General features: G+C 51.5%; 203 protein-coding genes, 7 tRNA genes and 4 pseudogenes (2 of these 214 only partly in view). 130 read left to right on the top strand and 84 right to left on the bottom strand.

Translation table 11 applies throughout. The annotated features are described in order from the left end of the window. The 5 genes from purL to glnB all read left to right on the top strand — a co-directional run. Window positions 1-2,361, top strand: the 3' portion of a protein-coding gene (purL, locus tag HUZ68_RS16750; RefSeq protein ID WP_239593934.1) for a phosphoribosylformylglycinamidine synthase. 1,527 nt of this gene lie to the left of the window's left edge; the window shows 2,361 of its 3,888 coding nt (coding positions 1,528-3,888); its start codon lies beyond the left edge, outside the window; the stop codon is at window positions 2,359-2,361. Between the two features lie 576 nt (window positions 2,362-2,937). After that, entirely contained in the window at window positions 2,938-4,365 is a 1,428-nt protein-coding gene (gene qseE / locus HUZ68_RS16745) for a two component system sensor histidine kinase QseE/GlrK (protein ID WP_001297612.1), read from the top strand. A 164-nt stretch (window positions 4,366-4,529) separates the two neighbouring features. Next, window positions 4,530-5,243 (top strand): two-component system QseEF-associated lipoprotein QseG, encoded by a 714-nt coding sequence (gene qseG, locus HUZ68_RS16740; protein WP_239593933.1) that lies wholly within the window; start codon window positions 4,530-4,532, stop codon window positions 5,241-5,243. Further along, a complete protein-coding gene (gene glrR, locus HUZ68_RS16735) occupies window positions 5,233-6,567 on the top strand; it encodes a two-component system response regulator GlrR (protein ID WP_001295369.1) in 1,335 nt (444 codons plus the stop codon). The genes qseG and glrR overlap by 11 nt, the downstream gene beginning before the upstream one ends. Window positions 6,568-6,627: 60 nt before the next feature. Beyond that, entirely contained in the window at window positions 6,628-6,966 is a 339-nt protein-coding gene (glnB, locus tag HUZ68_RS16730) for a nitrogen regulatory protein P-II (RefSeq protein WP_000717694.1), read from the top strand. 44 nt (window positions 6,967-7,010) lie between these two features. Here glnB and hmpA read toward each other — a convergent pair whose 3' ends face one another. Further along, a complete protein-coding gene (gene hmpA / locus HUZ68_RS16725) occupies window positions 7,011-8,201 on the bottom strand; it encodes an NO-inducible flavohemoprotein (RefSeq protein ID WP_000883120.1) in 1,191 nt (396 codons plus the stop codon). 327 nt (window positions 8,202-8,528) lie between these two features. Here hmpA and glyA point away from each other — a divergent pair, with 327 nt between their 5' ends. Further along, entirely contained in the window at window positions 8,529-9,782 is a 1,254-nt protein-coding gene (gene glyA, locus HUZ68_RS16720) for a serine hydroxymethyltransferase (protein ID WP_000919159.1), read from the top strand. 197 nt (window positions 9,783-9,979) lie between these two features. On the opposite strand, the gene HUZ68_RS16715 is transcribed toward glyA, so the two are convergent. After that, a complete protein-coding gene (locus HUZ68_RS16715) occupies window positions 9,980-11,173 on the bottom strand; it encodes an ROK family protein (RefSeq protein ID WP_097470056.1) in 1,194 nt (397 codons plus the stop codon). Between the two features lie 117 nt (window positions 11,174-11,290). Between HUZ68_RS16715 and HUZ68_RS16710 the strand changes: the two genes are divergently transcribed. The 6 genes from HUZ68_RS16710 to HUZ68_RS16685 all read left to right on the top strand — a co-directional run bounded on the left by HUZ68_RS16710 (window position 11,291) and on the right by HUZ68_RS16685 (window position 20,220). Then, window positions 11,291-14,572, top strand: a complete 3,282-nt coding sequence (locus HUZ68_RS16710; RefSeq protein ID WP_097470057.1) for a DUF5107 domain-containing protein — start codon at window positions 11,291-11,293, stop codon at window positions 14,570-14,572. A 108-nt stretch (window positions 14,573-14,680) separates the two neighbouring features. Beyond that, the gene (locus HUZ68_RS16705; RefSeq protein WP_074152928.1) at window positions 14,681-15,652 is read left to right on the top strand and encodes a substrate-binding domain-containing protein; all 972 of its coding nucleotides are present in this window, start codon (window positions 14,681-14,683) and stop codon (window positions 15,650-15,652) included. A 22-nt stretch (window positions 15,653-15,674) separates the two neighbouring features. Further along, on the top strand, window positions 15,675-17,186 hold the full coding sequence (locus HUZ68_RS16700) for a sugar ABC transporter ATP-binding protein (RefSeq protein WP_033815561.1): 1,512 nt from the start codon (window positions 15,675-15,677) through the stop codon (window positions 17,184-17,186). 24 nt (window positions 17,187-17,210) lie between these two features. Continuing rightward, the gene (locus tag HUZ68_RS16695; RefSeq protein ID WP_001276664.1) at window positions 17,211-18,209 is read left to right on the top strand and encodes an ABC transporter permease; all 999 of its coding nucleotides are present in this window, start codon (window positions 17,211-17,213) and stop codon (window positions 18,207-18,209) included. 32 nt (window positions 18,210-18,241) lie between these two features. Further along, window positions 18,242-19,336 (top strand): zinc-dependent alcohol dehydrogenase family protein, encoded by a 1,095-nt coding sequence (locus HUZ68_RS16690; RefSeq protein WP_162722147.1) that lies wholly within the window; start codon window positions 18,242-18,244, stop codon window positions 19,334-19,336. Between the two features lie 11 nt (window positions 19,337-19,347). After that, entirely contained in the window at window positions 19,348-20,220 is an 873-nt protein-coding gene (locus HUZ68_RS16685) for an aldose 1-epimerase (protein ID WP_033815560.1), read from the top strand. Window positions 20,221-20,267: 47 nt separating this feature from the next. On the opposite strand, the gene HUZ68_RS16680 is transcribed toward HUZ68_RS16685, so the two are convergent. From HUZ68_RS16680 to hcaE, 6 genes are all read right to left on the bottom strand, one after another. Beyond that, window positions 20,268-20,690, bottom strand: a complete 423-nt coding sequence (locus HUZ68_RS16680) for a DoxX family protein (RefSeq protein WP_001087250.1) — start codon at window positions 20,688-20,690, stop codon at window positions 20,268-20,270. Window positions 20,691-20,786: 96 nt separating this feature from the next. Further along, window positions 20,787-21,989 carry a phenylpropionate dioxygenase ferredoxin reductase subunit gene (gene hcaD / locus HUZ68_RS16675; protein ID WP_021577809.1) on the bottom strand — a complete coding sequence of 401 codons (1,203 nt, stop codon included), beginning with the start codon at window positions 21,987-21,989 and terminating at the stop codon, window positions 20,787-20,789. A 9-nt stretch (window positions 21,990-21,998) separates the two neighbouring features. Next, complete coding sequence (hcaB, locus tag HUZ68_RS16670; RefSeq protein WP_001281372.1) at window positions 21,999-22,811, bottom strand: 3-phenylpropionate-dihydrodiol/cinnamic acid-dihydrodiol dehydrogenase; 813 nt, start codon at window positions 22,809-22,811, stop codon at window positions 21,999-22,001. Next, complete coding sequence (locus HUZ68_RS16665; RefSeq protein ID WP_033815559.1) at window positions 22,808-23,128, bottom strand: bifunctional 3-phenylpropionate/cinnamic acid dioxygenase ferredoxin subunit; 321 nt, start codon at window positions 23,126-23,128, stop codon at window positions 22,808-22,810. Before HUZ68_RS16665 ends, hcaB begins: the two co-directional genes overlap by 4 nt. Next, complete coding sequence (gene hcaF / locus HUZ68_RS16660; protein WP_001276072.1) at window positions 23,128-23,646, bottom strand: 3-phenylpropionate/cinnamic acid dioxygenase subunit beta; 519 nt, start codon at window positions 23,644-23,646, stop codon at window positions 23,128-23,130. The genes HUZ68_RS16665 and hcaF overlap by 1 nt, the downstream gene beginning before the upstream one ends. Beyond that, window positions 23,643-25,004 (bottom strand): 3-phenylpropionate/cinnamic acid dioxygenase subunit alpha, encoded by a 1,362-nt coding sequence (gene hcaE, locus HUZ68_RS16655; RefSeq protein WP_033815558.1) that lies wholly within the window; start codon window positions 25,002-25,004, stop codon window positions 23,643-23,645. The genes hcaF and hcaE overlap by 4 nt, the downstream gene beginning before the upstream one ends. A 135-nt stretch (window positions 25,005-25,139) precedes the next feature. Here hcaE and hcaR point away from each other — a divergent pair, with 135 nt between their 5' ends. Both hcaR and HUZ68_RS16645 read left to right on the top strand, forming a co-directional pair. Continuing rightward, window positions 25,140-26,030 (top strand): DNA-binding transcriptional regulator HcaR, encoded by an 891-nt coding sequence (hcaR, locus tag HUZ68_RS16650; protein WP_000423257.1) that lies wholly within the window; start codon window positions 25,140-25,142, stop codon window positions 26,028-26,030. A gap of 159 nt (window positions 26,031-26,189) precedes the next feature. Continuing rightward, window positions 26,190-27,329 carry a 3-phenylpropionate MFS transporter gene (locus HUZ68_RS16645; protein WP_000244203.1) on the top strand — a complete coding sequence of 380 codons (1,140 nt, stop codon included), beginning with the start codon at window positions 26,190-26,192 and terminating at the stop codon, window positions 27,327-27,329. On the opposite strand, the gene csiE is transcribed toward HUZ68_RS16645, so the two are convergent. The 3 genes from csiE to suhB form a co-directional block, all read right to left on the bottom strand. Beyond that, window positions 27,321-28,601, bottom strand: a complete 1,281-nt coding sequence (gene csiE, locus HUZ68_RS16640) for a stationary phase inducible protein CsiE (protein WP_000982987.1) — start codon at window positions 28,599-28,601, stop codon at window positions 27,321-27,323. The two genes, HUZ68_RS16645 and csiE, sit on opposite strands and share 9 nt — an antisense overlap. Window positions 28,602-28,791: 190 nt before the next feature. Then, window positions 28,792-29,646 (bottom strand): alpha/beta hydrolase, encoded by an 855-nt coding sequence (locus HUZ68_RS16635; RefSeq protein WP_001383415.1) that lies wholly within the window; start codon window positions 29,644-29,646, stop codon window positions 28,792-28,794. A 144-nt stretch (window positions 29,647-29,790) separates the two neighbouring features. Further along, entirely contained in the window at window positions 29,791-30,594 is an 804-nt protein-coding gene (suhB, locus tag HUZ68_RS16630) for an inositol-1-monophosphatase (protein ID WP_000553451.1), read from the bottom strand. 118 nt (window positions 30,595-30,712) lie between these two features. Here suhB and trmJ point away from each other — a divergent pair, with 118 nt between their 5' ends. The 11 genes from trmJ (at window position 30,713) to sseB (ending at window position 39,579) form a co-directional block, all read left to right on the top strand. Beyond that, window positions 30,713-31,453 (top strand): tRNA (cytosine(32)/uridine(32)-2'-O)-methyltransferase TrmJ, encoded by a 741-nt coding sequence (trmJ, locus tag HUZ68_RS16625; RefSeq protein ID WP_000940019.1) that lies wholly within the window; start codon window positions 30,713-30,715, stop codon window positions 31,451-31,453. Window positions 31,454-31,722: 269 nt separating this feature from the next. After that, on the top strand, window positions 31,723-32,211 hold the full coding sequence (gene iscR, locus HUZ68_RS16620) for a Fe-S cluster assembly transcriptional regulator IscR (protein WP_001241357.1): 489 nt from the start codon (window positions 31,723-31,725) through the stop codon (window positions 32,209-32,211). A 111-nt stretch (window positions 32,212-32,322) separates the two neighbouring features. Further along, the gene (gene iscS / locus HUZ68_RS16615; RefSeq protein ID WP_001295373.1) at window positions 32,323-33,537 is read left to right on the top strand and encodes a cysteine desulfurase; all 1,215 of its coding nucleotides are present in this window, start codon (window positions 32,323-32,325) and stop codon (window positions 33,535-33,537) included. A 27-nt stretch (window positions 33,538-33,564) separates the two neighbouring features. Then, window positions 33,565-33,951: a Fe-S cluster assembly scaffold IscU gene (gene iscU, locus HUZ68_RS16610; protein WP_000331707.1), complete on the top strand. Its 387-nt coding sequence runs from the start codon at window positions 33,565-33,567 to the stop codon at window positions 33,949-33,951. Window positions 33,952-33,967: 16 nt separating this feature from the next. Continuing rightward, a complete protein-coding gene (iscA, locus tag HUZ68_RS16605; RefSeq protein ID WP_000028953.1) occupies window positions 33,968-34,291 on the top strand; it encodes an iron-sulfur cluster assembly protein IscA in 324 nt (107 codons plus the stop codon). Between the two features lie 95 nt (window positions 34,292-34,386). Continuing rightward, entirely contained in the window at window positions 34,387-34,902 is a 516-nt protein-coding gene (gene hscB / locus HUZ68_RS16600) for a co-chaperone HscB (protein ID WP_000384413.1), read from the top strand. Window positions 34,903-34,918: 16 nt separating this feature from the next. Next, window positions 34,919-36,769: a Fe-S protein assembly chaperone HscA gene (gene hscA, locus HUZ68_RS16595; RefSeq protein ID WP_001196618.1), complete on the top strand. Its 1,851-nt coding sequence runs from the start codon at window positions 34,919-34,921 to the stop codon at window positions 36,767-36,769. A 1-nt stretch (window position 36,770) separates the two neighbouring features. After that, on the top strand, window positions 36,771-37,106 hold the full coding sequence (gene fdx / locus HUZ68_RS16590; protein WP_001124474.1) for an ISC system 2Fe-2S type ferredoxin: 336 nt from the start codon (window positions 36,771-36,773) through the stop codon (window positions 37,104-37,106). Window positions 37,107-37,117: 11 nt separating this feature from the next. After that, on the top strand, window positions 37,118-37,318 hold the full coding sequence (gene iscX / locus HUZ68_RS16585; protein ID WP_000523616.1) for a Fe-S cluster assembly protein IscX: 201 nt from the start codon (window positions 37,118-37,120) through the stop codon (window positions 37,316-37,318). Window positions 37,319-37,376: 58 nt separating this feature from the next. Beyond that, window positions 37,377-38,660, top strand: coding sequence for an aminopeptidase PepB (gene pepB / locus HUZ68_RS16580; protein ID WP_000133582.1), 1,284 nt, complete (start codon window positions 37,377-37,379; stop codon window positions 38,658-38,660). Between the two features lie 142 nt (window positions 38,661-38,802). Further along, window positions 38,803-39,579, top strand: a complete 777-nt coding sequence (gene sseB, locus HUZ68_RS16575) for an enhanced serine sensitivity protein SseB (protein ID WP_001400503.1) — start codon at window positions 38,803-38,805, stop codon at window positions 39,577-39,579. Between the two features lie 31 nt (window positions 39,580-39,610). Here the strand turns inward: sseB and timP (HUZ68_RS24965) are convergent, their stop codons facing one another. Further along, window positions 39,611-39,736 (bottom strand): small toxic inner membrane protein TimP, encoded by a 126-nt coding sequence (gene timP / locus HUZ68_RS24965; protein WP_001491247.1) that lies wholly within the window; start codon window positions 39,734-39,736, stop codon window positions 39,611-39,613. Between the two features lie 438 nt (window positions 39,737-40,174). Between timP (HUZ68_RS24965) and HUZ68_RS16570 the strand changes: the two are divergent. Next, window positions 40,175-40,261, top strand: a pseudogene (locus tag HUZ68_RS16570) (enhanced serine sensitivity protein SseB); the annotation flags it as partial. Window positions 40,262-40,291: 30 nt separating this feature from the next. On the opposite strand, the gene timP (HUZ68_RS24960) reads toward HUZ68_RS16570, so the two are convergent. Further along, window positions 40,292-40,417, bottom strand: coding sequence for a small toxic inner membrane protein TimP (gene timP, locus HUZ68_RS24960; protein WP_001491247.1), 126 nt, complete (start codon window positions 40,415-40,417; stop codon window positions 40,292-40,294). Window positions 40,418-40,776: 359 nt separating this feature from the next. Then, the gene (sseA, locus tag HUZ68_RS16565) at window positions 40,777-41,622 is read right to left on the bottom strand and encodes a 3-mercaptopyruvate sulfurtransferase (protein ID WP_033815557.1); all 846 of its coding nucleotides are present in this window, start codon (window positions 41,620-41,622) and stop codon (window positions 40,777-40,779) included. A 206-nt stretch (window positions 41,623-41,828) separates the two neighbouring features. Here sseA and yfhM point away from each other — a divergent pair, with 206 nt between their 5' ends. The 15 genes from yfhM (at window position 41,829) to HUZ68_RS16490 (ending at window position 63,347) form a co-directional block, all read left to right on the top strand. Next, window positions 41,829-46,790 (top strand): alpha2-macroglobulin, encoded by a 4,962-nt coding sequence (yfhM, locus tag HUZ68_RS16560; RefSeq protein ID WP_239593932.1) that lies wholly within the window; start codon window positions 41,829-41,831, stop codon window positions 46,788-46,790. Further along, entirely contained in the window at window positions 46,791-49,103 is a 2,313-nt protein-coding gene (pbpC, locus tag HUZ68_RS16555; protein WP_033815555.1) for a peptidoglycan glycosyltransferase PbpC, read from the top strand. It abuts the gene before it with no gap. A 163-nt stretch (window positions 49,104-49,266) separates the two neighbouring features. Next, a complete protein-coding gene (locus HUZ68_RS16550) occupies window positions 49,267-51,648 on the top strand; it encodes a DMSO/selenate family reductase complex A subunit (RefSeq protein ID WP_000380688.1) in 2,382 nt (793 codons plus the stop codon). Then, window positions 51,645-52,274, top strand: coding sequence for a DMSO/selenate family reductase complex B subunit (locus HUZ68_RS16545; RefSeq protein ID WP_000077290.1), 630 nt, complete (start codon window positions 51,645-51,647; stop codon window positions 52,272-52,274). Before HUZ68_RS16550 ends, HUZ68_RS16545 begins: the two co-directional genes overlap by 4 nt. Beyond that, window positions 52,267-53,088: a dimethyl sulfoxide reductase anchor subunit family protein gene (locus tag HUZ68_RS16540; protein WP_033815554.1), complete on the top strand. Its 822-nt coding sequence runs from the start codon at window positions 52,267-52,269 to the stop codon at window positions 53,086-53,088. The genes HUZ68_RS16545 and HUZ68_RS16540 overlap by 8 nt, the downstream gene beginning before the upstream one ends. Further along, window positions 53,088-53,942 carry a 4Fe-4S dicluster domain-containing protein gene (locus tag HUZ68_RS16535; RefSeq protein ID WP_000948590.1) on the top strand — a complete coding sequence of 285 codons (855 nt, stop codon included), beginning with the start codon at window positions 53,088-53,090 and terminating at the stop codon, window positions 53,940-53,942. The genes HUZ68_RS16540 and HUZ68_RS16535 overlap by 1 nt, the downstream gene beginning before the upstream one ends. 140 nt (window positions 53,943-54,082) lie before the next feature. After that, a complete protein-coding gene (ndk, locus tag HUZ68_RS16530) occupies window positions 54,083-54,514 on the top strand; it encodes a nucleoside-diphosphate kinase (protein WP_000963837.1) in 432 nt (143 codons plus the stop codon). Window positions 54,515-54,663: 149 nt separating this feature from the next. Then, the gene (locus tag HUZ68_RS16525; protein ID WP_000003317.1) at window positions 54,664-55,818 is read left to right on the top strand and encodes a bifunctional tRNA (adenosine(37)-C2)-methyltransferase TrmG/ribosomal RNA large subunit methyltransferase RlmN; all 1,155 of its coding nucleotides are present in this window, start codon (window positions 54,664-54,666) and stop codon (window positions 55,816-55,818) included. A gap of 284 nt (window positions 55,819-56,102) precedes the next feature. Beyond that, a complete protein-coding gene (gene rodZ, locus HUZ68_RS16520; protein WP_001090844.1) occupies window positions 56,103-57,116 on the top strand; it encodes a cytoskeleton protein RodZ in 1,014 nt (337 codons plus the stop codon). A 26-nt stretch (window positions 57,117-57,142) separates the two neighbouring features. Then, window positions 57,143-58,261, top strand: coding sequence for a flavodoxin-dependent (E)-4-hydroxy-3-methylbut-2-enyl-diphosphate synthase (ispG, locus tag HUZ68_RS16515; protein ID WP_000551807.1), 1,119 nt, complete (start codon window positions 57,143-57,145; stop codon window positions 58,259-58,261). 110 nt (window positions 58,262-58,371) lie between these two features. Further along, a complete protein-coding gene (gene hisS, locus HUZ68_RS16510; RefSeq protein WP_001107167.1) occupies window positions 58,372-59,646 on the top strand; it encodes a histidine--tRNA ligase in 1,275 nt (424 codons plus the stop codon). Between the two features lie 17 nt (window positions 59,647-59,663). After that, complete coding sequence (gene yfgM / locus HUZ68_RS16505; RefSeq protein ID WP_000409205.1) at window positions 59,664-60,284, top strand: ancillary SecYEG translocon subunit YfgM; 621 nt, start codon at window positions 59,664-59,666, stop codon at window positions 60,282-60,284. Window positions 60,285-60,294: 10 nt separating this feature from the next. Beyond that, complete coding sequence (gene bamB, locus HUZ68_RS16500; protein WP_001177048.1) at window positions 60,295-61,473, top strand: outer membrane protein assembly factor BamB; 1,179 nt, start codon at window positions 60,295-60,297, stop codon at window positions 61,471-61,473. Between the two features lie 117 nt (window positions 61,474-61,590). Continuing rightward, window positions 61,591-63,063, top strand: coding sequence for a ribosome biogenesis GTPase Der (gene der / locus HUZ68_RS16495; protein WP_033815567.1), 1,473 nt, complete (start codon window positions 61,591-61,593; stop codon window positions 63,061-63,063). 68 nt (window positions 63,064-63,131) lie between these two features. Then, a complete protein-coding gene (locus HUZ68_RS16490; protein WP_001301444.1) occupies window positions 63,132-63,347 on the top strand; it encodes a zinc ribbon domain-containing protein in 216 nt (71 codons plus the stop codon). Here the strand turns inward: HUZ68_RS16490 and xseA are convergent. Then, on the bottom strand, window positions 63,344-64,714 hold the full coding sequence (gene xseA / locus HUZ68_RS16485) for an exodeoxyribonuclease VII large subunit (RefSeq protein WP_000937891.1): 1,371 nt from the start codon (window positions 64,712-64,714) through the stop codon (window positions 63,344-63,346). The two genes, HUZ68_RS16490 and xseA, sit on opposite strands and share 4 nt — an antisense overlap. 161 nt (window positions 64,715-64,875) lie before the next feature. On the opposite strand from xseA, the gene guaB reads away from it, so the two are divergent. Both guaB and guaA read left to right on the top strand, forming a co-directional pair. Then, the gene (gene guaB / locus HUZ68_RS16480) at window positions 64,876-66,342 is read left to right on the top strand and encodes an IMP dehydrogenase (protein WP_001299507.1); all 1,467 of its coding nucleotides are present in this window, start codon (window positions 64,876-64,878) and stop codon (window positions 66,340-66,342) included. A 68-nt stretch (window positions 66,343-66,410) separates the two neighbouring features. After that, window positions 66,411-67,988, top strand: coding sequence for a glutamine-hydrolyzing GMP synthase (gene guaA, locus HUZ68_RS16475; RefSeq protein WP_000138282.1), 1,578 nt, complete (start codon window positions 66,411-66,413; stop codon window positions 67,986-67,988). A 92-nt stretch (window positions 67,989-68,080) separates the two neighbouring features. Here the strand turns inward: guaA and HUZ68_RS16470 are convergent, their stop codons facing one another. The 3 genes from HUZ68_RS16470 to HUZ68_RS16460 all read right to left on the bottom strand — a co-directional run bounded on the left by HUZ68_RS16470 (window position 68,081) and on the right by HUZ68_RS16460 (window position 69,656). After that, window positions 68,081-68,620: a DUF5384 family protein gene (locus HUZ68_RS16470; protein WP_000755178.1), complete on the bottom strand. Its 540-nt coding sequence runs from the start codon at window positions 68,618-68,620 to the stop codon at window positions 68,081-68,083. A 15-nt stretch (window positions 68,621-68,635) separates the two neighbouring features. Continuing rightward, the gene (locus HUZ68_RS16465) at window positions 68,636-69,154 is read right to left on the bottom strand and encodes an outer membrane lipoprotein (RefSeq protein WP_001295476.1); all 519 of its coding nucleotides are present in this window, start codon (window positions 69,152-69,154) and stop codon (window positions 68,636-68,638) included. 310 nt (window positions 69,155-69,464) lie between these two features. After that, complete coding sequence (locus HUZ68_RS16460) at window positions 69,465-69,656, bottom strand: YfgG family protein (protein ID WP_000076001.1); 192 nt, start codon at window positions 69,654-69,656, stop codon at window positions 69,465-69,467. 17 nt (window positions 69,657-69,673) lie between these two features. On the opposite strand from HUZ68_RS16460, the gene HUZ68_RS16455 reads away from it, so the two are divergent. Continuing rightward, window positions 69,674-69,826, top strand: coding sequence for a hypothetical protein (locus HUZ68_RS16455; protein ID WP_000017552.1), 153 nt, complete (start codon window positions 69,674-69,676; stop codon window positions 69,824-69,826). 181 nt (window positions 69,827-70,007) lie between these two features. After that, complete coding sequence (pdeF, locus tag HUZ68_RS16450) at window positions 70,008-72,251, top strand: cyclic-guanylate-specific phosphodiesterase PdeF (RefSeq protein ID WP_072686104.1); 2,244 nt, start codon at window positions 70,008-70,010, stop codon at window positions 72,249-72,251. 38 nt (window positions 72,252-72,289) lie between these two features. Here the strand turns inward: pdeF and ppx are convergent, their stop codons facing one another. The 4 genes from ppx to purM form a co-directional block, all read right to left on the bottom strand. Beyond that, a complete protein-coding gene (gene ppx, locus HUZ68_RS16445) occupies window positions 72,290-73,831 on the bottom strand; it encodes an exopolyphosphatase (RefSeq protein WP_001121351.1) in 1,542 nt (513 codons plus the stop codon). A gap of 4 nt (window positions 73,832-73,835) precedes the next feature. After that, a complete protein-coding gene (ppk1, locus tag HUZ68_RS16440; RefSeq protein ID WP_000529576.1) occupies window positions 73,836-75,902 on the bottom strand; it encodes a polyphosphate kinase 1 in 2,067 nt (688 codons plus the stop codon). 171 nt (window positions 75,903-76,073) lie between these two features. Continuing rightward, window positions 76,074-76,712, bottom strand: coding sequence for a phosphoribosylglycinamide formyltransferase (gene purN / locus HUZ68_RS16435; protein ID WP_001028626.1), 639 nt, complete (start codon window positions 76,710-76,712; stop codon window positions 76,074-76,076). Continuing rightward, complete coding sequence (purM, locus tag HUZ68_RS16430) at window positions 76,712-77,749, bottom strand: phosphoribosylformylglycinamidine cyclo-ligase (protein WP_001295474.1); 1,038 nt, start codon at window positions 77,747-77,749, stop codon at window positions 76,712-76,714. The genes purN and purM overlap by 1 nt, the downstream gene beginning before the upstream one ends. 324 nt (window positions 77,750-78,073) lie before the next feature. On the opposite strand from purM, the gene upp reads away from it, so the two are divergent. From upp to HUZ68_RS16415, 3 genes are all read left to right on the top strand, one after another. After that, window positions 78,074-78,700 carry a uracil phosphoribosyltransferase gene (upp, locus tag HUZ68_RS16425; protein ID WP_001295473.1) on the top strand — a complete coding sequence of 209 codons (627 nt, stop codon included), beginning with the start codon at window positions 78,074-78,076 and terminating at the stop codon, window positions 78,698-78,700. Window positions 78,701-78,785: 85 nt separating this feature from the next. Continuing rightward, the gene (gene uraA / locus HUZ68_RS16420; protein ID WP_000198328.1) at window positions 78,786-80,075 is read left to right on the top strand and encodes a uracil permease; all 1,290 of its coding nucleotides are present in this window, start codon (window positions 78,786-78,788) and stop codon (window positions 80,073-80,075) included. A 94-nt stretch (window positions 80,076-80,169) separates the two neighbouring features. Continuing rightward, the gene (locus tag HUZ68_RS16415; RefSeq protein WP_001307333.1) at window positions 80,170-80,871 is read left to right on the top strand and encodes a DnaA inactivator Hda; all 702 of its coding nucleotides are present in this window, start codon (window positions 80,170-80,172) and stop codon (window positions 80,869-80,871) included. 137 nt (window positions 80,872-81,008) lie between these two features. Here HUZ68_RS16415 and arsC read toward each other — a convergent pair whose 3' ends face one another. Both arsC and bepA read right to left on the bottom strand, forming a co-directional pair. Next, complete coding sequence (gene arsC / locus HUZ68_RS16410) at window positions 81,009-81,368, bottom strand: arsenate reductase (glutaredoxin) (RefSeq protein WP_000166460.1); 360 nt, start codon at window positions 81,366-81,368, stop codon at window positions 81,009-81,011. Window positions 81,369-81,388: 20 nt separating this feature from the next. Beyond that, the gene (bepA, locus tag HUZ68_RS16405) at window positions 81,389-82,852 is read right to left on the bottom strand and encodes a beta-barrel assembly-enhancing protease (RefSeq protein ID WP_097470065.1); all 1,464 of its coding nucleotides are present in this window, start codon (window positions 82,850-82,852) and stop codon (window positions 81,389-81,391) included. A gap of 212 nt (window positions 82,853-83,064) precedes the next feature. Between bepA and HUZ68_RS16400 the strand changes: the two genes are divergently transcribed. Then, the gene (locus tag HUZ68_RS16400; RefSeq protein WP_000892044.1) at window positions 83,065-84,126 is read left to right on the top strand and encodes an AI-2E family transporter; all 1,062 of its coding nucleotides are present in this window, start codon (window positions 83,065-83,067) and stop codon (window positions 84,124-84,126) included. 37 nt (window positions 84,127-84,163) lie between these two features. Here HUZ68_RS16400 and focB read toward each other — a convergent pair whose 3' ends face one another. The 14 genes and pseudogenes from focB to HUZ68_RS16330 all read right to left on the bottom strand — a co-directional run bounded on the left by focB (window position 84,164) and on the right by HUZ68_RS16330 (window position 99,091). Continuing rightward, a complete protein-coding gene (gene focB, locus HUZ68_RS16395; RefSeq protein ID WP_069912887.1) occupies window positions 84,164-85,012 on the bottom strand; it encodes a formate transporter FocB in 849 nt (282 codons plus the stop codon). A 21-nt stretch (window positions 85,013-85,033) separates the two neighbouring features. Beyond that, a complete protein-coding gene (gene hyfR / locus HUZ68_RS16390; RefSeq protein WP_097470066.1) occupies window positions 85,034-87,046 on the bottom strand; it encodes a DNA-binding transcriptional regulator HyfR in 2,013 nt (670 codons plus the stop codon). Between the two features lie 29 nt (window positions 87,047-87,075). Continuing rightward, window positions 87,076-87,489: a hydrogenase 4 assembly chaperone HyfJ gene (hyfJ, locus tag HUZ68_RS16385; protein ID WP_097470067.1), complete on the bottom strand. Its 414-nt coding sequence runs from the start codon at window positions 87,487-87,489 to the stop codon at window positions 87,076-87,078. Then, window positions 87,482-88,240 (bottom strand): annotated as a pseudogene (gene hyfI / locus HUZ68_RS16380) (hydrogenase 4 catalytic subunit HyfI). The gene hyfJ and the pseudogene hyfI overlap by 8 nt, the downstream one beginning before the upstream one ends. Continuing rightward, window positions 88,237-88,782 (bottom strand): hydrogenase 4 subunit H, encoded by a 546-nt coding sequence (gene hyfH, locus HUZ68_RS16375; RefSeq protein ID WP_239593931.1) that lies wholly within the window; start codon window positions 88,780-88,782, stop codon window positions 88,237-88,239. The pseudogene hyfI and the gene hyfH overlap by 4 nt, the downstream one beginning before the upstream one ends. Window positions 88,783-88,791: 9 nt before the next feature. Beyond that, window positions 88,792-90,507, bottom strand: a complete 1,716-nt coding sequence (hyfG, locus tag HUZ68_RS16370; protein WP_097470069.1) for a hydrogenase 4 catalytic subunit HyfG — start codon at window positions 90,505-90,507, stop codon at window positions 88,792-88,794. Then, the gene (gene hyfF / locus HUZ68_RS16365; protein WP_001613589.1) at window positions 90,497-92,077 is read right to left on the bottom strand and encodes a hydrogenase 4 subunit F; all 1,581 of its coding nucleotides are present in this window, start codon (window positions 92,075-92,077) and stop codon (window positions 90,497-90,499) included. Before hyfF ends, hyfG begins: the two co-directional genes overlap by 11 nt. 4 nt (window positions 92,078-92,081) lie before the next feature. Next, window positions 92,082-92,732, bottom strand: a complete 651-nt coding sequence (gene hyfE / locus HUZ68_RS16360) for a hydrogenase 4 membrane subunit (protein ID WP_000147987.1) — start codon at window positions 92,730-92,732, stop codon at window positions 92,082-92,084. Window positions 92,733-92,743: 11 nt separating this feature from the next. Next, on the bottom strand, window positions 92,744-94,183 hold the full coding sequence (gene hyfD / locus HUZ68_RS16355) for a hydrogenase 4 subunit HyfD (RefSeq protein ID WP_239593930.1): 1,440 nt from the start codon (window positions 94,181-94,183) through the stop codon (window positions 92,744-92,746). A 16-nt stretch (window positions 94,184-94,199) separates the two neighbouring features. Further along, entirely contained in the window at window positions 94,200-95,147 is a 948-nt protein-coding gene (gene hyfC, locus HUZ68_RS16350; protein WP_001307940.1) for a hydrogenase 4 subunit HyfC, read from the bottom strand. A gap of 10 nt (window positions 95,148-95,157) precedes the next feature. Continuing rightward, entirely contained in the window at window positions 95,158-97,176 is a 2,019-nt protein-coding gene (gene hyfB / locus HUZ68_RS16345) for a hydrogenase 4 subunit B (protein WP_000339467.1), read from the bottom strand. Beyond that, entirely contained in the window at window positions 97,176-97,796 is a 621-nt protein-coding gene (gene hyfA, locus HUZ68_RS16340; protein WP_239593929.1) for a hydrogenase 4 subunit HyfA, read from the bottom strand. Before hyfA ends, hyfB begins: the two co-directional genes overlap by 1 nt. Before the next feature lie 252 nt (window positions 97,797-98,048). Continuing rightward, entirely contained in the window at window positions 98,049-98,519 is a 471-nt protein-coding gene (gene bcp, locus HUZ68_RS16335) for a thioredoxin-dependent thiol peroxidase (protein ID WP_033815548.1), read from the bottom strand. Continuing rightward, entirely contained in the window at window positions 98,519-99,091 is a 573-nt protein-coding gene (locus HUZ68_RS16330) for a glycine cleavage system transcriptional repressor (protein WP_000176187.1), read from the bottom strand. Before HUZ68_RS16330 ends, bcp begins: the two co-directional genes overlap by 1 nt. 145 nt (window positions 99,092-99,236) lie before the next feature. Here HUZ68_RS16330 and dapA point away from each other — a divergent pair, with 145 nt between their 5' ends. The 6 genes from dapA to ypfH all read left to right on the top strand — a co-directional run bounded on the left by dapA (window position 99,237) and on the right by ypfH (window position 105,925). Next, a complete protein-coding gene (dapA, locus tag HUZ68_RS16325) occupies window positions 99,237-100,115 on the top strand; it encodes a 4-hydroxy-tetrahydrodipicolinate synthase (RefSeq protein ID WP_001295469.1) in 879 nt (292 codons plus the stop codon). Window positions 100,116-100,131: 16 nt separating this feature from the next. Then, a complete protein-coding gene (gene bamC, locus HUZ68_RS16320; protein ID WP_001297320.1) occupies window positions 100,132-101,166 on the top strand; it encodes an outer membrane protein assembly factor BamC in 1,035 nt (344 codons plus the stop codon). Between the two features lie 212 nt (window positions 101,167-101,378). Further along, window positions 101,379-102,092, top strand: a complete 714-nt coding sequence (gene purC, locus HUZ68_RS16315) for a phosphoribosylaminoimidazolesuccinocarboxamide synthase (protein ID WP_001295467.1) — start codon at window positions 101,379-101,381, stop codon at window positions 102,090-102,092. A gap of 167 nt (window positions 102,093-102,259) precedes the next feature. Beyond that, window positions 102,260-103,123: a KPN_02809 family neutral zinc metallopeptidase gene (ypfJ, locus tag HUZ68_RS16310; RefSeq protein ID WP_001267498.1), complete on the top strand. Its 864-nt coding sequence runs from the start codon at window positions 102,260-102,262 to the stop codon at window positions 103,121-103,123. A gap of 14 nt (window positions 103,124-103,137) precedes the next feature. Further along, window positions 103,138-105,153 carry a tRNA cytosine(34) acetyltransferase TmcA gene (gene tmcA / locus HUZ68_RS16305; RefSeq protein ID WP_033815547.1) on the top strand — a complete coding sequence of 672 codons (2,016 nt, stop codon included), beginning with the start codon at window positions 103,138-103,140 and terminating at the stop codon, window positions 105,151-105,153. Window positions 105,154-105,226: 73 nt separating this feature from the next. Further along, window positions 105,227-105,925: an esterase gene (ypfH, locus tag HUZ68_RS16300; protein WP_000679812.1), complete on the top strand. Its 699-nt coding sequence runs from the start codon at window positions 105,227-105,229 to the stop codon at window positions 105,923-105,925. A gap of 80 nt (window positions 105,926-106,005) precedes the next feature. Here the strand turns inward: ypfH and HUZ68_RS16295 are convergent, their stop codons facing one another. Genes HUZ68_RS16295 through HUZ68_RS16285 form a run of 3 tightly spaced genes read right to left on the bottom strand, consistent with a single transcriptional unit; the run spans window position 106,006 to window position 107,721 of the window. Further along, window positions 106,006-106,206, bottom strand: coding sequence for a YpfN family protein (locus HUZ68_RS16295; RefSeq protein ID WP_000383836.1), 201 nt, complete (start codon window positions 106,204-106,206; stop codon window positions 106,006-106,008). A 27-nt stretch (window positions 106,207-106,233) separates the two neighbouring features. Then, window positions 106,234-107,361 carry a succinyl-diaminopimelate desuccinylase gene (gene dapE, locus HUZ68_RS16290; RefSeq protein ID WP_033815546.1) on the bottom strand — a complete coding sequence of 376 codons (1,128 nt, stop codon included), beginning with the start codon at window positions 107,359-107,361 and terminating at the stop codon, window positions 106,234-106,236. Window positions 107,362-107,364: 3 nt separating this feature from the next. Next, window positions 107,365-107,721 carry an ArsC family reductase gene (locus tag HUZ68_RS16285; protein WP_239593928.1) on the bottom strand — a complete coding sequence of 119 codons (357 nt, stop codon included), beginning with the start codon at window positions 107,719-107,721 and terminating at the stop codon, window positions 107,365-107,367. A 380-nt stretch (window positions 107,722-108,101) separates the two neighbouring features. Here HUZ68_RS16285 and ypfM point away from each other — a divergent pair, with 380 nt between their 5' ends. Then, window positions 108,102-108,161 carry a protein YpfM gene (ypfM, locus tag HUZ68_RS16280; protein WP_001386977.1) on the top strand — a complete coding sequence of 20 codons (60 nt, stop codon included), beginning with the start codon at window positions 108,102-108,104 and terminating at the stop codon, window positions 108,159-108,161. A gap of 98 nt (window positions 108,162-108,259) precedes the next feature. On the opposite strand, the gene acrD is transcribed toward ypfM, so the two are convergent. Next, window positions 108,260-111,373, bottom strand: a complete 3,114-nt coding sequence (gene acrD, locus HUZ68_RS16275; protein ID WP_001273143.1) for a multidrug efflux RND transporter permease AcrD — start codon at window positions 111,371-111,373, stop codon at window positions 108,260-108,262. A 163-nt stretch (window positions 111,374-111,536) separates the two neighbouring features. Then, window positions 111,537-113,237, bottom strand: coding sequence for a nitrate/nitrite two-component system sensor histidine kinase NarQ (gene narQ, locus HUZ68_RS16270; RefSeq protein ID WP_001307936.1), 1,701 nt, complete (start codon window positions 113,235-113,237; stop codon window positions 111,537-111,539). A 205-nt stretch (window positions 113,238-113,442) separates the two neighbouring features. Here narQ and aegA point away from each other — a divergent pair, with 205 nt between their 5' ends. The 3 genes from aegA (at window position 113,443) to HUZ68_RS16255 (ending at window position 117,234) form a co-directional block, all read left to right on the top strand. Further along, window positions 113,443-115,422, top strand: a complete 1,980-nt coding sequence (aegA, locus tag HUZ68_RS16265; RefSeq protein WP_033815544.1) for a formate-dependent uric acid utilization protein AegA — start codon at window positions 113,443-113,445, stop codon at window positions 115,420-115,422. 67 nt (window positions 115,423-115,489) lie between these two features. Beyond that, the gene (gene nudK / locus HUZ68_RS16260; RefSeq protein ID WP_003805305.1) at window positions 115,490-116,065 is read left to right on the top strand and encodes a GDP-mannose pyrophosphatase NudK; all 576 of its coding nucleotides are present in this window, start codon (window positions 115,490-115,492) and stop codon (window positions 116,063-116,065) included. Window positions 116,066-116,190: 125 nt separating this feature from the next. Further along, window positions 116,191-117,234: a DUF1176 domain-containing protein gene (locus HUZ68_RS16255; RefSeq protein WP_059321204.1), complete on the top strand. Its 1,044-nt coding sequence runs from the start codon at window positions 116,191-116,193 to the stop codon at window positions 117,232-117,234. Between the two features lie 95 nt (window positions 117,235-117,329). Here the strand turns inward: HUZ68_RS16255 and tkt are convergent, their stop codons facing one another. Continuing rightward, a complete protein-coding gene (gene tkt, locus HUZ68_RS16250) occupies window positions 117,330-119,333 on the bottom strand; it encodes a transketolase (protein WP_089622712.1) in 2,004 nt (667 codons plus the stop codon). 19 nt (window positions 119,334-119,352) lie between these two features. Beyond that, window positions 119,353-120,303 (bottom strand): transaldolase, encoded by a 951-nt coding sequence (tal, locus tag HUZ68_RS16245; protein ID WP_001502659.1) that lies wholly within the window; start codon window positions 120,301-120,303, stop codon window positions 119,353-119,355. A gap of 288 nt (window positions 120,304-120,591) precedes the next feature. Here tal and maeB point away from each other — a divergent pair, with 288 nt between their 5' ends. The 18 genes from maeB (at window position 120,592) to eutR (ending at window position 138,049) form a co-directional block, all read left to right on the top strand. Continuing rightward, window positions 120,592-122,871 carry an NADP-dependent malic enzyme gene (gene maeB, locus HUZ68_RS16240; RefSeq protein WP_203037245.1) on the top strand — a complete coding sequence of 760 codons (2,280 nt, stop codon included), beginning with the start codon at window positions 120,592-120,594 and terminating at the stop codon, window positions 122,869-122,871. Between the two features lie 292 nt (window positions 122,872-123,163). After that, entirely contained in the window at window positions 123,164-123,499 is a 336-nt protein-coding gene (gene eutS, locus HUZ68_RS16235) for an ethanolamine utilization microcompartment protein EutS (protein ID WP_000356956.1), read from the top strand. A 12-nt stretch (window positions 123,500-123,511) separates the two neighbouring features. Then, window positions 123,512-123,991 (top strand): ethanolamine utilization acetate kinase EutP, encoded by a 480-nt coding sequence (gene eutP / locus HUZ68_RS16230; RefSeq protein ID WP_000820782.1) that lies wholly within the window; start codon window positions 123,512-123,514, stop codon window positions 123,989-123,991. Then, the gene (gene eutQ, locus HUZ68_RS16225; protein ID WP_000733916.1) at window positions 123,966-124,667 is read left to right on the top strand and encodes an ethanolamine utilization acetate kinase EutQ; all 702 of its coding nucleotides are present in this window, start codon (window positions 123,966-123,968) and stop codon (window positions 124,665-124,667) included. Before eutP ends, eutQ begins: the two co-directional genes overlap by 26 nt. Beyond that, window positions 124,664-125,467 carry an ethanolamine utilization cob(I)yrinic acid a,c-diamide adenosyltransferase EutT gene (gene eutT / locus HUZ68_RS16220; RefSeq protein ID WP_021552032.1) on the top strand — a complete coding sequence of 268 codons (804 nt, stop codon included), beginning with the start codon at window positions 124,664-124,666 and terminating at the stop codon, window positions 125,465-125,467. The genes eutQ and eutT overlap by 4 nt, the downstream gene beginning before the upstream one ends. Next, window positions 125,464-126,480, top strand: coding sequence for a phosphate acetyltransferase (gene pta, locus HUZ68_RS16215; protein ID WP_000582977.1), 1,017 nt, complete (start codon window positions 125,464-125,466; stop codon window positions 126,478-126,480). The genes eutT and pta overlap by 4 nt, the downstream gene beginning before the upstream one ends. 38 nt (window positions 126,481-126,518) lie before the next feature. Then, complete coding sequence (gene eutM / locus HUZ68_RS16210) at window positions 126,519-126,812, top strand: ethanolamine utilization microcompartment protein EutM (RefSeq protein WP_000387713.1); 294 nt, start codon at window positions 126,519-126,521, stop codon at window positions 126,810-126,812. A gap of 106 nt (window positions 126,813-126,918) precedes the next feature. Further along, complete coding sequence (eutN, locus tag HUZ68_RS16205; protein WP_000762193.1) at window positions 126,919-127,206, top strand: ethanolamine utilization microcompartment protein EutN; 288 nt, start codon at window positions 126,919-126,921, stop codon at window positions 127,204-127,206. An 11-nt stretch (window positions 127,207-127,217) separates the two neighbouring features. Next, complete coding sequence (locus HUZ68_RS16200; protein WP_001075665.1) at window positions 127,218-128,621, top strand: aldehyde dehydrogenase family protein; 1,404 nt, start codon at window positions 127,218-127,220, stop codon at window positions 128,619-128,621. 10 nt (window positions 128,622-128,631) lie between these two features. Then, on the top strand, window positions 128,632-129,468 hold the full coding sequence (eutJ, locus tag HUZ68_RS16195) for an ethanolamine utilization protein EutJ (protein WP_069912897.1): 837 nt from the start codon (window positions 128,632-128,634) through the stop codon (window positions 129,466-129,468). After that, window positions 129,458-130,645, top strand: coding sequence for an ethanolamine utilization ethanol dehydrogenase EutG (eutG, locus tag HUZ68_RS16190; protein WP_001330930.1), 1,188 nt, complete (start codon window positions 129,458-129,460; stop codon window positions 130,643-130,645). Before eutJ ends, eutG begins: the two co-directional genes overlap by 11 nt. 216 nt (window positions 130,646-130,861) lie before the next feature. Further along, window positions 130,862-132,088: an ethanolamine utilization protein EutH gene (gene eutH, locus HUZ68_RS16185; protein ID WP_000512370.1), complete on the top strand. Its 1,227-nt coding sequence runs from the start codon at window positions 130,862-130,864 to the stop codon at window positions 132,086-132,088. After that, the gene (eutA, locus tag HUZ68_RS16180) at window positions 132,085-133,488 is read left to right on the top strand and encodes an ethanolamine ammonia-lyase reactivating factor EutA (RefSeq protein WP_215261794.1); all 1,404 of its coding nucleotides are present in this window, start codon (window positions 132,085-132,087) and stop codon (window positions 133,486-133,488) included. The genes eutH and eutA overlap by 4 nt, the downstream gene beginning before the upstream one ends. 11 nt (window positions 133,489-133,499) lie before the next feature. Then, window positions 133,500-134,861, top strand: coding sequence for an ethanolamine ammonia-lyase subunit alpha (gene eutB, locus HUZ68_RS16175; protein ID WP_000769961.1), 1,362 nt, complete (start codon window positions 133,500-133,502; stop codon window positions 134,859-134,861). Between the two features lie 20 nt (window positions 134,862-134,881). Next, window positions 134,882-135,769 (top strand): ethanolamine ammonia-lyase subunit beta, encoded by an 888-nt coding sequence (gene eutC / locus HUZ68_RS16170; RefSeq protein WP_077039423.1) that lies wholly within the window; start codon window positions 134,882-134,884, stop codon window positions 135,767-135,769. A 9-nt stretch (window positions 135,770-135,778) separates the two neighbouring features. Then, the gene (eutL, locus tag HUZ68_RS16165; protein WP_001111027.1) at window positions 135,779-136,438 is read left to right on the top strand and encodes an ethanolamine utilization microcompartment protein EutL; all 660 of its coding nucleotides are present in this window, start codon (window positions 135,779-135,781) and stop codon (window positions 136,436-136,438) included. A 12-nt stretch (window positions 136,439-136,450) separates the two neighbouring features. Continuing rightward, a complete protein-coding gene (gene eutK, locus HUZ68_RS16160; RefSeq protein WP_001295463.1) occupies window positions 136,451-136,951 on the top strand; it encodes an ethanolamine utilization microcompartment protein EutK in 501 nt (166 codons plus the stop codon). Window positions 136,952-136,996: 45 nt separating this feature from the next. Continuing rightward, the gene (gene eutR / locus HUZ68_RS16155) at window positions 136,997-138,049 is read left to right on the top strand and encodes an HTH-type transcriptional regulator EutR (RefSeq protein ID WP_000753709.1); all 1,053 of its coding nucleotides are present in this window, start codon (window positions 136,997-136,999) and stop codon (window positions 138,047-138,049) included. Between the two features lie 5 nt (window positions 138,050-138,054). Here the strand turns inward: eutR and hemF are convergent, their stop codons facing one another. Together hemF and amiA are read right to left on the bottom strand one after the other, a co-directional pair. Then, window positions 138,055-138,954: an oxygen-dependent coproporphyrinogen oxidase gene (gene hemF, locus HUZ68_RS16150; protein ID WP_000801388.1), complete on the bottom strand. Its 900-nt coding sequence runs from the start codon at window positions 138,952-138,954 to the stop codon at window positions 138,055-138,057. A gap of 3 nt (window positions 138,955-138,957) precedes the next feature. Then, window positions 138,958-139,827, bottom strand: coding sequence for an N-acetylmuramoyl-L-alanine amidase AmiA (amiA, locus tag HUZ68_RS16145; RefSeq protein WP_000102891.1), 870 nt, complete (start codon window positions 139,825-139,827; stop codon window positions 138,958-138,960). A 213-nt stretch (window positions 139,828-140,040) separates the two neighbouring features. Between amiA and HUZ68_RS16140 the strand changes: the two genes are divergently transcribed. The 4 genes from HUZ68_RS16140 (at window position 140,041) to yfeX (ending at window position 142,533) form a co-directional block, all read left to right on the top strand. Then, window positions 140,041-140,466, top strand: coding sequence for a GNAT family acetyltransferase (locus HUZ68_RS16140; protein ID WP_000406000.1), 426 nt, complete (start codon window positions 140,041-140,043; stop codon window positions 140,464-140,466). Then, window positions 140,453-140,902, top strand: coding sequence for a DUF2919 domain-containing protein (locus tag HUZ68_RS16135; RefSeq protein ID WP_000842944.1), 450 nt, complete (start codon window positions 140,453-140,455; stop codon window positions 140,900-140,902). Before HUZ68_RS16140 ends, HUZ68_RS16135 begins: the two co-directional genes overlap by 14 nt. A gap of 60 nt (window positions 140,903-140,962) precedes the next feature. Beyond that, on the top strand, window positions 140,963-141,538 hold the full coding sequence (locus tag HUZ68_RS16130) for an RpoE-regulated lipoprotein (protein ID WP_000838945.1): 576 nt from the start codon (window positions 140,963-140,965) through the stop codon (window positions 141,536-141,538). Between the two features lie 95 nt (window positions 141,539-141,633). Further along, window positions 141,634-142,533, top strand: coding sequence for a porphyrinogen peroxidase (gene yfeX / locus HUZ68_RS16125; protein WP_000084590.1), 900 nt, complete (start codon window positions 141,634-141,636; stop codon window positions 142,531-142,533). Window positions 142,534-142,590: 57 nt separating this feature from the next. Here the strand turns inward: yfeX and pbp4b are convergent, their stop codons facing one another. The 3 genes from pbp4b to murQ are packed head-to-tail and all read right to left on the bottom strand — an operon-like array spanning window position 142,591 to window position 146,221. Further along, a complete protein-coding gene (pbp4b, locus tag HUZ68_RS16120) occupies window positions 142,591-143,892 on the bottom strand; it encodes a penicillin binding protein PBP4B (RefSeq protein ID WP_239593927.1) in 1,302 nt (433 codons plus the stop codon). Between the two features lie 4 nt (window positions 143,893-143,896). Beyond that, entirely contained in the window at window positions 143,897-145,321 is a 1,425-nt protein-coding gene (gene murP / locus HUZ68_RS16115) for a PTS N-acetylmuramic acid transporter subunit IIBC (protein ID WP_001040450.1), read from the bottom strand. A gap of 3 nt (window positions 145,322-145,324) precedes the next feature. Next, entirely contained in the window at window positions 145,325-146,221 is an 897-nt protein-coding gene (murQ, locus tag HUZ68_RS16110; RefSeq protein WP_021557059.1) for an N-acetylmuramic acid 6-phosphate etherase, read from the bottom strand. A gap of 163 nt (window positions 146,222-146,384) precedes the next feature. Here murQ and murR point away from each other — a divergent pair, with 163 nt between their 5' ends. From murR to cysM, 7 genes are all read left to right on the top strand, one after another. After that, window positions 146,385-147,242, top strand: coding sequence for an HTH-type transcriptional regulator MurR (gene murR / locus HUZ68_RS16105; RefSeq protein WP_021557058.1), 858 nt, complete (start codon window positions 146,385-146,387; stop codon window positions 147,240-147,242). 128 nt (window positions 147,243-147,370) lie between these two features. Next, window positions 147,371-148,162, top strand: a complete 792-nt coding sequence (ucpA, locus tag HUZ68_RS16100; protein ID WP_000517428.1) for an SDR family oxidoreductase UcpA — start codon at window positions 147,371-147,373, stop codon at window positions 148,160-148,162. Window positions 148,163-148,319: 157 nt separating this feature from the next. Beyond that, window positions 148,320-149,336: a thiosulfate/sulfate ABC transporter substrate-binding protein CysP gene (gene cysP, locus HUZ68_RS16095; RefSeq protein WP_000290223.1), complete on the top strand. Its 1,017-nt coding sequence runs from the start codon at window positions 148,320-148,322 to the stop codon at window positions 149,334-149,336. Continuing rightward, on the top strand, window positions 149,336-150,169 hold the full coding sequence (gene cysT, locus HUZ68_RS16090) for a sulfate/thiosulfate ABC transporter permease CysT (protein ID WP_000458405.1): 834 nt from the start codon (window positions 149,336-149,338) through the stop codon (window positions 150,167-150,169). Before cysP ends, cysT begins: the two co-directional genes overlap by 1 nt. Next, entirely contained in the window at window positions 150,169-151,044 is an 876-nt protein-coding gene (gene cysW, locus HUZ68_RS16085; protein WP_000852686.1) for a sulfate/thiosulfate ABC transporter permease CysW, read from the top strand. Before cysT ends, cysW begins: the two co-directional genes overlap by 1 nt. Further along, the gene (gene cysA, locus HUZ68_RS16080) at window positions 151,034-152,131 is read left to right on the top strand and encodes a sulfate/thiosulfate ABC transporter ATP-binding protein CysA (protein ID WP_000021036.1); all 1,098 of its coding nucleotides are present in this window, start codon (window positions 151,034-151,036) and stop codon (window positions 152,129-152,131) included. Before cysW ends, cysA begins: the two co-directional genes overlap by 11 nt. Before the next feature lie 134 nt (window positions 152,132-152,265). After that, a complete protein-coding gene (gene cysM / locus HUZ68_RS16075; protein WP_021557057.1) occupies window positions 152,266-153,177 on the top strand; it encodes a cysteine synthase B in 912 nt (303 codons plus the stop codon). 2 nt (window positions 153,178-153,179) lie between these two features. On the opposite strand, the gene HUZ68_RS16070 is transcribed toward cysM, so the two are convergent. Further along, window positions 153,180-153,548 carry a YfeK family protein gene (locus HUZ68_RS16070; protein ID WP_021557056.1) on the bottom strand — a complete coding sequence of 123 codons (369 nt, stop codon included), beginning with the start codon at window positions 153,546-153,548 and terminating at the stop codon, window positions 153,180-153,182. A 104-nt stretch (window positions 153,549-153,652) separates the two neighbouring features. On the opposite strand from HUZ68_RS16070, the gene pdxK reads away from it, so the two are divergent. After that, window positions 153,653-154,504 carry a pyridoxine/pyridoxal/pyridoxamine kinase gene (gene pdxK / locus HUZ68_RS16065; RefSeq protein ID WP_069912906.1) on the top strand — a complete coding sequence of 284 codons (852 nt, stop codon included), beginning with the start codon at window positions 153,653-153,655 and terminating at the stop codon, window positions 154,502-154,504. 42 nt (window positions 154,505-154,546) lie between these two features. Here the strand turns inward: pdxK and crr are convergent, their stop codons facing one another. The 5 genes from crr to cysZ all read right to left on the bottom strand — a co-directional run bounded on the left by crr (window position 154,547) and on the right by cysZ (window position 159,427). Continuing rightward, entirely contained in the window at window positions 154,547-155,056 is a 510-nt protein-coding gene (crr, locus tag HUZ68_RS16060) for a PTS glucose transporter subunit IIA (RefSeq protein WP_000522247.1), read from the bottom strand. A 40-nt stretch (window positions 155,057-155,096) separates the two neighbouring features. Then, on the bottom strand, window positions 155,097-156,824 hold the full coding sequence (ptsI, locus tag HUZ68_RS16055; RefSeq protein ID WP_000623136.1) for a phosphoenolpyruvate-protein phosphotransferase PtsI: 1,728 nt from the start codon (window positions 156,822-156,824) through the stop codon (window positions 155,097-155,099). 44 nt (window positions 156,825-156,868) lie between these two features. Continuing rightward, window positions 156,869-157,126: a phosphocarrier protein Hpr gene (ptsH, locus tag HUZ68_RS16050; RefSeq protein ID WP_000487600.1), complete on the bottom strand. Its 258-nt coding sequence runs from the start codon at window positions 157,124-157,126 to the stop codon at window positions 156,869-156,871. Window positions 157,127-157,509: 383 nt separating this feature from the next. Beyond that, complete coding sequence (gene cysK, locus HUZ68_RS16045; protein ID WP_000034402.1) at window positions 157,510-158,481, bottom strand: cysteine synthase A; 972 nt, start codon at window positions 158,479-158,481, stop codon at window positions 157,510-157,512. A gap of 184 nt (window positions 158,482-158,665) precedes the next feature. Next, window positions 158,666-159,427 (bottom strand): sulfate transporter CysZ, encoded by a 762-nt coding sequence (gene cysZ / locus HUZ68_RS16040; protein ID WP_000254839.1) that lies wholly within the window; start codon window positions 159,425-159,427, stop codon window positions 158,666-158,668. Between the two features lie 229 nt (window positions 159,428-159,656). Between cysZ and zipA the strand changes: the two genes are divergently transcribed. From zipA to HUZ68_RS16025, 3 genes are all read left to right on the top strand, one after another. Further along, complete coding sequence (gene zipA, locus HUZ68_RS16035) at window positions 159,657-160,655, top strand: cell division protein ZipA (protein ID WP_069912907.1); 999 nt, start codon at window positions 159,657-159,659, stop codon at window positions 160,653-160,655. Window positions 160,656-160,725: 70 nt separating this feature from the next. Next, window positions 160,726-162,741, top strand: coding sequence for an NAD-dependent DNA ligase LigA (ligA, locus tag HUZ68_RS16030; protein ID WP_069912908.1), 2,016 nt, complete (start codon window positions 160,726-160,728; stop codon window positions 162,739-162,741). Between the two features lies 1 nt (window position 162,742). Further along, window positions 162,743-162,961 (top strand): DUF3820 family protein, encoded by a 219-nt coding sequence (locus tag HUZ68_RS16025; RefSeq protein WP_000410201.1) that lies wholly within the window; start codon window positions 162,743-162,745, stop codon window positions 162,959-162,961. Here HUZ68_RS16025 and HUZ68_RS16020 read toward each other — a convergent pair. After that, the gene (locus tag HUZ68_RS16020; protein WP_069912909.1) at window positions 162,958-163,956 is read right to left on the bottom strand and encodes a bile acid:sodium symporter family protein; all 999 of its coding nucleotides are present in this window, start codon (window positions 163,954-163,956) and stop codon (window positions 162,958-162,960) included. The two genes, HUZ68_RS16025 and HUZ68_RS16020, sit on opposite strands and share 4 nt — an antisense overlap. An 89-nt stretch (window positions 163,957-164,045) precedes the next feature. On the opposite strand from HUZ68_RS16020, the gene HUZ68_RS16015 reads away from it, so the two are divergent. Next, window positions 164,046-164,972 carry a LysR family transcriptional regulator gene (locus tag HUZ68_RS16015; RefSeq protein WP_001109794.1) on the top strand — a complete coding sequence of 309 codons (927 nt, stop codon included), beginning with the start codon at window positions 164,046-164,048 and terminating at the stop codon, window positions 164,970-164,972. Here the strand turns inward: HUZ68_RS16015 and HUZ68_RS16010 are convergent. The 5 genes from HUZ68_RS16010 to HUZ68_RS15990 form a co-directional block, all read right to left on the bottom strand. Beyond that, entirely contained in the window at window positions 164,963-165,304 is a 342-nt protein-coding gene (locus HUZ68_RS16010; RefSeq protein ID WP_000201414.1) for a FlxA-like family protein, read from the bottom strand. The two genes, HUZ68_RS16015 and HUZ68_RS16010, sit on opposite strands and share 10 nt — an antisense overlap. A gap of 119 nt (window positions 165,305-165,423) precedes the next feature. Next, window positions 165,424-165,499, bottom strand: a tRNA-Lys gene (locus tag HUZ68_RS16005). Window positions 165,500-165,503: 4 nt separating this feature from the next. Then, window positions 165,504-165,579, bottom strand: a tRNA-Val gene (locus tag HUZ68_RS16000). Between the two features lie 46 nt (window positions 165,580-165,625). Further along, window positions 165,626-165,701: transfer RNA gene (locus tag HUZ68_RS15995), tRNA-Val, on the bottom strand. 44 nt (window positions 165,702-165,745) lie between these two features. Continuing rightward, a tRNA-Val gene (locus tag HUZ68_RS15990) sits at window positions 165,746-165,821 on the bottom strand. Window positions 165,822-166,079: 258 nt separating this feature from the next. Here HUZ68_RS15990 and gltX point away from each other — a divergent pair. After that, window positions 166,080-167,495, top strand: coding sequence for a glutamate--tRNA ligase (gene gltX / locus HUZ68_RS15985; protein ID WP_000695640.1), 1,416 nt, complete (start codon window positions 166,080-166,082; stop codon window positions 167,493-167,495). Window positions 167,496-167,546: 51 nt separating this feature from the next. Here the strand turns inward: gltX and HUZ68_RS15980 are convergent, their stop codons facing one another. Then, window positions 167,547-167,939, bottom strand: coding sequence for a MerR family transcriptional regulator (locus HUZ68_RS15980; protein WP_000826503.1), 393 nt, complete (start codon window positions 167,937-167,939; stop codon window positions 167,547-167,549). A 1-nt stretch (window position 167,940) separates the two neighbouring features. After that, window positions 167,941-168,300 carry a YfeC-like transcriptional regulator gene (locus HUZ68_RS15975; protein WP_000472021.1) on the bottom strand — a complete coding sequence of 120 codons (360 nt, stop codon included), beginning with the start codon at window positions 168,298-168,300 and terminating at the stop codon, window positions 167,941-167,943. A 220-nt stretch (window positions 168,301-168,520) separates the two neighbouring features. Between HUZ68_RS15975 and HUZ68_RS15970 the strand changes: the two genes are divergently transcribed. The 3 genes from HUZ68_RS15970 to HUZ68_RS15960 all read left to right on the top strand — a co-directional run bounded on the left by HUZ68_RS15970 (window position 168,521) and on the right by HUZ68_RS15960 (window position 171,108). Further along, window positions 168,521-168,596: transfer RNA gene (locus HUZ68_RS15970), tRNA-Ala, on the top strand. Between the two features lie 39 nt (window positions 168,597-168,635). Beyond that, window positions 168,636-168,711 (top strand) — tRNA-Ala (locus HUZ68_RS15965). A gap of 207 nt (window positions 168,712-168,918) precedes the next feature. Continuing rightward, the gene (locus HUZ68_RS15960) at window positions 168,919-171,108 is read left to right on the top strand and encodes a bifunctional diguanylate cyclase/phosphodiesterase (RefSeq protein ID WP_069912910.1); all 2,190 of its coding nucleotides are present in this window, start codon (window positions 168,919-168,921) and stop codon (window positions 171,106-171,108) included. 49 nt (window positions 171,109-171,157) lie between these two features. Here HUZ68_RS15960 and nupC read toward each other — a convergent pair whose 3' ends face one another. Continuing rightward, the gene (gene nupC / locus HUZ68_RS15955) at window positions 171,158-172,360 is read right to left on the bottom strand and encodes a nucleoside permease NupC (RefSeq protein ID WP_000376337.1); all 1,203 of its coding nucleotides are present in this window, start codon (window positions 172,358-172,360) and stop codon (window positions 171,158-171,160) included. 265 nt (window positions 172,361-172,625) lie between these two features. On the opposite strand from nupC, the gene HUZ68_RS25150 reads away from it, so the two are divergent. Beyond that, window positions 172,626-172,715, top strand: a complete 90-nt coding sequence (locus HUZ68_RS25150) for a protein YpeD (protein WP_240811045.1) — start codon at window positions 172,626-172,628, stop codon at window positions 172,713-172,715. Further along, on the top strand, window positions 172,696-173,934 hold the full coding sequence (locus tag HUZ68_RS15950; protein WP_000186369.1) for an Nramp family divalent metal transporter: 1,239 nt from the start codon (window positions 172,696-172,698) through the stop codon (window positions 173,932-173,934). Before HUZ68_RS25150 ends, HUZ68_RS15950 begins: the two co-directional genes overlap by 20 nt. Window positions 173,935-174,074: 140 nt before the next feature. On the opposite strand, the gene ypeC is transcribed toward HUZ68_RS15950, so the two are convergent. Continuing rightward, entirely contained in the window at window positions 174,075-174,401 is a 327-nt protein-coding gene (gene ypeC / locus HUZ68_RS15945; protein WP_000490072.1) for a DUF2502 domain-containing protein YpeC, read from the bottom strand. Between the two features lie 114 nt (window positions 174,402-174,515). After that, a complete protein-coding gene (locus HUZ68_RS15940) occupies window positions 174,516-175,772 on the bottom strand; it encodes an ion channel protein (protein WP_239593926.1) in 1,257 nt (418 codons plus the stop codon). A gap of 203 nt (window positions 175,773-175,975) precedes the next feature. On the opposite strand from HUZ68_RS15940, the gene glk reads away from it, so the two are divergent. The 6 genes from glk (at window position 175,976) to ptsP (ending at window position 183,412) form a co-directional block, all read left to right on the top strand. Beyond that, complete coding sequence (glk, locus tag HUZ68_RS15935) at window positions 175,976-176,941, top strand: glucokinase (RefSeq protein ID WP_000170346.1); 966 nt, start codon at window positions 175,976-175,978, stop codon at window positions 176,939-176,941. Window positions 176,942-177,159: 218 nt separating this feature from the next. Then, window positions 177,160-177,486 (top strand): PTS fructose transporter subunit IIB, encoded by a 327-nt coding sequence (locus tag HUZ68_RS15930; protein WP_000038456.1) that lies wholly within the window; start codon window positions 177,160-177,162, stop codon window positions 177,484-177,486. Between the two features lie 21 nt (window positions 177,487-177,507). Next, window positions 177,508-178,755: a PTS fructose transporter subunit IIC gene (locus tag HUZ68_RS15925; protein WP_000985321.1), complete on the top strand. Its 1,248-nt coding sequence runs from the start codon at window positions 177,508-177,510 to the stop codon at window positions 178,753-178,755. Window positions 178,756-178,769: 14 nt separating this feature from the next. Further along, complete coding sequence (gene ypdF / locus HUZ68_RS15920) at window positions 178,770-179,855, top strand: aminopeptidase (RefSeq protein WP_001613555.1); 1,086 nt, start codon at window positions 178,770-178,772, stop codon at window positions 179,853-179,855. After that, window positions 179,855-180,892 (top strand): aminopeptidase, encoded by a 1,038-nt coding sequence (ypdE, locus tag HUZ68_RS15915; protein ID WP_001613554.1) that lies wholly within the window; start codon window positions 179,855-179,857, stop codon window positions 180,890-180,892. The genes ypdF and ypdE overlap by 1 nt, the downstream gene beginning before the upstream one ends. Window positions 180,893-180,916: 24 nt before the next feature. Further along, window positions 180,917-183,412, top strand: a complete 2,496-nt coding sequence (ptsP, locus tag HUZ68_RS15910) for a phosphoenolpyruvate--protein phosphotransferase (RefSeq protein WP_000955910.1) — start codon at window positions 180,917-180,919, stop codon at window positions 183,410-183,412. 2 nt (window positions 183,413-183,414) lie between these two features. Here the strand turns inward: ptsP and HUZ68_RS15905 are convergent, their stop codons facing one another. Genes HUZ68_RS15905 through ypdA form a run of 3 tightly spaced genes read right to left on the bottom strand, consistent with a single transcriptional unit; the run spans window position 183,415 to window position 186,731 of the window. Continuing rightward, window positions 183,415-184,272: an AraC family transcriptional regulator gene (locus tag HUZ68_RS15905; RefSeq protein WP_001613553.1), complete on the bottom strand. Its 858-nt coding sequence runs from the start codon at window positions 184,270-184,272 to the stop codon at window positions 183,415-183,417. A 12-nt stretch (window positions 184,273-184,284) separates the two neighbouring features. Continuing rightward, the gene (gene ypdB / locus HUZ68_RS15900; protein ID WP_001295458.1) at window positions 184,285-185,019 is read right to left on the bottom strand and encodes a two-component system response regulator YpdB; all 735 of its coding nucleotides are present in this window, start codon (window positions 185,017-185,019) and stop codon (window positions 184,285-184,287) included. Between the two features lie 14 nt (window positions 185,020-185,033). Further along, entirely contained in the window at window positions 185,034-186,731 is a 1,698-nt protein-coding gene (gene ypdA, locus HUZ68_RS15895; protein WP_000544359.1) for a two-component system sensor histidine kinase YpdA, read from the bottom strand. 376 nt (window positions 186,732-187,107) lie between these two features. On the opposite strand from ypdA, the gene alaC reads away from it, so the two are divergent. Continuing rightward, a complete protein-coding gene (gene alaC / locus HUZ68_RS15890) occupies window positions 187,108-188,346 on the top strand; it encodes an alanine transaminase (protein ID WP_000785931.1) in 1,239 nt (412 codons plus the stop codon). Between the two features lie 64 nt (window positions 188,347-188,410). Here alaC and ypdK read toward each other — a convergent pair whose 3' ends face one another. Next, window positions 188,411-188,482 carry a membrane protein YpdK gene (ypdK, locus tag HUZ68_RS15885; RefSeq protein ID WP_010723117.1) on the bottom strand — a complete coding sequence of 24 codons (72 nt, stop codon included), beginning with the start codon at window positions 188,480-188,482 and terminating at the stop codon, window positions 188,411-188,413. Window positions 188,483-188,837: 355 nt separating this feature from the next. Continuing rightward, complete coding sequence (gene lpxP, locus HUZ68_RS15880) at window positions 188,838-189,758, bottom strand: kdo(2)-lipid IV(A) palmitoleoyltransferase (RefSeq protein ID WP_089628295.1); 921 nt, start codon at window positions 189,756-189,758, stop codon at window positions 188,838-188,840. 352 nt (window positions 189,759-190,110) lie between these two features. Here lpxP and HUZ68_RS15875 point away from each other — a divergent pair, with 352 nt between their 5' ends. Then, window positions 190,111-190,353 (top strand): YfdY family protein, encoded by a 243-nt coding sequence (locus HUZ68_RS15875; protein WP_089628294.1) that lies wholly within the window; start codon window positions 190,111-190,113, stop codon window positions 190,351-190,353. Window positions 190,354-190,429: 76 nt separating this feature from the next. On the opposite strand, the gene ypdI is transcribed toward HUZ68_RS15875, so the two are convergent. Continuing rightward, window positions 190,430-190,705, bottom strand: coding sequence for a colanic acid biosynthesis lipoprotein YpdI (gene ypdI, locus HUZ68_RS15870; RefSeq protein ID WP_000867637.1), 276 nt, complete (start codon window positions 190,703-190,705; stop codon window positions 190,430-190,432). A gap of 295 nt (window positions 190,706-191,000) precedes the next feature. Here ypdI and HUZ68_RS15865 point away from each other — a divergent pair, with 295 nt between their 5' ends. The 5 genes from HUZ68_RS15865 (at window position 191,001) to yfdE (ending at window position 197,380) form a co-directional block, all read left to right on the top strand. Beyond that, entirely contained in the window at window positions 191,001-191,636 is a 636-nt protein-coding gene (locus HUZ68_RS15865) for a YfdX family protein (protein WP_239593925.1), read from the top strand. A 512-nt stretch (window positions 191,637-192,148) separates the two neighbouring features. Next, window positions 192,149-193,399 (top strand): formyl-CoA transferase, encoded by a 1,251-nt coding sequence (gene frc, locus HUZ68_RS15860; RefSeq protein WP_000106759.1) that lies wholly within the window; start codon window positions 192,149-192,151, stop codon window positions 193,397-193,399. Window positions 193,400-193,452: 53 nt separating this feature from the next. After that, window positions 193,453-195,147: an oxalyl-CoA decarboxylase gene (gene oxc / locus HUZ68_RS15855; protein WP_001283499.1), complete on the top strand. Its 1,695-nt coding sequence runs from the start codon at window positions 193,453-193,455 to the stop codon at window positions 195,145-195,147. Window positions 195,148-195,216: 69 nt separating this feature from the next. Beyond that, complete coding sequence (yfdV, locus tag HUZ68_RS15850; protein WP_000955028.1) at window positions 195,217-196,161, top strand: transporter YfdV; 945 nt, start codon at window positions 195,217-195,219, stop codon at window positions 196,159-196,161. 73 nt (window positions 196,162-196,234) lie between these two features. Continuing rightward, a complete protein-coding gene (yfdE, locus tag HUZ68_RS15845; protein ID WP_001433504.1) occupies window positions 196,235-197,380 on the top strand; it encodes a CoA:oxalate CoA-transferase in 1,146 nt (381 codons plus the stop codon). Window positions 197,381-197,435: 55 nt separating this feature from the next. On the opposite strand, the gene evgS is transcribed toward yfdE, so the two are convergent. Continuing rightward, window positions 197,436-201,029: an acid-sensing system histidine kinase EvgS gene (gene evgS / locus HUZ68_RS15840; RefSeq protein ID WP_089628293.1), complete on the bottom strand. Its 3,594-nt coding sequence runs from the start codon at window positions 201,027-201,029 to the stop codon at window positions 197,436-197,438. A 4-nt stretch (window positions 201,030-201,033) separates the two neighbouring features. Continuing rightward, window positions 201,034-201,648: an acid-sensing system DNA-binding response regulator EvgA gene (evgA, locus tag HUZ68_RS15835; protein WP_000991370.1), complete on the bottom strand. Its 615-nt coding sequence runs from the start codon at window positions 201,646-201,648 to the stop codon at window positions 201,034-201,036. 415 nt (window positions 201,649-202,063) lie between these two features. Here evgA and emrK point away from each other — a divergent pair, with 415 nt between their 5' ends. Together emrK and emrY are read left to right on the top strand one after the other, a co-directional pair. After that, the gene (gene emrK, locus HUZ68_RS15830) at window positions 202,064-203,227 is read left to right on the top strand and encodes a multidrug efflux MFS transporter periplasmic adaptor subunit EmrK (protein WP_001301602.1); all 1,164 of its coding nucleotides are present in this window, start codon (window positions 202,064-202,066) and stop codon (window positions 203,225-203,227) included. Further along, entirely contained in the window at window positions 203,227-204,765 is a 1,539-nt protein-coding gene (gene emrY, locus HUZ68_RS15825; RefSeq protein ID WP_001018714.1) for a multidrug efflux MFS transporter permease subunit EmrY, read from the top strand. The genes emrK and emrY overlap by 1 nt, the downstream gene beginning before the upstream one ends. 107 nt (window positions 204,766-204,872) lie before the next feature. Here the strand turns inward: emrY and dsdA are convergent, their stop codons facing one another. Both dsdA and HUZ68_RS15815 read right to left on the bottom strand, forming a co-directional pair. Next, window positions 204,873-206,201, bottom strand: a complete 1,329-nt coding sequence (gene dsdA, locus HUZ68_RS15820; RefSeq protein ID WP_161402479.1) for a D-serine ammonia-lyase — start codon at window positions 206,199-206,201, stop codon at window positions 204,873-204,875. Window positions 206,202-206,218: 17 nt separating this feature from the next. Beyond that, window positions 206,219-206,437, bottom strand: a pseudogene (locus HUZ68_RS15815) (GntT/GntP/DsdX family permease); the annotation flags it as partial. A 242-nt stretch (window positions 206,438-206,679) separates the two neighbouring features. Here HUZ68_RS15815 and HUZ68_RS15810 point away from each other — a divergent pair. Beyond that, a complete protein-coding gene (locus tag HUZ68_RS15810) occupies window positions 206,680-207,675 on the top strand; it encodes a LacI family DNA-binding transcriptional regulator (RefSeq protein ID WP_024192326.1) in 996 nt (331 codons plus the stop codon). 7 nt (window positions 207,676-207,682) lie between these two features. Here HUZ68_RS15810 and cscA read toward each other — a convergent pair whose 3' ends face one another. Then, complete coding sequence (gene cscA, locus HUZ68_RS15805; RefSeq protein ID WP_239593924.1) at window positions 207,683-209,116, bottom strand: sucrose-6-phosphate hydrolase; 1,434 nt, start codon at window positions 209,114-209,116, stop codon at window positions 207,683-207,685. 215 nt (window positions 209,117-209,331) lie between these two features. Between cscA and HUZ68_RS15800 the strand changes: the two genes are divergently transcribed. Both HUZ68_RS15800 and HUZ68_RS15795 read left to right on the top strand, forming a co-directional pair. Continuing rightward, window positions 209,332-210,246, top strand: a complete 915-nt coding sequence (locus HUZ68_RS15800; RefSeq protein ID WP_001274878.1) for an aminoimidazole riboside kinase — start codon at window positions 209,332-209,334, stop codon at window positions 210,244-210,246. 71 nt (window positions 210,247-210,317) lie between these two features. Continuing rightward, window positions 210,318-211,565, top strand: a complete 1,248-nt coding sequence (locus tag HUZ68_RS15795; RefSeq protein WP_001613546.1) for an MFS transporter — start codon at window positions 210,318-210,320, stop codon at window positions 211,563-211,565. Window positions 211,566-211,684: 119 nt separating this feature from the next. Here HUZ68_RS15795 and HUZ68_RS15790 read toward each other — a convergent pair whose 3' ends face one another. Then, a complete protein-coding gene (locus HUZ68_RS15790; protein WP_001613545.1) occupies window positions 211,685-212,854 on the bottom strand; it encodes an RNA-guided endonuclease InsQ/TnpB family protein in 1,170 nt (389 codons plus the stop codon). A gap of 55 nt (window positions 212,855-212,909) precedes the next feature. On the opposite strand from HUZ68_RS15790, the gene tnpA reads away from it, so the two are divergent. Then, on the top strand, window positions 212,910-213,335 hold the full coding sequence (gene tnpA / locus HUZ68_RS15785; protein ID WP_000064874.1) for an IS200/IS605-like element ISEc46 family transposase: 426 nt from the start codon (window positions 212,910-212,912) through the stop codon (window positions 213,333-213,335). A 70-nt stretch (window positions 213,336-213,405) separates the two neighbouring features. Here the strand turns inward: tnpA and HUZ68_RS15780 are convergent. The 3 genes and pseudogenes from HUZ68_RS15780 to HUZ68_RS15770 all read right to left on the bottom strand — a co-directional run. Further along, window positions 213,406-213,687, bottom strand: a pseudogene (locus tag HUZ68_RS15780) (Arm DNA-binding domain-containing protein); the annotation flags it as partial. 161 nt (window positions 213,688-213,848) lie between these two features. Beyond that, window positions 213,849-213,923: transfer RNA gene (locus HUZ68_RS15775), tRNA-Arg, on the bottom strand. A gap of 75 nt (window positions 213,924-213,998) precedes the next feature. Beyond that, entirely contained in the window at window positions 213,999-214,931 is a 933-nt protein-coding gene (locus HUZ68_RS15770) for a formate/nitrite transporter family protein (RefSeq protein WP_000368131.1), read from the bottom strand. A gap of 293 nt (window positions 214,932-215,224) precedes the next feature. On the opposite strand from HUZ68_RS15770, the gene mlaA reads away from it, so the two are divergent. After that, complete coding sequence (gene mlaA / locus HUZ68_RS15765) at window positions 215,225-215,980, top strand: phospholipid-binding lipoprotein MlaA (RefSeq protein ID WP_000776768.1); 756 nt, start codon at window positions 215,225-215,227, stop codon at window positions 215,978-215,980. Between the two features lie 392 nt (window positions 215,981-216,372). Here mlaA and HUZ68_RS15760 read toward each other — a convergent pair whose 3' ends face one another. Next, entirely contained in the window at window positions 216,373-217,404 is a 1,032-nt protein-coding gene (locus tag HUZ68_RS15760) for a hypothetical protein (RefSeq protein WP_239593923.1), read from the bottom strand. A gap of 364 nt (window positions 217,405-217,768) precedes the next feature. Further along, window positions 217,769-219,109 carry a long-chain fatty acid transporter FadL gene (gene fadL, locus HUZ68_RS15755; RefSeq protein ID WP_060616243.1) on the bottom strand — a complete coding sequence of 447 codons (1,341 nt, stop codon included), beginning with the start codon at window positions 219,107-219,109 and terminating at the stop codon, window positions 217,769-217,771. Between the two features lie 371 nt (window positions 219,110-219,480). On the opposite strand from fadL, the gene HUZ68_RS15750 reads away from it, so the two are divergent. The 11 genes from HUZ68_RS15750 to HUZ68_RS15700 form a co-directional block, all read left to right on the top strand. Continuing rightward, the gene (locus HUZ68_RS15750) at window positions 219,481-219,765 is read left to right on the top strand and encodes a YfcZ/YiiS family protein (protein ID WP_000030901.1); all 285 of its coding nucleotides are present in this window, start codon (window positions 219,481-219,483) and stop codon (window positions 219,763-219,765) included. Between the two features lie 179 nt (window positions 219,766-219,944). Further along, window positions 219,945-221,255, top strand: a complete 1,311-nt coding sequence (gene fadI, locus HUZ68_RS15745; RefSeq protein ID WP_239593922.1) for an acetyl-CoA C-acyltransferase FadI — start codon at window positions 219,945-219,947, stop codon at window positions 221,253-221,255. After that, window positions 221,255-223,399 carry a fatty acid oxidation complex subunit alpha FadJ gene (gene fadJ / locus HUZ68_RS15740; RefSeq protein ID WP_000425013.1) on the top strand — a complete coding sequence of 715 codons (2,145 nt, stop codon included), beginning with the start codon at window positions 221,255-221,257 and terminating at the stop codon, window positions 223,397-223,399. Before fadI ends, fadJ begins: the two co-directional genes overlap by 1 nt. A 202-nt stretch (window positions 223,400-223,601) precedes the next feature. Next, the gene (gene sixA, locus HUZ68_RS15735; protein ID WP_001195817.1) at window positions 223,602-224,087 is read left to right on the top strand and encodes a phosphohistidine phosphatase SixA; all 486 of its coding nucleotides are present in this window, start codon (window positions 223,602-223,604) and stop codon (window positions 224,085-224,087) included. A gap of 643 nt (window positions 224,088-224,730) precedes the next feature. Beyond that, complete coding sequence (locus HUZ68_RS15730; RefSeq protein ID WP_000033336.1) at window positions 224,731-225,294, top strand: fimbrial protein; 564 nt, start codon at window positions 224,731-224,733, stop codon at window positions 225,292-225,294. 82 nt (window positions 225,295-225,376) lie between these two features. After that, the gene (locus HUZ68_RS15725) at window positions 225,377-228,016 is read left to right on the top strand and encodes a fimbrial biogenesis outer membrane usher protein (protein WP_033815389.1); all 2,640 of its coding nucleotides are present in this window, start codon (window positions 225,377-225,379) and stop codon (window positions 228,014-228,016) included. 22 nt (window positions 228,017-228,038) lie between these two features. Then, a complete protein-coding gene (locus HUZ68_RS15720) occupies window positions 228,039-228,788 on the top strand; it encodes a fimbria/pilus periplasmic chaperone (protein ID WP_033815390.1) in 750 nt (249 codons plus the stop codon). Between the two features lie 15 nt (window positions 228,789-228,803). Continuing rightward, entirely contained in the window at window positions 228,804-229,307 is a 504-nt protein-coding gene (locus HUZ68_RS15715; RefSeq protein WP_033815391.1) for a fimbrial protein, read from the top strand. Next, window positions 229,304-229,789 carry a fimbrial protein gene (locus tag HUZ68_RS15710; protein WP_033815392.1) on the top strand — a complete coding sequence of 162 codons (486 nt, stop codon included), beginning with the start codon at window positions 229,304-229,306 and terminating at the stop codon, window positions 229,787-229,789. The genes HUZ68_RS15715 and HUZ68_RS15710 overlap by 4 nt, the downstream gene beginning before the upstream one ends. Next, window positions 229,786-230,310, top strand: a complete 525-nt coding sequence (locus HUZ68_RS15705) for a fimbrial protein (protein ID WP_033815393.1) — start codon at window positions 229,786-229,788, stop codon at window positions 230,308-230,310. Before HUZ68_RS15710 ends, HUZ68_RS15705 begins: the two co-directional genes overlap by 4 nt. A 1-nt stretch (window position 230,311) precedes the next feature. After that, on the top strand, window positions 230,312-230,686 hold the beginning of the coding sequence (locus HUZ68_RS15700; RefSeq protein WP_001362315.1) for a StfH/YfcO family fimbrial adhesin. Its footprint extends 468 nt past the window's final position; the window shows 375 of its 843 coding nt (coding positions 1-375); its start codon is at window positions 230,312-230,314; its stop codon lies beyond the right edge, outside the window.

Here is a 230,686-nt window from a genome sequence, read left to right as displayed (position 1 = left end):
AACGCGATGCCGGAACTGGTGAGCGACGGCGGGCGCGGCGGTAAATTTGAACTGCGCGATATTCTAAGCGACGAACCGGGCATGAGCCCGCTGGAAATCTGGTGTAACGAATCCCAGGAACGCTACGTGCTGGCGGTTGCTGCCGATCAATTACCGCTGTTTGACGAACTGTGTAAGCGTGAGCGCGCACCCTACGCGGTGATTGGTGAAGCGACCGAAGAACTGCATCTTTCTCTGCACGATCGTCATTTTGATAATCAGCCGATCGATCTGCCGCTGGACGTCCTGCTTGGTAAAACGCCGAAGATGACCCGCGATGTACAAACGCTGAAAGCGAAGGGCGATGCGCTGGTCCGTGAAGGGATCACCATTGCAGACGCGGTGAAACGCGTACTGCATCTGCCGACCGTGGCGGAGAAAACTTTCCTGGTGACCATCGGTGACCGCAGCGTAACCGGCATGGTGGCGCGCGATCAGATGGTGGGGCCGTGGCAGGTGCCGGTCGCTAACTGCGCGGTCACTACCGCCAGCCTCGACAGCTACTACGGTGAAGCGATGGCGATTGGCGAGCGTGCGCCGGTTGCGCTGCTGGATTTCGCCGCCTCTGCCCGTCTGGCGGTCGGTGAAGCGTTAACCAATATTGCCGCAACACAGATTGGCGATATCAAACGCATTAAACTTTCCGCCAACTGGATGGCGGCGGCAGGCCACCCTGGTGAAGATGCGGGCCTGTATGAAGCCGTTAAAGCCGTGGGCGAAGAGCTTTGTCCGGCGCTGGGCCTGACGATCCCGGTGGGTAAAGACTCTATGTCGATGAAAACCCGCTGGCAGGAAGGTAACGAAGAGCGCGAAATGACGTCGCCGCTGTCGCTGGTGATTTCTGCATTTGCCCGCGTGGAAGATGTACGTCACACCATCACGCCGCAGCTTTCTACCGAAGATAACGCACTGCTGCTGATTGATTTGGGCAAAGGCAATAACGCGCTGGGCGCAACGGCGCTGGCGCAGGTTTATCGTCAGCTTGGCGACAAACCGGCAGATGTACGCGATGTCGCGCAACTGAAAGGCTTCTATGACGCGATTCAGGCGCTGGTTGCACAGCGTAAGCTGCTGGCGTATCACGACCGCTCTGATGGCGGCCTGCTGGTAACGCTGGCGGAAATGGCCTTTGCTGGTCATTGCGGCATTGACGCGGATATCGCCACTCTGGGTGACGATCGCCTGGCGGCGTTGTTTAACGAAGAACTGGGTGCGGTCATTCAGGTTCGTGCCGCTGACCGTGAAGCGGTCGAGTCCGTACTGGCACAGCATGGGCTTGCTGATTGCGTCCATTATGTTGGGCAGGCGGTTTCCGGTGACCGTTTTGTGATTACCGCCAACGGGCAGACTGTATTCAGCGAAAGCCGCACTACGTTGCGTGTCTGGTGGGCAGAAACTACCTGGCAGATGCAGCGCCTGCGTGACAACCCGGAGTGTGCCGATCAGGAGCATCAGGCGAAATCAAACGACGCCGATCCGGGCCTGAATGTAAAACTGTCGTTCGATATCAACGAAGATGTGGCAGCACCGTATATTGCCACTGGCGCACGTCCGAAAGTTGCCGTACTGCGTGAGCAGGGCGTGAACTCGCATGTTGAAATGGCGGCAGCTTTCCACCGTGCGGGCTTTGATGCTATCGACGTGCATATGAGCGACCTGCTGACTGGACGCACGGGACTGGAGGATTTCCACGCCCTGGTCGCGTGCGGTGGTTTCTCCTACGGTGATGTGCTGGGTGCCGGTGAAGGTTGGGCGAAGTCTATCCTGTTCAATGACCGTGTACGCGATGAGTTTGCAACCTTCTTCCACCGTCCGCAAACGCTGGCGCTGGGGGTATGTAACGGTTGCCAGATGATGTCTAATCTGCGTGAACTGATCCCAGGTAGTGAGTTGTGGCCACGTTTTGTGCGCAATACCTCCGATCGCTTTGAAGCGCGTTTCAGCCAGGTTGAAGTGACCCAAAGCCCGTCGCTGCTGTTGCAGGGGATGGTGGGCTCGCAAATGCCGATTGCTGTCTCTCATGGTGAAGGGCGCGTGGAAGTGCGTGATGCGGCGCATCTGGCGGCACTGGAAAGCAAAGGCCTGGTGGCACTGCGCTATGTCGATAACTTCGGCAAAGTCACTGAAACCTACCCGGCTAACCCGAACGGTTCTCCGAACGGTATTACGGCGGTCACGACTGAAAGCGGTCGAGTCACCATTATGATGCCGCACCCGGAACGTGTTTTCCGTACTGTCAGCAACTCCTGGCATCCGGAAAACTGGGGCGAGGATGGCCCATGGATGCGCATTTTCCGCAATGCACGTAAGCAGTTGGGGTAAGCCGTCAAACTCATTGGTTTTGCAGCCCGGATGAGGCATTCACACCGCATCCGGCATTAAGCACCAACCACTATCATAAGCTCCCAACTCCGGGAGCTTTTTTGTGTCTGTAAATCACGACAATGGGTGGTTTGCTGTGTCGCTTTTTGGTGACATTTAACTCATTGATTTTAATGTCATCTAATAAGTTTTTCTTAAGTTGTCTCTTTTTAGCGACACAGTGGCTGATTTACATTCAAATAGCGGGGAAGCCATAAACCCCTCAAAGCAACGTATAATCAGTACGTTACCAAACTATTTTCTTTATTGGCACAGTTACTGCATAATAGTAACCAGTGGCTCATTCACCGACTTATGTCAGCCCCTTCGGGACGTGCTACATAAAATTCGAATGACGCACAACAAGGTGCCTGCCGTCCAACTTCTGATATCAGCGTAGCTATATCAACCATCGGGCGAAACGTCGAGTTAGGCACCGCCTTATTCCATAACAAAGCCGGGTAATTCCCGGCTTTGTTGTATCTGAACTTCCCCTCGGTTAGCATCAGGCTATTCGCGTCTGACGAGAGTAACACCTTGAAACGCTGGCCCGTTTTTCCCCGCTCATTACGACAACTGGTAATGCTGGCATTTTTGCTGATTCTGCTGCCCCTGTTGGTGCTGGCATGGCAAGCCTGGCAAAGCCTGAATGCGCTTAGCGACCAGGCGGCGCTGGTCAACCGCACCACGCTTATCGATGCCCGGCGCAGCGAAGCAATGACCAACGCGGCGCTGGAGATGGAGCGTAGCTACCGTCAGTATTGCGTGCTGGATGACCCTACGCTTGCGAAGGTTTATCAAAGCCAGCGCAAGCGTTACAGCGAAATGCTCGATGCCCACGCAGGCGTACTGCCAGACGATAAACTTTACCAGGCATTGCGTCAGGATTTGAACAATCTGGCCCAACTTCAGTGTAACAACAGTGGTCCCGATGCTGCCGCCGCCGCGCGTCTTGAAGCCTTTGCCAGTGCCAATACCGAAATGGTGCAGGCCACGCGCACAGTGGTGTTCTCTCGTGGGCAGCAACTTCAGCGTGAAATCGCCGAACGTGGGCAATATTTTGGTTGGCAATCGCTGGTGCTATTTCTGGTGAGTCTGGTAATGGTACTGCTTTTCACGCGTATGATTATTGGTCCGGTGAAAAATATCGAGAGGATGATCAACCGGTTGGGGGAAGGGCGTTCTCTGGGCAATAGCGTTTCGTTCAGTGGACCGAGCGAGTTACGCTCGGTTGGGCAACGTATTCTTTGGTTAAGTGAGCGCCTGTCATGGCTGGAATCCCAACGCCATCAATTTTTAAGACATTTATCTCATGAATTAAAAACGCCACTGGCGAGTATGCGCGAGGGCACTGAATTACTGGCTGATCAGGTTGTCGGGCCGCTTACGCCAGAGCAAAAAGAGGTGGTGAGCATTCTTGATAGCAGCAGCCGCAATTTGCAAAAACTGATCGAACAACTGCTTGATTACAACCGTAAACAGGCGGACAGTGCGGTGGAACTGGAGAATGTTGAATTAGCACCGCTGGTGGAGACAGTGGTTTCTGCTCATAGCCTGCCCGCACGGGCTAAAATGATGCATACCGACGTCGATCTCAAAGCAACAGCTTGCCTGGCGGAGCCAATGCTGCTGATGAGCGTACTGGATAATCTTTACTCCAATGCGGTGCACTACGGGGCTGAATCCGGTAACATTTGCCTTCGCAGCAGTTTACATGGTGCGCGGGTTTATATTGATGTCATCAATACAGGCACGCCCATTCCGCAAGAGGAACGCGCCATGATCTTCGAACCCTTTTTTCAGGGAAGCCACCAGCGAAAAGGGGCGGTGAAGGGCAGCGGTCTGGGATTAAGCATTGCCAGGGATTGTATTCGCCGTATGCAAGGGGAACTGTATCTGGTCGACGAGAGCGGGCAAGACGTTTGTTTCCGCATTGAATTACCGTCGTCGAAAAACACGAAATAATGCAAACAGCCTATCCCATCAGGCTATTTTATTTGTCAGTTCGGCCCCGGGCAGTGCTCGAAATCCTCACGTACGACATGTACGCTCCGGTTTCTCCGCGCTGTCCATGTCCAAACTGTCTGCAACAATTACGCCCACTGGGATAGGCTTTAAGTCTGGTGAATATGCGACACATTTTTCAACGATTATTGCCCCGACGGCTGTGGCTGGCAGGGCTGCCATGTCTGGCATTGCTGGGTTGCGTGCAGAATCACAATAAGCCAGCCATTGATACGCCAGCAGAAGAAAAAATTCCGGTTTATCAACTGGCTGACTATCTTTCTACTGAATGTAGCGACATCTGGGCGCTGCAAGGTAAATCAACCGAAACCAATCCGCTTTACTGGCTGCGGGCGATGGATTGTGCTGATCGTTTAATGCCTGCGCAGTCGCGTCAGCAAGCCCGCCAATATGACGACGGCAGCTGGCAAAATACCTTTAAACAAGGGATTTTGCTCGCCGACGCCAAAATTACGCCGTATGAGCGCCGCCAGCTGGTCGCGCGCATTGATGCGTTAAGTACCGAGATCCCGGCACAGGTTCGCCCACTGTATCAACTCTGGCGCGACGGTCAGGCGCTGCAACTGCAACTGGCGGAAGAGCGCCAACGCTACAGCAAACTCCAGCAGTCCAGTGACAGCGAGCTGGATACTTTGCGCCAGCAACATCACGTTCTACAACAGCAGCTGGAACTCACCACCCGCAAGCTGGAAAACCTGACCGATATTGAACGCCAGCTCTCGACCCGCAAACCGGCTGGAAATTTCTCGCCGGATACGCCGCACGAGGGTGAAAAGCCCGCGCCATCCATCCATGAGGTCACTCCTGATGAGCCATAAACCTGCGCATTTATTATTGGTCGATGACGATCCGGGATTGCTGAAACTGCTTGGCCTGCGCCTGACCAGCGAAGGCTACAGTGTGGTCACGGCGGAAAGTGGCGCTGAAGGATTACGGGTACTGAATCGCGAAAAAGTAGATTTAGTTATCAGCGACCTGCGGATGGATGAAATGGACGGTATGCAGCTGTTTGCTGAAATCCAGAAAGTGCAGCCGGGAATGCCGGTAATTATTCTTACCGCGCATGGTTCTATTCCTGATGCCGTTGCTGCAACACAGCAGGGCGTTTTTAGTTTCCTCACCAAGCCTGTCGATAAAGACGCGCTATATCAGGCAATTGATGATGCGCTGGAACAATCCGCGCCAGCCACCGACGAACGCTGGCGCGAGGCGATTGTTACCCGCAGCCCGCTGATGCTGCGTTTGCTGGAACAGGCGCGGCTGGTGGCGCAATCAGACGTCAGCGTTTTGATTAATGGCCAGAGCGGCACCGGGAAAGAGATTTTCGCCCAGGCTATCCACAACGCCAGCCCGCGCAATAGCAAACCATTTATTGCTATTAACTGTGGTGCATTGCCTGAGCAATTGCTGGAGTCGGAGCTGTTTGGTCATGCGCGTGGCGCGTTTACTGGCGCTGTCAGCAATCGCGAAGGTTTATTCCAGGCGGCGGAAGGCGGAACGCTATTTCTCGATGAGATTGGCGATATGCCTGCGCCGTTGCAGGTCAAACTGTTGCGCGTGTTGCAGGAGCGTAAAGTGCGCCCGCTGGGCAGTAACCGCGATATTGATATCAATGTACGGATTATTTCTGCCACTCACCGTGATCTGCCAAAAGCGATGGCGCGCGGGGAATTCCGCGAAGACCTCTATTACCGCCTCAACGTTGTCAGCCTGAAAATTCCGGCACTGGCGGAGCGCACAGAAGACATTCCGCTACTGGCAAATCACCTGTTGCGCCAGGCGGCAGAGCGACATAAACCGTTTGTCCGCGCGTTCTCTACCGATGCGATGAAACGCCTGATGACCGCGAGCTGGCCGGGTAATGTGCGCCAGTTGGTCAACGTGATTGAACAGTGCGTGGCGCTGACCTCATCTCCGGTGATTAGTGATGCATTAGTAGAGCAGGCGCTGGAGGGCGAAAACACGGCGCTGCCAACCTTTGTTGAGGCGCGTAATCAGTTTGAACTCAACTATTTGCGTAAGCTGCTGCAAATTACCAAAGGCAACGTCACCCACGCGGCGAGAATGGCGGGGCGCAACCGGACAGAATTTTATAAACTGCTTTCCCGACACGAGCTGGATGCAAACGATTTCAAGGAATGAATTGGCGTTATGTGTTACGTTTAGCAGATCAAAAGACAGGCGACCTTTTCAAGGAATAGCATGAAAAAGATTGATGCGATTATTAAACCCTTCAAGCTGGACGATGTCCGCGAAGCACTGGCTGAAGTCGGCATTACCGGCATGACGGTCACTGAGGTGAAAGGTTTTGGCCGTCAGAAAGGCCATACCGAGCTGTACCGCGGCGCGGAGTATATGGTGGATTTTCTGCCGAAAGTGAAAATTGAGATTGTCGTACCGGACGACATTGTCGATACCTGTGTCGATACCATTATTCGCACGGCGCAAACCGGCAAAATCGGTGACGGTAAAATCTTCGTCTTTGACGTGGCACGGGTCATTCGCATCCGTACCGGTGAAGAGGACGACGCGGCAATTTAAACCGCGTCAAGGGTTGCCGGATGTTTCCATCCGGCAACATCAAATCACAGCACCTTATGCGGGCCAAAGCATTCGTAATGAATGTTTTCCTGCTTCACGCCCAGATCCACTAACTGTTTCGCGGCAAACTGCATGAAGCCAACCGGGCCGCAGAGATAGAACTGCATTGTCGGATCGCTGAACGCACCTTCCAGTTTGCTCAAATCCATCAGACCTTCGCTATCAAACTGACCTTTAGCGCGATCGGCTTCGCTCGGCTGACGATACCAGGTGTGCGCGGTAAAGCGCGGCAGTGACTGCCCCAGTTCCTTAACTTCATCGGCAAAGGCGTGAACATCGCCATTTTCTGCCGCATGGAACCAGTTCACTTGTGCTGTGTGGCCTGCTTTTGCCAGCGTGTCGAGCATTGCCAGCATTGGCGTTTGACCAACACCGGCAGAGATTAACGTCACTGGTGTGTCATCTGCGACAGCCATAAAGAAATCACCTGCCGGAGCGACCAGTTTCACGACATCGCCAACATTGGCGTGATTGTGCAACCAGTTGGATACCTGCCCACCCTCTTCGCGTTTCACCGCAATACGATAGCCTTTGCCATCCGGTTTGCGAGTCAAAGAGTACTGACGAATTTCCTGATGCGGGAAACCTTCCGGCTTCAGCCAGACGCCGAGATATTGCCCCGGACGGTATTCTGCCACTGCGCCACCGTCGACCGGCTCCAGTTCGAAGCTGGTGATAAGCGCGCTGCGAGGTGTTTTAGCCACAATGCGGAAATCGCGAGTACCTTCCCAGCCACCGGCTTTGCTGGCGTTTTCGTTATAGATTTCCGCCTCGCGATTGATAAATACATTAGCCAGTACACCATAGGCTTTACCCCACGCGTCCAGTACTTCCTGCCCCGGGCTGAACATTTCGTCCAGCGTTGCCAACAGGTGTTCACCGACGATGTTGTACTGTTCCGGTTTGATCTGGAAACTGGTGTGCTTCTGCGCGATTTTTTCTACCGCTGGCAGCAGCGCAGGCAGGTTTTCAATATTACTGGCGTAGGCGGCAATAGCGTTAAACAGGGCTTCACGTTGATCGCCATTACGCTGGTTACTCATGTTAAAAATTTCTTTGAGTTCTGGGTTATGAGTAAACATACGGTCGTAGAAATGGGCGGTTAACTTTGGCCCCGTTTCCACCAGTAAAGGGATGGTGGCTTTTACTGTAGCGATGGTTTGAGCGTCAAGCATATGGTCTTCCTTTTTTTGCATCTTAATTGATGTATCTCAAATGCATCTTATAAAAAATAGCCCTGCAATGTAAATGGTTCTTTGGTGTTTTTCAGAAAGAATGTGATGAAGTGAAAAATTTGCATCACAAACCTGAAAAGAAATCCGTTTCCGGTTGCAAGCTCTTTATTCTCCAAAGCCTTGCGTAGCCTGAAGGTAATCGTTTGCGTAAATTCCTTTGTCAAGACCTGTTATCGCACAATGATTCGGTTATACTGTTCGCCGTTGTCCAACAGGACCGCCTATAAAGGCCAAAAATTTTATTGTTAGCTGAGTCAGGAGATGCGGATGTTAAAGCGTGAAATGAACATTGCCGATTATGATGCCGAACTGTGGCAGGCTATGGAGCAGGAAAAAGTACGTCAGGAAGAGCACATCGAACTGATCGCCTCCGAAAACTACACCAGCCCGCGCGTAATGCAGGCGCAGGGTTCTCAGCTGACCAACAAATATGCTGAAGGTTATCCGGGCAAACGCTACTACGGCGGTTGCGAGTATGTTGATATCGTTGAACAACTGGCGATCGATCGTGCGAAAGAACTGTTCGGCGCTGACTACGCTAACGTCCAGCCGCACTCCGGCTCCCAGGCTAACTTTGCGGTCTACACCGCGCTGCTGGAACCAGGTGATACCGTTCTGGGTATGAACCTGGCGCATGGCGGTCACCTGACTCACGGTTCTCCGGTTAACTTCTCCGGTAAACTGTACAACATCGTTCCTTACGGTATCGATGCTACCGGTCATATCGACTACGCCGATCTGGAAAAACAAGCCAAAGAACACAAGCCGAAAATGATTATCGGTGGTTTCTCTGCATATTCCGGCGTGGTTGACTGGGCGAAAATGCGTGAAATCGCTGACAGCATCGGTGCTTACCTGTTTGTTGATATGGCGCACGTTGCGGGCCTGGTTGCTGCTGGCGTCTACCCGAACCCGGTTCCTCATGCTCACGTTGTTACTACCACCACTCACAAAACCCTGGCGGGTCCGCGCGGCGGCCTGATCCTGGCGAAAGGTGGTAGCGAAGAGCTGTACAAAAAACTGAACTCTGCCGTTTTCCCTGGTGGTCAGGGCGGTCCGTTGATGCACGTAATCGCCGGTAAAGCGGTTGCTCTGAAAGAAGCGATGGAGCCTGAGTTCAAAACTTACCAGCAGCAGGTCGCTAAAAACGCTAAAGCGATGGTAGAAGTGTTCCTGGAACGCGGCTACAAAGTGGTTTCCGGCGGTACTGATAACCATCTGTTCCTGGTTGATCTGGTCGATAAAAACCTGACCGGTAAAGAAGCAGACGCCGCTCTGGGCCGTGCTAACATCACCGTCAACAAAAACAGCGTACCGAACGATCCGAAGAGCCCGTTTGTGACCTCCGGTATTCGCGTGGGTACTCCGGCAATTACGCGTCGCGGCTTCAAAGAAGCAGAAGCGAAAGAACTGGCTGGCTGGATGTGTGACGTGCTGGACAGCATCAATGATGAAGCCGTTATCGAGCGCATCAAAGGTAAAGTTCTCGACATCTGCGCACGTTACCCGGTTTACGCATAAGCGAAACGGTGATTTGCTGACAATGTGCTCGTTGTTCATGTTGGATGCGGCATGAACACCTTCTTAGGCCTACAAAATCTTGCAAATTCAATATATTGCAATCTCCGTGTAGGCCTGATAAGCGTAGCGCATCAGGCAATTTTTCGTTTATGATCATCAAGGCTTCCTTCGGGAAGCCTTTCTACGTTATCGCGCCATCAAATCTGTCGTAACTGCGTCTCAACATACAAATAGCCAATCCCCAGCACCTGTTGTGCGCGGCTTAATTGCCCGAAGCCAATTTGCGTCGCTTTCACGCTCGGTCCTTCGTCGCGGTCGAACGGGTTAAATCCTGTCTGGCGAATAATGGTATTAAGCCAGTGCTCACCAAAGGCACAACTGCGACCGTACAACCAAATCTGATTAATATTGAGGATGTTGAGGAAGTTATACAGACTCAAACCAATGGCATTGGCACTGCGGTCAACCCAGCTGGTGATCCACGGTTCTCCACTCTGCCAGGCAGCGATTAACTGCGCGGTTGTCAGTTTTTCAGGATCAAGTTGAGTATTAACCGGTTGTGATTTTAGCCATACCCGCGCCTGTTTTTTTAATGCACTTAACGAGGCGACGGTTTCCAGGCAGCCGTAACGTCCACAGTCGCAGACGACGCCATCCGTATTAACGATGGTGTGACCAATCTGTCCGCTACCATACAAACTGCCGCGATAAATTTGCTCGTTAATCACGAACGACGAGCCAATGCCGTAATCAACGTTGATCACGCAGAAATCCCGTTCCTGCGAATTATTTTGCCATTTTTCCGCCAGCGCCAGCATCACGCAGTCATTATCGACCATCACCCGAATGCCGAGCTTCTCTTCCAGCAGATACTTCACCTCAACCGGCGTTGTCCACGGCGCTTGCGGCATGGTTTGCGACACTCCTGTCACTGGATCAACCTGACCGTGGATTGCCAGCGCCAGATTGATGGTGCGGTCCGGCCACAATTTACGGTGGCGATGCCAGCATTTTTCGATTTCGGACAGCAGCGCCTGCGGCGTCGGTGCATCAATCTGTAAATACTCAAATTCACCTTTCGGACTTAAACAAGCATTAGCAACCTGACACTCAATACTGGTGGGCGTCACGTTCAGGCACAGCGTCCAGTCACCTTCCGGCGCAATCAGCCATGTACCGCTACTATGCCCGCGCGTCTGGCTTTCATCGTCGATATTCACCACCCGTTTTTCGCTTTCCAGTTCCTGCAAAATATTACTGACTGCCGGAATCGAAATTTGCGCCAGCCGGGCCAGCGTTGATTTATTGGCGCGCTTTTGCCGGTACAGCAGTTCCAGAATCACGCATTTGTTATGGTGGCGAATCTGTTGATTATTAATGCAGGCTCTCATCTTCACTAAACCTTGTTTAGTTAATTGCGTGATTATTCCGCGAAAACATTGCCAGATTGTTCAATACACTGCCACAAATCTTTTAATTCAGTATGTCTTGTTAATATTGAGGGCACCATGACTCCAGTAAAAGTGTGGCAAGAGCGCGTTGAGATCCCGACCTATGAAACCGGGCCGCAGGATATACATCCCATGTTCCTCGAAAATCGCGTTTATCAGGGATCGTCCGGCGCGGTTTATCCCTACGGCGTGACCGATACGCTGAGCGAGCAGAAAACCCTGAAATCCTGGCAGGCGGTGTGGCTGGAAAACGACTACATCAAAGTGATGATCCTGCCGGAATTGGGCGGTCGGGTGCATCGCGCATGGGATAAAGTGAAACAGCGCGATTTTGTCTATCACAATGAAGTCATTAAACCTGCGCTGGTGGGGCTGCTGGGACCGTGGATCTCCGGCGGGATTGAGTTTAACTGGCCGCAACACCATCGCCCGACCACCTTTATGCCCGTTGATTTCACCCTCGAAGCCCATGAAGACGGCGCACAGACGGTGTGGGTAGGCGAAACGGAGCCGATGCATGGTTTACAGGTGATGACAGGTTTCACCCTGCGCCCTGACCGGGCGGCGCTGGAAATCGCCAGCCGCGTCTATAACGGCAACGCCACGCCGCGTCATTTCTTGTGGTGGGCCAACCCGGCAGTGAAAGGGGGGGAAGGGCATCAGAGCGTCTTCCCGCCGGATGTAACGGCGGTGTTTGATCACGGCAAACGGGCCGTCTCCGCTTTCCCTATCGCCACCGGCACTTACTACAAAGTGGACTACTCCGCTGGAGTGGACATTTCTCGCTATAAAAATGTGCCTGTTCCAACCTCATATATGGCCGAAAAATCGCAGTACGATTTTGTCGGCGCGTGGTGTCACGATGAAGATGGCGGTTTGCTGCACGTTGCCAACCACCATATTGCGCCAGGTAAAAAACAGTGGAGTTGGGGACACAGTGAATTTGGCCAGGCGTGGGATAAGAGTCTGACCGACAATAACGGCCCGTATATCGAACTGATGACCGGTATTTTTGCCGATAACCAGCCTGATTTTACCTGGCTTGATGCTTACGAAGAGAAGCGTTTTGAGCAGTATTTCCTGCCTTACCATTCTCTGGGCATGGTGCAAAACGCCTCCCGCGATGCGGTAATCAAACTCCAGCGTAGTGAGCGGGGGATTGAGTGGGGGCTGTATGCCATCTCTCCGTTGAACGGATACCGCCTGGCGATCCGCGAAATCGGCAAATGCGACGCGTTGCTCGATGATGCCGTGGCCCTGACACCAGCGACCGCCATCCAGGGCGTGTTGCACGGTATCAATCCTGAAAGGCTGACCATTGAGCTCTCCGATGCCGACGGCAATATTGTACTGAGTTATCAGGAACATCAGCCGCAAGAGTTGCCGTTGCCGGACGTCGCCAAAGCGCCACTGGCAGCACAAGACATTACCAGTACAGATGAAGCCTGGTTTATCGGTCAGCATCTGGAGCAATATCATCACGCCAGCCGTTCACCGTTCGATTACTACCTGCGCGGCGTGGCGCTGGATCCGCTGGATTACCGCTGTAATCTGGCGCTGGCGATGCTGGAGTATAACCGCGCAGATTTCCCGCAAGCGGTGGCGTATGCCACTCAGGCTCTGAAACGCGCACATGCGCTGAACAAAAATCCGCAGTGCGGACAGGCGAGTTTGATTCGCGCCAGTGCTTACGAACGTCAGGGACAATATCAACAAGCCGAAGAGGATTTCTGGCGTGCGGTCTGGAGCGGCAACAGTAAAGCCGGAGGCTATTATGGTCTGGCACGACTGGCGGCGCGTAATGGTAACTTCGACGCGGGTCTGGATTTTTGCCAACAAAGTCTTCGCGCCTGCCCAACCAATCAGGAAGTGCTTTGCCTGCATAATCTGCTGCTGGTGTTAAGTGGTCGTCAGGACAACGCGCGTTTGCAGCGCGAGAAACTGCTGCGCGATTATCCGCTGAACGCCACTCTGTGGTGGCTGAACTGGTTCGATGGTCGTAGCGAATCAGCTCTCGCGCAGTGGCGCGGTCTGTGTCAGGGACGCGACGTTAACGCCCTGATGACCGCCGGGCAACTGATTAACTGGGGAATGCCCACCCTGGCGGCAGAGATGCTGAACGCACTGGACTGCCAGCGCACGCTGCCGCTTTACCTGCAAGCCAGCTTGCTGCCGAAAGCCGAACGTGGCGAACTGGTCGCAAAAGCCATTGATGTCTTCCCGCAGTTTGTCCGTTTCCCGAATACGCTGGAAGAAGTGGCGGCGCTGGAGAGTATTGAAGAGTGCTGGTTTGCTCGCCATTTACTGGCCTGCTTCTACTACAACAAACGTAGCTACAACAAAGCCATTGCCTTATGGCAACGTTGCGAAGAGATGTCGCCGGAGTTTGCCGACGGCTGGCGCGGGTTAGCGATCCATGCGTGGAATAAGCAACACGATTATGAGCTGGCCGCGCGTTATCTTGATAATGCTTATCAGCTTGCGCCGCAGGATGCACGTCTGCTTTTCGAACGGGATTTGCTTGATAAGTTAAGTGGAGCCACACCGGAGAAACGACTGGCGCGTCTGGAAAATAATCTGGAAATTGCGCTGAAACGCGACGACATGACCGCAGAACTGCTCAATTTGTGGCATCTCACGGGGCAGGCAGACAAAGCGGCGGACATTCTCGCCACGCGCAAATTCCACCCGTGGGAAGGCGGGGAAGGGAAGGTCACCAGTCAGTTTATCCTCAACCAGTTATTACGCGCCTGGCAGCATCTTGATGCCAGACAGCCGCAGCAGGCCAGCGAACTGCTTCATGCCGCGCTGCATTATCCGGAGAATTTAAGCGAAGGCCGTTTACCGGGGCAAACTGATAACGACATCTGGTTCTGGCAGGCGATATGCGCCAACGCGCAGGGCGATGAAACTGAAGCGACGCGTTGTTTACGTCTGGCGGCGACTGGCGATCGCACCATTAACATTCACAGTTATTACAACGATCAGCCGGTTGATTATCTCTTCTGGCAAGGAATGGCGCTGCGACTGCTGGGCGAACAACAAATCGCACAGCAACTGTTTAGTGAAATGAAACAGTGGGCGCAAGAGATGGCGAAAACCAGTATCGAAGCGGATTTCTTTGCCGTCTCGCAACCTGACTTGTTGTCGCTGTATGGCGATTTACAACAGCAGCATAAAGAAAAATGCCTGATGGTGGCGATGCTGGCGTCCGCGGGACTCGGGGAGGTTGCGCAATATGAGTCTGCTCGCGCTGAATTGACGGCGATTAATCCGGCCTGGCCGAAAGCGGCATTATTCACCACTGTGATGCCTTTTATTTTTAACTACGTTCACTAAACCCTATTAACTGTAATATTTGAGCGGCACGCGCTGCCGCTCATCACAAAATAATTAGAATAAGCCGTTGTTAATAAAAACCCTACAGGAGGCTCTACGCCTAAAAAAATGAGAACAACCCGTAATCTATTATTAATGGCTACGCTATTAGGTAGCGCTTTATTTGCCAGGGCTGCGGATAAAGAAATGACCATTGGCGCAATATACCTTGATACTCAGGGATATTACGCTGGAGTGCGTCAGGGCGTTCAGGATGCGGCAAAAGATTCTTCAGTACAGGTACAGTTAATTGAAACTAACGCCCAGGGTGATATTTCGAAAGAAAGTACCTTTGTTGATACCCTCGTGGCGCGTAATGTCGATGCTATTATTTTATCGGCAGTGTCTGAAAATGGCAGTAGCCGTACCGTTCGTCGCGCCAGTGAAGCGGGTATTCCGGTGATTTGCTACAACACCTGTATTAATCAAAAGGGTGTCGATAAATATGTCTCGGCATATCTGGTGGGTGACCCGCTGGAATTTGGTAAAAAACTGGGTAACGCTGCCGCCGATTATTTTATTGCCAACAAAATTGACCAGCCGAAAATTGCCGTCATCAATTGCGAAGCCTTTGAAGTTTGTGTGCAACGACGTAAAGGGTTTGAAGAAGTATTAAAAGCCCGCGTTCCCGGCGCGCAAATTGTCGCTAATCAGGAAGGGACTGTTTTAGATAAAGCGATTTCCGTTGGTGAAAAACTAATTATCTCCACGCCGGATCTCAACGCCATTATGGGAGAATCGGGCGGTGCGACACTCGGCGCGGTAAAAGCGGTACGTAATCAAAATCAGGCAGGAAAAATTGCCGTTTTCGGTTCGGATATGACCACTGAAATTGCTCAGGAGCTGGAAAACAACCAGGTGCTGAAAGCGGTAGTGGATATTTCCGGTAAGAAAATGGGCAATGCTGTTTTCGCGCAAACATTGAAGGTTATCAATAAACAAGCCGACGGTGAAAAAGTGATTCAGGTGCCTATCGATCTCTATACCAAAACGGAAGACGGTAAACAGTGGCTGGCAACGCACGTTGATGGTCTGCCCTAATCGCTGATTCGCAGAGGTCCCTATGTTCACGGCAACAGAGGCAGTCCCGGTAGCAAAAGTGGTGGCAGGAAATAAGCGTTATCCCGGCGTCGTTGCGTTGGATAACGTTAACTTCACGCTCAATAAAGGCGAAGTTCGTGCACTGCTAGGTAAAAACGGCGCGGGCAAATCGACCCTCATTCGAATGCTTACCGGCAGTGAACGTCCGGATAGCGGTGAAATCTGGATTGGCGAGACGCGACTGGAAGGTGACGAAGCTACGCTGACTCGCCGTGCCGCTGAACTGGGGGTACGCGCGGTTTATCAGGAGTTAAGTCTGGTGGAAGGGCTGACGGTGGCGGAAAACCTCTGCCTCGGTCAGTGGCCCCGCCGCAACGGCATGATTGATTACCTGCAAATGGCGCAGGATGCCCAACGTTGCTTACAGGCGCTGGGCGTTGACGTTAGTCCTGAACAACTTGTTTCAACACTAAGCCCGGCGCATAAGCAGCTGGTGGAAATTGCGCGGGTGATGAAGGGCGAGCCGCGCGTGGTCATTCTTGATGAACCTACCAGTTCGCTTGCGAGTGCGGAAGTTGAACTGGTGATCAGCGCGGTGAAAAAGATGTCGGCACTGGGCGTGGCGGTGATTTATGTCAGCCACCGGATGGAAGAAATTCGCCGCATTGCTTCCTGTGCCACCGTTATGCGCGACGGGCAGGTGGCTGGCGATGTGATGCTCGAAAACACTTCCACGCATCATATTGTGTCGCTAATGCTAGGGCGCGATCACGTTGATATTGCGCCGGTTGCACCTCAGGAAATTGTGGATCAGGCCGTGCTGGAAGTCCGTGCGTTACGCCATAAGCCCAAGCTGGAGGATATCAGTTTTACGCTACGTCGTGGCGAAGTGCTCGGCATTGCTGGTCTGCTGGGGGCAGGGCGCAGTGAATTGCTGAAGGCGATTGTTGGGCTGGAGACGTATGAACAGGGCGAAATTGTTATCAACGGCGAGAAAATCACGCGCCCCGATTACGGCGACATGCTGAAACGCGGCATTGGCTATACGCCAGAAAACCGCAAAGAAGCGGGGATCATTCCCTGGTTGGGCGTTGACGAAAATACAGTGCTGACCAATCGGCAAAAAATCAGCGCCAACGGTGTGCTGCAATGGTCCACCATCCGCCGCCTGACCGAAGAGGTGATGCAGCGGATGACGGTCAAGGCCGCCAGTAGTGAAACGCCCATCGGTACGCTTTCTGGCGGCAATCAGCAAAAAGTGGTGATCGGTCGTTGGGTCTATGCCGCCAGCCAGATTTTGTTGCTCGACGAGCCAACGCGCGGCGTCGATATCGAAGCCAAACAGCAGATTTACCGTATTGTCCGTGAGCTGGCTGCCGAAGGAAAAAGCGTGGTGTTTATCTCCAGTGAAGTGGAGGAGTTGCCGCTGGTGTGTGACCGCATCCTGTTATTACAGCACGGCACGTTCTCGCAGGAGTTTCACGCTCCGGTCAATGTGGATGAGCTGATGTCCGCCATTCTGTCTGTGCACTGATGAATTTTACCGAGGAACCTGAAGATGTCTGCTTCGTCATTACCATTGCCGCAGGGCAAGAGCGTCTCGCTCAAACAATTTGTCAGTCGCCATATTAATGAGATCGGTTTGCTGGTGGTGATTGCCATTCTTTATCTGGTCTTCTCCCTGAACGCGCCTGGCTTTATCTCATTGAATAACCAGATGAATGTGCTGCGCGATGCCGCCACCATTGGGATCGCTGCCTGGGCGATGACGCTGATTATTATCTCCGGTGAAATTGATGTCAGCGTTGGGCCGATGGTGGCTTTTGTCTCGGTGTGCCTGGCATTTTTGCTGCAATTTGAAGTTCCGTTGGCGATTGCTTGTCTGCTGGTGTTGCTGTTAGGCGCGCTGATGGGAACGCTCGCCGGGGTGCTGCGTGGCGTGTTTAACGTGCCAAGTTTCGTGGCCACTCTGGGGCTGTGGAGCGCCCTGCGCGGAATGGGGCTGTTTATGACCAACGCACTGCCAGTGCCGATTGACGAAAACGAGGTGCTGGACTGGCTGGGCGGACAATTTCTCGGTGTGCCGGTATCCGCGCTGATCATGATGGTGCTGTTTGCGCTGTTTGTGTTCATTAGCCGAAAAACCGCCTTCGGGCGCTCGGTTTTTGCCGTTGGCGGTAATGCCACGGCGGCGCAGTTGTGCGGTATTAACGTTCGTCGGGTACGCATTCTTATCTTTACCCTTTCGGGATTATTAGCGGCGGTGACCGGCATTTTGTTGGCGGCGCGCCTCGGTTCCGGTAACGCAGGTGCGGCAAACGGTCTGGAGTTTGACGTCATCGCCGCGGTCGTGGTCGGCGGTACGGCACTTTCCGGCGGACGCGGTTCTCTGTTCGGTACGTTGCTTGGTGTGCTGGTGATTACGTTAATCGGTAACGGTCTGGTATTGCTTGGGATTAACTCCTTTTTCCAGCAGGTGGTACGCGGCGTCATCATCGTGGTGGCAGTCCTGGCGAATATCTTGCTGACCCAGCGAAGCAGTAAAGCGAAACGCTAAACCTTAACGCCCCTGGCGCGGGTGCGGCAGGGATGAAAATTAATCGTATTGTTAATGAGGGATTTATGAAAACGATGCTGGCAGCTTATTTACCAGGAAATTCGACCGTCGATCTGCGGGAAGTTGCGGTGCCGACGCCGGGGATTAACCAGGTACTGATCAAAATGAAATCCTCCGGGATTTGCGGAAGCGATGTCCACTATATCTACCATCAACACCGCGCCACGGCGGCGGCGCCCGATAAACCGTTATACCAGGGCTTTATCAACGGTCATGAGCCGTGCGGGCAAATTGTGGCGATGGGGCAAGGCTGTCGCCATTTTAAAGAGGGTGATCGCGTGCTGGTGTATCACATTTCTGGCTGTGGTTTTTGCCCGAACTGCCGCCGCGGCTTTCCTATCTCTTGTACTGGCAAAGGAAAAGCGGCTTACGGCTGGCAGCGTGACGGCGGTCATGCCGAATATCTGCTGGCGGAAGAAAAAGATCTGATCCTCCTGCCGGATGCGCTGAGCTACGAAGATGGTGCGTTTATCAGTTGCGGCGTTGGCACGGCCTATGAAGGGATTTTGCGCGGCGAAGTTTCCGGCAGCGATAACGTGCTGGTGGTCGGTCTGGGGCCGGTCGGCATGATGGCGATGATGCTGGCGAAAGGTCGCGGTGCAAAACGGATCATCGGCGTTGATATGCTGCCGGAACGTCTGGCGATGGCAATACAGTTAGGGGTGATGGATCACGGCTATTTAGCGACCACCGAAGGTCTGCCGCAGATAATTGCTGAACTTACCCACGGTGGCGCGGATGTTGCGCTCGATTGTTCCGGTAATGCCGCAGGTCGCTTGCTGGCACTGCAATCCACTGCTGACTGGGGGCGGGTGGTTTACATTGGTGAAACCGGAAAAGTGGAATTCGAGGTCAGCGCCGATCTGATGCACCATCAACGGCGGATTATTGGCTCCTGGGTGACCAGTCTGTTCCATATGGAAAAATGCGCCCACGATTTGACTGACTGGAAGCTGTGGCCGCGTAACGCCATTACCCATCGCTTCTCGCTGGAACAGGCAGGTGATGCCTATGCGCTGATGGCGAGCGGCAAATGCGGGAAAGTTGTGATTAACTTCCCGGATTAAGAAGTTAGCGGATGACCATCTATACCTTATCCCACGGGGCGCTAAAGCTGGGCGTTTCTGACCAGGGCGGCGTAATCGAAGGCTTCTGGCGCGATACGACGCCGCTCTTACGTCCTGGTAAAAAAAGCGGTGTGGCAACCGATGCCTCTTGTTTTCCGCTGGTGCCATTTGCAAACCGGGTGAGCGGCAACCGTTTTGTCTGGCAGGGGCGTGAGTATCAACTGCAACCGAATGTTGAGTGGGATGCGCACTATCTACACGGCGATGGCTGGCTGGGCGAGTGGCAATGTGTCTCGCACAGCGATGATAGTTTGTGTCTGGTGTATGAACATCGCAGCGGTGTCTATCACTATCGGGTAAGTCAGGCGTTTCATTTAACGGCGGATACGCTGACGGTGACGCTCTCTGTCACCAATCAAGGGGCAGAGACGCTGCCATTTGGTACCGGCTGGCATCCTTATTTTCCGTTGTCGCCGCAAACGCGGATTCAGGCACAGGCGAGCGGTTACTGGCTGGAGCGGGAGCAGTGGCTGGCGGGTGAGTTTTGCGAGCAGCTACCGCAAGAACTGGATTTTAACCAGCTAGCGCCGTTGCCGCGCCAGTGGGTGAACAATGGTTTTGCCGGATGGAATGGTCAGGCCCGCATCGAGCAGCCGCAGGAGGGTTATGCCATCATCATAGAAACGACGCCACCTGCACCGTGTTATTTCATCTTTGTTTCCGACCCGGCGTTTGATAAAGGATATGCGTTTGATTTCTTCTGTCTGGAGCCGATGAGCCATGCACCGGATGACCATCATCGCCCGGAAGGGGGTGACCTCATTGCGCTTGCGCCGGGGGAATCAACAACCTCAGAGATGTCGTTGCGGGTAGAGTGGCTGTAATTTATAAAATGCCGGATAAGGCGTTCACGCCGCATCCGGCATCTTTCCTAACGGCGATCGAGAGAAATTGCCCCCGGCCCGGTAATTGCCAATAGCAAGAACGCGCCAGCGATACTGACATTCTTCCAGAAATTAATCATATTTGGCCCGACGGCATCGCCGGTCATATCCCAGTAATGGTGACCAATCACCGCCGTACCCAGCGTGTAGAAAATAAACAGTACCGCCAGCGGACGGGTGAAAAAGCCAAGCACGATTAATATCGCGGCGGGCACTTCCATAACTACCGCAATAATCGCTGCCAGCATCGGCATCGGTGCGCCCAGCGAGGCCATATATTGGACCGTACCGTCAAAGCCCATCATTTTGGGAAAACCAAAAATAATGAAAATTAGGACCACGGCGATACGGGCAATTAATAACAAAACGGGGCGGGCAGCACCAAAATCAAAATAACGTAGTGAGTTCATAACCAATCCCTTTGCAAGATAATGTGATTTAAACGTAATACACACTCTGGTACCTCGCCACGCCCCAGGCGTTGAGATATTCGCTAATTATCCTGGTTACAGTGATTTAAGCGCGATGTTCTCATCTGTCAGCTGTTTCGCATCAAACGTTTTGCCGCTCTGGATCCATTTGCGGATTGAGCGAATCTCACGTCCCTGATTCAGCGTTACCGCACCGATAAGCACGCCGTTTTGCAGATTAAACCAAATCGCTTTCTGGGTTTCCGGGTTGCCACGACAAAGCCAGTCATCGCCACGCATATCGCCAATAAACTGTAAGTTATCACTGTACTGATCACTCCAGAACCACGGCGGCGGCAGTAGCGGAAGCGGTAGCCCTAACATTGCGGCAGCGGCAATTTGCGCATGGTTATTGGCGTTTTCCCAGCTTTCGCAGCGGTGTAGTGCACCATTATCAAGACGAGTGATTGCCACATCGCCACCGGCAAAGATCGCGGGATCGCAGGTGCGGCAAGCCTCATCAATGACAATGCCATTGGTAGTATCAAGGTTGGCCTCGCGAGCCAGTTGGTCGTTGGCGCTGATACCAATACCGTAAATCACCACATCGGCCTGAAGCGTCTCGCCACTTTGCAGCGTCAGTTCTACTTTTTCACCATCGACCACATGTTCAATGGCATTATTGAGCAGAATGCGCACACCAGCCTGCTGATGGCGCTGTAAAAGATAGCGTTGCACGGGCGGTGGTGCATTACGGCCCATGACGGTTGCCGCCAGTTCAATCACTGTCACCTTACATCTGCGCTGCGTGGCGCTGGCAGCCAGTTCCAGACCAATAGTTCCGGCACCGACAATCACGACTGACCGTTCGGGCTGCAGAACTTCTCGCAGTCTGGCGGCATCACCGGCATGGCGCAGGGTAAAGCAGCGTTCTCCCAGTGCATCAAGCAACGGCAGCGGTCGAGCTGCCGCGCCGGTTGCTATAAAAAGCTGATCCCAGTGCCAGCTTTCGCCGTTGGCTAACACTAACTCTCGTGTGTCGCGGCCCAATGTTTTGATGGTTACACCGGAATGCAGATGAACCTTGTTTTCCTGCCACCAGTGAGCGGGTAACACAGACTGCAACTGTGGGGAATCTTCCAGCAACATGGATTTCGAGAGCGGGGGGCGTTCATAAGGAAGATGTTGCTCATCGGAAAACAGATGCAGCTCACCGGTGAACCCTTGCTGGCGTAGCGAGGCCGCAGCCATTGCCGCCGCTTGCCCGCCACCGACAATAATGATCGTTTTTTCTTTCATCGTACTTCCTTAAAGATCCAACCCAGCCGCTACGTGGCGAATGCCGCGAATTGCTAAACCCGCATCAGCGTTGATCATCACACCGCTTAATGCGCGATTATTGCGCCGCGATGCCAACATCACATACGGACCCGTAAAATCAGCCGGTTGCGGGAAAAATTGCAGCGGTAAAATGGCGGCAATTTTCTCCGGCGTCAGAGACTGCATTATTGAGGTTTCACTTTGCCCGAGCGCCTGTGGGCCGCGCAGGTCGCTGGCCATACCACAAGGGCCGACGCCATTCACCCGTACTTTCGGAGCCAGTTCATAAGCCAGTTGGCGAATAAGCCCGGTTGCGGCATGTTTACTGGCGGTGTACAGCGGGCCACCGCCGCCGGGATACCAGGCGGCATTTGATAGTGTGAAAATCATGCTGCCTTCACCGGCGATTAACGCCGGAGCGCAGGCTTTTGCACCCAGCAGGTAACCGAGTACGTTGACGTTAAACAGCTCGTGGAAGCCGGTTTCGAGCGTCTCTGCGGGAGTATTAACCAGTGAGGCATTGTGATCCCAGATGCCCGCATTGCCGATAAAACAATCCAGCTTGCCGGAACGAGTCAGGATCTGATCGACCGCGCGTTGATAATCGGCATAACAGGTCACGTTGCCTTCCACCGCCAGAATATGTTCACCAAATCGCTGACGCAGACTGGCGACTTTCGCCGCCGACAGTTCCAGCGTGGCAACCTGCGCGCCTTCTTCGATAAATCGCTCGACCAGCGCCAGCCCTAATCCCGATCCGCCGCCGGTAATAAAGATGGACTCGTTATGTAGATCGCTCATGGCTGCGCCTCCGGTAAGTCGATGAAAATGTCACCACCTTCAACGTGTACTGGATAAGTGGTGAGCGGATCGGTAGCGGGCAGGCATAACGCTTTCCCCGTTTTCAGGCAAAAACTGGCGGCGTGTAGCGGGCACTGCACCGTGGCGTCATCTTCCAGATACCCTTCTGACATCGACGCATTACCATGGCTGCAACGATCGTTAATGGCATAAAACTCGCCGCCAACGTTGAACAAGGCGATGACGGGCGAGGTATCGATCCGGAGAGCCTCACCCTCCGGCACATCCGCAACGGGACACGCATAAATTCGATTCATCAGAACAGTACACTCAGGTTATGGGAAGTGATTACCGCTTGATCCAGGACGATATCCCGTTCCAGCAAGCGCCAGTTGTCATCTTCCAGACGGCGAACTTTGTCAAAACGAGTCCCGACATAGAACGTTTCATCGCGCTCTTTTTGTGCCCGATAAAGCAGATAATTCACCCGAACAGCAAATACGTTTGGGATGTCGGTTTCGCTTATCTGGCAGTTGCTGATTAAGTGGCGGGTGCGTGACGGCGGCTCTTCTGCCCATGCCATGCCCGTTTCCAGACGGGCGATTCGCCGCTCCAGCTGGTCTTTGGTGTCATTAAAAATCCAGGTTGTCGGTGGCTGGACGCCTTTGCGGCGGTCGCGTGTTTGCGCGTTAACTGTGGTGCGCATGGTGTAACGAATCTCTTCGTCGAGCTGCGCCAGCCAGTCACGAAATTTCCAGTCGTCCAGTAAGCTGGCTTCGTGAAAGAGAAACTGGCTAATGCGGTGATGTAACTCCAGTGAAACTTGCGCACTCATTTCATCACCTCCTGCTGGTAAGCGGCGGTTTTATCGAGCACTTCCTGCCAGCTTTCGCTACTCAGAAGATCGGCCCAGCGTTGGTACATTCCACGAGCGGCAGTTTCTGAAAAGATATAGTTAGTAATGCCAGGAATGCCGTCGTCGCGGCGCTTTTCCTGACCAAGCCCCATTTCCAGACACAGTTTGCTGTTGCGGGCGCGGTGGCCTTTAAGCAATTTCTGGATTTCACACCAGTTCTCCGAGTCATCCTGCTCGAGAAAACCAGCAGGACCAAAAGCACGAGTGGCGCTGTTTTCAAAAGCGGCTTTAACTTCATCGGAGGCGGCTTTGTCAGTAATACAGAACGCCCACACTTCAACTTGATCAGGGCCGCGCGGATGCCAGACGCGGAGTGTGGCAGTGCCGTTTAGCCATGAAAGCGTGGGGAATATATTGTTATGACCCGCCAGGCGCAGGGCGCGAACTTCACCTAAACGTTGTTCTGCTTCGGTATAGGTTTCGCGGTAATAGCTTGAAACTGCGCCATCGACCCAGACATTAGCATCCGGTTTTTCAGTAAAGAAGAAACCGCTACCGTGACCGTCCTGACCAAATTGCAGCGCATCTTTGGCGGTTTCCCACACCGGGCGGGCGGTTTGTCCATCACCGAGGCGCTTATCGCTGCCATCATCTTTCGCCCCTAATACCTGAACGGCAGAAGCATGGCTGAACAGAGCATGATACTGGTCACTGGCGAACTGCTCTGCCGGGAATTTCCAGTTGCAGTTGATCACCCACTTTTGTACGCCGCCGACAATTTCGGTGCCGCCTTCGCGACGATCCAGCATGCCATCCAGATACCAGGCAATGTCACCCAGGTAATCACGCAGGCCCGGTGCGCTGGTATCCCAGTTGCCAAAAATCAGCCCTTTATAACTCTCCACACAAGGAACTTCGTTTAGCCCCCAGTGGGATTTACACAACCCTTGTGGGTAGGCGCGAGGTTCCAGCGGTACATCGATCAACTCGCCGTTAATGCCATAAGACCAGCCGTGATACGGGCAGGTAAAGGCGCGAGTGTTGCCGCAATCTGCATAACTCACACGCATGGCCCGGTGGCGGCATTGGTTGAGAAACGCCTTGATGCTGCCGTCTTTCTGGCGCACCACGACAACTGCATCTTCTCCCATGTAGGTGTTAAAGAAATCACCGGGTTTTGGGATCTGGCTTTCGTGGGCGAGAAATAACCAGCAACGACCGAAAATACGCTCAAGCTCCAGTTGGTAAATGTCCGGGTCGGTATAAATACGCGGAGTGACGCGACCGTTTTGGGTGTCAATCAGTTGGTAAATGTTCAAATCTGAGGGTGTGGTCATATTTTTTAATCCTGAAAGATAAGATGTATTGACCTTCTATTTTTGTGCCATAAGGATGTTGCTGGTTGGTTGCTAATATGTGAAATAGTTAATTTCTACCAGCTGAGACGTTTTTTCGATAACAAGGGGAAGGTGATGGAACTACGGCATTTACGCTATTTCGTCGCAGTGGCGCAGGCACTGAACTTTACCCGTGCGGCGGAAAAACTGCATACCTCACAGCCTTCGTTAAGCAGCCAGATCCGCGATCTTGAAAACTGTGTCGGTGTTCCGTTACTGGTGAGGGATAAGCGCAAAGTCGCGTTGACGGCGGCGGGAGAATGTTTTCTCCAGGACGCGCTGGCAATCCTCGAACAAGCGGAAAATGCCAAATTACGGGCGCGGAAAATTGTTCAGGAAGACAGACAATTAACCATTGGCTTTGTGCCATCGGCGGAAGTGAATTTACTGCCAAAAGTATTACCGATGTTTCGTCTCAGACAGCCAGACACCTTGATTGAGCTGGTGAGTTTAATCACCACGCAACAGGAGGAAAAAATTCGCCGTGGTGAACTCGACGTCGGCTTAATGCGCCATCCTGTTTATAGCCCGGAGATTGATTATCTGGAGCTTTTTGACGAACCATTAGTGGTGGTGTTACCGGTTGATCACCCTTTAGCACATGAAAAAGAGATCACCGCCGCGCAACTGGATGGCGTGAATTTCGTCAGTACCGATCCGGCGTATTCCGGTTCGCTTGCGCCGATCGTTAAAGCGTGGTTTGCACAAGAAAACAGCCAGCCAAATATCGTCCAGGTGGCAACGAATATTCTGGTGACCATGAATCTGGTGGGCATGGGGCTGGGCGTCACTTTGATACCCGGTTATATGAATAATTTTAATACCGGGCAGGTTGTTTTTCGTCCCATTGCCGGAAATGTGCCTTCCATTGCTTTACTGATGGCGTGGAAGAAAGGGGAGATGAAGCCGGCATTACGCGATTTCATCGCCATTGTGCAGGAACGTTTGGCAAGCGTAACGGCATAATTACGCATTATCTTTGCAACATGCGTCACGGATCGCAGTTTTTGAGTGCTTGTGAACTGGCGTTACGGACATCGGGAAGCAGGCTCGAATATTCTTATTTTTCAACTTGCACCAACATTCGATTAACTCCAGACTAACGCCTCCTGACGGGAGGGACTCATGGTTTTGCAATCCACGCGCTGGTTGGCGCTCGGCTATTTCACATACTTTTTTAGTTACGGCATTTTTCTACCTTTCTGGAGCGTCTGGCTTAAAGGGATTGGTTTAACGCCAGAAACCATCGGCCTGTTATTGGGGGCAGGTCTGGTTGCCCGTTTTCTCGGGAGTTTGCTCATCGCGCCCCGCGTCAGCGATCCTTCTCGCCTGATTTCCGCCTTGCGCGTGCTGGCACTGCTGACACTTCTCTTTGCTGTCGCCTTCTGGGCGGGGGCGCACGTAGCGTGGCTGATGCTGGTGATGATTGGCTTTAACCTCTTTTTCTCACCGCTGGTACCGTTGACCGATGCACTGGCGAATACGTGGCAAAAGCAGTTCCCGCTTGATTACGGCAAAGTGCGACTGTGGGGCTCGGTGGCGTTTGTCATTGGCTCGGCGCTGACGGGCAAACTGGTCACTATGTTTGATTATCGGGTGATCCTCGTGCTGTTGACGTTGGGCGTGGCATCCATGCTGCTCGGCTTTCTCATCCGTCCGACGATTCAGCCACAAGGGGCAAGCCGCCAACAGGAGAGCACCGGTTGGTCAGCGTGGTTGGCGCTGGTTCGCCAGAACTGGCGCTTTCTGGCCTGCGTTTGTTTATTGCAGGGGGCGCATGCGGCCTATTACGGTTTTAGCGCCATTTACTGGCAGGCAGCTGGCTACTCGGCCTCGGCGGTGGGGTATTTGTGGTCGCTGGGCGTGGTGGCGGAAGTCATTATCTTTGCACTGAGTAATAAACTTTTCCGCCGTTGTAGTGCACGCGATATGCTGTTGATCTCGGCGATTTGCGGCGTAGTGCGCTGGGGCATTATGGGAGCAACTACGGCGTTGCCGTGGTTGATAGTGGTGCAAATTCTGCATTGCGGCACCTTCACGGTCTGCCACCTGGCCGCCATGCGCTATATTGCCGCTCGCCAGGGTAGCGAAGTCATCCGTTTACAGGCGGTTTACTCTGCCGTCGCGATGGGCGGCAGTATCGCTATCATGACCGTTTTCGCCGGTTTCCTGTATCAATATCTGGGCCACGGCGTGTTCTGGGTGATGGCGCTGGTGGCGCTTCCGGCAATGTTTTTGCGCCCGAAAGTTGTTCCCTCATGCTGATTCGAGCATTTTGCGGATCTGCTCCTGTTGATGTGTTGTCAGTGTCAGGTCCGTATAGATCAGCGGTGGTGAAAAGAGCGGTAACGGCATGGTATAAGGAGCAATAATCAGTGCCGCGCCACGCGGAGCGCCTGTCTGCAAAAATGCCTTTACCGACATATGTTTAATGTTGAGCGGCAGTAACGTTAGTTCGCGTAACTGCTGCTCAATCTGCGCTTCTCGCTCGCTATCATTCCCGGTCAGTAGAATAATCTGTTTTTCATGCAGATCGTTTTCCTGCATTAGCCAGGCACCGAAAATCACCGCGACCAGACCACTTTCCTCATCAGAAAGATGGACGCCGTATTCACTTTCAAATCCGGCCAGCGCCGCGCGGGTGGTGCGTACCAGGCGTGGATACAGTCTGGCGAACTCTTCCGGCAGGGTATTATCAATACCGATGGCAAACAAACTGCGATTTAACGCCTGGGCGAGGTGGGTATAAAGCTGATCACATAACCCCTGTTCATCATAAAAACAAACATTTCCCAGCTCACGAAAATGGTTTACCAGACGTTTGATAGACTGACGCAATTGTCTGTCCCGCTGATGCGCATCCCGCAATGGATCGGGAACCCGCAACATGGAAAAAAGTAGTGCCATAAACAGTGGCTCATCAGGTGGTACAGGCTGGAGCGCCCGACGCTGCCAGTGGCGTCCAATTTCCTGCGCTACCTGAAATTCAAGGCAGGATTCCGCCCAGCGACGTTGGAGCGGATTAAACTGAGGCGTAATTCCAGCGTGGTGCTGCAGCAAACAATATTGCAGATACAGACACAGGAAATGAATATCGCGCGATTCAAAGCGTTTTTGCAGCCGTCGGGAGCAGAGATTCACTAACGCTTGTAGATTGGTATCGTCGTAAAAGTTACGCGCAATTCCGCGCCGCTTCAGTTCACTCTTCAGGGCGGGGGTGAATTGGCTGGTAATAAATGACGGACACAGACGGAAACCACGTCGTAGCCAGTGAAATAAACACAAACGTTGGTTAAGCACTGTACCTTCAACCCGGTAGCTACCGTCATAACCAGTCGTCAGTGTGAGTTGATGATAGCGCAGGATCTCCCGTCCTGTTTCGCTGATATCAAGACTGGCAATATCATCATCCACACCATTAAGCTCGCTGAAGGTTGCCATGGTGGCGGTCAACCCCGGCTGAAAGAGCGTCAGCAAGATCTGGCAGCGGCGCTGGGGAGCCGAAAGGACAGATGGTGGAGCAAGCGTAGGCATCATCTGTAGATCTCCCATAAGCATAATTGATAAGAATAGCTAAAGTTTGCTCAGGGAAATGGCGAAGGGAATGCTAATCATCAGAAATGTTGGCAAGCGTCACAGAATTTTTCTCATCTTAAACTGTTCTGACCAGTGGATTAGCATGTCTTAAGGTGGTTTTGTGAATGATTATCGTGCTAGCGATCATGGGTTAGTTCTGCGGATTCAACGCGCTAAGGATAAAGTCCACCATCTGTTCGCGATAAACATCGCCGTGACGATCGGAAAAAGCATCAATGTGTTCGCCATCCGGGATTAGGATCAACCGTTTTGGCTCTTTTGCCAGGCTATACAACTTTTCGCTGTGCTGCCATGGGATAACGTGATCAGCTTTACCGTGAATGAGTAAAAGCGGGATCGGGCTGACGCTGGCGATGTAATTTTCGCCGCTGTAACTCTCATCAAGTAAGTAGCCACTGCCGGGGATCATCTGGTTGGCGATAGTTGCATAAGAGGCAAATGTGGAGTCGAGGATCACCGCACGTATGCCTTCACGATCACCCTCACCAATAACAGCAAGAATATTCGCCCCGCCAATACTCTGCCCGAACAGCACCAGCCGTTGTGGGTTTACATCACTGCGATGGCGCACCACATTGATGGCGCTTTGCGTATCGTCCAGCAATCCGGCCTGGGACGGCGTGCCTTTTGATTTACCAAACCCGCGATAATCAAACATAAAAACGTTGAAATTACGCCCGGGTAACCAACTGACCAGCGGCCAGTGGGCGGACATATTTCCGGCATTGCCGTGAGCATGAATGATGGTTGCGATGGCGTTGTCAGCAGGGCCCGTCGAAGAAGGGATAAACCAGCCTTGCAGACGAGTACCGTCCTTAGCCGTAAATTCGACGGATTCCGCCGACCAGGGGTCGGGACCGTAAATTTTATCGTCAGGATAATAGAAGAAGTTGATGGCAACGCGCGGCACTAAATAAACGCAGAAGGCAACAACAAAGAGAATAAACAGAATTTTGAGAACGCGTTTGTTCACTGGCAGCGCCATAACCTTTCCTTGCGACTTCTTTATCATCCATTAATCGGGGAAAGATGGTGGGAGAGTGACGAAAGAAAGTAAAGCGGTGAGGAAGTATTTCGGAATAGCGCCTGAAAGGCGAGGGCGGGTGAGTGATATCACCCGCCTGAGTCATTAACGCTTCAGAGCGTCGCTTAACTCGTCACGCATGTTCGCCAGCATGGCTTTAACAACACGCGGGTTACCAGCAACGATGTTACCGGTCAGCATATAGTTATGACCACCGGTGAAGTCGCTGACGATGCCGCCCGCTTCACGAACCAGCAGCTCGCCTGCAGCGAAGTCCCACGGGCGCAGACCGATTTCAAAGAAACCGTCAACACGACCCGCAGCGACGTAAGCCAGATCCAGCGCCGCAGAACCGGTACGACGGAAGTCTGCACATTCGTTGAACAGTTTGCCGACGATGTTGATGTAGGTAGTGGCGTACTGTTTTGCTTTGAACGGGAAGCCGGTCGCCAGAATAGTACCGTCGAGATCGCGAGCGGTGCTGCCGCGCAGACGGTAGCCGTTCAGCTGTGCGCCCTGACCGCGAGTGGCGGTGAACAGTTCGTTACGCATAGGATCGTATACCACAGCAACTTCGGTGCGGCCTTTGATACGAACGGCGATAGATACCGCGAAGTGCGGCAGACGTTTGATAAAGTTGGTAGTGCCATCCAGTGGATCGATAACCCATTGAACATCCTGATCAGTACCTTCAAGTTCACCGCTTTCTTCGGTGATGATGGTGTGCTGTGGGTAAGATTTACGAATCGTGTCGATAATCACCGCTTCGGCAGCTTTATCTACGTTGGTCACGAAATCGTTACTGCCTTTCTGGCTCGCTTCTACAGCGTCCGGGGTTTCATAGTTTTTGGCAATTAAATTACCCGCCTTGCGCGCTGCGCGCACGGCGATGTTCAGCATCGGATGCATCGGTCTCTCTCACTGGATGTTAAAGAACGGGAAAACGGCGCAGAGTATAGCAGCGAGATCGGCATCTGTCTTCGTTTTATGATAAGATGCGCGAATAATCTTTAGACGAAGAAAGACAATGCTGCAAAATATTCGAATTGTGCTGGTGGAGACGTCACACACCGGCAATATGGGTTCTGTTGCCCGTGCCATGAAAACAATGGGATTAACCAATCTGTGGCTGGTTAATCCACTGGTGAAACCTGACTCCCAGGCTATTGCCCTGGCGGCGGGGGCCAGCGATGTGATTGGTAATGCTCACATCGTCGATACGCTCGACGAAGCGTTAGCCGGTTGTAGCCTGGTGGTGGGCACCAGCGCACGTTCCCGCACGCTGCCGTGGCCGATGCTCGACCCGCGCGAATGCGGTCTGAAAAGCGTCGCTGAAGCGGCAAATACCCCGGTGGCGCTGGTGTTTGGTCGCGAGCGCGTCGGCTTGACCAATGAAGAGTTGCAGAAATGCCATTATCATGTCGCGATTGCGGCAAACCCGGAATACAGTTCGCTGAACCTGGCAATGGCGGTTCAGGTTATTGCCTATGAAGTGCGTATGGCCTGGCTGGCAACTCAGGAAAATGGCGAGCAGGTCGAGCATGAAGAGACGCCGTATCCGCTGGTCGATGATCTGGAGCGTTTTTATGGTCATCTGGAACAAACGCTGCTGGCAACCGGTTTTATCCGTGAAAACCATCCGGGGCAGGTGATGAATAAATTGCGCCGTCTGTTTACCCGTGCGCGCCCGGAAAGCCAGGAATTGAATATCCTGCGCGGGATTCTGGCTTCTATAGAGCAGCAGAATAAAGGTAATAAGGCCGAATAACAGTGGTTGCCTGATGCGATGCTTAACGCGTCTTATCAGGCCTACAGTGAACAGAACCGTAGGTCGGATAAGGTGTTCACACCGCATCCGACAACAGGTACAAACGCCACGATAAAAAAATGGCACTGAAGGTTAAATACCCGACTAAATCAGTCAAGTAAATAGTTGACCAATTTACTCGGGAATGTCAGACTTGACCCTGCTATGCAATACCCCCACTTTTACAATAAAAAACCCCGGGCAGGGGCGAGTTTGAGGTGAAGTAAGACATGAGACTGACATCTAAAGGGCGCTATGCCGTGACCGCAATGCTTGACGTTGCGCTCAACTCTGAAGCGGGCCCGGTACCGTTGGCTGATATTTCCGAACGTCAGGGAATTTCCCTTTCTTATCTGGAACAACTGTTTTCCCGTCTGCGTAAAAATGGTCTGGTTTCCAGCGTACGTGGACCAGGCGGTGGTTATCTGTTAGGCAAAGATGCCAGCAGCATCGCCGTTGGCGAAGTGATTAGCGCCGTTGACGAATCTGTAGATGCTACCCGTTGTCAGGGTAAAGGCGGTTGCCAGGGCGGCGATAAATGCCTGACCCACGCGCTGTGGCGTGATTTGAGCGACCGTCTCACCGGTTTTCTCAACAACATTACTTTAGGCGAACTGGTTAATAACCAGGAAGTGCTGGATGTGTCTGGTCGTCAGCATACTCACGACGCGCCACGCACCCGCACACAAGACGCGATCGACGTTAAGTTACGCGCTTAATAAAAAGAATTCAGAATCAGGCCGGAGTGCTAAATACTCCGTAAACACGGTCGTACATCCAGCCGGTAGCCTGATTCCTTGCATTGAGTGATGTACGGAGTTTATAGAGCAATGAAATTACCGATTTATCTCGACTACTCCGCAACCACGCCGGTGGACCCGCGTGTTGCCGAGAAAATGATGCAGTTTATGACGATGGACGGAACCTTTGGTAACCCGGCCTCCCGTTCTCACCGTTTCGGCTGGCAGGCTGAAGAAGCGGTAGATATCGCCCGTAATCAGATTGCCGATCTGGTCGGCGCTGATCCGCGTGAAATCGTCTTTACCTCTGGTGCAACCGAATCTGACAACCTGGCGATCAAAGGTGCAGCCAACTTTTATCAGAAAAAAGGCAAGCACATCATCACCAGCAAAACCGAACACAAAGCGGTACTGGATACCTGCCGTCAGCTGGAGCGCGAAGGTTTCGAAGTCACCTACCTGGCACCGCAGCGTAACGGTATTATCGACCTGAAAGAACTCGAAGCGGCGATGCGTGACGACACCATCCTCGTTTCTATCATGCACGTGAATAACGAAATCGGCGTGGTACAGGATATTGCGGCTATCGGCGAAATGTGCCGTGCTCGTGGCATTATCTATCACGTTGATGCAACCCAGAGCGTGGGCAAACTGCCTATCGACCTGAGCCAGTTGAAAGTTGACCTGATGTCTTTCTCCGGTCACAAAATCTATGGCCCGAAAGGTATCGGTGCGCTGTATGTGCGTCGTAAACCGCGCGTACGCATCGAAGCGCAAATGCACGGCGGCGGTCACGAACGCGGTATGCGTTCCGGCACTCTGCCTGTTCACCAGATCGTCGGAATGGGCGAAGCCTATCGCATCGCAAAAGAAGAGATGGCGACCGAGATGGAACGTCTGCGCGGCCTGCGTAACCGTCTGTGGAACGGCATCAAAGATATCGAAGAAGTTTACCTGAACGGTGACCTGGAACACGGTGCGCCGAACATTCTCAACGTCAGCTTCAACTACGTTGAAGGTGAGTCGCTGATTATGGCGCTGAAAGACCTCGCGGTTTCTTCCGGTTCCGCCTGTACGTCAGCAAGCCTCGAACCGTCCTACGTGCTGCGCGCGCTGGGGCTGAACGACGAGCTGGCACATAGCTCTATCCGTTTCTCTTTAGGTCGTTTTACTACTGAAGAAGAGATCGACTACACCATCGAGTTAGTTCGCAAATCCATCGGTCGTCTGCGTGACCTTTCTCCGCTGTGGGAAATGTACAAGCAGGGCGTGGATCTGAACAGCATCGAATGGGCTCATCATTAATCGGTATCGGAATCAGGAGAATTTATAATGGCTTACAGCGAAAAAGTTATCGACCATTACGAGAATCCGCGTAACGTGGGTTCCTTTGACAACAACGACGAGAACGTCGGCAGCGGCATGGTGGGTGCACCGGCCTGTGGCGACGTGATGAAGTTGCAGATTAAAGTCAACGATGAAGGTATCATTGAAGACGCGCGTTTTAAAACTTACGGCTGCGGTTCCGCTATCGCTTCCAGCTCCCTGGTCACCGAATGGGTGAAAGGGAAGTCTCTCGACGAAGCGCAGGCGATCAAAAACACCGATATTGCTGAAGAACTTGAACTGCCGCCGGTGAAAATTCACTGTTCTATTCTGGCAGAAGACGCGATCAAAGCCGCCATTGCGGACTATAAAAGCAAACGTGAAGCAAAATAAGAGTTGAGGTTTGGTTATGTCGATTACACTGAGCGACAGTGCAGCAGCGCGAGTAAATACCTTTCTGGCTAACCGCGGCAAAGGGTTTGGCCTGCGTCTGGGCGTGAGAACCTCCGGATGTTCAGGTATGGCTTATGTACTGGAATTTGTTGACGAACCGACGCCGGAAGACATCGTGTTTGAAGACAAAGGCGTGAAAGTCGTGGTCGATGGCAAAAGCCTGCAATTTCTGGACGGTACGCAGCTGGACTTCGTAAAAGAAGGCCTGAACGAAGGGTTTAAATTCACCAACCCGAACGTTAAAGATGAGTGTGGTTGCGGCGAAAGCTTCCACGTTTGATGCGCATACCGATAACCCCACCGTGGTCGCCTGCGCGTGGGGTTTGTTTTACCTGATTCGCCGTTATCGCGGCGGATCGCAGCCCTGAGAATGTTATGGATTACTTCACCCTCTTTGGCTTGCCTGCCCGTTATCAACTCGATACCCAGGCGCTGAGCCTGCGTTTTCAGGATCTACAACGTCAGTATCATCCTGATAAATTCGCCAGCGGAAGCCAGGCGGAACAACTCGCCGCCGTACAGCAATCTGCAACCATTAACCAGGCCTGGCAAACGCTGCGTCATCCGTTAATGCGCGCGGAATATTTGCTTTCTTTGCACGGCTTTGATCTCGCCAGCGAGCAGCATACTGTGCGCGACACCGCGTTCCTGATGGAACAGTTGGAGCTGCGCGAAGAGCTGGACGAGATCGAACAGGCGAAAGATGAAGCGCGGCTGGAAAGCTTTATCAAACGTGTGAAAAAGATGTTTGATACCCGCCATCAGTTGATGGTTGAACAGTTAGACAACGAGACCTGGGACGCGGCGGCGGATACCGTGCGTAAGCTGCGTTTTCTCGATAAACTGCGAAGCAGTGCCGAACAACTCGAAGAAAAACTGCTCGATTTTTAATTTCTGGAAGCTAAACATGGCCTTATTACAAATTAGTGAACCTGGTTTGAGTGCTGCGCCGCATCAGCGTCGTCTGGCGGCCGGTATTGACCTGGGCACAACCAACTCGCTGGTGGCGACAGTGCGCAGCGGTCAGGCCGAAACGTTAGCCGACCATGAAGGCCGTCACCTGCTGCCATCTGTTGTTCACTATCAACAGCAAGGGCATTCGGTGGGTTATGACGCGCGTACTAATGCAGCGCTCGATACCGCCAACACAATTAGTTCTGTTAAACGCCTGATGGGACGCTCGCTGGCTGATATCCAGCAACGCTATCCGCATCTGCCTTATCAATTCCAGGCCAGCGAAAACGGCCTGCCGATGATTGAAACGGCGGCGGGGCTGCTGAACCCGGTGCGCGTTTCTGCGGACATCCTCAAAGCACTGGCGGCGCGGGCAACTGAAGCCCTGGCAGGCGAGCTGGATGGTGTAGTTATCACCGTTCCGGCGTACTTTGACGATGCCCAGCGTCAGGGCACCAAAGACGCGGCGCGTCTGGCGGGCCTTCACGTCCTGCGCTTACTTAACGAACCGACCGCTGCGGCTATCGCCTACGGGCTGGATTCCGGTCAGGAAGGCGTGATCGCCGTTTATGACCTCGGTGGCGGGACGTTTGATATTTCCATTCTGCGCTTAAGTCGCGGCGTGTTTGAAGTGCTGGCAACCGGCGGTGATTCCGCGCTCGGCGGCGATGATTTCGACCATCTGCTGGCGGATTACATTCGCGAGCAGGCGGGCATTCCTGATCGTAGCGATAACCGCGTTCAGCGTGAACTGCTGGATGCCGCCATTGCAGCCAAAATCGCGCTGAGCGATGCGGACTCCGTGACCGTTAACGTTGCGGGCTGGCAGGGCGAAATCAGCCGTGAACAATTCAATGAACTGATCGCGCCACTGGTAAAACGAACCTTACTGGCTTGTCGTCGCGCGCTGAAAGACGCGGGTGTAGAAGCTGATGAAGTGCTGGAAGTGGTGATGGTGGGCGGTTCTACTCGCGTGCCGCTGGTGCGTGAACGGGTAGGCGAATTTTTCGGTCGTCCACCGCTGACTTCCATCGACCCGGATAAAGTCGTCGCTATTGGCGCGGCGATTCAGGCGGATATTCTGGTGGGTAACAAGCCAGACAGCGAAATGCTGCTGCTTGATGTGATCCCACTGTCGCTGGGCCTCGAAACGATGGGCGGCCTGGTGGAGAAAGTGATTCCGCGTAATACCACTATTCCGGTGGCCCGCGCTCAGGATTTCACCACCTTTAAAGATGGTCAGACGGCGATGTCTATCCATGTAATGCAGGGTGAGCGCGAACTGGTGCAGGACTGCCGCTCACTGGCGCGTTTTGCGCTGCGTGGTATTCCGGCGCTACCGGCTGGCGGTGCGCATATTCGCGTGACGTTCCAGGTCGATGCCGACGGTCTTTTGAGCGTGACGGCGATGGAGAAATCCACCGGCGTTGAGGCGTCTATTCAGGTCAAACCGTCTTACGGTCTGACCGATAGCGAAATCGCTTCGATGATCAAAGACTCAATGAGCTATGCCGAGCAGGACGTAAAAGCCCGAATGCTGGCAGAACAAAAAGTAGAAGCGGCGCGTGTGCTGGAAAGTCTGCACGGCGCGCTGGTTGCTGATGCCGCGCTGTTAAGCGCCGCAGAACGTCAGGTCATTGACGATGCTGCCGCTCACCTGAGTGAAGTGGCGCAGGGCGATGACGTTGACGCCATCGAACAAGCGATTAAAAACGTAGACAAACAAACCCAGGATTTCGCCGCTCGCCGCATGGACCAGTCGGTTCGTCGTGCGCTGAAAGGCCATTCCGTGGACGAGGTTTAATATGCCAAAGATTGTTATTTTGCCTCATCAGGAGCTCTGCCCTGATGGCGCTGTTCTGGAAGCTAATAGCGGTGAAACCATTCTCGACGCAGCTCTGCGTAACGGTATCGAGATTGAACACGCCTGTGAAAAATCCTGTGCTTGCACCACCTGCCACTGCATCGTTCGTGAAGGTTTTGACTCACTGCCGGAAAGCTCAGAGCAGGAAGACGACATGCTGGACAAAGCCTGGGGACTGGAGCCGGAAAGCCGTTTAAGCTGCCAGGCGCGCGTCACCGACGAAGATTTAGTGGTCGAAATCCCGCGTTACACTATCAACCATGCGCGTGAGCATTAACAGAGGTTAGTATGGGACTTAAGTGGACTGATAGCCGCGAAATTGGCGAAGCACTGTACGATGCGTATCCCGATCTTGATCCGAAAACGGTTCGATTCACCGATATGCATCAGTGGATTTGCGATCTGGAAGATTTCGACGACGACCCGCAGGCATCCAACGAGAAAATCCTCGAAGCGATTTTGTTAGTCTGGCTGGACGAAGCCGAGTAAATGAACGGGCTGCCTGGGGGTAGCCCGTTTTGCTGTTAAACGAATAAGGATAACTAAAATGACAGAAGCGATGAAAATTACCCTTTCTACCCAACCTGCCGACGCGCGCTGGGGAGAAAAAGCAACTTACAGCATTAATAATGATGGCATTACCCTGCATTTGAACGGGGCAGACGATCTGGGGCTGATCCAGCGTGCGGCGCGCAAGATTGACGGTCTGGGCATCAAGCATGTTCAGCTAAGCGGTGAAGGCTGGGATGCGGATCGCTGCTGGGCATTCTGGCAAGGTTACAAAGCCCCGAAAGGCACGCGTAAAGTGGAGTGGCCGGATCTGGACGATGCCCAGCGCCAGGAACTCGATAACCGCCTGATGATCATCGACTGGGTGCGTGACACCATCAACGCACCGGCGGAAGAGCTGGGGCCATCGCAACTGGCACAGCGTGCTGTTGATCTGATCAGCAACGTCGCGGGCGATCGTGTGACTTATCGGATCACCAAAGGCGAAGATCTGCGTGAGCAAGGTTATATGGGGCTGCACACCGTCGGACGCGGTTCAGAACGTTCTCCGGTATTGCTGGCGCTGGATTACAACCCAACTGGCGATAAAGAAGCGCCAGTGTACGCGTGCCTGGTAGGTAAAGGTATCACTTTTGACTCCGGTGGCTACAGCATCAAACAGACTGCGTTTATGGACTCGATGAAGTCGGACATGGGCGGCGCGGCAACGGTTACCGGGGCGCTGGCATTTGCCATTACGCGCGGACTGAACAAGCGCGTGAAGCTGTTCCTCTGCTGTGCGGATAACCTGATTAGCGGCAATGCGTTCAAGCTGGGCGATATCATCACCTATCGCAACGGTAAAAAAGTTGAAGTGATGAACACTGATGCCGAAGGGCGTCTGGTGCTTGCCGATGGTCTGATTGATGCCAGTGCGCAGAAACCGGAAATGATCATTGATGCGGCGACCCTCACCGGGGCGGCGAAAACTGCGCTGGGTAATGATTATCACGCGCTGTTCAGTTTTGACGATGCGCTTGCCGGTCGTTTGCTGGCGAGTGCCTCACAAGAGAACGAACCATTCTGGCGTCTGCCGCTGGCGGAATTCCACCGCAGCCAGCTGCCGTCTAACTTTGCCGAACTGAACAATACCGGAAGCGCGGCGTATCCGGCAGGCGCGAGCACGGCAGCGGGCTTCCTGTCGCACTTTGTTGAGAACTATCAGCAAGGCTGGCTGCATATCGACTGCTCGGCGACTTACCGTAAAGCGCCGGTTGAACAGTGGTCTGCGGGTGCTACGGGACTTGGTGTGCGCACGATTGCTAATCTGTTAACGGCGTAAACTAATATGCCGGATGCGGCGTAAACGCCTTATCCGGCCTACAAAGTATTGCAAATTCAACAAATTGTGAATCCCTTGTAGGCCTGATAAGTATGGCGCATCAGGCACTTGTGCCCCGAACGTTGAATGAATTGTGGTTCTTATGTCCGAAACAAAAAATGAACTTGAAGACCTGCTGGAAAAAGCAGCAACCGAACCGGCGCACCGCCCGGCCTTTTTCCGTACTCTACTGGAATCCACCGTCTGGGTGCCTGGTACGGCGGCGCAGGGCGAGGCTGTGGTTGAAGATAGCGCGCTTGATTTACAGCACTGGGAAAAAGAAGACGGCACCAGCGTCATTCCTTTTTTTACCTCGTTAGAAGCACTTCAACAGGCGGTTGAAGACGAACAGGCATTTGTCGTAATGCCCGTTCGCACATTGTTTGAGATGACCCTTGGCGAAACGCTCTTCCTTAATGCCAAACTGCCGACCGGTAAAGAATTTATGCCGCGTGAAATCAGTTTGTTGATTGGTGAAGAGGGAAATCCGCTGAGCAGCCAGGAAATCCTGGAAGGCGGTGAATCGCTGATATTATCGGAAGTCGCAGAGCCGCCAGCACAAATGATTGATTCACTCACCACCTTATTTAAAACTATTAAGCCGGTGAAGCGTGCTTTTATATGTTCAATTAAAGAGAACGAAGAGGCACAGCCTAATTTACTTATTGGCATTGAAGCCGATGGTGATGTCGAAGAAATTATTCAGGCGGCGGGAAGTGTAGCGACCGATACATTACCTGCCGATGAACCAATCGATATTTGTCAGGTGAAAAAAGGGGAAAAAGGAATTAGCCACTTTATTACCGAACATATTGCGCCATTCTATGAACGTCGTTGGGGTGGTTTTTTGCGTGACTTTAAACAGAACCGGATAATCTAAAATATGCCGCCCCAAAGGGCGGCATTCGGGCTTACCTGCTGTTCTGAAGGTTGTTAACCACCAGTAAATTGTTGCCGGAGAGACTCAGGTTATTATTTACCTCGGTTAACAGCGCACCAGAAACAATAAGTACGATACAAAAGCACCGTATCTTCATTGTGCGGTCCATGCGAAGACCGCATCACGACAGCACCACTGGCGATATTGCCGCGATAGCAAGCGCTGTGAAACACCTGCATTTACGGCCACGGAACATCCTTTCCTAAAGCCAGCGCCCGTTTGCGAGACGGCGGAAAGGGCCAGTGTCGATAATACGCTAAATAAACAATAATTACTCTCTTTTGCTTGACAAAAAGAGAGTTGCTGGCGAATATTGCTCTGCTGTGAAGCACCTGCGTTGCTCATGCAACACAAGTCAATCTGCTGGAGAGGCCGCGAACCAAACCGGCAACAAATAACCGCCTGATTTTGGCGGTTTTTTGTTGCTTAAAGAAAGTGAATTTACATGTTTAAGTAATATCTTTTACCGGTTAGTATTTTTAATATTGAGCGGGATTTGTTTATATTTGTCTGAATTCGGACTAATAAGCCAGGTCATTTTAATATCGAACATATTGCGCCATTCTATGAACGTCGCTGGGGTGGTTTTTTGCGTGACTTTAAACAGAATCGGATAATCTAAATATGCCGCCCCAAAGGGCGGCATTCGGGCTTACCTGCTGTTCTGAAGGTTGTTAACCACCAGTAAATTGTTGCCGGAGAGACTCAGGTTATTATTTACCTCGGTTAACAGCGCACCAGAAACAATAAGTACGATACAGAAGCACCGTATCTTCATTGTGCGGTCCATGCGAAGACCGCATCACGACAGCACCACTGGCGATATTGCCGCGATAGCAAGCACTGTGGGGTGCCTGTATTTACGGTCATGGAACATCCTTTCCTAAAGCCAGCGCCCGTTTGCGAGACGGCGAAAAGGGCCATTAAGAATAATACTCTTATGTTTGAATAATTACTCTGTTTATTATCTTGACACAGCCAGGCATAAAAGAGAGTATTTCAACACTGTGGGGTGCCTGCGTTGCTCCGGCAACACAAGTCAACCTGCTGGAAAGGCCGCGAACCAGACCAGCAATAAAAAACCGCCAAATTCGGCGGTTTTTTATTTTCGGCGGTTTTTTATTGCCTGTAAAAAGCTTATTTCAATGGCTCAACCGGTAAATCTGCCCGCGCGCCCCATTCACTCCATGCGCCGTCGTACAGTTTCACGTTTGGCACATCCAGCGTCGCGAGTGCCAACAAAACCACGGCTGCTGTTACACCAGAGCCGCAGCTGACGATAATCGGTTTGTCATAGCTGACGCCGCGACCAAAAAATATCGCATCCAGTTCATCGGTCGTTTTTAGTTCGCCTTCGCGCACCAGTTCCGTCCACGGAACGTTCAATGCACCGGGAATATGTCCGCGACGTAAACCTGGGCGAGGTTCATCAACTTCTGCGTTAAAACGTGCAGCCGGGCGGGCATCAATAATTTGCGCCGTATTTTCATGGCTTGCCAATAACACATCGGTTACTTTCACCACTGCTTCAGGATTAAACGCGGCGTTAAACTCTCCTTCCGGCAGCTCTACTGCACCTTCTTCTAACAACAGATCATCGCGCTGCCAGCCTGCAAGTCCACCCCCCAGAATCGACACTTTCTCTACACCAAAGGTGCGCAGCATCCACCATGCTCGTGGGGCTGAGAAAAGATTACCTTCGTCATAGACAATCAGGTGCTTATCCTGGTTAACGCCTAATTCACGCATCGCCACGGCGAACGTTTCCGGGCGCGGCAGCATGTGCGGAAGCGGGGAAGTGTGATCAGAAAGCGCTTCGATATCAAAAAACACTGCGCCGGGAATATGTCCATTCAGATACTCCAGAGCAACGTTACGATCCTCCTGTCCAGGCGACGCCATGCGGGCATCGATAATCTGAATTTCCGGGTCATCAATATGTTCGGCGAGCCAGTCGGCTCCTACAAACCATGTCGTGGACATAGGCATCTCCATTTTTGCCGGGGTTAGGCTAAATTGTCGGATGTTTAGTGAAAAGCGACAAGCAAAAGAGGCTGATTTGGCTGTCTGAGCCACAATTCTCACTAAAATTCGGATTGTATGGGCGTGATACTGAATTACATAACGTAAATTCTCACGCATAATAATTATTCGACGTTGCTAACGGGCCATTGTGGCAGGGATGAAAAATGAAAAAGTTACGCGTAGCCGCCTGCATGCTAATGCTGGCGCTGGCAGGGTGCGACAACAACGATAACGCGCCAACAGCGGTGAAAAAAGATGCGCCTTCTGAAGTTACTAAAGCGGCCTCTTCAGAAAACGCGAGTTCAGCAAAACTCTCCGTGCCGGAGCGACAAAAACTGGCCCAACAGAGTGCCGGTAAGGTGCTGACATTGCTGGATCTCTCTGAAGTCCAACTTGATGGTGCAGCCACGCTGGTGCTGACGTTCTCCATCCCTCTCGACCCGGATCAGGATTTCTCACGCGTTATTCATGTCGTCGATAAAAAAAGCGGCAAAGTGGATGGTGCCTGGGAGCTGTCAGATAATCTTAAAGAGCTGCGTTTACGCCACCTCGAACCGAAACGTGATTTGATCGTTACTATTGGCAAGGAGGTCAAAGCACTCAACAACGCAACCTTCAGTAAAGATTACGAAAAAACTATAACTACCCGCGACATCCAACCCAGCGTCGGTTTTGCCAGCCGTGGTTCGCTGCTGCCTGGTAAAGTCGTTGAAGGGCTGCCGGTAATGGCGCTCAACGTTAATAATGTCGATGTTAACTTCTTCCGCGTTAAGCCAGAATCTCTGCCAGCATTCATTAGCCAATGGGAATACCGCAATTCGCTGGCGAACTGGCAGTCAGACAAACTGCTGCAGATGGCGGATCTGGTCTACACCGGACGGTTTGATCTCAATCCTGCGCGTAACACCCGTGAAAAATTATTGCTGCCGCTGGGCGATATCAAACCGCTTCAGCAGGCGGGCGTGTATCTGGCTGTGATGAATCAGGCTGGACGTTACGATTACAGTAATCCCGCGACGCTGTTTACGTTAAGTGATATCGGCGTTTCAGCTCACCGTTATCACAATCGTCTGGATATCTTTACCCAAAGTCTGGAAAACGGCGCGGCCCAGCAAGGAATTGAAGTCTCTTTATTAAATGAGAAAGGGCAGACTCTGACTCAGGCAACCAGTGACGCTCAGGGGCATGTGCAGCTGGAAAATGATAAAAACGCCGCATTATTGCTGGCACGTAAAGACGGTCAGACAACGCTACTCGATTTAAAACTTCCGGCGCTGGACTTAGCAGAATTTAACATTGCTGGCGCGCCAGGCTATAGCAAACAGTTTTTCATGTTTGGCCCGCGCGATCTTTATCGCCCGGGTGAAACGGTAATCCTCAATGGTTTGCTGCGTGATGCAGACGGTAAAGCGTTGCCCAATCAACCCATCAAGTTAGACGTGATTAAACCCGATGGGCAGGTACTCAGGAGCGTCGTTAGTCAGCCGGAAAATGGCCTCTACCACTTTACCGGGCCACTCGATAGCAATGCGGCAACCGGTATGTGGCATATTCGCGCTAACACGGGCGATAACCAGTATCGGATGTGGGATTTCCACGTCGAAGATTTTATGCCAGAGCGTATGGCGCTGAATCTGACCGGTGAGAAAACCCCGCTTACGCCGAATGATGAAGTGAAATTCTCGGTGGTGGGATACTACCTGTACGGTGCGCCTGCTAATGGTAATACTTTGCAAGGGCAACTTTTCCTGCGCCCACTGCGTGAGGCTGTGTCAGCCTTACCTGGTTTTGAATTCGGCGATATAGCTGCCGAAAACCTTTCCCGCACGCTGGATGAAGTTCAGTTGACGCTGGATGATAAAGGGCGCGGCGAAGTTTCTACAGAAAGCCAGTGGAAGGAAACGCATTCCCCATTACAGGTTATTTTCCAGGGTAGTTTGCTGGAATCGGGCGGTCGCCCAGTGACGCGCCGCGCTGAGCAGGCTATCTGGCCTGCCGATGCATTGCCGGGGCTCCGTCCGCAGTTCGCCTCGAAATCGGTTTACGATTATCGCACTGACAGCACGGTGAAACAGCCCATTGTTGATGAAGGCAGTAACGCCGCTTTTGACATCGTTTATAGCGATGCGCAAGGCGTGAAAAAAGCCGTGTCGGGCTTGCAGGTGCGCCTGATTCGCGAACGCCGCGATTACTACTGGAACTGGTCAGAAGATGAAGGCTGGCAATCACAGTTTGATCAAAAAGATCTGATTGAAAATGAACAAACTCTGGATCTGAAAGCGGACGAAACCGGCAAGGTCAGTTTCCCGGTAGAGTGGGGCGCTTATCGTCTGGAAGTCAAAGCGCCGAATGAAGCGGTCAGTAGTGTGCGTTTCTGGGCTGGCTATAGCTGGCAGGACAACAGCGACGGGAGCGGTGCCGTGCGACCCGACCGTGTCACGCTGAAACTAGATAAAGCCAGTTATCGCCCTGGCGATACCATTAAGTTGCATATTGCCGCGCCAACGGCGGGTAAAGGTTATGCGATGGTCGAGTCCAGTGAAGGGCCGCTGTGGTGGCAAGAGATTGATGTTCCGGCTCAAGGGCTGGATCTGACGATTCCGGTCGATAAAACCTGGAATCGTCATGATCTGTATTTAAGTACGCTGGTAGTACGTCCTGGCGATAAATCTCGCTCCGCGACGCCAAAACGCGCGGTTGGTGTGTTGCATCTGCCGCTTGGTGATGAAAACCGTCGCCTCGATCTGGCGCTGGAAACACCAGCAAAAATGCGTCCCAATCAACCATTAACCGTGAAAATTAAAGCCAGCACTAAAAATGGCGAGAAGCCTAAACAGGTGAATGTGCTGGTGTCTGCCGTTGATAGTGGTGTGCTGAATATTACTGACTACGTCACGCCAGATCCGTGGCAGGCGTTCTTTGGTCAGAAACGCTATGGCGCAGACATTTACGATATTTACGGTCAGGTTATTGAAGGTCAGGGGCGTCTGGCAGCTCTGCGTTTCGGTGGCGATGGTGATGAGCTGAAACGTGGTGGTAAACCGCCGGTCAATCACGTCAATATTGTCGCGCAGCAGGCGCTGCCGGTAACGCTCAACGAACAGGGCGAAGGCTCGGTTACACTGCCGATTGGCGATTTTAACGGTGAATTGCGCGTCATGGCGCAAGCCTGGACGGCAGATGACTTCGGTAGCAACGAAAGCAAAGTGATAGTTGCCGCACCGGTGATTGCTGAACTGAACATGCCGCGCTTTATGGCGAGTGGCGATACCTCGCGTCTGACGCTGGATATCACTAATCTTACCGATAAACCGCAAAAACTGAACGTTGCCCTGACCGCCAGTGGTTTGCTTGAACTGGTCAGCGATTTACCCGCAGCCGTTGAATTAGCGCCAGGTGTGCGTACTACGCTGTTTATCCCGGTGCGAGCATTGCCGGGTTATGGCGATGGAGAAATTCAGGCCACCATTAGCGGGTTAGCGTTACCGGGTGAAACCGTTGCCGATCAGCATAAGCAGTGGAAAATCGGCGTCCGTCCGGCGTTCCCGGCACAAACGGTTAATTACGGTACGGCGTTACAGCCTGGTGAGACATGGGCGATTCCGGCGGATGGATTGCAAAACTTCTCGCCTGTTACGCTGGAAGGGCAATTGTTGTTGAGCGGCAAACCACCGCTGAACATCGCACGTTATATCAAAGAGTTAAAAGCGTATCCGTACGGCTGTCTTGAGCAAACCGCCAGCGGCCTGTTCCCGTCACTTTATACCAACGCAGCCCAACTGCAGGCGTTGGGCATCAAAGGCGACAGTGATGAGAAACGCCGTGCATCGGTCGATATCGGCATTTCCCGTTTGCTGCAAATGCAACGTGATAACGGCGGCTTTGCGCTGTGGGATAAAAACGGTGACGAAGAGTACTGGCTGACGGCTTACGTGATGGATTTCCTGGTCCGCGCAGGCGAACAGGGTTACAGCGTGCCGACAGACGCCATTAACCGGGGTAATGAGCGTCTGCTGCGCTATTTACAAGATCCGGGCATGATGTCGATCCCGTACGCGGATAATCTCAAAGCCAGTAAATTCGCCGTACAGTCATACGCTGCGCTGGTGTTGGCCCGTCAGCAAAAGGCTCCGCTGGGTGCGCTGCGTGAAATCTGGGAGCATCGTGCAGATGCCGCTTCTGGTTTACCGCTGCTGCAACTTGGCGTTGCGCTGAAAACCATGGGTGATGCGACGCGTGGTGAAGAAGCGATTGCGCTGGCGCTAAAAACGCCGCGTAATAGTGATGAGCGGATATGGCTGGGTGATTACGGTAGTCCACTGCGCGACAACGCGTTGATGCTCTCCTTGCTGGAAGAGAACAAACTGCTACCCGATGAGCAGTACTCCCTGCTGAACACACTTTCGCAGCAGGCGTTTGGTGAACGCTGGCTATCGACGCAGGAAAGTAACGCGTTGTTCCTGGCTGCCCGTACGATTCAGGATTTACCAGGTAAATGGCAGGCGCAAACCTCTTTCTCAACTGAGCCGCTGACAGGCGAGAAAGCGCAAAACAGCAATCTGAATAGCGATCAACTTGCCACCTTGCAGGTGACCAACAGTGGCGAGCAGCCGTTATGGCTGCGTGTGGATGCCAGCGGTTATCCGCAATCCGCACCTTTACCGGCGAACAATGTGCTGCAAATTGAGCGTCATATTCTTGGTACTGATGGTAAGAGCAAATCGCTGGACTCGTTACGTAGCGGCGATCTGGTGCTGGTCTGGTTGCAGGTAAAAGCCAGTAACAGCGTGCCGGATGCGTTAGTCGTGGATCTGCTGCCTGCGGGTCTGGAACTGGAAAACCAGAATCTGGCGAACGGTAGCGCCAGCCTGGAGCAAAGTGGTGGCGAAGTGCAGAACTTACTGAACCAGATGCAGCAGGCGAGTATTAAGCACATTGAGTTCCGTGACGATCGCTTTGTGGCGGCGGTTGCCGTTGATGAATACCAACCGGTAACGCTGGTGTATCTGGCGCGGGCGGTGACGCCGGGAACGTATCAGGTACCGCAACCGATGGTGGAATCAATGTATGTTCCCCAATGGCGGGCGACCGGCGCGGCTGAAGATTTGCTGATTGTCAGACCGTAAATGCCTCGCTTGTTAACCAAACGCGGCTGCTGGATAACGCTGGCAGCTGCGCCATTTCTCCTTTTTCTTGCAGCGTGGGGAGCAGATAAACTCTGGCCTCTACCGCTGCATGAAGTCAATCCCGCACGAGTGGTCGTGGCGCAGGATGGTACGCCGCTCTGGCGCTTCGCCGATGCTGACGGCATCTGGCGTTATCCGGTAACAATCGAAGATGTTTCTCCACGTTACCTTGAAGCGCTGATCAATTATGAAGATCGCTGGTTCTGGAAGCATCCGGGGGTGAATCCATTCTCGGTGGCGCGCGCAGCATGGCAAGATCTCACTTCGGGACGGGTTATTTCCGGTGGCAGCACGCTCACTATGCAGGTTGCTCGTCTGCTTGATCCTCACCCCAAAACATTTGGCGGCAAAATTCGCCAGCTCTGGCGCGCGTTGCAACTGGAATGGCATCTGTCTAAGCGTGAAATTCTGACCTTGTATCTTAACCGCGCTCCGTTTGGCGGTACGTTGCAGGGGATCGGTGCGGCAAGTTGGGCTTATCTCGGAAAATCGCCTGCGAATTTAAGCTATTCCGAGGCGGCAATGCTGGCGGTGTTACCGCAAGCGCCCAGCCGACTGCGCCCGGATCGTTGGCCGGAGCGTGCCGAAGCCGCGCGTAATAAAGTGCTCGAACGGATGGCCGTGCAAGGTGTGTGGTCCCGTGAGCAGGTAAAAGAGTCAAGGGAAGAACCCATCTGGCTGGCACCCCGACAAATGCCGCAACTTGCACCGCTGTTTTCGCGCATGATGCTCGGTAAAAGCAAAAGCGACAAAATCGTTACTACGCTGGATGCCGGTCTTCAACGACGTCTGGAAGAACTGGCGCAAAACTGGAAAGGACGTTTACCACCGCGCAGCTCACTGGCGATGATCGTGGTTGATCATACCGATATGCGTGTTCGCGGCTGGGTGGGTTCGGTTGATCTCAACGATGATTCACGCTTTGGTCATGTTGATATGGTCAATGCGATCCGATCGCCAGGATCGGTGCTCAAACCGTTTGTTTACGGTCTGGCGCTGGATGAAGGATTGATCCACCCGGCATCACTGCTGCAAGACGTCCCCCGGCGTACCGGTGATTACCGACCTGGCAACTTTGACAGCGGTTTTCATGGCCCGATCAGCATGAGCGAGGCGCTGGTGCGCTCGCTGAATTTACCTGCTGTGCAGGTGCTGGAAGCCTATGGACCGAAACGGTTTGCGGCAAAGTTACGCAATGTTGGATTGCCGTTATATTTGCCCAACGGTGCTGCGCCGAATCTTTCGCTCATTCTCGGCGGCGCTGGTGCGAAACTGGAAGATATGGCGGCAGCGTATACCGCGTTTGCTCGCCACGGCAAGGCAGGCAAATTGCGCTTACAGCCTGACGATCCGCTGCTTGAACGGCCTTTAATGTCGTCGGGGGCGGCGTGGATCATTCGCCGGATTATGGCTGATGAAGCGCAACCCTTGCCGGATGGTACCTTGCCGCGCGTCGCCCCACTGGCATGGAAAACGGGCACCAGCTATGGCTATCGTGACGCCTGGGCGATTGGGGTTAATGCTCGCTATGTCATTGGGATCTGGACTGGCAGACCGGATGGCACGCCGGTTGTTGGTCAGTTTGGCTTTGCCAGTGCTGTACCGCTGTTGAATCAGGTCAATAATATTTTACTGTCGCGCAGTGCGAATCTGCCGGAAGACCCGCGCCCGAACTCAGTCACTCGTGGCGTTATCTGCTGGCCGGGCGGACAGTCTTTGCCGGAAGGTGACGGTAACTGTCGCCGCCGCCTGGCAACCTGGTTGCTGGACGGGAGCCAGCCGCCAACTCTATTACTGCCGGAGCAGGAAGGCATTAATGGCATTCGTTTCCCCATCTGGCTGGATGAAAATGGCAAACGTGTTGCCGCTGATTGCCCGCAAGCGCGACAAGAAATGATAAATGTCTGGCCGCTACCGCTGGAACCCTGGTTGCCCGCATCAGAACGTCGCGCTGTGCGCTTACCACCGGCCTCGACAATTTGCCCGCCATACGGTCACGATGCCCAGCTCCCGCTGCAGCTGACAGGCGTTCGCGATGGCGAGATTATTAAACGTTTACCGGGCGCAGCGGAAGCGACTTTGCCGTTGCAATCAAGTGGAGGGGCAGGTGAACGCTGGTGGTTTCTGAATGGCGAACCGTTAACTGAACGCGGGCGCAACGTGACCCTGCATTTGACGGATAAAGGTGATTATCAATTGCTGGTGATGGATGACGTAGGGCAAATCGCGTCAGTACATTTTTCATTTCAGTGAAATATACAAAATATTTATTAATCTAATTATGGTATTTATATTTGGAATGCATTAATAATTTAATAATCTCACGTTTTTTTAAACGACTAATTATTTGATTGTTATCAGCATTGTTCTCGAATAAATACGTGAATATTTATTTTTTCATTTTCGGGAACGCAAGATGGATACGCCAGACGAAAAGGAACGCATTACATTTCCGCAAGTATCACGACGTAGTTTTTTACAAGCGACTTCCGCGCTTATCACTTTGCCTTTTATTTCTTCTACCGCAAAGGCGCAATCCCCAGATGCGTCGCCAGAAGTTACAGCTCCAGTAGCTGATAAAGTCGTGCCCACCTGTAGCACATTTGACTGCGGTGGTAAGTGCGATATTCGGGCGCATATGCGCGACGGCGTGGTGACGCAAATTACCACGCTTCCCGATAACGAACTGGATCCACAAATGCCGATTATGCGCGCCTGTGTTCGTGGTCGCGGCTATCGTAAATTTGTTTATCATCCAGACCGCCTGAAATATCCGATGAAGCGGGTAGGTAAACGAGGCGAGGGTAAATTTGAGCGTATCTCATGGGATGAGGCGACGACCTTAATTGCCGATAACCTGAAAAGGATCACGCAACAATATGGCCCGGCTTCACGTTATGTCCATGTCGGGACGGCTGTTTCTGGTGGAACATTTTCTGGCGATGCGATGGCGCGTCGGCTGTTAAATTTAACCGGTGGTTATCTTGAATATTATCACTCAGTTAGTCTGGGTAATACTGCGGCGGCAACGCCTTACACGTATGGCGTGGCGGCCAGCGGTAACTCGATGGATACTCTTCTGGATACCAAACTGGTGATCCTCTGGGGGCATAACCCAACGGAAACCATCTTCGGTCACACCAATTACTTTTTTCAAAAAATGAAGCAAAACGGTACACGTTTTATCGTGGTGGATCCGCGCTATTCCGACACCGTATCTTCACTTGCCGATCAGTGGATCCCGCTGTTGCCGACCACGGACAATGCGTTGATGGACGCGATGATGTACGTCATTATCAGCGAGAATCTCCACGATAAGACATTTATCGACACATATACTCTCGGTTTTGATGAAAACTCTATGCCAGAAGGCGTACCAGCCAACGAATCGTTGGTTGCCTACCTTTTTGGCGCAAAAGATGGGATACACAAAACGCCGGAATGGGCAGAAAAAATTACCCACGTTCCAGCACAATCCATTCGTCAACTGGCACGCGATTACGCCACTACAAAACCCGCAGCGTTGATTCAGGGATGGGGGCCACAGCGACATATTTGCGGCGAACGCACCGCCCGAGGTTCAACTTTACTGGCCTCGATTACCGGTAACGTCGGCATCAAAGGTGGCTGGGCGGCAGGTTACGGCGGTAGTTCTAATCGTAAATTCTGCGTTGGACCAGATATGCCAGAAAATCCGGTACAAGCGAAAATCTCGATTATGAACTGGATGCAGGCGGCGGATGATGCTTCTAAAGTTACGCCGCAAGATGGGCTTAAAGGTGTCGATAAACTCGACAGTAATATCCGCCTGCTGTTCTCACTGGCAGGTAATTATCTGGCGAACCAGAACCCGGACGTCCACCAGGCCGCGAAGCTCCTTGAAGACGAATCTAAAATAGAATTCATCGTACTCAGCGATCTGTTCATGACTCCGAGCGCGAAATATGCCGATGTGTTGCTGCCGGAAACCAGCTTTATGGAACGCTGGAATATCGGCGAAACATGGGGAACTGCGAGCTATCTTATTCTGTCAGAAAAACTGATTGAGCCGGATTTTGAACGTCGCACCGATTATGACTGGTTGCGTGACGTGGCGAAAAAACTGGGTGTCGAAGCCGAGTTCAGTCAAGGACGTGATGAGAAGCAATGGATCGAGCATATCTGGGAGCAAACTCGTCTGGCGATGCCGGATGAAAATTTGCCGGACTTCGCGACCCTGCAAAAAACACGTCGACATCTTTTTAAAAGTGCGCCGCACATCGCTTTCGAAGCAAATATTCGCGATCCGCAGAATAATCCTTTCCCGACGCCTTCCGGCAAAATTGAGATCTTCTCTAAGCGTCTTTTTGATATGCAAGATCCAGAAATTCCCGCGCTTTCGCACTATGTCCCTGCCTTTGAAGGGCCAGAAGATAAACTGACGGCGAAATACCCGCTGCAGCTCATCACCTGGAAAGGGAAAAACCGTGCTAATTCCACCCAGTATGCTAACCCGTGGCTGCAAGAAGTTCAGACGCAAAAACTCTGGCTGAATCCGCAAGATGCAAAACAGCGCGGGATTGTCGAAGGAGATAGCGTAAAAATTTATAACGATCGTGGTGTGAGCATTATCCCGGTGGAAATAACCCCCCGTATCATCCCTGGCGTAGTTGCTATGCAGGCGGGGGCATGGTGGCAACCGGATGCACAAGGTATCGATCGCGGAGGCTGTGCCAATGTACTGAGTTCGACCCGCATTACGGCGCTGGCGAAAGGGAATTCGCATCAAACAATGCTGGTGGAGGTTGAGAAAGCATGAGCCAATTTAAAGAATTTGCATCTGTCAGCGACAAACAATTAGGGTTCTTTATTGACTCTTCGCGTTGTTCGGGCTGTAAAGCGTGTCAGGTGGCCTGTAAAGACAAAAACAACCTTGAGGTTGGGCGACGTTTTCGCCGCGTGTATGAAGTGAACGGAGGTGGCTTCATCGCCACTGGAGAGGGCGGTGTGAGTCATAATGTCTTTGCTTATACCCTTTCTGTTTCCTGTAACCATTGCGCGGATCCGATCTGTACCAAAAATTGCCCGACGATGGCGATGCATAAGCGTCCCGGAGACGGTATTGTGCGCGTGAATACTGATAAGTGCGTCGGTTGCGGTTACTGCGCCTGGTCCTGTCCTTACGGCGCACCACAAATGAATGAGCAGACCGGGCAGATGTCGAAATGCGATTTCTGTATTGATCTGCAAGCTAAAGGAGAACAACCCATTTGCGTGGCAACGTGCCCGTTGGGGGCGATTAAGTTCGGCCCTATTGATGAGTTGCGTGAAAAGTATGGCGATGTCAGTGATGTGAAAGGTTTACCTGATTCGTCGATTACGCAGCCAAATCTGGTGATTAAACCGCATCAGGGCGCGGAAAAGGAGGCGTCACATCATGCATGAATTACCGTTAATGGCTTTTACGCTGTTGTTACAGGCATCGGTCGGTATGACGTTGTGGCTGGCGTTTCTTCATCGTCATATTTTAATCACCTCCAGCGCCCGCCCGGTTATGCGGCCGCCATTACTGTTGGCTTTTTTGGCAGGTGCCGTAGGGTTACTGATTTCTACCTTACATCTGGGTTATCCACTTAATGCGAGGCATGCGCTAAGCCACTTTTCCAGTTCATGGCTGAGTCGGGAAATTATCTTTGGTGCGCTGTATCTGGCGCTATTGGGTTTATCCACATTACTGGTCATGTTACGCAAAGGCGGCTGGCAACTCCTGCTTATCCTAGCGGCAGTGGTCGGGATTGTTGATGTTTTCTGCATGGCGCAAGTTTACATCCATACGTCGATTATCACCTGGCAGCATTACAACACGCTGATTATGTTCTTAGGTACAGTGGGAATTCTCGGTTCAGCGCTGGTAGCAGTGTTTCGTATTAGCGGAATTTTGCCGCAGATTGATGCCCTGCGTAATGGATGCGTGTTGGTGATCGCTCTCCTGGTTCTGTTGCGTTTGTTGGTTCAGCCGTTGTGGATAGGGGATTTAACGGCAAATGCGATGCAGATAGCCACATTGCCACATGCGCCATTAGCGATGCTGGGACAGTTAAAACCCATACTGACACTAAGCTGGGGAATTTCCGTCATTGGGATGATGTTCTTTGCTGTCGGTGGTTGTAAAAAGAATATCCCGGCGGCGTTATTCGGTAGCGTAATGCTAGTGGGGAGTGAAGTTATGCTGCGTTTTGTCTTTTTTAGTATCGGCTAATGTTAAGTCATAACATAACGATTGGCGCGGAATGCGCGCGCCAACGCTTTCGTTTTGCAACATGTCATGCCTGTGTCGAGGCTTGCCCGGCACAGGCGCTAACGCTGACAGAAGAGGGCATAGCGGTCGACGCGGAACAATGTATTGAGTGTGCGGTTTGCCAGTTTATTTGTCCGCAAGAGGCTATTCGTGGCGTTAATTCCCCTTTACGTTATTTTCGCAATCACACCCTGGTCGCACCTTTCACCACTATTGCGCCGACGCTGGAAGAACTTTTGCTATGGCATAAAGAGCAGGGGATCACAGCGATCGCGATTGATCTGAGTCAGGCGAAGGCATGGGAGCGCGCATTATTGCTGTTAAACGAACGCTTACGGCAATATGGCGAGGAAGGCTGGTCTGTGGTATCTCCACATACCAGTGAGGTGAATGTTTCCCGGCGTCGTTTGTTCCATGTGCAGCGTGCGGATGTTCAGATGACACAAATACAACCAGGATTACGTCGGTTACATTATTTATGGCCCCAGATTAGTGATGCTCGCCCGATGATGGATCCTCAAAAGTGTCAGCTTTGCGGTGCATGCTGGCGGGCCTGCGAGCAACAGGTCTTTTCGCTTAACGAAGGCCATTTACAAATCAATGATGCCTTGTGTAACGGATGCCAAAATTGTATTGCTGTTTGTTTTCATCAGGCAATGACCGTTGAATTGACGATTCTACCGGCAAAAATTGTGAATCTTCATGCTAATCGCAAAGTCTGTAAAACCTGTCAAAAATCCTTTCTTACTTTTCAGCAAAATGCGCAAAATTGTCTTTATTGCCAACGTCATCGCTATGGGATGAGAGCACCATAAAAGTCGAGTTGTTGCTAAAACTCATTTTATTTTAAAAAAATGTTACCTTCATCAATAGTCAACGGCCCTGTTGCTCATTATAATCCGCGCCATCTCGTACGCTGGTACAGACAACAACAGAACAATTTACAGAGGTAAAAATGGCTATTGAACGTACTTTTTCCATTATCAAACCGAACGCGGTAGCAAAAAACGTCATTGGTAATATCTTTGCGCGCTTTGAAGCTGCAGGGTTCAAAATTGTCGGCACCAAAATGCTGCACCTGACCGTTGAACAGGCACGTGGCTTTTATGCTGAACACGATGGAAAACCGTTCTTTGATGGTCTGGTTGAATTCATGACCTCTGGCCCGATAGTGGTTTCCGTGCTGGAAGGTGAAAACGCCGTTCAGCGTCACCGCGATCTGCTGGGCGCGACCAATCCGGCAAACGCACTGGCCGGTACTCTGCGCGCTGATTACGCTGACAGCCTGACCGAAAACGGTACCCACGGTTCTGATTCCGTCGAATCTGCCGCTCGCGAAATCGCTTATTTCTTCGGCGAAGGCGAAGTGTGCCCGCGCACCCGTTAATAATTTCGTAAATGCCGCGTGCAAACGTGGCATCCGTGCGCCAGAATTTGTACAATGCAGCGCCCCCGGACGAGCAGCCGCTCACCGGGGCGTTTCTTTTTTCAACCCTCCAGGGGCCATAACGTGTAATAACGAGGCCGGAATAGCATATGTCTGAACAATTAGTCACACCTGAAAACGTCACCACCAAAGATGGAAAAATCAACCTGCTGGATCTCAACCGTCAGCAGATGCGGGAGTTTTTTAAAGATTTAGGTGAAAAACCCTTCCGCGCCGATCAGGTGATGAAGTGGATGTATCACTATTGCTGCGACAACTTTGATGAGATGACCGACATCAACAAAGTGTTGCGCGGCAAACTGAAAGAGGTGGCGGAGATCCGCGCACCGGAAGTGGTTGAAGAACAGCGTTCATCTGACGGCACCATTAAATGGGCGATCGCCGTAGGCGATCAGCGCGTCGAAACGGTGTATATCCCGGAAGACGACCGTGCCACGCTCTGCGTCTCTTCGCAGGTGGGGTGTGCGCTGGAGTGTAAATTCTGTTCCACCGCCCAGCAGGGCTTTAACCGCAACCTGCGGGTATCGGAAATTATCGGCCAGGTTTGGCGTGCGGCGAAAATCGTCGGCGCAGCAAAAGTCACCGGTCAGCGCCCAATCACTAACGTAGTGATGATGGGCATGGGCGAGCCGCTGCTCAACCTGAACAACGTCGTTCCGGCGATGGAAATCATGCTTGATGATTTCGGTTTTGGCCTGTCTAAACGTCGCGTGACGCTTTCCACTTCCGGTGTAGTTCCAGCGCTGGATAAACTGGGCGATATGATCGACGTTGCGCTGGCAATTTCCCTGCACGCGCCGAACGACGAAATTCGTGACGAAATTGTGCCGATCAACAAAAAGTACAATATCGAAACGTTCCTTGCTGCGGTGCGCCGTTATCTGGAGAAATCCAACGCCAATCAAGGCCGAGTCACTATTGAATACGTGATGCTTGACCACGTTAACGACGGCACTGAACACGCGCACCAACTGGCGGAACTGCTGAAAGATACGCCGTGTAAGATCAACCTGATCCCGTGGAACCCGTTCCCGGGCGCACCGTATGGACGCAGCTCGAACAGCCGTATCGACCGTTTCTCAAAAGTGCTGATGAGCTACGGTTTCACCACTATTGTGCGTAAAACGCGTGGTGATGATATCGATGCTGCCTGTGGTCAGTTGGCGGGCGATGTTATCGACCGTACGAAACGTACCCTGCGTAAACGGATGCAGGGTGAAGCCATCGACATTAAAGCGGTCTGATAGCCATTACGCCACGGTTACTTTATGTACCGTGGCGTAATGTTTTATGAATGAAGTATTAAGTTGCAATTGTCTGGTCAATATTAACGGTGCGTTTTTGCTGACTTTAAGGCAGTATGTAACGATGCAACAGTAAGTTAGCCTTAGTGAATGTGGACTTTGTCACGAGCACACAGACGGTCTTATACTGTATGATAACGGTTAACTTAACGGATGTTTCGCGGTGTGGGTGAGCATGATGGTTCACCGGCATCTCAATTCTCATTTAAACGTACCTGCAGCGAATGAATACTGAAGCCACGCACGACCAAAATGAAGCACTTACTACCGGCGCTCGCCTGCGTAATGCTCGCGAACAACTAGGACTTAGTCAGCAGGCCGTTGCCGAGCGACTTTGCCTGAAGGTTTCCACGGTACGCGACATTGAAGAAGATAAGGCACCCGCCGATCTTGCTTCAACATTCCTGCGCGGATATATCCGCTCTTATGCGCGTCTGGTACATATTCCAGAAGAAGAACTGCTGCCAGGGCTGGAAAAGCAGGCTCCACTACGGGCTGCAAAAGTTGCGCCGATGCAGAGTTTTTCCCTCGGTAAACGCCGCAAAAAACGCGACGGCTGGCTGATGACCTTCACCTGGCTGGTGTTGTTTGTGGTTATCGGCCTGAGCGGTGCCTGGTGGTGGCAAGACCACAAAGCTCAGCAGGAAGAGATCACCACTATGGCCGATCAATCTTCGGCGGAACTGAGCAGTAATAGCGAGCAGGGGCAGAGTGTTCCGTTAAATACGTCGACAACTACAGACCCGGCTACAACGTCCACGCCGCCAGCGTCTGTGGATACTACCGCAACCAACACGCAAACACCTGCCGTAACTGCGCCAGCACCAGCTGTTGATCCGCAACAGAATGCGGTTGTTTCGCCTTCGCAGGCAAATGTTGATACCGCCGCGACCCCGGCACCAACGGCAGCAACAACGCCAGATGGTGCTGCGCCGTTGCCAACCGATCAGGCTGGCGTGACCACGCCGGTGGCTGATCCGAATGCGCTGGTGATGAACTTTACTGCCGATTGCTGGCTGGAGGTCACTGATGCTACCGGTAAAAAATTGTTTAGCGGTATGCAGCGTAAAGACGGTAATTTGAACTTAACCGGCCAGGCACCATACAAACTGAAAATTGGTGCGCCAGCCGCAGTACAGATCCAGTATCAAGGGAAACCTGTCGATCTGAGTCGTTTTATCAGAACTAACCAGGTTGCGCGTCTGACCCTCAATGCCGAACAATCACCGGCGCAGTAACAGACGGGTAACGCGGGAGATTTTTCATGCATAACCAGGCTCCAATTCAACGTAGAAAATCAACACGTATTTACGTTGGGAATGTGCCGATTGGCGATGGTGCTCCCATCGCCGTACAGTCCATGACCAATACGCGTACGACAGATGTCGAAGCAACGGTCAATCAAATCAAGGCGCTGGAACGCGTTGGCGCTGATATCGTCCGTGTCTCCGTACCGACGATGGACGCGGCAGAAGCGTTCAAACTCATCAAACAGCAGGTTAACGTGCCGCTGGTGGCTGACATCCACTTCGACTATCGCATTGCGCTGAAAGTAGCGGAATACGGCGTCGATTGTCTGCGTATTAACCCTGGCAATATCGGTAATGAAGAGCGTATTCGCATGGTGGTTGACTGTGCGCGCGATAAAAACATTCCGATCCGTATTGGCGTTAACGCCGGATCGCTGGAAAAAGATCTGCAAGAAAAGTATGGCGAACCGACGCCGCAGGCGTTGCTGGAATCCGCCATGCGCCATGTTGATCATCTCGATCGCCTGAACTTCGATCAGTTCAAAGTCAGCGTGAAAGCGTCTGACGTCTTCCTCGCTGTTGAGTCTTATCGTTTGCTGGCAAAACAAATCGATCAGCCGCTGCATCTGGGGATCACCGAAGCGGGTGGCGCGCGCAGCGGGGCAGTAAAATCCGCCATTGGTTTAGGTCTGCTGCTGTCTGAAGGCATCGGCGACACGCTGCGCGTATCACTGGCGGCCGATCCGGTCGAAGAGATCAAAGTCGGTTTCGATATTTTGAAATCGCTTCGTATCCGTTCGCGAGGTATCAACTTCATCGCCTGTCCGACCTGTTCGCGTCAGGAATTTGATGTTATCGGTACAGTTAACGCGCTGGAGCAACGCCTGGAAGATATCATCACTCCGATGGACGTTTCGATTATTGGCTGCGTGGTGAATGGCCCGGGTGAGGCGCTGGTTTCTACACTCGGCGTCACCGGCGGCAACAAGAAAAGCGGTCTCTATGAAGATGGCGTGCGCAAAGACCGTCTGGACAACAACGATATGATCGACCAGCTGGAGGCACGCATTCGTGCGAAAGCCAGTCAGCTGGACGAAGCGCGTCGAATTGACGTTCAGCAGGTTGAAAAATAATAACGTGATGGGAAGCGCCTCGCTTCCCGTGTATGATTGAACCCGCATGGCTCCCGAAACATTGAGGGAAGCGTTGAGGGTTCATTTTTATATTCAGAAAGAGAATAAACGTGGCAAAAAACATTCAAGCCATTCGCGGCATGAACGATTACCTGCCTGGCGAAACGGCCATCTGGCAGCGCATTGAAGGCACACTGAAAAACGTGCTCGGCAGCTACGGTTACAGTGAAATCCGCTTGCCGATTGTAGAGCAGACCCCGCTATTCAAACGTGCGATTGGTGAAGTCACCGACGTGGTTGAAAAAGAGATGTACACCTTTGAGGATCGCAATGGCGACAGCCTGACTCTGCGCCCTGAAGGGACGGCGGGCTGTGTACGCGCCGGCATCGAGCATGGTCTTCTGTACAATCAGGAACAGCGTCTGTGGTATATCGGGCCGATGTTCCGTCACGAGCGTCCGCAGAAAGGGCGTTATCGTCAGTTCCATCAGTTGGGCTGCGAAGTTTTCGGTCTGCAAGGTCCGGATATCGACGCTGAACTGATTATGCTCACCGCCCGCTGGTGGCGCGCGCTGGGTATTTCCGAACACGTAACTCTTGAGCTGAATTCTATCGGTTCGCTGGAAGCACGCGCCAATTACCGCGATGCGCTGGTGGCATTCCTTGAGCAGCATAAAGAAAAGCTGGACGAAGACTGCAAACGCCGCATGTACACTAACCCGCTGCGCGTGCTGGATTCAAAAAATCCGGAAGTGCAGGCGCTTCTCAACGACGCTCCGGCATTAGGTGATTATCTGGACGAGGAATCTCGTGAGCATTTTGCCGGTCTGTGCAAACTGCTTGAGAGCGCGGGGATCGCTTACACCGTAAACCAGCGTCTGGTGCGTGGTCTGGATTACTACAACCGTACCGTTTTCGAGTGGGTGACTAACAGTCTCGGCTCCCAGGGCACCGTGTGTGCAGGCGGTCGTTATGACGGTCTTGTGGAACAACTGGGCGGCCGTGCAACACCGGCTGTCGGTTTTGCGATGGGCCTCGAACGTCTTGTATTGTTAGTACAGGCCGTTAATCCGGAATTTAAAGCCGATCCTGTTGTCGATATATACCTGGTGGCTTCAGGTGCTGATACACAATCTGCGGCTATGGCATTAGCTGAGCGTCTGCGTGATGAATTACCGGGCGTGAAATTGATGACCAACCACGGCGGCGGCAACTTTAAGAAACAGTTTGCCCGTGCTGATAAATGGGGTGCCCGCGTTGCTGTGGTGCTGGGTGAGTCTGAAGTGGCTAACGGCACAGCAGTAGTGAAGGATTTGCGCTCTGGTGAGCAAACGGCAGTTGCGCAGGATAGCGTAGCCGCGCATTTGCGCACGTTACTGGGTTAAGGAAGGAGAAGGACAGCGTGGAAATTTACGAGAACGAAAACGACCAGGTAGAAGCGGTTAAACGCTTTTTTGCTGAAAATGGCAAAGCACTGGCTGTTGGGGTGATTTTGGGCGTTGGCGCACTGATTGGCTGGCGCTACTGGAACAGCCATCAGGTTGATTCTGCACGCTCCGCTTCTCTTGCCTATCAAAATGCGGTTACCGCAGTGAGCGAAGGCAAACCGGATAGCATCCCGGCGGCGGAAAAATTTGCTGCTGAAAATAAAAATACTTATGGTGCGCTGGCTTCTTTGGAACTTGCGCAGCAATTTGTTGACAAAAATGAACTAGAGAAAGCTGCCGCCCAGTTACAACAGGGGCTGGCAGACACGAGCGATGAAAATCTCAAAGCCGTGATAAATCTGCGTCTTGCTCGCGTTCAGGTACAGCTCAAGCAGGCTGATGCCGCGCTGAAAACCCTTGATACCATCAAAGGTGAAGGGTGGGCTGCCATTGTTGCCGACCTGCGTGGTGAAGCATTGCTGAGCAAAGGTGATAAGCAAGGTGCGCGTAGTGCATGGGAAGCAGGCGTGAAAAGCGATGTTACTCCGGCACTGAGCGAAATGATGCAGATGAAAATTAATAATTTGTCCATCTGAGAGGGACCCGATGCAATTGCGTAAATTACTGCTGCCAGGACTGCTTTCCGTTACCCTTTTAAGCGGCTGTTCGCTGTTTAACAGCGAAGAAGATGTGGTAAAGATGTCCCCATTGCCAACCGTTGAAAACCAGTTTACGCCGACCACGGCGTGGAGCACTTCCGTTGGTAGCGGCATTGGCAACTTCTATTCCAATCTTCATCCGGCACTGGCGGACAACGTTGTCTATGCAGCGGACCGCGCTGGTTTAGTAAAAGCGCTGAATGCGGATGATGGCAAAGAAATCTGGTCTGTCAGCCTGGCCGAGAAAGATGGCTGGTTCTCTAAAGAGCCTGCATTACTTTCTGGCGGTGTGACCGTGTCTGGTGGGCATGTCTACATTGGCAGCGAAAAGGCGCAGGTTTACGCGCTGAATACCAGCGATGGTACTGTGGCATGGCAAACTAAAGTCGCGGGTGAAGCACTTTCGCGCCCGGTGGTCAGCGACGGTCTGGTGTTAATCCACACCAGTAACGGTCAGTTACAAGCGCTGAACGAAGCTGACGGCGCTGTCAAATGGACAGTTAACCTCGATATGCCTTCGCTCTCTTTGCGTGGCGAGTCTGCGCCGGCAACGGCTTTTGGTGCGGCCGTCGTGGGGGGCGATAATGGTCGCGTCAGCGCAGTGCTGATGGAACAGGGCCAGATGATTTGGCAGCAGCGTATTTCCCAGGCGACCGGTTCTACCGAAATTGACCGTCTGAGCGATGTTGACACGACTCCCGTCGTTGTTAACGGCGTTGTTTTCGCGCTGGCCTATAATGGTAACCTGACGGCGCTTGATCTGCGCAGTGGTCAGATTATGTGGAAACGCGAACTGGGTTCGGTGAATGATTTCATCGTCGACGGCAATCGCATCTATCTGGTCGATCAAAATGACCGGGTGATGGCGTTGACCATTGATGGCGGCGTTACGCTGTGGACACAAAGCGATCTGCTGCATCGCCTGCTGACTTCTCCGGTGCTGTATAATGGCAACCTAGTGGTCGGTGACAGTGAAGGTTATTTGCACTGGATTAACGTCGAAGATGGTCGTTTCGTTGCCCAGCAAAAAGTTGATAGTTCCGGTTTCCAGACTGAACCGGTTGCCGCTGACGGCAAACTGCTGATCCAGGCAAAAGACGGAACCGTGTACTCTATTACACGTTAATCGTCTCTGTCGTTCACTTTGAAAACGGCTCCTGGACAGGGGCCGTTTTCCTGTTTTTAACAACGACGCGAATATAGCGTGCGTTGTCTGATGATTTATAAAAATGAGGCTTTAAACATGGTACCTGTGGTCGCGCTTGTCGGGCGCCCTAACGTAGGAAAATCCACGTTATTTAACCGTCTAACTCGCACCCGAGATGCGCTGGTTGCGGATTTCCCGGGTCTGACTCGTGACCGTAAGTACGGTCGTGCGGAAATTGAAGGCCGTGAGTTTATCTGTATTGATACCGGCGGGATTGATGGCACAGAAGACGGTGTAGAAACCCGCATGGCGGAACAGTCGCTGCTGGCGATTGAAGAAGCGGACGTCGTACTGTTTATGGTGGATGCGCGCGCGGGCCTGATGCCGGCAGATGAAGCGATTGCCAAACATCTGCGCTCCCGTGAAAAACCGACCTTCCTGGTGGCAAACAAAACTGACGGTCTGGATCCCGATCAGGCAGTGGTTGATTTCTACTCGCTTGGTTTAGGTGAAATCTACCCGATCGCCGCGTCTCACGGTCGTGGCGTATTAAGTCTGCTGGAGCATGTGCTGCTGCCGTGGATGGAAGATCTCGCACCGCAAGAGGAAGTCGACGAAGACGCTGAATACTGGGCGCAATTTGAAGCGGAAGAGAACGGCGAAGAAGAAGAGGAAGACGACTTCGACCCGCAAAGTCTGCCGATCAAACTGGCGATTGTGGGTCGTCCGAACGTAGGTAAGTCTACACTCACTAACCGTATTCTTGGTGAAGAGCGCGTTGTTGTTTATGACATGCCTGGTACGACGCGTGACAGTATCTACATTCCAATGGAACGCGATGGACGTGAGTATGTGCTCATTGACACCGCTGGCGTACGTAAACGCGGCAAAATCACCGATGCTGTAGAGAAATTCTCCGTAATCAAAACGTTGCAGGCCATTGAAGACGCCAACGTGGTGATGTTGGTGATTGATGCGCGCGAAGGTATTTCCGATCAGGATCTCTCGCTGCTGGGCTTTATTCTCAATAGTGGGCGCTCACTTGTCATTGTGGTGAATAAGTGGGATGGCCTGAGCCAGGAAGTGAAAGAGCAGGTGAAAGAAACGCTGGACTTCCGTCTGGGCTTTATCGATTTTGCTCGTGTGCACTTTATCTCTGCCTTGCACGGCAGTGGTGTTGGTAACTTGTTTGAATCAGTACGTGAAGCGTATGACAGCTCCACCCGTCGTGTGGGGACCTCTATGCTGACGCGCATCATGACGATGGCTGTTGAAGATCACCAACCGCCGCTGGTACGCGGTCGTCGTGTGAAGCTGAAATATGCACACGCCGGTGGTTATAATCCGCCGATTGTGGTGATTCACGGTAATCAGGTGAAAGACCTGCCTGATTCCTACAAGCGTTACTTGATGAACTACTTCCGCAAATCGCTGAACGTAATGGGATCGCCGATTCGTATTCAGTTCAAAGAAGGGGAAAACCCGTATGCGAACAAGCGTAACACCCTGACGCCAACCCAGATGCGTAAACGTAAGCGTCTGATGAAGCACATCAAGAAAAATAAATAATTATCCGTAAGTATTTTATCTGCCATTCCCTCTATGAATGTAGAGGGGTGGCTACCGGAGGAATTCATATGGAACTGCATTGTCCACAATGTCAGCATGTGCTTGATCAGGATAACGGCCATGCGTATTGCCCATCCTGCGGGAAAGTTATTGAAATGAAAGCTCTTTGCCCGGACTGCCATCAACCGTTGCAGGTGTTAAAAGCCTGCGGTGCGGTAGATTACTTCTGTCAGCACGGGCATGGCTTGATATCGAAAAAACGCGTTGAATTCGTGCTGGCTTAATGAACCTTTTTACGCGATTTTTTTACCGGCTGGATGTTTTTTACTTCACTTTCTATCCAGCCGTCTTCCAGACGTGTGGTTAGCATTTCACCCGCTTTAACTTGCTTCACTTTTTTCAGTACATTGCCGTCAGTAGCAGTAGTAACGCTGTATCCACGCGCCAGCGTTGACAGTGGGCTTACGGCTTCGAGGTGCGTTACTGCATTACCGAAACGTTCACGCGTGGCGCTAAGCTGTGCGCGCAGGGTTTCTGCTAAACGATATTCCAGTTGCTGAATGCGCGTTTGCGCGCGATGAATCTTCGGCTGTGGATTTTGCTGATTCAGCCGCTGTGTTAATCGCTGCTGCTGTTGCCCGGCACGCTTAAGTTGATTTTCCAGCGCAAAGCTCATCCGTTTTTGCAGGCGTTCAAGCATGGTTTGCTGGCGTGCCAGCCGGAGCTGCGGATGCTGTTGCTGTAATCGGTGATGAATTTGCGTAAAGCGACGTGTGCGGTTGGCGAGATAATAATCCATCGCCATCTCCAGCCGTTGACGGGTCGATTGCACCTGGCGCAGTAACTCTTGCTGATTACGGCTCACCACTTCGGCGGCAGCCGACGGTGTTGGTGCACGCAGATCGGCAACAAAATCGGCAATGGTCACATCCGTCTCATGCCCGACGGCGCTGACGACCGGAATGCGGCTGGCAAAAATCGCCCGCGCTACGCGTTCGTCGTTAAAACTCCATAAATCTTCCAGCGAACCGCCGCCGCGCCCAACGATCAACACGTCGCACTCATTGCGCTGATTCGCCAGTTCAATGGCGCGAACAATTTGCCCCGGCGCGTCATCGCCCTGAACGGCGGTGGGGTAGATGATCACCGGCAGAGAAGGATCGCGACGTTTTAACACATGCAAAATATCATGTAGCGCAGCACCGGTTTTTGAGGTGATCACACCAACGCAATGCGCAGGGGAGGGAAGTGGTTTTTTGTATTGCAGATCGAACAATCCTTCAGCCTGCAACTTCGCTTTGAGCTGTTCGTACTTCTGTTGCAGCAGCCCTTCACCGGCCGGCTGCATACTCTCAACGATTATCTGGTAGTCGCCGCGCGGCTCGTAGAGCGTAATATTGGCGCGAACTAAAACTTGTTGCCCATGCTGTGGGCGGAAGGTCACCCGGCGGTTGCTGTTGCGGAACATCGCGCAGCGTACCTGGGCGGTGTCGTCTTTGAGTGTAAAGTACCAGTGACCGGAAGCCGGTTGTGTGAAATTAGAGATTTCGCCGCTGATCCAAACCTGTCCCATCTCATGCTCAAGCAGCAGACGAACCGTTTGATTCAGGCGACTAACGGTAAAAATTGCAGGGGATTGAGAAGGTAACATGTGAGCGAGATCAAATTCTAAATCAGCAGGTTATTCAGTCGATAGTAACCCGCCCTTCGGGGATAGCAAGCATTTTTTGCAAAAAGGGGTAGATGCAATCGGTTACGCTCTGTATAATGCCGCGGCAATATTTATTAACCACTCTGGTCGAGATATTGCCCATGCTACGTATCGCTAAAGAAGCTCTGACGTTTGACGACGTTCTCCTCGTTCCTGCTCATTCTACCGTTCTGCCGAATACTGCTGACCTCAGCACCCAGCTGACGAAAACTATTCGTCTGAATATCCCTATGCTTTCCGCAGCAATGGATACCGTAACGGAAGCGCGCCTGGCTATTGCTCTGGCTCAGGAAGGCGGTATCGGCTTTATCCACAAAAACATGTCCATTGAACGCCAGGCAGAAGAAGTTCGCCGTGTGAAAAAACACGAATCTGGTGTGGTGACTGATCCGCAGACTGTTCTGCCAACCACGACGCTGCGCGAAGTGAAAGAACTGACCGAGCGTAACGGTTTTGCGGGCTATCCGGTCGTTACCGAAGAAAACGAACTGGTGGGTATTATCACCGGTCGTGACGTGCGTTTTGTTACCGACCTGAACCAGCCGGTTAGCGTTTACATGACGCCGAAAGAGCGTCTGGTCACCGTGCGTGAAGGTGAAGCCCGTGAAGTGGTGCTGGCAAAAATGCACGAAAAACGCGTTGAAAAAGCGCTGGTGGTTGATGACGAATTCCACCTGATCGGCATGATCACCGTGAAAGATTTCCAGAAAGCGGAACGTAAACCGAACGCCTGTAAAGACGAGCAAGGCCGTCTGCGTGTTGGTGCTGCAGTTGGCGCAGGTGCGGGTAACGAAGAGCGTGTTGACGCGCTGGTTGCCGCTGGCGTTGACGTTCTGCTGATCGACTCCTCCCACGGTCACTCAGAAGGCGTTTTGCAGCGTATCCGTGAAACCCGTGCTAAATATCCGGATCTGCAAATCATCGGCGGCAACGTGGCAACAGCTGCAGGTGCACGCGCTCTGGCAGAAGCTGGTTGCAGCGCGGTTAAAGTCGGTATCGGCCCTGGTTCTATCTGTACGACTCGTATCGTTACTGGCGTAGGTGTTCCGCAGATCACTGCCGTTGCTGACGCAGTTGAAGCCCTGGAAGGCACCGGTATTCCGGTTATCGCAGATGGTGGTATTCGCTTCTCCGGCGACATCGCCAAAGCTATCGCCGCTGGCGCAAGCGCGGTGATGGTAGGTTCCATGCTGGCGGGTACTGAAGAATCTCCGGGTGAAATCGAACTCTACCAGGGCCGTTCTTACAAATCTTACCGTGGTATGGGTTCCCTGGGCGCGATGTCCAAAGGTTCCTCTGACCGTTATTTCCAGAGCGATAACGCTGCCGACAAACTGGTGCCGGAAGGTATCGAAGGTCGCGTAGCTTATAAAGGTCGCCTGAAAGAGATCATTCACCAGCAGATGGGCGGCCTGCGCTCCTGTATGGGTCTGACCGGCTGTGGTACTATCGACGAACTGCGTACTAAAGCGGAGTTTGTACGTATCAGCGGTGCGGGCATTCAGGAAAGCCACGTTCACGACGTGACCATTACTAAAGAGTCCCCGAACTACCGTCTGGGCTCCTGATTCTCTTCGCCCGACTTCATGTCGGGCGATTTATATTATCTGTTTCACTTGCCTCGGAATAAGCGTCAATGACGGAAAACATTCATAAGCATCGCATCCTCATTCTGGACTTCGGTTCTCAGTACACTCAACTGGTTGCGCGCCGCGTGCGTGAGCTGGGTGTTTACTGCGAACTGTGGGCGTGGGATGTGACAGAAGCACAAATTCGTGACTTCAATCCAAGCGGCATTATTCTTTCCGGCGGCCCGGAAAGTACTACTGAAGAAAACAGTCCGCGTGCGCCGCAGTATGTCTTTGAAGCAGGCGTACCGGTATTCGGCGTTTGCTATGGCATGCAGACCATGGCAATGCAGTTGGGCGGTCACGTTGAAGCCTCTAACGAACGTGAATTTGGCTACGCGCAGGTTGAAGTCGTAAACGACAGCGCACTGGTTCGCGGTATCGAAGATGCGCTGACCGCAGACGGTAAACCGCTGCTCGATGTCTGGATGAGCCACGGCGATAAAGTTACCGCTATCCCGTCCGACTTCGTCACCGTAGCCAGCACCGAAAGCTGCCCGTTTGCCATTATGGCTAACGAAGAAAAACGCTTCTATGGCGTACAGTTCCACCCGGAAGTGACTCACACCCGCCAGGGTATGCGCATGCTGGAGCGTTTTGTGCGTGATATCTGCCAGTGTGAAGCCCTGTGGACGCCAGCGAAAATTATCGACGATGCTGTAGCTCGCATCCGCGAGCAGGTAGGCGACGATAAAGTCATCCTCGGCCTCTCTGGTGGCGTGGATTCCTCCGTAACCGCAATGCTACTGCACCGCGCTATCGGTAAAAACCTGACTTGCGTATTCGTCGACAACGGCCTGCTGCGTCTCAACGAAGCAGAGCAGGTTCTGGATATGTTTGGCGATCACTTTGGTCTGAACATTGTTCACGTACCGGCAGAAGATCGCTTCCTGTCAGCGCTGGCTGGCGAAAACGATCCGGAAGCAAAACGTAAAATCATCGGGCGCGTTTTCGTTGAAGTATTCGATGAAGAAGCGCTGAAACTGGAAGACGTGAAGTGGCTGGCGCAGGGCACCATCTACCCTGACGTTATCGAATCTGCGGCGTCTGCAACCGGTAAAGCACACGTCATCAAATCTCACCACAACGTGGGCGGCCTGCCGAAAGAGATGAAGATGGGCCTGGTTGAACCGCTGAAAGAGCTGTTCAAAGACGAAGTGCGTAAGATTGGTCTGGAGCTGGGTCTACCGTACGACATGCTGTACCGTCACCCGTTCCCGGGACCAGGCCTTGGCGTTCGTGTTCTGGGTGAAGTGAAGAAAGAGTACTGTGACCTGCTGCGCCGTGCTGACGCCATCTTCATTGAAGAACTGCGTAAAGCGGACCTGTACGACAAAGTCAGCCAGGCGTTCACCGTCTTCCTGCCAGTACGTTCCGTTGGCGTAATGGGCGATGGTCGTAAGTATGACTGGGTTGTTTCTCTGCGTGCGGTCGAAACCATCGACTTTATGACCGCTCACTGGGCGCATCTGCCGTACGATTTCCTCGGTCGCGTTTCCAACCGCATTATCAATGAAGTGAACGGTATTTCCCGCGTGGTGTATGACATCAGCGGCAAGCCGCCAGCTACCATTGAGTGGGAATGATTTGACCCTGCACTATGAATGAACAAAACCCTCTGTTACTACAGAGGGTTTTTTATCTTCAAGAATCATAGGCTTGAAGTTAGTAACATCGATTAATTAAACCAGCTGTCCGATTTGTTCTCTTCTGCTTTGCCCACGCTTTTCATCAGATCGCGACCGCCTTCAGTCATATTTCTGTTGGCGTCAGCTTCAGATTGCACCACATCGGTTTGCGCAGCTTTGTGCTTCAGTTCCTGATCGATAAATTCGTTTTCTCGCTTAACGCGGGCTTCTTCTTTTGCCAGCGCCAGTTTTTGTTTCTGAATCTCTAAGCTGCGTAGCTCATCTTCATAACTTTGATCGCGTTTTTTGTCCGCAGTGGCTTCGGCGTCCAGTTTATCCTGACGAGCTTTCTTATTTGCCGCTGCCGTTGCCGCTCTTTTGTTAGCGGCAGCCTGGGCATTTGCGCGACGTTGCTTCTCTTGCTGGATTTCCCTGTTGCGCTCCGCGACCCATTCGTCATGCTGCCTTTGCTCTTCATTTTTACCTTGCTGTTCCGCTTCTGCGACAGCAGAGAGTTGATCCTGCAATGATGAGGCGATAGCCGGATAGCTTAAGGAGGCCAAGATGGCGCAAAGAAAAACTTTCTTCATGACTCCTCCTGATTACTAGCTCTTTTCAGGACATTTGGTGTTTGGCTGAATACGCGTTTCGTTATACGTTGTGGTAATAACAACGGCTAAACCTGTCGTAAACTGGCACTCTTTACCCACCTGGGTAGAGGTATACACTTTGGTGCCTTCCTTATAGGTTAAAGAAACACCTTCCACTAAGGTTTTATCATTCACCATAGAACCCGCTGCCGCGCCTACAGCTCCGCCGCCAACTGCACCTGCCGTCGTTCCGGAATTGCTGCCAGACCCGACGTTGTGGCCGATAACACCGCCAGCGACTGCGCCAATAAGCGCGCCGAAGGCTTGTGCGTTCCGTTTATTTTGGGAGTTGTCTACGGCAACTTTTGCGGGAAGAATGGAAATAATATTAACGGTTTTAGTTTCTTGTTTGGTATTCAGTTGATCGGTTTGATAAACATCGGCGGCATGATCGTCAGCATTTGACTGGCATCCTGCAAGAGTGAATGACGCTAACATTGCCACAGGCAGAAGACATTTTTTAAATTTCATCACTATTCCTTGTTATACACATTACGAAAAATAAGACATTTAAGATCATCAAAAGAGGAAAGTAAATGTATTGCGTATAAAGGGATAGATTAAATTTATTAAAATTCACGCAGGGAATAATTTATAAAAATATATCATTACAACATATATATTAATTTTATATTTATTTCGCAGCCAAACAGGATAAACATCAGTCAGGACAAAGACGTAAAATTTAAGATGAAAGAATATCTGCCGCTTTGATAATCCCAAAGAGCAAAAGCATCCGACAGCGAAGTGCCGTTATGTTCTGTGAAAGTGGAGAAGGTAACCGCTAACGTTGTACCGGTGATTCGACGGAGAGTGTGGATTGCTGAGCTTCTTTTTTGCTCTGATGGTGCTGCCAGGCACCGACGGACGAGTAGATAAAACGGCCAAAGAAGAAGATAAAGCTGATGAGCAGTACGATACGGGTCATGCGACTGTTAAATCGGTGTCGTTTTCGCATACTGGTTGCCTGACTCACAAAAGGTTCCTTGAAGTATGTCCCACGCTGTGGACGGTACTTACATTAAGGCACAACAGGACAAAATGGTCAATTCTTCGTTATGTAAAAAAGCGTCAGTGGATACATATTTTAATGTTATGGAAGTTAATTTAATTATTTACAATGATGATGTAATAATGATGAATTAACATGATAAACGTAATAATTCATTAATCAGGGTTATTTTGTTTGATATATATCAATTGGAACTTTCATATGACACTTAGAATCAATGCTCTCTATAGTGATGAATAATCATCATTCGAAGTCAGGTGGGATGCCTGTCTGAATACACCTCCTTCAGGATGTGGGGGATTCTGCTGAGCATCTATGAAACTGAATGCAACTTATATAAAAATACGTGATAAATGGTGGGGGCTTCCGCTGTTCCTGCCTTCTTTAATCTTGCCCATTTTCGCCCACATTAATACTTTCGCGCATATTTCTTCCGGTGAGGTTTTTCTCTTTTATCTGCCTTTGGCACTGATGATCAGCATGATGATGTTTTTCAGCTGGGCGGCATTGCCAGGGATCGCCTTAGGGATTTTTGTCCGCAAATATGCAGAGCTGGGTTTTTACGAAACGCTCTCATTAACGGCTAATTTTATTATCATTATCATTCTCTGTTGGGGCGGTTACAGGGTCTTTACTCCCCGGCGTAACAACGTTTCACATGGTGATACCCGTTTAATTTCCCAGCGTATATTCTGGCAGATTGTGTTTCCTGCAACGCTGTTTCTGATACTTTTCCAGTTTGCTGCGTTTGTAGGATTACTGGCGAGCAGAGAAAATCTGGTCGGCGTCATGCCTTTTAACCTCGGGACCTTAATCAATTATCAGGCCTTACTGGTGGGCAATCTGATTGGTGTCCCGCTGTGCTACTTCATCATTCGGGTAGTTCGAAATCCGTTTTATTTACGTAGTTATTATTCGCAATTAAAACAGCAGGTTGATGTCAAAGTCACCAAAAAAGAGTTCGCACTCTGGCTACTGGCATTAGGTGCTTTACTGTTGCTGTTATGCATGCCGTTAAATGAAAAAAGCACAATTTTTAGCACCAATTATACCTTGTCATTATTGCTGCCCCTGATGATGTGGGGAGCGATGCGCTATGGTTATAAGCTGATTTCACTGCTCTGGGCGGTCGTGTTGATGATCAGCATCCACAGCTATCAAAATTACATTCCCATTTATCCTGGCTATACCACGCAGCTGACCATAACCTCCTCAAGTTATCTGGTATTCTCTTTTATTGTCAATTATATGGCTGTACTGGCAACCCGTCAGAGAGCGGTAGTCAGACGCATTCAACGGCTTGCGTATGTGGACCCGGTGGTTCATCTGCCAAATGTTCGCGCCCTGAATCGCGCGTTGCGTGATGCCCCCTGGTCTGCGCTTTGTTATTTACGCATCCCTGGCATGGAAATGCTGGTTAAAAACTATGGCATCATGCTGCGGATTCAATACAAGCAAAAACTTTCTCACTGGCTGTCACCATTGCTGGAACCGGGTGAAGATGTTTATCAGCTTTCGGGTAACGATCTCGCGCTGCGACTGAATACAGAATCGCACCAGGAGCGCATTGCCGCACTGGATAGCCATCTCAAGCAATTTCGTTTCTTTTGGGATGGCATGCCGATGCAACCGCAGATTGGCGTCAGTTACTGCTATGTGCGCTCGCCAGTGAATCATATCTACCTGCTGCTGGGAGAGCTAAATACGGTCGCCGAACTTTCCATCGTGACCAACGCCCCGGAAAATATGCAGCGTCGCGGGGCAATGTATTTGCAACGCGAATTGAAAGATAAAGTCGCGATGATGAATCGACTACAGCAGGCGCTGGAACACAACCATTTTTTCCTGATGGCCCAGCCGATTACCGGTATGCGTGGTGATGTTTACCATGAAATTCTTCTGCGCATGAAAGGTGAGAATGATGAACTGATCGGCCCCGATAGCTTCTTGCCGGTCGCGCACGAATTTGGTTTATCGTCGAGTATCGACATGTGGGTCATTGAGCATACGCTGCAATTTATGGCTGAAAACAGAGCGAAGATGCCCGCTCACCGTTTTGCTATTAATCTGTCTCCAACCTCGGTATGTCAGGCTCGTTTTCCTGTTGAAGTCAGTCAGTTGCTGGATAAATATCAGATTGAAGCGTGGCAACTTATTTTTGAAGTCACCGAAAGTAATGCTCTGACCAATGTTAAGCAGGCGCAAATCACCTTGCAGCATCTTCAGGAATTAGGCTGCCAGATTGCGATTGATGATTTCGGCACCGGCTACGCCAGCTATGCGCGGCTTAAAAATGTGAATGCCGATCTGCTTAAAATTGACGGCAGTTTTATCCGCAATATTGTGTCAAATAGTCTGGATTATCAGATAGTGGCATCGATTTGCCACCTGGCGCGAATGAAGAAAATGCGGGTAGTGGCAGAGTACGTTGAAAACGAAGAGATCCGCGAGGCGGTGCTCTCTTTGGGGATCGATTATATGCAGGGTTATCTTATTGGTAAGCCGCAACCGTTAATTGATACGCTGAATGAAATCGAACCCATTCGCGAAAGTGCCTGAATAATGCGGGCCGACATTTCTCGTCGGCCCGCAAAGCATTAAGCGGCGATTTCAGGTGTACTTTCTTCTTCAATTTTCAACCGCCAGCCAGCCACGCCTTCCCAGTATTCTTGCTCCTTTTCCAGATCAAGCAGTACCAGCGCATTCTGACTAAACCAGTCATGCGGGAAACGCAGTGTCCAGTGACTGTCATCAGTAATCAGTGTCAATGTTGGCGGTGTGGTGGTTGCCTGACGTTGATTGTTGAGTAATACGCCAAGGCGCAATAGCTGAATCAGTGGCAGGAACTGTTTCTTCTTAAACAAGGTAAAGCGCGGCAGATCGTCGAGTTTAATCGCTTTACGGTGATAGCGCACCAGTGTCGCCATCATCAGCTGCTGTTCCTGATTAAAACCCGGCAAGTCACTGTTTTGCAGAATATAAGCGGAGTGGCGATGCAAACCGCTGTGGTTGATATTCAACCCGACCTCATGCAGCATGGCGGCCCATCGCAGTAGCGCCTCCAGTTGCGGATGCGCCAGCTTCGGTTGCTGTTCCCGCCACTGTTCGTACATTTGCATAGTGGTATCCAGCACTCGTCGGGCCTGTTCGCTGTCGATGTGATACTGGTTGGCGAGGCTGCTGGCGGTGCGACTACGCACATCCTGATGACGGAAACGTCCTTCCATTTCATACAGTACGCCTTCGCGTAACGCCCCGTCAGAAAGGCGCAGTTCACGGATGGCTAAAGCATCAAACACACCGCATAAAATCGCCAGTCCCGGAACGAAGACTGTTTTCCGCTCTTCGGAAAGACCTGGTAAACTCAGCGATGCGAAATTACGGTGCCGTAAAACTTCTTTTACCAGTTTTTCCAGACGTTCCGGGGTAATTATCCCGTCTTTCTCACCCAATTCCATTAACACTTCATGGGCGGCTTTTATGGTACCGGAAGCGCCCATTGCCACGTTCCAGCCTTGAATTCGAAATTGCCAGGTTAAAGTTTCCAGTTTTTGTGCTGCCGCCATGCGAGCACGCTGAAAATTCTCTTTATTGATGACTCCGCCAGGGAAATAAAGCTGGGCAAAGCTGACACACCCCATCCGGCGGCTTTCAACGAGAATCGGTTCGAAATTTTCACCAATCACCAGTTCTGTAGAACCGCCGCCAATATCAATAACCAGTTTGCGACCTTTTTCCGGTTGGGTATGTTCCACGCCCATAAAAATCAGACGGGCTTCTTCATTACCGGAAATAATTTCAATCGGGTAGGGAATGACCTTTTCCGCACGTTTCAGAAAGTCAGTGGCGTTCAGCGCCTGACGCAGCGTATGGGTACCAACTATACAGACGCTGGCAGGAGAAAACCCTTGTAGCCGTTCGGCAAACAGCGACAGACAGTTCAAACCGCGCGTCATTGCCTCTTCACTCAACATATTATCTGGCCCCAGGCCGTCCGCCAGATGCACCCGCTGTTTCAGGCGGCCAATAATCTGCATGGCACCATCTACCACACGGGCTATGACCATGTGAAAACTGTTTGAACCAAGATCGACCGCAGCAAACTCCTGCGGACGAGGGGATTTATCGTGTATTGGCATAGGGTTATTCAGGTTGTTCGAGTGATTTGATGTAGTCATAAATCGCCAACTGCGCCCGTACTTTGCGGCGATTGCCGCGGGGAACGTAGCGATTACTGAGTTCTTTATCGATATAACGTGCTTTGACCGTATCGCTGAACAATATGTCGATGATGTCCAGCACCCGCTGCTTCAGGCGCGGATCGAGCAGCGGCGTCGCCACTTCAATACGATAATCAATATTGCGCGTCATCCAGTCGGCAGAAGAAAGGTAGACCTTTTTATCGCCGCCATTTTCAAAAATATAAACCCGGTCATGTTCAAGGTAACGGTCAACAATACTGATGGCACGAATGTTGTCGCTAATGCCTTCCAGATTGGGGATCAGCGAACACATTCCGCGAACCAGCAGATTAACCGGTACGCCGGAGCTGGAGGCCGCATACAGACGATCAACCAGGCCTTTATCGACAAGGTTATTTAGCTTCAGGGTGATACCACTGGGCAACCCTTGCTGCGCGTTGGCGATCTCGCGGTCCACCATTTCATATAACAGACGGCGAGAGTTTTGCGGTGACACCATTAAATAATCAAATGTCACCGGACGGTATGGGTTTTCAATAAAGTTGAACACCCGCCGTACTTCGTTAGTGATGCGCGCATCGGCGGTCAGCAACGAATAGTCAGTATAAAGACGCGCGGTTTTTTCGTTAAAGTTTCCGGTCCCGATGTGTGCGTAACGCACCACTTCACCGTTTTCTTTACGTGAAATCAGGAACAGTTTGGCGTGAATTTTCAGCCCCGGCGCAGAGAAGATAACGTGCACGCCTGCTTCGGTCAGGCGCTTCGCCCAGTGAATGTTTGCTTCTTCGTCGAAACGCGCCTGTAACTCAACCACCACGGTGACTTTCTTACCGTTGTGTGCGGCGTGGATCATCGAGTCGATGATGCGTGAATCTTTCGCCACGCGGTAAATGTTAATTTTAATCGCCAGTACGCTCGGGTCGAACGAAGCCTGACGCAGCAGTTCCAGCACATGCTCAAAGGTGTGATAAGGATAATAGAGCAACACATCGCGTTCGCGAATGGCATCAAAACCATTGCGGAACTGGGCTTTATCAAACCAAATATGGCGTAAACGCGGCAGTGGTTTGTTCACCAGATTGGCTTTGCCGACATTGGGGAAATTAATAAAGTCTTTAAAATTATGATAACGACCGCCGGGGACGATGGAGTCGTAGCGGGAAATAGTTAGTTTTTCGCGTAAAACTTCAACCAGTGCATTGGGCATATCGCGCTGATAAACAAAACGCACCGGCTCAGCAGTTAAACGCTGCTTGAGACTGGAAGACATCAACTCCATCAGGCTGGCTTCCATCTCATGCACTAAATCGTATTCGGCATCGCGGGTCATCTTCATTGAATAGGCATTCAGCGCGTCATAATCAAAGAAGCCTTTGAAAATATCATCGAGGCAGTAACGCAGAATGTTATCCAGAAGAATCATCGGTTTGCGTCGACGCGGCGCTTCTGGCGGTAAATTCACAAAGCGTGGCACTTTATCTGATGGGATCTCCAGCAGCGCGTAACGGATGGTATCGCCACGGATAATTTCCACCGCCAGATAGGTGTAATCATCTTTCAGGAACTGCACTAAGTCAGTGTCAGGATTGATTAAAATCGGCGTAATGTGCTGACGCAGATACTGCTTAAAATAATGACGCAGCCAGTTTTGTTGATTGACGGAGAGCTGGCGTTCATTAATCAGGAAGATCTGGTTGCGCGCCATCTCCAGCAATAGCTCGTTGTAGAGGCCGTCGAATTCCTGATCGGCTTTCAGCACCCGGGACTGAATTTTGCCCAGTAAATGGCGGGAATGAGAGTTGGAGCCTTGTTCTTCGCTAATAATGATGCGTCGCTTCAGTTCAGCGAAGCGGACTTTATAGAACTCATCAAGGTTATTGGAATAGATCCCCAGGAAACGCATCCTTTCAATCAGCGGGTTAGATTTGTCCGCCGCTTCCTGAAGCACGCGTTCATTGAACGATAACCAACTGAGCTCTTTTTCGATGTATAGCTTTTCCTGACCCATTACCACTTTTACTCCGTTTTATTCACGGGACACTGCCTGGATATTATGGCGAGCAATATTGGCAGATGTCCAACTATGCCAGAAAAGGGAGAAAAAAACTGCTGGAGCTTGCGATTTACAGGTGAATTGAAAAACGCCAGCGGCAGAGCTGGCGCTTTAACTACGGGGGCATTACTCGTCGGCAGCGTAGCCCTGCGGCGGCAGACGTTGACCATCCAGCCACGCGGCGTTTTCGTGCATTTTCAGACGACCATCGGCAAACCAGCTAATCACCAGCGGATAAATAGCGTGTTCCTGGGTTTGCACGCGGGCGGTGATATCATCTTCCGTATCACCAGCAAATACCGGGACTTTCGCCTGTAAAATAACCGGGCCACCATCCAGTTCATCGGTGACGAAATGCACCGATGTACCGTGCTCTTCATCGCCATTTTCCAGCGCCTGACGATGGGTGTGTAATCCGGGATATTTCGGCAGCAGAGAAGGGTGAATGTTCAGCAAACGCCCGGCATAGTGGGAGACAAACGCCGGGCTGAGAATGCGCATAAAACCAGCCAGCACGACCACATCGGGTGCGTACATGTCGATTTCATGAATCAACTCCCGGTCATAGGCTTCACGACTGTCAAACGCGCTGGTGATGAGCGTATGCGTTGCAATACCCGCCTGGCGGGCGCGTTCAAGGCCGAACGCGTCGGCCTTATTGCTGAAAACTGCCCGTACGGTGCCTTTAATTTTGTTGGTTTTACAGGCGTCAATAATTGCCTGCAAATTACTTCCGTTGCCGGAAATAAGCACCACAATATTCATTATTCGATAACCACGCGTTGTTCGGAATCAGAGGCTTTGATGATACCGATTTTCCACGCGTTTTCACCGTTGGCATTGAGCAGGGCGAGGGCTTTGTCCACTTCCGGAGCAGGCAGGGCGATAATCATCCCGACGCCGCAGTTGAAGGTGCGATACATTTCATGGCGTTCAACGTTACCTGCCGTTTGCAGCCAGTTGAACACTTCCGGCCACTGCCAGGAAGATTCATCAATCACTGCCTGGGTATTATCTGGCAATACGCGCGGAATGTTTTCCCAGAAGCCGCCGCCGGTCAGGTGCGCAATGGCATGCACATCGACCTTTTCAATCAACTCCAGCACTGACTTCACGTAAATGCGGGTCGGTGCCAGCAGATGATCGGCTAATGGCTTACCATCAAGTTCGGTGGTTTGCGGATCACAACCGCTGACTTCAAGAATTTTGCGCACCAGCGAATAACCGTTCGAGTGCGGACCGCTGGAACCGAGTGCAATCAGCACATCGCCGTCGCTGACTTTAGAGCCGTCGATGATTTCTGATTTTTCTACCACGCCCACGCAGAAACCCGCGACATCGTAATCCTCACCGTGATACATCCCCGGCATTTCTGCCGTTTCGCCACCCACCAGTGAACAGCCCGATTGCAGACAACCTTCCGCAATGCCGCTGATCACCGCTGAAGCGGTATCAACATCCAGTTTTCCGGTTGCGTAATAGTCGAGGAAAAACAGCGGTTCTGCACCTTGCACCACCAGGTCATTAACGCACATGGCGACCAGATCAATACCAATGGTGTCGTGACGTTTTAAGTCCATTGCCAGACGCAGCTTGGTACCTACGCCGTCAGTGCCGGAAACCAGCACGGGTTCACGATATTTTTGCGGCAATGCACACAGCGCACCGAAGCCGCCCAGACCGCCCATCACTTCCGGACGACGCGTTTTCTTCACTACGCCTTTGATTCTTCCAACCAGAGCATTACCCGCGTCAATATCAACACCGGCATCTTTGTAGCTAAGAGAGGTTTTATCGGTCACTGCTTGGGTCCCCACGCGTTACTTGCGGTAGAAAAATAAAATTCGGCGCAATTCTAACAGGGAAAGCAAACGTTTGCGAGACTGCTTTACACAACCTTTTTGCACGTCTTTTCCCCAGGCGCGCGGCGAAAGAAGACTTGTGCCAGGGCAAAGGTTAGTTTTCGGATGGAATAATCTTCTTTCATAACCATTTGAATATAAAATAACTTTATCTCAAACCGTTATCATTTTGACTAAAGTCAACGAAAATAATATTGCCGCCTTGAAGAAAGGAGGTATAATCCGTCGATTTTTTTTGTGGCTGCCCCTCAAAGGAGAAAGAGTATGAAGATCGTGGAAGTCAAACACCCACTCGTCAAACACAAGCTGGGACTGATGCGTGAGCAAGATATCAGCACCAAGCGCTTTCGCGAACTCGCTTCCGAAGTGGGTAGCCTGCTGACTTACGAAGCGACCGCCGACCTCGAAACGGAAAAAGTAACTATCGAAGGCTGGAACGGCCCGGTAGAAATCGACCAGATCAAAGGTAAGAAAATTACCGTTGTGCCAATTCTGCGTGCGGGTCTGGGGATGATGGACGGTGTGCTGGAAAACGTTCCGAGCGCGCGCATCAGCGTTGTCGGTATGTACCGTAATGAAGAAACGCTGGAGCCGGTACCGTACTTCCAGAAACTGGTTTCTAACATCGATGAGCGTATGGCGCTGATCGTTGACCCAATGCTGGCAACCGGTGGTTCCGTTATCGCGACCATCGACCTGCTGAAAAAAGCGGGCTGCAGCAGCATCAAAGTTCTGGTGCTGGTAGCTGCACCAGAAGGTATCGCTGCGCTGGAAAAAGCGCATCCGGACGTCGAACTGTATACTGCATCGATTGACCAGGGACTGAACGAGCACGGATACATTATTCCGGGCCTCGGCGATGCCGGTGACAAAATCTTTGGTACGAAATAAAGAATAAAAATAATTAAAGCCGACTTTAAGAGTCGGCTTTTTTTTGAGTAAAGCGCCTATAACACATAATACAGAGGATAATACTATGACGCGCCGTGCTATCGGGGTGAGTGAAAGACCGCCACTTTTACAGACAATCCCGCTTAGTTTGCAACATTTGTTCGCCATGTTTGGTGCAACCGTCCTGGTGCCCGTCTTATTTCATATTAACCCGGCGACTGTACTGTTATTTAACGGTATTGGAACGCTGCTGTATCTCTTCATCTGTAAAGGGAAAATTCCGGCTTATCTTGGTTCCAGCTTTGCCTTTATTTCACCGGTATTGTTACTGTTGCCGTTAGGGTATGAAGTCGCGCTGGGCGGCTTTATTATGTGCGGCGTGCTGTTCTGCCTGGTTTCTTTTATCGTGAAGAAAGCGGGGACCGGCTGGCTGGACGTGCTGTTTCCACCTGCGGCAATGGGCGCAATCGTTGCCGTCATCGGTCTGGAGCTGGCGGGCGTAGCTGCCGGTATGGCGGGTTTACTCCCGGCTGAAGGGCAAACGCCAGACTCCAAAACCATCATCATCTCTATTACCACCTTGGCGGTCACGGTTTTAGGTTCCGTGCTGTTCCGTGGTTTCCTGGCAATTATCCCGATTTTAATTGGCGTGCTGGTGGGGTACGCGCTCTCTTTCGCAATGGGAATTGTCGATACCACGCCGATTATTAATGCTCACTGGTTTGCGCTGCCAACCCTCTATACGCCGCGCTTCGAGTGGTTTGCCATTCTGACTATTCTGCCAGCGGCGTTAGTGGTTATTGCCGAACACGTAGGGCACCTGGTAGTAACGGCTAATATCGTCAAAAAAGATCTGCTGCGCGATCCAGGTCTGCACCGTTCGATGTTTGCTAACGGCTTGTCGACCGTGATTTCCGGCTTCTTTGGCTCCACGCCAAACACCACCTACGGGGAAAACATTGGCGTGATGGCGATCACCCGTGTTTACAGTACCTGGGTTATCGGCGGGGCGGCGATTTTCGCTATCCTGCTTTCCTGCGTCGGTAAACTGGCTGCTGCTATCCAGATGATCCCATTGCCGGTGATGGGTGGTGTTTCGCTGCTGCTTTACGGTGTCATCGGTGCTTCCGGTATTCGTGTGTTGATCGAATCGAAAGTGGATTACAACAAAGCACAGAACCTGATCCTGACTTCCGTGATTTTGATCATCGGCGTCAGTGGCGCGAAGGTAAACATTGGCGCGGCGGAACTGAAAGGTATGGCGCTGGCGACCATCGTCGGTATCGGCTTAAGTTTGATTTTCAAACTGATTAGTGTGCTGCGCCCTGAAGAAGTGGTGCTGGACGCAGAAGACGCGGATATAACAGACAAATAATGTACCGACCGGGCAGTGTTGCTGCCCGGTTCAAACATCATGGGATTCTGTGGTAAACTTCTCGCGATTTTGTGAAATCCTGGTTGAGGTATCTCTGAACACACCGGCACAGCTCTCTTTGCCACTTTATCTTCCTGACGACGAAACCTTTGCAAGTTTCTGGCCGGGGGATAACTCCTCTTTACTGGCCGCGCTGCAAAACGTGCTGCGTCAGGAACATAGCGGTTACATCTATCTCTGGGCACGCGAAGGCGCGGGGCGCAGCCATCTGCTGCACGCGGCTTGCGCGGAATTGTCGCAGCGTGGCGATGCGGTGGGCTATGTCCCGCTGGATAAACGCACCTGGTTTGTTCCGGAAGTGCTCGACGGTATGGAGCATTTGTCGCTGGTCTGTATCGACAACATTGAGTGTATTGCAGGCGATGAGTTGTGGGAGATGGCGATTTTCGATCTCTACAATCGAATTCTGGAATCGGGCAAAACACGGTTGTTGATCACCGGCGATCGTCCACCGCGGCAGTTGAATCTGGGATTACCGGATCTCGCGTCGCGACTCGACTGGGGGCAGATCTACAAATTGCAGCCACTTTCTGATGAAGATAAGTTGCAGGCGCTACAGTTACGCGCGCGTTTGCGTGGTTTTGAACTGCCGGAAGATGTGGGGCGTTTCTTGCTGAAGCGGCTCGACAGAGAAATGCGCACGCTATTTATGACGTTGGATCAGTTGGATCGTGCGTCGATTACCGCGCAACGTAAGCTGACCATTCCGTTTGTGAAAGAAATTCTGAAGTTGTAGATAAGGTGTTTATTGTCGGATGCGGCGCGAACGCCTTATCCGAACTACGCGAAGTTAATCCATAGTATTCGTAGGCCGGATAAGACGTGGCAAGCGTCGCATCCGGCAATGTGCTTCAACTAGCGATGGAGCACATCTTAACCCACGATTTCCAGTACCTGCTCCGGTGGACGACCAATTCGCGCTTTGCCATTCGCGACCACAATCGGGCGCTCCATCAGCTTCGGATTATCCACCATTGCCTGAATCAGCGCCTCTTCGCTAAGCGAACTGTCAGCCAGGTTCAGTTCTTTATAAAGCTCCTCTTTCTGGCGCATCAATTCACGGGCGCTATTCATCCCCAGCATTTTCAGCAAATCGCGCAGCGTTGCCGCATCGGCGGGTGTCTCAAGGTAGAGCACCACTTCTGGCTCCACGCCGTTTTCTTTCAGCAGGTTCAGCGTTTCCCGGCTCTTTGAACAGCGTGGGTTATGGTAGATTTTTACCTGTTTGGTCATTGTTCTTCCTTTAATGCGAATTACATCTTGGTATAAGGCTTAAAGCGTTCCTGCAGCTGGCGCAACTGGTCGATGCGCGCATCGTAACGCGCTTGTTGCAGGCTGCCTAATTTCACCTGCGAACTGGCGCTACTCAACAGCGAAATGGCCTGATCGAGTCGTCCGGCGAGCGCATAAGCTTCTGCTCGCGCAGCCAGCTCCTGATCGCGGTTATTTAGCGCGGCTTCCGCCTGTGCCAGCAAATCCCAGCCGTTGCTGTCATCTTTATTATTAAAGGTGTAGCGATTCAGAATATTGGCCGCTTCTTGTGGTTGACCGCCTTGCAGATAAGCGTTCGCCAGGTTGAGCTGCAACACAGGATTGGTGCGTAAATCGCGGGCATTTTTCAGACGATTGATCGCCTCATTGGCTTTGTTTTGCCCAAGATCGATATCAGTAGCCAGATCGAGATACCATGCGTTGCCAGGTTCTGCCGCCAGTAACGGTTGCAGCGTTTTACGCGCCTCGTCGTATTTATTGGCTTCCATTGCCTGTAAAGCACGACCATATTGTGCTGCTCGTTGCTGACGAACGTTTCCTTTCGCCCATTCATCCAGCAAATCACTGGTGAGCTGGTTACGTCCGGAATTATACATCCCCAGTGTGCGCGCTTTCGCCAGATAGAAATCTTCCGACGACTGCACCACCATCGGGCGCATCTGATTAGCACGGTTGCGGGCATCTGCCAGACGACTTTCCGGCAACGGGTGAGTCAATAAAATTTCCGGCGGGCGCGAGGAGTAACGCGCCTGATCGAGTAATTTTTCGAGGAAGGTTGGCATCGCCTGCGGATCGAATCCCGAGCGTTGCAGCACCTGAATACCAATGCGGTCCGCTTCCTGTTCATTTTGCTGGGTGAAACTGATCATCCCCTGACGCGTTCCCGCCAGTGTACCGGTCAGCGCCGCCATCCCCGCCTGCGGACTGGCCATCGCCAGTAAAATAGAACCTAACGCGCCGACCCAGGTCAGCGGCGCGCTGCGCTGCTGATCTTCCATCGCTCGCGCCAGGTGACGTTGGGTGACGTGGGAGATTTCGTGCGCCATAACTGAAGCCAGTTGACTTTCGTTATCGGAATAACGGAACAGGGCAGAGTGCAGCACCACGTTGCCGCCAAAGAAAGCAAAGGCGTTAATTTCGTCGTTGTTGATCAGAAAAAAATGAAACGGTGTCTTAACCGAATTGGCATGCGAAACCAGACGCATCCCCAGCGAATTAATATATTGCGTTAACAGCGGGTCATTAATTAACGGCGCGCTGCCGCGTAGCTGGCGGACATAATAGTCGCCCATCTGCATTTCCTGACCAATGGAAAGCGTGCTTCCTGCGGAGGTTCCCATATCCGGCAAGGTGTCTGCGCTGTCGGCAAACGCCGGGGCTACCTGACCAATGGTCATAGCAGCAATGAGGGTTGCAACCAGGTTTTTTTTCAACTGCCTGAACATAACCTCTATCCTGTATTTCTGGAGATAGTCATTTGACCGATACTGTGAAATATCGTTCCCACCGCGCCGCCTTTGAGTGTAACGGCGAAGATTAGCCCACTCAAATGACTTTTCAGTTTCCTGAATCCGTCATAAAAAGCGAAGTCTTTTTTGTGACATTTCGATACAATTGCGGATCGCAATCCCGCTCTTGAGGTTCAGGGAAGGTCTTTATGCTCGAAATGTTGATGCAATGGTATCGCCGCCGTTTTAGCGACCCGGAAGCGATTGCCTTGCTGGTTATTTTAGTTGCCGGATTTGGCATTATCTTTTTCTTTAGTGGCCTGCTTGCTCCGTTGCTGGTGGCTATTGTGCTGGCCTATTTGCTGGAATGGCCAACCGTGCGCCTGCAATCTATTGGCTGCTCCCGCCGCTGGGCGACGTCGATTGTATTGGTGGTTTTTGTCGGTATATTGCTACTGATGGCGTTCGTGGTACTGCCTATCGCCTGGCAACAGGGCATCTACTTAATCCGCGATATGCCGGGGATGCTCAATAAGCTTTCTGACTTTGCCGCCACGTTGCCGCGCCGCTATCCGGCGTTAATGGATGCGGGCATTATTGATGCAATGGCCGAAAATATGCGCAGTCGGATGCTGACCATGGGCGATTCGGTGGTGAAAATTTCCCTCGCCTCGCTGGTCGGTTTGCTGACCATAGCCGTCTATCTGGTGCTGGTGCCATTGATGGTCTTCTTCCTGCTGAAAGACAAAGAGCAGATGCTGAACGCCGTTCGTCGGGTGCTGCCGCGCAACCGTGGACTGGCAGGACAGGTGTGGAAGGAGATGAATCAACAAATCACCAACTATATCCGCGGCAAAGTGCTGGAGATGATCGTGGTGGGGATCGCCACCTGGCTGGGGTTCTTGCTCTTTGGGCTGAACTATTCGCTGCTGCTGGCGGTGCTGGTCGGCTTCTCGGTACTTATTCCGTACATTGGCGCATTTGTGGTGACCATTCCGGTGGTTGGCGTGGCGCTATTCCAGTTTGGTGCAGGCACTGAATTCTGGAGCTGTTTCGCGGTGTATCTGATCATTCAGGCGCTTGACGGCAACCTGTTAGTACCGGTGTTGTTCTCCGAAGCGGTTAACCTGCATCCGCTGGTGATTATTTTATCGGTGGTGATCTTCGGTGGTTTGTGGGGATTCTGGGGCGTATTCTTCGCCATTCCATTGGCGACGCTGATCAAAGCCGTGATCCACGCCTGGCCCGATGGGCAAATAGCGCAAGAATAATCTTCAGCCCGACGAACTGTTTCGCCGGGCTGATTTTTCAGGGTTCCTGACGTAAATAAATAGCCCGATAACACATACTCACCAGCACTGCACCGCCGATAATATTACCCAGCATCACCGGGAGCAGATTGGCGGTAATAAAATGGCTGACCGTCAGTGCCGGAAAATTGTCTGCGCTACTGTGCGCCAGTTGCCAGAAGGGGGTTGGGGCAAAATGGCGAATGGCAATGGCGAACGGAATCACAAACAAATTGGCGATACAGTGCTCAAAGCCACTGGCGACAAACAGGGTGATGGGCAAAATCATGGCGACGATTTTGTCGCATAACGAACGCCCGCAATAACTCATCCACAGCGCCAGGCAAACCATCAGATTGCACATAATGCCGAGGCTGACAGATTCAGTAAATGTATGATGCATTTTGCCCTCGGCGCAGTGTAAAACCGCGACTCCCCACATCGCGTTTTCACTCATCACCAGCCCGGAAAACCAGATTAACAAACTGAAACAGGCAATACCTGCCAGATTACCGCAGGCCACCAGAAGTGCGTTAATCAGCCAAGTTCGCCAACTAATAACGCCCCGACTTTTTGCCATCACCGTCATTACCGACGAGGTGAACAGGCTGGTGCCGCAAACCGCCAGCAAAATAAAGCCGAGTGTAAAGCAAAGGCCGCCCACCAGATGGGTTAATGCCTGTGAAGACGGGGCATCGGCGATAACGGAAAGGTAAAAAGTAAATCCGATCGCCATAAACACGCCAGCGGACATCGCCATTAAAAAGACCGACACTTTACTGCGGGCAATTTTATGGGCGGCAATCCGTTCAGCGATTGCCGCTTTTCTGGCGCTCAACTGCAAGTCGAAAGAGAGCTTGTTTCTCATGCATACTCCTGCAAAAGCAGATTACAACACCTCGCGAACCGAGATCCCCAGACGCTGCATTCGTGACAGCAGCGTGGTGCGCTTCATCCCTAATCGTGTCGCCGCGCCACGGGGCCCGGCAACAATGCCATTGGTTTCTCGCAATACCTGAACAATGCGCTGACGTTCTTCTTCGTCATTCTCTGGCGTCGTCGGGTGCAGCAACTGCGCCATTGAACTGCGAAGCGCTGAATCTTCATTTAGCGTCGGCAGTAAACGGCTTTGTCGGACATTTAGATGTAAATTCAGACTGTTACCACGAGTCAACAGTACCGCCCGCTCAATCACGTTTTCCAGCTCGCGCACGTTGCCCGGCCAATCCCACGACATCAACTGGCGTAGTGCCTCGGTCGGGATGGCGTCAATTGCGCGATTCATATGGCGCGCCATTTTTTGCGTGAAATGTTTTGCTAAAAGAGGGATATCTTCCGGACGATCGCGTAGCGGCGGCAATTCCAGTGGGAAGACATTCAGGCGATAAAAGAGATCGCTGCGAAACTGGCGATCTTCAACCATTTGCCACAAATCACGGTTGGTGGCGGCAATGACTCTGACATTCACCGGGATCGTTCTACTCCCGCCGAGACGCTCAATTTCCCGCTCCTGCAATACGCGCAGCAATTTAGGCTGAAGTTCTAACGGCAGATCGCCAATTTCATCGAGAAACAACGTGCCGCCATCGGCAATTTCAAAACGTCCACGATGGGTATTAATCGCACCAGTAAACGCCCCTTTGTCATGACCGAATAACTCACTTTCCAGAAGACTGGCGGGGATGGCAGCGCAGTTGATTTTGACCAGCGGCTTGTCGCGTCGCGGGCTAAGTTGATGGATCGCTCTGGCGATCACCTCTTTGCCAGTTCCGGTTTCACCGCAAATCAACACCGTACTGTCGCTCTTCGCCACAATATCTACCTGCTGGAGCAGGTCTTCCATTGCCTGGCTTTGATAGATAATGTCACCGACGCCCAGATTCGAAAGGAGCTGCTCGCTAAGCTGGTGGTTTTCTTGCTGCAAACTTTCCTGCAAATCGGTCATGCTACGCCAGGCATCGGCATTGCCAACGGCAATAGCGATGCGATCGGCTATGTGTTGTAGTAGCTGGCCGTTTTCCTCACTAAAGAGAGTGGAAGAGGTATGCGCCAGCAACAATGCACCCGGTGTATGGTTGCCAAAGGTAAGCGGTATCAGGAGCGCAGATTCGCAGCCGTTAGATGCAAGTAAGTGTAATAACGGGTCGCGTTGCCAGAGAAACAGATCGTCTGCACGGTGCGTCAAGGTCGGTTGTCGGGTTTGTAGCGTTTGTGTCAGCAATACACTGTCGCCAGGCATATTGCGTGGCAGACACGCACAATGTGAGGCAGAAAGATCGCTGCACCACAGGCTGAACTTCTCGTTCTTTCGATGATCGCCCAATACCATACTGACTGAAGCCAGACCGAAAAAATGATGGATCTCACGAGCGACGTCAGCGATCAGATCGTCGAGATCAAGATGTGACAGCACTGCATTAGTGATATCCACCAGTACCCGATGATGATCGCGATCTTTCTCCAGCAAACGCAGCGCCACCTGTTGTTCTTCATCATTGAGCCATGATTGCAGAACCGGGGTGATAATGCGTGCCAGCCAGTTAAACAGTGTGCAATCCTGGGGAGTAAAACGGCTGCCGTGGGTACGAATAAAGCGTAGCTCCGCCATTCCACTACTGCCGAGAAGGACGGCGTGACGCGAATAATCGACCATCTCGCCCTGATACTCTACTGTTGCCGTCACATCGCTGCCATCATCATGGTAGCGGTAATAGAAGTTGCTTTTGAGAACATGCAGTTCAATAAGTTGTACCGGGCTGAACGGCGGCGGCAGCGGGATGAAGGCGCGTAATAAAGACGCCTTGCCGTGTTTCTGCGCTAACCGCTCCGCGAGCATTCCGTTTACCGCTTCAATTGTTATTCCTTGCGGCGGGGCAAACATCGCCTCGTCTGACATAGCCATCAACAGTCCTTATTAATGAGAAATCCTTCTCACGCAATTTTTCTGGCCATCAGATAGATGGCCGGTTCCTGCACAATTTCATCCAACAGATGAATGAATTGAATGCTACGCGCCTGCCACAAAGACGTCGCGTCATCTGCCAGTGGCGCGAATGCCCGGGTCAACAGGGCGGTGTGGCTGGTGTCAATAACAATCTCACCAAAAGTCATCACCCCCAGCATCTTACGTCGGGCTTGCTCCTCTTCGACCAGTGCAAGCCAATCTTTGTATTCCGTCAGTGGGCAGCGGAAGGCGACATTCAGACAATCAATCACGCCAACGTGATGGCCGATAGCTAGCGAGTAATACATTACCTGAGAGCTGTGTTCCGGCATCTCGTCGCTACTGGCGACAAACTTTTTTCGCAGCGTCCAGAAAACAATTTCCCCGCACTCTTCAGTCATGTAACCCCCGGAGTACGCGAAAGAGTTGCTGAACGATACTATTGAGATGTGGATCGTCGGCATCGCGCAACCAGGTGTTAACCCGATTTCCTGTAGGATCGTCGCTTTAATGGCGCAGGAGCCGATCGCAAATTTCTCGCCCCTGACGATAGCCCGCCAGCCGCCGCGCTTCTCGCTCAATGGCGATACGCTGTGATGGCGGGATCTGCGGCCACAACGGTTGCATAGTCACCCCGGTGGGATCGCGATAATCCACCGCGTGAATCTTCTGTTGCAGCAAACCGAGCGCCACGGCGAAACCGTGAATGGTGGCGGCCGGTGTTGGCGGGCAGCCGGGGATCCAAACATCAATGGGGACAATGGTGTCGCTGCCGCCCCAGACGCTGTAGAGATCGTGGAAAATACCGCCGCCGACGCCGCACGCGCCGTAGGAAACACAGATTTTATGATCGGGGGCAGACTCATACGCCCGAAGTGCAGGCATACGCATCGCCCGGGTGACTGCGCCAGTAAATAACAAAATATCGGCGTGACGCGGTGATGAAACAACCTTAATGCCAAAACGTTCTGCATCGAATACTGGTGTGATGGCGGCAAAAATTTCGATTTCACAGGCGTTGCAGCCACCGCAATCGACGCGATAAACGTAAGCCGAGCGACGGATATCCTGTAGCAAATGCCGCTTCATCTTTTGCGTTTGCTCGTCCAGCGTGATGGGCTGGCTGACATGTTGTGTAAGCACTGGACTCATAGCTGCTCCTTAGCCACCAGCGGTACATCTGTATCGTCGTTGATCAGCGTCGCGCGTTGTTTGCACTCCGGGCAGACGCTCGCTTGCGCCCGCAACATTTCGCGGTTTTGTGGCGCATTTTGTTGCTGTGCCAACAATTCAGCAGCCAGTGCGACGGTTTTTTGCGGGGCAAACGGGCGTTCGCAACGGCTGCAACGTTGTAGATGGAACGTCGCGCGGGTATAGAGATCGGCTTTATTGGTGACGGTCAGTTCAAAGTTATTGGTAAGCTGGATGGCTCTGGTCGGGCACACTTCTTCACAACGTCCGCAGTAAATACAACGCCCCAGACAGAGCTGCCAGGTGCGCGAATTTTGCTGGTCGTCGGTCTGGATAGTCAGCGCATTTGCCGGACAAGCACAGGCGCAGGCACCGCAGGCAATACATTGGCTGGGCATCAGGTCCGGTTTCCCGCGAAAGCCTGGGCTGACCTCCAGTGGCGCGAAGGGATATTTCACCGTCGCGGTTCCGGCGCGCATAATAGTTTTCAGTAACTTCAGCATCTTCTGTCCTTACTTCAGCGGCGAACGGTTACGATCAATGCCGTAGCGTTCGATCTCTTTATACGGCACGGTTTTTGACTGGCGCTTGCGCACATCAACCAGCGTCACACGGTCGGTACAGGAGTAGCAGGGATCAAGGCTACCGATAATCAGCGGTGCGTCAGAAACGGTATTGCCGCGCAGCATGTAACGCAACACCGGCCAGTTGGCGTAGGTGGCGGCACGGCAGCGCCAGCGGAACAATTTTTGGTTATCACCGAGCATGCTCCAGTGCACGTCTTCACCGCGTGGCGCTTCAACAAAGCCCAGCGCGAATGCGTGAGGTTTATAGCTAAAGCCTTCGGTCAGCAGTGGGGTATCCGGCATGTTGTCGAGAGCAAATTCCAGCATTGCCAGCGAATCAAACGTCTCTTTGACACGGACCATCACGCGGGAGAAAACATCGCCGCCGGTGAAGGTAAACAGTGTTTTTGGAATATTGCCGTAGTCGGCATAGGGGTGATCAAAGCGCAAATCACGGGCAAAACCACTGCCGCGGATCAGCGGCCCTACAGGGCTATATTCACGGGCGATTTGTCGGTCGAGAATGCCAATGCCCTGAGTGCGTTGTTCCATATTCGGCGTAGCAAGCAGCATCTCTACCAGCTCCGACACGTCGGCGCGCATCTCGCGCACCAGTTTCAGCGTTTGCAGACGTTGCTCTTTGAGAATATCGCGGCGAACACCACCAATCAGATTCAGACCGTAGGTTTTACGCGACCCGGTCAGCAATTCCGCCATTGTCATCGACTTTTCCCGCACGCGGAAAAATTGCATAAAGCCGGTATCAAAACCAACAAAATGGCAGGAGAGGCCAAGGTTGAGCAAATGACTGTGTAGCCGTTCGACTTCCAGCAGAATCGAGCGAATGGTATGCGCTCGTTGCGGCACCTCAATCCCCAGTGCATTTTCAACCGAGTTGGTATAGGCCACACTGTGGGCAAAACCGCAAATCCCACACACGCGGTCCGATAAGAAGGTCACTTCGTTGTAGCCCATCCGCGTTTCTGCCAGTTTCTCCATGCCGCGATGGACATAAAACAGACGGTAATCAGCATCGACAATTTGCTCGCCATCCACAAACAAGCGGAAGTGACCCGGTTCATCGGAGGTGATATGCAGCGGGCCGACAGGGATCACCCGCGCATCGCTGTTGCCCTCATTGATAAACGGATACGTTTCGGAATCAGTCGTCGGTTCAGGGCGCAGTCGATAATCCATCGCATCTTTGCGCAGCGGATGCATATCTTCCGGCCAGTCATCGGGCAACACCAGGCGACGCTGATCCGGCAGGCCAACCGGAATCAGCCCGTACATATCGCGAATTTCTCGCTCGCCCCAGACCGCGGCAGGGACGCGCGGTGTGACTGACGGAAACTCCCGACTGTCGGCATCGACCAGCGCCTTCACCACAATCCAGCATTTTTCGGCCCCTTCCATTGAAAGGGCATAATAAACCGCGTAATGACCGTTAAGTGTCCGCTCGTCGTTGCCAAACAGGACCGGAAGCCAGCCATCATGTTGATAATAAAGATACTGTACAACGTCAGGCAGCAGATTGATTTTCACCGTAATGGTGACCTGTTCAGGCGTTTGTCGCTCTTCATCCAGCACCGCGCCGGGGAACTGCGTTTTCAGGGCGGCGAGAATCGCTTCGCCACGATTTGACGATGAATTAACGTTCACTGTGTTTCTCCGAAACAGATGCGGTGCCTGAAGGCAAAAAATCATGCCAGGTGCTACGTTGTGCAGGCAGATCGTGCGTCCCTGAGAGGACTATAGTGGAAGCGCCCGCCAGGATCCTGATGACAGGTTGTGGAATATGCGTTCCCATCGCCAGCATCATGACCAGCAGAATCACCATTGGCGAGGTGGTCAACCAGCCGAGATCACCCCGGTTAACGGCCTGCGGCGGTTTCGCCATTAACACCCGCGCAGCCATCCGTACCAGGCCCGCCAGCACCAGCGTTAACAGCAATAACAGCAGGACGATAATCAGCAGGTGATTACGTGCCAGTCCGGCGGTAACGGTCATAAATTCGCTAAGAAAAATGTTGAAGGGCGGCATCCCTGCCAGCGCCAGCGCACCGCCGCCAAACAGCACGGCGGTAAATGGCATGATTTTGAGCATCCCACAGACGACGTTGAGATCGCGCGTGCCGTACTTGAGCAGTACATTGCCGGAACCGCAGAACAGCAGCGTTTTTGCCAGACTGTGGTTTAAGGTGTGCAGCAGCGCGGCAAAAATTCCCAGCGGCCCGCCAATGCCTAGCGCCACCGCGACCAGTCCCATGTTCTCCACGCTGGAGTACGCCAGCAGACGCTTAATGTCCCGCTGTACCAGAATGAAAAATGCCGCCACGGCAACCGACAACATGCCGAAGATGAGCAACAACCGGTTGGGGAAATCGCTGCCGATGGCCTGGCAAATAATGATGTAATAGCGAATCAGCACCAACAGCGCACAGTTCAGCAATACGGCGGAGAGTAGGGCGCTGACCGGACTCGGCGCTTCACTGTGAGCATCCGGCAGCCAGGCGTGCATGGGAAATAGCCCGGTTTTGGTACCAAAGCCAATTAGCACAAACACAAAGGCCAACAGCATTAATGTTGGGTCAAGCAAGGACGATTGCTTAAGAACCTCGCTCCAGAATATCGCCATTTCTGCCTGCGGCATAACGCTGGCGGCGTTGGCGTATACCAGCACGGTACCGAACAGACCAAAAGCGACACCAACAGTACAAATAATGATGTACTTCCATGCTGCTTCCAGCGATGAACGCTGACCGTAAATGCCTACCAGAAACGCCGAGCTTAAGGTGGTGGCTTCGATCGCCGCCCACATCACAATCAGGTTATTGCTGGTAACAACCAGCAGCATGGTGAACAAAAACAGATGGAAGAAACCGTAGTAATCGCACAGCGTAACGGGTGAAAGCTCGCCGTGCTCCACTTCATGACGCATGTAGCCAATCGAGTAAACACCGGTAAGAAAGCCAATCACACCAAGAATGGCGAGGAACAAACCGCCCAGACCATCAATATGAAGCCACAGTCCCGCAGCGAATATTTCTCCCGCATCAGCGGCGGTTTGGACCACCCAGAGTGCCAGAATCAGCAGTAGTGTGATCCCTAAGCTATGTAATACTGTCACCGCGCGAGTCGCAGAGTGCCCCCGTTTCCGGCAGGCAAAACAGAGCAGCGAAAAAAGCAGCGGCGTGAGCAGGAGTAAAGCGAACATCACAGAATAACTCATCTCATTATCCCTTCAGCGCGGTCAAGTTGTTCACGTCCAGCGTGCCGTGGGTACGCCATATTTTTCTTGCCAGTAACACCATCACAATGACGGCGAAGATGGCGTCGGTAGCGATACCTATTTCCACCAGTTCCGGTGCTCGCCAGGCAAGAAGCGCCAGCACCAGATGGGAGCCGTTTTCCATCAGGCAGTAACCAAAAATTTGCCGCAGGATATTGCGCTGGCTAACAATGCACAGCAGGCCAAGCAGAAAATGACCTAACGCCACCGCCAGCGCTGGTTTCAGCCCGGTAGCCATCGGTAGCTTCACGGGCTGAACGACAAATGCGCAAAGCAGGACAATTAACGCCGCGAGCAGTGCCATCATTGCCGGACCGAATAACGCTTTTTCCGGGATGTTCTGGGGAATATTTCGTGCAGCGTAAGTCATGATTAACGGTACCAGCAGCACTTTGGTGATAAAGGCGCTGGCGGACCAGATCAGCAGTTGCTCTGCGGCGAACAGGCACGAGAGGGTGGCGAAAATAGACACCAGCACCAGTGACTGGCAGGCGTAAAATCCGCATGACAGGCGATAGCTTTTGACGCTAATCACAAACAGCGATGTCAGCATCATCAGTCCCGCCAGATTATTTACGATCATAGAACCGGTCATTCATCATCTCCTTACTGCAACCAGGTCGCGGCGATTACGCTGGAAATCAGCGACATCACAATCAGTACAATCAACACCAGGCGCATTGATCCTGGCAGCGGTGCGGCATCGGCGATGGCCTCGCTCGGTTTGCCCGGCACGACGCGACCAAACCAGCGAATAAACCAGGCGAAACTGGCGACCGATTCAATCATCAGTAGAATCATGGCGGGCAGCAGGATCCAGTACTCCACTGACAACGCAAAACCGGCGGCAAACAGCGGGAATTTACTGAAGAAGCCGTTGAACGGCGGCACGCCGGTAATCGCCAGCGCTGCCACGCAGAAACCCACGCCTGGCAACGGCAGGGTGTGCAATACGCCACGCAGACGCGGCAACAAGCGCGTGCCGCAGCTGTAACTCAGCGCACCTGCTACAAGGAAAAACAGGCTTTTAGCGAACGCGTGGTTGACGATGTAGGCGATGCTGCCCTCCAGCGCTAGCCGCGAGCCGAAGATGGAGAGCGACAAACCGAAGAACATCCAGCCAAGTTGAGTGATGGTCGACCAGGCCAGCAACCGCTTCATATCCTGCTGTGGCAAATACATCAGAAATCCATAAAGAATGGTGACCAGGGCCATGACCATGCCAACGCCGCCAATCACATGCGGGATATTGCCACCGTCGATAATGGCGCGGGCAAAAATGTAAACGCCCACTTTCACCATCGATGCGGCGTGGAGATAGGCGCTGATCGGTGTTGGCGCTTCCATTGCATCCGGTAGCCACGCTTGCATCGGTAGCTGGGCCGATTTCCCCCACGCGGCAAACAGGATGCCGCCATAAACCAGATAACGTGCGTCGCTGTGTAACTCGCTCATCGCGCTAAGCGCAAACGTTCCGGTCTGCAAAAACAGCGTGGCGGCGGCAAGATACAACCCAAACGAGCCGATATGAGTGATAAGTAACGCTTTTAGTGCTGAACGCTGCGCTTTATCGCTCTGGTAATAACTGATCAACGCCCAGGAGCAGCCGCCCGTAATTTCAAAAAACAACAACTGACCGAGCAGCGTCGAGGAGAGTACCAGTCCCGCCATCGCGCCGATAAACACCAGCAAAAATGCGTAATAACGATTCGTGCCGTTATGCGGGTGTTCGCGATTTTTATCCGTCAGATAACCCGTGGAGTAGATCGTGACCAGCAAACCGAGAAACACCACCACAAACAGAATCAGCGTACTCACGCGATCAATGACCAGGCCAAACAATGCCACATCCCCCACGTTGACCAACGTCAACGTGACGGCAACTTTATCGGCCTGATAAAACGCGGAGATCAGCGACAACATGCACAGCGTGGTCAGCGCGGCGAACAAAACCCCCCATTCGGCGGCCCGACGTTGTGGCGAAAACGAAACGACCAGTGCGCCGATAAAAGGCAGCATTAACGTCGTCAGAGCAAGATTTTCCATATTCCGTCAGTGCTCCTTACAGACCGGTTAACCAGAAGACCCATGCAAGCGCAGCAAGGCTGAAGCCAAGCCAGGTCACATGGTGAATGAGTAAAAAACGCCCGCGTGCCAGCGTGTTTTCTGCGATTGAGGCCAGTACAAAAATCAGCAAAACCTTGAGCAGCGTAACGACAAGTGAAGTCAGCAGACAGGCGAGAGAAAGCTCTTGCGCGCGCCCAAAGGGCAGAAACAGGGCCACAAACAGTGCTGCCATCACGACCTGTTTCAGCCCCAGCCCCCATTTCGCTAGCGCCAGCCCGGCACCGGAATATTCGGTCAGCGGGCCTTCCTGTAATTCCTGTTCTGCTTCAGCAACATCAAAGGGAATTTTTCCCATCTCAATGAAGCAGGCAAAACCACAGGCCAGTAACGCCAGTACGGTGGTTAGCGGCGAGTTCCAGCCCGTTGCCAGCGTATTGCTGATCATCTCGATATGCGTGGAACCTGCTATCAGCGCCAATACCAGCAGTGAGAGAATGAGCATGGGTTCGACCAGAATGCCGAGCGTCAACTCGCGACTGGCACCGACTCCCGCAAACGGGCTTCCGGTATCCAGCCCTGAAAGAGCAAAGAAAAAACGAAACAGGGCAAGAAGATAGATAAGGGTGATCAGATCGCCGCCGCCCGCAAAAGGGGAAACGGCAATAAATAGTGGTAGGGCCATCGACAGCACCAGCATGCTGCTGATTAATACCCACGGCATCAGGCGGAACATCAGACCTGAAGATGTCGGCGCAACTTCCTGCCGTTTAAACAGTTTGTGGATATCGCGATAATCCTGCCAGATCCCCGGTCCGCGGCGGGAGTGCATTCGCGCGCGTATCTGCCGGGAAATACCCGTAAAAAGTGGGGTTAGCATCAGCAGAATCACGGCCTGTGCTAACGCAAAAATGACCAGATATCCGTCGCAAAGAGTTTGTCTCATGGTGATTTCCTTAGACGGCAATAGCGATTAGCAGCACAACCAGTGCGGCGACCACATACAGGCAATAGAGACGAAAGTCGCCGCTTTGCAGATGCTGTATTTCTTTGGCCAGCCGTTGGGTGGCGCTCACGATGGGGCGGATCACCCGCTCATCCCAGAAGGGTTCTGTGCTCTGAGCCCTGGCGGTGACGTGCGCAAGACCTTTATTTAGCCTCAGCGTAGGGTCGAGCTGTTGTCGTAGACGAAATAACGCAGAGAAGACCACACGCAGCGGCTGCATCACGCCATTGCCTGACGGAGCCATCGCGTTTTCCCAGCTGTAGCCGCATGCCCAGGCATCTCCTGTGCGACGAAACGCTGCGCGGCGCGAACGACACCACAGCCAGTAAAGGCCAGGCAGCAAAGGCATCGCCAGTAGTAACAGCAACAGTAATGAGGGGGTGACCTGTGTATGAAACGTGCCGGGTACAAGTGCTATTCCGCTGGCGACAGTGACGGGAGGGGTATTGGTAAACGCATGGGCAATATGCATTATCTTCGGTGCCAGCCAACTGGCACTAAGCGCAATTAATACGCAGAGTGCCGCGAGCAGTAGCATGGCGACGATCATCGTATTTGGCACTTCCTGTGCCTCTTCAGCGTGTGTACTGCGCGGCGCACCACAGAAAGTAATACCGTACATTTTTACGAAGCACATTACTGCCAGCCCACCAGTGACTGCCAGCATTACCATAGCAATAGGACCCGCAAGTTGTAGCGCTACGGCTTCCACACGACTTAGTGAGAACAGCGACTGCCAGGTGTACCATTCGCTGATAAAACCATTCAGCGGAGGAAGGGCTGATATCGCGAGGCAACCAATCAGGCATGCTGCGGCTGTCCACGGCATCCGTTTCGCCAGTGCCCCCATTTTTTCCATGTCGTGGGTATGCAAACGCGAAATAATCGCGCCCGCGCCGAGAAATAGCAGCCCTTTGAACAGCGCATGGTTGAGCAGATGAAACAGTGCGCCGAGCAGTCCAACCACGGTGAGCAGCGGGTCGTGCAGTGACAGACCGACCATCGCCACACCGACCGCCAGCAAAATAATGCCGACGTTTTCGACGGTACTCCAGGCCAGCAGCCGTTTGATATCCTGTTCCGCCAGCGCATACAGCACGCCCAGGAGCGCGGAGATTGCGCCGATCGCCATCACCAGAATGCCCCACCACAGCGGCAAACCCGTTTGCGCCAGCAGATCCATCGCTACTTTCAGGATGCCGAAAATACCGATTTTGACCATTACGCCAGACATCAACGCCGAAGCGTGCGATGGTGCGGCAGGGTGAGCGCGCGGCAACCAGCTGTGCAACGGCATCATCCCGGCTTTCGCGCCAAAACCGAAAAAGGCCAGCAGGAATACCGCCGACGCCAGCCCCGGAGAAAGTGAAAGCGTGCGGAAACTGGCAAAATCTAGGCTGCCGCTTTCGCGCCCCATCAGCAAGAAGGCGATCATAATCAGCACCGATCCGGCGTGGGCGATAAAAAAGTAGAGCATGCCAGCGTTGATCGACGTTTTATCCTGCCTGGCAATGACCAGAAACCAGGAAGACAGCGACATCATTTCAAACAGCACGATGAACCAAAAAGCGTTGTCCATCACCAGCAGGGCAACCATCGATGCGATGAAAATATTCATAAAGAAGCCCATCGCCGCCGCGCCTTTGCCCTCGTATTCGCGCATATAAGTCAATGAATAGAGCGAACAAACCACCACCAGCAAGGAGATAACCAGCACCATAAATGCCGAGAGGCTATCCATTCGCAGGGTTAAATCGGCAAAGTCAAAAGGGGTGGCAAAACGGGCGACTAAAGTTACGCCTGCATGTAATTGCGTAATTCCGCTGATGATGCCAATCACGCCGCCCACCAGCGATGTGATGCCGGAAAGCTTAATAGCCAGTCTGTCCAGACCGAGTAAAAACAGCGAAGCCAGACTGGCAAACAGATAGAGGATCAGCGACCAGGTTAATAATTGCAGGGCATCCATTAGCGTTGCTCCTGAGTGAGGGAAAGGGGATCCTCCCCGCCATTGGCAAACCAGCTTGCGGCAAGGCGCTGTTTTTCTTTCATCTGACGTTGCAGGCTATCGCCGGTGATCAGCCGTAACGCCTGATTCGGGCAAGCGCGAACGCAGGCCGGACCTTCTGGCAAGAAATCACACAGGTCGCATTTCACCGCGACGGTCTGGACACCCGGTTCCCAGCGCAGCAAAGCATGTTGTTGTGTTGGCGCGTTTTTTTCGCCGTCTTTGAGTGAGCCCTCAGCTTGAAAAACATATTGCGCAGGGGCATTCACCGGACGGCTTCCTGAAGCGCTGATTGCGCCAAATGGGCAGACCACGGCGCAAAGCTTGCAGCCAATACAGAGGCTTTCGTTGAGTTGGATCGCATCACCCCTCTGGGAGATGGCATTGACCGGGCAGACCTGCAGGCAAGGGGCTTCCTCACAGTGATGACACACGACAGGGGCAGTGAGTGTTGACGTCTTCGCCAGGGCCAGGCGCGGGTGTTGCTGTAAACCTTGCGTTTTATGCACGTCCGAACAGGCAGCGAGACAGGTATTACATCCTGTACACCACAGTGGTTCGGCCACCACAAAGCGGTTCATGTCGGCTCCTTGAAAATGATATGAAACATTGCATTTCATAATGCATAAAGGATGCCAGTATGATTAATTTAATATATTCAATAAGTTATGAATTAACTGAATTCTGAACGGTACAAAAATGATGGTCATTAACGTTCAGCAAAAAATGGATTCGACACCCGTGTCGCAGGGGAAAGTGAGAATGTGATCTTGATCACGATAAGTGAGGTGTGCTGACCGCAAGCGCAGCCAGCACGGAATGGAGCAAAGTAATCAGGCGTGTTCTTTCAGCCAGTTCAGCACAACGTCGTGGTGATTGCTGGTTTTGAAATCGTCAAAGACATGTTCGATTTTGCCATCAGCGTCAATCAGGAAGCTGATGCGATGAATACCATCGTAGGTTTTGCCCATGAAGGACTTTTCCCCCCAGACGCCGAATTGCTCGCACACATGGTGGTCCTCATCAGACAGGAGCGTAAAGTTAAGCAGCTCTTTTTCCGCAAAACGGGAGAGTTTTTCGGGTTTATCGGTGCTGATACCCAGCACATCAACGCCCGCTTTTTTCAACTCATCCATGTTATCGCGTAAGCCGCAGGCCTGTACGGTACAGCCGGGGGTCATGGCTTTCGGGTAGAAATAAACCAGAACACGCTGTCCCTGGAAGTCGGTCAAATTAACTTGTTCTCCGTCTTGATCCGGCAAGCTAAATTTCGGTGCGATATCACCGGCTTTCAGTGGATTCATTACTTAACTCCATCCTGTTCATCATGTTGGGAATAATTGACGACGTTAATACTGCCTTGTGCATTGAGTTCTGTACATAGGGCTTTGAACGCTTGCTCAATATTTGCTGCGTCCGCAGATGCGGGGCTGTGGGCAGTAATCTGAATATGCAACTGCGCAGCCCGTTCATTTTCAGCAGGTTGTGTGCGCGACACCAGCTCCGCAATGTTCATATGATGCGCGTCGAAAAGTGCTGTGAAGCGTTCAATTAAATGCGGGGAGTCTGCCACATCGACCTGAACCCAGACAGATGCTGGCATTGGCGGACGCGGACGCGCCGTCGTGCGCTTCATCACGATTAAAAGATCCAGTTCGGCACCTTTCAACGGTAACGTTGATTCAATCAGAGTAATGGCATTCCATGAACCGGAAAGCAGCATGATAAACGTGAACTCTTCTCCCAGCATCGCCAGGCGACTGTCTTCAATATTACAGCCGCAACTACTGACATGACGGGTGATGGTGTTCACAATTCCAGGGCGATCGGCACCCAACGCAGTGATCACCAGATAATGTTGCGATGACAGTGTCAAACTGGTTATTCCTTTAAGGGGTGAGTTGTTCTTAAGGAAAGCATAAAAAAAACATGCATACAACAATCAGAACGGTTCTGTCTGCTTGCTTTTAATGCCATACCAAACGTACCATTGAGACACTTGTTTGCACAGAGGATGGCCCATGTTCACGGGAAGTATTGTCGCGATTGTTACTCCGATGGATGAAAAAGGTAATGTCTGTCGGGCTAGCTTGAAAAAACTGATTGATTATCATGTCGCCAGCGGTACTTCGGCGATCGTTTCTGTTGGCACCACTGGCGAGTCCGCTACCTTAAATCATGACGAACATGCTGATGTGGTGATGATGACGCTGGAGCTGGCTGACGGGCGCATTCCGGTGATTGCCGGGACCGGTGCTAACGCTACTGCGGAAGCCATTAGCCTGACGCAGCGCTTCAATGACAGTGGTATCGTCGGCTGCCTGACGGTAACCCCTTACTACAATCGTCCGTCGCAAGAAGGTTTGTATCAGCATTTCAAAGCCATCGCTGAGCATACTGACCTGCCGCAAATTCTGTATAATGTGCCGTCCCGTACTGGCTGCGATCTGCTCCCGGAAACGGTGGGCCGTCTGGCGAAAGTAAAAAATATTATCGGAATCAAAGAGGCAACAGGGAACTTAACGCGTGTAAACCAGATCAAAGAGCTGGTTTCAGATGATTTTGTTCTGCTGAGCGGCGATGATGCGAGCGCGCTGGACTTCATGCAATTAGGCGGTCATGGGGTTATTTCCGTTACGGCTAACGTCGCAGCGCGTGATATGGCCCAGATGTGCAAACTGGCAGCAGAAGGGCATTTTGCCGAGGCACGCGTTATTAATCAGCGTCTGATGCCATTACACAACAAACTATTTGTCGAACCCAATCCAATCCCGGTGAAATGGGCATGTAAGGAACTGGGTCTTGTGGCGACCGATACGCTGCGCCTGCCAATGACACCAATCACCGACAGTGGTCGTGAGACGGTCAGAGCGGCGCTTAAGCATGCCGGTTTGCTGTAAAGTTTAGGGAGATTTGATGGCTTACTCTGTTCAAAAGTCGCGCCTGGCAAAGGTTGCGGGTGTTTCGCTTGTTTTATTACTCGCTGCCTGTAGTTCTGACTCACGCTATAAGCGTCAGGTCAGTGGTGATGAAGCCTACCTGGAAGCGGCACCGCTTGCGGAGCTTCATGCCCCGGCTGGAATGATTTTGCCGGTGACCTCCGGTGATTATGCAATCCCGGTGACCAACGGTAGTGGTGCTGTCGGTAAGGCGCTGGACATTCGTCCACCAGCCCAGCCGCTGGCACTAGTTTCTGGCGCGCGTACCCAGTTCACGGGCGATACCGCTTCATTGCTGGTGGAAAATGGTCGTGGCAATACTCTGTGGCCGCAGGTGGTTAGCGTGCTGCAGGCGAAAAACTACACCATCACCCAACGTGATGATGCTGGTCAGACACTGACCACCGATTGGGTACAATGGAACCGTCTGGACGAAGACGAGCAGTATCGTGGTCGTTATCAAATCTCTGTTAAGCCGCAGGGTTATCAGCAGGCGGTTACGGTTAAACTGCTGAACCTGGAACAGGCGGGCAAACCGGTTGCAGACGCGGCTTCCATGCAGCGTTACAGCACGGAGATGATGAACGTTATTTCCGCCGGTCTGGATAAATCTGCCACTGACGCCGCGAACGCTGCGCAAAATCGTGCCTCCACCACTATGGACGTACAAAGTGCAGCTGATGACACCGGTTTACCAATGCTGGTCGTACGCGGGCCGTTCAATGTGGTTTGGCAACGTCTGCCAGCGGCGCTGGAAAAAGTGGGCATGAAAGTGACCGACAGCACCCGTTCGCAGGGCAACATGGCCGTAACTTATAAGCCGCTGTCTGACAGCGACTGGCAGGAACTGGGCGCGAGCGATCCAGGCCTGGCATCCGGTGACTATAAACTGCAGGTTGGCGATTTAGATAACCGCAGCAGCCTACAGTTCATCGATCCGAAAGGTCATACTCTGACTCAGAGTCAGAACGACGCGCTGGTAGCTGTCTTCCAGGCTGCGTTTAGCAAGTAAAAATACAGGGCTGGAATCATCCGGCCCTTTTTTCTGATATGATACGCAAACGTGTGCGTCGGCAGGAAAACGCGATTTTAGCGGTAATTCGCACGAAATTTGTTTGTCGGACGTAGTTCGGATAAGGCGTTCACGCCGCATCCGACAAAACATCCGGCACACCAGACAGCAAAAGATTTTAAAACGTTAATTCACACCCAGGAGTGATAAAGATGCAAAAGCAAGCTGAGTTGTATCGTGGTAAAGCGAAAACCGTATACAGCACGGAAAACCCGGACCTGTTGGTGCTCGAATTCCGCAATGATACGTCAGCAGGGGATGGCGCGCGCATTGAGCAGTTTGATCGCAAAGGTATGGTGAACAACAAGTTCAACTACTTCATTATGAGCAAACTGGCTGAAGCGGGTATCCCGACTCAAATGGAGCGTCTGCTCTCTGATACCGAATGTCTGGTGAAAAAGCTGGATATGGTACCGGTTGAGTGTGTCGTGCGTAACCGTGCTGCGGGCTCTCTGGTGAAACGTCTTGGAATCGAAGAAGGTATTGAGCTGAACCCGCCGCTGTTCGATCTGTTCCTGAAAAACGACGCCATGCACGATCCGATGGTCAACGAATCTTACTGCGAAACCTTTGGCTGGGTGAGCAAAGAGAACCTGGCGCGTATGAAAGAGCTGACCTACAAAGCGAACGACGTGCTGAAAAAACTGTTCGATGATGCTGGTCTGATTCTGGTCGACTTCAAGCTGGAATTTGGTCTGTACAAAGGCGAAGTGGTACTGGGTGATGAGTTCTCCCCGGACGGTAGCCGCCTGTGGGACAAAGAAACGCTGGAGAAAATGGACAAAGACCGTTTCCGCCAGAGCCTCGGTGGCCTGATCGAGGCCTATGAAGCCGTCGCCCGCCGCCTGGGTGTACAGCTGGACTGATTTTTCTGTTCATCATCTTGCCGTGCTGCTGGCACGGCAAGACAACCATTCTCGTAAGATGTGCATTGAACGCTCATTCCGCCGCCATTTCATCCCGCTTTCCTGTGGTAATCTTCCTCTGAACCACCTACGATCATTTCTATAATGAATATATTGTTGAGGTATCTATGCGTTGGCAAGGGCGACGTGAAAGTGACAATGTTGAAGACAGGCGCAATAGCTCCGGCGGTCCGTCAATGGGCGGTCCCGGTTTCCGTCTGCCGAGCGGTAAAGGCGGGCTGATTTTACTGATAGTCGTGCTGGTTGCAGGCTACTATGGCGTTGATTTAACCGGGTTGATGACCGGGCAGCCGGTTTCTCAACAGCAATCAACGCGGTCAATTAGCCCAAATGAAGACGAAGCCGCAAAATTCACCTCGGTGATTCTGGCAACCACGGAAGACACCTGGGGACAACAGTTCGAGAAGATGGGTAAGACCTATCAGCAACCGAAGCTGGTCATGTACCGTGGAATGACGCGTACCGGATGCGGGGCGGGCCAGTCCATAATGGGGCCGTTCTATTGCCCGGCGGATGGCACGGTTTATATCGATCTCTCCTTCTATGATGACATGAAAGACAAACTTGGCGCGGATGGCGATTTTGCCCAGGGGTACGTTATCGCCCATGAAGTCGGTCATCATGTGCAGAAACTGTTAGGCATCGAGCCGAAAGTTCGTCAACTGCAACAAAACGCGACGCAGGCGGAAGTGAACCGCTTATCTGTGCGTATGGAACTCCAGGCCGACTGTTTTGCCGGTGTCTGGGGGCATAGTATGCAGCAGCAAGGCGTTCTGGAAACCGGCGATCTGGAAGAGGCGCTGAACGCGGCGCAGGCCATCGGCGATGACCGTTTACAACAGCAAAGTCAGGGGCGAGTAGTACCAGACAGTTTCACTCATGGCACTTCTCAGCAACGCTACAGCTGGTTTAAACGTGGTTTCGACAGCGGCGATCCGGCACAATGCAATACTTTTGGTAAAAGCATTTAACTTCCGGGGCAGGGATGGCTGAACTGACTGCGCTTCACACATTAACAGCGCAAATGAAACGTGAAGGGATCCGCCGCTTGCTGGTGTTGAGCGGGGAAGAGGGTTGGTGTTTTGATCATGCGCTTAAGTTACGTGATGCCTTACCTGGCGACTGGCTGTGGATTTCGCCGCAGCCAGATGCTGAAAACCACTGTTCTCCCTCGGCACTACAAACTTTACTTGGGCGCGAGTTCCGGCATGCGGTATTCGACGCCCGCCACGGCTTTGATGCCGCTGCCTTTGCCGCACTTAGCGGAACGTTGAAAGCGGGAAGCTGGCTGGTTTTGTTACTCCCTGTATGGGAAGAGTGGGAAAACCAACCTGATGCCGACTCGCTGCGCTGGAGTGATTGCCCTGACCCTATTGCGACGCCGCATTTTGTCCAGCATTTCAAACGCGTACTTACGGCGGATAACGACGCTATCCTCTGGCGGCAAAACCAGCCGTTCTCGTTGGCGCATTTTACTCCCCGTACTGACTGGCACCCCGCGACCGGCGCACCACAACCAGAACAACAGCAAATCTTACAGCAGCTACTGACCATGCCGTCGGGCGTGGCAGCGGTAACTGCTGCGCGTGGGCGCGGTAAATCGGCGCTGGCAGGGCAACTCATTTCCCGTATTGCGGGTAGTGCGATTGTCACTGCGCCCGCAAAAGCGGCAACGGATGTACTGGCACAATTTGCGGGCGAGAAGTTTCGCTTTATTGCGCCGGATGCCTTGTTAGCCAGCGATGAGCAAGCCGACTGGCTGGTGGTCGACGAAGCCGCAGCCATACCTGCGCCGTTGTTGCATCAACTGGTATCGCGTTTTCCTCGAACGTTGTTAACCACTACGGTGCAGGGCTACGAAGGCACCGGACGTGGTTTTTTGCTGAAATTTTGCGCTCGCTTTCCGCATTTACACCGTTTTGAACTGCAACAGCCGATCCGCTGGGCACAGGGATGCCCGCTGGAAAAAATGGTTAGTAATGCACTGGTTTTTGACGATGAAAACTTCACCCATACACCACAAGGCAATATTGTCATTTCCGCATTTGAACAGACGTTATGGCGAATCGAGCCAGAAACGCCGTTAAAGGTTTATCAGTTATTGTCTGGTGCGCACTACCGGACTTCGCCGCTGGATTTACGCCGCATGATGGATGCACCAGGGCAACATTTTTTACAGGCGGCTGGCGAAAACGAGATTGCCGGAGCGCTGTGGCTGGTGGATGAGGGTGGATTATCTCAAGAACTCAGTCAGGCGGTATGGGCAGGTTTTCGTCGCCCGCGGGGTAATCTGGTGGCCCAGTCGCTGGCGGCGCACGGCAGCAATCCACTGGCGGCGACATTGCGTGGACGGCGGGTCAGCCGGATAGCAGTTCATCCGGCTCGTCAGCGGGAAGGCACAGGGCGGCAACTTATTGCTGGTGCTTTGCAATATACGCAAGACCTCGACTATCTTTCGGTAAGTTTTGGTTACACCGGGGAGTTATGGCGTTTCTGGCAACGCTGCGGTTTTGTGCTGGTGCGAATGGGTAATCATCGTGAAGCCAGCAGCGGTTGCTATACGGCGATGGCGCTGTTACCGATGAGTGATGCGGGTAAACAGCTGGCTGAACGTGAGCATTACCGTTTACGTCGCGATGCGCAAGCTCTCGCGCAGTGGAATGGCGAAACACTCCCTGTTGATCCACTAAACAATGCCGTCCTTTCTGACGACGACTGGCTTGAACTGGCCGGTTTTGCTTTCGCTCATCGTCCGCTATTAACGTCGTTAGGTTGCTTATTGCGTCTGCTACAAACCAGTGAACTGGCATTACCGGCGCTGCGTGGGCGTTTACAGAAAAACGTCAGCGACGCGCAGTTATGTACCACACTTAAACTTTCAGGCCGCAAGATGTTACTGGTCCGTCAGCGGGAAGAGGCCGCGCATGCGCTGTTCGCACTTAATGATGTTCGCACTGAGCGTCTGCGCGATCGCATAACGCAATGGCAATTTTTTCACTGACTCCTTCAATTTTCTCCCATGGTCATTGTGAGTCAGCGGCGTAAAATTAATGACATCAGTTAAGGAGTTCGCCATGAAACATGACCATTTTGTTGTTCAAAGCCCGGATAAACCTGCGCAACAGTTGTTACTGCTTTTCCACGGTGTCGGGGATAACCCGGTGGCAATGGGGGAAATAGGCAGCTGGTTTGCACCGCTGTTTCCTGATGCGCTGGTGGTGAGTGTCGGTGGCGCGGAGCCGAGCGGTAATCCGGCGGGGCGTCAGTGGTTTTCAGTGCAGGGTATTACGGAAGATAATCGCCAGGCGCGTGTGGATGCGATCATGCCGACGTTTATTGAAACGGTGCGCTACTGGCAGAAACAGAGCGGAGTAGGGGCTAACGCCACGGCGCTAATCGGTTTCTCTCAAGGCGCGATTATGGCGCTGGAGAGCATTAAAGCCGAACCGGGCCTTGCTTCGCGCGTCATTGCCTTTAACGGACGCTATGCGAGCCTGCCGGAAACCGCGTCTACAGCAACGACAATTCACCTGATTCATGGCGGTGAAGATCCGGTTATCGATCTGGCGCATGCGGTTGCGGCGCAGGAAGCGTTAATTAGTGCCGGTGGTGACGTGACGCTGGATATCGTGGAGGATTTAGGCCATGCGATCGACAATCGCAGTATGCAATTTGCCCTGGATCACTTGCGTTATACCATTCCGAAACATTATTTCGACGAAGCGCTAAGCGGCGGTAAGCCTGGCGATGATGATGTGATTGAAATGATGTAATAATAGCCGGGTAGGCCTGATAAGACCGTATCAGGCATCATGGCCGGATGCGGCGTGAACGCCTTATCCGGCCACTCAGCTTACTTCTTCGGTTGATCCTTTTTCGGCCAGTCGTCGTCATCGTCCCACTTATCGTTGAAATCACGATGCGGGGGAAGCTCCGGCTTGTTGGCGAGAAATTTCTTATGGTCGACGCGCTTGAGATCTTTAATCACGTTCAGCAGGACGCCTACCAAAAAGACAATCACCAGAATCCACCAATATTTAGCCAGCCAGTCCATGCTTATTTCCTCTTGCAGAACCACTCATCACGCGACGAGCTGTTCCATGATACGTTGATACATACGGGCAAGTAGCTGCAGGTCGGCAGCGTTCACACATTCATTAATTTTATGAATAGTGGCATTGACCGGCCCGAGTTCCACCACCTGCGCCCCCATGCGAGCAATAAAGCGCCCGTCGGACGTTCCGCCTGTGGTCAGTAGCTGCGGTTTAATTTCATTATAGTGCTCAACCGCGTTAACGACCGCATCCACCAGTTTACCGCGCGCGGTCAAAAATGGCTGCCCGGAAAGCCACCAATCCACCGTATAGCGCAGTTGATGTTTTTCAAGCAGGGCAAGCACCTGCGCTTTGATCATCTCATCAGTCAGTTCGGTGCTGAAGCGGAAGTTAAACTGCACAAACAGTTCACCCGGAATAACGTTGTTACTGCCCGTTCCCGCCTGAATATTGGCAATCTGCATACTGGTCGCCGGGAAGAATTCATTGCCTTGATCCCACTCAATATCCACTAATTCATTAAGGAAAGGTGCTGCGCGATGTACCGGATTGTCAGCCAGATGTGGGTAGGCAACATGCCCCTGAACGCCATGAATGGTTAGGTTGCAGGTTAACGATCCACGACGACCATTTTTCACCACATCACCTACCACTTCGATACTCGACGGTTCGCCGACCAGGCAGTAATCGAGACGCTCATTACGTGCCATTAACGCTTCGACGACTTTTACCGTACCATTGTGTGCACTGGCTTCTTCATCAGAGGTGATCAGAAATGCCAGTCGCCCCGTATGGTTGGGATGTTGTGCGACAAAACGTTCTGCTGCTACCACCATTGCCGCCAGTGAGCCTTTCATATCTGCCGCACCGCGCCCGAATAACATGCCGTCACGAATGGTCGGTTCAAACGGCGGATTGATCCAACGGTCGGCGTCGCCAGGCGGCACCACGTCGGTATGCCCGGCAAAGGCCAACGTTTCACCTTGCCCACGCCATGCCCAAAAATTCTGCGTATCGGCAAAATCCATGCGTTCAACGGTAAAACCGATCGCCTGCAAACGTTCAATCAACAAAGCCTGGCATCCTGCGTCATCAGGACTCAGGGAAGGGCGGCGAATAAGCTGTTGTGTCAGCTCAATAACCGGGCACGACATAGACTACACCTCATGGAAAAATTGCTGATAACTGGAATCACTGAAACCCAGCAGCATAGGCTTACCGGGCGCGCAGAGCAATGGACGTTTGATAATTGCAGGCATTTCAGTCATTAATGCCGCCACAGAGGCCGCATCGGTGATTTTATTGCGGGTGGTTTCGTCCAGTTTACGCCAGGTTGTACCACGGGTGTTGAGTAACGCTTCCCAGCCTAATTCGTTGATAAAACCGTTCAATAATTCGCTGTCCAGCCCATCGACGCGGTAATCATGAAAACGATAGTCGATGTTATTGGTTTCCAGCCAACGGCGAGCCTTTTTAATGGTGTCACAATTTTTGATGCCGTAAAGTGTAACCATAATGAATCCTTTTTCGATTTATGAGAATAAATACTCATTTAAGAGTGAAAACATTTTGCCTGCAAATGATTATCAGGAAATATAACATTATCGAAGTATTCAAATTAACAACTATTAAATAATATTAAACATTTTTAACGTAAACATTAAGAATATTCATCTTGTTATCTGTCTGTATTTTAACCAGAATTAAATCAGTATTAGATGCCGTATGAATATCTCGAAATGTTGCTGTGTATCACATACAAATCATCACCGCAGGACCATAGTATTTACATAAGGTTTGTCCCCCGGAGGTAGTCATCGCAGCAATCGAGTAAATTAGCTTCACCACGGTATATTGTTTCCGTAGAATACCCATAATTATAAGAGAGGTTGTTATGATTGAACGTGAACTGGGGAACTGGAAAGACTTTATCGAAGTTATGCTTCGTAAGTAATTCCTGAGACAAAGTACAAACAGCAAGAACCCGCTGAGCAGGTTCTTAATCGGAAAGTTGAAAAAGGCGACGCATTAGCATGTCGCCTTTTTTATTGCTTATTCCGGGCGCGGCTTCAGCGGGAAGCGGCGGCGCACCAGCACAAAGAACAGCGGCACGAAGTAAATAGCCAGAATAGTAGCTGAAATCATCCCGCCCATTACGCCAGTACCCACCGCATGCTGACCACCGGAACCGGCACCCGTGCTGGTTGCCATTGGCAATACGCCGAAGATAAATGCCAGCGAGGTCATCAGAATCGGGCGTAAACGCTGACGGCAGGCGTGGAGCGTTGCTTCAAACAGGTCGTGGCCTTTTTGGTTCATCTCGTTAGCAAACTCGACGATCAGGATGGCGTTTTTCGCCGATAAACCAATGACCGTTAACAGGCCCACCTGGAAGTAAACGTCGTTTTCCAGCCCGCGCATCCAGGTTGCCAGCAGCGCGCCGATTACCCCCAGCGGCACGACCAGCATTACCGAGAACGGTACCGACCAGCTTTCATACAATGCAGCCAGACACAGGAATACCACCAGCAAGGAAATGGCGTACAGCGCCGGAGCCTGCGCGCCGGAAAGCCGCTCCTGATACGACATCGCCGTCCACTCCAGACCAAAGCCGTTTGGCAGCTGCTTCACTAACGATTCCATAATATCCATCGCCGTACCGGTACTGACCCCCGGTGCGGCTTCCCCAACAATTTCAACCGCAGAATAACCGTTATAGCGTTCCAGACGCGGCGAGCCTGTCTCCCAGCGTGAGGTCGCGAAAGCAGAGAAGGGCACCATGCCGCCATCTTTATTTCGGACATACCAGAGATTGATGTCATCTGGCAGCATGCGATACGGCGCAGCTGCCTGCACATAGACTTTCTTCACGCGACCGCGATCCATAAAGTCATTCACATAGCTCGAACCCCAGGCGGTTTGCAGTGTGTCGTTAATATCGTCGATAGCAACGCCCAGCGCCTGAGCTTTACGCTGGTCGATATCAATCTGCAACTGCGGACTGTCGTCGAGGCCGTTATGGCGCACACGGGTTAGCTTCGGGTTTTCCGCCGCCAGCGCCAGCAACTGGTTACGTGCTGCCATCAGCGCATCGTGACCTGCTCCAGCGTGGTCCTGCAACTCCATATCAAAACCCGCAGAACTGCCAAGACCGCTAATTGCTGGCGGGCTGCTGGCGATAACGCGAGCTTCTTTAATCTTGTTAAACGCCTTCGTTGCACGCTCGATAATGGCAAACGAGGTGCCGGTCTTACTGTCGCGTTCGCTCCAGTCTTTCAGACGGATAAACATTCGCGCCACGTTTTGCCCGTTGCCCCCAGGACCAGAGCCAACGGTGGCAAACACCGACATGATGTTGTCTTTTTCATGGGTGAAGTAATATTTCTCGATTTGCTCAACGACTTTCAGGGTCTGTTGTTGGGTTGAACCGCTGGGCAATTGTACCGAGGTAGTAAACATGCCACGGTCTTCCAGCGGTAAGAACGACGTCGGCAAACGCAGGAACAGGAACACCATGCCGCCAAGCAGCAGGACATAAATCACAATCCAGCGCAGGCTACGGTGGAGAATTTTCGCCACCCCTTTTTCGTAGCGTTCGGCGTTGCGGTTAAACATCTGGTTAAACCAGGCAAAAAAGCCTTTTTGCCCGTGATGCTCACCTTTTTTCAGTGGCTTAAGTAGTGTGGCACACAGAGCCGGAGTGAGGATCATCGCTACCAGTACTGACAGCACCATCGCCGCAACAATGGTAATAGAGAACTGGCGATAGATGGCACCGGTGGTGCCGCCGAAGAAGGCCATTGGTACAAATACCGCCGAAAGCACCATCGCAATCCCGACCAGTGCCCCCTGGATCTGCCCCATCGATTTACGTGTGGCTTCGCGAGGAGTGAGTCCTTCCTCACTCATAATACGTTCGACGTTTTCCACCACCACGATGGCGTCATCCACCAGCAGACCGATAGCCAGTACCATCGCAAACATGGTTAAGGTGTTGACGCTGTAACCGAAGGCGTAAAGTACGGAGAAGGTTCCCATCAACACCACCGGCACGGCGATAGTGGGTATCAGCGTGGCGCGGAAGTTTTGCAGGAACAGATACATAACGAGGAAAACCAGGGCGATAGCTTCCAGCAGCGTTTTCACCACGTCTTCAATGGAGGCTTTAACAAACGAGGTGGTTTCATACGCCACCTTGTATTCCAGTCCGTGCGGGAAGTACTGCGCCAGCTCGTCGAGACGATTGAGCACCAGCTCCGCTGTCGCCATTTCGTTTGCGCCGGAGGCCAGTTTTACCCCCAACCCGGAGGCTGGCTTACCATTGAAGCGGCTAAGATAATCGTATTTCTCCGCCCCCATTTCGACGGTGGCGACATCGCCCAGCCTTACCTCTGAGCCATCCTGATTCACCCGCAAGGTGATATCGCGGAACTGTTCTGGTGTTTGCAGCAGTGACTGGGCGTTAATGGTGGCGTTGAGCGCCTGCTTATCGACGGAAGGTGTACCCCCAAGTTGCCCAACCGCAATCTGCGCGTTCTGTGACTCAATGGCATCAGTGACATCTTTAGCCGTCATCTGGAAACTGTTGAGTTTCGCCGGGTCCAGCCAGATACGCATGGAATATTGCGAACCATAGGCATCGATATCCCCGACGCCATTCACGCGGCTTAACGGGTCCTGAATATTACTGGCAACATAATCGGCAATATCCTGTTTATCCATCGAACCATCGGTAGAGACGAAAGCAATGGTCAGAATATTGGTATCGCCGGTTTTACGCACCGTCACGCCCTGATTTTGCACCGCCTGCGGTAACTTTCGCATGGCTGATTGCAGCTGGTTTTGTACTTGCTGAACGGCTTCGTCCGGATCGGTGCCTGCTTTAAAACTTAAAGTGACAGATGCCTGACCGGTGCCACTGCTCTGAGATGACATATACATGAGATTATCGAGGCCGGTCATATTTTGCTCGATAACCTGGGTCACGGTGTTTTCCAGCGTCTGGGCCGATGCGCCGGGATAGTTAGCGGTCACTCGCACATTCGGTGGCGCGAGATCGGGGTATTGTTCAACGGGCAATGAAAAAATCGCCAGGGTACCTGTCAGACACAACAGGATTGCCAGCACCCAGGCAAAAATGGGGCGATCAATAAAGAAATTCGCCATTAAAAGAGGACCTCGTGTTTCTGCGTATCGTTGTAGGCTTGACTTGCTTCACTGTAGCGGCAAGGTACGAGCCAATCGTGGAGAAAAAAAGGAGTTAATGTAAATTATCATGCCCTTTTATACTGAACCTTAAGTGCAAGTATTCTTTGGTCAGTAGGAGGCATTACATCAACTGACTTTCCTCACCCTCCGCAGAGCGAAAGCTAATACTCACTAACGTGCCGCCGCCGGAAGGTTGTGAAAAAGTCAGCGTCCCACCCAGCCGTTCCGCGCGTTCGCGCATGATATTCAGACCATAATGACCTTCGGGTTCTTTCGGTTCACCGATACCAATCCCGTTATCACGGATATAAACCGTGTGATTGCCGTCCGGCGCGGTGACGCAACTGACGGCGATTTCGCTGGCGTTGGCGTGCTTCATCGCATTCAGCACCGCTTCGCGAATAATTTGCAACAAATGCACCTGCATTTGCGCATCCAGCGCCAGGGTTGGCAGACGGCAGTCGAGGGTCAGTTTGGCGCTGGTTTGATTTTGTAACGTATCCAGCATTTCCCTCAACGCGGAGGGGAGATCCGCCTGCTGCAGCGTCAGGCGGAAAGTAGTCAACAGCTCGCGTAACTGCCGATAAGCATCATTCAACGCCTGGGAAAAATCGGCCATGATACTTTGTGCGGTGGCGTTATCTTCCGGTATCGAACGCTTAAGTAACGTCAACTGGATACGTAAGTAAGAAAGTACCTGAGCCAGCGAGTCGTGCAATTCGCGGGCGATGGTTGCACGTTCTTCCATCAACAATAACTGCTGAAAATGCTTCTGCGCCTGATTAAAGTACAAACCGCGTCCCAGCATCGACGAAACGCTGTTAAGCAGCGGTTCTGATGATGAAACGTGACTATTTTGCCAGTGCAGTTCGCCGTAAACCGTCTCTTGCATTGTCACCGGTAAAATCTGCATCGGCAATTCCGGGTTTGGTTGCCCTTCGCTAATCCGCCAGTTTTCACCGACATTTAACTCCAGATATTCAGCCGCTTCATTGTCGCGAACAATCTGCAAAATATGGCGGAAACAATGCACATCAATCTGGCTGGTGTTCAGCGCCTGCGAACATTGATACAACACCTCCAGACGACGCTTGGCCTCGTGGAGATCGCGGGTCTTTTCTTCTACTGACGCTTCCAGCGAACGGTACAATTTATGCAGCTCGCTCGACATCTGGTTAAAGGTTTTTGCAAGTAGACCAAGCTCATTCGGCAGACTGGTATCCAGCGGCGGCGAGTCGAACTGCCCGTGTTCAATACGCTGACTGGCGGTAACCAGCTGATTCAGCGGGGCAACCACCTGATGGCGTATGCGGCGCAAAGTAAAAAAGACCAGCGTGAAAATACCGATGCCGCCAGCCAGGGAAATCGCCACCACCAGCAGCATTTTGCGTTCAGCGTAGTGCTGTAAAGCCAGCACGAACAGGTCTATCTGATTAACATAATTATTAATATTGGCCTGATACCACGGCAAATCGCCCTTGCTGAGCCGATTATTCATCTCCAGCCAGTTGGCATTCAGATGCGCATAGCGAGTTTTTACTGCTTCTGGCACATACCAGACGTTGAGGTTGGTTAATACCGGTGAATGCAGTGCCTGCTGAAATAACTGGCGATGTGCATTGAGTTGTGGACTGCCACTTTGCAAGTCGTAGCCCAGGCGGTAACTCTGCATACGCAGCGATCCGGCAATATTGATAGCCTCAGCGTCGCGCAAACTGCTCGCCAGAGTTAGCAGAGCGATACCCGTGGAAAGAATCGACAGCAGCACAATGTAAAAAAAGGCCCGGGCCAGACTGGCCGAGACGGGTCGTTTAACAATCACACGCGTCTTCTCCACAAAAAATCATTAATGTTCCAGTTCGCTGAAACGCAATTTAGTCAGTGATGGGATTATTTGATCTGCCACAGTTTATAGCGAAATAGTTACTTATTCTGGGCACATGAACATTGCCGATTCCCCTGTAAGTCGGGTAATAACAACACTCATATAAAGAATAAGGTTTTTACAACCAAAAAAGAAGGTCGTTATGAATCGTTTTATTATGGCCAACAGTCAGCAATGTCTGGGTTGTCATGCTTGTGAAATCGCCTGTGTCATGGCTCACAATGATGAGCAACATGTCCTGAGCCAACACCATTTTCATCCCCGAATTACGGTTATCAAACATCAGCAGCAACGTGGTGCAGTGACCTGTCACCATTGTGAAGATGCGCCCTGCGCCCGTAGCTGCCCTAATGGCGCAATCAGCCACGTTGATGACAGCATTCAGGTCAATCAGCAAAAGTGTATTGGCTGTAAATCCTGCGTGGTGGCCTGTCCGTTTGGTACGATGCAAATCGTCCTGACACCCGTCGCAGCGGGCAAAGTTAAAGCCACGGCGCATAAATGCGACCTTTGTGCAGGGCGCGAAAACGGTCCTGCCTGTGTCGAGAATTGCCCGGCGGACGCGCTGCAACTGGTCACTGACGCCGCACTCTCCGGCATGGCGAAATCCCGCCGCTTGCGCACCGCGCGTCAGGAACATCAACCGTGGCATGCCAGTACCGCTGCACAAGAAATGCCGGTAATGAGTAAAGTCGAACAAATGCAGGCAACGCCCGCGCGTGGCGAGCCGGATAAACTGGCGATTGAAGCGCGCAAAACCGGTTTTGATGAAATTTATCTGCCATTCCGTGCCGATCAGGCACAACGGGAAGCCTCGCGCTGCCTTAAATGCGGCGAGCACAGCGTTTGTGAATGGACCTGCCCGCTGCATAACCATATACCGCAGTGGATTGAACTGGTGAAAGCCGGAAACATCGACGCCGCCGTCGAGCTTTCTCACCTGACCAACACCCTGCCGGAAATTACCGGACGCGTTTGTCCGCAAGACCGTTTGTGTGAAGGTGCCTGTACTATTCGCGATGAGCACGGCGCGGTAACTATCGGCAACATTGAACGCTACATTTCAGATCAGGCGTTGGCGAAAGGTTGGCGTCCTGACTTAAGCCATGTCACCAAAGTGGACAAGCGGGTGGCGATTATCGGTGCAGGTCCGGCAGGGCTGGCCTGTGCGGATGTTCTGACCCGCAATGGCGTGGCGGTGACGGTGTACGATCGCCATCCAGAAATTGGTGGCTTGCTCACTTTCGGCATTCCTTCTTTCAAACTGGATAAATCCCTGCTGGCACGCCGTCGGGAAATCTTCAGCGCGATGGGGATTCACTTCGAACTCAATTGTGAAGTGGGTAAAGATGTCTCTTTGGATTCGCTTTTGGAACAATATGACGCGGTCTTCGTTGGCGTAGGCACTTACCGTTCCATGAAAGCGGGTTTACCCAATGAAGATGCGCCAGGCGTTTATGACGCGCTGCCGTTCCTCATCGCCAACACTAAACAGGTGATGGGGCTCGAAGAGCTACCGGAAGAGCCGTTTATCAATACCGCCGGACTTAACGTCGTGGTACTGGGCGGCGGCGACACCGCGATGGACTGTGTGCGTACTGCGCTGCGCCACGGCGCGAGTAACGTCACCTGCGCTTATCGTCGTGATGAAGCTAACATGCCAGGCTCGAAGAAAGAGGTGAAGAACGCCCGCGAAGAGGGGGCCAACTTCGAATTTAACGTCCAGCCGGTGGCGCTTGAGCTGAATGAACAAGGTCACGTCTGCGGGATTCGTTTCCTGCGCACGCGTCTTGGCGAGCCGGATGCCCAGGGGCGTCGGCGTCCAGTACCGGTGGAAGGCAGTGAATTTGTCATGCCAGCCGACGCGGTGATTATGGCGTTTGGCTTCAATCCGCACGGGATGCCGTGGCTGGAGTCGCACGGTGTAACGGTAGACAAATGGGGCCGCATCATCGCGGATGTGGAAAGCCAGTACCGTTACCAGACCACCAATCCGAAAATCTTCGCCGGTGGCGACGCCGTGCGTGGTGCGGATCTGGTGGTTACCGCAATGGCAGAAGGACGTCATGCGGCACAGGGGATTATTGACTGGCTGGGGGTAAAATCAGTCAAATCTCACTGATAGCCTGCGCAGACAAACCCGACTTCACAGCGTAATATAATTGTTCATTTCGCGCTGTGGAGTCGGTATGACGCAACAAATCACCCTCATTAAAGACAAAATTCTCTCCGATAACTATTTCACCCTGCACAACATTACTTACGATCTCACGCGCAAAGATGGCGAAGTTATCCGCCATAAACGTGAAGTTTACGATCGCGGTAATGGTGCGACGATCCTCCTGTACAACGCGAAGAAAAAGACCGTGGTTCTGATTCGTCAGTTCCGTGTCGCTACCTGGGTTAATGGCAATGAAAGCGGGAAGCTGATTGAAACCTGCGCCGGGCTGCTGGATAACGACGAACCGGAAGTGTGCATTCGTAAAGAAGCGATTGAAGAGACGGGCTATGAAGTGGGCGAAGTGCGCAAATTATTTGAACTGTATATGTCGCCAGGCGGTGTGACTGAGCTAATCCACTTTTTTATCGCCGAATACAGTGACAATCAGCGCGCTAACGCCGGTGGCGGTGTCGAAGATGAAGATATTGAAGTGCTCGAGCTGCCGTTCAGCCAGGCGCTGGAGATGATCAAAACCGGCGAGATACGTGACGGTAAGACGGTGTTATTGCTTAACTATTTGCAAACGTCACATTTAATGGACTGAAAAATAACAATAATATTTCGTTGTTTATTGTTGGCTCAATCCGACAAATCCGATTGAGCCGCGCTACCTGCGCAACGAAGATACGACTTGTGCTGTTTGTTTGAACTTCTGGGGTCGTACCGTCCATGCGCTATCGCATTTTCCTTCTCTTTTTTTTCGCTTTGTTGCCGACGTCTTTGGTGTGGGCGGCACCAGCGCAACGGGCGTTTTCCGACTGGCAGGTCACCTGTAATAACCAAAACTTCTGCGTGGCGCGTAATACGGGCGATCATAATGGACTGGTGATGACCCTGAGCCGCAGCGCCGGGGCGCATACCGATGCCGTTTTACGTATTGAGCGCGGCGGGTTGAAGTCGCCGGATGCGTCTGAAGGGGAGATAGCGCCACGGCTGCTGTTAGATGGTGAGCCGTTGGCGTTAAGTGGTGACAAGTGGCGGATTTCACCATGGTTATTAGTAACCGATGATACGGCAACCATCACCGAGTTTTTGCAGATGATTCAGGAAGGGAAGGCGATCACCTTACGCGACGGCAATCAGACCATTTCTCTGAGTGGCTTAAAAGCGGCGTTGTTGTTTATTGATGCTCAGCAAAAGCGCGTTGGCAGTGAAACCGCCTGGATAAAGAAAGGGGACGAACCGCCGCTCAGCGTACCGCCAGCGCCTGCGTTGAAAGAGGTCGCGGTGGTTAACCCAACGCCGACGCCACTCTCACTCGAAGAACGTAACGATTTGCTGGATTATGGAAACTGGCGGATGAATGGTCTGCGCTGCTCGCTTGATCCGTTACGTCGTGAGGTGAATGTCACTGCGCTGACTGATGATAAAGCGCTGATGATGATTAGCTGTGAGGCAGGGGCCTATAACACCATTGATTTGGCATGGATTGTGTCGCGTAAAAAGCCGCTGGCCTCGCGTCCGGTTCGGTTGCGTTTGCCGTTCAACAACGGGCAGGAGACAAATGAACTGGAACTGATGAACGCAACATTTGATGAGAAATCGCGTGAACTGGTGACCTTAGCGAAAGGGCGCGGATTAAGCGATTGCGGCATTCAGGCGCGCTGGCGCTTTGACGGCCAGCGTTTTCGCCTGGTGCGTTACGCCGCAGAACCGACCTGCGATAACTGGCATGGGCCAGATGCCTGGCCCACGTTGTGGATCACCCGTTAAACAAAATAGCGGGGACATGTAGACCGGATAAGACGCTGTAGGCCGGATAAGACGCGTCAGCGTCGCATCCGGCAATCAGCATCTGCCGGTCAGTATCAGGCACCTTTCACTCCCAGCACCTTATGCGCTTTTGCCACAATATTCTCGGCGGTAAAGCCAAAGAACGGGAACAGCTTATCCGCCGGAGCAGATTCCCCGTAACCCGTCATCCCGACAATTGCCCCTTTCAGACCAACATACTTGTACCAGTAATCGGCAATACCTGCTTCCACCGCCACGCGAGCCGCAACGTTAGAAGGCAACACCGACTCCCGATATTCCTCATCCTGGGCGTCGAAAATATCGGTCGAGGGCAGGGAAACTACGCGAACATTGCGACCTTCTCCCGCTAATTTCTCCGCCGCTTGCAGGGTGATTTCCATCTCTGAACCGGTGGCAATCAAAATAATATCTGGCTTACCGCCGCTGTCTTTCAGCACATAACCGCCACGAGCAATCTCTTTAACCTGATCCGGCGTACGTTCCACCTGGGCCAGATTCTGCCTGGAGAGAATCAGTGCCGTCGGTCCGTTGTGGCGCTCAACCGCCAGCTTCCAGCCCACCGCCGCTTCCACCTGATCGCACGGTCGCCAGGTGCTGAAATTTGGCGTTAAGCGCAGACTGGCCAGTTGCTCAACAGCCTGGTGCGTCGGACCATCTTCGCCCAGGCCAATTGAGTCGTGGGTATAAACCATAATCTGCCGCGCTTTCATCAGTGCCGCCATCCGCGCGGCGTTACGGGCGTATTCAACAAACATCAGGAACGTCGCGGTATACGGCACAAAGCCACCGTGGTGCGCAATGCCATTGGCGATAGCGGTCATGCCAAATTCACGCACCCCGTAGTGAATGTAGTTGCCCGCCGGATCTTCCTTCAGCGAAACAGAACCTTTCCAGATGGTCAGGTTGCTGGGAGCCAGATCCGCCGAACCGCCGAGCAGCTCCGGTAGTATCGGCCCGTAAGCGTTAAGCGTATTTTGCGAAGCCTTACGGGTAGCGATTTTCGCCGGATTCGCCTGCAACTCATTGATATATTTCTGAGTCGTTTTCTCCCAGTCCTTCGGTAAACCACCGCTCATCCGACGGGTAAACTCTTCTGCCAGTTGCGGATGAGCCTTTTTATAGGCGGCAAACTTCTCATTCCAGCTCTGCTGCGCTTTTTCGCCTTTTTCGCGGGCATCCCAGGCGTGATAAATCTCTTTAGGGATCTCAAATGGCGGATGGTGCCAGCCCAGTTTTTGCCGTGCCAGCGCCACTTCTTCTTCCCCCAGCGGTGCGCCGTGCGCCTCTTCCTTACCTGCTTTATTCGGCGAACCAAAACCAATCACCGTACGGCAGATAATCAGCGACGGCTTATCTTTCACGCTTTGCGCTTCAAGGATCGCTTCCTTCACCGCCTGCGGATCGTGACCGTCGATTTCATGGATCACATGCCAGTGATAGGCTTCAAAACGTTTTGCCGTATCGTCGGTAAACCAGCCTTCGGTTTCTCCATCAATCGAAATACCGTTGTGATCGTAAAAACCAATCAGCTTGCCCAGTCCCAGCGTGCCCGCCAGCGAACAGACTTCGTGGGAAATACCTTCCATCAGGCAGCCGTCGCCCATAAACACATAGGTGAAGTGATCGACGATCTCATGGTCTGGCTGGTTAAACTGTGCAGCCAGCGTACGTTCCGCTATCGCCAGCCCGACGGCGTTCGCCAAACCTTGTCCAAGAGGACCGGTGGTGGTTTCAACTCCGGGCGTATAGCCGATTTCCGGGTGGCCAGGGGTTTTCGAATGCAGTTGACGAAAGTTCTTCAGCTCTTCCAGCGGCAGGTCGTAACCGGTCAGATGCAGCAAACTGTAGAGCAGCATCGATGCGTGACCGTTGGAAAGAATAAAGCGGTCGCGATCATACCAGGTTGGGTCGGTAGGGTTATGTTTAAGAAAATCGTTCCACAGCACTTCAGCAATATCAGCCATGCCCATCGGCGCGCCGGGATGACCAGAATTGGCTTTTTGTACCGCATCCATACTGAGTGCGCGAATCGCATTGGCAAGGTCTTTTCGGGACATATAACACTCCGTGGCTGGTTTATAGTTTGGCGGCAAGAAGATCTTCCAGTTTGCGTTGATCAACGGCGAACAGACGAATGCCTTCAGACAGTTTTTCTACCGCCATCGCATCCTGATTGTGCTCCCAACGGAACTCCGCTTCGCTCATGGGAGCTGGGCGTGGGAACGTCTGAGAAGGTGGGATTAATTTACGTACCACTGGCGAAACTTTTTCCTGCAGCTCCTTCAGCAAATTCGGTGCGATAGTCAGTCGATCGCAGCCGGTTAAGGCGAGGATTTGTTCGGTGCGACGGAAGCTCGCGCCCATCACAATGGTTTCATAGTGGTGTTGCTTATAGTAGTCGTAGATATTGCGCACCGATTTAACGCCCGGATCTTCTTCCACCACATATGGGTCCATCGGCTTGCGTGCCTGATACCAGTCATAAATACGCCCGACAAACGGCGAAATCAGAAAAACGCCCGCTTCTGCACAGGCCCGCGTCTGTGCAAAAGAAAACAGCAGCGTCAGGTTGCAGTTAATACCTTCTTTTTCCAGCTCTTCTGCCGCGCGAATTCCTTCCCAGGTCGAAGCCAGTTTGATCAGAATGCGTGATTTCTCAACGCCTTGTTGCTGATACAAGTCCACCAGATGGCGCGCCTTCTCAATACTCTTTTCTTTATCAAAAGAGAGGCGTGCATCAACTTCTGTTGACACGCGACCGGGTACGATTTTGAGAATTTCAGCACCGAAATTGACCGCCAGTTTGTCACACGCTGCGACCACCTGTTGTTCCTGGGTCTTGCCATTTTTTTTACCCCAGGCGATAGCATCGTCTATTAAATGCTCATATTGTGATAATCCGGCAGCCTTGAGCAACAGCGAAGGATTGGTGGTGGCATCCTGGGGATGATAATGGCGAATGGACTCAATATCGCCGCTGTCTGCCACGACAGTGGTGAACTGTTTGATGCCGTCTAACTCGTTCATAGGAAATACTCCTTGAAAAGTAAAGTGTTAGATGAGTGCGTTAATTCACACTTCTGAGAAATTTCGCTAAACGCATCAAAAAAGCATAGCAGACAGGCATGGTATTGCTGGATTAAGCAGGTAACATCAGTGTTATAGGATTATTACCAAAACATTATATTAATGGTGAGAGTTTGGACTTGCTCAAAGTCTGTAGACTCCGGCAAGGTAATAATGTGCGCCACGTTGTGGGCAGGGGCTGTTGCCCACACACTTTATTTGTGAACGTTACGTGAAAGGAACAACCAAATGGATGACCAGTTAAAACAAAGTGCACTTGATTTCCATGAATTTCCAGTTCCAGGGAAAATCCAGGTTTCTCCAACCAAGCCTCTGGCAACGCAGCGCGATCTGGCGCTGGCCTACTCACCAGGCGTTGCCGCACCTTGTCTTGAAATCGAAAAAGACCCGTTAAAAGCCTACAAATATACCGCGCGCGGTAACCTGGTGGCGGTGATCTCTAACGGTACGGCGGTGCTGGGGTTAGGCAACATTGGCGCGCTGGCAGGCAAACCGGTGATGGAAGGCAAGGGCGTTCTGTTTAAGAAATTCGCCGGGATTGATGTATTTGACATTGAAGTTGATGAACTCGACCCGGACAAATTTATTGAAGTCGTCGCTGCGCTCGAACCGACCTTCGGCGGAATCAACCTCGAAGACATTAAAGCGCCAGAATGTTTCTATATTGAACAGAAACTGCGCGAGCGGATGAATATTCCGGTATTCCACGACGATCAGCACGGCACGGCAATTATCAGCACTGCCGCCATCCTCAACGGCTTGCGCGTGGTGGAGAAAAACATCTCTGACGTGCGGATGGTGGTTTCCGGCGCGGGCGCCGCAGCAATCGCCTGTATGAACCTGCTGGTAGCGCTGGGTCTGCAAAAACATAACATCGTGGTTTGCGATTCAAAAGGCGTTATCTATCAGGGCCGTGAGCCAAACATGGCGGAAACCAAAGCCGCATATGCGGTGGTGGATGACGGCAAACGTACCCTCGATGATGTAATTGAAGGCGCGGATATTTTCCTCGGCTGTTCCGGCCCGAAAGTGCTGACCCAGGAAATGGTGAAGAAAATGGCTCGAGCGCCAATGATCCTGGCGCTGGCGAACCCGGAACCGGAAATTCTGCCGCCGCTGGCGAAAGAAGTGCGTCCGGATGCCATCATCTGCACCGGTCGTTCTGACTATCCAAACCAGGTCAACAACGTCCTTTGCTTCCCGTTCATCTTCCGTGGCGCGCTGGACGTTGGCGCAACCGCCATCAACGAAGAGATGAAACTGGCGGCGGTACGCGCGATTGCGGAACTGGCCCACGCCGAACAGAGCGAAGTGGTGGCTTCTGCGTATGGCGATCAGGATCTTAGCTTTGGCCCTGAATACATCATTCCAAAACCGTTTGATCCGCGCTTGATCGTTAAGATCGCTCCTGCGGTCGCGAAAGCGGCGATGGAGTCGGGCGTGGCGACGCGTCCGATTGCTGATTTCGACGTCTACATCGACAAGCTGACTGAGTTCGTTTACAAAACCAACCTGTTTATGAAGCCGATTTTCTCCCAGGCTCGCAAAGCGCCGAAGCGCGTAGTTCTGCCGGAAGGGGAAGAGGCGCGCGTTCTGCATGCCACTCAGGAACTGGTAACGCTGGGACTGGCGAAACCGATCCTTATCGGTCGTCCGAACGTGATCGAAATGCGCATTCAGAAACTGGGCTTGCAGATCAAAGCGGGCGTTGATTTTGAGATCGTCAATAACGAATCCGATCCGCGCTTTAAAGAGTACTGGAGCGAATACTTCCAGATCATGAAGCGTCGCGGCGTCACTCAGGAACAGGCGCAGCGGGCGTTGATCAGTAACCCGACAGTGATCGGCGCGATCATGGTTCAGCGTGGCGAAGCCGATGCAATGATTTGCGGTACGGTGGGTGATTATCATGAACATTTTAGCGTGGTGAAAAATGTCTTTGGTTATCGCGATGGCGTTCACACCGCAGGTGCCATGAACGCGCTGCTGCTGCCGAGTGGTAACACCTTTATTGCCGATACATATGTTAATGATGAACCGGATGCAGAAGAGCTGGCGGAGATCACCTTGATGGCGGCAGAAACTGTCCGTCGTTTTGGTATTGAGCCGCGCGTTGCTTTGTTGTCGCACTCCAACTTTGGTTCTTCTGACTGCCCGTCGTCGAGCAAAATGCGTCAGGCGCTGGAACTGGTCAGGGAACGTGCACCAGAACTGATGATTGATGGTGAAATGCACGGCGATGCAGCGCTGGTGGAAGCGATTCGCAACGACCGTATGCCGGACAGCTCTTTGAAAGGTTCCGCCAATATTCTGGTGATGCCGAACATGGAAGCTGCCCGCATTAGTTACAACTTACTGCGTGTTTCCAGCTCGGAAGGTGTGACTGTCGGCCCGGTGCTGATGGGTGTGGCGAAACCGGTTCACGTGTTAACGCCGATCGCATCGGTGCGTCGTATCGTCAACATGGTGGCGCTGGCCGTGGTAGAAGCGCAAACCCAACCGCTGTAATTTTTTTTAACTCTCACGCTTACCCTGAATATTCAGGGTAAGCAGTTTAGCTGCAATATATTAGTAAAGCTTATTACTGAGTTTGCGAATAATAAAAAAAAGCAGTCTATATAATATCTCGATATTATTTTATTTATATTCATGCGTTGCATATGAAAGTTTATGCACCACAGCGAATATCTCTCCATTCTTAGTGATCTACCTCACCTTTTAAACGCGCTTGCCGAATTTTGTTATTTACTCTGACGAAAAATTGTCACGATACACGAAAGTTTTTCACAGGCGGCGACTCATGGATAAAGAACGCATCATTCAGGAATTTGTGCCCGGCAAACAGGTCACGCTGGCGCATCTCATCGCGCATCCCGGCGAGGAACTGGCGAAGAAAATCGGCGTTCCGGATGCGGGCGCAATTGGCATTATGACGCTAACTCCTGGCGAAACGGCGATGATCGCCGGTGATTTAGCATTGAAAGCCGCTGATGTGCATATCGGTTTTCTCGACCGCTTCAGTGGTGCATTGGTGATTTATGGCTCGGTGGGCGCAGTAGAAGAAGCGTTATCACAAACCGTCAGTGGCTTAGGTCGCTTATTAAATTATACGCTTTGTGAAATGACCAAAAGTTAATACGAGGCATTCATGAAACGAATTGCGTTTGTGGGTACCGTCGGGGCAGGGAAAACAACGTTATTTAATGCGTTGCAGGGGAATTATACCCTCGCCAGAAAAACACAGGCCGTGGAATTTAATGATAAGGGCGATATTGATACGCCGGGTGAATATTTTAGCCATCCCCGCTGGTATCACGCCTTAATTACCACGCTACAGGATGTGGACATGCTGATCTATGTCCACGGCGCGAATGACCCGGAAAGTCGGTTGCCTGCCGGGTTGCTGGATATTGGCGTCAGCAAACGGCAAATCGCCGTCATCAGTAAAACGGACATGCCGGATGCTGACGTCGCCGCAACGCGAAAGTTATTGCTTGAGACGGGCTTCGAGGAGCCGATTTTCGAGCTAAACAGCCACGACCCGCAAAGCGTGCAGCAACTGGTGGATTATCTGGCATCTCTCACCAAACAGGAGGAAGCAGGTGAAAAAACTCATCACAGCGAATGATATTCGTGAAGCACACGCGCGCGGCGAACAGGCAATGTCCGTGGTTCTGCGCGCCAGCATTATTACCCCGGAAGCCCGTGAAGTGGCGGATCTACTGGGTTTTACCATCACCGAATGTGATGAATCGTCCCCGGTAACGGCGTCCGTTCCCGCCAGCGTGCCAGCCGATAAAACCGAAAGTCAGCGCATCCGCGAAACCATCATTGCCCAGCTGCCGGAAGGCCAGTTTACCGAAAGCCTGGTCGCGCAGTTGATGGAAAAAGTGATGAAGGAAAAACAGTCGCTGGAGCAGGGTGCAATGCAGCCGAGCTTCAAATCGGTGACCGGCAAAGGCGGCATCAAAGTGATTGATGGTAGCAGCGTCAAGTTTGGTCGTTTCGACGGCGCAGAGCCGCATTGCGTGGGCTTAACTGACCTTGTGACCGGAGACGACGGCAGCAGCATGGCCGCCGGTTTTATGCAGTGGGACAACGCATTCTTCCCGTGGACCCTGAACTACGACGAAATCGATATGGTGCTGGAAGGGGAGCTGCATGTTCGCCACGCAGGAGAAACCATGATCGCCAAAGCGGGCGATGTGATGTTTATCCCGAAAGGCTCCAGCATCGAATTTGGTACGACATCCAGCGTGAAATTCCTGTATGTCGCCTGGCCGGCTAACTGGCAATCCCTATGAAAGATTTCATCACCGAAGCATGGCTAAGAGCGAACCATACGCTCAGCGAAGGCGCAGAGATCCATCTCCCTGCGGACAGTCGCCTGACGCCCTCTGCCCGGGAGTTACTGGAAAGCCGCCATCTGCGCATCAAGTTTATTGACGAGCAGGGCCGCCTGTTTGTTGACGATGAGCAGCAGCAGCCACAGCCCGTTCACGGGCTGACCAGTAGCGATGAACATCCGCAGGCGTGCTGCGAACTGTGCCGCCAGCCGGTGGCAAAAAAGCCGGATACGCTGACTCATCTGTCGGCGGAAAAAATGGTTGCCAAAAGCGATCCGCGTCTGGGTTTTCGCGCGGTTCTCGACAGCACCATTGCGCTGGCTGTGTGGCTGCAAATTGAACTGGCGGAACCGTGGCAGCCGTGGCTGGCGGATATCCGTTCGCGTCTTGGCAACATTATGCGTGCCGATGCGCTGGGGGAACCGCTGGGCGATCAAGCGATTGTCGGGCTTTCTGACGAAGATCTGCATCGGCTTTCTCACCAGCCGCTGCGCTATCTCGACCACGATCATCTGGTGCCGGAAGCCAGCCACGGGCGCGATGCTGCGTTGCTCAATCTGCTACGCACCAAAGTGCGGGAAACCGAAACCGTAGCGGCGCAGGTGTTTATCACCCGCAGCTTTGAAGTATTACGCCCGGACATCTTGCAGGCGCTGAACCGCCTTTCGAGCACGGTCTACGTGATGATGATCCTGAGCGTAACGAAGCAGCCGCTAACGGTGAAGCAGATCCAACAACGACTGGGGGAAACGCAATGATTATTGAACGTTGTCGTGAACTGGCGTTGCGAGCGCCCGCCAGAGTGGTTTTTCCGGATGCGTTAGATCAACGTGTGCTGAAAGCTGCGCAATATTTACATCAACAAGGTCTGGCAACGCCCATTCTGGTCGCCAATCCGTTTGAACTTCGTCAGTTTGCGCTCAGTCATGGCGTAGCGATGGACGGGCTACAGGTTATTGATCCGCATGGCAACCTCGCAATGCGGGAAGAATTTGCTCATCGCTGGCTGGCCCGCGCGGGCGAAAAAACGCCGCCGGATGCGCTGGAAAAACTTACCGATCCGCTGATGTTCGCCGCCGCAATGGTCAGCGCCGGTAAAGCGGATGTCTGTATCGCGGGCAACCTCTCTTCCACGGCGAATGTGCTGCGTGCCGGATTACGCATTATCGGCTTGCAGCCAGGCTGTAAAACGCTCTCATCCATTTTCCTGATGCTGCCACAGTACAGCGGTCCGGCGTTGGGCTTTGCCGATTGCAGCGTGGTACCACAGCCGACGGCGGCGCAGCTGGCGGATATCGCGCTTGCCAGCGCCGAAACCTGGCGCGCCATCACCGGAGAAGAGCCGCGCGTGGCGATGCTGTCGTTTTCCAGTAACGGTAGCGCCCGTCACCCCTGCGTTGCCAATGTCCAGCAGGCGACAGAAATCGTCCGTGAGCGCGCACCAAAGCTGGTAGTCGATGGCGAGTTGCAGTTTGACGCCGCCTTCGTGCCGGAAGTGGCGGCGCAAAAAGCGCCTGCCAGCCCGCTACAGGGCAAGGCCAATGTGATGGTTTTTCCGTCGCTGGAAGCCGGAAATATTGGCTACAAAATCGCACAACGACTCGGCGGATATCGTGCCGTCGGGCCATTGATACAAGGACTTGCCGCGCCGATGCACGATCTCTCTCGTGGTTGTAGTGTGCAGGAAATTATCGAGCTGGCGCTGGTGGCAGCTGTGCCGCGTCAGACAGAAGTGAACCGCGAAAGCAGTTTACAAACACTGGTTGAATGAACGGTCCCGTTCTGGACCCTGATAAAGAGGAAAGCACAATGGAAGCATTAGGAATGATCGAAACCCGGGGCCTGGTTGCACTGATTGAGGCTTCTGACGCGATGGTGAAAGCTGCGCGCGTCAAGCTGGTTGGTGTTAAGCAGATTGGCGGCGGCCTGTGTACTGCCATGGTTCGTGGTGATGTTGCAGCCTGTAAAGCGGCGACCGATGCCGGTGCCGCAGCGGCACAGCGTATCGGCGAGCTGGTATCTGTACACGTTATCCCGCGTCCGCACGGCGACCTGGAAGAAGTGTTCCCGATCGGCCTGAAAGGCGATAGCAGCAACCTGTAATCACCCTGTGTGACGTCGATTCGGGCGTCACGCTCTCTCATTTTTCATTTTACCTTCCGCGGAGGGTAGGGGGAGCTTTTACCTGAAATACGCCACGGAGGCGGGTATGAAACTGGCAGTCGTCACTGGACAAATTGTTTGTACCGTACGCCATCACGGACTGGCGCATGACAAATTGCTGATGGTGGAAATGATTGATCCACATGGTAATCCTGACGGGCAATGTGCCGTCGCCATCGACAATATTGGCGCGGGAACCGGGGAGTGGGTGTTGCTGGTGAGTGGCAGTTCCGCCCGCCAGGCGCATAAAAGCGAAACGTCACCGGTCGATCTGTGCGTGATTGGCATCGTCGATGAGGTGGTGTCTGGCGGTCAGGTAATTTTCCACAAATAAGGCAGAACATCATGAATCAACAGGATATTGAACAGGTGGTGAAAGCGGTACTGCTGAAAATGCAAAGCAGTGACACGCCGCCCGCCGCCGTTCATGAGATGGGCGTTTTCGCGTCCCTGGATGACGCTGTTGCGGCAGCCAAAATTGCCCAGCAAGGGTTAAAGAGCGTGGCAATGCGCCAGTTAGCCATTGCTGCCATTCGTGAAGCAGGCGAAAAACACGCCAGAGATTTAGCGGAACTTGCCGTCAGTGAAACCGGCATGGGTCGCGTTGAAGATAAATTTGCCAAAAACGTCGCTCAGGCACGCGGCACGCCAGGCGTTGAGTGTCTCTCTCCGCAAGTGCTGACGGGCGACAACGGCCTGACTTTAATTGAAAACGCGCCCTGGGGCGTGGTGGCTTCGGTGACGCCGTCCACTAACCCGGCGGCAACCGTAATTAATAACGCCATCAGCCTGATTGCCGCGGGCAACAGCGTCATTTTTGCCCCGCATCCGGCGGCGAAAAAAGTCTCCCAGCGGGCGATCACGCTGCTCAACCAGGCGATTGTTGCCGCAGGCGGGCCGGAAAACTTACTGGTTACTGTGGCAAATCCGGATATCGAAACCGCGCAACGCTTGTTCAAGTTTCCGGGTATCGGCCTGCTGGTGGTGACCGGCGGCGAAGCGGTAGTAGAAGCGGCGCGTAAACACACCAATAAACGTCTGATTGCCGCAGGCGCTGGCAACCCGCCGGTAGTGGTGGATGAAACCGCTGACCTCGCCCGTGCTGCTCAGTCCATCGTCAAAGGCGCGTCTTTCGATAACAACATCATTTGTGCCGACGAAAAGGTACTGATTGTTGTTGATAGCGTAGCCGATGAACTGATGCGTCTGATGGAAGGCCAGCACGCGGTGAAACTGACCGCAGAACAGGCGCAGCAGCTGCAACCGGTGTTGCTGAAAAATATCGACGAGCGCGGAAAAGGCACCGTCAGCCGTGACTGGGTTGGTCGCGACGCAGGCAAAATCGCGGCGGCAATCGGCCTTAAAGTTCCGCAAGAAACGCGCCTGCTGTTTGTGGAAACCACCGCAGAACATCCGTTTGCCGTGACTGAACTGATGATGCCGGTGTTGCCCGTCGTGCGCGTCGCCAACGTGGCGGATGCCATTGCGCTAGCGGTGAAACTGGAGGGCGGTTGCCACCACACGGCGGCAATGCACTCGCGCAACATCGAAAACATGAACCAGATGGCGAATGCTATTGATACCAGCATTTTCGTTAAGAACGGACCGTGCATTGCCGGGCTGGGGCTGGGCGGGGAAGGCTGGACCACCATGACCATCACCACGCCAACCGGTGAAGGGGTAACCAGCGCGCGGACGTTTGTCCGTCTGCGTCGCTGTGTATTAGTCGATGCGTTTCGCATTGTTTAAGGAGTAACCGATGGCGCACGACGAACAATGGCTCACCCCACGTCTGCAAACGGCGGCAACGCTATGTAACCAGACGCCCGCCGCGACGGAATCTCCGCTGTGGCTGGGGGTGGATCTGGGCACCTGCGATGTGGTGTCGATGGTTGTCGACCGCGACGGTCAGCCAGTGGCGGTATGCCTCGACTGGGCCGATGTGGTTCGCGACGGCATCGTCTGGGATTTCTTCGGCGCGGTCACCATTGTTCGTCGCCATCTCGACACGCTCGAGCAGCAATTCGGTCGTCGTTTTAGCCATGCGGCGACTTCATTTCCTCCAGGTACGGACCCGCATATTTCCATCAACGTGCTGGAGTCTGCCGGGCTGGAAGTGAGCCATGTGCTGGATGAGCCAACCGCAGTCGCGGATCTACTGCAACTGGATAACGCAGGCGTAGTGGATATCGGCGGTGGCACTACCGGCATTGCCATCGTGAAAAAGGGCAAAGTGACGTACTCGGCGGATGAAGCCACCGGCGGACATCACATCTCTCTGACTCTCGCCGGAAATCGCCGTATTTCGCTGGAAGAGGCGGAGCAGTACAAGCGCGGTCACGGTGACGAGATTTGGCCTGCGGTGAAACCGGTGTACGAAAAAATGGCGGACATTGTCGCCCGGCATATTGAAGGGCAGGGCATTACTGATTTATGGCTGGCGGGCGGCTCTTGTATGCAACCGGGCGTGGCGGAACTGTTTCGCAAACAATTCCCGGCGTTACAGGTGCATTTACCGCAGCACAGTTTGTTTATGACCCCGCTGGCGATCGCCAGTAGTGGGCGAGAGAAAGCGGAGGGGCTATATGCAAAATGAATTGCAGACCGCGCTCTTTCAGGCGTTCGATACCCTGAATCTGCAACGGGTAAAAACATTTAGCGTTCCACCGGTGACGCTTTGCGGTCCGGGCTCGGTGAGCAGTTGCGGACAGCAAGCGCAAACGCGTGGGCTGAAACATCTGTTCGTGATGGCAGACAGCTTTTTGCATCAGGCAGGGATGACCGCCGGGCTGACGCGTAGCCTGGCCGTTAAAGGTATCGCCATGACGCTCTGGCCATGTCCGGTGGGCGAACCGTGCATTACCGACGTGTGTGCAGCCGTGGCGCAGTTGCGTGAGTCAGGTTGTGACGGGGTGATCGCATTTGGCGGCGGCTCGGTGCTGGATGCGGCGAAAGCCGTGGCGTTGCTGGTGACGAACCCGGATAGCACGCTGGCAGAGATGTCAGAAACCAGCGTTCTGCAACCGCGCTTGCCGCTGATTGCCATTCCAACTACCGCCGGAACCGGCTCTGAAACCACCAATGTAACGGTGATTATCGACGCGGTGAGCGGGCGCAAGCAGGTGTTAGCCCATGCCTCGCTGATGCCGGATGTGGCGATCCTCGACGCCGCATTGACCGAAGGTGTGCCGTCGCATGTCACGGCGATGACCGGCATTGATGCGTTAACCCATGCCATTGAAGCATACAGCGCCCTGAACGCTACACCGTTTACCGACAGTCTGGCGATTGGTGCCATTGCGATGATTGGCAAATCGCTGCCGAAAGCGGTGGGCTACGGTCACGACCTTGCCGCGCGCGAGAGCATGTTGCTGGCTTCATGTATGGCGGGAATGGCGTTTTCCAGTGCGGGTCTTGGGTTGTGCCACGCGATGGCGCATCAGCCGGGCGCGGCGCTGCATATTCCGCACGGTCTCGCGAACGCTATGTTGCTGCCAACGGTGATGGAGTTTAACCGGATGGTTTGTCGTGAACGCTTTAGTCAGATTGGTCGGGCACTGCGAACTAAAAAATCCGACGATCGTGACGCTATTAACGCGGTAAGTGAGCTGATTGCGGAAGTTGGGATTGGTAAACGACTGGGCGATGTTGGCGCGACATCTGCGCATTACGGTGCATGGGCGCAGGCCGCGCAGGAAGATATTTGTCTGCGCAGCAACCCGCGTACCGCCAGCCTGGAGCAGATTGTCGGCCTGTACGCAGCGGCGCAATAAATGCCGGATGCGACGCATGTCGCGTCTTATCCGGCCTACGGGATTGCACATGTAGGGCGGATAAGGCGTTCACGCCGCATCCGCCAGTGGCGCGGTGCAATTGCCGGATGCGACGCTTGCCGCGTCTTATCCGGCCTACGGGATTGCACATGTAGGGCGGATAAGGTTTTCACGCCGCATCCGCTAATAAATAACAACTAACAGGGAGTAAAGGCGATGGGAATTAACGAAATCATCATGTACATCATGATGTTCTTTATGCTGATAGCTGCCGTAGACAGGATCCTGTCGCAGTTCGGCGGTTCTGCTCGTTTCCTCGGTAAGTTCGGTAAAAGTATCGAAGGATCAGGCGGTCAGTTCGAAGAAGGCTTTATGGCAATGGGCGCACTGGGCCTGGCGATGGTCGGTATGACCGCGCTGGCACCGGTACTGGCTCACGTACTCGGGCCGGTAATTATCCCGGTTTACGAAATGCTCGGCGCAAACCCGTCAATGTTCGCCGGAACGCTGCTGGCGTGCGATATGGGCGGCTTCTTCCTCGCCAAAGAGCTGGCGGGCGGCGACGTAGCAGCGTGGCTATACTCTGGGTTAATTCTCGGGTCGATGATGGGGCCAACGATTGTGTTTTCCATTCCGGTGGCGCTCGGCATTATCGAACCTTCTGACCGTCGTTATCTGGCGCTCGGCGTGCTGGCGGGCATTGTGACCATTCCGATTGGTTGTATCGCTGGTGGTCTGGTAGCTATGTACTCCGGTGTGCAGATCAACGGCCAGCCGGTGGAATTCACTTTCGCCCTGATCCTGATGAACATGATCCCGGTGATCATTGTTGCGATTCTGGTGGCGCTGGGGCTGAAATTCATCCCGGAAAAAATGATCAACGGCTTCCAGATCTTCGCCAAATTCCTCGTTGCATTGATCACCCTCGGTCTTGCCGCTGCGGTAGTGAAATTCCTGCTTGGCTGGGAACTGATCCCCGGTCTGGATCCTATCTTTATGGCCCCTGGCGATAAACCCGGTGAGGTGATGCGCGCCATTGAAGTTATCGGTTCTATCTCCTGCGTTCTGTTAGGGGCGTATCCGATGGTGCTGCTGCTGACCCGCTGGTTTGAAAAACCGCTGATGAGCGTCGGTAAAGTGCTGAATATGAACAACATCGCGGCAGCCGGCATGGTGGCAACGCTTGCCAACAACATCCCGATGTTCGGCATGATGAAGCAGATGGATACCCGCGGCAAAGTCATCAACTGCGCCTTCGCCGTTTCTGCTGCTTTCGCCCTGGGCGACCACTTAGGGTTCGCCGCTGCCAACATGAATGCCATGATCTTCCCGATGATTGTCGGCAAGTTGATCGGCGGCGTAACGGCGATTGGCGTGGCGATGATGCTGGTGCCAAAAGACGACGCGACCGCAGCTAAAACCGAAGCGGAGGCACAATCGTGAACACTCGCCAGCTACTGAGCGTCGGTATCGATATCGGCACTACCACCACCCAGGTGATTTTCTCCCACCTGGAACTGGTTAACCGTGCGGCGGTGTCGCAGGTGCCGCGCTACGAATTCATCAAACGCGAAATTAGCTGGCAAAGCCCGGTGTTCTTTACCCCTGTCGATAAACAGGGTGATTTAAAAGAAGCGGAACTGAAATCGCTGATTTTAGAGCAATATCAGGCTGCGGGCATTGCACCGGAAAGCGTTGATTCTGGTGCCATCATCATCACCGGTGAAAGCGCGAAAACCCGCAATGCTCGCCCGGCGGTGATGGCGCTCTCTCAGTCGCTGGGCGATTTTGTCGTTGCCAGCGCCGGGCCGCACCTCGAATCCGTGATCGCCGGTCACGGAGCCGGGGCACAAACCCTTTCTGAACAACGGCTGTGTCGGGTACTGAATATCGACATCGGCGGTGGCACCGCGAACTACGCCCTGTTCGATGCCGGAAAAATCAGCGGCACTGCCTGCCTCAACGTCGGTGGTCGCCTGCTGGAAACCGACAGCCAGGGGCGCGTGGTTTACGCTCATAAACCGGGGCAGATGATTGTGGATGAGTGCTTCGGCGCAGGCACCGACGCCCGTTCGCTGACCGGCGCGCAGCTGGTGCAGGTTACCCGGCGGATGGCAGAGCTGATTGTCGAAGTGATTGACGGAACGCTCTCGCCGCTCGCGCAGGCATTGATGCAAACCGGTTTGCTGCCCGCAGGTGTTACGCCCGAAATCATTACGCTTTCTGGCGGCGTGGGCGAATGTTATCGCCACCAGCTCGCCGACCCGTTCTGTTTTGCCGATATTGGCCCGCTTCTGGCAACGGCGCTGCATGACCATCCGCGCCTGCGTGAGATGAACGTGCAGTTTCCGGCGCAAACCGTGCGTGCCACGGTGATTGGCGCGGGGGCACATACCCTTTCGCTCTCTGGCAGCACAATCTGGCTTGAGGGCGTACAACTGCCGCTGCGCAATTTGCCGGTGGCGATCCCGATTGATGAAACGGATCTGGTGAGTGCCTGGCAACAGGCGCTGATTCAACTGGATCTTGATCCCAAAACTGACGCGTACGTGCTGGCGCTTCCCGCCTCGCTGCCTGTGCGTTACGCCGCGGTACTGACGGTCATCAACGCGTTGGTCGATTTCGTCGCGCGTTTTCCGAATCCGCATCCCCTGCTGGTGGTGGCCGGGCAGGACTTTGGTAAAGCTCTGGGCATGTTGTTGCGCCCACAGCTACAACAACTCCCGTTGGCAGTCATTGACGAAGTGATTGTCCGCGCGGGGGACTATATCGACATTGGTACGCCTCTTTTTGGCGGATCGGTTGTGCCGGTGACGGTGAAATCACTCGCATTTCCTTCCTGAGGGAACGACTTATGAAACTAAAGACCACATTGTTCGGCAATGTATATCAGTTTAAGGATGTAAAAGAGGTGCTGGCTAAAGCCAACGAACTGCGTTCGGGGGATGTGCTGGCGGGCGTCGCAGCGGCAAGCTCACAGGAGCGCGTGGCGGCAAAGCAGGTGTTGTCGGAAATGACCGTAGCGGACATCCGCAATAATCCGGTGATTGCCTATGAAGATGACTGCGTGACGCGGCTGATTCAGGACGATGTTAACGAAACGGCCTACAACCAGATTAAAAACTGGAGCATCAGCGAACTGCGTGAGTATGTGCTGAGCGATGAAACCAGCGTGGACGACATTGCCTTTACCCGCAAAGGGCTGACCTCGGAAGTGGTCGCGGCGGTAGCGAAGATTTGCTCCAACGCGGACCTGATCTACGGCGCGAAGAAAATGCCGGTAATCAAAAAGGCCAATACCACCATCGGTATTCCGGGCACCTTCAGCGCCCGTTTGCAGCCAAATGACACTCGTGACGACGTGCAAAGTATCGCCGCGCAAATCTACGAAGGGCTTTCCTTCGGGGTGGGCGATGCGGTGATCGGCGTTAACCCGGTGACTGACGACGTGGAAAACTTAAGCCGCGTGCTGGATACCATTTATGGCGTGATCGACAAATTCAACATCCCAACTCAGGGCTGCGTACTGGCGCACGTCACCACTCAGATCGAAGCGATTCGTCGTGGCGCACCAGGCGGGCTGATTTTCCAGAGTATCTGTGGCAGTGAAAAAGGGCTGAAAGAGTTTGGCGTGGAACTGGCGATGCTCGACGAAGCGCGCGCAGTGGGTGCAGAGTTCAACCGTATCGCCGGGGAAAACTGCCTCTACTTCGAAACCGGACAAGGTTCAGCGCTATCCGCTGGCGCTAACTTCGGCGCAGACCAGGTGACGATGGAAGCACGTAACTATGGGCTGGCGCGTCATTACGATCCGTTTATCGTCAACACCGTGGTCGGCTTTATTGGGCCGGAGTATCTCTACAACGACCGCCAGATTATCCGTGCGGGCTTAGAAGATCACTTTATGGGCAAGCTGAGCGGCATCTCTATGGGCTGTGACTGCTGTTACACCAACCACGCTGACGCTGACCAGAACCTCAACGAAAACCTGATGATCCTGCTCGCCACCGCAGGCTGCAACTACATCATGGGGATGCCGTTGGGCGATGACATCATGCTCAACTACCAGACCACGGCCTTCCACGACACTGCCACTGTGCGTCAGTTACTCAACCTGCGCCCGTCACCGGAGTTTGAACGCTGGCTGGAAAGCATGGGCATTATGGCAAACGGTCGCTTGACCAAACGGGCGGGCGATCCGTCACTGTTCTTCTGATGACGCGGAGATAACACATCATGGATCAAAAACAGATTGAAGAAATTGTACGCAGCGTGATGGCGTCAATGGGACAAACGGCCACCGCGCCGTCAGAAGCAAAGTGCACCACCACCACCTGTGCGGCACCGGTGACCTCGGAAAGCTGCGCGCTGGATTTAGGTTCTGCGGAAGCAAAAGCGTGGATTGGTGTTGAAAACCCACATCGTGCGGATGTGTTAACAGAACTGCGTCGCAGCACCGTGGCCCGCGTTTGTACCGGTCGTGCCGGTCCGCGTCCGCGTACCCAGGCGTTGCTGCGTTTCCTGGCCGATCACTCTCGTTCGAAAGATACCGTACTTAAAGAAGTGCCGGAAGAGTGGGTGAAAGCGCAGGGCTTGCTGGAAGTACGCTCTGAAATTAGCGACAAAAATCTCTACCTGACTCGCCCGGATATGGGCCGCCGCCTGTGTGCAGAAGCTGTTGAAGCGCTGAAAGCACAGTGTGTTGCTAATCCGGACGTACAGGTCGTTATTTCTGATGGCCTGTCAACTGATGCCATCACTGTGAACTACGAAGAGATCCTGCCGCCGCTGATGGCGGGCCTGAAACAGGCCGGGCTGAAAGTCGGCACGCCATTCTTTGTTCGTTATGGTCGCGTGAAGATTGAAGATCAGATCGGTGAGATCCTCGGCGCGAAAGTGGTGATCCTGCTGGTGGGGGAACGTCCGGGGTTAGGGCAGTCAGAAAGCCTCTCCTGCTACGCCGTTTACTCGCCGCGTATGGCGACCACCGTTGAGGCCGATCGCACCTGTATCTCTAACATTCACCAGGGCGGCACGCCGCCGGTTGAAGCCGCAGCCGTCATTGTGGATTTGGCGAAACGTATGCTGGAGCAGAAAGCATCCGGCATCAACATGACCCGATAAGGAGGCATCATGCCAGCTTTAGATTTGATTCGACCGTCTGTCACCGCTATGCGGGTGATTGCCTCCGTTAACGCCGATTTTGCGCGTGAACTGAAATTGCCGCCGCATATTCGTAGCCTCGGTCTGATTTCTGCCGACTCCGATGACGTCACCTACATTGCCGCTGATGAAGCGACCAAGCAGGCGATGGTGGAAGTGGTGTATGGCCGCTCGCTGTATGCGGGCGCTGCACACGGCCCGTCACCGACTGCCGGTGAAGTGCTGATTATGCTTGGTGGACCAAACCCGGCGGAAGTGCGTGCAGGTCTGGATGCGATGGTTGCGCATATTGAAAATGGCGCAGCTTTCCAGTGGGCTAATGACGCGCAAGATACGGCATTCCTGGCACATGTAGTTTCGCGTACCGGTTCTTATCTCTCATCAACCGCCGGGATCACGCTTGGCGATCCGATGGCGTATCTGGTGGCACCGCCGCTGGAAGCGACCTATGGCATTGATGCAGCCCTGAAGTCTGCCGACGTACAGCTGGTGACCTATGTCCCGCCACCGTCTGAAACCAACTACTCGGCAGCATTTTTAACTGGTAGCCAGGCAGCGTGTAAAGCAGCCTGTAACGCCTTTACCGATGCAGTGCTGGAAATCGCGCGTAATCCAATCCAGCGTGCGTAACGGAGGTTGCCGATGATCAATGCACTGGGATTGCTGGAAGTGGACGGCATGGTCGCCGCGATAGATGCAGCGGATGCCATGCTCAAAGCAGCTAACGTTCGTCTGCTCAGTCACGAAGTGCTTGACCCTGGTCGCTTAACGCTGGTGGTGGAAGGCGATCTGGCGGCGTGTCGTGCTGCGCTGGACGCAGGTTGTGCTGCCGCGATGCGTACCGGGCGTGTCATCAGCCGTAAGGAGATCGGTCGGCCAGACGATGACACCCAGTGGCTGGTTACTGGCTTTAACCGCCAGCCGAAGCAACCCGTAAAGGAACCCGACGCGCCAGTTATCGTTGCGGAATCTGCTGACGAGTTGTTGGCGCTGTTAACATCAGTACGTCAGGGAATGACGGCAGGAGAAGTGGCTGCCCACTTTGGCTGGCCGCTGGAAAAAGCCAGAAATGCGCTCGAACAGCTCTTTTCTGCCGGGACGTTACGTAAACGCAGTAGTCGTTATCGTCTCAAGCCCCATTAACCTGTCGGAGGTGCCGGGTGTCCTACAACACCCGGCATTAACATCATGAAAAAGACCCGTACAGCCAATTTGCACCATCTTTATCATGAACCCTTACCCGAAAACCTGAAGCTCACGCCGAAGGTCGAAGTGGATAATGTTCATCAACGACAGACAACGGATGTCTATGAACATGCTTTAACGATTACCGCCTGGCAGCAGATTTACGATCAGCTGCATCCGGGCAAGTTTCATGGTGAATTTACGGAAATTCTACTCGATGATATTCAGGTTTTTCGTGAATACACCGGTCTGGCGCTGCGTCAGTCGTGTCTGGTCTGGCCGAACTCGTTCTGGTTTGGCATTCCGGCGACGCGCGGTGAGCAGGGATTTATCGGTTCGCAATGTCTGGGAAGCGCAGAAATAGCGACGCGCCCTGGTGGAACCGAGTTTGAATTAAGTACGCCGGACGATTACACGATCCTGGGCGTAGTGCTTTCTGAAGATGTCATCACCCGTCAGGCTAACTTTTTGCATAATCCGGATCGGGTATTACATATGTTGCGTAGCCAGTCGGCGCTGGAAGTGAAAGAGCAGCATAAAGCCGCGCTGTGGGGCTTTGTCCAACAGGCGCTGGCGACGTTTTGCGAGAACCCGGAAAATCTTCATCAGCCTGCAGTGCGAAAAGTGCTGGGGGATAATTTGCTAATGGCGATGGGGGCGATGCTGGAAGAAGCGCAACCAATGGTGACGGCGGAAAGCATCAGTCATCAGAGTTACCGTAGATTACTTTCCCGCGCCCGTGAATATGTGCTGGAAAACATGTCCGAACCGGTGACGGTGCTGGATTTGTGTAATCAACTGCATGTCAGCCGCCGCACGCTACAAAACGCGTTTCACGCTATTTTAGGCATTGGCCCAAACGCGTGGCTGAAACGCATTCGCCTGAACGCCGTACGCCGCGAACTGATAAGCCCGTGGTCGCAAAGCACAACGGTAAAAGACGCCGCCATGCAGTGGGGATTCTGGCATCTGGGGCAATTTGCCACGGATTACCAGCAGCTGTTTGCCGAGAAGCCGTCGTTGACGTTGCATCAGCGGATGCGGGAATGGGGGTGAGGGAGTTACACCCAATCCCTGACCTTAATAAACTCACTTAACGCCGCTTCTGGGCTGCCATCTTTTGGCTGATAATCATACTCCCAGCGTACCAGTGGCGGCATTGACATCAGTATCGACTCGGTGCGCCCGCCAGTTTGCAGGCCAAACAGAGTGCCGCGATCCCAGACCAGATTGAACTCGACATAACGACCGCGACGGTAGAGCTGAAAATTGCGCTCGCGCTCGCCGTAGGCCATCGCTTTCCGTCGCTCTACAATTGGTAAATAAGCGTCGGTGTAGCCTTTGCCTACCGCCTGCATAAAGGCAAAACAGTGGTCGAAATCTGGCGTGTTCAGATCATCAAAGAACAGCCCGCCAATACCGCGCTGTTCGTTGCGATGTTTGAGGTAGAAGTAATCGTCGCACCACTTTTTGTAACGGGGATAAACGTCTTCACCAAATGGCAGGCACAGGTCACGGGCGGTGCGGTGCCAGTGAATGGCGTCTTCTTCAAAACCATAGAAAGGGGTTAAGTCGAAGCCGCCGCCAAACCACCAGACGGGCTCTGCACCCGGTTTTTCGGCAATAAAAAAACGCACATTCGCGTGGCTGGTGGGAACATACGGATTATGCGGATGCACTACCAGTGAAACGCCCATCGCCTCGAAACTGCGCCCGGCAAGTTCCGGGCGATGAGCGGTGGCGGAAGCAGGCATCGCCTCACCATGGACATGTGAAAAGTTGACGCCCGCCTGTTCGAAAACACCACCATTACGCAACACCCGGCTACGTCCGCCGCCGCCAGCTTCGCGCTGCCAGCTATCTTCGACAAATTCTGTGCCATCGACGGCGGTCAACTGCTGACAAATCGTATCCTGAAGGTTGAGCAGAAACTGTTTAACCTGGTGTGCGTCGGGTTTCATAACTTATCGCTTTTTCGAATGTGCTTTCTGGTTGTCGAACCAGTGGAAATAACTGATCACGCCTTCAGCAATCGCTGTGGCGATTTTCTGACGAAACGCCGCCGTGCCTAACAGTCGCTCTTCTTCCGGGTTGGTGATAAACGAGGTTTCCACCAGCACCGAAGGAACCGACGGCGATTTCAACACCACAAACGCGGCTTGTTCGGTGTTGCGGCTGTGCAGTTTATGCACCGGCTTAATCTTTTTCAGAATATGCGAGCCGAGCGTCAGGCTGTTTTTAATAGTATCGGTTTGCACCAGATCAAACAGCACTTGCTGCAATAGATGATCCTTGTCAGTCGCCTTTTTACCGGCAACTTCATCGGCGCGGTTTTCGCGTTCAGACAGGTATTTCGCCATTGCGCTACTTGCCCCACGGTTAGAGAGGGCAAATACCGAAGCACCGGCAGCTTTCGGGTTGGTAAAGCCATCGGCATGAATTGACATAAACAGATCTGCGCCATGTTTATGGGCGATTTCAACGCGATCGTAAAGTGGGATAAACGTATCGCCAGAACGCGTTAAACGCGCATCAATCCCATGATTACGCAAAATGGAACGGACGTTTTTAGCAATCGCCAGCACCACATGTTTTTCTTTCGAACCGTTGCGTCCGATCGCTCCGGTATCAATCCCGCCGTGGCCTGGATCGAGAACAACGACACGTTTGCCGCCAGATTTTTTAGCTTTCGGCTTGCTGTGTCCGTTGCTGGTTTTTAAAGGTTCGTCTTTGGCGATGGCTTGCGACATTCCTGACAACGTCAGGGCAGCCAAACCGGCTTTCAGCACCTGGCGGCGCGAAGTGAGTGTTTTTAGTGGTTTAAAAGTGCTCATACGGCCTGAGTTGTAATAATAAAGTTCCAGATGTTATATCGTATCGCGTAATCCGTTACGACCGTTTGCTGTTGAGAATTGTTTTACTTTTCATTTCAATAGTTGACAACTCCCCATTATGCCACTTTTTCAACCGATTTTCGTCAGATATTGGCTAATTCGACCGTTCACGCCATAATCAGCCTTTTAACCCGCAAAAAGGTAACGAATACCATGGAGATACGCGTATTTCGCCAGGAAGATTTCGAAGAGGTCATCACCCTTTGGGAGCGTTGCGACTTGCTGCGTCCGTGGAACGATCCGGAAATGGACATCGAGCGTAAGATGAACCATGACGTCAGTTTGTTTCTGGTCGCTGAGGTAAACGGTGAAGTGGTCGGAACGGTGATGGGCGGTTATGACGGGCATCGCGGGTCTGCTTATTATCTTGGCGTGCATCCAGAGTTTCGTGGGCGTGGGATTGCCAATGCGTTGCTTAATCGGCTGGAGAAAAAGCTGATTGCTCGTGGCTGCCCGAAAATTCAGATCAATGTGCCGGAAGATAACGACATGGTGCTCGGAATGTATGAACGCCTGGGATATGAACACGCCGACGTGCTGAGTCTGGGTAAGCGTTTGATTGAAGATGAAGAGTACTGAGTTCCATCCTGTCCATTATGATGCGCACGGACGCCTGCGTTTACCCTTGCTCTTCTGGCTTGTGCTATTGCTTCAGGCGCGAACCTGGGTGCTGTTTGTCATTGCCGGTGCGTCGCGTGAGCAGGGTACTGCGCTGCTAAATCTGTTTTATCCCGATCACGATAATTTCTGGCTGGGGCTGATTCCTGGCATTCCGGCGGTGCTGGCGTTTTTGTTGAGCGGTCGGCGGGCTACGTTTCCTCGCACCTGGCGTGTACTCTATTTTCTGTTGCTGTTGGCGCAGGTGGTTTTACTTTGCTGGCAACCGTGGCTGTGGCTGAACGGTGAATCCGTTAGCGGTATCGGTCTGGCGCTGGTAGTGGCGGATATTGTGGCGTTAATCTGGCTGCTGACCAATCGACGTTTACGCGCTTGTTTTAATGAAGTAAAAGAATAACGGCACTTTTTGGTGAATTTGCACTCCAAGCAACGTTATTGAATAACCAAAGGAAGTGACATGAAATCGCTGCGTTTAATGTTATGCGCTATGCCATTGATGCTGACCGGCTGTTCCACGATGTCGTCAGTTAACTGGTCTGCCGCTAACCCGTGGAACTGGTTTGGGTCGTCCACCAAAGTGAGCGAGCAGGGCGTTGGTGAATTAACGGCGTCCACACCACTGCAAGAACAAGCCATTGCCGATGCGCTTGATGGCGATTATCGCCTGCGCAGCGGAATGAAAACCGCGAACGGCAACGTGGTGCGCTTTTTTGAAGTGATGAAGGGCGACAACGTGGCGATGGTGATTAACGGCGATCAAGGCACGATCAGTCGCATTGACGTGCTGGATAGCGATATTCCTGCTGACACCGGTGTTAAAATCGGTACACCGTTTAGCGACCTTTACAGCAAAGCATTTGGCAATTGCCAAAAAGCTGATGGTGATGATAATCGTGCCGTCGAATGTAAAGCCGAAGGCAGTCAACATATTAGCTACCAGTTCAGCGGGGAATGGAGTGGTCCTGAAGGGTTAATGCCTTCGGACGATACCCTGAAAAACTGGAAAGTCAGTAAAATTATCTGGCGGCGTTAATTTGCGTCTGAACAAACCGCCGCCGCGAAAAAACACGTAAAATAGCGCCCAACAATGCCACGGATTGCGTGGCATTCTTATTTTCAGGAGGAACAATGTCTCAGGTTCAGAGTGGCATTTTGCCAGAACATTGCCGCGCGGCGATTTGGATCGAAGCCAACGTAAAAGGGGAAGTTGATGCCCTGCGTGCGGCCAGTAAAACATTTGCCGACAAACTGGCGACTTTTGAAGCGAAGTTCCCGGACGCGCATCTTGGCGCGGTGGTTGCCTTTGGTAACAACACCTGGCGCGCTCTGAGCGGCGGCGTTGGGGCTGAAGAGCTGAAAGATTTTCCGGGCTACGGTAAAGGCCTTGCGCCAACCACCCAGTTCGATGTGTTGATCCACATTCTTTCTCTGCGTCACGATGTAAACTTCTCTGTCGCCCAGGCGGCGATGGAAGCTTTCGGCGACTGCATTGAAGTGAAAGAAGAGATCCACGGCTTCCGTTGGGTTGAAGAGCGTGACCTGAGCGGCTTTGTTGACGGTACGGAAAACCCGGCGGGTGAAGAGACGCGTCGCGAAGTGGCGGTTATCAAAGACGGCGTGGATGCGGGCGGCAGCTATGTGTTTGTCCAGCGTTGGGAACACAACCTGAAGCAGCTCAACCGGATGAGCGTTCACGATCAGGAGATGATGATCGGGCGCACCAAAGAGGCCAACGAAGAGATCGACGGCGACGAACGCCCGGAAACTTCTCACCTGACCCGCGTTGATCTGAAAGAAGATGGCAAAGGGCTGAAAATTGTTCGTCAGAGCCTGCCGTACGGCACCGCCAGTGGTACGCACGGTCTGTACTTCTGTGCCTACTGCGCGCGTCTGCATAACATTGAGCAGCAACTGCTGAGTATGTTTGGCGATACCGATGGTAAGCGAGACGCGATGTTGCGTTTCACCAAACCGGTCACTGGCGGCTATTACTTCGCCCCGTCGCTGGACAAGCTGATGGCGCTGTAAGCGTTTCTGATTCGATGATTAAAGGCCAGCCAGTAACACAACTGACTGGCCTTTTTATTACTGCTTTAACGCCGCATACACCTGATCAACTACCCAACCATAAGTTGCAATCGGTAACTGACCGCTTACGAACATATTGGGATTCTTTTGTGGATCGGCAACTGGCGAATGTGGCTTGTTGCTTAACATCACAATCGCCATATGATTCACCGGATCGATAACGGTCACCGTCCCGGTCCAGCCTGTGTGACCGTAGGTTTGCGGGCTTGCCAGCGTGCCAAACGTCGGCGTCATGGTGGCATTACCATTCACGCGCCAGCCGAGGCCAAAAGTGGCATCTTCCTTAGAGCTGGTGGTGAACATCTTCACCGTTTCCGCACTGAACAGCTGCACATCGCCATAGCCCCCGCCGTTCAGCATCGTTTGCATTAACACCGCAATATCGCCGGTATTGGAAAACAAACCTGCGTGCCCGGAAACGCCGCCCATCGAATAAAAGGCTTTTTCATCGTGCACCTGACCCCAGAGAGTGGAGGTGCGGATATTCGGGAAGTGGATCACTCCATCGCGGGTATTGCCGTTCAATTCCGTGGCGGCAATTTGCTGCGGTTTAAAGCCTTTCAGCAGCGGGTTAAATACCGTATGTGTCAGGCCGAGCGGGCGATAAATCGACTCTTCAACATAGCGGTCAAGCGGCTGACCGGTGACCGACTCGACGATAAATCCAAGCAGCATATAATCGACATCACTGTAAATATGCTTGCTGCCGGGCTGATACTCTAGCGGCGTGCGCTTGATCATCTCCAGCGTCTGGCCTTTATCCTGGGAATATAACGCGCCCGCGACCGCTTTATTCGGATATTGTGGGTCCGCCGGGAAACCGCCGCTGTGATGCAGCAGGTCAGAAATCCGCAGCGTGTTTTTGCCTTTAATCGTATCGCTCGGGCTATCGGCAAACCCTGGAATATATTTCGCAATCCGATCGTCAGGATGCAGCTTGCCTTCGCTCATTAGCTTTTGCAGAGCAAAGTTAGTGGCGTACATTTTGGTGTTTGAGGCCAGGTCATACAGCGTCCCGGTGGTAGCTTTTATAGGCTGCGCCATTAACACGCTGCCATCGTACTTTTTCGCCGCTCCCCAGGCTTTGCGATACACAATCTGATTATCTTTAATAATCAGCAGGTTTACGCTGGGATAACCGGCGTCCACTTGCTGGCTAATCCAGCGATCCATCTGGTTAAGCCGTTCGACGTTGAACCCTGCTTTCTCTGGCGAACTTTCTGTCAGAACAGGGTATTTTGCGGCGCTGACGCTATAGCTGACAGCCAGCAGAGAAAGATAGAGCATTGTCCGTTTCATAATATCAGTCCAGATTGACGTTACGGCAGCCAAAGAGCGTGGTGAAAATAAATCCGCAAACCCATGCCACCAGAATCCCACCGGCATAAACCGCCATTGCCGGAAGAATGCCTTGCGCGGAAGTCATCAGCGGCAGCGCCACCAGGCCGGATGGCCCGAAAGCACTGTTTAAGCCCATCGGCAGACCCCACCAGGCTATCAGCCCGATAAACAAACCGCCCGCTGCGCCGCCTAAACAGGCGGTAATAAACGGTTTCATGCGGGGCAGGGTGACGCCGTAAATCAACGGTTCACCAACGCCAAGCAGACCGGGAATAATCGCCCCGCGTACCTGACTGCGTAATGCACTGTGCGGTTGCGCCCGCCAGTAGAGTGCCAGCGCCGCGCCCACCTGGCCCGCGCCTGCCATTGAAAGGATGGGAAATAAGCTGTTGAATCCCTGGCTGTCCATTAACGCGAGGTAAACAGGAATAAAGCCCTGATGCACGCCAAATACCACGGCGATCAGGAACAGCCCGGCTAAAACCGCACAACCGAGCGGATTACTGTTCAGGTGCATAAACAGCCACGACATACCTTCGAATAACCAGCCGCCCAGCGGCATAATGATCAGGTAGGCCAGCGTAGCGGTGATCAGTAGGGTGATTAACGAGGTCAGCAGCATGTCGAGATCGTCCGGCATAAAGCGGCGCACCATGCCTTCAATGCGAGCGCAGGCCCATGCGGCAATCAACACGCCGATAATATTGCCGCGCGGATCGATGGGCAGACCAAAGAAATCGTGAAAACCCGCGTAGTAACCGGTGGTTGCAGCGGGGTTATAACCGAGCAAAAAGAGTGCGGCAATAATTGCGCCATTGACGCCCGTGCCGCCAAATGCCTGGGCGGCGTTATAGCCCACCAGAATCACCAGGAAGGTGAACAAACCTTTGCTGAACACCTTCATAAAATTCAGCGCGTCGGGTAGCGTGCCCTGAGCATCTGCCGGAACGTGCATCACCGTGGCAATTAACGTCGCTATCCCCAGCAGCAGACCGGCGGCAATAAAACCGGGGATAAGCGGCGTGAAGATGGTGGCGAATTTGGCGAGAAATTGTTGCACGCCGGAGGTTTGTTTGGCTTTTAACTGACGTTTGTTCTGGGCGGCGATTTCTGCGGCATCCTGTACCGGTGCTTCTCCCAGCAGCTCGCTCATCGCTTTTGCGGCACGATGCGCTTTACCAGGCCCAAAAACGACCTGCACCTGGTCGCTGGTCAAAATGACGCCCTTCACGCCTTCCAGCGTTTTGATATCGGGATCAACCAGTGAACTGTCATGTACACCCAGACGCAGGCGCGTCATACAGTTACCACAACTGGCGATATTTCCCGGTCCGCCGACACGGGTAAGAATGGTGTTCAGAAGTTCACTGCTGATCTCTTTGGCCATGGGTTATTCCTTGTCTAAAACCTGACGAATAAAGCCGCCGTGTTGATCCAGGCGTTTTTTAGCTTCTGCGGCATCGAGATTTTTCAGCACCATCACAATGGCCGTTTTACAGTTGCGCTCGCAGGCAATTAACGCTGCTTCCGCTTGTTCGGCATTACATCCGGTGGCGTTTTTAACGATATTGACCTGGCGTACATGCAGTTTTTCGTTGGTGGCGACCACATCGACCATCAGGTTGCCGAACACTTTGCCGGATTTAATCATCAGCCCGGTGGAGAGCATATTGAGCACCAGTTTCTGCGCTGTACCTGCTTTCATTCGCGAAGAACCAGTGACCACTTCGGCACCTACAATCGGTGTAATGGCAAACTCGGCGGTGGTTGAAACGGCACTCCCCGGATTACAGGAAATTCCCACTGTGCGGCAGCCGAGCTGGCGTGCGTATTCCAGTCCGGCAATTACATACGGCGTGCGACCACTGGCCGCAATACCAACCACCACATCCTGCACGGTTAAGCCGATGTTTTTCAAATCATTAACACCGCCTTCCCGGCTATCTTCCGCGCCTTCCACCGCGTGCTGAATGGCATATTCGCCGCCAGCAATCAAACCAACCACCAAACCCGGTTTCACGCCGTAGGTGGGCGGACATTCGCTGGCATCCAGAATCCCCAGACGACCGGATGTTCCCGCACCGAGATAAATCAGACGACCGCCGCCGCTTACCTGGGCGTGAATAACATCGATCGCCGCGGCGATATCCGGCAGTACGCGCTCAACGGCGAGTGGTACGGTTTTATCTTCATCGTTGATAATCCGGCACATTTCCAGCGTCGATACGCGGTCAATTTCAGCCGAAGCGGCGTTCGAGCCTTCGGTAATCATCTTTTCAAGTTGCATCGGTGGTGACCTTACTATTTACGATCAAATAATTGCAGATGTATGGAATCATATATCCCGAATTGACAGACTTAAAGGAATCATTGAGTCTACACTCGCAGAGTGTGAAGAGCGTCATAAGAACTTAAGCGGAATTTATGCTGCCATCCCAGGAGAGTGGAAGATGTTGTATCTGACGAAAATACGCAATGCGGAAAGTGAATTTACCGGGAACGAGCAAAAAATTGCTGACTTTCTGCGGGCCAACGTGAGTGAGCTGAAATCCGTCTCTTCGCGCAAGATGGCGAAACAGCTTGGCATTAGCCAGTCGAGTATTGTGAAGTTTGCCCAGAAGCTCGGCGCACAAGGGTTTACTGAATTGCGTATGGCGTTAATTGGCGAATACAGTGCCAGCCGGGAGAAAACGAATGCCACGGCGCTGCACCTGCACAGTTCGATTACCAGTGATGATTCGCTGGAAGTGATTGCCCGCAAACTGAATCGCGAAAAGCAGCTGGCACTGGAGCAAACCTGCGCGTTGTTTGACTTCGCGCGGCTGCAAAAAATCATTGAGGTCATCAGTAAAGCACCGTTTATCCAGATAACGGGCCTGGGCGGATCGGCGCTGGTGGGGCGCGATCTGTCGTTCAAACTGATGAAAATTGGCTATCGCGTGGCCTGCGAAGCCGACACACATGTACAAGCCACCGTTTCCCAGGCGCTGAAAAAAGGCGATGTACAAATCGCTATCTCTTACAGCGGCAGTAAAAAAGAGATTGTGTTGTGCGCCGAGGCAGCGCGAAAGCAGGGGGCAACGGTGATTGCCATTACTTCACTGACTGACTCTCCGCTGCGGCGGCTGGCGCATTTCACCCTCGATACCGTTTCCGGAGAAACCGAGTGGCGTAGCTCGTCGATGTCCACCCGCACGGCGCAAAATTCTGTTACCGATTTACTGTTTGTTGGCCTTGTGCAACTCAATGATGTGGAGTCATTGAAAATGATTGAGCGCAGCAGTGAGCTAACACAACGCCTGAAATGATGCATAAAGCAGCGACTGGATTGAGATTTTCCTGAATTAGTGAGCTGATCCGCAGCAATATTTTGTTTATCCTGTATTTTCAGAGGGAATGGAGTGTAACGCTCTGTATTAACAAGGAGAGCATTAAAATGGGTAAACTCACGGGCAAGACAGCACTGATTACGGGCGCATTGCAGGGAATTGGCGAAGGCATTGCCAGAACTTTTGCACGTCATGGCGCAAACCTAATCTTGCTGGATATCTCCCCTGAGATCGAAAAGCTGGCGGACGAACTGTGTGGTCGTGGTCATCGCTGTACGGCGGTTGTCGCCGATGTGCGTGACCCGGCGTCGGTAGCCGCAGCTATCAAGCGCGCGAAGGAAAAAGAAGGGCGCATTGATATCCTGGTGAATAACGCAGGCGTTTGTCGTCTGGGCAGTTTCCTCGATATGAGCGATGACGATCGCGATTTCCATATTGACATCAATATTAAAGGCGTATGGAACGTCACGAAGGCGGTGCTGCCGGAGATGATTGCCCGCAAAGATGGTCGCATTGTGATGATGTCTTCGGTCACTGGCGATATGGTGGCCGATCCGGGTGAAACGGCGTACGCCTTAACGAAAGCGGCGATTGTTGGCCTGACTAAATCGCTGGCGGTGGAGTACGCGCAGTCTGGTATTCGCGTTAACGCCATCTGCCCGGGATACGTCCGCACGCCAATGGCGGAAAGCATTGCCCGCCAGTCGAACCCGGAAGATCCAGAGTCGGTGCTGACTGATATGGCAAAAGCAATCCCGCTGCGTCGCCTCGCCGATCCGCTGGAAGTCGGCGAACTGGCGGCCTTCCTCGCATCGGATGAATCCAGCTATTTAACCGGTACACAGAATGTGATTGATGGCGGCAGCACACTGCCGGAGACGGTCAGCGTCGGTATCTGATTCACTTCTGTTTCCTCCCTGCATGTGTGGGGAGGATTTCGTCTTATTCCCTTTTCAACTTCCAAATCACCAAACGGTATATAAAACCGTTACTCCTTTCACGTCCGTTATAAATATGATGGCTATTAGAAAGTCATTAAATTTATAAGGGTGCGCAATGGCCGTTAACTTACTGAAAAAGAACTCACTCGCGCTGGTCGCTTCTCTGCTGCTGGCGGGCCATGTACAGGCAACGGAACTGCTGAACAGTTCTTATGACGTCTCCCGCGAGCTGTTTGCCGCCCTGAACCCGCCGTTTGAGCAACAATGGGCCAAAGATAACGGCGGTGACAAACTGACGATAAAACAATCTCATGCCGGGTCATCAAAACAGGCGCTGGCAATTTTGCAGGGCTTAAAAGCCGACGTTGTCACTTATAACCAGGTGACCGACGTACAAATTCTGCACGATAAAGGCAAGCTGATCCCGGCCGACTGGCAGTCGCGCCTGCCGAATAACAGCTCGCCGTTCTACTCAACCATGGGCTTCCTGGTGCGTAAGGGCAACCCGAAAAATATCCACGACTGGAACGACCTGGTGCGCTCCGACGTGAAACTGATTTTCCCGAACCCGAAAACGTCTGGTAACGCGCGTTATACCTACCTGGCAGCATGGGGTGCAGCGGATAAAGCTGACGGTGGCGACAAAGCCAAAACCGAACAGTTTATGACTCAGTTCCTGAAAAACGTTGAAGTGTTCGATACCGGCGGTCGTGGCGCGACCACCACCTTTGCCGAGCGCGGCCTGGGCGATGTGCTGATCAGCTTCGAGTCGGAAGTGAACAACATCCGCAAACAGTATGAAGCGCAGGGCTTTGAAGTGGTGATTCCGAAAACCAACATTCTGGCGGAATTCCCGGTGGCGTGGGTTGATAAAAACGTGCAGGCCAACGGTACCGAAAAAGCCGCCAAAGCCTACCTGAACTGGCTCTACAGCCCGCAGGCGCAAACCATCATCACCGACTATTACTACCGCGTGAATAACCCGGAAGTCATGGACAAACTGAAAGATAAATTCCCTCAGACCGAGCTGTTCCGCGTGGAAGACAAATTTGGCTCCTGGCCGGAAGTGATGAAAACCCACTTCACCAGCGGCGGCGAGTTAGACAAGCTGTTAGCGGCGGGGCGTAATTAATGTTTGCAGTTTCTTCAAGACGCGTGCTGCCGGGCTTTACCTTAAGCCTCGGCACCAGTCTGCTGTTTGTTTGCCTGATTTTGCTCCTGCCACTCTCCGCGCTGGTGATGCAGCTGGCCCAGATGAGCTGGGCGCAGTACTGGGAGGTGATCACCAACCCGCAGGTGGTCGCAGCCTATAAAGTGACGCTGCTGTCGGCGTTTGTGGCGTCGATTTTTAACGGCGTTTTCGGCCTGCTGATGGCGTGGATCTTAACTCGTTATCGCTTCCCTGGCCGCACGCTGCTTGATGCGCTGATGGATTTACCCTTTGCGCTGCCAACGGCAGTCGCCGGTTTAACGCTGGCCTCGCTCTTTTCCGTGAACGGTTTTTACGGTGAATGGCTGGCGAAGTTTGATATCAAAGTCACCTACACCTGGCTTGGGATTGCGGTGGCGATGGCCTTTACCAGCATTCCGTTTGTGGTGCGTACCGTGCAGCCGGTGCTGGAAGAGTTAGGCCCGGAATATGAAGAAGCGGCGGAAACGCTTGGTGCAACGCGCTGGCAGAGTTTCTGCAAAGTGGTGCTGCCGGAGCTTTCTCCGGCGCTGGTGGCGGGCGTGGCGCTGTCGTTTACCCGTAGTCTTGGTGAATTTGGCGCGGTGATATTTATCGCCGGGAACATCGCGTGGAAGACGGAAGTGACGTCGCTGATGATTTTTGTGCGCTTGCAGGAGTTTGATTACCCGGCGGCGAGCGCGATTGCTTCGGTGATCCTCGCGGCATCCCTGATACTGCTGTTCTCAATTAACACTCTGCAAAGTCGCTTTGGTCGGCGTGTGGTAGGTCATTAATGGCGGAAGTGACACAATTGAAGCGTTATGACGCGCGCCCGATTAACTGGGGCAAATGGTTTCTAATTGGCATCGGGATGCTGGTTTCGGCGTTCATCCTGCTGGTGCCGATGATTTACATCTTCGTGCAGGCATTCAGCAAAGGGCTGATGCCGGTTTTACAAAATCTGGCCGATCCGGACATGCTGCACGCTATCTGGCTGACGGTGATGATTGCGCTGATTGCCGTACCGGTGAACCTGGTGTTCGGCATTCTGCTGGCCTGGCTGGTGACGCGCTTTAACTTCCCCGGACGCCAGTTACTGCTGACGCTACTGGACATTCCTTTTGCCGTGTCACCGGTGGTTGCCGGTCTGGTGTATCTGCTGTTCTACGGCTCCAACGGCCCGCTCGGCGGCTGGCTGGATGAACATAATCTGCAAATTATGTTCTCCTGGCCCGGAATGGTGCTGGTCACGATCTTCGTGACGTGTCCGTTTGTGGTGCGCGAACTGGTGCCGGTGATGTTAAGCCAGGGCAGTCAGGAAGACGAAGCGGCGATTTTGCTTGGCGCATCCGGCTGGCAGATGTTCCGCCGTGTCACATTGCCGAACATCCGCTGGGCGCTGCTTTATGGCGTGGTGCTGACCAACGCCCGCGCGATTGGCGAGTTTGGCGCGGTGTCGGTGGTTTCCGGCTCGATTCGCGGCGAAACCCTGTCGCTGCCGTTACAGATTGAATTGCTGGAGCAGGACTACAACACCGTCGGCTCCTTTACCGCTGCGGCGCTGTTAACGCTGATGGCGATTATCACCCTGTTTTTAAAAAGTATGTTGCAGTGGCGCCTGGAGAATCAGGAAAAACGCGCACAGCAGGAGGAACATCATGAGCATTGAGATTGCCAATATTAAGAAGTCGTTTGGTCGCACCCAGGTGCTGAACGATATCTCACTGGATATTCCTTCTGGTCAGATGGTCGCGTTGCTGGGGCCGTCCGGTTCCGGGAAAACCACGCTGCTGCGCATTATCGCCGGGTTGGAGCATCAAACCAGCGGGCATATTCGCTTCCACGGCACCGACGTGAGCCGCCTGCACGCGCGCGATCGCAAGGTCGGTTTCGTGTTCCAGCATTACGCGCTGTTCCGCCATATGACGGTATTCGACAATATCGCTTTTGGCCTGACGGTGCTGCCGCGTCGCGAGCGCCCGAATGCCGCGGCGATCAAAGCGAAAGTGACAAAATTGCTGGAGATGGTGCAGCTTGCTCATCTGGCGGATCGTTATCCGGCGCAGCTATCCGGCGGCCAGAAACAGCGTGTGGCGCTGGCGCGTGCGCTGGCTGTGGAACCGCAAATTCTGCTGCTTGATGAACCGTTTGGCGCGCTGGATGCGCAGGTGCGTAAAGAGCTGCGTCGCTGGCTGCGTCAACTCCATGAAGAACTAAAATTCACCAGCGTTTTTGTGACCCACGATCAGGAAGAAGCGACCGAAGTAGCTGATCGTGTAGTGGTGATGAGCCAGGGCAATATCGAGCAGGCTGATGCGCCGGACCAGGTATGGCGCGAACCAGCGACCCGTTTTGTGCTCGAATTTATGGGCGAAGTGAACCGCCTGCAGGGAACCATTCGCGGCGGGCAGTTCCATGTTGGCGCACATCGCTGGCCGCTGGGCTACACACCTGCGTATCAGGGGCCGGTGGATCTCTTCCTGCGCCCGTGGGAAGTGGATATCAGCCGCCGTACCAGTCTCGATTCGCCGCTGCCGGTACAGGTACTGGAAGCCAGCCCGAAAGGTCACTACACCCAATTAGTGGTGCAGCCGCTGGGGTGGTACAACGAACCGCTGACGGTCGTGATGCATGGCGACGATGCCCCGCAGCGTGGCGAGCGTTTATTCGTTGGTCTGCAACATGCGCGGCTGTATAACGGCGACGAGCGTATCGAAACCCGAGATGAGGAACTTGCTCTCGCACAAAGCGCCTGATAGGTTGAGTGAATGTTAAACGCCCGGAGGCGCTTCCCGCGATCCGGGCTTTTTAATGGCAAGGTTTGTAACCTGTAGGCCTGATAAAACGCGGCAAGCGTCGCATCAGGCAACACCACGTATGGACAGAGATCGTGAGTACATTAGAACAAACAATAGGCAATACGCCTCTGGTGAAGTTGCAGCGAATGGGGCCGAATAACGGCAGTGAAGTGTGGTTAAAACTGGAAGGCAATAACCCGGCAGGTTCGGTGAAAGATCGTGCGGCGCTTTCCATGATCGTCGAGGCGGAAAAGCGCGGCGAGATTAAACCGGGCGATGTGTTGATCGAAGCCACCAGTGGTAACACCGGCATTGCGCTGGCAATGATTGCCGCGCTTAAAGGCTATCGCATGAAATTGCTGATGCCCGACAACATGAGCCAGGAACGCCGTGCGGCGATGCGTGCTTATGGTGCGGAACTGATTCTTGTCACCAAAGAGCAGGGCATGGAAGGTGCGCGCGATCTGGCGCTGGAGATGGCGAATCGTGGTGAAGGAAAGCTGCTCGATCAGTTCAATAATCCCGATAACCCTTATGCGCATTACACCACCACCGGGCCGGAAATCTGGCAGCAGACTGGCGGGCGCATTACCCATTTTGTCTCCAGCATGGGAACAACCGGCACTATCACCGGCGTTTCACGCTTTATGCGCGAACAATCCAAACCGGTGACCATTGTTGGCCTGCAGCCGGAAGAAGGCAGTAGCATTCCCGGCATTCGCCGCTGGCCTGCGGAATATCTGCCGGGGGTTTTCAACGCTTCGCTGGTGGATGAGGTGCTGGATATTCATCAGAGCGATGCGGAAAACACCATGCGCGAACTGGCTGTGCGGGAAGGAATATTCTGTGGCGTCAGCTCCGGCGGCGCGGTTGCCGGAGCACTGCGGGTGGCAAAAGCTAACCCTGGCGCGGTGGTGGTAGCGATCATCTGCGATCGCGGCGATCGCTACCTTTCGACCGGGGTGTTTGGGGAAGAGCATTTTAGCCAGGGGGCGGGGATTTAAGATTATTGCGCAGGCACCCTTTTATCCGTCTGCGCAATTAACGCATGTAAAAAAGGCTGTGCATTCTCATCGCTCTTACCGGGCATCTTCACAATATACGGTTTCCCGGTAATCGATGATGACGAAGCAACCTTATCAATAAACTGCTCGGCAGTGTCAATGCGGTTACGGGTATTGCCGAGCTTCAGACGCAGGTGGGAAACCGCTTCATCGCAGGTATGTTCATCGCCGTTGCGCACAAATATCAAATCCTTTTTCTGTGCTAATCCCTCCAGCATGGCGTTGATGCGGGCTTCTTCATGAGCCGTTAACGTCGCGTAAGCGGGGAGTGTCATTAGTAGTGTAATGACCAGACAAATGATTTTCTTCATTGAATTACCTTATCCTTGTTTTGTGATAGCCGATTTGACTGCCAGAATCAGGTAAAGTTTCGGTTGGAATACGATGAGGATCATCGGCAAGGAGAAAAAATTAAATGAGTAGTTTGTTGTTGTTTAACGATAAGAGCAGGGCGCTGCAGGCGGATATCGTCGCCGTGCAGTCGCAGGTAGTGTACGGCAGCGTAGGCAACAGCATTGCGGTGCCTGCTATCAAACAGAACGGCCTGAATGTCTTTGCCGTGCCGACGGTATTGCTGAGCAATACGCCGCATTATGACACTTTTTACGGTGGTGCGATTCCGGACGAATGGTTTAGCGGTTATTTGCGTGCGCTTCAGGAGCGTGATGCGCTGCGCCAACTTCGTGCTGTAACCACGGGCTATATGGGAACGGCATCGCAAATCCAAATCCTTGCCGAGTGGCTGGCTGCGCTACGCAAAGACCATCCTGACCTATTGATCATGGTCGATCCGGTGATTGGCGATATTGATAGCGGAATTTATGTCAAACCTGACCTTCCCGAAGCGTATCGACAATATTTACTGCCGCTGGCGCAGGGAATTACCCCCAATATCTTTGAGCTGGAAATCCTGACCGGTAAAAATTGCCGCGATCTCGACAGTGCCATTGCTGCCGCAAAAAGTCTGCTTTCAGACACATTAAAATGGGTGGTGATTACCAGCGCCTCCGGTAATGAAGAAAATCAGGAGATGCAGGTGGTGGTGGTCACTGCCGACAGCGTGAATGTCATTTCCCATTCACGGGTAAAAACCGACCTGAAAGGGACTGGCGACCTGTTTTGTGCTCAGCTTATCAGTGGTTTGCTGAAAGGGAAGGCATTAAACGATGCGGTGCACCGCGCGGGGTTGCGCGTACTGGAAGTGATGCGCTACACCCAGCAGCATGAGAGCGATGAATTGATTTTGCCGCCGCTGGCGGAAGCATAAAAAAATGGCGCCGATGGGCGCCATTTTTCACTGCGGCAAGAATTACTTCTTGATGCGGATAACCGGGGTTTCACCCACAGTCACGCTACCGGACAGTTTGATCAGTTCTTTGATTTCGTCCATGTTGGAGATAACAACCGGAGTCAGGGTAGACTTGGCTTTCTCTTCCAGCAGCGGCAGATCAAATTCAATGACAGTATCGCCAACTTTCACGCGCTGACCTTCTTCAGCAATACGCTTGAAGCCTTCGCCTTTCAGTTCAACGGTGTCGATACCGAAGTGGACGAACAGTTCAACGCCGCTATCAGATTCGATAGAGAATGCGTGGTTGGTTTCAAAGATTTTACCAATGGTGCCGTCTACAGGCGCGACCATTTTGTTACCCGTTGGTTTGATAGCAATACCATCACCAACGATTTTTTCCGCAAAAACGACATCCGGCACGTCTTCGATATTGACGATCTCGCCAGAGAGCGGAGCAATGATCTCAATAGTTCCGGTATCCTTCTTGTCGTCGGAAACCAGAGATTTCAGTTTATCGAACAAACCCATGATCTTCTCCTAAGCAGTAAATTGGGCCGCATCTCGTGGATTAGCAGATTGTTTTTTCTTCAATGAACTTGTTAACCAGCGTCATTAACTCGTCCGTTGTCGGTTGAGCAAGAGCCTGCTCTGCTAACACCTTCGCATCTTCGAAGTTCGTGTTACGGATAATCTTCTTAATGCGCGGGATAGAAATGGCACTCATAGAGAATTCGTCCAGACCCATCCCCAGCAACAGAAGTGTAGCACGTTCATCGCCAGCAAGCTCACCACACATGCCAGTCCATTTGCCTTCAGCATGAGAAGCATCAATAACTTGCTTGATCAAGTTCAGCACGGACGGTGACATTGGCTGGTAAAGGTGTGAAATCATATCATTACCACGGTCAACTGCCAGAGTGTACTGCGTTAAATCATTGGTGCCGATACTAAAGAAATCAACTTCTTTGGCTAAATGACGTGCAATTGTTGCGGCAGCCGGTGTTTCCACCATTACGCCGATTTCAATTGACTCGTCAAACGCTTTACCTTCGTCGCGCAGTTCCTGTTTGTAGATTTCGATCTCTTTGCGCAGTGCACGCACTTCTTCAACAGAGATGATCATCGGGAACATAATGCGCAATTTACCGAAAGCCGAGGCACGCAGGATAGCGCGGAGCTGATCGCGCAGGATCTCTTTACGATCCATCGCGATACGGATAGCGCGCCAGCCGAGGAACGGGTTCTCTTCTTTCGGGAAGTTCATGTATGGCAGCTCTTTGTCGCCGCCGATGTCCATGGTACGAACGATAACCGCTTGCGAGCCACACGCTTCAGCCACTGCTTTGTAAGCAGCAAACTGTTCTTCTTCAGTGGGCAGCGCGTCGCGGTCCATGAACAGGAACTCAGTACGATACAGACCAACGCCTTCAGCGCCGTTACGCTCTGCACCTTCAACGTCACGAACCGTACCAATGTTAGCGCATACTTCTACCTGGTGACCGTCCAGCGTAATAGCTGGCAGATCTTTCAGTTTAGCAAGCTCTGCTTTTTCAGAAGCCACTTGCTCCTGAACAGCGCGCATTTTATCAATAACTTCGTTGGTTGGATTGACGTAAACCTGATTATTTACGGCATCCAGAATCAGATAGTCGTCATTTTTCACCTGAGAGGTGACGCTACCGGTACCCACGATAGCAGGCAGTTCCAGAGAACGCGCCATGATAGAGGTGTGGGAAGTACGGCCACCCGCGTCGGTGATGAAACCCAGCACCTTCTTCAGGTTCAGCTGTGCGGTTTCGGACGGCGTCAGGTCAGCGGCAACCAGAATGACTTCATCCTGAATGGCGCTCAGGTCGATAATCTTCAGGCCCAGGATGTTGCGCAGCAGGCGCTTACCGATATCACGTACGTCAGCCGCACGTTCTTTCAGGTATTCATCATCCAGCTCTTCCAGGGCAGAAGCCTGACCTTCGATAACTTCATGAGCAGCTGCGTCAGCTGTCATGTGCTTATCTTTAATCAGGGCTATGATTTCCTGCTCCAGCTCCTCATCTTCGAGCAGCATAATATGCCCTTCAAAGATGGCTTCTTTTTCTTCACCGAACGTTTCACCAGCTTTCGTTTTGATCGTTTCCAGCTGGGCTGATGCCTTGGCACGACCGCTCAGAAAACGTTCAACTTCCTGATCAACCTGGTCGGCAGAAATTTTTTTCCGGTCAATGACAATTTCGTCTTCTTTCAGAAGCAGAGCTTTACCGAAAGCGATACCCGGGGATGCTAAAATGCCTGAAATCATAACCCTACCTTACTTGTGACTGATTTTTAAAAGAACCCGGGAAATTACTCGAGTTCCGCCATCAGTTTAACCAGATGTTCAACCGCTTTCTGCTCGTCTTCGCCTTCTGCGGAGATAGTCACAACGGTACCTTGAGTCAGGCCCAGAGTCTGCAGTTTAAACAGGCTTTTCGCGCTGGCGCTTTTGCCGTTGGAAGTCACAGTAATTTCAGAAGTGAAGCCCTTAGCTTCTTTTACAAACTGGGCAGCAGGGCGGGTGTGCAGACCGTTCGGAGCGGTAATGGTAACTTCTTGCTGGAACATTGTATTTCCCCAACTTATAGGTTTAGTGTTGTGGAACTAAAGTCTAGCCTGGCGGTTCGACTTTAGCCTGTATTGTTAGCGCCAGTTTTTAACAGACGCGACGCACGAAGAGCGCAATACAGTCCATTGCTGGCGGGTGTTGACCGCTGACGTTTCGTACGTCATTAAACATTATGCCGCTAAAGGAAGAATTGAACCAAATCATAAAATCGATTCAGCTTTGGCTTTTCCTGTAACGATTAATTTCGCGCATCAAAATAATTAGTCTGGTTAAATACCAGTTCCGACAGGCTGAATCAATGCCAGGAGGGGCGAAAGTTTGAAGCAGGCCACAAAAAAGCACCTAAAAAGGTGCTTTTTTACGCATTTTTAACAAGCTGGCATTACTGTTGCAATTCTTTCTCAGTGAAGAGATCGGCAAACAATGCGGTGCTTAAATAACGCTCACCCGATGATGGTAGAATAACCACAATATTCTTGTTGGTAAAGCTTTCATCTTCTTGTAGTTTCAACGCCGCGGCAACAGCTGCTCCAGAAGAGATACCTGCAAGAATACCTTCTTCTTCCATTAGACGACGGGCGGTAGAAATGGCTTCTTCATTGGTGATGCCAATGACTTTATCGACCAGCTTGAGATCGAGGTTAGCCGGGATAAAACCAGCGCCAATACCCTGAATTTTATGCGGGCCAGGTTTAATCTCTTCACCTGCCAGCGCCTGGGCGATAACTGGAGAATCGGTTGGCTCAACGGCGACAGAGATAAGATCGGTCTTTCCTTTGGTGCCTTTAATGTAGCGGCTGACGCCAGTCAGCGTACCGCCAGTCCCAACGCCAGCAATAAATACATCAACCTGACCGTCGGTATCTTCCCAGATCTCCGGACCGGTGGTCTTTTCGTGAATTTCAGGGTTTGCCGGATTGCTGAATTGTTGCAGCAGCAGGTATTTCTCTGGATTGCTGGCGACAATTTCTTCTGCTTTTTGGATTGCGCCTTTCATGCCTTTAGCACCTTCGGTCAGCACCAGGTTTGCACCTAACGCTTTCAGCAGCTTGCGGCGTTCAATACTCATGGTTTCTGGCATGGTCAGGGTGAGTTTGTAACCGCGAGCGGCAGCTACATAGGCCAGTGCAATCCCGGTATTACCGCTGGTCGGTTCAACCAGTTCAACGCCTGGTTTCAGCACGCCGCGCTTTTCGGCATCCCAAATCATGTTGGCACCGATACGGCACTTAACGCTGAAGCTGGGGTTACGAGATTCCACCTTCGCCAGAATGCGTCCGTTACCGATGCGATTCAGGCGAACCAGCGGCGTGTGACCGATAGTCAGCGAGTTATCTTCAAAAATCTTACTCATGGCCTGTCCTTAACTGTATGAAATTGGGATACAACAGGTAGCATACCCGCTCAGAGAATATGCGGAAGTAAGGATTTAGCATATCTATATACAGAAGGGAAATAATGACATGCAAGATGGAATAAGGGGCGGCATAAGCCACCCCTGTTCCACACAAACGGTTTACAAAATAACCGGTAGATTGTTACCGCCACATCGCGTGTTTATCGCGATAGCAATCGACCCACATCGCCGTCGCGCCACAAACGGCAACGGGCATGATGAACAGATTAAGCAGCGGGATCATCGTAAACAGGCTGGTTAAAGCACCAAACTGCATATTGGTGATTTTGCGTGTGCGCAGGGCGGTGCGCATCTCTTTAAACGGTACTTTGTGGTTATCGAAGGGGTAATCGCAATACTGGATGGCTAACATCCAGGCGCTAAACAGGAACCACAGTACCGGCGCGACGGTTTGCCCAATACCAGGGATGAAGTAAAGAATTAGCAATACAATTGCGCGTGGCAGATACCAGGCAAATTTTTGCCATTCGCGTTTCATGATTCGCGGCACATCTTTCATGATACCGAAAATCCCGGTATCTGGCGGTGTAGCGCCAGTCAATCGTGCTTCCAGTTGTTCAGCCAATAAACCGTTAAACGGAGCGGCAATCCAGTTAGCAATCGTGGAGAAGAAATAGCCAAACACTAACAGCACAGAGATGACAGCCAGAGGCCACAACAGATAGCTCAGCCATTGTAACCAGTCCGGAACATAACTCATGAGAGTCGGGATCCAGACATCGAGTTGCGTAAAGAGCCACCAGAATGCGCCCCCCATCAACAAAATATTGACCAGCAGCGGTAAAATAACGAAACGCCGAATCCCAGGTTGCGAGACGAGCTTCCAGCCTTGCGCAAAATAGTAAAAACCGCTGCGTGGGGCAGATGTGAATGATGAAACCATAATCAGGATGAGCTCCTTTTGACCAATCCCAGGAAAATTGTGCGTATTTTACCGGGTAATTGCGCAATGGGCAGTTAGGATATGTTCGAAAAAACAGCAAAAAGCACGATTTCATCTATCTTTGTGCTGTGAAAGTTAATAGTGCACTTGCACTTGAGGTAATCGGCAAATACTCTTAGTGAGTAAATGTTTGCCGTGGTGGCAAGGTGTTAGAACAACAGAGAATATAATGATGCAGGATTTGCGTCTGATATTAATCATTGTTGGCGCGATCGCCATAATCGCTTTACTGGTACATGGTTTCTGGACCAGCCGTAAAGAACGATCTTCTATGTTCCGCGATCGGCCATTAAAACGAATGAAGTCAAAACGTGACGACGATTCTTATGACGAGGATGTCGAAGATGATGAGGGCGTTGGTGAGGTTCGTGTTCACCGCGTGAATCATGCCCCGGCTAACGCCCAGGAGCATGAGGCTGCTCGTCCGTCGCCGCAACACCAGTACCAACCGCCTTATGCGTCTGCGCAGCCGCGTCAACCGGTCCAGCAGCCGCCTGAAGCGCAGGTACCGCCGCAACATGTTCCGCGTCCAGCGCAGCCGGTGCAGCAACCCGTGCAGCAGCCTGCCTATCAGCCGCAGCCTGAACAGCCGTTGCAGCAGCCAGTTTCGCCACAGGTCGCGCCAGCGCCGCAGCCAGTGCATTCAGCACCGCAACCGGCACAACAGGCTTTCCAGCCTGCAGAACCCGTAGCGGCACCACAGCCTGAGCCTGTAGCGGAACCGGCTCCAGTTATGGATAAACCGAAGCGCAAAGAAGCGGTGATTATCATGAACGTCGCGGCGCATCACGGTAGCGAGCTAAACGGTGAACTGCTTCTTAACAGCATTCAACAAGCGGGCTTCATTTTTGGCGATATGAATATTTACCATCGTCATCTTAGCCCGGATGGCAGCGGCCCGGCGTTATTCAGCCTGGCGAATATGGTGAAACCGGGAACCTTTGATCCTGAAATGAAGGATTTCACTACTCCGGGTGTCACTATCTTTATGCAGGTACCGTCTTACGGTGACGAGCTGCAGAACTTCAAGCTGATGCTGCAATCTGCGCAGCATATTGCCGATGAAGTGGGCGGTGTCGTGCTTGACGATCAGCGCCGTATGATGACTCCGCAGAAATTGCGCGAGTATCAGGACATCATCCGCGAAGTTAAAGACGCCAACGCCTGATACACTTAAGGCAAATTAACTCCTCTTCGAACCCCCGCTTGTCGGGGGTTTTTAGCATTGATGGTGCGATATGGAATCAATCGAACAACAACTGACAGAACTGCGAACGACGCTTCGCCATCATGAATATCTTTATCATGTGATGGATGCGCCGGAAATTCCCGACGCTGAATACGACAGGCTGATGCGCGAATTGCGCGAGCTGGAAACCAAACATCCAGAACTGATTACGCCTGATTCGCCTACCCAACGTGTAGGTGCTGCGCCGCTGGCGGCTTTCAGCCAGATCCGCCATGAAGTGCCAATGCTGTCGCTGGATAACGTTTTTGATGAAGAAAGCTTTCTTGCTTTCAACAAACGTGTGCAGGACCGTCTGAAAAGCAACGAGAAAGTCACCTGGTGCTGTGAGCTGAAGCTGGATGGCCTTGCTGTCAGTATTCTGTATGAAAATGGCGTTTTAGTCAGTGCCGCGACCCGTGGCGATGGCACCACCGGGGAAGATATCACGTCTAATGTGCGTACTATTCGCGCCATTCCGCTGAAGCTGCACGGAGAGAATATCCCGGCGCGTCTGGAAGTGCGTGGTGAAGTGTTCCTGCCGCAGGCGGGGTTCGAAAAGATTAACGAAGATGCGCGACGCACGGGCGGGAAAGTGTTTGCTAACCCACGTAATGCGGCAGCTGGTTCACTGCGTCAGCTTGATCCGCGTATTACAGCGAAGCGACCGCTCACTTTTTTCTGCTATGGCGTTGGTGTTCTGGAAGGTGGCGAGCTGCCGGATACTCATCTTGGCCGTTTACTGCAATTTAAAAAGTGGGGGTTGCCGGTCAGCGATCGGGTAACGCTTTGTGAATCGGCGGAAGAAGTGCTGGCGTTCTATCACAAAGTGGAAGAAGACCGCCCGATGCTGGGCTTTGATATCGACGGCGTGGTGATTAAGGTCAACTCACTGGCACAGCAGGAGCAGCTTGGCTTTGTCGCGCGAGCCCCGCGCTGGGCGGTAGCGTTTAAATTCCCGGCGCAGGAACAGATGACCTTTGTGCGTGACGTCGAGTTTCAGGTTGGGCGTACTGGCGCGATTACGCCTGTTGCGCGTCTGGAACCTGTCCATGTTGCTGGCGTGCTGGTGAGTAACGCAACCTTACACAATGCGGATGAAATCGAACGTCTTGGTTTACGCATTGGCGATAAAGTGGTGATTCGCCGCGCTGGCGACGTGATCCCGCAGGTGGTTAACGTCGTGCTTTCTGAACGCCCGGAAGATACCCGTGAGGTTGTATTCCCGACGCATTGTCCGGTATGTGGTTCTGACGTTGAGCGTGTGGAAGGTGAAGCGGTTGCCCGCTGTACCGGTGGCCTGATTTGCGGTGCGCAGCGTAAAGAGTCGCTGAAACACTTTGTTTCCCGCCGTGCGATGGATGTTGACGGAATGGGCGACAAAATCATCGATCAGCTGGTTGAAAAAGAATATGTCCACACTCCGGCGGATCTGTTCAAACTCACCGCAGGCAAACTGACCGGACTGGAGCGTATGGGGCCAAAATCGGCACAAAACGTGGTTAACGCGCTGGAAAAAGCGAAAGAAACCACCTTTGCTCGCTTCCTCTATGCACTTGGCATCCGTGAAGTCGGCGAGGCCACCGCAGCAGGTCTGGCGGCATATTTCGGCACGCTGGAAGCGCTGGAAGCCGCTTCGATTGAAGAACTGCAAAAGGTGCCTGATGTTGGCATTGTCGTTGCATCCCACGTTCACAACTTCTTTGCCGAAGAAAGCAACCGCAATGTCATCAGCGAGCTGTTGGCGGAAGGTGTTCACTGGCCTGCGCCGATCGTTATCAACGCGGAAGAGATTGACAGCCCGTTTGCTGGTAAAACCGTGGTGCTTACGGGCAGCTTAAGCCAGATGTCGCGTGATGACGCTAAAGCTCGACTGGTCGAACTGGGCGCGAAAGTCGCGGGCAGCGTGTCGAAGAAAACCGATCTGGTGATAGCGGGTGAAGCTGCAGGATCTAAACTGGCGAAGGCGCAGGAACTGGGCATTGAAGTCATCGACGAAGCGGAAATGCTGCGTTTGCTGGGTAGCTGAGATGGAAAAAGAGCAGCTGATTGAAATAGCCAATACGATAATGCCGTTTGGCAAATACAAAGGGCGTCGCTTAATCGACCTGCCGGAGGAGTATCTGCTGTGGTTTGCCCGCAAAGATGAGTTCCCGGCAGGGAAGCTCGGTGAGCTAATGCAAATCACGCTGCTGATTAAAACCGAGGGGCTGACGCAACTGGTCCAGCCCCTGAAGCGTCCGCTTTAAGCTTTATCGGTGCTGCTTTCCTGCTGCGCCTGTAACTGTTCGGTCTGGCGTTTGTATCGACGCGCCAGCACCGCACAGACCATCAATTGGATCTGATGGAAAATCATCAGGGGCAGCACCATCATACCGATCACCGATGTGGGGAACAGAATGTTTGCCATCGGGATGCCATTTGCCAGACTCTTTTTCGAACCACAAAAGACGATAGTAATTTCATCTGCCTTATTGAAGCCCAGTCGGCGTGCCATAAAGACGTTAACTACAATCACGATAGCCAGAAGAACGCAGCTGACCACCACGATAAACAGCAATGATCCCCAGCCAACTTTACGCCAGATACCATTAACGACGGCTTCGCTGAACGCTGTATAAACCACCAACAGAATGGACGTCTGGTCAGTTTTCGCAATCCATTTTTTATTGCGCGACACCCAGTCACCAATCCACGGCCGGGAAAGATGCCCCAACACAAACGGCAGCAGCAGTTGCAGCATAATTTTACCGACCTGCTCAAGGCTGCCCCCTGCACCGTGAACATTCATCACCAGACCAACCAGCAATGGTGAAAGGAAAATCCCCAGCAGGCTGGATGCTGACGCAGAACAAACCGCCGCCGCGACGTTACCGCCCGCCATTGACGTGAAGGCGATTGCAGACTGCACAGTAGCCGGGAGAATGCACAAGTAGAGAAAACCGGAGTAGAGCATCGGGTCGACATTTACCGGTTTCCACCAGGCAAACAGTACACCCAGAATCGGAAACAGCACGAAGGTGCTGCACATTACCCACAAATGCAGTCGCCAGTGACCACCGCCAGCAATAATCGCCTCACGCGACAACTTCGCGCCGTGCATAAAGAACAGCAGGGCAATAGCTGCGGTGGTCAGATTTTCAAAGAAGGGGACGAAATCGCCTCTGGCCGGAAAGAAAGAGGCCAGCAACACCACCGTGATCAGGGTTAAGGTGAAAGGATCGAGGATACGAAAAAGTTTCATAAAGACTCCAGATGATCGATGGTTCTATTGTGCTTCTTCCAGTTTGAGAAATAAAATTGATTTATTGCATCCATTCATGAAGAAAACAGATGAATTATTCTTTAAAACAATTAAAGGTTTTCGTCACAGTAGCGCAGGAGAAAAGTTTTAGTCGTGCAGGAGAGCGTATCGGCCTGAGCCAGTCGGCAGTAAGTCACAGTGTGAAGGAGCTGGAAAATCATACTGGTGTTCGCCTGCTGGACAGAACCACGCGTGAAGTGGTGCTTACAGATGCAGGGCAGCAGTTGGCTTTGCGTCTTGAGCGACTGCTGGATGAACTTAACAGCACGTTGCGCGATACCGGGCGTATGGGGCAACAACTGAGCGGAAAAGTTCGGGTCGCTGCCAGCCAGACCATTTCCGCGCATCTTATTCCGCAATGCATTGCTGAAAGCCATCGCCGCTATCCAGATATTCAGTTTGTCCTGCACGATCGTCCGCAGCAGTGGGTGATGGAAAGTATTCGCCAGGGAGATGTCGACTTTGGCATCGTCATCGATCCAGGCCCAGTGGGCGATCTGCAATGTGAAGCGATTCTTTCCGAGCCTTTCTTTCTGCTTTGCCATCGCGATAGCGCTTTGGCCGTGGAAGATTATGTACCCTGGCAGGCATTACAGGGAGCGAAATTGGTGTTGCAGGATTACGCGTCAGGCAGCCGACCGCTGATTGACGCAGCGCTGGCGCGCAATGGTATTCAGGCGAATATTGTGCAGGAGATTGGACATCCGGCGACGCTGTTCCCGATGGTAGCCGCAGGCATCGGCATCAGTATTCTTCCCGCACTGGCGCTACCATTGCCTGAAGGTAGCCCGCTGGTGGTAAAGCGCATTACGCCGGTTGTTGAACGCCAGTTGATGCTGGTGCGCAGGAAGAACCGTTCACTTTCCACCGCCGCTGAAGCGTTATGGGACGTGGTACGAGACCAGGGCAATGCGCTAATGGCTGGTCGGGAAGGGGATCCGTTGTATCAGATATAGATATCGATATGAGTCGTATTTTCAACAGGATTTAGAAGGGATACATTCAGAGACAAACGCTGCTCTTTCTCCTGCGCCTTTTCTGCCTGCTGTCTCTGCAACTGCGCCAGTTGTGTTTCCAGTAGGGTGATTTGCTGTTGAATCAATTCGGCCTGTTTTTGCTTGTCTTCAGCACTGCCGCTAGTGTCTACAATCTCTTTAATTTGTTGAGTGAGTTTGATGATTTGCTGACTTATCCGCGCGATTTGTGAAGCAACATCGCTACCTTGTGATGCCCTGTTACTACTCTGTGTTTGTATGGAAGGAATTGAAGTTGAAGAGATAGTGGCCATTGTTCAGTCCTCGTCACTTTACGAGGTAATATCGGTAGAAGAACAAGGAACTTGAGAAGAAAAATCAATCTTACAAATCGCAGATAGCAAAAAAGCGCCTTTAGGGCGCTTTTTTACATTGGTGGGTCGTGCAGGATTCGAACCTGCGACCAATTGATTAAAAGTCAACTGCTCTACCAACTGAGCTAACGACCCGAAGTGGTGGGTGATGACGGGATCGAACCGCCGACCCCCTCCTTGTAAGGGAGGTGCTCTCCCAGCTGAGCTAATCACCCACTTCGGTACTTCACATTTTTACAAGAAATTTAGCTGGTGAGAAATTGGTGGGTGATGACGGGATCGAACCGCCGACCCCCTCCTTGTAAGGGAGGTGCTCTCCCAGCTGAGCTAATCACCCACTTCTCAATTTCTTGCTACACGGCGGAGACTACATAAAGTAGTTGGTGGGTGATGACGGGATCGAACCGCCGACCCCCTCCTTGTAAGGGAGGTGCTCTCCCAGCTGAGCTAATCACCCCCGCTGTGTGGAGTCGCATTATAGGGAGAGTTCAAAATGAGTCAACGCATTTTCTAAAGAAATTGTTCGTTCGTCGTAAATTTAAGCAAGATGATCGCAAAACAGACCGTGTTGCGCAATTTGTCAACGAAAACAATAATGCGTAAGGTTGCAACCCGAACTACATTGAGGAATCAGGCGGGAGTGATAGAATATCGCCCACTCAATTTTTCCAGGATTTGCCGGTTGTCGGCATCTTTCTAAACGTAAGGCCATTTCATGAAAATCAAAACTCGCTTCGCGCCAAGCCCAACAGGCTATCTGCACGTTGGCGGCGCGCGTACTGCTCTTTACTCCTGGCTTTTTGCACGTAACCACGGCGGTGAGTTCGTGCTGCGTATTGAAGACACCGATCTTGAGCGTTCCACGCCGGAAGCTATCGAAGCCATTATGGATGGCATGAACTGGCTGAGCCTGGAGTGGGATGAAGGTCCGTACTTCCAGACTAAACGTTTTGATCGCTACAACGCGGTGATCGATCAGATGCTGGAAGAGGGCACAGCTTATAAATGCTATTGCTCTAAAGAGCGCCTGGAAGCGCTGCGCGAAGAGCAAATGGCGAAAGGTGAGAAGCCGCGTTATGACGGTCGCTGCCGCCACAGTCATGAGCATCACGCTGATGATGAGCCGTGTGTCGTACGTTTTGCTAACCCGCAGGAAGGTTCTGTTGTTTTTGACGATCAGATCCGTGGTCCGATCGAGTTCAGCAACCAGGAACTGGACGATCTTATTATCCGCCGTACCGATGGTTCCCCAACCTATAACTTCTGTGTGGTTGTCGATGACTGGGATATGGAAATCACCCACGTTATCCGTGGCGAAGACCATATCAACAACACGCCACGCCAGATCAACATTCTTAAAGCCCTGAAAGCTCCGGTACCGGTTTACGCGCACGTTTCTATGATCAACGGCGATGACGGCAAAAAACTGTCCAAACGTCACGGGGCAGTCAGCGTAATGCAGTATCGTGATGACGGTTATTTGCCAGAAGCACTGCTGAACTATCTGGTGCGTCTGGGCTGGTCCCACGGCGATCAGGAAATCTTCACTCGTGAAGAAATGATCAAATACTTCACTTTGAATGCCGTAAGCAAATCTGCCAGTGCGTTCAACACCGACAAGCTGCTGTGGCTGAACCATCACTACATTAACGCGCTGCCGCCGGAGTATGTTGCTACTCACTTACAGTGGCACATTGAGCAGGAAAATATCGATACCCGTAACGGCCCGCAGCTGGCTGATCTGGTGAAACTGCTGGGCGAACGCTGCAAGACGCTGAAAGAGATGGCACAGAGCTGCCGTTATTTCTACGAAGATTTTGCTGAGTTCGATGCCGACGCCGCGAAAAAACATCTGCGTCCGGTAGCGCGTCAGCCGCTGGAAGTAGTTCGTGACAAACTGGCCGCGATTACTGACTGGACAGCTGAAAACGTTCATCACGCTATTCAGGCGACGGCGGATGAGCTGGAAGTGGGTATGGGTAAAGTTGGTATGCCGCTGCGTGTCGCCGTAACCGGTGCGGGGCAGTCTCCGGCACTGGATGTTACCGTTCACGCAATCGGTAAGACACGTAGCATTGAGCGTATCAACAAAGCGCTGGCCTTTATTGCTGAACGCGAAAACCAGCAGTAATTAGCGTGTAAAAAGATAAACGGCAGGAGATAATATCCTGCCGTTTTTTATTTATGCTGATTCGTCAATATCGAGACGGGCGAGGAAATTGCGAATTCCTTCACGTGACAAAAATTGCGCGACTTTTTCCTGCTCAATGTCTGTCATATTATCTATCGCGTTGATGATTTGTCGATACGCCGGGGCGCGTGCTCCAGGAGCGTATTCAGCAATTCTCTCTTCAGCTTCCATCAACATTGGTGTGTTATGGAACGCAGGCGTGTTCTGAATAAACTCGCAAACTTGCGTATCGACCAGAATAAGTCTGGCACGACCGCCTTTCACGCCGGGAAATTTTTCCGTTTTCCAGCCTTTTTCTCTGATCCAACGGTTAACAGTTTGTTTAGCCACACCGAGGCATTCAGCCAGTTCTTCGGTGGTCATTTTATTGCGTAATCTTTTCATATTATTTGCTATCGCGAATCCCTAAGCGTTGTAACAATCCGATAATCCCTTCCCGCAGAAGCAAGGATGTAAACTGTTTTTGTTCAACTGGCGTCATCTCTTTCGCCAGTGTCACCAGCAATACTTCAAGCGGCGCATCACCAGAAAGGGCAGGCGCTTCTCCCTGACCTTCTGGACGTTCAGCATTACGAATATATTCACGAACCTGTTCATTGACGTGAACCAGTCGGGCTTTGCCACCCTGGACGCCTGGTTTTGGTGACGTCGTCCAGCCTTCCTTGCGTACCCATTTATTAATGGTCTGGCGGCTATAGCCGGTCAGTCTGGCAAGTTCATCTGGCGTCATCCTCTCCTTGAACATAACAATTCCCTGAATGTATGTGGGTCTATTAGTAGTTCATTTTATAGCACCACTTTACAGGAAACCGTGACATGAATAACTACTGAATGCGAGCGGTTTTCCAAAATTGTTCATTTGCCTGATTTTTCAGCGATTGAAACTACACGCTGCAATTTGCCGTTGACACATTCGGGCGGAATTCATATGATGCCGCCCGTCAACTCGACAAGCTTTACGTGACGGGGCTATAGCTCAGCTGGGAGAGCGCTTGCATGGCATGCAAGAGGTCAGCGGTTCGATCCCGCTTAGCTCCACCAAATTTTGCACCCAGCAAATTTGGTACGTAAACGCATCGTGGGGCTATAGCTCAGCTGGGAGAGCGCTTGCATGGCATGCAAGAGGTCAGCGGTTCGATCCCGCTTAGCTCCACCAAATTTCCAACCCTCGCTGCAAAGCGGGGGTTTTTTGTCTCTGCTTTTTGCCGCTTTTGTAATACAGTCTACGTCCGGGTTAGTGCCGCCTGGTGAAAGCATCATTGGATGAAAAATCGGCAACAGGATGGCCCCTGTTTGCTTCGCAATGCGAATAAACTTATTATTTGTGTGCCTGAAAACCCCGATCAGTGAGAGTAGTGTACTCATGTTTGTGGAGCATAACCTGATAAAAAATATCAAGATATTCACACTAGCGTTTACGCTCACCGTGGTACTTATTCAGCTATCCCGTTTTATTTCGCCACTTGCCATTATCCATTCCAGTTATATCTTTCTGGCGTGGATGCCACTGTGCGTAATGCTGTCAATCTTGTTTATCTTTGGCTGGCGCGGTGTCGTTCCCGTTTTATGCGGGATGTTTTGCACCAATCTGTGGAACTTTCATCTCTCTTTTTTACAGACTGCGGTCATGCTCAGCAGCCAGACGTTTGTCGTGTTATGTGCCTGCGCAATATTACGCTGGCAGCTGGGGACGCGTTGGCGTTATGGATTGACCAGCCGATATGTCTGGCAACGTCTGTTCTGGCTTGGTTTGGTGACGCCGATCGGCATCAAATGCAGCATGTATCTTGTGGGGAGCTTCTTTGATTTCCCGCTAAAGATATCCACCTTTTTCGGCGATGCGGATGCCATTTTCACGGTCGTGGATTTACTAAGCCTTTTCACCGCGGTGCTGATTTACAACATGCTTTTCTACTATCTCACTCGCATGATTGTAAGTCCCCACTTTGCGCAGATATTGTGGCGCAGGGATATCGCTCCGTCGTTGGGCAAAGAGAAACGCGCATTTACCTTAAGCTGGCTGGCAGCGTTAAGCGTGCTGCTACTTCTGTTGTGCACACCTTATGAAAACGACTTTATTGCCGGTTACCTGGTACCCGTTTTCTTCATCATCTTTACCCTCGGGGTCGGTAAGCTTCGCTATCCGTTTTTAAATCTCACTTGGGCTGTTTCAACGCTTTGCCTGCTGAATTACAACCAGAACTTTTTGCAAGGGGTGGAAACGGAATATTCGCTGGCATTTATTCTCGCGGTGCTGATTTCCTTTAGCGTTTGCCTGCTCTATATGGTGCGCATTTATCATCGCAGTGAATGGCTTAATCGCCGCTGGCATTTGCAGGCGCTGACCGATCCGTTAACGCTCCTACCCAACTTTCGTGCGTTGGAACAAGCACCGGAGCAAGAGGTGGGCAAGAGTTTTTGCTGCCTGCGCATTGATAATCTTGAGTTTATGAGTCGTCATTACGGCTTAATGATGCGCGTTCACTGTATCCGCTCAATTTACCGTACGCTGCTGCCGTTGATGCAGGAAAACGAAAAGTTGTATCAATTGCCGGGTAGTGAACTGCTGTTAGTGCTGAGCGGGCCGGAAACGGAAGGGCGACTCCAGCATATGGTTAACATCCTGAATAGTCGGCAAATTCACTGGAACAATACCGGGCTGGATATGGGCTATGGTGCTGCCTGGGGGCGTTTTGATGGAAATCAGGAAACCCTGCAACCCTTGTTGGGGCAGTTAAGCTGGCTGGCGGAGCAATCCTGCGCACATCATCATGTGCTGGCGCTGGATAGCAGAGAGGAGATGGTTTCCGGGCAGACCACTAAACAGGTGCTATTGCTGAATACCATTCGCACGGCGTTAGATCAGGGTGATTTGCTGCTCTACGCCCAGCCAATTCGCAACAAAGAGGGTGAAGGTTATGATGAGATCCTCGCGCGACTGAAATATGACGGCGGCATTATGACCCCGGATAAGTTTCTGCCCCTTATTGCTCAGTTTAATCTTAGCGCGCGTTTTGATTTGCAAGTGCTGGAATCCTTGTTGAAGTGGCTGGCAACACACCCTTGCGACAAAAAAGGCCCGCGCTTTTCAGTTAATTTAATGCCGCTCACGCTGCTGCAAAAGAATATTGCCGGGCGGATTATTCGTCTATTTAAGCGTTATCACATCTCCCCGCAGGCGGTCATTCTTGAGATCACCGAGGAGCAGGCGTTTTCTAACGCAGAAAGCAGCATGTACAACATCGAGCAGCTGCATAAGTTTGGTTTCCGGATTGCGATTGATGACTTTGGCACCGGCTATGCCAACTACGAACGGTTAAAGCGTTTGCAGGCTGATATCATCAAAATTGATGGCGTCTTTGTGAAAGATATTGTCACGAACACGCTGGATGCGATGATTGTGAGATCAATTACCGATCTGGCGAAAGCGAAGTCATTGAGTGTGGTCGCGGAGTTTGTCGAGACGCAACAGCAACAGGCGCTATTGCATAAGCTCGGGGTGCAATATCTGCAAGGGTATTTGATTGGTCGCCCGCAGCCATTAGCTGATTAACAGGCGTAAAAAAGCCGGGGAATTATCCCCGGCTTTTTTATGTATGGTCTTACAGCACCAGTGCTGCGATTGACGCAGACAGCACACTCACCAGGGTAGAGCCGTAAACCAGTTTCAGACCGAAGCGAGAAACCACATTACCTTGCTCTTCATTGAGGCCTTTAACTGCACCTGCAATAATTCCGATTGAAGAGAAGTTAGCGAAGGAAACCAGGAACACAGAGATGATGCCTTCAGCACGCGGAGAGAGCGTGGAAGCAATTTTCTGCAGATCCATCATCGCAACGAACTCGTTAGAAACCAGTTTGGTCGCCATGATACTGCCTACTTGCAGTGCTTCGCTGGACGGAACACCCATCACCCATGCAATCGGATAGAAGATGTAGCCCAGGATGCCCTGGAAGGAGATGCTGTAGCCAAACCAGCCAGTCACGGTGGCAAACAGTGCGTTCAGCGCGGCGATCAGGGCGATAAAGCCGATCAGCATCGCGGCAACGATAATGGCAACTTTGAAACCTGCCAGAATGTATTCACCCAGCATTTCGAAGAAGCTCTGACCTTCGTGCAGGTTGGACATCTGAATGTTTTCTTCACTGGCATCAACACGGTAAGGGTTGATCAGCGACAGCACGATAAAGGTGCTGAACATGTTCAGTACCAGCGCTGCAACGACGTATTTTGGTTCCAGCATGGTCATGTATGCACCAACGATGGACATAGAAACGGTGGACATCGCCGTTGCTGCCATGGTGTACATACGGTTACGGGAGATTTTGCCAAGGATATCTTTATAGGCAATAAAGTTTTCAGACTGACCCAGAATCAGGGAGCTGACGGCGTTAAAGGATTCCAGTTTGCCCATGCCGTTGACTTTGGAGAGCAGGAAACCAATTGCGCGGATAATTACCGGCAACACGCGAATGTGCTGGAGAATACCGATCAGTGCAGAGATAAAGACGATTGGGCACAGCACTTTCAGGAAGAAGAATGCCAGGCCTTGATCATTCATGCTACCAAAGACGAAGTTAGTCCCTTCGTTGGCAAATCCGAGCAGTTTTTCGAACATTTCGGAGAAGCCTTTCACGAAGCCTAAACCAACGTCGGAGTTCAGGAAGAACCACGCCAGTAACACTTCGATAACAAGCAGTTGAATAACATAACGGATACGAATTTTTTTGCGGTCGCTGCTTACCAGCAGTGCGAGAATCGCAACAACGGCAAGTGCCAGTACAAAATGAAGGACGCGGTCCATATTTGCTCCAAATATGAGGCAGGTTAAATTTCCGTGCACATTCTATGTAACATGGTTAAGGAAAACGAGATCTGACACACACTATAATGACGTCCTGTGACAAGCTTCAAAAATAGTGAGCTGTCATACATTTCTGCTATGTTGTGTATGGAAGCTGAAAGTTATGTAAATGTGCTAACATTAAACATAACCATAACATTCAAGTCATCAATCTTTTCGTAGTCATAATCCTGGTCTATCAGAGAAATCACCACAACCCATTTAAATGAATTTGATAATCATTCTCGTTTGGCATAGCATGAAACATAGCAAAGGCTATGTTTTAGAGGCACAAGATGACGAACTATCGCGTTGAGAGTAGCAGCGGACGGGCGGCGCGCAAGATGAGGCTCGCATTAATGGGACCTGCGTTCATTGCGGCGATTGGTTATATCGATCCCGGTAACTTTGCGACCAATATTCAGGCGGGTGCCAGCTTCGGCTATCAGCTACTGTGGGTTGTCGTTTGGGCCAACCTGATGGCGATGCTGATTCAGATCCTCTCTGCCAAACTAGGGATTGCCACCGGTAAAAATCTGGCGGAGCAGATTCGCGATCACTATCCGCGTCCCGTAGTGTGGTTCTATTGGGTTCAGGCAGAAATTATTGCGATGGCAACCGACCTGGCGGAATTTATTGGTGCGGCGATCGGTTTTAAACTCATTCTTGGTGTTTCGTTGTTGCAGGGCGCGGTGCTGACGGGGATCGCGACTTTCCTGATTTTAATGCTGCAACGTCGCGGGCAAAAACCGCTGGAGAAAGTGATTGGCGGGTTACTGTTGTTTGTTGCCGCGGCTTACATTGTCGAGTTGATTTTCTCCCAGCCTAACCTGGCGCAGCTGGGTAAAGGAATGGTGATCCCGAGTTTACCTACTTCGGAGGCGGTCTTCCTGGCAGCAGGCGTGTTAGGGGCGACGATTATGCCGCATGTGATTTATTTGCACTCTTCGCTCACTCAGCATTTACATGGCGGTTCGCGTCAACAACGTTATTCCGCCACCAAATGGGATGTGGCTATCGCCATGACGATTGCCGGTTTTGTCAATCTGGCGATGATGGCTACAGCTGCGGCGGCGTTCCACTTTTCTGGTCATACTGGTGTTGCCGATCTTGATGAGGCTTATCTGACGCTGCAACCGCTGTTAAGCCATGCTGCGGCAACGGTCTTTGGGTTAAGTCTGGTTGCTGCCGGACTGTCCTCAACGGTGGTGGGGACACTGGCGGGGCAGGTGGTGATGCAGGGATTCATTCGCTTCCATATCCCGCTGTGGGTGCGTCGTACAGTCACCATGTTGCCGTCATTTATTGTCATTCTGATGGGATTAGATCCGACACGGATTCTGGTTATGAGTCAGGTGCTGTTAAGTTTTGGTATCGCCCTGGCGCTGGTTCCACTGCTGATTTTCACCAGTGACAGCAAGTTGATGGGCGATCTGGTGAACAGCAAACGCGTAAAACAGACAGGCTGGGTGATTGTAGTGCTGGTCGTGGCGCTGAATATCTGGTTGTTGGTGGGGACGGCGCTGGGATTGTAGTTGAATGAGCGTCGCATCTGGCACTATTGGCGGATGCGGCGTAAACGCCTTATCCGCCCTACGCGTTAAAGAGCCGGTTTGTAGGCCTGATAAGACGCGCTAGCGTCGCATCAGGCCTTGTGCTCCATTGGCAAATGTGTTTAATGGCGGTGCCCATGTCCGCGGCCTTTTCCGCGATGATCGTCACGATCGCGCCAGCCTTCACGATAGCCACGCTCATACGCTTTACGCTTATCCCAGCCACGGTGGTAGCCATTATCATGACGCCACCAGCGGTTTTTACGCCATTCATAATTGCGATGCCAGTAATCACGATCTCGCCAGTGACCACCGTCCCAGTAATTACCGTAATGATCGCGATCGCCAATTTGTAATTTGATTGATGGCAGTAGGGTGATTTCACCTGCGTTTGCTGCAAGCGGGGTAAATGCCATCAGGGCGGCCGCCAGAAACAGTGACCTGAACATTGTTATTCTCCTTCACGATCGAAGCCGTCAGCGGCCTGTTAACGCAATATTACGGGGAGGTAAAGCCCCGTATCATCGCCATAACTCTTAAATCATAAAGGAGAGCATTTTTTGCTAAACGTTATCGTGGGGTGGCTGTTGCTTCGGACGATTGACCATCATCATCGGCTTACCTGCTAATAACAGCCATGCCGGAAGCATGACGATACAGAGCAGCGGTAGCAATGTGGTATTGGGTACAACGACTGCCGCCATAAAAAGGCTTAACCAGCCATCGCGTGTTACCACCAGCACGATGCCGAGAATAGCGCAGGAAACGGTTATTGCCGCTGGAACGGCGGGGACGTGCTCATGCAGCATCAACCCTAATGCCACGCCGACGAACACTGCCGGGAAAATTCGTCCACCGCGAAAGCCACTGGCGGCAGCAACGACCAGGGCGGTAAGTTTAATCACCGCCAGCAAAAAGTAATCGCTGGTGCTGAAAGCCTGATTTGCCACCATCTGCTGCATCTCATCCAGTCCTTTAAACAGCGAAACCGGCCCACCAATAACCCCCAGAATACCGAGAATAAATCCGCCAATACCCAGCACGAGCACCGGATTTTTCATTTGATGCATCATCGCGTGCAACCGTGGTAAGCACCATACGGCGACCATCCCTGCTGCGATGGCAATCGCCGCGACAATTGCACCGCTGAGAATATCGGTCATTTCCATCTGTCCGTAATGCGCAATGGGCAGTGAAAAATGGGGATGGAAAAATAATCCGGTAGTAAGTGCACCAGCTGCTGCCGCCATTAACGGCGCAAAAAGACGATCCCATAGCGGAACTTCACTACTGCCATTTAAGGTTTGCGAAAATATCAACGCCGCCGCAACAGGTGTACCAAACAGCGCGCCGATGGTTCCGGCAGAGGCTAAAATAGTCCACTCCATTCGGTTGACGCACGGTAACAGACGAGCGCCAATGGCAACCGCAAGGGCGATATTGACGGTCATGATCGGATGTTCCGGCCCCAGGCTGACGCCGCCAGCAAGACCGAGAATTAATGCTACGATAAGTCCTGGTAGCGCAGAGGGCGGAACCGGTGCGCCGATCAGCGGTTCACAGGCGGGGTCTGGTCCGGCATGACCCTGGCTGAAACGGATAACCAACCCCACCGCAATACCCGTTAGCGTTAATACACCGATGATCCAGAAAGGTGAATCCTGGGCTATCCCCAGAGTTCCCGGCAGTCGTTGCCAGAGCAAATTCTGTAATACCGAGGCGATTTTCATCACCACAATCAGAATAAGACTGGACGCAATCCCAATTGCCACGGCGGGGAGCGATAATAACAACATGGTTCTGGCTCGCGGATGGAGCATGTTCTATTCCTTATGCGGGGTCAGATACTTAGTTTGCCCAGCTTGCAAAAAGGCATCGCTGCAATTGGTGCTGAAACGATAAAGTAATTGTGTGACCCAGATCGATATTTACAGGGAGCCTGCCTTTCCGGCGTTGTTGTTATGCCCCCAGGTATTTACAGTGTGAGAAAGAATTATTTTGACTTTAGCGGAGCAGTTGAAGAATGACAAAGTATGCATTAGTCGGTGATGTGGGCGGCACCAACGCACGTCTTGCTCTGTGTGATATTGCCAGTGGTGAAATCTCGCAGGCTAAGACCTATTCAGGGCTTGATTACCCAAGCCTCGAAGCGGTCATTCGCGTTTATCTTGAAGAACATAAGGTCGAGGTGAAAGACGGCTGTATTGCCATCGCTTGCCCAATTACCGGTGACTGGGTGGCAATGACCAACCATACCTGGGCGTTCTCAATTGCCGAAATGAAAAAGAATCTCGGTTTTAGCCATCTGGAAATTATTAACGATTTTACCGCTGTATCGATGGCGATCCCGATGCTGAAAAAAGAGCATCTGATTCAGTTTGGTGGCGCAGAACCGGTAGAAGGTAAGCCTATTGCGGTTTACGGTGCCGGAACGGGGCTTGGGGTTGCGCATCTGGTCCATGTCGATAAGCGTTGGGTAAGCTTGCCGGGCGAAGGCGGTCACGTTGATTTTGCGCCGAATAGTGAAGAAGAGGCCATTATCCTCGAAATATTGCGTGCGGAAATTGGCCATGTTTCGGCGGAACGCGTGCTTTCTGGCCCTGGGCTGGTGAATTTGTATCGCGCAATTGTGAAAGCTGACAACCGCCTGCCAGAAAATCTCAAGCCAAAAGATATTACCGAACGCGCGCTGGCTGACAGCTGCACCGATTGCCGCCGTGCGTTGTCGCTGTTTTGCGTCATTATGGGCCGTTTTGGCGGCAATCTGGCGCTCAATCTCGGGACATTTGGCGGCGTGTTTATTGCGGGCGGTATCGTGCCGCGCTTCCTTGAGTTCTTCAAAGCCTCTGGTTTCCGTGCCGCATTTGAAGATAAAGGGCGCTTTAAAGAATATGTCCATGATATTCCGGTGTATCTCATCGTCCATGACAATCCGGGTCTTCTCGGTTCCGGTGCACATTTACGCCAGACCTTAGGTCACATTCTGTAAATCCTTCCTGTTATATCGGGAGGTAACTCTCCCGATAATCTTTTAAATCATACAGTTAATTCAATTTTTCTTTGTGTCCCCTCACAAGGCCGACCTGCGTCACACTTCCGTACAGCGGGATTAATTCTCCAGTAAATGCATTATTTGTCTGGTAACGGCGATTTGTTTTGCACGTTCATAATTTCACTCGTCAACTATCACTGAATGAGGAATTAACGATGAGTAAGAAACTGATTGCCTTATGTGCCTGCCCGATGGGCCTGGCTCACACCTTTATGGCCGCTCAGGCGCTGGAAGAAGCAGCGGTAGAAGCCGGTTATGAAGTGAAAATTGAAACCCAGGGCGCGGACGGTATCCAGAATCGCCTGACGGCGCAGGATATCGCCGAAGCGACCATCATCATCCACTCCGTGGCAGTAACCCCGGAAGATAACGAACGTTTCGAATCACGCGATGTTTATGAAATCACTTTGCAGGACGCAATTAAAAACGCTGCGGGCATCATCAAAGAAATCGAAGAGATGATTGCCTCTGAACAACAGTAATATTCGACAGGGATAATTGTTATGGCCATTAAAAAACGCAGTGCAACCGTTGTGCCTGGCGCATCCGGTGCGGCAGCGGCAGTTAAGAATCCGCAGGCCTCTAAAAGCAGCTTCTGGGGTGAACTCCCGCAGCATGTGATGTCAGGGATTTCACGCATGGTGCCGACCTTAATTATGGGCGGTGTGATCCTCGCTTTCAGCCAGTTGATTGCTTATAGCTGGCTTAAAATTCCTGCTGATATCGGCATCATGGATGCTCTTAATAGCGGGAAATTCTCCGGTTTCGACCTCTCCTTACTGAAATTTGCCTGGTTGTCGCAGTCCTTCGGCGGCGTGTTGTTTGGTTTTGCCATTCCGATGTTTGCTGCTTTTGTGGCGAACTCTATCGGTGGCAAACTGGCGTTTCCGGCTGGTTTTATCGGCGGCTTGATGTCTACCCAGCCGACGCAACTGCTGAACTTCGATCCCAGCACTATGCAATGGGCGACCTCTTCGCCGGTGCCGTCCACCTTCATTGGTGCGCTGATTATTTCTATCGTCGCGGGTTACCTTGTGAAGTGGATGAACCAGAAAATCCAGTTACCGGATTTCCTGTTAGCGTTCAAAACCACATTTTTGCTCCCGATTCTTTCCGCCATTTTTGTCATGCTGGCGATGTACTACGTCATCACCCCCTTTGGTGGCTGGATCAACGGCGGTATCCGTACTGTGCTGACTGCCGCAGGTGAGAAGGGCGCGCTGATGTACGCAATGGGGATCGCCGCGGCGACAGCAATCGACCTTGGTGGCCCGATCAACAAAGCCGCAGGTTTTGTTGCCTTCAGCTTTACCACTGACCACGTATTACCGGTCACCGCTCGTTCTATCGCTATCGTTATTCCGCCGATTGGTCTGGGGCTGGCGACCATTATCGACCGTCGTTTAACCGGCAAACGCCTGTTCAACGCTCAACTTTATCCGCAGGGTAAGACCGCCATGTTCCTGGCGTTTATGGGGATCAGTGAGGGTGCGATTCCGTTTGCACTGGAAAGCCCCATCACCGCCATTCCGTCGTATATGGTCGGCGCGATTGTCGGCTCAACCGCCGCTGTCTGGCTGGGCGCAGTGCAATGGTTCCCGGAATCCGCTATCTGGGCATGGCCGCTGGTCACTAACCTCGGCGTCTACATGGCGGGGATCGCGCTGGGGGCAGTCATAACTGCGCTGATGGTGGTGTTCCTGCGTCTGATGATGTTCCGTAAAGGCAAATTGTTAATCGATAGCCTGTAAGAAGGAAAATCCAGATGACATTACTCGCTTCGCTGCGCGACTGGCTTAAGGCGCAACAACTGGATGCGGTGCTTCTCTCCTCACGGCAGAACAAACAGCCGCATCTGGGGATCTCCACCGGATCAGGCTATGTGCTGATTAGCCGTGAAAGTGCGCACATTCTGGTGGACTCGCGCTATTACGCGGATGTAGAAGCCCGCACTCAGGGCTACCAGTTACATTTGCTTGATGCGACGCACACGCTTGCAACCATCGTCAATAAAATCATTGCCGATGAGCATCTGCAAACGCTCGGTTTTGAAGGCCAGCAGGTGAGTTGGGAAACCGCGCACCGCTGGCAGTCTGAACTCAATGCGAAACTGGTTAGCGCCACGCCGGATGTGCTGCGGCAAATCAAAACGCCAGAGGAGGTGGAGAAAATCCGCCTTGCCTGTGGGATTGCCGATCGCGGTGCAGAGCATATTCGCCGCTTTATTCAGGCGGGGATGAGCGAGCGCGAGATAGCCGCTGAACTGGAGTGGTTTATGCGCCAGCAGGGCGCAGAAAAAGCCTCTTTTGACACCATTGTTGCCAGTGGCTGGCGTGGGGCGCTGCCGCACGGCAAAGCCAGCGACAAGATTGTTGCAGCGGGCGAGTTTGTCACTCTCGATTTCGGTGCGCTCTATCAGGGCTACTGCTCTGATATGACGCGCACCTTGCTGGTGAATGGCGAAGGGGTGAGCGCCGAATCTCATCCGCTGTTTAACGTCTATCAGATTGTTTTGCAGGCACAGCTCGCAGCAATCTCTGCAATTCGCCCCGGCGTGCGCTGCCAGCAGGTTGACGACGCCGCGCGTCGGGTGATTACCGAGGCAGGATTTGGCGACTATTTTGGTCACAACACCGGTCATGCTATTGGCATTGAAGTACACGAAGATCCGCGCTTTTCACCGCGGGATACCACGACGCTACAGCCAGGCATGTTACTGACCGTGGAGCCGGGGATTTATTTGCCAGGGCAAGGGGGCGTGCGCATCGAGGATGTTGTGCTGGTTACCCCGCAAGGCGCAGAAGTGCTCTACGCCATGCCGAAAACAGTGTTGCTCACGGGAGAGGCATAATGGATTTATCGCTATTGAAAGCGTTGAGCGAGGCAGATGCGATCGCCTCCTCGGAACAGGAAGTGCGGCAGATCCTGCTGGAAGAAGCGGATCGCCTGCAAAAAGAAGTGCGATTTGATGGGCTGGGATCGGTGCTGATCCGCCTCAATGAATCGACAGGTCCGAAAGTGATGATCTGTGCGCATATGGACGAAGTTGGATTTATGGTGCGCAGTATCTCCCGCGAAGGCGCAATTGATGTGCTGCCGGTTGGCAACGTGCGCATGGCTGCCCGCCAGCTGCAGCCGGTGCGCATCACCACCCGTGAAGAGTGCAAAATTCCAGGCCTGCTTGACGGCGACCGGCAGGGGAATGACGTCAGCGCCATGCGCGTGGATATTGGCGCGCGCTCGTATGACGAAGTGATGCAGGCGGGAATTCGTCCAGGCGATCGCGTCACGTTCGATACCACTTTTCAGGTTCTCCCCCACCAGCGAGTGATGGGGAAAGCCTTTGATGACCGCCTCGGTTGCTACCTGCTGGTGACGTTACTGCGCGAACTACACAGCGCTGAACTGCCTGCGGAAGTGTGGCTGGTGGCCAGTTCCAGCGAAGAGGTGGGGTTACGCGGCGGGCAAACTGCCACCCGCGCGGTGTCGCCGGACGTCGCCATTGTCCTTGATACCGCCTGCTGGGCGAAAAACTTTGATTATGGCGCGGCTAACCATCGCCAGATTGGTAACGGCCCGATGCTGGTGTTAAGCGACAAGTCACTGATTGCGCCGCCAAAACTCACCGCCTGGATCGAAACCGTGGCGGCAGAAATTGGCGTGCCGTTACAGGCGGATATGTTCAGTAACGGCGGCACGGACGGTGGAGCGGTGCACTTAACCGGTACTGGCGTACCCACAGTGGTGATGGGGCCTGCCACCCGCCACGGACATTGCGCCGCGTCGATTGCCGATTGCCGCGATATTTTGCAGATGGAGCAACTTTTATCTGCCCTTATTCAACGTCTTACGCGTGAGACGGTTGTTCAACTGACGGATTTCAGATGATCTCCTGATTAACCCGGAGCGGTTATGTTAACGATTCAATTTCTCTGTCCTTTGCCTAACGGTCTACATGCTCGTCCGGCGTGGGAACTTAAAGAACAGTGCAGCCAGTGGCAAAGCGAAATCACTTTTATTAACCATCGCCAGAACGCAAAGGCCGATGCCAAAAGCTCGCTGGCGCTGATTGGCACCGGCACCCTATTTAATGACAGTTGCAGCCTGAATATTAGCGGCAGCGATGAAGAGCAGGCGCGGCGCGTGCTGGAAGAGTACATCCAGGTGCGCTTTATCGACAGCGACAGCGTTCAGCCTACGCAGGCAGAACTGACGGCGCATCCGCTGCCGCGTTCATTAAGCCGCCTTAACCCGGATTTACTGTACGGCAATGTGCTGGCAAGCGGCGTCGGCGTGGGTACGCTGACCCTGTTACAAAGCGACAGCCTCGACAGTTATCGGGCAATCCCCGCCAGTGCGCAAGATTCCACCCGGCTGGAGCACAGCCTGGCAACGCTTGCCGAGCAACTGAACCAGCAATTGCGTGAGCGTGACGGCGAAAGCAAAACTATCCTCAGCGCCCATTTGTCGCTGATTCAGGATGATGAATTTGCAGGCAATATCCGTCGCCTGATGACAGAACAGCATCAGGGGCTGGGGGCGGCGATCATCAGCAATATGGAGCAGGTTTGCGCCAAACTTTCTGCTTCTGCCAGCGATTATCTGCGCGAACGTGTTAGCGATATTCGCGATATTAGCGAACAGTTGCTGCATATTACCTGGCCGGAACTGAAGCCGCGCAACAATCTGGTGCTGGAAAAACCGACTATTCTGGTGGCCGAGGATTTAACCCCAAGCCAGTTTTTAAGCCTGGATTTAAAAAATCTTGCGGGCATGATTCTGGAGAAAACCGGGCGCACCTCGCATACCCTGATTCTGGCCCGCGCCTCGGCGATCCCGGTACTGAGCGGCCTGCCGCTGGATGCGATTGCCCGTTATGCCGGGCAACCTGCAGTGCTTGACGCCCAGTGCGGCGTGCTGGCGATTAACCCGAATGACGCGGTGAGCGGTTATTATCAGGTCGCGCAGACGCTGGCGGATAAACGCCAAAAACAACAGGCGCAGGCTGCCGCGCAGCTGGCTTATTCCCGTGATAACAAGCGTATTGATATCGCGGCGAATATTGGCACCGCTCTGGAAGCGCCTGGCGCGTTTGCCAACGGCGCGGAAGGCGTCGGGCTGTTCCGTACCGAAATGCTGTATATGGATCGCGACAGCGCGCCGGACGAGCAGGAGCAATTTGAAGCCTACCAGCAAGTGCTACTGGCAGCGGGCGACAAGCCGATTATCTTCCGCACAATGGACATCGGAGGCGATAAAAGCATTCCTTATCTGAATATTCCCCAGGAAGAGAACCCGTTCCTCGGCTATCGCGCGGTACGTATTTACCCGGAATTTGCTGGCCTGTTCCGCACTCAACTGCGGGCCATTTTGCGCGCCGCCAGTTTCGGCAACGCCCAGTTGATGATCCCGATGGTCCACAGCCTCGATCAGATCTTATGGGTGAAGGGCGAGATCCAAAAAGCGATCGTTGAGCTTAAGCGCGATGGCCTGCGTCATGCAGAGACGATTACGCTGGGTATCATGGTGGAAGTGCCGTCGGTGTGCTACATCATCGATCACTTCTGCGATGAGGTCGATTTCTTCAGTATCGGCTCCAACGATATGACCCAGTATCTGTATGCGGTCGATCGTAATAACCCGCGCGTATCGCCGCTATATAACCCGATTACGCCATCGTTCCTGCGCATGTTGCAGCAAATAGTTACCACTGCGCATCAGCGGGGCAAATGGGTAGGCATTTGCGGTGAACTGGGCGGTGAAAGCCGTTATCTGCCGCTACTGCTTGGGCTGGGCCTGGATGAGCTGAGTATGAGTAGCCCGCGCATTCCGGCGGTGAAAAGCCAGCTTCGTCAACTGGATAGCGAGGCGTGTCGGGAACTGGCACGTCAGGCGTGTGAATGTCGCAGCGCGCAGGAAATTGAAGCGTTACTCACCGCCTTTACGCCGGAAGAAGACGTTCGCCCGCTGCTGGCGCTGGAGAATATCTTCGTTGATCAGGCCTTTAGCAATAAAGAGCAGGCGATCCAGTTCCTGTGCGGTAACCTCGGCGTTAACGGGCGCACTGAACATCCGTTCGAGCTGGAAGAGGATGTCTGGCAGCGGGAAGAGATTGTCACCACTGGCGTTGGTTTTGGCGTGGCGATCCCGCACACCAAATCTCAGTGGATCCGTCATTCCAGTATCAGCATTGCCCGGCTGGCGAAACCGGTTGACTGGCAGTCAGAAATGGGCGAAGTCGAACTGGTGATCATGCTGACGCTGGGTGCTAACGAAGGGATGAATCATGTGAAAGTCTTCTCGCAGCTGGCGCGTAAACTGGTGAATAAAAACTTCCGCCAGTCGTTGTTTGCCGCGCAAGATGCACAAAGTATCCTGACGCTGCTGGAAACAGAATTAACCTTCTGACGTTAGCCCTGAAAACGGGCGCTGTACTCTCCCGGCGTCAGACCAAACTGACGCCGGAAAACGCGACAAAAATAGTCGCTATCCGGAAAACCGCAACGCTGTGCCACTTCATGAATTGACAGATGATATTTCTGCAAAATCATCCTCGCCTTCGCCATTCGCACCCAACGCACATACTCGATAAAACGCATCGTTCCATGCTGAGCAAACAGTTTTGACAGATGATTGGGCGTGATATTAAAAAACTGCGCCACGCTCTCGCGGGTGAGCGGCTGGGCATAATTATCCTGAACCCAGTTACAAATGCTGTGATAGAGAAAATCGCCGCGCGGCTGCGAATTGCCCGGCGGCATATTCACCACGTTACGGCAAAGATGCAGCAAACTTAACACCAGCGGCTGAATGATATTTTGCTCCAGCGGCGAACGGCTAAGATGGGTGAGGGCGGTAAGCATCGCTTCACCTTCACCGCGTTGCAGGCTGGGAAGCTGGATCTGGCGAGCAGGATGCAACAACGACGTGGTGCGGCTATCGTAAAACGATAACCCAAGCCAGGTCGGAGCGAACACCAGGCTTAACAGCATCACCGGTTTGTTGTTGATCGGTAAATTAGCCGCGCGCGCCGGAATAAACAGCATTTCTCCTTCCACCAAACGTTGCTGCTTTGCTTCCAGCAGATTGCCGTATTCGCCGCGCAGCACGATATCCAGACGGGGAAAATCAATACATAAACTGCCCACCGGCAACGAGGCAGGCTGGCTGGCAAACCAGACGCGCCCCAGTAGTTGCGGGTTAAGCACCAGGCCGCTGAACAGATCGGCGAAAAATTGTTGATCGGCGGGCAAGCCTGGTGCTTTCATGAAAGTTCCCGATTAAAGATGCATTAACTGGCGAAATTCTTTTACTTTGCTGCGGCTGACTGGCACTTCAAAATCCAGATCTTTCAGCCGCAGAATATAGGTGTTATTAAACCACGGTTCGATTTCGCGGATTTTGTTCAGATTGACACAAAATGAGCGATGGCAGCGGAAAAAATGCGACGGCGGCAGTTTGCTGCAAAATTCGGTAATGTTCATCGGCATTACGTAGGATTCACGCCGCGTATAGACAAAGGTCATTTTCTCGTGCGCTTCGGCGTAATAGATATCGTTAATTGGCGTGACGATTATTCGCTCATCTTTCACCAGATTAATGGTGTCATTCTCACGCGTTACCGTCGCGGCAGGCGTGCTGCTGGTCTGCTGTTGTTGCCAGGCCGCTTCCAGTTTTTGCAGCATCCCGGTAATGCGTGACTCCTGATACGGTTTTAGAATGTAGTCAAACGCCTCCAGTTCAAACGCTTCTACCGCATGTTCTTTCCACGCGGTGATGAACACAATAAACGGTTTATGGGCGAACTGGCTGATGTTTTGCGCCAGCAACACACCATCCAGCGACGGAATATTGATATCCAGAAAAATGGCGTCGACGCGGTTATGCTGCAAAAACTTCAACACGTCCAGACCGTCGTCAAAGGTGCCGACAATCTCCATCTGGCTGTGCTCTTTAATTAGCCAGCTCAGTTCCTGTTGTGCCAGGAATTCGTCTTCAACAATGATGACTTTCACAATATCACTCCGGCTCAAAGCAATAACGTAGCCTGTGAGGCGACTGGGGTGCGTTGGTTAGGAATGTAAAACGCAATTTCCGTTCCTGGTTCCAGGCGGCGGATATGCAGCCCCTCGCCATACAATAACTTCACGCGATGATGAACATTCAGCAGGCCAATTTTATTGCCCGGCATTTCATTCGCTTCGACCCGCTCAATCACCTTTGGATCGATGCCGTGCCCGGTATCCCGCACCGCAATGCGTACCCGATTGCCGCACTCTGCAACGCTGATGGTGACAACGCCTTTACCTTTGCAAGGCTGGATACCGTGGACAATGGCATTCTCCACCAACGGCTGGATCAGCAGGCTGGGAATGCAGCAATTCACCTCTTCATCAATATCATAGATAACCGTGAGCTTGTCGCCAAAGCGGGCCTGCTCAATGGCAATATAGTCTTTAATTTGATACAGCTCTTTTTTGATATCGATTTGCTCATCGTCTTTTAATTCAATGTTATAGCGCAGATAACGCGACAGATTAAAGATCAGCTGGCGAGCAGTATCCGGATTCAGACGGATTGACGATGAAATAGCGTTCAAAGCGTTAAACAGGAAATGGGGATTAATTTTGCTTTGCAGGGCGCGAAGCTCTGCCTTATTTGCCATTTCACGTAGCTGCTCGGCGCGTGAAACCTCCAGTTGCGTGGAGATGATTTGCGACAGACCAACCGCCATTTCCTGTAATGACGAGGTTATCTGATGTGCGTGGCAGTAGTAAATTTTCAGCGTTCCGGTCACAACGCCTTTCTCCCAAAGCGGGATCACCAGCATCGAGTGGATTTCCGGCGTACGGTGGGCTTCATCATTGTTTTTAATGATGATTTTTCCGTAATTCATCGCCTGACGGGTCGTCGGGCTAATGAAGTCATCGCCATTCTGATAGTTATGCTCACCCACGCCAACATAGGCCAGCACATGATCGGTATTGGTAATCGCCACCGCATCGGCGTGAATGTCATCGCGGATAATTTCGCAGACCTTGCGTAATGACTCGCTATTGACATGGCGAAACAGCGGTAGCGTTTTGTTGGCGATATCCAGCGCCAGCTTGGCCTGCCGCGCGGCGCTGGCCTCTTTTTCGCCCTCAACGCTTTGCACCAGAAGCACAATAAAGCCGATACAGACGCTACCGAGGATCATTGGAATGCCGATTTTAGAGACGATATCGATCCCCAACGCGGTAGTTGGTGCCCAGACAATTACCAGAATCATGGTCAACGTCTCACACAACATGCCGCCGAGAATACCGACGCGCCAGCGCTGTGCTTTGGGGATTTTCAGGTTGATCCAGCCCGATATACAACCCGCCAGAATGCTGGTGATAAAGCAGGGGATCGCCGTCACGCCGCCGATATCAATTAAATACCGGTGAATACCCGCAATCACGCCGGTAATGATGCCTACCCACGGGCCAAACAGAATCCCGCCGGACATCACCGCGATAATACGTACGTTCACCAGCGAGCCTTCTACGGGAACGCCGGACCAGGTGCTGAACAGGGCGAACAGCGAGAAAATGGCGGTAACGGCGAGCAATTCTTTTGGGGAGTGCGCCGACTTGTGCAACAGTTCGCGAAACAGGCGGATACGGATAAGAAAGAACAGGCAGATAAGCATTAACGCTGCCCGATCGAAGACCGCCAGCAGCATGTTGAATATTTCGTGCACGGGTGACTCTGAATAAGGATTAAACCTCTATGATAGGTAACCTGAAGGCTGATGACCAGCAGGCCGTTTTTGAGGAAAAACCATAAATTTAAAAGGGGATTGAAAGATAAATGGTGTATTAGCAATGTATCTCTTGATAATGCGCTTCTGGATGGTAAATTTATTGAAATTATAATGTTAATAAAATTGGTGGTAATTTTCTTGTTAGCGTAGAAAAATTTCCTGTTTTTGAAGTTGAGTTCCTCATTTAAAGCCATTGATAAAAATGTTCTAAAACGCTGGACAGACAGAAATTAATCAGGCTATTTTCAAAACAGCCACCATTGTGGCAGCGTCGCTCGGACGGTCCGGGCGCTAACGTTAATCTGAGGAAATTATGGCTGACACTCGCCCTGAACGTCGCTTTACGCGCATTGATCGTCTCCCGCCCTATGTTTTTAACATTACCGCTGAACTGAAAATGGCTGCGCGTCGGCGCGGCGAAGATATTATCGATTTCAGTATGGGTAACCCGGACGGTGCGACTCCGCCGCATATCGTCGAAAAATTATGTACTGTGGCCCAGCGCCCGGACACGCATGGTTACTCCACTTCACGCGGTATTCCGCGGCTACGTCGCGCCATTTCCCGCTGGTATCAGGATCGCTACGACGTTGAAATCGACCCGGAATCAGAAGCCATCGTCACTATTGGTTCGAAAGAGGGCCTGGCGCATCTGATGCTGGCGACACTGGATCACGGTGACACAGTGCTGGTGCCGAATCCAAGTTACCCCATTCATATTTACGGCGCGGTGATTGCCGGGGCTCAGGTACGCTCAGTGCCGCTGGTGGAAGGTGTCGATTTCTTCAACGAACTGGAGCGCGCCATTCGTGAAAGTTATCCGAAACCGAAGATGATGATCCTCGGCTTCCCGTCGAACCCAACCGCGCAATGCGTGGAACTGGAGTTCTTCGAAAAGGTTGTGGCGCTGGCGAAACGCTACGATGTGCTGGTGGTCCACGACCTGGCCTATGCTGACATCGTCTACGATGGCTGGAAAGCGCCGTCAATCATGCAGGTGCCGGGCGCACGTGACGTAGCGGTCGAGTTCTTTACCCTGTCGAAAAGCTACAACATGGCGGGCTGGCGTATCGGCTTTATGGTCGGCAACAAAACACTGGTCAGCGCATTAGCACGCATCAAAAGTTATCACGATTACGGCACCTTTACGCCGTTGCAGGTGGCGGCGATTGCGGCACTCGAGGGCGATCAACAGTGCGTGCGCGACATTGCCGAACAGTACAAACGCCGCCGTGATGTACTGGTTAAAGGGCTGCATGAAGCGGGCTGGATGGTCGAAATGCCGAAGGCTTCGATGTATGTCTGGGCGAAAATCCCTGAACCGTATGCGGCAATGGGGTCGCTGGAATTTGCCAAGAAGCTGCTTAACGAAGCGAAGGTCTGTGTCTCTCCGGGGATTGGCTTTGGCGACTATGGTGATACGCATGTGCGCTTTGCACTGATTGAAAACCGCGACCGTATTCGTCAGGCGATTCGTGGGATTAAAGCGATGTTCCGTGCCGACGGTTTACTACCCGCCAGCAGCAAACATATTCACGAAAACGCGGAATAAACACCGACCTCAGAAATGCAAACAGGAGCCTGATGGCTCCTGTTTTTCATTGCACAGTTTGCTTTTAGATCATCAGGGCAAAAGTACCGGCCCAAACGATGACCATAAAAGAAATGCCCATAAAGAAATATTTCACTTTACATCTCTCCGCGTAATTGCTGTTACGCCTGAATGACTTCATTACACCTGATACAGTGAGTTGACACCGGGCAAAACGACCTTAAAAGTCCTGTATTTTACCGTGGGCATCACCCCAGAATTCTGAGCTAAACTGCTCGAGACGGCGCTAATGTACGCCTAAAACTGAAACGAGACAAGAGGCATTTTCTTATTTACTTTTAGTAACTTACAGGTGTCTCATATCGGCGACAGTTTAATTTCTGGCGGTAATAATTAGATATTCAGCGAAGGAAAAAACCTTAAGAAAAAAGCCATAAAAACCATGAGGTTATTATGGCTTATGTGAGGAGGTAAAGAGTCAGAGCAGTTTGTTAAATGTATAACGACGATTCTCCCACCGGGCGCGTTTTAAAGCGACGGTGGATCCAGAGGTACTGCTCCGGTGCGCGCATGATCTCTTTCTCGATAATCTTGTTCATATAGGCAGCGGCTTGATTTTCATCTGTCGGGTAGCCTTCCATCTCTGAGGTGATGAACAAACGATATCCGCTGTAATCCGCTTTTCTTACCATCGTTACGGTCAACATGGCTGCGCCAGAGAGACGGGAGAGAACATAGGTGCCATTGGTTGTGGCGACATTTTCTACCGCAAAGAACGGCGCGAAGGAGCTGCCTTTACGACCATAATCCTGATCGGGAGCAAACCATACCGCTTCACCTTTCTTCAGTGCACTGACAATGCCGCGCAGATTATTTCTGCCGATCATCGCTTTGTTAGAGCGCATGCGACCACGGGTCTGCACCCATTCCATCAGCTGATTATTATGTGGACGATAGGTAGCCATCATTGGCTGACAAAGTCCCATCACGCGGCCGCCCAGTTCCAGCGACATAAAATGGACGCCGACAACCATTACGCCGCGATTTTGCATTTGTGCGCGTTTAAGGTTATCCAGCCCTTCAACATCAAACCATTTACGTACGCGACTGTCGGGCCAGAACCACGCCATGCCGGTTTCTACCAGCGCCATGCCGAGTGAACGAAAGTTTTCGGCAATCATCTTCTCGCGTTCTTCCGCAGAATGCTGCGGGAAGCAAAGTTCCAGGTTTTTACGGGCGATAGATTCACGCCGTTTCAGGAATGGTCGCGCCATTGCGCCAATACGCGTGCCGAGAAAGCAGAGAACAGGATAAGGAAGCTGTACCCAAAGCCAGAGTACACCAAGCCCAAACCATGTGAGCCAGTAGCGAGGATGTAGAAACTCGCGGGAAAATTTGCATTGTGGAAACATAGTTACCTTCTGTAGATACGAATTGTTGTATCGCAGAAGATTCCATGTCGACAGCGGTACACTCAATTGGTTGGGCCATCATGTACGACAATGGTTCCTGTAAAGAGTGTAAAGACTAGTCAGGACATAACCACGAGGAGCATGAATGCGGTGGCTCTACTTTATCACTGGCTGACTGCTTTCAGCTACTGATTATTAATCGTGCAAAGTAAAAAATTTTCCGCATGCAATAGTGTTGCATTTAACATGCTGTTTTCATTGATGCTTAGCAAAAATTGCCAGAGGTTAAGGATTGTCTTACTATTAAAGTGACTGAAGTTACAGGTTTTTTAGCGCGGCAGGAGGTTGAGCTATGATTTATTTATGGATGTTTCTCGCCCTGTGTATTGTCTCCGTAAGCGGCTACATCGGTCAGGTACTGAACGTGGTATCGGCGGTCTCTTCTTTCTTCGGCATGGTGATCCTCGCTGCACTCATTTATTACTTCACCATGTGGTTAACAGGCGGTAATGAACTGGTGACGGGGATATTTATGTTTCTTGCCCCGGCTTGTGGCTTGATGATTCGCTTTATGGTGGGGTATGGCAGGCGATAGTGGGTCAGGATGGCTCATTTGGGCAGGTGTTCACATCAGCATCAGACATGATTGTTCACCTGCCATGTGACAGACGCTATCGCACAGGATGAATAAGATAATTCGCCTTTGTCGGATAAGTAGGCGTGATTTCTTCTGTGAGGTTTAATGGTGGCGCATCTTCTCTCATCTTAAACAAAATCGCCTGTGATGGCTGAAGTTTTGTAGAGTGTGTGGTTGTCATCGCTGATGTTTTTTCAGTCTCTTTATAGCTCCTCTCACTTACACCACCAGAAATGGAAAATGCAAAAACATTGCATGCCATAATAGAGACCAATAAAAATAAGCTGAAAAGTATTAAGTTTACTTTCATAGAAAGTTATCCTGAAAATGGTTCACTGAGAACCTACGATGTTATGGCTGTATTTACATATAATTAATCAATATTTACATCGATATAATAAATGACATCTCTTTGTGGTACATAAGAATAGTTCTCTGTGACAGGAAGCATATTCCTACAATTGTAAGACTAAAATACTTCTTGCGATAATAACTACAACTGTAAGATAACCCTTTCAAAATGACCGTTGCTCTCTGATTTCTCATTTCATGCTCACCCAATATGATGGCGGCGTTTTCTAAAACTGTTAAAGAATGAGGAAAGTATGAAACGTTTAATTATGGCCACGATGGTCACAGCAATTCTGGCATCTTCAACTGTATGGGCTGCTGATAATGCTCCGGTAGAGGCACAACAGCAAACTCAGCAAGTTCAGCAAACCCAGAAAACGGCAGCGGCAGCAGAGCGTATCTCTGAACAAGGTTTATATGCGATGCGTGACGTGCAGGTAGCGCGTCTGGCTCTGTTTCATGGCGATCCGGAAAAGGCAAAAGAACTGACCAATGAAGCTTCAGCTTTGTTGTCAGATGACAGTACCGAATGGGCAAAGTTCGCTAAGCCAGGTAAAAAGACCAATCTCAATGATGACCAATATATTGTCATTAATGCATCTGTCGGAATTTCTGAGAGTTATGTAGCAACTCCCGAAAAAGAAGCCGCGATAAAAATTGCCAATGAAAAAATGGCGAAAGGGGATAAAAAGGGCGCAATGGAAGAACTTCGCCTGGCCGGTGTTGGCGTAATGGAAAACCAATATCTGATGCCGCTTAAACAGACTCGTAATGCACTTGCTGATGCGCAGAAACTGCTTGATAAAAAGCAATACTACGAGGCAAACCTGGCGCTTAAAGGTGCGGAAGATGGAATCATCGTCGACAGCGAAGCACTGTTTGTGAACTAATGCTGACAGGCAGTATATTGAGGTAAAGGATTTAACTCCCTCCAGCCGACAATTTTTTATGACCACAATACGACAGGTTGTGGTCATAAAATTATTTGGCGCTCGCGGTTCTATAAACACGCATTTTATCTTCCTCAAAGTAAATCCCAATAATCCCGTGTCATCACAAATCATTTATTATGTTATGTTTTATGGTACGCTTTAAAAAGCGTAATCATACCCTTACTTGTAAATCACCGGCGCTTCTTACAGTTGTAAGAATAACATCACAAATGTCGCGACTCTCTCTGATTACCACGAATCAATATTTATCATATTCTTCTTTTCGTCCTCACTACTTACCATGCAGAAAGGAATTGGAAGTGGCGATGAAATGATTTTCAGCACTTGATACAGGATTTTAAAAATATCGAGTGCAGCTACGACGATATTTTGCGGGTTATTTATAGAAGATATTACTCCTTAAATAAACGCTAAATTAACACATATTTAATTAACTAATAGGTATTGCTATGTCAACTCCACTTCAAGGAATTAAAGTTCTCGATTTCACCGGTGTGCAATCTGGCCCATCTTGTACTCAAATGCTGGCCTGGTTTGGCGCTGACGTTATTAAAATTGAACGTCCCGGCGTTGGTGACGTAACGCGTCACCAGCTGCGAGATATTCCTGATATCGATGCGCTTTACTTCACCATGCTTAACAGTAACAAACGTTCTATTGAGTTAAATACCAAAACAGCGGAAGGCAAAGAGGTAATGGAAAAGCTGATCCGCGAAGCTGATATCTTAGTCGAGAACTTTCATCCAGGGGCCATTGATCACATGGGCTTCACCTGGGAGCATATTCAAGAAATCAATCCACGTCTGATTTTTGGTTCGATCAAAGGGTTTGATGAGTGTTCGCCTTATGTGAATGTAAAAGCCTATGAAAACGTTGCTCAGGCAGCGGGTGGCGCGGCATCCACTACGGGTTTTTGGGATGGTCCGCCGCTGGTAAGCGCTGCAGCGTTGGGTGACAGCAACACCGGAATGCATTTGCTGATCGGTTTACTTGCTGCTTTGCTGCATCGCGAAAAAACGGGGCGTGGGCAACGAGTCACCATGTCAATGCAGGATGCCGTATTGAACCTTTGCCGCGTGAAATTACGTGACCAGCAGCGTCTCGATAAATTGGGTTATCTGGAAGAATACCCGCAGTATCCGAATGGTACATTTGGTGATGCAGTTCCCCGCGGTGGTAATGCAGGTGGTGGCGGTCAGCCTGGCTGGATCCTGAAATGTAAAGGCTGGGAAACCGATCCTAACGCCTATATTTATTTCACTATTCAGGAGCAAAACTGGGAAAACACCTGTAAAGCCATCGGCAAACCAGAATGGATTACCGATCCGGCATACAGTACAGCCCATGCACGACAGCCACATATTTTCGATATTTTTGCTGAAATCGAAAAATACACTGTCACTATTGATAAACATGAAGCGGTGGCCTATTTGACTCAGTTTGATATTCCTTGTGCACCGGTTTTAAGTATGAAAGAAATTTCACTTGATCCCTCTTTGCGCCAAAGTGGCAGTGTTGTTGAAGTGGAACAACCGTTGCGTGGAAAATATCTGACCGTTGGTTGTCCAATGAAATTCTCTGCCTTTACGCCGGATATTAAAGCTGCGCCGCTATTAGGTGAACATACCGCTGCTGTATTGCAGGAGCTGGGTTATAGCGACGATGAAATTGCTGCAATGAAGCAAAACCACGCCATCTGATATTAACGGGGGCTTCTGGCTCCCAATTTATAAAAATTTCGAGGTTATTAATCATGTCAGATCAACTTCAAATGACAGATGGTATGCATATCATCGTTGAAGCATTAAAACAGAATAATATTGACACTATTTATGGTGTTGTAGGTATTCCTGTGACGGATATGGCACGCCATGCCCAGGCGGAAGGCATTCGTTATATTGGTTTTCGTCATGAGCAGTCGGCAGGCTATGCCGCTGCGGCAAGCGGTTTTCTTACCCAAAAACCGGGGATCTGCCTGACAGTTTCTGCGCCAGGATTCCTCAATGGTTTGACCGCATTGGCCAACGCAACGGTAAATGGTTTTCCGATGATCATGATTAGCGGCTCCAGCGACCGCGCGATCGTCGACCTACAGCAAGGTGATTATGAAGAGCTGGACCAAATGAATGCGGCAAAACCGTATGCCAAAGCAGCATTTCGCGTTAATCAGCCGCAGGATCTTGGCATTGCATTGGCACGCGCTATCCGGGTCTCTGTATCGGGTCGCCCTGGCGGAGTTTATCTTGATTTGCCAGCAAATGTCCTGGCCGCGACGATGGAAAAAGACGAAGCGTTAACCACGATTGTTAAAGTTGAAAATCCGTCGCCAGCATTATTGCCATGCCCGAAGTCAGTCACTAGCGCAATTTCGCTTTTAGCAAAAGCTGAACGGCCATTAATTATCCTTGGCAAAGGCGCGGCGTATTCACAAGCTGATGAACAGCTTCGTGAATTTATTGAAAGTACTCAGATTCCATTCCTGCCAATGTCTATGGCGAAAGGGATCCTTGAAGATACGCATCCACTTTCTGCGGCAGCTGCGCGTTCGTTTGCCCTGGCAAATGCTGACGTTGTCATGCTTGTTGGTGCACGACTGAATTGGTTATTGGCACACGGTAAAAAAGGATGGGCGGCAGATACACAGTTTATTCAACTGGATATTGAACCGCAGGAAATTGACAGCAACCGCCCCATTGCTGTGCCAGTCGTTGGTGATATTGCATCCAGTATGCAAGGTATGCTGGCAGAACTGAAACAAAACACATTTACGACTCCACTGGTATGGCGCGATATTTTAAATATCCACAAGCAGCAAAATGCACAAAAAATGCATGAAAAATTAAGTACAGATACTCAACCATTAAATTACTTTAATGCATTAAGTGCTGTGCGCGACGTATTGCGCGAGAACCAGGATATTTATTTAGTTAATGAAGGTGCAAATACCCTGGATAATGCACGAAATATTATTGATATGTATAAACCACGTCGTCGTCTGGATTGTGGTACCTGGGGTGTCATGGGCATCGGTATGGGCTATGCCATCGGTGCTAGCGTGACTTCTGGTTCTCCGGTTGTCGCCATTGAAGGTGATAGTGCTTTTGGTTTCAGTGGGATGGAAATTGAAACGATTTGTCGATATAACCTGCCGGTGACGATCGTTATTTTTAATAATGGCGGCATCTACAGAGGAGACGGTGTTGATCTCAGTGGCGCTGGTGCACCATCACCAACGGATCTGTTGCACCATGCAAGGTATGACAAATTAATGGATGCGTTTCGTGGCGTTGGCTATAACGTCACCACGACAGATGAACTTCGTCATGCTTTAACCACCGGTATTCAGTCGCGCAAACCGACCATTATTAATGTGGTCATCGACCCTGCAGCAGGAACTGAAAGTGGCCATATTACCAAACTTAACCCAAAACAAGTCGCTGGTAATTAAATACTGACATCGTCTCCTCTTGCCAACTCATTATGCGATGGTGAGGGGACCCTTATCGGAAATACTATTATGCTAACATTTTTTATTGGCGATTTATTGCCTATTATCGTAATCATGCTGTTGGGTTATTTTAGCGGCAGACGAGAAACTTTTTCAGAAGATCAAGCCCGCGCATTTAATAAACTGGTATTAAACTACGCTCTTCCTGCGGCTCTATTTGTTTCTATTACCCGGGCAAACAGGGAAATGATTTTTGCGGACACTCGTCTGACCCTTGTATCACTTGTGGTTATTGTCGGATGTTTCTTTTTCTCCTGGTTTGGTTGCTACAAATTTTTTAAACGTACCCATGCAGAAGCAGCTGTATGTGCATTAATTGCGGGTTCACCTACCATTGGATTCCTGGGGTTTGCAGTTCTCGATCCTATTTATGGTGATTCCGTATCAACAGGTTTAGTGGTAGCAATTATTTCTATTATTGTTAACGCAATTACTATTCCTATTGGTCTGTATTTGCTGAATCCTTCCTCAGGAGCGGATGGTAAGAAGAATAGTAATCTGAGCGCATTAATTTCTGCGGCAAAGGAGCCAGTAGTATGGGCACCTGTTCTGGCAACGATCCTGGTGTTGGTTGGGGTAAAAATTCCGGCAGCATGGGACCCAACCTTTAATCTGATTGCGAAGGCTAACTCAGGGGTAGCGGTATTCGCTGCGGGGTTGACTCTGGCTGCACATAAATTCGAGTTCAGTGCCGAAATTGCTTATAACACCTTCCTGAAGCTGATTCTGATGCCACTGGCACTGCTTCTCGTTGGTATGGCATGTCATTTGAACAGCGAACATCTGCAGATGATGGTACTGGCAGGCGCATTACCGCCGGCATTCTCCGGAATCATTATTGCCAGCCGGTTTAATGTCTACACCCGTACTGGTACAGCGTCATTGGCTGTGAGCGTACTGGGTTTTGTCGTCACGGCTCCCTTGTGGATTTATGTCAGTCGACTGGTTTCATAATTAATCATGTTATTGATTTTACATAAATGCCGAAGTGTCTTTTCACCTTCGGCTTTTTTCAAGGCATAAGCAAATGACAAATAATGAAAGCAAAGGGCCGTTTGAAGGCTTATTAGTTATCGATATGACACATGTCCTTAATGGACCTTTCGGAACTCAACTTCTTTGTAATATGGGCGCACGGGTAATTAAAGTTGAGCCGCCGGGCCATGGTGATGATACCCGCACATTTGGTCCCTATGTGGATGGACAGTCACTCTATTACAGTTTTATTAATCATGGCAAAGAGAGTGTGGTTCTTGATTTAAAGAATGATCACGATAAAAGTATATTTATAAATATGCTTAAACAAGCTGATGTATTAGCTGAGAATTTTCGCCCAGGTACAATGGAAAAACTAGGGTTTTCATGGGAAAGGTTACAAGAAATCAACCCGCGCCTCATATATGCTTCATCGTCAGGTTTCGGACATACCGGTCCGCTAAAAGATGCTCCTGCCTACGATACCATCATTCAGGCAATGAGCGGGATAATGATGGAAACAGGGTACCCTGATGCTCCGCCAGTGCGTGTTGGTACCTCTCTTGCGGATCTATGCGGCGGTGTCTATTTATTCAGCGGAATAGTGAGTGCACTTTATGGCCGCGAAAAGAGCCAGAGAGGGGCGCATGTCGATATAGCGATGTTTGATGCCACGCTGAGTTTTCTGGAGCATGGTCTGATGGCATATATTGCGACAGGGAAGTCACCACAACGCCTGGGAAATCGCCATCCCTACATGGCACCTTTTGATGTTTTCGATACTCAGGATAAGCCGATTACGATTTGTTGTGGTAATGACAAGCTTTTTTCTGCGTTATGCCAGGCACTGGAGCTTACGGAACTGGTTAATGATCCCAGATTTAGCAGCAATATTTTACGTGTACAAAACCAGGCTATTCTTAAACAATATATTGAGCGGACGTTAAAAACGCAGGCAGCTGAAGTTTGGTTAGCCAAAATACATGAAGTTGGTGTGCCCGTCGCGCCGTTATTAAGTGTGGCTGAGGCCATTAATTTGCCACAAACTCAGGCGAGAAATATGTTGATTGAAGCCGGGGGAATAATGATGCCGGGTAATCCGATAAAAATCAGCGGCTGCGCGGACCCGCATGTTATGCCGGGAGCGGCAACGCTCGACCAGCATGGGGAGCAAATTCGCCAGGAGTTCTCATCATAAATGTAAGATGTGCTGGTAAATAGCTCCCACATTTGAACATTGTGGGAGCCGCTATTTAGTCATTTTGCTGACAGAAAACAGCAATCTCCTGGTCCAGCTCTGCAATGTGTTCTTTTACAGAGTTCAGCAGCTGAAGAATTTCAGGCTTACTGTCATCTGAAACAGGTGTTATTTCTAACTGATGGCTAATATTAATCAACTTTTGCAAATTCAGGATGTTAGCCGCACCGTGGATGCGATGAATACACTGATGGAAAGTTCTATTATCGCCAGCTTCTAGTGCATGAAACGCAGCGGGTAAATCTTTATGCGTTTCATGCTGGAAAGTCATGAGAATCTCCTGCATCAGTTGTAGATCGTTCGCCGTATTATTTTTCAGGGCCTCGATATCAAGGTGGCGATACTGAGGTACAATATGCGCAACCTGGTGTAACTGACTTAAATGTGTTTTCAGTACATCCAGGGTCAACGGTTTGAACAAACATAAGTTCATGCCGCAATTTAACCCTTTTTCACGTTCGTTAGCCTGTGCGTTGGCTGTAAGCCCCCAGATGGGTAAGGACGAATTTTGCTCACGGAGTTTGCGAGTCAACTCAAAACCATCCATATTCGGCATATTAACGTCAGTAATAAGCAGATCATAATGTTGCATACTGACTTTGTGTAGCGCTTGCACACCATCAGTGGCTTCGTCAACATCATATCCTAATAGATTTAGCTGGCGTTTGAGTAATAGCCTGTTGGTCGGATGATCATCCGCGATTAATATGCTCAACTTTTCAGGTAGTGTGATAGGTTGTTCTGCTTTTGCCTCGACAGCCGCCACTTGTTGGGTAATTTCTACCGGGATTGTGATCGTAAATGTTGTTCCTATGCCTGGATGACTTTCTAATGACAAATCGCCCTGCATGTTTTTAATTAATTCTTTGCAGATCATTAAGCCTAAGCCAGAACCTGTTTGCTGGCGACCTGCACTTGTTTGGCTATAGCGTTTAAACAGTTGTTGTTGTTCTTCCTGTGATAATCCACTTCCAGAATCCATAATCGTCATTTTGATAACAGCGTGGTTGTCATCAATGTGACCCAGGGAGGTCGTAATTTTTACTGCCCCCTCGGTGGTAAATTTGAGAGCATTACTCAGTAAATTTGATAAGACCTGCTTAAACGCCTGAGGGTCGATCTTAACCAGGTAATGTTCAGGAAACGTACTGCTGCAACTTAATGCGATCGATTTGCTTGCAGCAATCGCACCGAAAGAGTGACAAGTGTTCTGGACTAAAGTAGGAATATCGACCCATTGTGGTTGAAGTTGATAGTTACCCGATTCAATTTTGTCGACATCAAGGATTTCACCAATTAAGCCGAGGAGTGATTGTCCGGTGGCGTAGGCAAGTGAAATCGCCTCCACCCGTTGTTCCTTGCTAAGACCAGAACCCGACAGAAGTTCCAGGAAGCCCATAATAGAGCTTATTGGTGTTCTTATTTCGTGACTCATCGTTGCCAGAAACTGACTTTTTGCTACGGTAGCCTTTATCGCTTTATTTTTTTCTACCTCGAGTGCATTAATTAGATCACGCGTTTCAGTAATATCTTGCCAACCACAAATATATACTGCATTGTCACTTGCAGGAAGATTGCATAATGTATGCCAGTGATTAATGCATCTTTTCTCGATGCCATTATCAATTTCAAATACCTGTGTGTATATTGTTCGGTTTTCTTTCGTCTCTGCTGTGACTTCATGCGTATTAGAAAAAACATCTTTAAAGGGTGATTCACTGTTTTCTAATGGCAACATTGCATTTTTGTAGTAATCAGCAGTGAAATAATGTTCAAATGCACTATTGTGACTAATGACATTACCTTGCCAGTTTACAACATAAGTTGGATTCGGTAAGGAGTCCGAGAGCGCTTTCCGGAATGATATTTGGTTTTCTAAATCACCCTGAATGACTTTACGACGACGAACTGAGCGTAACAGGTAGAATCCCCATAAAAGGCTACTGCCAACTAATAAAACGGATAATGTCGTAACAATATAAAATTGCTCGCTATAGAGGTCCCATGTGTCAATGGTCACATTGGGCATTTTAATCCATTTTTCCGTCAGGCGCAGAACTTCGCTTGGGGGGATTGCATTCAGTGCTTTATTAATAATATCCTTAAGTTCCGGTTCTCCGCGAGGAAAAGCGAACGAAAGCGATGCATTCGGAACGCCGGGAATAAGAAAATGATAAAGTTCATTAGGATAGTAATGGTCGATCATGTAACGCGAATTTAGCTGTGTCGCGACCAGAGCATCAAGTTCACCTTCCTTGACCTTGTGAAATGCAGCGCTGGCGTTATCGACTTTTATCCACTCTACCTCCGGATACATCTCTTTTAATTGCGAATGCAGCTCATAATAATATGGAATGGCAACTTTCATTCCTTTTTTTAATGTTTGTTCACTGTCAGGCGCTTTTTGCATGACAAAAACGTAAGGCGTTGTTATGAAGGCTTCAGCAAATAAAACATTATTTTCTCTATCTTCACTATAAATAGCACCGGGTAATATATCCCATCCGCCGGGATTCAGCTGTGTTCCGGCATGGATATTGTGTGAAACGGTGATCGGAGAAAAATTTAAACCTGTTTGCAAGGTAATAATATTAAGAATGTCCCCCATAACGCCCCGAACCGAGCCATTTTCATCCGTCATAGAATAGGGGGGCGAGTAAGGATTTTCCAGCACCTTTAAATCGGGATGCTGCTTAATCCACTGTTTTTCATGTTCAGTGAGTTCTAATGGCTTGTTCAGAAAGGCTAGGTTTCCTGTATCAAGCCAATTTTGTGATACTTCATAGCGAACTTCATTTGTTAAAGCATCAACAAATCGATTGAGTACTTCATTAAGAATGACAGATTCTTTTCTGGTTAAGAAGAAGTTATATTGACGCGGTGAGTTATAATATTTCACTACATTTAAGGAGTGAGTGAAATAGCGGGAAATCATACTGCTGGTAATGATGTTACTACCAATAAAGTAATCATTCTGTCCGGCTGAGACGGATGCTAATGCCTGATATAAATTTGTAAAAGAGATAATTGTTGCTTTTGGAAATGATTGATGAATTATCTCGTCAGGGGGATAATTTGCTACTCGAGCAATATTTACTGGTTTTGATGAGGTAAGCGGTCGCATTGAATCGTGAAGGGTGGTGACCAGCGCCGGAAAGGTAATTATCAGTGGTTTGGTTGCAGCAATGTCATCATTAAGAGGCGGCGAAGCAACTAAATGTGATAACACTATATCGACTTCACCTTCTTCCAGCGCGTCCATTGCTTTTTGATGATCGGCGTATTCCCGGAGTGTTAATTTGATATTTAACGCTCTTTTTAAAAGATTTAAATAATCAGCATTAATACCACGAACCCGTTGCTGCGAATCGGTATGCAACAACGTAGCCGTTTGGGACTTATGTACTGCAATCACAAGATTTTTTTTGCTCGCTAACCAACGTAATTCCTTGTTGCTCAGACGTAGTGGATCAAGTGTGACACGGTTGTTACTACTGATGCCACGATATTCGATGTAATCTTCGTCTGCGAAACTTATGGTCGACCAAAGACCACAACAGAGAAGAAAAATATAGGGTAAAAACTTCATGTGGTTAGCCGATTTTGTTACGTTGTGCGAATGTGTAAAGATCCATCAGTGATTTACATTCTAATTTTTCCATCAGGCGACTTTTATAAGTGCTGACAGTTTTGTTGCTGATGAACATTTTTTCAGCAATGTCATTATTATCCTTGCCATCAAGAATATAGCGCATGACACTAATTTCTTGTTTCGATAAGGAGTCGAGTTTTTGCTGGTCGGACGTTAAACTTCCAACAAACCGGTTGAGAGAGAAGGGGAAATAGCAGTAGCCATTTTTTGCAGCTTCAATAGCCGCAATGATATTGTTCATGCCTTCTTTTTTACTCACGAAACCATTAGCGCCAGCATCAGCACAATGTTTCCCGTAAAAATGGTCATTTTTAGCGGAAACGATAATAATAATTCCGCTATATTGACGCTTTCTCAGCGTTTCTAACACCTGGATACCGTTAACTCCGGGGATATCGACATCAATGATGACGATATCAGGCTTAAGTGTTTCCACCCGCTGAACGGCACTTCCGCCTTCAGTCAACTCTGCTAAGATTTCAATATCGTTTTTGATCAATAAATTACGAATTGCTGCGATAGCAAGAGGATGGTCATCAATAATTATTGCGTTCATAGATTATTCCCTTTGCAATGAAGCATCTCCCTTCTCCCTGTAGTAATACAGACATAAGGCATCATCTCATTTTCTCAATAAAAATAAGAAAATTTGAGCTTCCTTTAAGATAATTCGACAAGTATACCATATAAATAGTCGGCATATATGAAATGTCAACAATAAAATCAGGGATTGTACCGATGATTTATAGTTTCACATTAGCACTATAAGTCTTCTCACTAATCCTACAGGCGTAAGAATTGTATTGCAAAAGCCACGGTTTAGTCCTCTGTTGTTTTTTTTGCACCTCATTTAAATTAGGCCTCCAACGTTCCTGGGATAATGTGCAACACATGCACTGTGTTTGATATGAAGAATGAATACTCTTTTCATTCAATTCATAAATTTCATCTATGCGAAATGAGAGATAATAGTGGAACAGATTAATTCAAATAAAAAACATTCTAACAGAAGAAAATACTTTTCTTTATTGGCGATAGTTTTATTTATTGCGTTTTCAGGTGCTTATGCCTATTGGTCAATGGAATTAGAAGACATGATTAGTACAGATGACGCCTATGTCACGGGGAATGCAGATCCAATTTCTGCACAAGTCTCAGGTAGTGTCACTGTAGTTAATCATAAAGATACGAACTACGTTCGACAGGGTGACATTTTAGTTTCACTGGATAAAACTGATGCCACTATCGCACTCAATAAAGCTAAAAATAATCTGGCAAATATTGTTCGGCAAACGAATAAACTGTACTTACAGGATAAACAATACAGTGCCGAAGTCGCTTCAGCACGTATTCAGTATCAACAATCTTTAGAAGATTATAACCGTCGTGTGCCTTTAGCGAAGCAGGGGGTTATTTCAAAAGAAACGCTGGAGCATACCAAAGATACGTTAATAAGTAGCAAAGCGGCATTGAATGCCGCTATCCAGGCTTATAAAGCGAATAAAGCTTTAGTAATGAACACACCATTAAACCGTCAGCCACAAGTCGTTGAAGCGGCGGATGCAACTAAAGAAGCCTGGTTGGCGCTTAAACGTACGGATATTAAGAGTCCGGTTACCGGCTATATTGCCCAGAGAAGTGTTCAGGTCGGCGAAACAGTGAGCCCCGGACAATCGTTAATGGCTGTCGTACCGGCACGTCAAATGTGGGTTAATGCCAACTTTAAAGAAACACAACTCACAGATGTACGGATTGGTCAATCGGTCAATATTATCAGCGATCTTTATGGTGAGAATGTTGTGTTTCATGGCCGGGTGACAGGGATCAATATGGGAACCGGCAATGCGTTCTCCTTATTACCTGCACAAAATGCGACAGGGAACTGGATCAAAATCGTTCAGCGTGTACCGGTTGAAGTTTCTCTTGATCCAAAAGAACTCATGGAACACCCCTTGCGCATTGGTTTATCGATGACTGCAACTATTGATACGAAGAACGAAGACATTGCTGAGATGCCTGAGCTGGCTTCAACCGTGACGTCCATGCCGGCTTATACCAGTAAGGCTTTAGTTATCGATACCAGTCCGATAGAAAAAGAAATTAGCAACATTATTTCGCATAATGGACAACTTTAATGGCAATCACTAAATCAACTCCGGCACCATTAACCGGTGGGACGTTATGGTGCGTCACTATTGCATTGTCATTAGCGACGTTTATGCAAATGTTGGATTCCACTATTTCTAACGTCGCAATACCGACAATATCTGGCTTTCTGGGAGCATCAACAGACGAAGGCACCTGGGTTATCACCTCGTTTGGCGTAGCAAATGCCATTGCGATCCCTGTTACCGGCAGGCTGGCACAAAGAATAGGCGAATTAAGGTTATTTTTACTTTCAGTCACTTTTTTTTCGCTGTCTTCCTTAATGTGTAGTTTATCGACCAATCTTGATGTGCTGATATTTTTTAGAGTCGTTCAGGGGTTAATGGCAGGGCCGTTAATTCCACTGTCACAGAGTTTATTATTAAGGAATTATCCACCAGAAAAAAGAACATTTGCTCTGGCATTATGGTCAATGACCGTGATTATCGCTCCGATATGTGGGCCGATATTGGGCGGTTATATTTGTGATAACTTTAGCTGGGGTTGGATATTTTTAATCAATGTCCCTATGGGTATTATCGTCCTGACATTATGCTTAACCTTACTTAAAGGAAGAGAAACTGAGACTTCACCGGTCAAAATGAATCTACCAGGACTGACCCTGTTAGTGCTCGGTGTTGGTGGCTTGCAAATTATGCTTGATAAAGGGCGCGATCTGGATTGGTTCAACTCGAGTACAATAATAATATTAACAGTAGTATCAGTTATTTCTCTGATCTCTTTAGTCATTTGGGAGTCGACCTCAGAGAACCCGATTCTTGATCTCAGTTTGTTTAAGTCCCGTAACTTCACTATTGGTATTGTGAGTATCACATGCGCGTATTTATTTTACTCTGGAGCGATCGTCCTTATGCCGCAGTTACTCCAGGAAACGATGGGGTATAATGCGATATGGGCCGGACTTGCTTATGCGCCCATCGGCATCATGCCACTATTAATTTCACCTTTGATAGGACGTTATGGCAACAAAATAGACATGCGGTTGTTAGTGACATTTAGTTTTTTGATGTATGCGGTTTGCTATTACTGGCGTTCTGTGACATTTATGCCAACGATTGATTTTACAGGCATCATTTTGCCACAGTTTTTCCAGGGATTCGCCGTTGCCTGTTTCTTTTTACCCTTAACAACGATTTCGTTTTCAGGGTTGCCAGATAATAAATTTGCCAATGCCTCGAGTATGAGTAATTTTTTTCGTACCTTGTCAGGATCAGTTGGTACATCGTTGACAATGACGCTGTGGGGGCGACGCGAATCGTTACACCATAGTCAGTTGACAGCAACCATCGATCAATTTAACCCTGTGTTTAATTCATCGTCACAAATTATGGATAAATACTATGGTTCGCTTTCAGGAGTTCTTAATGAAATTAATAATGAAATAACCCAGCAGTCACTTTCTATTTCTGCAAATGAGATTTTCCGTATGGCGGCTATTGCTTTTATCTTACTTACGGTTTTGGTTTGGTTTGCGAAACCGCCGTTTACAGCGAAAGGCGTTGGGTGATGGTTAAAGGAGGGGGTTATAGCGGGTAAGACCGGGGATCTTAAGTCTGTGCCATCGGCAGCATCGCTCACCCAGGGAAAGGATGGCGATGCTGAATTGAAAATTAATTAGCGGCCTTTTGCCAGATATTGCTCCATCTCTTCTTCCGGCACCATTCCACCTCCCGTCGCCCACACCAGATGAGTGGCATTATGCAGTTGTTCTGCGCTGAAACCGTGCATCTGTTGGTAACTTACTGATGCACACACGCGCTGAGGTCCGGCCATACCCGCCAGTGCCGAAGGTTCAAGACGAATACCTTCTTCCTGCGCCAGCCAGCCAAGCATGTCATACATGGTTTGATCGCTAAGGGTATAGAAGCCATCCAGCAGACGCTCCATTGCCCGCCCGACAAAGCCTGATGCGCGACCAACTGCAAGGCCATCCGCTGCGGTAAGGTTGTCGATACCAATATCCTGAACAGAAATCTGATCGTGTAACCCTGTATGGACGCCTAACAACATACAAGGGGAGTGCGTTGGTTCGGCAAAAAAGCAGTGAACATGATCGCCAAACGCCAGTTTAAGCCCGAATGCGACGCCACCAGGACCACCGCCAACACCACACGGCAGATAGACAAACAGAGGGTTATCAGCATCGACGATACGGCCTTGCTGGGCAAATTGCACTTTAAGACGCTGGCCAGCGACGGAATACCCAAGGAACAACGTGCGGGAATTTTCGTCATCAATAAAGAAACAGTTCGGGTCAGACTGCGCTGCTTTACGTCCTTCCTCGACGGCAACACCATAATCTTGCTCATATTCCACGACCGTAACGCCATGGCTGCGCAGTTTCGCTTTTTTCCATGCCCGGGCATCAGCAGACATATGCACTGTCACCTTAAAGCCAATGCGGGCGCTCATAATGCCGATTGATAACCCCAGATTTCCGGTTGAGCCCACAGCAATGCTGTATTGGCTAAAGAACTGTTTAAACTCCGGAGAAAGCAGTTTGCTGTAGTCATCATCAAGCGTCAGCAACCCCGCTTCCAGAGCCAGTTTTTCTGCGTGTGCCAGGACTTCATAAATCCCGCCGCGTGCTTTTATGGAGCCGGAAATGGGCAAATGGCTATCTTTTTTCAGTAACAGTTGCCCGCTGATTGGTTGTTGATATTCCTTTTCCAGCCGTTTTTGCATAGCCGGAATGGCAACCAGTTCTGATTCAATAATCCCCCCAGTGGCAGCAGTTTCAGGAAATGCTTTTGCCAGATAGGGTGCAAAACGGGATAAGCGCGCATGGGCGTCCTGAACATCCTGTTCGGTCAGGCCAACATAAGGTAAACCTTCAGCCAATGAGGTCGTGCCAGGATTAAACCAGGTGGTTTCTTTAAGAGCAACCAGATCCTTTACCAACGGATACTGGGCGATGAGCGAGTTCATTTTAGCGTTTTCCATAGTACGTCTCTTTGCGCTTAGATGATAAATGACAGCAGGAATGTGCCCGCCAGAGCGACGACTGAAGCGATAAATGTCGCTGTCGTATAGTATTTAAATGTTTCATTGAGCGTAGCGCCGCAATATTGCTTCACCAGCCAGAAAAGCGAGTCCATAACGATCGTGCAGCCAATCGCGCCTGAACCGATAGCAATCGCAATAATTTCCGGGCTGATGTCGGGATACAGCGGCAGCACAATGATCCATATTTATATTTTCTTCTCCAGGTTGGCGATGCCAGTTGGCATGTTTTACTTACTTGCCTATATGGTTACTCGTTGGCGAGAACAGAGGCGGAATTTGGGACAATTGTCCGGCAATTATTGTTATTTTTTATTGTATTGCCGTGTCGGGTGATAGGGCGTTGAGAATTTCGTTGGATCTCGCCAGTGACGTCTGTTTCTGCTACAGTGCCCGTTTTACGGCAAACGGCTTGGGTATGGCTTCATTAAAGGATGTCGCACGCCTGGCGGGAGTGTCGATGATGACAGTCTCCCGGGTGATGCATAATGCAGAATCTGTGCGTCCTGCAACGCGTGACCGCGTATTGCAGGCAATCCAGACCCTGAATTATGTTCCTGATCTTTCCGCCCGTAAGATGCGCGCTCAAGGACGTAAGCCGTCGACTCTCGCCGTGCTGGCGCAGGACACGGCTACCACTCCTTTCTCTGTTGATATTCTGCTTGCCATTGAGCAAACCGCCAGCGAGTTCGGCTGGAATAGTTTTTTAATCAATATTTTTTCTGAAGATGACGCTGCCCGCGCGGCACGTCAGCTGCTTGCCCACCGTCCGGATGGCATTATCTATACTACAATGGGGCTGCGACATATCACGCTGCCTGAGTCTCTGTATGGTGAAAATATTGTATTGGCGAACTGTGTGGCGGATGACCCAGCGTTACCCAGTTATATCCCTGATGATTACACTGCACAATATGAATCAACACAGCATTTGCTCGCGGCGGGCTATCGTCAACCGTTATGCTTCTGGCTACCGGAAAGTGCGTTGGCAACAGGGTATCGTCGGCAGGGATTTGAGCAGGCCTGGCGTGATGCTGGACGAGATCTGGCTGAGGTGAAACAATTTCACATGGCAACAGGTGATGATCACTACACCGATCTCGCAAGTTTACTCAATGCCCACTTCAAATCGGGCAAACCAGATTTTGATGTTCTGATATGTGGTAACGATCGCGCAGCCTTTGTGGCTTATCAGGTTCTCCTGGCGAAGGGGGTACGTATCCCGCAGGATGTCGCCGTAATGGGCTTTGATAATCTGGTTGGCGTCGGGCATCTGTTTTTACCGCCGCTGACCACAATTCAGCTTCCACATGACATTATCGGGCGGGAAGCTGCATTGCATATTATTGAAGGTCGTGAAGGGGGAAGTGTGACGCGGATCCCTTGCCCGCTGTTGATCCGTTGTTCCACCTGATATTATGCTAACCCAGTTGCCAGAGTGCCCCATGTTGCACCACAGCCACTCCGTGGGAGGCATAAAGCGACAGTTCCCGTTCTTCTGGCTGCGGATAGATTCGACTACTCATCACCGCTTCCCCGTCGTTAATAAATACTTCCACGGATGATGTATCGATAAATATCCTTAGGGCGAGCGTGTCACGCTGCGGGAGGGGAATACTACGGTAGCCGTCTAAATTCTCGTGTGGGTAATACCGCCACAAAACAAGTCGCTCAGATTGGTTATCAATATACAGCCGCATTCCAGTGCCGAGCTGTAATCCGTAATGTTCGGCATCACTGTTCTTCAGCGCCCACTGCAACTGAATCTCAACTGCTTGCGCGTTTTCCTGCAAAACATATTTATTGCTGATTGTGCGGGGAGAGATAGATTGATGCTGCTGGCGTAACGACTCAGCTTCGTGTACCGGGCGTTGTATGAGTTTGCCATTGCTCTCTGATAGCTCGCGCGCCAGCGTCATGCAGCCTGCCCAGCCTTCACGTTTTGAGGGCATTGGCGATTCCCACATATCCATCCAGCCGATAACAATACGCCGACCATCCTTCGCTACAAAGCTTTGTGGTGCATAAAAGTCATGCCCGTTATCAAGTTCAGTAAAATGCCCGGATTGTGCAAAAAGTCGTCCTGGCGACCACATTCCGGGTATTACGCCACTTTGAAAGCGATTTCGGTAACTGTATCCCTCGGCATTCATTCCCTGCGGGGAAAACATCAGATAATGCTGATCGCCAAGGCTGAAAAAGTCCGGACATTCCCACATATAGCTTTCACCCGCATCAGCGTGGGCCAGTACGCGATCGAAAGTCCATTCACGTAATGAACTGCCGCGATAAAGCAGGATCTGCCCCGTGTTGCCTTGGTCTTTCGCCCCGACTACCATCCACCATGAGTCGGCTTCACGCCACACTTTAGGATCGCGGAAGTGCATGATTCCTTCTGGTGGAGTGAGGATCACACCCTGTTTCTCGAAATGAATACCATCCCGACTGGTAGCCAGACATTGTACTTCGCGAATTGCATCGTCATTACCTGCACCATCGAGCCAGACGTGTCCGGTGTAGATAAGTGAGAGGACACCATTGTCATCGACAGCACTACCTGAAAAACACCCATCTTTGTCATTATCGTCTCCTGGCGCTAGCGCAATAGGCTCATGCTGCCAGTGGATCATATCGTCGCTGGTGGCATGTCCCCAGTGCATTGGCCCCCAGTGTTCGCTCATTGGGTGATGCTGATAAAACGCGTGATAACGATCGTTAAACCAGATCAGGCCGTTTGGATCGTTCATCCACCCGGCAGGAGGCGCGAGGTGAAAATGGGGATAGAAAGTGTTACCCCGGTGCTCATGAAGTTTTGCTAGTGCGTTTTGCGCCGCATGCAATCGAGATTGCGTCATTTTAATCATCCTGGTTAAGCAAATTTGGTGAATTGTTAACGTTAACTTTTATAAAAATAAAGTCCCTTACTTTCATAAATGCGATGAATATCACAAATGTTAACGTTAACTATGACATTTTGTGATCGAATATGCATGTTTTAGTAAATCCATGACGATTTTGCGAAAAAGAGGTTTATCACTATGCGTAAGTCAGATGAATTTAAGGGAAAAAAATGTCAGCCAAAGTATGGGTTTTAGGGGATGCGGTAGTAGATCTCTTGCCAGAATCAGACGGGCGCCTACTGCCTTGTCCTGGCGGCGCGCCAGCTAACGTTGCGGTGGGAATCGCCAGATTAGGCGGAATAAGTGGGTTTATAGGTCGGGTCGGTGATGATCCTTTTGGTGCGTTAATGCAAAGAACTCTGCTAACTGAGGGAGTCGATATCACGTATCTGAAGCAAGATGAATGGCACCGGACATCCACGGTGCTTGTCGATCTGAACGATCAAGGGGAACGTTCATTTACGTTTATGGTTCGCCCCAGTGCCGATCTTTTTTTAGAGACGACAGACTTGCCCTGCTGGCGACATGGCGAATGGTTACATCTCTGTTCAATTGCGTTGTCTGCCGAGCCTTCGCGTACCAGCGCATTTACTGCGATGACGGCGATCCGGCATGCCGGAGGTTTTGTCAGCTTCGATCCCAATATTCGTGAAGATCTATGGCAAGACGAGCATTTGCTCCGCTTGTGTTTGCGGCAGGCGCTACAACTGGCGGATGTCGTCAAACTCTCGGAAGAAGAATGGCGACTAATCAGTGGAAAAACACAGAACGATCGGGATATATGCGCCCTGGCAAAAGAGTATGAGATCGCCATGCTGTTGGTGACTAAAGGTGCAGAAGGGGTGGTGGTCTGTTATCGAGGACAAGTTCACCATTTTGCTGGAATGTCTGTGAATTGTGTCGATAGCACGGGGGCGGGAGATGCGTTCGTTGCCGGGTTACTCACAGGTCTGTCCTCTACGGGATTATCTACAGATGAGAGAGAAATGCGACGAATTATCGATCTCGCTCAACGTTGCGGAGCGCTTGCAGTAACGGCGAAAGGGGCAATGACAGCGCTGCCATGTCGACAAGAACTGGAATAGTGAGAAGTAAACGGCGAAGTCGCTCTTATCTCTAAATAGGACGTGAATTTTTTAACGACAGGCAGGTAATTATGGCACTGAATATCCCATTCAGAAATGCGTACTATCGTTTTGCATCCAGTTACTCATTTCTCTTTTTTATTTCCTGGTCGCTGTGGTGGTCGTTATACGCTATTTGGCTGAAAGGACATCTAGGGTTGACAGGGACGGAATTAGGTACACTTTATTCGGTCAACCAGTTTACCAGCATTCTATTTATGATGTTCTACGGCATCGTTCAGGATAAACTCGGTCTGAAGAAACCACTCATCTGGTGTATGAGTTTCATCCTGGTCTTGACCGGACCGTTTATGATTTACGTTTATGAACCGTTACTGCAAAGCAATTTTTCTGTAGGTCTAATTCTGGGGGCGCTCTTTTTTGGCTTGGGGTATCTGGCGGGATGCGGTTTGCTTGACAGCTTCACCGAAAAAATGGCGCGAAATTTTCATTTCGAATATGGAACAGCGCGCGCCTGGGGATCTTTTGGCTATGCTATTGGCGCGTTCTTTGCCGGCATATTTTTTAGTATCAATCCCCATATCAACTTCTGGTTGGTCTCGCTATTTGGCGCTGTATTTATGATGATCAACATGCGTTTTAAAGATAAGGATCACCAGTGCGTAGCGGCGGATGCGGGAGGGGTAAAAAAAGAGGATTTTATCGCAGTTTTCAAGGATCGAAACTTCTGGGTTTTCGTCATATTTATTGTGGGGACGTGGTCTTTCTATAACATTTTTGATCAACAACTTTTTCCTGTCTTTTATGCAGGTTTATTCGAATCACACGATGTAGGAACGCGCCTGTATGGTTATCTCAACTCATTCCAGGTGGTACTCGAAGCAGTGTGCATGGCGATTATTCCTTTCTTTGTGAATCGGGTAGGGCCAAAAAATGCATTACTTATCGGTGTTGTGATTATGGCGTTGCGTATCCTTTCCTGCGCGCTGTTCGTTAACCCCTGGATTATTTCATTAGTGAAGCTGTTACATGCCATTGAGGTTCCACTTTGTGTCATATCCGTCTTCAAATACAGCGTGGCAAACTTTGATAAGCGCCTGTCGTCGACGATCTTTCTGATTGGTTTTCAAATTGCCAGTTCGCTTGGGATTGTGCTGCTTTCAACGCCGACTGGGATACTCTTTGACCACGCAGGCTACCAGACAGTTTTCTTCGCAATTTCGGGTATTGTCTGCCTGATGTTGCTATTTGGCATTTTCTTCCTGAGTAAAAAACGCGAGCAAATAGTTATGGAAACGCCTGTACCTTCAGCAATATAGACGTAAACTTTTTCCGGTTGTTGTCGATATCTCCATATCCCTCAACCGGAAAATAATAATAGTAAAATGCTTAGCCCTGGTGACTGCTCCCCGCCCTGTCGGGCGAGGCTTCCCACTTCTTAAGCTGCAACCGTCTGTGTGACGGATTTACGCTGGCCTCCATGGGCAGAAACGACGAGTCCCGCCGCTTGTAATTCCAGTATGCCCTTGCGTTTGATGTTGAGCGCCGCGTTGATATCGCGGTCATGTTCAACTCCACACTCTGGACACTGCCAGATGCGCTTATGTAATGGCATCTCCGACATTTTGTGACCGCAGCAGTGGCAGATTTTCGAACTGGCGAACCATTGATCCAGTTTCACCAGATGCACACCTTTCTCTGTTGCTTTGTATTCCAGTTTTGTGATGAATCCAGACCATCCAGCATCGCCTATCGCACGAGCCAGATGGTGATTTTTCATCATATTTGCCGTTTTCAATGTCTCGACAATTACCGCTTGGTTTTCGTCAACAATTGCGCGAGATAACTTGTGCTGGAAATCGGCACGGGCACTGGCTACCCGTTCGTGAACGGCTGCAAGTTGTATTCTGGCTTTGCGCCTGTTTGCGCTCCCTTTTTTCTTACGGGACAGTGCTTTCTGCTTCCGGCGAAGGTTGCGACTTGCATTGATTAGGTGGCGGGGACTGGCAATTTTATTGCCGTCCGATTTGATGACAAAATGCGCCAGCCCCATATCCAGCCCTGTCACATTTGATATCAGTGCGGGCTTTGCCGGCGCTTCCATCCCGTCGTCACAGAGTAACGACGCGTAGTATTTCCCGGTTGCGCTGCGGCTCAACGTGATACTTTTCAGCATTCCCGTAATTTCACGATGTAAACGCGCTTCAATCGGCAAGATTTTCGGTATTTTTATCGCACCATCAAGGACTTTTATGCCAACACAATGATAGCTCGATTGTCTGCCGTGTTTACTTTTAAAGGTAGGTTTACCTGCTTTCAGTTTCGGATTGAAAAAGTTAGAAAAAGCCACGTCGAGGTTAATTACCGCCTGCTGCAACGCAATAGAATCATATTCTTTAAGCCATCCATACCGGCGGGATTTCTTCGCCACTGCAAGCAGTGGTTTGAGGTCTTTACGCGGGTTTAAATTTACGCGGTGCCGCTGGTAAGAATGTTTCTTGATATGCAGAGCTTTGTTGTACGCAAAACGCACTGCACCGAACTGGGCGTTGATAAATTCAGCCTGTTCTGGTGTCGGGTAGATGCGTACTTTTGTTGCTCTTAACATAATCAGCGCTCATTGATATAATCTTTTATTTTAACGCTTTAGGTGAATATATCAATTGAGTAATCATGATGATTTACTGGCGGGATTTCTCCGCAAACGACACAGTGTCAGTAAGCTGGTTGTGCACCTTATTTTTACGACAAAGTATCGACGCAAACTATTCGACAGTCAGATGATCGCTCAGTTGCGTGAGGCTTTTGGCTCCGCTGCGGCAAAGCTTGAATGCGAAATTATTGAGATGGACGGGGAGCCAGACCATGTACACCTGCTGGTTGCCTACCCGCCAAAACTGGCGGTCAGTGTGATGGTCAATAATTTAAAATCGGTATCATCACGTTTGCTACGCCAGCAGAACGCGCATTTACGTATGCAGAGTAAAACGGGGCTTTTGTGGTCGAGATCGTACTTTGTCTGTAGCACCGGAGGGGCAACGATTGAAACGCTCAGAGCCTACGTTCAGAGTCAGTCAACACCTGATTGATCTTTAAAGCCCTGCGGGCTTTTCGCCTTATATCCCCGCCCGCATTGGGCGAGGGTTTACGGCGTTTTTCGCTAAAGGAATTGTTGTTAGACGAAGCCTTTTTCGCCTTTACCGGATCGATGCCAACCGAGATGTCTTTCCTCGCAGTCCATGCCTTATCCCTTGCCTCCTGCAAAGTCATTAGCGGATATTTTCCTACGGTCAGGATTTTCTCCTTACCGTCAATCTTGTAGCGAAGCTGCCATACCTTTTTCCCTGACACAGGGACATAAAGGTACAGGCCATTACCATCGAGAAGGCGGTATGGTTTTTCTTTCGGCTTTGCTGCTTCAATCTGCTTAACGGTGAGCATGGGTAAAAATCCGGTGGGTAAAATTATTTTATCCACTTTTTACCCGTCATGGTGTGCGGCTGTCAACGATCTGACGCGAACCATGTCGAACTGTGAATCTACGGAAGGCTTGATATTCAAGGGATTTTGCGGACTGGTACGGATGGGAGCGAACTGATAAATGGTGTCCCCTGCAGGAATCGAACCTGCAATTAGCCCTTAGGAGGGGCTCGTTATATCCATTTAACTAAGAGGACAATGCGGCATGAGTATACCCGCTAATGGACTGCGGGGTAAGTACGCTGCCGCTCGATTGCTTAAACCCTCGCCATTTATGCCGGGTTTTTATCATTTTTCTTAATGTTTTCCGCACGTTCTGCTTTTTGACGTGCTTCTGCTTTGCGCTTGTTGCTCATGTCGTTACGGATCTGTGCATGACTCATTAACGCGAAGATAAAGGTGCCGCCGCAGATGTTCCCCGCTAAAGTAGGTAGTGCGAAGGGCCAGATGAAATCGCTCCAGTGCAGCGTACCGTTAAACACCAGATAGAGGATTTCAACAGAACCGACAACGATGTGAGTGGTGTCACCCAGGGCAATAAGCCAGGTCATCAATATAATCACCACAATCTTTGCCGCACCCGCTGCAGGAAACATCCATACCATAGTGGCGATCAGCCAGCCGGAAATGATCGCGTTGGCAAACATCTCGCTGGGGGTGTTCTTCATCACATCCATGCCGATTTTGACAAATGCATCGCGAGTTTCTTCATTGAAGATAGGCATATATTCAAATGCCCACGCCGCAATACCTGTCCCGAGAATATTACCCAGCAGCACGACGCCCCATAACCGCATAAGTAAGCCAACGTTGCTCATTGTCGGTTTTTGCATGACGGGTAGTACCGCAGTCACGGTGTTTTCGGTAAATAATTGCTGGCGGGCCATAATGACGATAATAAAACCAAAGGTATAACCTAGATTCTCCAGCAAGAAGCTGCCCGGCACACCTTCCAGTTCGACATGAAATATCCCTTTTGCCAGTAATGAAGCGCCCATCGACAGACCCGCCGCAATGGCTGACCACAGTAGTGCCATTGCGTCGCGTTCCAGCTCTTTTTCACCATCCTGGCGGATATGCTCATGAATTGCCATCGCCCTGGAGGGGAGTCGATCTTCATCTATTTCTATTTTTTTGCCACGCTCTTTTTCTTCGCTCTCAACTTCAATTTCGTCGCTGTGTTGATCAATTTTGTCGTTGTCCATGGTCTCTTCTCTTGAATTAGCACGTATAGCTAAAGCGTAGCGGCTTTTTTGCTCGCAACTGGCGGGAGTTACTCTGAAAATGTAGAAAAGGCCGCGTTTGCCTTTTTCTGTTTCCATAGAATCAAGTAGCCTACAGGGCGGCGATTACCAGGCTATGATCAAATCAGCAAATCAGGGCGTCTGGACATCAGTTGACGTGCTGTTACAATCGCCCACACCTAAACAGGCGGATACGGTATCGTTCCGTCATGGATGGCAAACTGCATAAGCCATAAAAAAACAGGGAGACATTTATGAAGCTTCGCCTGTCGGCGCTTGCTCTGGGAACTACGCTTCTGGTGGGGTGTGCGAGTTCCGGTACAGATCAGCAAGGGCGTTCTGACCCGTTAGAAGGGTTCAACCGCACCATGTACAACTTCAACTTCAACGTACTAGACCCGTATATTGTTCGACCGGTCGCTGTCGCCTGGCGTGATTATGTTCCGCAACCGGCGCGTAACGGTTTGAGCAACTTTACCGGCAACCTTGAAGAACCCGCGGTGATGGTGAACTACTTCTTGCAGGGCGACCCTTATCAGGGGATGGTCCACTTTACCCGCTTTTTCCTGAACACCATTTTGGGGATGGGTGGTTTTATTGATGTTGCAGGGATGGCGAACCCGAAACTGCAACGGACTGAACCTCACCGCTTCGGTAGTACGCTTGGTCATTATGGCGTGGGTTATGGGCCTTACGTCCAGTTACCGTTCTACGGTAGCTTCACGCTGCGTGATGACGGTGGTGATATGGCGGATGGTCTTTACCCGGTTCTATCCTGGCTGACCTGGCCGATGTCTGTGGGTAAATGGACGCTTGAAGGGATAGAAACTCGTGCGCAGTTGTTGGATTCCGACGGTCTGCTGCGTCAGTCGTCCGATCCTTATATTATGGTGCGCGAAGCGTACTTCCAGCGTCATGATTTCATCGCTAATGGCGGCGAACTCAAACCGCAGGAAAATCCGAACGCGCAAGCGATTCAGGATGATTTAAAAGATATCGATTCTGAATAAGAAACAAATAAAAAAGGTGAGTCGCAATACTCACCTTTTTTGTTGTTATCCCTCAATTACCACAAGTAAAAGGAGATAAACCGACAATGACCCGGACGTAATTATGTAAAAATACTGATGTTCGTCACTGACTATTTCCGATATTCAGCTGTTGAAAAATCAAAAAACTGGAAAAATAATTTAAATATCATCAAAATTAACACCTGGCGCATATAGTTGATTAATTTCATTTTGATATTTCGTCTGGCGATCTTGAAGCCTTTTTCAATGTTACCTTCGAGTTCCTTAAAGTGCTTATATATTTTTTGAGAATGGTCAACGTTAACTTCGTTACCGAATAAAGTAGAAACTATTTCTTTTGTATTCTCAAGTGTATATTTTCTATCATCCTCTTAATATTCATATCCTCTTGCTAGATTTGAAGGATTAAAAGCTTCGTTAAGTTCTCTCAGTCTTTCCCCTTTGAGTTCGTTTACAACTTGATGATCGAAACCTGTTGCAAATGATTCTGCAATGATTGCTTTACTGTGTTCAAACCACGCAGAAGCACTCCTGGCTTTTTTACTACAATATTGGGTGAGATTATCACCATCAATACGAAATCCTTTTTGAATGTGGTAGCCATCCTGATCGTAGTAACCGAGAGATAAGTAATCATTTCCATTTTTATTTTTAATTACAATAGCGAGAGAGTCGCCTTTTTTATCTTTACCGTACCAGGTAAATAAGCCCGTTAGTTCGCTTTTCCCGCTCTCATCGAATTCCGTTACCGTATGTCTGAGTTTGTGTGATATTTTATCGAAGATAAAACTTGGATCTTCATCATATATTTCTTTTATTGCGCTGAAGATCATTTTCTTGTTATTGATATCATGAGTATTCTCTACTATGTTTTCATTGATGATGGTTTGGCCGACTTTTTTGTTTTCATCGTTCGCGGGTGATTTTATTGGTTCTTGATTATCAATATCAATATCGTCTGTATCATTGGCGTCAATGCCAATATCACTACGATCATCAATACCACCATCAGTAAATTCAGCATTATTTATATCATCATGAGTCTTCTCAACTATGTTGTCATTAATGATAGTACGGGCGAGTTCTTTGTCTTTATAGCTCGCAAGTAATTTTATTGGTTCTTTGTTATCGATACCAATAGTAATATAGTCTGTATCATTGGAACCAATATTAATATAAGTAACTGAGGAATTATTAATATTAAATCTATCAGGATTGTCGTTTACTCGTATGGCGTTTTTTATAAGCTCAAGCAGATGTTTAATACAGGTGCTTATTCCTTCCTTACCATTAAAAAGGTTTTTGAACTCTTGTACTAATCCATTAACTTCATCATTGTTATTTTCATTGATGGATTCTGGGTAAGCTGCACTGGTATTGTTGATTGAAATAGATGGTAGCATGATTTTATTCCATTTTGATTGATTTGTTACAAATATATATTACCTAATGAAATAGACTATCAAAAAACGCTCATTTATTTAGAACCTATCTTTAATTTGAGTGTATGAGCGCACAATAGCCAGGGGGTTGAGTATCCTGGAAATTCAGAAAAGTAAACTCTTTGAGAAGGACGAGCAGAACGCCTGAAAATATGCGTTTCCCTTCAGGTTTGTCTGTGGATACCACTTACTGATTTGAAAGGGCTAGCTGCCATCAGGCTGTTTGCAAAACTCAGGAGGCAAGCAATGAGGAAACTACTTTCGGTGAAGTGGGGGAGTTAAAGTCACCTGCATAGCAGGTGACTTTATCCAGGCGAACGCGTTATCAGAACGCGTAGTTAAAGTTAGTACCGAACAGCCAGGCTTTACCTTCAGACTCGAACTGGTATGGGCCTTCGTTAATTTTCACGCTCTGACCGTGCATATAAGAAACACCAACGTCGACTGAAGCATCTTTATTAAATGCGTAAGTCGTACCTGCACTCAGCCAGAAACGGTCCTGGTCCGGAATGGAGATAGAACGATTCTGTGCCGGAACTGGGCTGTCATCAAAGGCGATACCGGTACGGAAGGTCCAGTTATCATCGTAGTAATAAGTGGTACCCAACGCGATGCGGTAAGCATCTTTAAAGCCTTCATGTTTCTGGAACAGCGTGTCGCCACTGGTTGAGGTCGCTTTCAGCTGCTGGAATTGACTCCAGCTGGTGTAAGCCAGGCTATAGTGAATCGCCCACTGCGGATCAACACGGTTATAACCCGACACTTCCCACATTTCAGGCAGGTTCAGCGTCAGATAACCCGATTGCGTTGCGCCACCTGTGGCGGTAGGAATTGGCAAGCCGTAGTTATTAAACGCACGATTAAGATCGCTGCTGTAGTTACCTTTGAAGTCAATTTTCACTTCAGAACGGTAGGTCAGTGCATAGCGGTTATTTTTATCCAGTTCATACAGGATACCGGCGTTCCAGCCAAAGCCCCACTGGTTACCGTTCAGATGAGCGATTTTGGTATTACTGTCGATACCGTTGGCGGTAGCTGCCAATGCTTGCCCTTGAGGAGTCTTCCAGGCAGGAGATTGCATAATCTGACCGGCAACCAGCTGCCCCAGATCGCCTGCGAAACGTTCAATTTTCGCGCGAGCGTAGACGGCGTTGAAACCAAGACCAAAGCTCCATGCATTATTTAAGCGATACGCACCGCTTAAGTTCAGGTTCATGGTTTCAAGGTCGGTTGTACCCCCGACAGAGCCGCCTGCATAAGTATCGTTAAACTCTGTTGCCAGGCCATAGTTAGAGGTAATAGAAGCGCCCCAACCAAATTGGTCGTTAATCGGTGCAACAAAGTGCATGTTCGGAACCCATGCCGTAGGCGCGATGTTATCGGCTTTCAGGCTACGACCAGATGGAGATGTTCCGCTGATATTTACATCCGGGTCAATATAAACCGCACCCGCAGAAAATGTCGGGCGGTCAAACATGGTAATCAATGCGGGGTTACGGCTGACGTTACCTGCATCATCGGCAATTGCGCCTTCCCCTGAATAAGCCCGGCCCAGGCCAGAGGAAGAAAATTCGTTTAACTGAAAGCCTGCCGACCAGGCCTGGGTGGAGATAAGTGCCACTGCGACTGCGAGAGCAGACTTTGTAAACAGGGTTTTCTGGCTCATGACCATAACCTCAATGATTTATTTTTATACAAACTATGTTACGTGCTGTAACAGGAGCGCGAAGTGTAGGGTCTGAGGTACATCTTAGAAATCAGACCAGTGGCGAGAGTATAGGTCGGACCAGCTGGAATGTTGCAAGTATGTTTCTATCTTTTTTCAAATATGATCTAAGAAACGCGATCCAGCTGGCAAAATTTGGAGGTGGCGCACTCATGGATTCGGGTGAATTTTGTTTTAGATCATTTTTAAGTGTGATTTCGGTCACTTATCCGATTTTGCAGAATTAACAACTGGAGCAGCACTTTCCGGAAGCGTAAAATATCCACAACGTTTATCTGGCACCTTGGGTGCACATACAGAGGAAATCAACGATGAGTAAATGTAGTGCTGATGAAACCCCGGTTTGCTGCTGTATGGATGTTGGCACCATTATGGACAACTCCGACTGCACCGCGTCTTACAGCCGCGTGTTTGCAAACCGCGCAGAAGCAGAACAAACGCTGGCGGCGCTGACTGAGAAAGCCCGTAGCGTGGAATCCGAACCGTGCAAAATCTCCCCGACTTTCACTGAAGAGTCTGATGGTGTGCGCCTGGATATCGATTTCACTTTTGCCTGCGAAGCTGAAATGCTGATCTTCCAGCTGGGTCTGCGTTAATTCCTCTCGGGTACGTACGCCCCTGTCAATTGCTGGCAGGGCGTTTTCTTTTCTCTTCTTCTTTTCTCTCTGTGTCATAGCTCCCACTTTCCCTTTTCTCCGCTTGGCTAAATGTAAAAAAATGGTTAAGACTATGATCAGGTCAGACCACTTTATTTATTTTTTTACAGGGGAGTGTTATGGGTCAGGTTTTACCGCTGGTTACCCGCCAGGGCGATCGTATCGCCATTGTTAGCGGTTTACGTACGCCTTTTGCCCGCCAGGCGACGGCTTTTCATGGCATTCCCGCGGTTGATTTAGGGAAGATGGTGGTAGGCGAACTGCTGGCACGCAGCGAGATCCCCGCCGAAGTGATTGAACAACTGGTCTTTGGTCAGGTCGTACAAATGCCTGAAGCTCCCAACATTGCGCGTGAAATTGTTCTCGGTACTGGAATGAATGTGCATACCGATGCTTACAGCGTCAGCCGCGCTTGCGCTACCAGTTTCCAGGCGGTTTCAAACGTCGCAGAAAGCCTGATGGCGGGGACTATCCGAGCGGGGATTGCCGGTGGGGCAGATTCCTCTTCGGTATTGCCAATTGGCGTCAGTAAAAAACTGGCGCGCGTGCTGGTTGATGTCAACAAAGCCCGCACAATGAGCCAGCGTCTGAAACTCTTCTCTCGCCTACGTTTGCGCGACTTAATGCCCGTACCACCTGCGGTAGCAGAATATTCTACCGGCTTGCGGATGGGCGACACTGCAGAGCAAATGGCGAAAACCTACGGCATCACCCGAGAACAGCAAGATGCATTAGCGCACCGTTCGCATCAGCGTGCCGCTCAGGCATGGTCAGACGGAAAACTCAAAGAAGAGGTGATGACTGCCTTTATCCCTCCTTATAAACAACTGCTCGCGGAAGACAACAATATTCGCGGTAATTCCTCGCTTGCTGATTACGCAAAGCTGCGTCCGGCGTTTGATCGTAAACACGGAACGGTAACGGCGGCGAACAGTACGCCGCTGACCGATGGCGCAGCGGCGGTGATCCTGATGACTGAATCCCGGGCGAAAGAATTAGGGCTGGTACCGCTGGGATATCTGCGCAGCTACGCATTTACCGCTATCGATGTCTGGCAGGACATGTTGCTCGGTCCAGCCTGGTCAACACCGCTGGCGCTGGAGCGTGCCGGTTTGACGATGAGCGATCTGACATTGATTGATATGCACGAAGCCTTTGCCGCCCAGACGTTGGCCAATATTCAGCTACTGGGGAGCGAACGTTTTGCTCGCGACGTACTGGGGCGTGCGCATGCCACCGGTGAAGTGGACGATAGCAAATTTAACGTGCTTGGTGGCTCGATTGCATACGGGCATCCCTTCGCGGCGACCGGCGCGCGGATGATTACCCAGACATTGCATGAACTTCGCCGTCGCGGCGGTGGATTTGGTTTAGTTACCGCCTGTGCTGCCGGTGGGCTTGGCGCGGCAATGGTTCTGGAGGCGGAATAATGGAAATGGCATCAGCGTTTACTCTTAATGTTCGTCTGGACAACATTGCTATCATCACCATCGACGTACCGGGTGAGAAAATGAATACCCTGAAGGCGGAGTTTGCCTCGCAGGTGCGCGCCATTATTAAGCAACTCCGTGAAAACAAAGAGTTGCGAGGCGTGGTGTTTGTCTCCGCTAAACCGGACAACTTCATTGCTGGCGCAGACATCAACATGATCGGCAACTGCAAAACGGCGCAAGAAGCGGAAGCTCTGGCGCGGCAGGGCCAACAGTTGATGGCGGAGATTCATGCTTTGCCCATTCCGGTTATCGCGGCTATTCATGGCGCTTGCCTGGGTGGTGGGCTGGAGTTGGCGCTGGCGTGCCACGGTCGCGTTTGTACTGACGATCCTAAAACGGTGCTCGGTTTGCCTGAAGTACAACTTGGATTGTTACCCGGTTCAGGCGGCACCCAGCGTTTACCGCGTCTGATAGGCGTCAGCACAGCATTAGAGATGATCCTCACCGGAAAACAACTTCGGGCGAAACAGGCATTAAAGCTGGGGCTGGTGGATGACGTTGTTCCGCACTCCATTCTGCTGGAAGCCGCTGTTGAGCTGGCAAAGAAGGATCGCCCATCTTCCCGCCCTCTACCTGTACGCGAGCGTATTCTGGCGGGGCCGTTAGGTCGTGCGCTGCTGTTCAAAATGGTCGGCAAGAAAACAGAACACAAAACTCAAGGCAATTATCCGGCGACAGAACGCATCCTGGAGGTTGTTGAAACGGGATTAGCGCAGGGCACCAGCAGTGGCTATGACGCTGAAGCACGGGCGTTTGGCGAACTGGCGATGACGCCACAATCGCAAGCTTTGCGTAGTATCTTTTTTGCCAGTACGGAAGTGAAGAAAGATCCCGGTAGTGATGCGCCGCCTGCGCCATTAAACAGCGTGGGAATTTTAGGTGGTGGCTTGATGGGCGGCGGTATTGCTTATGTCACTGCTTGTAAAGCGGGGCTTCCGGTCAGAATTAAAGATATCAACCCGCAGGGCATAAATCATGCACTGAAGTACAGTTGGGATCAGCTTGATGGCAAAGTGCGCCGTCGCCATCTCAAAGCCAGCGAACGTGACAAACAGCTGGCATTAATCTCCGGAACGACGGACTATCGCGGCTTTGCCCATCGCGATCTGATTATTGAAGCGGTGTTTGAAAATCTCGAATTGAAACAACAGATGGTGGCGGAAGTTGAGCAAAATTGCGCCGCTCATACCATCTTTGCTTCGAATACGTCATCTTTACCGATTGGTGATATCGCCGCTCACGCCACGCGACCTGAGCAAGTTATCGGCCTGCATTTCTTCAGTCCGGTGGAAAAAATGCCGCTGGTGGAGATTATTCCTCATGCGGGTACATCAGCGCAAACCATCGCCACTACGGTAAAACTGGCGAAAAAACAGGGCAAAACGCCCATTGTCGTGCGTGACAAAGCCGGGTTTTACGTCAATCGCATCTTAGCGCCTTACATTAATGAAGCTATCCGCATGCTGACCGAAGGTGAACGGGTAGAGCACATTGATGCCGCGCTAGTGAAATTTGGTTTTCCGGTAGGTCCAATCCAACTTTTGGATGAGGTAGGAATCGACACCGGGACTAAAATTATTCCTGTACTGGAAGCCGCTTATGGAGAACGTTTTAGCGCGCCTGCAAATGTTGTTTCTTCAATTTTGAACGACGATCGCAAAGGCAGAAAAAATGGTCGGGGTTTCTATCTTTATGGTCAGAAAGGGCGTAAAAGCAAAAAACAGGTCGATCCTGCCATTTACCCGCTCATTGGCGCACAAGGGCAGGGGCGGCTCTCCGCACCGCAGGTTGCTGAACGGTGTGTGATGTTGATGCTGAATGAAGCAGTACGTTGTGTTGATGAGCAGGTTATCCGTAGCGTGCGTGACGGGGATATTGGCGCGGTATTTGGCATTGGTTTTCCGCCATTTCTCGGTGGACCGTTCCGCTATATCGATTCTCTCGGCGCGGGCGAAGTGGTTGCAATAATGCAACGACTGGCCACGCAGTATGGTTCACGTTTTACCCCTTGCGAGCGTTTAGTCGAGATGGGTGCGCGTGGGGAAAGTTTTTGGAAAACAACTGCAACTGACCTGCAATAAGAAGGTCAAAGCTATATGAATCCGCGCTGAATGGCGGATTGTTGGTCAAAATGTAAACGCATATTGACTATACTTACGCCATTGAGGTAAAAAACAGCGTTTCATTCGGTGAATGGATAAGGCACAATGCCGGCCACCGTTTTCTTTCTCTGGTTTCAGATGAAAGAAAACGGGCGAATCTGGTTAACAAAAGCGGTGCAATATGCAAGTTTTTATCATGCGTCACGGCGACGCAGCCCTCGATGCCGCCAGTGATTCGGTTCGTCCTCTGACTACTAATGGTTGTGACGAATCTCGCCTGATGGCGAACTGGCTGAAAGGTCAAAAAGTGGAAATCGAACGCGTTCTGGTGAGCCCGTTCCTGCGAGCCGAGCAAACACTGGAGGAAGTAGGGGATTGTCTGAACCTGCCTTCCAGTGCAGAAGTTCTGCCGGAGTTAACGCCCTGCGGCGATGTTGGTCTGGTCAGTGCCTATTTGCAGGCGTTGACCAATGAAGGTGTTGCTTCGGTGTTGGTTATCTCCCACTTACCGTTAGTTGGGTATCTGGTCGCCGAGTTATGTCCGGGCGAAACGCCGCCTATGTTTACCACCTCGGCCATTGCCAGCGTAACGCTTGATGAAAGCGGAAAAGGCGAGTTCAACTGGCAGATGAGCCCGTGTAATTTGAAGATGGCGAAAGCTATCTGATTCGTTTGAAAAAATGCCCGATGTAAGCTGTACATCGGGCATTTGTCTTTTTGCAATAGTATAAATTCACTAAAAACCCTTCACGGAGTTGGTATGCTGCGATGATGATTTCATCGCACTCTTTCCTCTGCTTCCCTATTAATTTCTGATGAAATGAGACTAAGTTGTAATATATTCTTACAAATTATAAAGCTAATGGAACAATTAACAGTAAAAAAGAAATGATATTTTTGTGTCTTGATTTAATATTGTTTGTGATGCTTTAATATTATATCTTCAAAAAATACAATTTCAAAATTAATCTAAGATCGTCTTTTTTGTATACATTTCCCATAAATTTTAATTATGTAAAAGATGTTTTCTAAGCATTTTATTTGTTTTTTATAAGTAAACTCTCAAAATTTCACCTTTTTGATTATATGTTAAGTGCTCCTTAATTCACTGTTAAGTAAATATAATTTGAAACAATAAAGACAAAATATCACCATCCGCCCACACCAAAGAATATCTTCTTATGCGACCTATTTTCTTGTTAGTTAGATCGGATAGCTTATTCAATGGCTGGGTATAAATAATTGCTATTGACTGAATCAATGTATTGCAATGTTTATATTTTTAATTATTTATGGTTTAAGGACAAATAATGAGTAAGTTTGTAAAAACAGCTATTGCTGCAACAATGGTAATGGGTGCGTTCGCTTCTACTTCAACAATCGCCGCTGGCAACAATGGTACAGCACGTTTCTACGGCACCATTGAAGATTCCCCGTGCTCCATCGTTCCTGATGATCACAAACTGGAAGTTGATATGGGTGACATTGGTTCAGGGATCCTGAAAAACAACGGGACTTCTACACCGAAAGCTTTCCAGATCCATCTGCAAGACTGTGTGTTTGACACCCAGACAACGATGACCACTACCTTCACCGGTAACGCGTCTTCTACCAACAGCGGCAATTACTACACCATTTACAATACCGATACTGGTGCGGCATTTAACAATGTCAGCCTGGCCATTGGTGACGCTCAGGGAACCTCTTATAAAAGCGGCGCGGGTATCGAACAGAAAATCGTAAACGATACGGCGACCAACAAAGGCAAAGCGAAGCAGACGCTGGACTTTAAAGCCTGGCTGGTGGGCGCTGCTGATGCGCCAGATTTAGGTAACTTCGAAGCCAACACGACTTTCCAGATTACTTATCTCTAAGTGATACCCCCATAGCTTTCGGGCTATGGGGTTTTTTAAATGGAATTTGCGCCAATTATAATAATTACGGATGGATACGTGTATGCCTGACCATTCTCTTTTCCGATTACGGGTGCTTCCCTGCTGCATTGCGCTGGCAATGTCCGGGAGTTATGTCAATGCCTGGGCTGAAGATGAAATTCAGTTTGACTCTCGTTTTCTGGAATTAAAAGACGACACGAAAATCGATCTGAAGCGATTTTCCAGCCAGGGATATGTCGAACCCGGAAAATACAATTTACAGGTTCAGCTAAATAAACAACCGCTGGCGGAAGAATACGATATTTACTGGTACGCCTCTGAGAACGATGCCAGTAAAACCTATGCCTGCCTGACGCCTGAACTGGTCGCGCAGTTTGGCTTAAAAGAGGATGTGGCAAAAAACCTGCAATGGATCCACGACGGCAAATGCCTGAAACCCGGTCAACTGGAAGGCATTGATATTAAAGCTGACCTGAGTCAGTCAGCGTTAGTCATTTCATTACCCCAGGCTTACCTTGAATATACCGACACCGACTGGGACCCACCTTCACGCTGGGATGACGGTATTTCTGGTTTAATTGCTGACTACAGTATTACCGCCCAGACACGACATGAAGAAAATGGCGGGGATGACAGCAATGAAATCAGCGGCAACGGAACGGTTGGGGTTAACCTCGGCGCATGGCGTCTGCGAGCTGACTGGCAGACCGACTACCAGCACAGCAAAAGCAATGATGAAGATGTTATCAACGGTGATGACACGCAAAAAAACTGGGAGTGGAGCCGCTACTACGCCTGGCGGGCTTTACCGTCGCTAAAAGCCAAACTTGGCCTTGGCGAAGACTACCTTAATTCTGATATTTTCGACGGCTTTAACTACGTGGGTGGCAGTATCAGCACCGACGATCAAATGTTGCCGCCGAATCTGCGCGGCTATGCGCCGGATATCTCCGGCGTGGCGCACACCACCGCGAAAGTGACCGTCAGCCAGATGGGCCGCGTGATTTACGAAACTCAGGTCCCGGCGGGGCCGTTCCGTATCCAGGATCTTGGCGATTCCGTCTCCGGTACGCTGCATATCCGCATTGAAGAGCAGAACGGTCAGGTGCAGGAATATGACATCAACACCGCCTCGATGCCGTTCCTGACCCGCCCCGGCCAGGTGCGCTATAAGCTGATGATGGGCCGCCCGCAGGAGTGGGGGCATCATGTTGAAGGTGGTTTCTTCTCCGGCGGCGAAGCTTCATGGGGGATTGCCAACGGCTGGTCGCTGTACGGCGGGGCGCTGGCAGATGAACACTATCAGTCGGCGGCGCTTGGCGTCGGTCGCGACCTGTCTGTCTTTGGCGCAGTCGCCTTTGATATCACCCACTCGCATACCCGCCTGGATAAAGAGACCGCCTACGGTAAAGGTTCACTGGACGGTAACTCGTTTCGCGTGAGCTATTCCAAGGACTTTGATGAACTGAACAGCCGCGTCACCTTTGCCGGATACCGCTTCTCGGAAGAGAACTTTATGACCATGAGCGAGTATCTCGATGCCAGCGACAGCGAAATGGTGCGCACCGGCAACGACAAAGAGATGTACACCGCCACCTATAACCAGAACTTCAGGGATGCCGGTGTGTCTGTTTATCTCAACTACACCCGCCATACCTACTGGGATCGCGACGAGCAGACCAACTACAACGTTATGCTCTCGCACTACTTCAACTTGGGCAGTATCCGCAACATGAGCATTTCTATGACCGGATACCGCTACGAGTATGACAACCAGGCCGATAAAGGTGTGTACATATCGCTCAGTATGCCGTGGGGTGACAGCAGCACCATCAGCTATAACGGCAACTACGGCAGCGGTTCGGACAGCAGCCAGGTAGGGTATTTCAGCCGTGTCGATGACGCAACCCATTACCAGTTGAACGTGGGAACCAGTGACAATCATTCCAGCGTTGATGGCTATTACAGCCACGATGGATCGCTTGCGCAGGTGGATCTCAGCGCCAACTACCATGAAGGGCAGTACACCTCGGCAGGGATTTCACTCCAGGGCGGGGCAACGCTCACCGCGCAGGGCGGCGCGCTCCACCGTACCCAGAATATGGGCGGCACGCGTCTGCTGATTGATGCCGACGGTGTGGCCGGTGTTCCGGTGGAAGGAAACGGTGCAGCGGTTTACACCAATATGTTCGGTAAGGCCGTGGTGGCAGACGTCAACAACTACTACCGCAATCAGGCCTATATCGACCTTAACAACCTGCCGGAAAACGCCGAAGCCACCCAGTCCGTGGTGCAGGCCACGCTTACCGAAGGAGCCATTGGCTACCGTAAGTTTTCGGTTATCAGCGGGCAAAAAGCGATGGCGGTATTGCGCCTGCAAGATGGCAGTCATCCGCCGTTTGGCGCGGAAGTGAAAAATGACAACGCGCAGAACGTTGGTCTGGTTGACGATGACGGCAACGTCTACCTCGCGGGCGTCAAACCTGGCGAGCATATGACCGTTTCATGGGGCGGTGTGGCCCACTGCGACATTCATCTGCCAGACCCGCTGCCAGCCGATCTATTCAATGGCCTGTTATTGCCATGCCAGCAAACAGGGGCGATATCTCCTTCGGTGCCCAATGAAATTAAGCCGGTGATCCAGGAGCAGACTCAGCAGGTCACGCCAATGGAACCGCCAGTATCGGTATCAGCCAATTAATAACGTGATTAAGGAATGATCCATGACGAATCTATTTTCTGCCAAAACGGTCGCAACCACGCTGGTGTTTCTGATAACTGCCACCAGCTTGCAAGCCCAGGCATCGGTCACGCCAGACCGTACCCGTTTGATTTTTAACGAAAGTGATAAATCAATCAGCGTCACGCTGCGCAATAACGACCCGAAAATGCCGTATCTGGCACAAAGCTGGATGGAAGATGAACAGGGTAACAAGATTAGCTCGCCACTGACGGTACTGCCGCCGGTGCAGCGCATCGATTCCATGATGAACGGTCAGGTGAAGGTACAGGGCATGCCGGATATCAACAAGCTGCCTGCCGACCGCGAGAGCGTGTTCTATTTCAACGTGCGTGAGATCCCGCCGAAATCGAACAAACCCAACACGTTACAGATTGCGCTGCAAACGCGCATCAAGCTGTTCTGGCGACCAAAGGCGCTGGAAAACGTCAGCATGAAAAATCCATGGCAGCATAAGGTGACCTTAACCCGCAGCGGCCAGGAGTTTACTGTCAATAACCCGACGCCGTACTTCGTGGTTATCAGTAACGCTAGTGCACAAAAAAATGGCAATCCGGCAGCGGGATTTTCCCCCATGGTGATATCGCCAAAAACCTCTGTGCCGTTAAAAGTCAAAATGGATAGCGTCCCGGTGCTGACCTACGTTAACGACTATGGCGCACGGATGCCGCTGTATTTTAAATGTGGCGGCGATACCTGCCAGGTGGATGCAGAGCAGAGCCGCAAAGGCTGATGCCGGGAGAGTCTGATGAGAAGAATTTTACTGGCAGGCTCGGGCATTGCGCTGCTGGCCTGTAACGTGGCGTGGAATGTTGCCAGTGCGGAAACCAGACCCATCACTCTGGAGCTTAAAGTCAGGGTGGATGCGCCGCCGCCCTGTACCGTTACCGGTAGTGCGGTGGAGTTTGGCGATGTGCTGATCGCCAGCATTGATGGCAACAACTACCGCCAGAACGCGGGCTACACCCTCGACTGTTCGGGGCGTCTGGAAGATGACCTGCGGATGCAACTGAAAGGCACTACCACCACGGTGAACGGTGAAACTGTGCTGGATGCAGGCATTGCCGGGTTTGGCATCCGTATCGAAAACGCCGCCGATAACTCCCTGTTTTCCATTGGTGAAAATAACTGGACGTCTTTTGCGTTTAACAGCCTGCCGCAGCTGAAGGCGGTGCCGGTAAAACAAAGCGGCGTGCAACTCGCGCCAGCGGAATTTAACGCCAGTATGACGATGGTGGTGGATTACCAATGAAACGACTCGCACTTTTGCTGATTTGTGGTGTATGCGGTGGCGTTCAGGCCTCACCGGATATCACCTTTCACGGCACGCTGGTGTCGCCGCCTGCCTGCACCATCAACGAAGGCCGGACCATTGAGCTGGAATTTCGCGATGTGCTTATCGACAGTATTGATGGCAACTACGCCCGCCAGGAGGTGCCGTACACCATCAAATGTGACTCCGACGTTCGCAATGAGGCCTGGGAGATGACGCTCACCTGGACGGGCACGCAAACCAGCTACAACGACGCAGCCATCGAAACCGATGTTCCGGGATTCGGTATTCAGCTTTTGCAGAACGGGCAGCGTTTTCAGCTTAATACCCCGCTGACCATTAACGCCACGGATTTGACACAAAAGCCGAAGCTGGAGGCTGTACCGGTTAAAGCGAGCGGCGCCACATTAAATGACGGCGCGTTTTCAGCGTACGCAACATTACGGGTGGATTATCAATGAAAACAACGACCGGATGTATGCTCCTGACAGGCCTGTTGCTTGCCGCCAGCGGAACCACGTTGGCGGCGGACAATCTGCATTTTTACGGCAATTTATTGAGTAAATCCTGCACCCTGGTGGTGGATGGCGAACTGCTGGCGGAAGTGCATTTCCCCACCGTTAGCAGTCAGGATTTAATGGTTGCGGGGCAGTCTTCCAGGGTGCCGGTGGTCTTTAAGTTGAAAGATTGCAAAGGCCCGGCGGATTACCAGGTCAAAGTCACCCTGACCGGTACGGAAGACAGCGAACAGCCAGGGTTTCTGGCGCTTGACCCGACTTCGGGTGCGCAGGGGGTAGGGATTGGTATGGAAAAGTCCGATGGAACCTTGGTGCCGCTTAATGACACAACTGGCGCGACTTTCAATCTCAGTGACGGCGCGAATAGCCTCAATTTTAATGCGTGGTTACAGGCGAAAAGCGGTCGTGACGTAACTTCAGGTGAGTTCAGCGCCAGCCTGACCGCCACTTTTGAGTACATTTAAGATGAAACTACTACGAAATTTTATGGGCTTGCTGACGCTGATGGTATTGAGCCTGACGGCCCAGGCGCAGACATTTCAGATGTATACGCCTATGGGGGTTCCAAGCTTCCTGGCAAAAATAGTGTTTAGTCTGGAGGTTGTTACCCCTGCAGGCGTTTATACAGGCACCTATCAGTCGCATAATTCCATGATGCTTCAAGTTGGTAATTTAGACTTAATAAGTTGGAACGGTCCGTCTTCAATACCTGCACCTACCGTATATTTGGACCATTCGGACGGCTTACCTATGTCTAGTTGTCCTGGCCTTTCCAGTGTACCTGCGACCGACAACGGCTGGGATTGTTATTCTGCTGATTTAAAAGTCACTGTAACCGGG

It is taken from the genome of Shigella dysenteriae, assembly GCF_022354085.1.
Classification (GTDB): Bacteria; Pseudomonadota; Gammaproteobacteria; order Enterobacterales; family Enterobacteriaceae; genus Escherichia; species Escherichia coli.
The sequence above is the reverse complement of the archived record's forward strand: the minus strand, read 5'-3'. Positions and strand labels throughout refer to the sequence as shown.

Coding starts and splice junctions, on each gene's coding strand:
- qseG (WP_239593933.1), top strand. CDS start 4,530: ATGCGACACATTTTTCAACGATTATTGCCCCGACGGCTGTGGCTGGCA.
- glrR (WP_001295369.1), top strand. CDS start 5,233: ATGAGCCATAAACCTGCGCATTTATTATTGGTCGATGACGATCCGGGA.
- glnB (WP_000717694.1), top strand. CDS start 6,628: ATGAAAAAGATTGATGCGATTATTAAACCCTTCAAGCTGGACGATGTC.
- hmpA (WP_000883120.1), bottom strand. CDS start 8,201: ATGCTTGACGCTCAAACCATCGCTACAGTAAAAGCCACCATCCCTTTA.
- glyA (WP_000919159.1), top strand. CDS start 8,529: ATGTTAAAGCGTGAAATGAACATTGCCGATTATGATGCCGAACTGTGG.
- HUZ68_RS16715 (WP_097470056.1), bottom strand. CDS start 11,173: ATGAGAGCCTGCATTAATAATCAACAGATTCGCCACCATAACAAATGC.
- HUZ68_RS16710 (WP_097470057.1), top strand. CDS start 11,291: ATGACTCCAGTAAAAGTGTGGCAAGAGCGCGTTGAGATCCCGACCTAT.
- HUZ68_RS16705 (WP_074152928.1), top strand. CDS start 14,681: ATGAGAACAACCCGTAATCTATTATTAATGGCTACGCTATTAGGTAGC.
- HUZ68_RS16700 (WP_033815561.1), top strand. CDS start 15,675: ATGTTCACGGCAACAGAGGCAGTCCCGGTAGCAAAAGTGGTGGCAGGA.
- HUZ68_RS16695 (WP_001276664.1), top strand. CDS start 17,211: ATGTCTGCTTCGTCATTACCATTGCCGCAGGGCAAGAGCGTCTCGCTC.
- HUZ68_RS16690 (WP_162722147.1), top strand. CDS start 18,242: ATGAAAATTAATCGTATTGTTAATGAGGGATTTATGAAAACGATGCTG.
- HUZ68_RS16685 (WP_033815560.1), top strand. CDS start 19,348: ATGACCATCTATACCTTATCCCACGGGGCGCTAAAGCTGGGCGTTTCT.
- HUZ68_RS16680 (WP_001087250.1), bottom strand. CDS start 20,690: ATGAACTCACTACGTTATTTTGATTTTGGTGCTGCCCGCCCCGTTTTG.
- hcaD (WP_021577809.1), bottom strand. CDS start 21,989: ATGAAAGAAAAAACGATCATTATTGTCGGTGGCGGGCAAGCGGCGGCA.
- hcaB (WP_001281372.1), bottom strand. CDS start 22,811: ATGAGCGATCTACATAACGAGTCCATCTTTATTACCGGCGGCGGATCG.
- HUZ68_RS16665 (WP_033815559.1), bottom strand. CDS start 23,128: ATGAATCGAATTTATGCGTGTCCCGTTGCGGATGTGCCGGAGGGTGAG.
- hcaF (WP_001276072.1), bottom strand. CDS start 23,646: ATGAGTGCGCAAGTTTCACTGGAGTTACATCACCGCATTAGCCAGTTT.
- hcaE (WP_033815558.1), bottom strand. CDS start 25,004: ATGACCACACCCTCAGATTTGAACATTTACCAACTGATTGACACCCAA.
- hcaR (WP_000423257.1), top strand. CDS start 25,140: ATGGAACTACGGCATTTACGCTATTTCGTCGCAGTGGCGCAGGCACTG.
- HUZ68_RS16645 (WP_000244203.1), top strand. CDS start 26,190: ATGGTTTTGCAATCCACGCGCTGGTTGGCGCTCGGCTATTTCACATAC.
- csiE (WP_000982987.1), bottom strand. CDS start 28,601: ATGATGCCTACGCTTGCTCCACCATCTGTCCTTTCGGCTCCCCAGCGC.
- HUZ68_RS16635 (WP_001383415.1), bottom strand. CDS start 29,646: ATGGCGCTGCCAGTGAACAAACGCGTTCTCAAAATTCTGTTTATTCTC.
- suhB (WP_000553451.1), bottom strand. CDS start 30,594: ATGCATCCGATGCTGAACATCGCCGTGCGCGCAGCGCGCAAGGCGGGT.
- trmJ (WP_000940019.1), top strand. CDS start 30,713: ATGCTGCAAAATATTCGAATTGTGCTGGTGGAGACGTCACACACCGGC.
- iscR (WP_001241357.1), top strand. CDS start 31,723: ATGAGACTGACATCTAAAGGGCGCTATGCCGTGACCGCAATGCTTGAC.
- iscS (WP_001295373.1), top strand. CDS start 32,323: ATGAAATTACCGATTTATCTCGACTACTCCGCAACCACGCCGGTGGAC.
- iscU (WP_000331707.1), top strand. CDS start 33,565: ATGGCTTACAGCGAAAAAGTTATCGACCATTACGAGAATCCGCGTAAC.
- iscA (WP_000028953.1), top strand. CDS start 33,968: ATGTCGATTACACTGAGCGACAGTGCAGCAGCGCGAGTAAATACCTTT.
- hscB (WP_000384413.1), top strand. CDS start 34,387: ATGGATTACTTCACCCTCTTTGGCTTGCCTGCCCGTTATCAACTCGAT.
- hscA (WP_001196618.1), top strand. CDS start 34,919: ATGGCCTTATTACAAATTAGTGAACCTGGTTTGAGTGCTGCGCCGCAT.
- fdx (WP_001124474.1), top strand. CDS start 36,771: ATGCCAAAGATTGTTATTTTGCCTCATCAGGAGCTCTGCCCTGATGGC.
- iscX (WP_000523616.1), top strand. CDS start 37,118: ATGGGACTTAAGTGGACTGATAGCCGCGAAATTGGCGAAGCACTGTAC.
- pepB (WP_000133582.1), top strand. CDS start 37,377: ATGACAGAAGCGATGAAAATTACCCTTTCTACCCAACCTGCCGACGCG.
- sseB (WP_001400503.1), top strand. CDS start 38,803: ATGTCCGAAACAAAAAATGAACTTGAAGACCTGCTGGAAAAAGCAGCA.
- timP (WP_001491247.1), bottom strand. CDS start 39,736: ATGAAGATACGGTGCTTTTGTATCGTACTTATTGTTTCTGGTGCGCTG.
- timP (WP_001491247.1), bottom strand. CDS start 40,417: ATGAAGATACGGTGCTTCTGTATCGTACTTATTGTTTCTGGTGCGCTG.
- sseA (WP_033815557.1), bottom strand. CDS start 41,622: ATGTCCACGACATGGTTTGTAGGAGCCGACTGGCTCGCCGAACATATT.
- yfhM (WP_239593932.1), top strand. CDS start 41,829: ATGAAAAAGTTACGCGTAGCCGCCTGCATGCTAATGCTGGCGCTGGCA.
- pbpC (WP_033815555.1), top strand. CDS start 46,791: ATGCCTCGCTTGTTAACCAAACGCGGCTGCTGGATAACGCTGGCAGCT.
- HUZ68_RS16550 (WP_000380688.1), top strand. CDS start 49,267: ATGGATACGCCAGACGAAAAGGAACGCATTACATTTCCGCAAGTATCA.
- HUZ68_RS16545 (WP_000077290.1), top strand. CDS start 51,645: ATGAGCCAATTTAAAGAATTTGCATCTGTCAGCGACAAACAATTAGGG.
- HUZ68_RS16540 (WP_033815554.1), top strand. CDS start 52,267: ATGCATGAATTACCGTTAATGGCTTTTACGCTGTTGTTACAGGCATCG.
- HUZ68_RS16535 (WP_000948590.1), top strand. CDS start 53,088: ATGTTAAGTCATAACATAACGATTGGCGCGGAATGCGCGCGCCAACGC.
- ndk (WP_000963837.1), top strand. CDS start 54,083: ATGGCTATTGAACGTACTTTTTCCATTATCAAACCGAACGCGGTAGCA.
- HUZ68_RS16525 (WP_000003317.1), top strand. CDS start 54,664: ATGTCTGAACAATTAGTCACACCTGAAAACGTCACCACCAAAGATGGA.
- rodZ (WP_001090844.1), top strand. CDS start 56,103: ATGAATACTGAAGCCACGCACGACCAAAATGAAGCACTTACTACCGGC.
- ispG (WP_000551807.1), top strand. CDS start 57,143: ATGCATAACCAGGCTCCAATTCAACGTAGAAAATCAACACGTATTTAC.
- bamB (WP_001177048.1), top strand. CDS start 60,295: ATGCAATTGCGTAAATTACTGCTGCCAGGACTGCTTTCCGTTACCCTT.
- der (WP_033815567.1), top strand. CDS start 61,591: ATGGTACCTGTGGTCGCGCTTGTCGGGCGCCCTAACGTAGGAAAATCC.
- HUZ68_RS16490 (WP_001301444.1), top strand. CDS start 63,132: ATGGAACTGCATTGTCCACAATGTCAGCATGTGCTTGATCAGGATAAC.
- xseA (WP_000937891.1), bottom strand. CDS start 64,714: ATGTTACCTTCTCAATCCCCTGCAATTTTTACCGTTAGTCGCCTGAAT.
- guaB (WP_001299507.1), top strand. CDS start 64,876: ATGCTACGTATCGCTAAAGAAGCTCTGACGTTTGACGACGTTCTCCTC.
- guaA (WP_000138282.1), top strand. CDS start 66,411: ATGACGGAAAACATTCATAAGCATCGCATCCTCATTCTGGACTTCGGT.
- HUZ68_RS16470 (WP_000755178.1), bottom strand. CDS start 68,620: ATGAAGAAAGTTTTTCTTTGCGCCATCTTGGCCTCCTTAAGCTATCCG.
- HUZ68_RS16455 (WP_000017552.1), top strand. CDS start 69,674: ATGTCCCACGCTGTGGACGGTACTTACATTAAGGCACAACAGGACAAA.
- pdeF (WP_072686104.1), top strand. CDS start 70,008: ATGAAACTGAATGCAACTTATATAAAAATACGTGATAAATGGTGGGGG.
- ppx (WP_001121351.1), bottom strand. CDS start 73,831: ATGCCAATACACGATAAATCCCCTCGTCCGCAGGAGTTTGCTGCGGTC.
- ppk1 (WP_000529576.1), bottom strand. CDS start 75,902: ATGGGTCAGGAAAAGCTATACATCGAAAAAGAGCTCAGTTGGTTATCG.
- purN (WP_001028626.1), bottom strand. CDS start 76,712: ATGAATATTGTGGTGCTTATTTCCGGCAACGGAAGTAATTTGCAGGCA.
- upp (WP_001295473.1), top strand. CDS start 78,074: ATGAAGATCGTGGAAGTCAAACACCCACTCGTCAAACACAAGCTGGGA.
- uraA (WP_000198328.1), top strand. CDS start 78,786: ATGACGCGCCGTGCTATCGGGGTGAGTGAAAGACCGCCACTTTTACAG.
- arsC (WP_000166460.1), bottom strand. CDS start 81,368: ATGACCAAACAGGTAAAAATCTACCATAACCCACGCTGTTCAAAGAGC.
- bepA (WP_097470065.1), bottom strand. CDS start 82,852: ATGTTCAGGCAGTTGAAAAAAAACCTGGTTGCAACCCTCATTGCTGCT.
- HUZ68_RS16400 (WP_000892044.1), top strand. CDS start 83,065: ATGCTCGAAATGTTGATGCAATGGTATCGCCGCCGTTTTAGCGACCCG.
- focB (WP_069912887.1), bottom strand. CDS start 85,012: ATGAGAAACAAGCTCTCTTTCGACTTGCAGTTGAGCGCCAGAAAAGCG.
- hyfR (WP_097470066.1), bottom strand. CDS start 87,046: ATGGCTATGTCAGACGAGGCGATGTTTGCCCCGCCGCAAGGAATAACA.
- hyfJ (WP_097470067.1), bottom strand. CDS start 87,489: ATGACTGAAGAGTGCGGGGAAATTGTTTTCTGGACGCTGCGAAAAAAG.
- hyfH (WP_239593931.1), bottom strand. CDS start 88,782: ATGCTGAAGTTACTGAAAACTATTATGCGCGCCGGAACCGCGACGGTG.
- hyfF (WP_001613589.1), bottom strand. CDS start 92,077: ATGAGTTATTCTGTGATGTTCGCTTTACTCCTGCTCACGCCGCTGCTT.
- hyfE (WP_000147987.1), bottom strand. CDS start 92,732: ATGACCGGTTCTATGATCGTAAATAATCTGGCGGGACTGATGATGCTG.
- hyfD (WP_239593930.1), bottom strand. CDS start 94,183: ATGGAAAATCTTGCTCTGACGACGTTAATGCTGCCTTTTATCGGCGCA.
- hyfC (WP_001307940.1), bottom strand. CDS start 95,147: ATGAGACAAACTCTTTGCGACGGATATCTGGTCATTTTTGCGTTAGCA.
- hyfB (WP_000339467.1), bottom strand. CDS start 97,176: ATGGATGCCCTGCAATTATTAACCTGGTCGCTGATCCTCTATCTGTTT.
- hyfA (WP_239593929.1), bottom strand. CDS start 97,796: ATGAACCGCTTTGTGGTGGCCGAACCACTGTGGTGTACAGGATGTAAT.
- bcp (WP_033815548.1), bottom strand. CDS start 98,519: ATGAATCCACTGAAAGCCGGTGATATCGCACCGAAATTTAGCTTGCCG.
- dapA (WP_001295469.1), top strand. CDS start 99,237: ATGTTCACGGGAAGTATTGTCGCGATTGTTACTCCGATGGATGAAAAA.
- bamC (WP_001297320.1), top strand. CDS start 100,132: ATGGCTTACTCTGTTCAAAAGTCGCGCCTGGCAAAGGTTGCGGGTGTT.
- purC (WP_001295467.1), top strand. CDS start 101,379: ATGCAAAAGCAAGCTGAGTTGTATCGTGGTAAAGCGAAAACCGTATAC.
- ypfJ (WP_001267498.1), top strand. CDS start 102,260: ATGCGTTGGCAAGGGCGACGTGAAAGTGACAATGTTGAAGACAGGCGC.
- tmcA (WP_033815547.1), top strand. CDS start 103,138: ATGGCTGAACTGACTGCGCTTCACACATTAACAGCGCAAATGAAACGT.
- ypfH (WP_000679812.1), top strand. CDS start 105,227: ATGAAACATGACCATTTTGTTGTTCAAAGCCCGGATAAACCTGCGCAA.
- HUZ68_RS16295 (WP_000383836.1), bottom strand. CDS start 106,206: ATGGACTGGCTGGCTAAATATTGGTGGATTCTGGTGATTGTCTTTTTG.
- dapE (WP_033815546.1), bottom strand. CDS start 107,361: ATGTCGTGCCCGGTTATTGAGCTGACACAACAGCTTATTCGCCGCCCT.
- HUZ68_RS16285 (WP_239593928.1), bottom strand. CDS start 107,721: ATGGTTACACTTTACGGCATCAAAAATTGTGACACCATTAAAAAGGCT.
- acrD (WP_001273143.1), bottom strand. CDS start 111,373: ATGGCGAATTTCTTTATTGATCGCCCCATTTTTGCCTGGGTGCTGGCA.
- aegA (WP_033815544.1), top strand. CDS start 113,443: ATGAATCGTTTTATTATGGCCAACAGTCAGCAATGTCTGGGTTGTCAT.
- nudK (WP_003805305.1), top strand. CDS start 115,490: ATGACGCAACAAATCACCCTCATTAAAGACAAAATTCTCTCCGATAAC.
- HUZ68_RS16255 (WP_059321204.1), top strand. CDS start 116,191: ATGCGCTATCGCATTTTCCTTCTCTTTTTTTTCGCTTTGTTGCCGACG.
- tkt (WP_089622712.1), bottom strand. CDS start 119,333: ATGTCCCGAAAAGACCTTGCCAATGCGATTCGCGCACTCAGTATGGAT.
- tal (WP_001502659.1), bottom strand. CDS start 120,303: ATGAACGAGTTAGACGGCATCAAACAGTTCACCACTGTCGTGGCAGAC.
- maeB (WP_203037245.1), top strand. CDS start 120,592: ATGGATGACCAGTTAAAACAAAGTGCACTTGATTTCCATGAATTTCCA.
- eutS (WP_000356956.1), top strand. CDS start 123,164: ATGGATAAAGAACGCATCATTCAGGAATTTGTGCCCGGCAAACAGGTC.
- eutP (WP_000820782.1), top strand. CDS start 123,512: ATGAAACGAATTGCGTTTGTGGGTACCGTCGGGGCAGGGAAAACAACG.
- eutT (WP_021552032.1), top strand. CDS start 124,664: ATGAAAGATTTCATCACCGAAGCATGGCTAAGAGCGAACCATACGCTC.
- pta (WP_000582977.1), top strand. CDS start 125,464: ATGATTATTGAACGTTGTCGTGAACTGGCGTTGCGAGCGCCCGCCAGA.
- eutM (WP_000387713.1), top strand. CDS start 126,519: ATGGAAGCATTAGGAATGATCGAAACCCGGGGCCTGGTTGCACTGATT.
- eutN (WP_000762193.1), top strand. CDS start 126,919: ATGAAACTGGCAGTCGTCACTGGACAAATTGTTTGTACCGTACGCCAT.
- HUZ68_RS16200 (WP_001075665.1), top strand. CDS start 127,218: ATGAATCAACAGGATATTGAACAGGTGGTGAAAGCGGTACTGCTGAAA.
- eutJ (WP_069912897.1), top strand. CDS start 128,632: ATGGCGCACGACGAACAATGGCTCACCCCACGTCTGCAAACGGCGGCA.
- eutG (WP_001330930.1), top strand. CDS start 129,458: ATGCAAAATGAATTGCAGACCGCGCTCTTTCAGGCGTTCGATACCCTG.
- eutH (WP_000512370.1), top strand. CDS start 130,862: ATGGGAATTAACGAAATCATCATGTACATCATGATGTTCTTTATGCTG.
- eutB (WP_000769961.1), top strand. CDS start 133,500: ATGAAACTAAAGACCACATTGTTCGGCAATGTATATCAGTTTAAGGAT.
- eutC (WP_077039423.1), top strand. CDS start 134,882: ATGGATCAAAAACAGATTGAAGAAATTGTACGCAGCGTGATGGCGTCA.
- eutL (WP_001111027.1), top strand. CDS start 135,779: ATGCCAGCTTTAGATTTGATTCGACCGTCTGTCACCGCTATGCGGGTG.
- eutK (WP_001295463.1), top strand. CDS start 136,451: ATGATCAATGCACTGGGATTGCTGGAAGTGGACGGCATGGTCGCCGCG.
- eutR (WP_000753709.1), top strand. CDS start 136,997: ATGAAAAAGACCCGTACAGCCAATTTGCACCATCTTTATCATGAACCC.
- hemF (WP_000801388.1), bottom strand. CDS start 138,954: ATGAAACCCGACGCACACCAGGTTAAACAGTTTCTGCTCAACCTTCAG.
- amiA (WP_000102891.1), bottom strand. CDS start 139,827: ATGAGCACTTTTAAACCACTAAAAACACTCACTTCGCGCCGCCAGGTG.
- HUZ68_RS16140 (WP_000406000.1), top strand. CDS start 140,041: ATGGAGATACGCGTATTTCGCCAGGAAGATTTCGAAGAGGTCATCACC.
- HUZ68_RS16135 (WP_000842944.1), top strand. CDS start 140,453: ATGAAGAGTACTGAGTTCCATCCTGTCCATTATGATGCGCACGGACGC.
- HUZ68_RS16130 (WP_000838945.1), top strand. CDS start 140,963: ATGAAATCGCTGCGTTTAATGTTATGCGCTATGCCATTGATGCTGACC.
- yfeX (WP_000084590.1), top strand. CDS start 141,634: ATGTCTCAGGTTCAGAGTGGCATTTTGCCAGAACATTGCCGCGCGGCG.
- pbp4b (WP_239593927.1), bottom strand. CDS start 143,892: ATGAAACGGACAATGCTCTATCTTTCTCTGCTGGCTGTCAGCTATAGC.
- murP (WP_001040450.1), bottom strand. CDS start 145,321: ATGGCCAAAGAGATCAGCAGTGAACTTCTGAACACCATTCTTACCCGT.
- murQ (WP_021557059.1), bottom strand. CDS start 146,221: ATGCAACTTGAAAAGATGATTACCGAAGGCTCGAACGCCGCTTCGGCT.
- murR (WP_021557058.1), top strand. CDS start 146,385: ATGTTGTATCTGACGAAAATACGCAATGCGGAAAGTGAATTTACCGGG.
- ucpA (WP_000517428.1), top strand. CDS start 147,371: ATGGGTAAACTCACGGGCAAGACAGCACTGATTACGGGCGCATTGCAG.
- cysP (WP_000290223.1), top strand. CDS start 148,320: ATGGCCGTTAACTTACTGAAAAAGAACTCACTCGCGCTGGTCGCTTCT.
- cysT (WP_000458405.1), top strand. CDS start 149,336: ATGTTTGCAGTTTCTTCAAGACGCGTGCTGCCGGGCTTTACCTTAAGC.
- cysW (WP_000852686.1), top strand. CDS start 150,169: ATGGCGGAAGTGACACAATTGAAGCGTTATGACGCGCGCCCGATTAAC.
- cysA (WP_000021036.1), top strand. CDS start 151,034: ATGAGCATTGAGATTGCCAATATTAAGAAGTCGTTTGGTCGCACCCAG.
- HUZ68_RS16070 (WP_021557056.1), bottom strand. CDS start 153,548: ATGAAGAAAATCATTTGTCTGGTCATTACACTACTAATGACACTCCCC.
- pdxK (WP_069912906.1), top strand. CDS start 153,653: ATGAGTAGTTTGTTGTTGTTTAACGATAAGAGCAGGGCGCTGCAGGCG.
- crr (WP_000522247.1), bottom strand. CDS start 155,056: ATGGGTTTGTTCGATAAACTGAAATCTCTGGTTTCCGACGACAAGAAG.
- ptsI (WP_000623136.1), bottom strand. CDS start 156,824: ATGATTTCAGGCATTTTAGCATCCCCGGGTATCGCTTTCGGTAAAGCT.
- ptsH (WP_000487600.1), bottom strand. CDS start 157,126: ATGTTCCAGCAAGAAGTTACCATTACCGCTCCGAACGGTCTGCACACC.
- cysK (WP_000034402.1), bottom strand. CDS start 158,481: ATGAGTAAGATTTTTGAAGATAACTCGCTGACTATCGGTCACACGCCG.
- cysZ (WP_000254839.1), bottom strand. CDS start 159,427: ATGGTTTCATCATTCACATCTGCCCCACGCAGCGGTTTTTACTATTTT.
- zipA (WP_069912907.1), top strand. CDS start 159,657: ATGATGCAGGATTTGCGTCTGATATTAATCATTGTTGGCGCGATCGCC.
- ligA (WP_069912908.1), top strand. CDS start 160,726: ATGGAATCAATCGAACAACAACTGACAGAACTGCGAACGACGCTTCGC.
- HUZ68_RS16025 (WP_000410201.1), top strand. CDS start 162,743: ATGGAAAAAGAGCAGCTGATTGAAATAGCCAATACGATAATGCCGTTT.
- HUZ68_RS16020 (WP_069912909.1), bottom strand. CDS start 163,956: ATGAAACTTTTTCGTATCCTCGATCCTTTCACCTTAACCCTGATCACG.
- HUZ68_RS16015 (WP_001109794.1), top strand. CDS start 164,046: ATGAATTATTCTTTAAAACAATTAAAGGTTTTCGTCACAGTAGCGCAG.
- HUZ68_RS16010 (WP_000201414.1), bottom strand. CDS start 165,304: ATGGCCACTATCTCTTCAACTTCAATTCCTTCCATACAAACACAGAGT.
- gltX (WP_000695640.1), top strand. CDS start 166,080: ATGAAAATCAAAACTCGCTTCGCGCCAAGCCCAACAGGCTATCTGCAC.
- HUZ68_RS15980 (WP_000826503.1), bottom strand. CDS start 167,939: ATGAAAAGATTACGCAATAAAATGACCACCGAAGAACTGGCTGAATGC.
- HUZ68_RS15975 (WP_000472021.1), bottom strand. CDS start 168,300: ATGTTCAAGGAGAGGATGACGCCAGATGAACTTGCCAGACTGACCGGC.
- HUZ68_RS15960 (WP_069912910.1), top strand. CDS start 168,919: ATGTTTGTGGAGCATAACCTGATAAAAAATATCAAGATATTCACACTA.
- nupC (WP_000376337.1), bottom strand. CDS start 172,360: ATGGACCGCGTCCTTCATTTTGTACTGGCACTTGCCGTTGTTGCGATT.
- HUZ68_RS25150 (WP_240811045.1), top strand. CDS start 172,626: ATGAATTTGATAATCATTCTCGTTTGGCATAGCATGAAACATAGCAAA.
- HUZ68_RS15950 (WP_000186369.1), top strand. CDS start 172,696: ATGACGAACTATCGCGTTGAGAGTAGCAGCGGACGGGCGGCGCGCAAG.
- ypeC (WP_000490072.1), bottom strand. CDS start 174,401: ATGTTCAGGTCACTGTTTCTGGCGGCCGCCCTGATGGCATTTACCCCG.
- HUZ68_RS15940 (WP_239593926.1), bottom strand. CDS start 175,772: ATGCTCCATCCGCGAGCCAGAACCATGTTGTTATTATCGCTCCCCGCC.
- glk (WP_000170346.1), top strand. CDS start 175,976: ATGACAAAGTATGCATTAGTCGGTGATGTGGGCGGCACCAACGCACGT.
- HUZ68_RS15930 (WP_000038456.1), top strand. CDS start 177,160: ATGAGTAAGAAACTGATTGCCTTATGTGCCTGCCCGATGGGCCTGGCT.
- HUZ68_RS15925 (WP_000985321.1), top strand. CDS start 177,508: ATGGCCATTAAAAAACGCAGTGCAACCGTTGTGCCTGGCGCATCCGGT.
- ypdF (WP_001613555.1), top strand. CDS start 178,770: ATGACATTACTCGCTTCGCTGCGCGACTGGCTTAAGGCGCAACAACTG.
- ypdE (WP_001613554.1), top strand. CDS start 179,855: ATGGATTTATCGCTATTGAAAGCGTTGAGCGAGGCAGATGCGATCGCC.
- ptsP (WP_000955910.1), top strand. CDS start 180,917: ATGTTAACGATTCAATTTCTCTGTCCTTTGCCTAACGGTCTACATGCT.
- HUZ68_RS15905 (WP_001613553.1), bottom strand. CDS start 184,272: ATGAAAGCACCAGGCTTGCCCGCCGATCAACAATTTTTCGCCGATCTG.
- alaC (WP_000785931.1), top strand. CDS start 187,108: ATGGCTGACACTCGCCCTGAACGTCGCTTTACGCGCATTGATCGTCTC.
- lpxP (WP_089628295.1), bottom strand. CDS start 189,758: ATGTTTCCACAATGCAAATTTTCCCGCGAGTTTCTACATCCTCGCTAC.
- HUZ68_RS15875 (WP_089628294.1), top strand. CDS start 190,111: ATGATTTATTTATGGATGTTTCTCGCCCTGTGTATTGTCTCCGTAAGC.
- ypdI (WP_000867637.1), bottom strand. CDS start 190,705: ATGAAAGTAAACTTAATACTTTTCAGCTTATTTTTATTGGTCTCTATT.
- HUZ68_RS15865 (WP_239593925.1), top strand. CDS start 191,001: ATGAAACGTTTAATTATGGCCACGATGGTCACAGCAATTCTGGCATCT.
- frc (WP_000106759.1), top strand. CDS start 192,149: ATGTCAACTCCACTTCAAGGAATTAAAGTTCTCGATTTCACCGGTGTG.
- oxc (WP_001283499.1), top strand. CDS start 193,453: ATGTCAGATCAACTTCAAATGACAGATGGTATGCATATCATCGTTGAA.
- yfdV (WP_000955028.1), top strand. CDS start 195,217: ATGCTAACATTTTTTATTGGCGATTTATTGCCTATTATCGTAATCATG.
- yfdE (WP_001433504.1), top strand. CDS start 196,235: ATGACAAATAATGAAAGCAAAGGGCCGTTTGAAGGCTTATTAGTTATC.
- evgS (WP_089628293.1), bottom strand. CDS start 201,029: ATGAAGTTTTTACCCTATATTTTTCTTCTCTGTTGTGGTCTTTGGTCG.
- evgA (WP_000991370.1), bottom strand. CDS start 201,648: ATGAACGCAATAATTATTGATGACCATCCTCTTGCTATCGCAGCAATT.
- emrY (WP_001018714.1), top strand. CDS start 203,227: ATGGCAATCACTAAATCAACTCCGGCACCATTAACCGGTGGGACGTTA.
- dsdA (WP_161402479.1), bottom strand. CDS start 206,201: ATGGAAAACGCTAAAATGAACTCGCTCATCGCCCAGTATCCGTTGGTA.
- HUZ68_RS15810 (WP_024192326.1), top strand. CDS start 206,680: ATGGCTTCATTAAAGGATGTCGCACGCCTGGCGGGAGTGTCGATGATG.
- cscA (WP_239593924.1), bottom strand. CDS start 209,116: ATGACGCAATCTCGATTGCATGCGGCGCAAAACGCACTAGCAAAACTT.
- HUZ68_RS15800 (WP_001274878.1), top strand. CDS start 209,332: ATGTCAGCCAAAGTATGGGTTTTAGGGGATGCGGTAGTAGATCTCTTG.
- HUZ68_RS15795 (WP_001613546.1), top strand. CDS start 210,318: ATGGCACTGAATATCCCATTCAGAAATGCGTACTATCGTTTTGCATCC.
- HUZ68_RS15790 (WP_001613545.1), bottom strand. CDS start 212,854: ATGTTAAGAGCAACAAAAGTACGCATCTACCCGACACCAGAACAGGCT.
- HUZ68_RS15770 (WP_000368131.1), bottom strand. CDS start 214,931: ATGGACAACGACAAAATTGATCAACACAGCGACGAAATTGAAGTTGAG.
- mlaA (WP_000776768.1), top strand. CDS start 215,225: ATGAAGCTTCGCCTGTCGGCGCTTGCTCTGGGAACTACGCTTCTGGTG.
- HUZ68_RS15760 (WP_239593923.1), bottom strand. CDS start 217,404: ATGCTACCATCTATTTCAATCAACAATACCAGTGCAGCTTACCCAGAA.
- fadL (WP_060616243.1), bottom strand. CDS start 219,109: ATGAGCCAGAAAACCCTGTTTACAAAGTCTGCTCTCGCAGTCGCAGTG.
- HUZ68_RS15750 (WP_000030901.1), top strand. CDS start 219,481: ATGAGTAAATGTAGTGCTGATGAAACCCCGGTTTGCTGCTGTATGGAT.
- fadI (WP_239593922.1), top strand. CDS start 219,945: ATGGGTCAGGTTTTACCGCTGGTTACCCGCCAGGGCGATCGTATCGCC.
- fadJ (WP_000425013.1), top strand. CDS start 221,255: ATGGAAATGGCATCAGCGTTTACTCTTAATGTTCGTCTGGACAACATT.
- sixA (WP_001195817.1), top strand. CDS start 223,602: ATGCAAGTTTTTATCATGCGTCACGGCGACGCAGCCCTCGATGCCGCC.
- HUZ68_RS15730 (WP_000033336.1), top strand. CDS start 224,731: ATGAGTAAGTTTGTAAAAACAGCTATTGCTGCAACAATGGTAATGGGT.
- HUZ68_RS15725 (WP_033815389.1), top strand. CDS start 225,377: ATGCCTGACCATTCTCTTTTCCGATTACGGGTGCTTCCCTGCTGCATT.
- HUZ68_RS15720 (WP_033815390.1), top strand. CDS start 228,039: ATGACGAATCTATTTTCTGCCAAAACGGTCGCAACCACGCTGGTGTTT.
- HUZ68_RS15715 (WP_033815391.1), top strand. CDS start 228,804: ATGAGAAGAATTTTACTGGCAGGCTCGGGCATTGCGCTGCTGGCCTGT.
- HUZ68_RS15710 (WP_033815392.1), top strand. CDS start 229,304: ATGAAACGACTCGCACTTTTGCTGATTTGTGGTGTATGCGGTGGCGTT.
- HUZ68_RS15705 (WP_033815393.1), top strand. CDS start 229,786: ATGAAAACAACGACCGGATGTATGCTCCTGACAGGCCTGTTGCTTGCC.